Source organism: Thalassotalea euphylliae, assembly GCF_003390375.1.
GTDB lineage: Bacteria > Pseudomonadota > Gammaproteobacteria > Enterobacterales > Alteromonadaceae > Thalassotalea_F > Thalassotalea_F euphylliae_A.
Genome location: NZ_QUOT01000001.1, coordinates 1211100 through 1441785 on the forward strand (window position 1 = coordinate 1211100; position 230686 = coordinate 1441785).

The window sequence follows — 230686 nt, forward strand, 5'->3', positions numbered from 1 at the left end:
TCAGAATGAAGCTCGCAGTATTTGCAGCTGTAGAGAATCAAATAGTTTGAATCAGAAACGAACTAAAAGAGCGCCGATGGCGCTCTTTTTATTTAGCTTAAAGTTTAAGTTTGCTGAATAGCTATATCTTTAGCGGTATGGCTATAGCTTTGTGACTACTCATAACCGTTAGGGTTATTTGATTGCCAGCGCCAGGTATCTGTAATCATGGCATTAAGGTTCAGTTGAGTTTGCCAACCAAGCAGTTCTTGCGCCTTAGTCGCGTCGGCAAAAACGGTAGCAATATCGCCAGCCCTGCGCGGCACAATTTGATACGGTATATCTTTACCGCTAATAGCTTTAAAAGTTTCAACGATTTCTAATACCGATGTACCATTGCCAGTACCCAAGTTAATTGCATGACAACCTGATAGCTCACTAAGTTTATTTAGCGCTTTTACATGACCTTGAGCTAAATCAACCACATGGATGTAATCGCGCACTCCTGTGCCATCTGGCGTATCGTAGTCATCACCAAATACACTTAATTGCCCTAAGTGCCCAACCGCAACTTGAGCTACATAAGGTAATAAATTATTTGGGATGCCCTTAGGGTTTTCGCCAATTAAACCTGACTTATGGGCACCAATTGGATTAAAGTAGCGCAAGTTAACAATTGACCACTCTGGGTCACTTTTCGCTAAGTCCTTTAAAATCAGTTCTATCATCAGCTTAGTTTGACCATATGGGTTGGTTGCTGATGTTGGCATAGTTTCAATGAGAGGAGACTGATTATGCTCGCCGTAAACCGTTGCTGACGAGCTGAAAACCAAGCGTTTACAGTTATGTTTTGCCATCACATCAAACAAGTTCACAGAGCCTGTGACATTGTTGTGGTAATAGCTAAGTGGAATTTGTGTTGATTCTCCCACCGCTTTTAAGCCGGCAAAGTGGATAACCGCGTCAATGTCGTATTCCGTAAAAACTTGTTCAAGGTCTTCACGGTTACAAATATCCCCTTTGAAAAACTTTGGCTGCTGACCAGTAATTTTTTCAATTCGAGCTAATACCGCTTCTGATGCATTGGCTAAATTGTCAAAAATCACTACTTCCTGGTTTAGCTGCAACAACTCTACAACAGTATGGCTGCCAATATAGCCCATACCGCCCGTTAACAATAAACTCATGTTATTCTCGCTTTACTGCTTTAATACTATTCGCTTATCTGTAATAAGCCGTTAGGGTATCAATAAACGTCGCTAATTGCTCGCGTGGTAACTTATTTATACCCGCAGCAGCGGCTCGGCCACCACCTGTTTCAAATTGGGTACAAACGTTGTCCGCGCCTTGGCGATTAGCCAATGGTGCGCGAAAACTGACGGTATAGCTTTCATCACGATTTTGCGTTAAAACCGCGTGTGCTTTATCTGGCGATTGATTAGCAAGATCATTGCCCAGCACTCCACTGACTCTTCTGGCCCAAGCTTCATCGGGTAGTTCAATGACTTTGGCGATATTATCATCGTGATGACATATCGCCTGAGCAGCATTTGCCATGTCTTGCTGATAAGCGCTTTCTAACTGATAAAACACCGAGTCTTTGTCGTCTCTTAACTCCAATGGATTGGCATAGCCAACTAGAGTTTTAAAAAGCGCTGCAGGTGGTATATGTAAGTCATCAATCGTGCGACCATAGCCGTTGTAGTTAACATAAATGCCAAGCGCCTTTAAGAACGTTTGGTCGTTTTCACTTACTTGATGTTGAGTAGCCAAAGCTATTGCAGACTTATTCATATTATCGCCAAACGCTGCGGCAATCGCCCATAAATAGTGAGCGTGATTAAGGTGTTCATTGACCAACAAGCTCGTACAAGTATTGGCATCTAAATCGATGATCGATTGCAAATATGGGCTATCAGGAATATCACCTGTTCGGTGGTGATCAACGTAAAAAACTGGCTTTTTTGCTGCCAACAAACTCGCTAAACCATCAGCATTTTTTTCCATTGAGATATCTAGAGTTGTTACCGAGGTCACTTGCTCAATATCAAGTTTTGCGAGCAGCGCGATATCACGCTTAACGCCAGTTACCAAAACACTCTCTTTTGGCTCAGCAAGGCGCAACTGAACCAAAGCTAGAATGCCATCTGCATCACCATTAAAGACATCAAAATGCATTTTACTTCCTCTTGTTAGGCTTAATTGAGTTTCGCCTGATTAAGCCAAATAGCCTTGTTCAGCCAAGTAATTAACAATTTGCAGGGCGCACTGTTCTATATCTTGTTCCGCCGTTTTAACATGCAACTCTGGAGCCTGAGGCATGTCATAGGCCGAATCGATGCCAGTAAAGTCTTTAATTTCGCCTGCCCGCGCTTTTTTATACAGACCTTTAGGATCGCGTTGTTCACAAACTTCAATCGGCGTATCGATAAAAACTTCGATAAATTCGCCTTCAGCTAGCAAGGCTCGTGCTTGCGCACGATCTTCTTTAAATGGCGAAATAAACGCTGTTGAGACAATTAACCCAGCATCGATAAACAGCTTACTAACTTCACTAATACGACGTATATTTTCGACTCTATCTTCATCACTAAAGCCTAAGTCGCCATTAAGTCCGTGGCGAACATTATCGCCATCAAGTAAATACGTGTGGTGGCCGCGCTCAAATAGTAAGGCATCAACCGCATTCGCAACGGTTGATTTACCAGAGCCGCTAAGACCCGTATACCAAAGTAGACATGGGCGCTGTTTTTTCTGCTCGGCACGTTGTGTTTTTATCACCTGTTGTTGGTGCCATACCGTATTTTCTGTTTTCATCGGTGCGCGTTGCTCTATTAATAAAATGGGAAGACAAGTGGGATCATAACCAGTACCACCAGTGAGTATGTGAAAGAAACGGGAATGCCGAACTTAACAAAATCTGTTAAACGATAATTACCGGCGTTGTATACCATCACATTGGTTTGATAACCGTACGGGCTTATAAAACTGCCGCTAGCGGCAAATGCTACCGCCATGACAAATGGTAAAGGGCTAGCGTCGAGCCCTAACGCAATATTGTAAGCAATCGGGAAAATTAATGCGGCAGCGGCGTTGTTAGTAACAAGTTCAGTCACTAGTAGCGACAGCACAAAAATCATCACAAACGCGACATAGATGCTTTTGCCATCTAAAAGCTGCTCTACATTTTCCGCCATAACGGTTGCTAAACCGCTATTTTCCATAGCCTTGGCGAGTGTCAATGCGCTCAGTACAATCATCCATATCTCTAGCGGAAATCGACGTTTAATTTCATTGATCGTTAAGCAGCCAGAAAACACTAACAAGGCCACATAAAACATTAAACATTTCAGCAAGGATATTGAGGTAAAGACCGACACACCTATGGTGATAAAGAACCCAGCAACCGTCAGTTTGTCTCGCCAACCCGACAACATATTGTCTGGCTTGTGACCAGAAAGAATGTAAAAGTTTTTTGATAAGTTAGTTCGAGAGCTAAAATCACTACCTACGGCAAGCACTAAAAAGTCACCTGACTGGATAACAATTTCTCCAAGTTTACCCGACAGAGTTTCACCCTCTCGACGAATTGCCACAACAGCGGCATCAAAACGGGCGCGGAAGCCAGCACTTTTTAAGCTTTTTCCGATAACCGAAGAATCCGGTTTAATAACAATCTCGGTTAAGTTGTCTCTGAGTAAACCATCTTGTTCAGCAAACAAGGTTAAACCATCAAACTGCTGTAAGGTTAATACCTTAGTGATATCACCAGTAAAGATTAACTTATCTTTTGGCTGTAATACTTCTTCAGGAGTTACTGGCGAGATTAGCCGCCCTTTGCGTACCACTTCTACTAAGAATATAGAATCAAGATTACGCAGCCCATTTTCTTCAACGGTTTTACCAATAAGCGCTGAGTATTCAGCGATTTCCGCTTCAAGTAGGTATTCTTTCGTTTGCAAGGCTTCTTCGGCAATATTGGGCAGTGAACCTGCGCGTAGCACAATGACAAAAAAGCACACTAATAATGCTGAGCCCCCCACTAACGTGAAGTCAAAGAATTGCAGTGGTTGTCCGCTTTGCTCAATGTATAAACTGTTGACTAATAAATTCGTCGAAGTGCCAACTAACGTTAATGTGCCCCCTAAGATAGCAACAAAAGATAGAGGCAATAAAAGCTTACCTGGGTTTATCAACGTATTGTTTTTAATGGTATTAATTAAACTTGCGACAACTGCTGTGTTGTTCATCAGCGCCGACGCAAAGGCCGCGCTTAACAAAGTACGTAGCGTTGATTTTACTTTGGAACCACTGATCAGAATATTCGAAAGCTTGCGCAGTACACTGGTGCGCTCAAAAGTAAAAGAGCAAAGCACCAATAGCAATAGAGTTACTAAACCAGGGTTTACCGCGTTATAGAGAATATCTTGAGTGGATACAATAGAAGCAAATAAGCAAGTCAATGTAGATGCAAAAAATACCCGCTCAGGTACCTTTTGAAATTTAATTAAGCCTAAAAAGGTAGCGACGAAAACAGCCAGCACAAACCATTGCATTGCTGTCATAAAAGCAGTCTCTTCAAATAGTTGCAGTTGCGTTGCCCTTAATCACTTACTATTACCGATGATTCAGTTACTAGCAAGCGATCAAGGTTAATTAGCATACTTAATTGAATAATTTAGAAATATCGCGAGCACCCCAATGCGGGAAATGCTTACGCACCAAGGCATTAAATTCAACCTCAAACGCTGTGAAAGTCTGTGCTTCGTCTTTTTGTGTTTCATGATTGATCATACCTGCGCCAACAGTAATGTTAGTTAGGCGATCAATAATGATAAATGCACCAGTTTCAGCATTGGTTTGATATGGGTCAAAATGAAATACTTCAGCAACTTCAAAATTAACTGCGCCAATCTCATTAAGCGCTAAATTGCTCGCATCACTTTGCTCAAGCGTATTGACATCAGTGCGACTAACAACGCTTGTAACATGACCTGTGGTTAGTTTACTGCCGTGCTTAATGTAATATTCACGTCCAGTTTCCAGTGCATCGTCGTGCATCCAAACAACAGAAGCATTGAACTGATTAGATGAAATAACGCTACTACCTTTTCGCACGATCATTTCACCACGACTAATATCAATTTCATCGGTCAGTGTTAAAGTAACGGCTTGCCCTTGCTCAGCACGCTCTAGCTCGCCATCAAATGTCACGATAGACTTAACTTCACTTTCTTTACCTGAAGGTAGTGCAACTATAGTGTCGCCCACGCGCACTTGACCTGCTGCCACAGTACCAGCAAACCCCCGGAAGTTTAAATGAGGACGATTAACGTATTGAACAGGGAAACGGAACTCGCTAAGTTGATTGGCAGGTTCAACTTTGATGGTGTTAAGTAACTTCATCATAGTTGCGCCTGGGTACCACGGCATATTTTCACTTTCTTCAACAACATTGTCGCCATTTAATGCTGAAATTGGCACAAAACGGATGTCATCAAAGTTAAGCTCTTCCGCAAATTCGCGGTAGTCTTTCTTAATCTGTTGGTAACGGTCTTGGTCATACTCAACCAAATCCATTTTATTAACAGCCACCAGCACGTGCTTGATGCCAAGTAATGAACAGATAAATGAATGACGACGTGTTTGCACTTGCACACCACGGCGTGCATCAATCAAGATAATCGCCAGATCACAGGTTGACGCACCTGTTGCCATATTACGTGTGTACTGCTCGTGGCCCGGCGTGTCGGCAATAATGAATTTGCGCTTTTCCGTTGAGAAGTAACGATAAGCAACGTCAATCGTAATGCCCTGCTCTCGCTCTGATTGCAAACCATCAACAAGTAGTGCTAAGTCAACCGCTTCACCTGTTGTACCTGATTTCTTACTGTCTTTTTCAATGGCGGCTAGCTGATCTTCAAAGATCATTTTTGAATCATGCAGTAAGCGACCGATTAGTGTGCTTTTGCCATCATCTACGCTACCGCAAGTTAGAAAGCGAACGAGCTCTTTGTTTTCGTGTTGTTTTAAATAAGCTTCAATGTCTTGTTCAATTAAGTCTGATTGGTGACTCATCTTGGTAAATCCTAAACGTTTATTTCAGAAAATGTGTAATTAAAAATATTGGTTATTGGCCTGTGAAGCCGTTAGAAGTAACCTTCCATTTTCTTTTTCTCCATCGAACCGGAAGAGTCGTGATCAATGACTCGACCTTGGCGCTCAGAAGTTTTAGTGAGTAACATTTCCTGAATAATATCTGGCAAGGTCGCCGCTTCAGATTCAACGGCACCTGTTAACGGGTAACAACCTAGTGTTCTAAAACGCACTTTTTTCATCATTGGCTTTTCATCTTCAGCCAATGGCATACGTTCGTCATCAACCATGATTAAGGTACCATCGCGCTCAACCACTGGGCGTTCAGCTGATAAATACAGTGGCACAATCTCGATATTTTCAAGGTAGATGTATTGCCAAATATCTAATTCGGTCCAATTTGACAGTGGGAAGACACGAATACTCTCGCCCTTGTTAACTTTGCCGTTATACACATTCCAAAGCTCAGGGCGCTGATTTTTAGGGTCCCAGCGATGATTTTTATCGCGGAATGAATAAACGCGCTCTTTTGCACGAGACTTTTCTTCATCGCGGCGAGCACCGCCAAATGCAGCATCGAATTGATACTTGTCGAGCGCCTGTTTTAAACCCTGTGTTTTCATCACATCAGTATGTTTAGCACTACCAAAATCAAATGGATTCATGCCCATGGCTATGCCATCTGGGTTTTTATGAACAAGCAACTCAAACCCATATTTTTCGGCCATTTGATCGCGAAACTGGATCATTTCTTTGAATTTCCAGTCGGTATCTACGTGCAGTAACGGAAATGGAATTTTACCTGGAGCAAACGCTTTACGGGCTAAATGTAGTAAAACAGCAGAATCTTTACCAACGGAGTAAAGCATGACGGGTTTGTCAAACTCTGCTGCAACCTCACGAATGATATGAATAGATTCAGCTTCGAGCTTTTGTAGATGTGTTAAGTTCATGGGCAAGTCATTAAGTTAAGTTTAATAATTCGAATATTTGACCATAAAGCCGCAATTCTGCTATTTAGATTAAATATCTGAGCGACTTATGTTTCTTTTGTAAGCTAGTTGTTATTTTTAGATGGCTGATATGAAAATATGCTTGATACCGTTCCGATGTTTTAAATGAATAAAAGCCAACTTAGTTATAAACACTATTCTGGCATAGAAGATAAAAGAAGGCTATATAACGTTCTGCTTTTATATAACGTCTAGTTATTTGGGCATAAGTACAAATAAAACCTTCCTTTTAAAGTGAGCTTTAGACAAAATTACAAGTCAAGTGAAGCAATAAACTCATTAAACCTTGCTTTCAACTCTGGGTGACGTAATGCATATTCAACATTAGCTTTCATATAGCCGAACTTTGAGCCACAATCGTGAGATTTTCCTGTCATATGAAATGCTTCCACCGTTTCCACTTTCATTAGGCTAGCAATGGCATCCGTCAGTTGTATCTCGTCGCCGGCACCTGGTGGGGTAAACTCAAGTAAATCCCAAATTTGCTCTGAAAGCACATAACGACCAACCACTGCCAAATTAGATGGAGCTTCATCCTCTGGTGGCTTTTCAACAACTGCAGTCATTGGCGCTACTTCTCCAGCCGTTAATTTGGCACCACCACAGTCGACAACACCATAGCTACTAACTTTCTCCATCGGAACTGGTTCAACCATAATTTGGCTATTACCACTATTAGCATACCGCTCAAGCATCGCAGCCAAATTCTCAGTATTTAGATTTGCGCTTTCATCATCTAAAATAACATCCGGTAATACAACTACAAAAGGTTCGTTACCGACTAATGACCTTGCCTTAAGTACTGCATGTCCAAGACCTTTAGCTTCACCCTGGCGAACATGCATAATCGTCACGTCTTTGGGGCAAATAGATTGAACCTCTTCAAGCAGCTGGCGTTTCACACGGTTTTCTAATGTAGTTTCCAACTCAAATGATTTATCAAAATGGTTCTCAATTGCATTTTTTGATGAATGCGTAACCAAAATAATTTCTTTTAATCCGGCACTAACACACTCATCAACAATATATTGAATCAGTGGTTTATCAACTATTGGTAGCATTTCCTTAGGAATGGCCTTAGTTGCTGGTAGCATACGGGTTCCCAAACCCGCCACTGGAATTACTGCTTTTTTAATTTGTTTCGCCATGGATTTCCTTTTTACCACTTAGTCATTATTAATGAAAATTAAATGTTTGAAATATAAATAAATGTTTGTTCATTTAGTGTAACTCGATACTAGTAAATATGTATATTGTGACTATTTCTTAGCAACCTTAACACTGTCTCCACGACCAATAGCATAATAGCTAAAACCCTTTTCTTTCATCATACTTGGTTCATACAAATTACGACCATCGACGACGACAGGGTGTGTTAATGAGCTTTTAAGCATCGCTAAATCAGGCGCCTTGAACTGAGGCCACTCCGTACACACAACTAATGCGTCGGCTGATTTTAATGCTTGTTCTTTAGTACCGCACAATATCAGGTCATCTCGTTCGCCATAGATTCGCTGACACTCCTCCATTGCTTTAGGGTCATATGCCTGCACTGTTGCGCCAGCTTGCCATAGCGCTTCCATTAACTCTCTTGCAGGAGCTTCTCTCATATCATCTGTTTTAGGTTTAAATGAAAGACCCCAAAGCGCTATGCGCTTGCCAGCTAAATTTTGAGCAAAATGAGTATTAAGATGGCTAAAGAGTTTCTGCTTCTGAGAATAATTGATACTCTCCACAGCTTCGAGAAGAGAAGGTTTATAATCTACATCATTTGCTGTTTTCACCAGCGCTTGAACGTCTTTCGGGAAGCAAGAGCCCCCATAGCCACAGCCAGCATAGATAAATTGATAACCGATACGAGAATCTGAACCTATACCTTGACGAACGGACTCAATATCAGCACCAAGACGCTCTGCTAAATTAGCAATCTCATTCATAAACGAAATTTTCGTCGCTAGCATACAATTGGCTGCATACTTGGTAAGCTCAGCTGAACGCACATCCATAAAAATCATACGTTCGTGATTTCGGTTAAATGGCGCATACAATTCTCGCATAACCGCTTTCGACGCTTCATTATCAGTACCGATAACAATACGATCAGGTTTTGAACAATCGCTAACTGCCGCACCTTCTTTAAGAAACTCTGGATTAGAGACCACATCAAACTCAAGCTCAGCACTTCTTGACGCCAATACATCAGCTATTTGCACACTTACCTTATCGGCGGTACCAACAGGCACTGTTGATTTATCGACCACGATTTTAGGTGAAGTCATATAAGTCGCTATGGTTTTAGCGACGGCTAGTACATATTTCAAATCAGCAGAGCCGTCTTCATCTGGTGGGGTACCAACAGCGATAAATTGAACTTCACCATGTTCAACGCCAGCCTGAGCGTCTGTAGTAAAATTCAACAAACCGTCTTTACAAGTTTGTTCAACTATTGGAGTTAAGCCAGGCTCATAAATTGGAATAATGCCTTTTTTAAGGTTAGCGACCTTCTCTTCGTCAACATCAACACAAACTACATCATGTCCTACTGAGGCTAAAATAGCCGCTTGCACAAGACCAACATAACCAATGCCAAAAACCGTTACTTTCATGGAGTCCCTACTTGAAGATAAACATTGCATACAGGCAACGTTTCTATGCTTTATTTATTGCTCACATCACACACTTTATCTAACAATTAAAAGCTGTGTGCGAATATATTTGCAATTATGATAACCAAGTTTATTCACTAGTGATAGCCAATCAATAGGCTAGCCCTTAAAAAGGCCATTGATTAACTAATAAAACAGCAAATCAGCATAGTTAGCCAGTATGAAAACTAGATTAAATACTCAGTAAAATATTTCAACTTATATTTCAAAGCCTTTATCTATCGAGCCTTGCCTTTCTTAGCTAGCAAAGGTATAACACGGGCTGATTTTGAATATTAGAAAGGATAATTATATGAATTCCCCTACTCCAGGGACTTTCTTCGGTCATCCAAAAGGCTTGCAAACCCTTTTCTTTACAGAAATGTGGGAGCGCATGAGCTACTATGGTATGCGTGCACTTCTTGTTCTTTTCATGACCACATCACTTCAAACTGGTGGGCTTGAATACACCGTAGCGACAGCAACGGCAATTTACGGTTTATATACCGCTTCTGTATATTTTATGGGTTTACCTGGCGGCTGGATCGCTGATCGCCTAATTGGTGGGCAAAAAGCGGTTTGGTATGGCGGCATTATTATCATGTGTGGCCACATAGTTTTAGCTATACCTACAACATACAGTTTCTTTGTCGGCTTAATTTTAGTAGTACTTGGTACTGGCTTACTGAAACCTAATATTACTGCGCTAGTAGGACAATTATACGAAGATGGCGACGCACGTCGCGACGCTGGCTTCTCTCTATACTACATGGGCATCAACATCGGCTCACTTATTGGTTACACTGTAACGGGTTATCTTCAAGTTAACCAAGGTTGGCACTGGGCATTTGGTGCAGCTGCTGTGGGTATGGCTATTGGCCTTATCCAATATCAAAAAACGATAGGCAATTTAAATGGTGTAGCAAGTGAACCTATTCAACCATTAGAGCCCAAGCAGAAAAAGCTTGCTTGGAATATTATTGGCGCTTTTGTTATCGCATTAGCTGCAACAACTGTTATGGTGATGAACGGCTCGTTGACCATTAATCCAGTAGCGGTGGCAGAATTTACCGCATATGCAATTGCGATATTATTCTTAGTTTATTTTGGCAAAGTGTACTTCGGTGGCGGCTTAAGTGGCGTAGAAAAGAAGCGTATGTGGGCACTGTTTTTGGTGTGTCTTGCGTCAATGTGTTTCTGGTCTGGATTTGAGCAAGCAGGTTCATCACTAAACCTGTTTGGTCGTGACTACACTGACCGTATGCTCGGTAGCTTTGAAATTCCAACAACTTGGTTCCAAAACGTTAACCCATTCTTCATTATCGTTCTTTCGCCATTTTTTGCGGCTTTATGGATCAATCTTGGCAAGAAAATGCTAACCCCATCTTATACGCTTAAATCGGCAATTGGTTTAGTGATTATGGGTTTAGGTTTCGTTGTTATGTTCTTCGCAGCGCAAGCTGCAGCGAGTGGTTTAAAAGTAGCTCCATACTTCCTAGTCGCAACCTACTTCCTTCATACAGTAGGTGAGTTAACGTTTAGCCCAGCGGCTCTTGCTGCCGTTAGTCGCTTAGCACCTAAACGCTTTGCAGGACAAATGATGGGGGTATTCGTACTCACCTACTCAATGGGTAATATTGTTGCAGGTTTATTTGCAGGTAATTTCGATCCAAACAATGTTGAAGAAATGCCGAACTTATACTTACAAATTAGCGTGTTCATTGTCGGTGCTGGTGTATTGTTTGCTGTTGCAAACAAGTGGGCGGCTCGTTGGGAAAACTCTGAAGAAGAAATGAAACCCGATGAAAATGGCAAAAGCGCTGATAAAGTCACGGCATAATAAATAACTAAGCTAATAACTAAAGCCTTTTTAGTTCAATATAAAAAGCACTGCGCTAATACCGCAGTGCTTTTTTTACATCTAACTTTACATGGTTATTTTCACTCGTTGATTTTTGCAAGCACGTTTTTTGCCTCAGCTAATTGAATGTGTTTACATTAGTGACTATGCCACTCACAATTTGAGTATTGACCATCACTTTGAGCACAATTAATCCCCCTTTATCTAACCTCGCAAGCCTTGACCATATCAAACTGGCTCATGATAAAGTTCAGATGAGAACTGAGATCAGACAACAGCGCTCGTTGCTTAGCAATAAAAGCCAGCACAAGGCCGCTATTGAGCTAGTTTCACAGCTCACAAACCTAGTAGACGTTAAAAGTGCGAACACTATTGCACTCTATTTAGCAAACGATGGTGAGTTGGATCCTAGCCAATTTATAAAATGGTGCTGGCAACAAGGAAAACGTGTTGTATTACCCGTATTACATCCTTTTACGCCAGGGCATCTATTATTTTTGCAATACACACCTAGTACTTTGATGCTTTCTAACCGTTTTGGTATTCCTGAGCCTAGGCTTGATGTTAGACAGGTCGTCCCCCTTTCATCCATTGATATCATATTCACGCCCTTGGTCGCCTTTGACAATAGTGGTCATCGTTTGGGCATGGGTGGCGGATTTTACGACCGTACATTAGCTAGTTTAGACAGATGCCCCTCAAAACAATCAATTCAAACTGCTGCACCGGAAGCTGCAATAACACAAGCAACAGTCACAAAAACGACAATAACGCAAACTAAAGCGTTAGATGCTGACACCCAATTGGCATCTGAAGGTAAAACGAGTAGAAAAAATAAACTTATTGGTTTAGCACATGACTGCCAGCAAGTACCTCAAATACCAATTGAACCATGGGACATTCCACTGCCGATGATTGTTACGCCAAACCAAATTATTCGAGCTAAGTGTTAGATAGCTAGGCTATAATCTGGCTGCAATTATTTAGTTATCAACATTCAGGTAAACAAATGACTCAAGACGAATTAAAAAAAGCCGTAGGCCAAGCCGCCGTTAAGTTTATCAAACCAGATACCATTGTTGGTGTTGGCACAGGCTCTACCGTTAACCACTTTATTGATGCATTAGCAGAAGTAAAAGATCAGCTCAAAGGCGCGGTTTCAAGCTCAGTACAGTCAACTGAAAAACTCAAAGCGTATGGTATTGAGGTATTCGATCTTAACGAAGTTAATGAGCTTGATGTTTATGTCGATGGTGCTGACGAAATCAACGAGCACATGCATATGATTAAGGGCGGTGGTGCCGCGTTAACACGTGAGAAAATTGTTGCCGCAGTTGCAAAAGAGTTTATTTGTATCGCTGATGAAAGTAAGCAAGTTGGCGTTTTAGGTGAATTCCCTTTACCTGTAGAAGTTATTCCTATGGCACGCAGTTATGTTGCTCGTGAGCTAGTAAAACTCGGTGGTGACCCTGTCTATCGCCAAGGTGTAGTAACCGACAATGGTAATGTTATTCTTGACGTTTACAATCTAAAAATTGTTGACCCGAAAGCACTAGAAATCGCTATCAATGCCATTGTTGGCGTGGTGACTAACGGTCTTTTTGCTTGCCGTGGTGCAGACCGCTTATTACTAGGTACTAAAGCCGGTGTAACCGAGCATAATTTAGGCTAGTTTGGACTAAATTAGTACTTTAGAGTTACAGCACTATATGCTAGTTTAGATATCTAGCCATCTAAAACTAACTTTTATTACGAAGTATGGACATCATGAATAAAACATCTCTAGCTAAAGAAAAAATTAAAATTCTATTATTGGAAGGGGTTCACTCAAGTGCCCTTGAAGAGCTAAAAGCCAAAGGCTATAGCAATATTGAATACTTGAAAACCTCGTTAGCAGAGAGCGCACTCATCGAGAAAATTAAAGATGTCCACTTTATTGGTATTCGTTCACGTACTCAGCTTACTGAAAAAGTACTAAGCAATGCTAATAAACTCGTCGCCATCGGTTGTTTTTGTATTGGTACTAACCAAGTTAATTTAGCGGCGGCGCAAGCAAGAGGCATTCCGGTATTCAATGCGCCATTCTCTAATACCCGCTCAGTTGCGGAATTAGTGCTTGGTGAAATTTTACTACTGCTACGCGGTATTCCAGAGAAAAACGCGAAAGCACATCGCGGTGAATGGTTTAAGTCTGCTGCAGGTTCGGTTGAAGCCCGTGGTAAAACGCTAGGTATTATTGGCTATGGTCACATAGGTACTCAACTTGGTATTCTTGCAGAAACTATAGGTATGCGCGTACGCTTCTACGACATAGAAACTAAGCTACCACTTGGTAATGCCAGCCAAGCACCTTCACTAACGGCACTTCTAAAAGAGTCAGATGTGATTAGTTTGCATGTACCAGAAACACCACAAACGCAGAATATGATTGGCGAAGCCGAGTTAGAAGTGATCAAGCAAGGTAGTATTTTAATTAATGCGTCACGCGGCACGGTTGTGGATATTGATGCACTTGCCCAAGCGCTGGAAAGCAAGAAGATTGGTGGCGCTGCCATTGATGTATTCCCTGTCGAGCCTAAAGGCAACGACGAAGAATTTATCTCGCCGCTTCGCGCGTTCGACAATGTTATTCTTACACCACACATTGGTGGTAGTACTCTAGAAGCACAAGAAAACATTGGCTTAGAAGTAGCGAGCAAGCTAGCTAAATACTCAGACAATGGCTCTACGCTATCAGCAGTTAACTTCCCTGAAGTATCACTGCCTGAGCACACAGGCACATCTCGCTTGCTTCACATTCACCATAACCAACCGGGCGTACTAACCGCGATCAACAATGCATTCGCTGGCCTTGGCATTAACATTGCCGCGCAATACCTGCAAACAGATGACAAAATTGGCTATGTAGTTATTGAAGTGGAAACAGAGAGTAGCGAAGCAGCACTAGCAGAGTTGAAGCAAATCGACGGAACTATTCGTACGCGAATTTTGCATTAGTTTTCTGCTCTAACCATTTTGTAAAACTCATCAATATTTTTAGTTTACCATCAGTTCAAATCGTTTGTATGTATGCGCTGATGGCTAAATTTAAATAGAAATTTTAAACCAACTTTGTTCAGTTAGTAGCTACTCAAGCTGCTTAGCAACTAGTCAAATGAGTAATTATAAGGTTAAAACATTCGGTAGATTTTAGTTATTTTTTCAGAAACGTTGACAATCTGAAATGTATCTCTAAACCTTTCCAGTGCTTTAGCCCCCATTATTGCTATTTTCTCTCTATTTTTGGACGCCCATGTAAGTCGCTCAGCTAAGGACTCAACGTTTTGAGCTTTCACGACGATTCCAGTGTCCATATGCTGAACAACCCAAGACATTCCACTTCCGGGCACATCCGAGACTAGCGCAGGAATGCCAAAACTGGCAGCTTCAAGCAGAACAACTCCAAAGGCCTCTGTCTTCTCAATAGATGGTAAACACAACAAGTCAGCTTTTTCTAATAGTTCATAGAGCTCTTCGTCTTCCAATCGACCATGCATGGTGATTTGCTCAGTTACGCCAAGGTCAATGATTTGGTTTTGAATGTTTTGTTCGAGTTCTCCAATACCCACAATATCGAGATGAACTAGAACACCAGAATTCGTTAGTTTTTGAATAGCCTCGATTAAGTAGCTATGCCCCTTGTAATAGGTCAGTCTGCCAATAGTAAGTAGTCTAAGCTCCTCGTTTTGTATTTTTCTTGGAATTCGGTGCTGAGTATTTTTAGGTAACCCGAGTGCGACTGCATGGGTTTTCTGATGAAAATCAGCCAATGGTTTGCTATTTTCAAGATAATTAGGCGAGGTAGCAATAATCGCTTTTGCGCTTTTTAATAACGCCCGCTCAAAAAGCTGATAAAAAGGGTAAAGTAGTTTCAACTTAACATCAGGAAGCGCACCTAGAACATCTGAATGCCAGTGAACTACCCATGGGATAGCTCTCAATTTTTTCGAAAACAAACACCAAAACGCCGAGAGGTTTGGCATATGAATATGGATAATATCTGGTTGCAATTCATCGACAAGCTTATTAGTTTCTCTACCAAATGTGGGAGACATAGGTGCATAAGCTAAAGCACCGTAACACTTAACTCGCACGAGATGAACCGCACCTAGCTTTTCTCGAATCGTTGGCTTTTCTGGCTCGTGATGATGAGCTACAACGGATACTTGGTGCCCATCTTTTACCTGCTGGTCAATAAGCGAAGACATAAAATTCTCTATCCCTCCTTTAAATGGCGGGAAGTACTTTCCTATGTGTAAGATTTTCATTGTAGCGCTTTATTTTTATATATCTTGTGCTCAATTGCCCTGACAATCTTCATTATAGGTTTTGCAATAAGCCACTTAATCGGTACACGCCCATAATGGTTGCGAACCACATCAGTTGACTCACTGTAATGATCATCAATTGAGTTAGCTGTTTTGGTATCCGCATGGGCTCTACTTGCAGCTATATCCATTCTACAGAATTGTGGTGCGCCAAATTGATTATACAACCGCCACCATAAATCGTAATCCATGGCTAAGTTTAGCGATTCATTTAAACCACCAATAGATTCCCAAGCTTTTCGAGAGATCAGTGTACCTGGCTGACAAATAAAACAGTAATTCGCTAACAAGTATGCGCTAAAAGGTAGAGTAAGATAATGGCTAAGGCGGCAACCAGATTCAGACGTTAACCAACATTTTCCATAGGCAAACGCTTTTTCTTGGTGATTGACTAATTGTGCATACATCGCCTCAAGCCCTCCCTCATAAAAAAAGTCGTCTGAATTTAGCCAACAAACGTAAGGTGCATTTCCTCTGGCTATTCCCTCGTTAATCGCAGCAGATTGCCCATCATCTTTATGACTTCGCCACCAAGTGATTTTATCATTATAGTTTTTAATAACATCTAAAGAGTTGTCTGAAGAGCCTCCATCCAATACAAAAACTTCAATGGGTAAGTTTATCTTAAAAATAGATTCAAGGCATTGCTCCAAAAACTTTCCTTGATTGTATGAAGGCACCACCACCGTAATTAAGGGTGAGCTTGAGCGTTGTTTCGGCTTGTGAACCATTAACGAGAACCTAGCAACCAGCGAATAATCAGTCGCTCTATTCTATTCGGTAATAGCTGAGCAACTTTAGCCGTAAATTTTGGCGGCATCAAACCAACCGTTTTATGGAATAGAAAAACCATCAATCTATTTAGGCGCTGCATTGGACTCAACCGGAACCAACCTTTACTGCCAAGATTAACAATTTCACTTTCCTTGGCAAATGAGAGTTTGTGAGCAATTTTATGAGTATCAATCACCCCTTGCTTATCGAGTACATTAAAGATACTGGCAAAACTCGCCTCGATTGAGTACTCATTTCTAGCGTAAAGCGGCGCCATTTTTATCATATACGACAATTTATCTTTGTCGTGATACAGGTTTTGTATCGCCTTCGCGAGCGCATCTGGGGAATATTCGTGGACAAGAACACCAGTAACACCATCAAAAATAGCGTCTTTCACGCCCGTGTGATTAAAGCCAATTGATGGTGTGCCGCACATAGCAGCTTCGATAAATACTTGTCCAAACGTTTCTTGCCTGCTAGGTCCCACATAAATATCAGCGGCATTCATCGCTTTTTGCAACTGCTTAACATCATCAACATAGCCTAATTCAATAAGTTTACACGGTATATTTTCCAGTGACTCATCTTTACGACCTATTAGCAGCACAGCCAAGTTATCGATGGTTAGGTGTTCGAGCGCTTCAAAAAAAAGTTTTCCGCCTTTTCGTGTATCACTAAGAGAAGAAACACTTAACGCTACGACAAAATCAGTTTGATCGATACCAATAGATACTCGTGCAGCAGTTTTGTCCTCCACTGCAAATATATGGGCTGGCACACCGAGCTTAATCTGTTCTACGGGCACATTTCCTTTAAAAGCGCTAACAGCATCAGTCGCAATATTCTTTGACCATTTTGAGTTCGCTAACATCTTTAGATTACCCGCCTGATTTATAAATGACTTTTTATCAGTAAATTGCTCGGCAATTAACGCCTCTGGAATTACGGGATATTCAGTTTTAGTGGGGCAATGTCTATCGCAATTATTAGTAAACTGCTCGCAACTCCCAGCATAGGCACAGCGCCCAGTAAAAAGCCAAAAATCGTGTGTTAACCAATAACAGCTAAATTTTTCTTCTAAGCGCTTTAAAAAGTTGATGGACTGTTTTTCTATGCCATGTAAATTCCCCATCACAACTAAGTGCGGTGAGAATTCTTCGATGCTGGTAATTATGTCCTCATACTCTGCCATTTTTTTACGGGAAGAGAGCAAATCGAATCGTTTAACGTTATGACCCGCTTGCTCAAAAGCACCGGCTAGCCTCATATGTGCAATACCAGCACCATAGAGAAAACCCAAATCATTAACAAAAGCGACTTTGAGTTTGTTGCTCCAATTAACTTTAGGTCGAGTGCTAGACTGTAAATGGTTTAAATTAAATTCTTTACTAAACGCTTCTCGTACTTCCGTTAGTTCAGCTTTAAACTTTGCAATTTCAGCTGTTTTTTGTTCAGGATGACTACGAAATTGAACTATGGGATGCCCTACTTTATGAAGCCTGGCCTTATTAATCGCAAAGCGGCACCATAGTTCAAAATCCATACTGTAATAACAGTCTTCACGCACATAGCCGCCAGCTCGTTGCCAAAGCTCACGAGTAAAAAAGACTTCTGGCTGATAGAAAAACTGACCCGCGTTCCAACCATTGTCTAAATCTAGCAACTCCTCAAGCGGTAATTCTCCCTCTTGGCAAGATGTTAAGTGACGGTGTATTAACTGACCATCATCATAAACTTCACAAATACCAGCAACCATATCAACATCATTGGTCATAAAAGCGACTGCCATGTGCCAAAGCGCATTAGGCGCAAATTCGTCATCACTGTTAAGCCAGCAAAATATATCACCCGTCGCTTTTGAAAAGCCTTTGTTTATCGCATGGCTCTGCCCTTTATCAGGCTCACTAACCCAATAGGCTAGCTCTGCTTCGTACTTTTTAATTACAGATACAGTTTCATCTGTAGAGCCGCCATCTATAATGATGTATTCAACATTTGGATAAGCTTGAGAAACAACTGACTCTATAGTTTCAGAAATATATTTCCCTTGGTTATAAGAGGGGGTTATTACAGATATCTTAGGGAACGAGTTAAAATTGAATGGCATTACTTGATAACTCAATTAAAGATTGGCTTTATGCCTAACTTTTTTAATAGTGGCAAGATTTCTAATTCCTTCTCGGTCATTTGCAGTGATGTACGCTTTAATATACGTGTTTGTTTTTTGAAATTTGGACGAAAGTTTTCAATATTACCTTTTAAGTCACAGTCTGCGAACTCGGCTATCGAAATGATCTTATCTCTCGATGCAAGTTCATCATAGTTAACAAGTATGACATTGTCTTTGACACCATGTTTAACAACCCACTTATGCATAAACTTTTGCCAAAAACCTAGTTTCTCATTAAAAAAAGCGGCCCAATCCCCTGTTTTCTTGCCTTTACCTGATTCCATCTCATACCAACTTTCTATTGAATAAAAGGGGTGCCTGTATTGAACTATGTATTTATGGTGACTTTTAAAAGGAAGTTTTAAATCAAAATCATGGTTTTTAAGATATTTGTTGCCGGCGCCACAGTTATGCCTTTTGAATCTATGACTCAACTTACTTTGTTTACAATCAATTGCCTCGCCATTGTGACGGGTACAAGTATAGAACTCACAATAGTGATTAGAAAAGTCAGTTATATTGTTTAAAAAACCTATCATAGCGTGATGGCCACTTCTCGGATATGAAACAATATAGAGATTGCTAACCTCTTTTTCTCTTTTAAAAAAGTTAAGAATACTGTGCATTTACTTACTGAACCTTAGCTTCGTTGACACGAATTTAAGCAGCGACATTTTAGGTACACAGTAAACATCTGATAATCCAATCTTAACGTGTTCACCACTAGGCGTTGTCATAGAAAAATGAGTTTTGCCTTCTGCATTGGATTTGGGTATTTGACACACTAATCGACTTTGGTCTTCTATCATTATGACTTTATGCTTAACCAGAACGCCATCAATCTCAATTTTACAGTCTTTTAAGGTATTCACATTATCGTAGTCTTCTACTGTAATAGCTAAAGACAATTTTTTGGTTCTATCTATATACAGATCACTAACTACCGATTGGCTTTGGTACAACCAATGGAAGGGCATTCCCCTGGTGCTATGGCATAAATGCCCCAGATTATTATGAAAGCCTAAATCCGTAATTGGTATTTTCAACTCATCTACAAATTGCTCGGTAAATGTATTAGGCACATTATCTGATGCTCTATTTACTAGTTGCTCAACACTCGTTTCAATATTCAGTGTTTTTTCTACTATGGCTAATCGTGCAGAAATTTTGCCAAGGGCTAAAGCAAATTCATCAACAACAATATTAGCTTTGTCATGCTGTTGAGTTGCGTTCGATAGCCTAGCTTGAACTGAGGTTCTAAATCGCTCTCGGTCATAATTTATGAGATATTCAAGGTATTGAATATCAGCGATCAGTTCTTTATGTTCATCATGCATTTGGAGCATATTCCTTAATTTTGAATGGTCGGACATATTCCTATTTTTATAACTGCGAGAGCAAGCTAAGAAAAATATTAAAGTGGGTGTGCTATTCTAATGTTTTATTCACGAAATACCATTTAGTATGTTCATGTACCATGTCACATTTCAATATTTCTGCTGAAGTAAACCATTTGTATTTACTATGCTGCTGTTTTGGCAAAGACGGTATGTCAATATCTAGAACCATCTCATAAGCCAATACGACATAATGAGTGGTCACTTCGTCATTAAACACACTATCATCGTAGAAATGCTGAAAAACGCCCCAAAATTTTGCATCTTCCATTTGCATATCATGATTGAGTTCTTCCTTTACTAATCTGGTGAACGCAACCTCTAAAGGTTCATTTTTAAGAATTCGCCCGCCAGGGACAAACCAGTAACCTTTTGCTGGTCGATTATGTCTAAGACCTAAAAGTACATTCCCTTCTAAATTTTTTACAACTAAATCAATTGATATTAGTGGCGTCGACTCTACAACAAACTTAAAGTCTTTATTTGGCAGTAACATATACTTTTCTTATATCCTCCAGTCCAACTAAAATGCACTGATAACATCTAAGCAGATAGCAACATTGTTTCGCGCTTTTGACTCTGAAGAAGCCTCAACATAGCACCTCAACTCAGGAGCATTGCCAGAAGGGCGTAAATGAAAAACCTCACCATTTGAGAGCGTTAATCTTAGCCCGTCGACTGTACTTTTATCGGTCACCGTTAACTTTCCAACGCCCATACTTTGAAGCAGTGCACTTGGATCTTTTTCAATCTCCTTCATCAGGTGCGAGCTTCTATCTGAGTCAAAATCTTGTATTCTACCACTTGCTGTGTACCTTTTAGGTAATCGATTTACCACAGTTGAAATATCATCTTCAAGTGCTTGCTTTAACAACATTAATGCAGGCAAGACAGCATCTCTTGTCGGTAATGCTCTTAAAGTTCTCTCGCCGACTTCAATATCGCTGCCAAGCATAAAGCCACCATTTGCTTCAAACCCGCCAACACTCGCAAAAATTGCCTCTAGCTTTGCAAATTCAGCGATAACATAAGGAGAGCCAATTTTAGTACGAGTAACTGACTTAAAATAATCACTTGATTCAATTAACGTGTTACAGCTAATAGGAACAGCAACTGCCTCTAGGTTTAATGCATGAGCACAAATTGCCCCTAATACATCTCCACGTAACCAGTTTCCTTTTTCGTCGGCAATAAGGGGGCGGTCACCATCACCATCTGTTGAAAAAATCATGTCAAAATTATGCACTTTTGACCAATCTAGCGCCTTTTGCTGATCTTCTTCTGATACCGCTTCAGTATCGATAGGAACAAATTCATCGCTTCGCCCTAATGTAACCACCTCGGCACCTAAAGCTGTGAATAGCTTTTTATATAGATCTCGACCCGCACTCGAGTGTTCATAAATACCTATTTTTTTACTCGCTAACATAGATGCATTAAAAAGTGACGTGTAGCGCTTAACATACGCTAATGACGCCGATTCATTAGGTTGTACCCCGGGCAAAGAGCTAATAGCATTGAACTCTGCTTTCTCAGATAATATCGAAAGCTCATCAGCTTTACTGATCTCACCATCAGGGCGATAGAACTTTAAACCATTTCGATCAAATGGAATGTGGCTACCGGTTACCATTATGCTTGGCATTTTATCCTGCATCGCTTTGTAGGCCAATGCTGGTGTTGGAATGACACCATAATAAACAGGCTCCACACCACTCTGCTCACAAGCTTTGGCACATGCCATTGCCATAGCATAGCTACTTGGTCGATTATCTATCGCAATAGCAAGCTGAGTGAATTTAAAAGACCGCTTCATCACATTAATAAACGAATGGGTAAACGCAGCACAAACTTCTGACGAAAACTGCTCAACTAATCCTCTGGCACCACTAGTGCCAAACTGCACGCCACTTTCGGCGATGACTTTAAAACTGGTTAACATTAAAACCTCAATAAAAAATATTTATTAATTCCCTACTGCTCAATTCTATAAAGTAGACTTTAGCCAAGCACAGATTAAAATCAGATCTTTTCTAATTTAAATAAGTTAGCAAAATTGATTTGACGGAAGGTTTCTCAAACCAAATTATATAGTAAGAATATGCTCTGTAGAGCTAAATACAGTGAACGAAGTAACTCCAGAGCTTTTACAGACACGCATCGCAGAAATCTATTTTAGATTTAACTTTATAGCCTACGCGAATGCAGATAAGTGCGGTAAAGTGATAGCAGCTTTATTCACCTATAATTCAAGTGGTCATAAGGTGAGCCAAAAGCTACTCCTTAATTTAAAGCTGGTATATCGTTATCTAAAAAGCCCCTTTGATATTATCAACAACCATCTAGGAATATAATTAATTGAGATGGTATATATCACCCACATAAAGCCATTAAAATTAGACAGTTAACAAGTCAACAACGAGACTGTACTCAGCTCTTATTTAGCTTAATTTTTCCCACCTTTAGTGTTCGAGCTAGACTAAAGTTTAACCTCGAAACTTATCCTGGTTTGCTAAAAACCACTGATAAGCATCGGTTAAACCTTCTTCCAGTGAATAAGAGTAACTCCAGCCTAAATCAGCCAAACGACTTACATTCATTAACTTACGTGGTGCACCATCAGGCTTCGATGTATCCCACGTGATCTTACCTTCAAATCCAACAACTTTAGCAACTGTTTCAGTAAGTTCTCGAATAGTGCAGTCAACGCCAGTACCTACATTAATATGGCTCAACATAGGCTCCGTATTTTCATCATAAATTTCTTTATCTAATTCCATTACATGAATAGAAGCCGCCGCCATATCATCTACGTGCAAAAATTCACGCATAGGCTTACCACTTCCCCATGCAACCACCTCGCTATCACCGCGAAATTTGGCTTCATGAAAACGACGAAGTAACGCAGGAATGACATGAGAATTTTCAGGGTGAAAGTTGTCGTGTGGTCCATAAAGGTTTGTCGGCATTACCGAACGATAATCTCGACCATGCTGACGATTATAGCTCTCACAAAGCTTGATACCGGCGATTTTCGCAAGTGCATAAGGCTCATTAGTTGGTTCTAATGTCCCCGTCAATAATGCTTTCTCGCTCATTGGCTGTTGAGCAAGTTTAGGGTAAATACAGCTTGAGCCTAAAAACAACAGCTTTTGAACACCACATAAGTGCGCAGCATTGATGATGTTGCATTCAATCATCAGGTTTTCGTATATGAAATCTGCTGGATAAATGTTGTTAGCGTGAATTCCACCAACCTTAGCAGCCGCTAAATAGACTTGGTCGATATTTTCTGCTTTAAAAAAATCACGAACAGCTTGCTGACTCATTAAATCGAGCTCAGTTCTATTCCGTAAAACCAACTCCACATCATCACGCTGTTTTAATTGGCGAACTATCGCCGAACCGACCATACCGCGGTGGCCCGCTACGAATACTCTCTTCATATTAATCTCTTAATTGTTAACACTACGCTGAAACTAGAGTGCCTTTGTATATTATCGGAGGCTCTCCTGCTTGACCTTCAATTTCAACTAAAGATGACTCAAAATTTTCAAATACTTTTTCTCCAATGGCCTTTCCGTAATATGCGTCAATAAAAGCGCTTAAAATCTGTAAGACCATATACCTCGATACATGACGCACCACACCGTCATCGGTACCATATACAGGGTATGGTAAGTGACACCCTAACCACTTGACTATTTCAAATGAAGGCCAGTAGTATGTGTTTTGGGGTGACTTTTCCAGAGCTTCATGCAATGCAACTCGTAGAATAGACTTGGAAACACAATCAGCAGTAAGACAAGCAGTTTTCTGAAATGAAGCTTTTAAAGGGACTGGTGATAAAGTAAAAATAACAGGGGCTGATTGGTTTACCTGATTTAACAGCTTTATTATCTCACTAATATTTTCTGAATTTTCAGCAACACTAGATAGCCTAAACTCATGACGTTCTTGATCAAAAATAGACTCGGGTATACCTCGCCAGAAAACCTTACCGGTAAATTTATCTTGCCAGATTTCTGCTAGCCCAAGTGTAAACACAAAGGCAGATGCCGACTTAAATTGCTCAAGATAAAAACTTCTCTCGAATTCAGGCTTCCAGTCAGTAACGTTACCATCGCTGTTACGCTCATAACGATATCCCTGTGAAGTCTCTTCACCAGTAATTACCCAACTAAGAAAGTCTCTTAGTGCAAACGTATTGTTTAGCCCAGAGGGTATCCAAAAGCTATTTGATGAAAGCCCTGCAGATGTTAAGAAATGTCGTAACTCTGCCGCAAAACAAGATCCTATTGTTACAACATTTCCATTAGCACTAAGCACAGGGTTCGATGGTACATGCCCAGTTTGTACATACTCACTTACGCATTTTTTAACGTCGTTAAAAACTCCTACAGAGGTAGGATACATGGTTGCATCTGTTTTATGCCAATGACTTTCGGCCCAAGATTTTGGGCCACTGCCGTCTCGCTCTGAAGTTATACTTCCTATTTCTGTATTTTTCATTATTAATCTCAAACTAAAAGAGCCTGATAATACAGGCTCTTTATAAATCAATGGCTATTCTTACTCTTTTGCAACCGAGATATCATAACCATGCTGTTTTAAGATAGCATGTTGCTTAGCTTTATCTAAGTCATGCTGAACCATTTCGGCGCACATCTCTTCGACGGTAATCTCAGGCACCCAACCTAGTTTCTCTTTTGCTTTTGTAGGGTCGCCCAATAGTGTTTCTACTTCTGCTGGTCGGAAGTAGCGCGGATCAACTTTTACAATTACATCACCAGCTTTTACGCCAGGTGCATTATCGCCTTCAACAGCGGTAACCGTTGCAATTTCATCAACACCTTCGCCTGAGAACTCGAGGGTTATACCTGCTTCAACGGCAGACATACGCACAAACTCTCTAACTGAAATTTGTTTACCTGTCGCAATAACAAAGTCCTCTGGAGTGTCTTGTTGAAGCATCATCCACTGCATGCGCACATAGTCTTTTGCATGCCCCCAATCTCGAAGTGCATCCATATTGCCTAAGTAAAGGCATGACTCTAAACCCTGGGCAATATTCGCTATTGCTCGAGTTATTTTACGTGTAACGAAGGTTTCACCGCGACGCGGTGATTCATGGTTGAACAATATACCGTTACAAGCATAGATCCCATATGACTCGCGATAGTTAACAGCAATCCAATAGGCGTACATTTTTGCTACGGCATACGGAGAACGAGGATGGAATGGTGTTGTTTCTTTTTGAGGTATTTCTCGAACTTCACCATAGAGCTCAGAAGTCGACGCTTGATAGAACTTCGTTTTCTTTTCTAAACCCAGAAAACGAATAGCTTCAAGCAAACGTAAAGTACCTATAGCATCAACATCGGCTGTATACTCCGGTGCTTCAAAAGATACAGCTACATGTGACTGAGCACCTAAGTTATAAACTTCATCTGGCTCGACTTCTTTCATAATACGAATAAGGTTTGAAGAATCTGTTAAGTCACCATAGTGTAGATGAAACTTCGGATTATCATTATGCGGATCTTCATATATATGATCGACACGCTCAGTATTGAATAGCGACGCACGGCGTTTAATACCGTGAACTTCATATCCTTTTTCTAATAGAAACTCGGCCAAATAGGAGCCGTCTTGACCGGTAATTCCGGTGATTAATGCTTTTTTCATTTTAATTCTCAAATATAAACCTAGTTACTACTTTTTACGCGCTTATACAAATTAGACATTAGCGATATATTTCTTTCCAAATAAGTGTTGCGGCGACACCATGCAAGCAATCTAGTGTTTCTAAAAGACACCTCAATCAATCGATATCTTATTAGCAAAACACTGTTAATGCTTAGTATTGTACAATCAAGTTGTTTGTATGGTGTCAATAAATGTCAAACTTTTCTGGAGTTCTCTACGGTAAACCTTGGTGACTTTAAAGCATTTATTGATGTCTTAAAAACAAAAAACGCCTGTAAGGTCAAGGGTCTCGATACTATAACGACACCAAGTATTTCTTTATCAAGGATAAAAGTCTAGACTCTAATTAGTTAGCTCTAACTATTACTTTATATATCCAACTATTTAGAACGAGCCCGCTTAATAATCGCAAGACTATTGCAAGCCGCCTCAATGAACCAGAAAATCCAACTCAATAAAGTTCACTCAAACTATCTGTCGATGTTTTCTCCAAAAATAACTGTAAGCCGTTCAATTAAATTATCAATCATAGTGACGGTATTTTGTTTGGCAAAAAACGCAAGACCTAGGTAACATTTAAAGTCTTCGTTTTTACAGTCACCTTTGAGTAGCATTACAGAATCCCTGTTACCACTACTTTCTATAGTCAAAGAAGACGCATAAACGTTTAATATTGCTCCAGAGCACCGTGTATAATAACAAGACTCATCAAAACCATTTATTGTTTGTCTACCCTCAGCTGAAATTATATTGATATTCGATGTATCTGGCCCTTTTAAATAAGTAAAACCACATAAATACGAGCAATCATTAATAGCCCCAATAGTTACACTTTCTCCCTGTTCTAAGGGCATATATTGTAATTCATGATTCCCCCTGCCGAACTTGATATTTTTACTGTACTCTGGCAACAGCTCAATTATCGGTCTAACAGTGACTGATTTGGAAACTTCTATCAAGTTATCAATAAAGCAATGCGTTGGGTTAACAAGGCTATATACATCATTACTATTGAAATAATCTGCAATTTTACTAGCGTAATACATTGCACCTTCAACTGTTGGGTGCACAACGTCTTTCAATAAATGCTTATAACAAGGCATATCATTTAAAATGTGCTTACTTACATTAAGATGTACTACATTTAGTTCGTCAGCCAACAAAGAATGGAGCCTATTCACTCAATCTTCACTCGGACAAACGTCTAATCTTGGAAGATCTAAAATTACAGGTACTTTTCCAAACCTAACTATGTGCCCTATAGCAAGGAGCAGGGCGTGAATATATTGTTTTCGCGAAAACCAATTCCTAAAAGCAGATGTCGACCACTCTATGACAACTATATCTGCAGTAGAACTTGATATTTCTCTAAAAAACAAAACGCTAGCAACATTTGGGTGAATTCCACCTACGGCAACACTATTGAACTTAATGTTGTGTGTTAATTCTCCAAGAAACTGCACATAAGAATCTCTTTGCTCGGTAACACTCAATCCGAGAAATAATACTTCCATTTAATAGCCTATAAACTGAGTGGCTGTCGAAAAAACATGTTTGATAGATTCATAAATAATAAAGTCGAACAAATTTTCTGAATAATGGAGGATATTTTGCACTACCAATTCGAAAGTGCTATTCATCACTATTTTGAGGTCAAAAATAAAACCCTCAAATTCAATACCAAACTTCCCTACAACCATTATCAAACTTGAGTTAGATTACATATTTATCTAAGCCAAAACTACAATAACTGCTTTACACATTTTCCAATGATTGCATTTGGCATAAATTTGGGGCTGGTTTGAGGACTACCACGCAAAACAATTCGCCTCACATAATTTTCCATACTATTATACTTTTTATAATGCTCGCTTTGTCTGGCTGCTTTACTTTTATAAGCAGCCTTTTCTTTGAGAATATCTTTAATAGCATCTACAGCTCCATCTTTATCATCAACAGCTACTCCTCCTCCATGCGTAATCAAGGAAGCACAAAAGGTATCTTTGTGTGTCAAGATGATTTTTGATCCAGATATCGCTTCAACAGCTATTCCAGAACCTCGCAACTTATAGTTAGTCTTATTATAAAGTAAAAGTACTACATCTGATGACTCAAGCTCACTATGATATTCATCATTAGAAAGGTTATGCCTTATCAAGTTAACGTATTCTTTGGGATACTTTTCTAGCTTACTGATTGCAGACTGAATTATGGGCAAGTATCCAACAATTTGAGGGGTGCACTGAATAACGAACTTCAGCAACCCAGCCTGACCAAACCCTTCATATAATTGCTCAATAATATCTGGAAGCAGCGTGAAGCCTTTTTCCTCCCTCGCAGCGCCCAAGTACAAAATAGTTAATGGTGACTCAGGGCTGGTCTGTATCGAGTCCTCCATTGGTATAAAAGACAAAGGTAACGCACCAACATTTCTTTCAAAAGTAAGCGTGTAGTAAGAAGCTAAAGTTAAAGTTTCACACCAGAGAAAAAGTTTTGTTTCATAAGATGGTGCTTTTAATAAACCATCAATTATCATGTTAATTTCATTTTTCCCTCCCCAACCCGGCATGCTTTTAGGCTCATAAGGAGTACAAATGTGTATGCTTGGCAACATATCTAAAGGGTAACTTTGTAACAAATGCTCTACTGCAACATATATGTCCGTAAAGCCTGTATGAAAGTACAAAAAATCGGCACCAGTCAGTTCAAGTTCTCGAACTATATTTAGCAATTCGGTTTTCAATAAGGCACTGCAGCTCTCTATATGATCAGTGTTTTTATCAGCTTTGTACATATCATACATACATAGAGAGAAAGTTGGACAAATGGTACAGTCATCGGAAACTAATTCGCGTTCAAATCGTTCATTTGTCAACCAAATGGTTTCAAAACCCATTTTAGATACCGTATTCGATACCTTCTGAGTAAGGCTAAAGTGGTGCCCTCTATTATCTATCAAAGATGGGTCTGCTATTACAAATTTTTTCATTTTATTGATACTCAAACAACAAGCTAAAAGTAATCCCAAGCTGTGGAGGGTGGTATCATATTGAAGGGTGGCTTTCTATAAATGTCTTGATCCCTGAAGTGAGCCGAATCCTCCCCTATGCCGCAGTTAAAAATTACTCGTTCATCTGTAGGCATGTGGGTTTGACCATTTAAAGCACTTAACAAACATAAGGTTTCATCCCAAGCAAAGAAATTGGCTAACGTATGGGACGGTAAGCGAGGTGGTGTGATCTCGATTTTTCTTTGAATATCAGCGGTAAATGATGTTTTGACGAACTGCAAATAATCTTTCTCTGGCATCGAATAGCAATCTATCAACTGACGAAGTACTGGAATAAACTTTGCGCTATTAGTTCCCCATCCCCAACCTTGAAACCTGCCAAACGGTTCTCCTTTTTTCTCTAAACCAAAATGATGACCATAAACAGTCAACACATCACTTTTTTCTCTAGTCTTAGAAAGTGCTGATTTAAACTCTGTAACCATATTTCTTGAAGGAAAACAATCATCCTCTAAAACAACAAACTCCTTATATCGACTTACCATTGATTTTAGAGCCAATAAAATCATTTTTCTAAATCCATAGTTGCCGCGTTGTGTATGTATATGTTTGACAGGATAGGAAGAAACCATGTCCACTGTTTTTTCTATTTTTTTTCTTAGCTCAGGGTTGCCTTGATCGCCATCTATCCATACCTCGGTATATTTAAGGGCATGCTGCTTGCGTAAACTTTCCAGAGTAGTCTCCAAAAGCTTAGTGCGAGTAAACCCAAAAACGATTATACCAAAATCTTCCTTTTCCTCAGTTTTAACAAGCTGTAGCTCGTCCAAAATACCTGACACACACAAAGGGTCGATATAAGGTTTGGTATATTTGGCATTTACCACTTCACTATTAGCTTCGTTTGATATCGGTCTTTGGATAATCCGGGCGTCACTACTATAACTTTTACGATCATGAATTAATTTCACTAACGTCTCTAAGTAATTTTTTCTCCCCTCTTGGAAAGGTTCACTTTCAACAAGTGTTTGCCCAGCTTTATCGCATAAACTCAAAGCATTTTTAAAATCTAGACTATTACAAGAAGACAGTGCTAAATCACAGTACTTCCAAAAATTTACTGTCACTACATTTTTCCTTAAAAAAGGGCAAGTGATAACTCGCCCTATTTATAAAAACTATTTTTTATTCCACACTGAAACACAAGGTATCTTGGATTTATCACAACGTTCAGAGTACTTCTTAGCAATCTCTCTAACTTCGGTCATTAGCCCTGACTCTAGTGTAGTTGGTTTCAATCCAAGTGATAGAAACTTATCATTAGATACATGTAGATCATTTTCAGCTGCTTCATTTCTTGGATTCTGGACCATTTCAACTTTCGCTCCAGCTTGGTCTGCAATCAACTGAGCTAGGTCCCTCACACGGCGAGTCTCTGTCATCTGGTTCAATATTTCAACTCGATCTCCCTTAGCTGGAGGGTTATCCAATGCTATTTCTATACATTTACAAGTATCCTGTATATGTATAAATGCTCGTGTTTGACCACCTGTGCCGTGAACTGTCATTGGATAGTCAACTGCCGCTTGCATCAAAAAGCGATTTAAAACGGTTCCATAATCACCGTCATAATCAAATCGATTAATCAAGCGCTCATCCAGTTTAGTTTCTTCTGTCTGTGTTCCCCAAACGATACCTTGATGTAAGTCCGTAATTCTAATTTGATCATTTTTATTGTAGTAGTGGAAGAACAACGCATCTTGAGTTTTGGTCATGTGATAAATAGAGCCTGGGTTAGCAGGGTAAAGAATCTCTTGCTCTGTTTCACCTAATGGAGTATCGACTTTAACTGTTAAATAGCCTTCTGGGATCTTCATCCCTGCGGTGCCATATCCGTAGACTCCCATAGTACCTAAGTGCACTAAGTGGATATCAAGGCCAGATTCAACAATCGCAGCTAAGACATCGTGAGTTGCATTCAAGTTATTATCTACTGTATACCGTTTATGTTTAGCTGACTTCATTGAATACGGTGCAGCTCTTTGTTCAGCAAAATGAACTATTGCTTCCGGCTTCTCTTTATTTATGAGCATCAATAACTCTTGGAAGTCTTCCCCTACAGTTAAATCTACAAACTTTATATCTCGTCCTGTCACTTCATTCCAAGCACTAATTCGATCCTCGATAGATGATATTGGAGTTAGTGACTTTGCTCCAAGCTCTACATCAATTTTTCTTCGAGACAGATTGTCTACAATTACAACATCGTGCCCCTTATTAGACAGGTGCAAGCTGGTAGGCCAGCCACAGAATCCATCTCCGCCTAATACTAATATTTTCATACATTACCTCATTTAAGAATAAACATTAACTTCTTGTTCAAGCAGCCTTTTGACCAACTCAATATCTCTCAAAACGTAGCGCGGATCACCGAGTACGCTAAGAGTTCTGCATTCCATGTCTTGACTAACACGCGAATACTCTAACTCAGGGAAAAGCTCCATGAGTAAACCAACTAGTTCATTGATAGACAAATTGTACTGAACTAGATTTACGCACTTTTCTGTTTCTCCAGAAAAAATAAAGCCTATAATATGCTCTACAATTAAATCAACATGCACCACTGGGCGTTTTTGTTCACCGCTTCCAAATATATTGAGTTTGAGATTACATATTGAATCGAATAATACGGTATTAACAAACGAATTAAATTTTGCAGATGGCCTCAACCCAAAAATTGTTCCACTGCGTGCTATATGGAAATCAACCTTTCCTGATAAACGTTCTAATTGTTTTTCGGCTTTGACTTTGCTTCTACCATAATTATTGTGGGATTCAGTAGGAGACCTTGAATCGAACATTTTATTGCCTGTCCCGTATACGGCTACAGAGCTCAGAAAAAAAAGTTTTTTTATAGAACTACTCTCTAGAACAGAATCTACAATGCTAGATGTACCCCAGTGATTTATCTGCTCATAAAGATGAGGAACATCATCATTAAATGTTGTTCTTGTACAAGATGCCAAATGAATCACCGTTTCAAATTGATTCATGGCTTTTGTCAAGTTGTAAGAATCTAAAATATCGGCAGAAAATACTACTAGCTTTTTCGAAAATTTCGCCCTTAATTCGGAAATCTTATGTTTACTACCAGTCGAAAAATTATCGTAAACTCCTACATAACTGCATTCCTTGCTCTCCAAAAGTTTTTCAACGAGGCAAGACCCCACATAGCCAGCTCCTCCTAATACCAATACTCTCACAATTTTAAACCTCCGTATGCAGACCACATTCTATTTTCTTTTGCCCTTCCCAGCGACCACTTCGCAAATCACTTCCAATACTATCAACGTACTTCTGGGTGCATGGATAGCAACCTACACTTAGGTATCCCTCTTTTTCCAGTGGATGCTCCGGCAAAGAGTAAAGTTTTCGATAAAGGTAAATATCTTTAGCCGTCCAAGATAACATTGGGTGATATCGTAGCAAGCCATCTTCGCTATACTCTATGGGCTTTTTCTTCGCTCTAACCGAACTTTGGTCTGCTCTTATTCCGCTTATCCAAACATCATAACCAATAGAAATACGTTTTAGAGGTAACACTTTGTTAATATGGCAACATCTATCAGAATCTTGAGAATGCAGAAATACACCTGGTGAAACAACCTGGTCACTCAAAGAACTATCACCTTTCATGGTTTTTATGTTCAAGCCAAGCTCCTTAGATACACTTTCTATAAATTGATGAGTTTCAGGGAACAAAAAACCCGTATCTAGAACGTAAATGTCGACAGGAACATCTAATCTAGAAATAATGTGGAGAAGGGGTAAACTTTGTGATTGAAATGAAGATGTCATTAGTATTTTTTTATTTCTAAAAGACCAAAGTTCATCCTCTATCTTCTTCAATTCTGACTCCAAAAAGATTTTAAATTCTGACATTCCTACCATATTTTGTTCATGACCCTTCATATTTTATTTCCATAACAGCCCATCTGGTGTATTGCCTAACTTTGTCATTTTTACATTCCTCATAACAATTTTCAGCCAACTTAAATAATCTATTTTAAAAATCCATTTTACAATTTAGTTAATACATATAAAAACATACTGTTGCTGCTACATGACTTATGTCTTGCTTTCCACTTCAAACAAATATTACTAGATTCGAGCTAAAAAAACTCTAATTCCCCACTACACCCTGGCAGCAAAAAATATGCTATTTTTACCCCATAGTAAGAAAGAGAGTGTCTAAGCAAACTCCAGTCAATCATTACTAAAAACAACAGACTAACTGTACGGTCCTACTAAAGAAGCGCGCAATGTCATAAGGTATTTCAGGGCATCCAAACTACTGTTGGATTACAGTTGGCTCCCTTTTATGTACCTATTTAATGTGATTCCATCAATAAGATTAAGTGTGTTTCATCTGCTATAATCTTGCGTTAAAGCTGTCATTTACCAGAGTGATTGCAACAATCACTATATAGAAAGCTACAATAAATCAAACATTTAACAACTTGGTGTAACTAGAGTTTTTTAAAGCAAGGTAATGTTCAGAACATTCGCTTTCTTGCAAGATTTCCACTGGTGCAATTCTCGTTCGTCCATTAATCACATCTGAAGTGCGGCCACTATCGCCTGTAACTTTGAACATACCAAATACATCTTCAAATAATTCGCTAAATGGCAGCTCTAATGCACTAGTCATAAGCCGCATCTGCTGTTGTGGAGCCTTTAAAAAATCTTCATATTTGAATATCTGGTTAGGTTTAAACTGCTCTAGTAGCAACAATAGTCGTCTACAGTACTCGTCAAAATTACTAGGTTCGAAGTTCACCCAGCCGTTCTTAACTAAAGATGAATACGAGTCTATGGGATCCCTAAATGTCAATATCGACCTAACTTCATAGTCTTCTTCTAGAAGTGATAAAACCGAGCCTTTCTCTGGAATTGATTCATGAGTATTAAAGTCAGCATGAGTATGTTCTCTTAAAACTAATGTGCCCCCCTGACCTTGAACGTGCTTATATACTTGGTCAATTGCATTTTTGAAAAGTATTCCAGCTAACTGTTTCTGATTAGGTATACCCGCGTACTTTGTTAATGACGCTATATCCGATGGCGCATACTTGGGTTTGTCTTTACCTATTGCTAAATCTGTATATGGATGTACCTCACTGAGCAAGTACACATTTGGCATTGCAGAAATGCATTTTGATATAAGTGTACCACCACTGCACGCCAAATGGTGAACTACTCGAATAACTGGTTTTTTTCGTTCATGCTGCTCGCAAATACTGTTACAGCGCGAAAGCAGTGATTTAGTATCCACTAAGTCAGCAAGATTTGCCGACAGGCTCATAATGTTCGCTAGAGAACTTCCCTGCGCTACTGAACTGTTCTGCCCAATAAGCTCGATAGCTTCATCAAGTTGGCTCTTAAAACGCTGAAAGTTAGAAGGCACAGCTATACATTCTCGCTTGAGTCAGCTTGCCCTAATAACTCTGGGTGCTCTTGTTGCAGTTTAAAATAATACTTAGACGCTAGAGTAAGCTTTTCTTGAAGCTCTCTAACGAGTTCAACTAGTTCATTTTCTGATTTAACTTTTTCAGCGTAAGAGTCGCGTAAGTGCTCTAAGTCTACTTGTGTTTTAGCCAACATTTTCTGGCCTAAGTTGACGCTTCGAGATTTTTCGGCAAGTTGATTTTTTAACTGTTTTACTTCTTCTTTGAGACTTTCTGCCCAGTTTTTATTTTCTATGTGCCAATGCTGCTCTTGATTTTTTAGCTTATTACACTCAGCTAACTCCTGTACTAAGTGATCTTTCTCCAAAACAAGAGAGTGTTTTTGCGATTCAAAACTAGCAGATTGTTCGATATTTAGTTTTTGTATGTTTGCCAGCTCTGACTCTAGCGAAGATACACGAGCTAGTTCTCTCTCTCTTTCTGCTACAGTTTTTTTAATTGATGATTTCAGCTCTACTATTTGAGACGTAAAATTAGTTGTAGTTTCTTCAGCCTTTTTAAGTTGATCCTTAATATCGCTCTGTAACCGGACATTGGCCTTATTAACGTCAGAAAGTTCAGCTTCTAGCTTATTTTTCTGAGCCTTAATTACAGCACACTCTTCATAGGCCTTTTCTACAGACTGTTCGAGAATTTCATTATGCGAGTTTAATTCAGCGATTGAGGCTTGGCTAAGTTTTAATTTTTCTTGTTGCTCTGAAGTACTATTTTCCAATGTCTTCAGCTCTAATTCTAGCGATTCTTTGTTTGTTTGAATTTGAGCCTTGAATTTAACATGTTCATCTTTAGCTTCCGATAGCTTTATTTCAGCAGCTACAAGGCTGGCTTTATAAGATTCAGATTCGTCGATATAAGAAGCAACTTCATTTTCAATTTGCTCGTTTAGTTCAATCAATTGAGAATGACTCAATAGTAATTTCTCATGCTCTTTTTTAAGATCAAAATAGTTTGCTTCAAGTGTGTTGCGAGATGCCTGCCAGCTATCTCTCTCTGTATTTAGCTGTTTTTCATATTCTATTTTTTCAGCTTCAAAATCTTTTATTTTGCCTTTAAGCGCAACGCTTTCTCTTACAACATCGCTATATTCTTGTAATAGCTCTTTCTTTTTCAGCAAAATTAATTCGTGCTCTGTTTGTAAGCTATCAAGTTCATTTTTCAGCTTGCCGTTAGCACTCTCCAACTTCATCAACCCCTGAGCTTCAACAACCTGCTCAAGCTCTTCTTGCAGTTGTGCAACTTGTAGCAAAGCGAGCTCGTTTTCAGCTTTAAGCTCGCTGTTTTTGGTTTCTAGCTTTTCATTGGTTTTGGCTAAGTGACCTTTTTGTTTATCTCTATCGTCAAGGGCGTGTTCAAGCTGCGAAACGTGGGCTAGCTCCTCTTGCAACTTGAAAATTTGGAGCAAAGCTAGCTCTTTTTCCGACACTAGCTTGGTGTTTTTAACTGCTAACTCTTCGTTTATCTGCCCTAGCTGAGCCTCTCGATTTCCTCTACGAGTAATCTCAGATTCAAGCTGCGACGCCTGCTCTCTATACACTCTGGCTTCATTGGTGATTTTTTCTAGCTGAGCTTTAATGTGTTCGGCAAAACTATGTTCAGCAGTCAATTGGTAAGCTTTATCTTCTTTTCTAGCTTTGCGCAGCAAACTGCGGGTAGGAGAATCATTCGGCACACCTAAGTAATTAGTTTCACCTTCTCTCAATTTGCTATATTCAACGTAGTAATGATCCAGCTCTTCTTGCAACTGAGAAACCTGCAATAACGCTAGCTCTAATTCTGCATCCTGCTCAAGATGATGTTGCATAGTTATACCTTAATTATACCTTTCATAATTTACGTCAAATGTCTCGCTTGGTAGGCGTTAAACACCTCGTCTGTTTGACCATAAGCTTTAACTTTTCCTTTATCTAACCAAATACTGTTTTTACAAAGCTTTTTAACTTGACCTGCACTATGCGAGACGAAAATTACAGTCTGTTCTGAATTAAGCTTATTTAGCATTGCTGCTTCAGCTTTTTGTCTAAAATCTTGATCACCCACCCCCAACACTTCATCTATCAGAAGTAAATCTACCTTGTTGTGCATCGCTACCGAAAACCCTAGCCGAGCGCGCATACCAGATGAGTAAGTTTTTACAGGTTTATCGATATTTTTACCAAGCTCAGAGAATTCAATAATTTCAGCTATATTTTCAACAGCTTGCGCTTTCGAAGCGCCATTTAGCATAGCGCTTACAATGGCATTTTCGCGCCCAGTAAGCTCATTGTTAAATCCTAAGCCTAATGTCAGTAGCGAAGAAGATTTGCAATGATGTGTAATACTCCCAGTATCTGGCGTATAAATTCCAGTAAGAACTTTTAATAACGTCGACTTTCCACTGCCATTACCACCAATAACGCCAAAAGTTTCTCCACGTTTAACCTTAAAGGAGACTCTGTCGAGAGCCTTAAATTTATCATGGCGAAAAAAAGCCATACGTGTCTTGTATAGTAAAGAAACCGAATCAAGTTCTACGGCATAATCACCTTGCATTATTGAATCACCACTCGAGCATAAGTTGACTCATGACGTTTGAACCACATTGTCACAAGCAATATCAAAACTGCGCTGCCCATGGTAATAGTTCCCAATGCGTAAAAATCAGGAACTGAATTATCCAATAAGACTTCACGATAATTTTTGAGAAGATTTGCGATAGGATTTAGTAAAAATAGCTCTTGATGCTCAGTAAGAATAACATCTTTATAGCTGTAAAATATACCTGAGCCGAACATCAACATCATCATCCCTGTGGAAATTATGAAGCGAAAATCAGGTAAAAACGGAGTGATAGCTGCAACCAGCAATGAAAAGCCAGTAACTAATAGCAGTTGAGTTAGGATAACCGGCAAAATATATAGCCAGTTCTGCGATACCTCACCCCCTAAGAAGGCGACAAATGCAAACAAAAACAGAAAAACGAATATTTGTTTTACAAAGTCTTGGCCAACAACCAATAGCGGGAAATAGGCTTTTGGGATCACCAACTGATGAATAAGCCCCTTTCCAGCAATAATAGAATTAGACGCATTACTTACCGTTTTAGAAAACCATAAAAACGGAATCTTTCCGCAAAGTAGAAATAACAGAAAGTTGTCTGTACCTCGATTTAAAAACACAGCAAACACAAGATAAAACACACCACTTATCATGGCAGGCTCTAATACCCACCATAAATAATTGAGGTAAGTCTTGCGAGTCTCAGTTTTTAAATTGAAAACTAGCTGAGTAAAATAAACTTCAGTTAGCTGTTTAAAAGAACGATTCATTTATGCTTTTTTAATCAATTTATCAAAATACATACTTCTATTGACGACCAAATACATCTTCAAATCGAACTATATCGTCTTCACCAAGATAACTGCCGCTTTGCACTTCAATCAACTCTAAAGGCAGCTTTCCAGGGTTGGTTAAGCGGTGCTTCTCGCCAATAGGAATATACACTGACTGGTTTTCTGAAACCATTTGCTCTTGCTCACCAATTTGAACAATCGCCGTTCCAGAAACCACGACCCAATGTTCAGCTCTATGGTGGTGCATTTGTAATGACAAACTAGCTCCCGGTTTAACGGTAATGCGCTTAACTTGGTAACGTTGGCCATTGTCGATTGAATCATAGCACCCCCATGGGCGATGGACTTCTCGATGTATATCGGGCTCACTGCGCTTGCGTGCCTTTAACTTACCAACAATGTCTTTCACATTCTGTACTAAATCTTTATGTGCAACTAAAAGTGCATCTTTGGTATCAACAATCACAATATCTTCAAGCCCGATCGTTGCAACTAACTTATCGCTATTGTGCACAAGTGTGCTTTTACTTCCGATACTGATCACATCACCGATATGCGCATTTTGATCTTCATCTTTTTCGGCAATATCCCACAGTGAACTCCAACTGCCGACATCGTTCCAATTTGCGTCTAGTGGTACCACGTTGACATTCGAAGCTTTTTCCATAATCGCATAATCGATAGAGTTCTCTGGGCTTGCAGCAAAACAGTCTTTATCTACACGAGTAAAGTCCAAATCTTCTGAAGCAAGCGACATTGATTTTTCGCAAGCTTGGTAGATGTCGGGAGATAATTCCTGCAAGGCAGCTAAATAAGCAGACGCCTTAAACACAAACATACCACTATTCCAAAAGTAATCACCGCTTGCTAAGTAAGCTTGTGCTGTTTCAAGATCTGGCTTTTCAACAAACGATTCAACAGAAAGTACTTCAAGTTCACTTGATTGTAATTTATTCGCTTTAATGTAGCCGTAACCTGTTTCTGGAGAGTTAGGTACAATACCGAAAGTAATTAGCTCACCAGAACTTGCAGCCTCTATCGCTGTATTTAATGATTGCTCAAAACTTTCTTGGTTAGAAATGACATGATCAGCAGGAAAAACGGCAATAATTGCATCTTCACATTTTGAACAAGCTTTAAAAGCTGCCAATGCTATTGCTGGGGCTGTATTTCGAGCTAAAGGTTCTAAAATAATTGCCTCAGGTTTCATTCCGATATATTGACACTGCTCAGCAACCATAAAACGATGATCTTCGTTACACACAACAATGGGATTGTCTAAATGAGAAACTCGTAACATTGTTTCTTGTAACATGGTGTACTCACCACCAGTCAGATTTAATAGCTGTTTAGGATAATGTCTTCGAGATAAAGGCCATAAACGGGTGCCTGAACCACCAGATAAAATTACAGGGAAAACACTCAAAACTTGCTCCGACTAATAATGCAATGACTATATGGGGTTATAAGGCGTGCAGATTGAAGACAGGAAGAAAGTCCATATCTAGTATTGCAAACATCCATATAATTCGAGTTTACTAAAAAATAAACTCACCATAAATATAATTTAGAGTAATTATTCATATCGCCGATACAAAATCAAGCCTGATGCTGGATTAGGCATAAAACAACCGAGCAACTGAACAAAGTTCAAACAACAAGGCCATTGTTTAACAATTTTGCAAACTTGTTTAAATGAACTAGAAATTCTAACTAGGATGAAACGATCAAATGAAGACCTAAACACGCTATAGCACCAGCCAGAATATCATCTAGCATAATGCCCAGTCCCCCATGCACTTTCTTATCAGCAATAGAGATTGGCCATGGCTTTACAATATCGAAAATTCGAAATAGTAGGAATCCAAGCACCACATTCGTCAAACTCAACGGCACAAATAACATAGTGATAAGGAAGCCAGCTATTTCATCCCAGACAATAGCGGGATGGTCGTGAACATTAACTGATTTCGCTGCTTTGTCGCAGATCCAAATTCCCGCCAATGAAACCAACGACGTCACAATTAAATAAGCGTTCGTGGTTAAATAATTTGCCATTAGCAAATAAAGCGGAATAGCGGCTAGCGTGCCAAAAGTACCAGGGGCTTTAGGCGCTAAACCTGAGCCAAAGCCTAAGGCTAGAAATTGAACGGGATCGCTAAGCTTAAATTGCGTCACAGATTTAGTCATTGAAATTGTTATTCTCTTGGCCGCAGTTAATTGTTGATGGCAGTAAAGTGAGTTACTGAGTTAATATATTACTTCGCAGTGAAACTAATCAGCAGTGAAATTAGTCACTGCTGAAGTGTTCAAAACCTTTGGCATTAACTTGCACAACATTGCTATAGAGTGTTGTGGTCAGTTTCATGCTTTTGTTTAGCTGGCCTATACAGGTGAATTTCACCCCTGCATTGCTAAGTGCTGTCTCCATACCAACTTTATTATCTTCCGAAACAGTAAAAAGTAACTCGTAATCATCACCACCTGTCAACGCTAACTCTCTTGCTGTATCAGCACCGACATTTGCCAACAGTTCAGCAGAGAGTGGTAAGTCATCAAGTACGATATTGGCACCAACCTGAGATGCTTGGCATAGATGCGCTAAATCGCCCATCAAACCGTCAGACAAGTCGATAGCTGCAGACGCATATTCTTTTAGAATCTGCCCAGCAAGCACTCTTGGTTTAGGGTAATGAAGTTTCGCCAGCAACACTTCTTGATGTTCAGGGACAACTAACGCTTCTTGCTGCAACATTTTCAGCGCTAATGCGGCATCGCCGAGTTCACCAGTCACATATAACCAGTCACCAACAGCAGCACCGCCTCGAGAGAGACCTTTATTTGCAGGTAACAGGCCCTGTGCAGTCACTGTAATACTTAATGGCCCTGAAGTGGTATCACCGCCGATAAGTTGAACGTTAAAATACTCTGCCAGCTCAAATAAGCCAGCACAGAATTCGCTAACCCAGTTTTCATCAACACTCGGCAAGGTTATCGCCAGCGAGATCCAACTGGGTTCCGCGCCCATCGCCGCTAAGTCAGACAGACTTACTGCCAAAGACTTATGCCCGATAGCACGAGGCTCAGCATCTGCAAAAAAATGGACGCCTGCAACTAAAGTATCCGTGGTAATCGCAATATGATGATGTTCGCCAGATGATACAAGCGCACAATCATCACCAATGCCCAAATGAACATCTTTTCGCTGAACAGGCTGCTCAGCGAAAAAACGTTTGATCAGATCAAACTCTTTCATGGAGGTTTTGATTGAGGTTATTCGTTCGGACGAAACTGTTTAACAAGCTTGTCAAGCACGCCATTAACGAACTTGTGGCTATCATCAGCGGCAAAGGCTTTCGCTAATTCAATAGCTTCGTTGATAATGACACGATATGGCACATCTTGGCAGTCACTTAGCTCATAAATTGCGGTGCGTAAAATCGCTTTTTCAACATGGTCAATTTCATCTAGTGGGCGATCAACCAGTGGTGCGATTGAACTATCTAACTGTGTGATACGGGCTGTTACGCCACGAAACAACTGCTGAAAGTACTCAATATCAAAACGGCGTTTAGCGTTTTCAGTTAAGAAGTGCGCCTCAACAACGTTAATATCGTTGCCACTTAGTTGCCATGAGTATACGGCTTGTACCGCTAACTCACGGGCTTTTCTTCGAGGAGAAGGTTTCACTGTATTATCCTATATAAAATCTTTAATAAGCTTTATTGGCTATAAATGCTCTTATCGATGAGGCAATTATAGCTTGGCTAATACATTAACCATTTCAAGCGCGCCAAGTGCTGCTTCTGCGCCCTTGTTACCCATTTTAGTACCAGCACGTTCAATTGCTTGCTCGATTGAATCGGTCGTGATTACACCGAAAGAAACCGGAACAGAAGCCGCTAACGCTACCTGAGCTAGACCTTTGTTACATTCACCTGCAACAAAATCAAAATGAGGCGTACCACCACGAATAACAGCGCCTAACGCGATGATAGCGTCGAACTCTTGCTTTGCTGCCACTTTCTGTGCCGTTAACGGTAACTCGTAAGCACCTGGTACTTTTACAACCGTAATGTCTTCATCATTAACACTACCGTGTCTTTTTAACGCATCGACTGCACCTTCTAATAACGAGTTAACAACGAAGTCGTTAAAACGAGAAACCACGATAGCAAACTTTTTGCCTTTCGCTTCAAAATTACCTTCAATTACGTTCATTGAAATTTACCTTGGATAAAAAATTGTCGCGATTCTAACAAAAATTAAAAGCGTTAGGTACTTGTTTGTGACAAGTCTCCATTGATTGACAAAAACATTCAGTAGGATTTCCCAATTTACTCAGGTAAAATTCAAGCTTATTCTGGCAACGCCTAATCAAAATTAGCATCGCATCAATAACTTATGAAGTTTTACTTATCGTCTAAAGATATCCCAGCGCTAGCACAAAGCTCAACTAATGAGCGTAATGAGAAGGTTTACCGCGCTCAGCAAAAATTAACCGTGCCAGAAAAGTTTATTTTGAGCATTTTAAAATTGATGCTTCTGATCCCGCCTTTTTTGTTTATCGCCCGACAAGACTGGGGGAATACGTTCTTTTCATTGATGATCTGTGGTCTAGCTTTTATGCTGGTATTCAAGCCTATTTCATTCGTATTTATAGAGCGGCATTTATAAACTGCTCGCATTTAAAAACTCATCGGTATGCAGGCAATAGTGAACGCTAACCAAAAAGAGCTTCACTAATATCACTGGCACCAGAAAATTCAGTCTTATTATATGGTTTAACAGAAAATTCAGCCGCCTTTTCAAGACAGTTCGTTATTTCTGAGAGCTCATAACAGACTGAGCCATAACAATTTTCTTCAACATATTTTGCAATGTCTAGCTGATGTTTGTCTTTGCGAAATGTATTTGGCACGACGATTATTTTTTTGTCTTGCTCTAATAGCCTATAAATAGAGCCTGCGCCAGCATGAGTAATTACTACATCTGCCCAGTCATACCAATGTTGAATATCTGAAGAGAATTCAAAGCTATTGTTGAAGTTAAAAGAAGACTCACCTATTGCCTGCACAGTCAATATAGTCTTTTGATCAATTTGCTGCTCATCGATTGCCCTCAACAACTCATTGAAGGGCGTTGTACCCAATGTCACTAGAACGTTCACAGTCGCCCCTTATAAACGGCATTTGGGTAGTGTTTTATTAAGCTCTTGTTTTGAATAAAAAAGATGTCTGCAATTTTATATAACAGTTTGCCTGTATATGATTGCGTATGAAATCGAGACCAACTCTCAAAGGCTATAACTTTAACGCCAGTCATTTTACAAAGTAATGCAGGTAGTATGCTTACACCAGGCCCAGTAGTGATAATTCCAGTGACTTCATAACGACTACGTAAGCGGGTAAAATCGAATAATTGGCTCATAAAAAGCTTCGGCAGAGTAAATATTGTTTTTATAACTGAATGTTTGTCTCTAGCTTCATCATATATAAATGACTCAACAATATCTCGCTCCCTTTTAACAGAGAGCTCTTTAGTAGAGTCACTAATTACTACAAAATAAGTGTCTTTTGGCACTGAGTTTTCTAACTTTTCTAGCAATCGATTCATTTGTTCTTGGTGACCACCTTTGCCATACGAAAGTATGACAACTCGTTTCTTCATTTTGTCCACATTCCTTTATACATTAATTAAACCCATCTAAGTTACTAGACCACTATAAATTAGAAACTTAAATAATTATAATTGCTTGTCTCATTAGCTCTTTTTATATCGATAAAAGTAGAGAGTCTCATAAGGAATAGTTTTGTCAGTCCATCACGAAAATGAATTCATATTTTACGCCTTACTTAAATATATTTGGAGTAAAAAGTTCAGCGTCATTGGTTTTGTCACATTGATAATAGTTCTAACTACAATTTGGCTCGTTAGTTTACCTAACATCTATAAGTCCACTGTACTTGTTACACCTACCCAAGAAGCAACTGGTAGTGGGCTTACATCGATGGGAGCTCAATTAGGAGGTCTAGCTTCTTTAGCAGGTATAAATATTAGCGGAGGCAGCAATGATAAAGTTGCAATTGCCTTACAGGTGCTAGAATCAAGAAAGTTTATTTTAAACTTTATTGAAAAATACAATATCGACATCCCATTAATCGCATCAAATGCTTGGGATCAAAAAAATAACAAGCTAGAGATCAATCCAGAGATTTACAATAGCAACACTAAGACATGGACCCGGAAAGATTCAAGTGGTAATTTAGCGCCGCCTACATCGATAGAATTGTACAATAAGTTCTTAAAGTTACTTACCATAGACAACGCTGTTTCAACGGGCTCTGTAACCGTTTCCGTTGAACACTTATCTCCCCACTTAGCATTAGCGTGGACAGAAGCTTTAATTACTGAATTAAACGCGACAATGCGAGATCGTGATATCAAGTCGACGACATTGAGTATCAGCTACTTAGAAAATCAAATAGCAAAGACACAAAATGCTGATATGCAAAAGATTTTCTATCAATTAGTACAAGAGCAAACAAAAACCTTAATGATCGCAGAGGTAACCCCAGAGTACGTGTTTGAAGTCATTGATCCGGCTTTCTTACCGCTTGAGAAAAGCGCCCCCAAAAGAGCACTTATGTTAATTGCAGCAACGTTTTTAGCAGGTCTTTTGGCGTTATTTTTCTGCATTTTGTGCTTTTTCGTTATCCCAAGGAAACACAGTGCTCACTAGACGACTTAATCACATATTAGTGAGATCACGAAATAAGCTACGAGACTTTGTCGTCAATATTAACCTTACCATACTAAGAAAAGGCTACGGAATACACATTGGCGATGACACGATTGTGAGTCTTAAAGCGCAGTTAGATAAAACGAATCCCAAAGGGTTAAGCATCGGCGAGTCTTCATATTTAGCAGCTGATTGTTTGCTATTAAGCCACGATTATATCAATCGGCGTCACGTAAACACTACCATAGGCAACAATGTCTTTATCGGTGCAAAAGCAATTGTGCTACCAGGGGTTACAATTTGCAATAACGTTATTATTGCTGCTGGTGCCGTCGTCAATAAGGATATAAAACAAAGCAATGTAATTGTCGCTGGTAATCCTGCGAAAATTGTAGCCGAAGATGTACCGATCGGAAGGCACGGCAGAAAAATATAGTGTTAGCTAAATATCAAACAGTTCAGACCAAAGCGATGGAGCAATTTATTATTCTCTTATTCGCTTTTTCTTTGTTGGTTGACTCGCTAAATGGTTTTCTCACGTTAAAACTTGGTTTACCTAGCATAGTGTCGATAGCGTACAAGCAAGGAATTTTGCTGTGCTTATATTTGTATGCGTTGTGTTTCAATCGTGGGGCTTTTATCGCGACAAATGTAATTCTCTTTGTTTTTTTGCTTTGGGCCAATATTCGATTTTTGTTTGTTGATAATTTATTTTTTGCTCACTCTTTTCAGGAAGCCCTCAAAGCTATCTACTTTTTGATCGCTTTTGTCGTGATCTCCCAATTTAAAACCCTTTCTGAACGTACATTTAAGCTGGTAATTTTAACGTATTTTGTCACCTTGCTACTTAATGTTGTGTTGTCACTTGTCGGTATAGGATTTAATTCATATGGAAGCTACGGCGCGAAAGGCTTTTTTTATGGTGGAAATGTTTTGTCGGGCATTATTGTCGTTGTTTCTAGTTTCTTTTTTTCTATCGCATTAAAACGCTCAGTCATTTCGTTCACTATAATCTTGGGTCTAATGTTATTGCTGGCACTAATCATAGGTACGAAAAGTGGTATTCTTGGCGTCGTACTCTGTGCACTGTTGGTTGTCGCGTTTAATTTGAATACCAAGTTATTTCTTATTATTAGTACTGTGGTGGTTTCTGCAGCTGTTGGGCTTTATGCACTAATAGATAACATATGGGAATCTCCTATAGTTGGTCGAATGGTATTTTTTTATGAGCAAGGAGGCGTTGGAAGACTTTTATTCTCTGGCCGAGAAGATAAGCTAGCCACCATTTTGCCTGCCTTTTTTGATCGCCCTATCATGGAGATAATGTTTGGTTTTAATCAAAGTCAACTGATACGTTTGCCAAGTACACTTACCGAGCTCGATTTAGTCGATATGGTCGTGTTGTTTGGCTCGATATTTACCTGCGCCTTGCTGGCAGCATACGTTTTCATTTTTATGCGTGTCGCAACAACGAAACACTCTTCCGTCCAGCAAAGTGCATTGATTTCGTTTATCGTACTAGTTTGTATTGCCTTTGTTGCAGGTCATGTATTTTTCAACGGAACAATCACACCAATATGGGGTTTCATCACTGGCGCAGCTATCGCGGTATCAAGTAAGCTGAGCCAGCACCCACTTAATAAACAAAAAGCAGTGTTAGATAATAGAACGGTATAGCCTTACCAACTCTTCGACAACGTTTGCGAGTTTGTATGGCTCTGCACTTGCTCTAGCGTTAGATGACAGAGTTTGATAGTCAATATAGAAATCTGTTTTATCATCTATACCATCATTTAATAGCGTTAATTTTTCCTCAATAAAGTTTGCTAAGTTAGTGGCTAGCCACTGCTCATTATTGGGTAAGAGGAATCCGTTTACGCCACTTTTAATTTGCAGTTTTCCACCATCAGTCTCTGTCGCTATGGTCGGTACACCGCATGCCATAGCCTCAGTAATTACTAAGCCAAATGATTCATTCATTGATAGATTTAAAAGAAACTTACTTTGATGATAATAATGTTTCAGTTGTTCGGGGGAAGCGTTAGCAATTAGGGTCACATTGTTAAATTGATGCCCTGCCAATTCATCAAAATATTCGCCCTGTCCCACAACGAGAAAACGCAATTTTGGGGTACTTTTTATCAAGGATATTAGTCGCTCTGAACCTTTGTTTTCATCTAGCCGCCCTACAAACATGATATCGACTGATTTATGTTTAACATCAGTTTGTTGCTCGTAATAGCAGCTTGAAACACCAGCACTTAACACATACCCTTCAATTGGCGTAAAAAATTGCTGTTTTAAGTTCTCACTGACAAAAATATGTTCATCAACGCACTTACTTAACAGCCGATAAATGGCATTTGGCGGCATATATTTATAAATATCACTGCCATGATAAGTAACAAGTATTTTTACTTTGGGATTTCTAAACCACTTATAGGCCGCTGCAAGAATAATTGTTGGAAAATAAAAGTGAACATGAATAATGTTTTGTGTTTTGATGGCAAAGATGTAACGCCATAAAAAGCGGACAAAAAACAATGGGTACCTGAACAGCTTTGCTAACCCTGCCTTTTCTTCCTGATCGAGATAAAAATATTCCGTAGCAAATGCTTCGTGGTGGCTATCTCTTAATTCTTTAAACTGATTATGCACAAACAAGCCGGACTGTGGCTTGTTTGTGCTGGGGCCCATATTTGAGAGTATTAATAAATTAATCATTGTGCTTGATAACACTGAAGTATGACTTTAACTCTTCTTGTGACCCATGTTGAAAGTAATAATAGTCATCATCAAAATTTATCGGTCTGCTTCGACCATAACCACACTTGGTGGTATCGTAACCACCGAGTAGTTTCAATATGGCTGTTTGAATACGGTGAATGACTTTAGCCGCGACATTATTTAAATTGGGCTGCCAAAACAAACACTCAGGCAATGCAGAAAGCAACCAAGAAGAAGCAATTGCAAACTTTCGCTCTGGCGAAATTTTTACATCCTTCGCTGCAATACCGTATACGCGACTCAAAAAACGCTCAAAGTGGGAGCGATGAAGAATAAAGAAGGATTGTTGCAAAGGCTGAACTAACCCCTTTTCCTTGCCAAACATCATGTTTTTTTTCATCTTTTGTATTTCTGACTCAATGATTCCTTTACCTTTTAGCAAGACATCTTGCTCTACATAGACAAAGTAGTCACAATCACAGTTAACCGCATAAGACAAGCCCATTAATACAGAGCGCATCCAACCACTGTATTTTCCAGTATGGTTTGTAGAGTGCCCTGGGTTTTCATTAATGGATACGAATTCAATGAGTGGTTTGTCTTGCAAATTGGTTGGCTTTAACGGCGAACAGCTATCAGTAATAATTATTTTATCTGGCGACGCATTATCAACAATTGATTGATACCAAAGTTCATGAAATGCTTGTCCTCGAATAGCGTCATCCCCGTGAAGCACGCGTTTTTGGTCTACGGCGATATTTTCATTTGAGTTTTTATCTGAACACCACCATCCAGAGCCTATAATATACTTCACTTAATTAGCCTTCTTAATTTGTTGGTAGAAAGCGACAAAAATTTTTTTGTGATATTGCTATAGAGTTTAATATTTTCCCTGAATGAAAGGTTGCGAAGCCCATAGCCTAATAATTTCGGCAGTTTTCCTGTCCGAATAGCTGTTGCAACGACTTCTTTGTTAAGAAACCCATTAATGTCTTTAGTCTCAAAGTAGACCTTATACTCTTGTAGCCAATCTAGTGACCGTTGCACTGAAATAGATTTCTTTGCGATCGTTTCCGTACCTATCCAGATATAGTCAACCAAAGCTTTTTCGGAAAAAACAAACTGACCACCTAGGCTTTCTGCTCTGAGCAGGAAGTCGTAGTCTTGATGTCGCCTCAATTTGGGGTTAAACATTATCTGCTTCGCAAAAGCTAAAGGTAAAATAAGCCCCGATGTTTGCACTATGCCATTGTGACTAAATAAATAGGAGCTTAATCGTTCACCACCACGCATTCCACGCTCTGGCAAGAAGACTATATTGTCAGGTGTTAACGAATTATAGCAACGGAGTTTACAATACCTAATTTCATTGTCTGCCAAAGGTTTAGCTAGCTGTGTCTCTAATTTTGTCGGAGCCCATAAGTCATCAGAATCAAGAAAAGCGACATACTTTCCTTTCGCTATCGACAAACCAGAATTCCTCGCCTGCGCACCATTAAGATTCTCGGTATGTTTAATCAGTTGAATACGAGGGTCACCCAGCTCTGATATAAACAGCTCTAGCTGATCTACGTCATCAGAAAAGTCATCGACAACAATTAATTCCCAGTTTTCGAATGTTTGATTAACCACCGAAAGTATTGAATTTTTGACCACGTCACTTCGATTAAAATGAGGGGTAATAATGCTAACTTCACATGACTGCATAAATAAAAAAACCTTAAACTAGTGACTCACGAAGCAATGTGAATTATCGATTAGTAAAACACTCTACTTGGCTTTACCTTTATGAAGACTCTTTTGAGCCTTGCAAAATCATAACGCTACTCGGCGCCATTCTCTTATCTTTTTGATTTCTATTCGACCAGACAAGGGAGGTATCATCAAATTCATACATAAACGCCTCCTTATTGGTATTAATCAGTATTTTTGTGCCATCAAACATAGACACCTCACTAATACCCGCTAAATAGCTTTTATGTATGCTATCAATCGATTTGTTTCCAGCAATATCATCTGTAAAAGTATCGCTAATTCTTCCTGTCACGATGGGGTCGATGCCCAACACCCCTGCGGATGGCGGAGAATAGGAACAAATTTCAATGTAGAGGGAAACTAGCCACTGCTCACGTATTCCCAAATATAAGGCGAGAATTATTGACTCTAGCGCTTCATTGCAAAAGCCATTGGTTTGCCCCACCCTTTTCATAAAACTTTTGTAAAATGTTGAGCGATGTAAATAAGCTAGACCGCTTCTAATTTCAGCTAATAGGTTTGTTTCAAGGGTTGGTCTTTGGACATTATTAACCTTAAGCCAAAGTAAGAGTTTACACATATCCCAAATATTAACGACGTGGTACTCCAATGCCCCGCCTGTTAATCGAATATCTCTTTCTTGAAAGCCTGACTTAAAGCTTCTAATCGGCTTGCATTGTTTAACTTTCAGCCTAAATTTATTGTAATAAAACTGTTTTATTACCAGTTGAAGCTTTTTGGTAATTCTCCCTTTTCGCCCCAGAAATACGCTATAGATAGCTGTCATCATTGAATCAAGCACATTAAACCAGCCCTTTTCATTAATTGACGCTTGCCAATAAGCTTCAAGTGCATCCAAGCCATCATCGATCATTGCTGACAATGGCGTTGGCAATTCTAGCGTTTTATTGGCTATCAATAATGTAGTAAGCGTATCTAGCTGGGTATTGAGAATAAGCTTATTACTTGCACTTGCATTTAAAAAGTCATCTCCGTGCCACTGAGGGTAAAAAGGTAATTCACCGGACTCGATACTATCGTGATAAAACCAAACACCTGACCCAATTCGCTCATGAAAATCACAATGCTTAGTTAGTAATTCTATCACTTGCTGTTTAGCAGTTTTCTGGTATCTAGCTCGCTTAGTACTAGCTATCAAAGTAGCACTTTTTTGACTACCATCGCTCTGTGAATAGTTCTGCTGCTCTAGCAAGAGTAACCTCAACGCAGAGCTCGTAAACCTTAGATGGACTTCTTCATGCCCCCAAACACCGTGGCGCCAGAAACTATTTCCCGCAAGATTGTTATGCACTCCTTCAACACATAAAGTCTTTAATTTATCGTCATTGGAAAAGTTCGCAAAATGATAGATAGATAAAGCATCCATTTCCATCTGACTACCGTTTCTTGGGTCTATTGCGTGCCCATTTTTAAAAAATGCTGTTATGTCTTTTGGCCATGCGACAACCGTGCAAGAGCCTAAAATAGTGAGTTTCATTTTGCGGTTTTTGACACTTCAAACTTATAAATGAATGTTAAGACTGGCAAGGTACTACAAGCAGTATATAAGACCAGTACAAACTCATTGCTATCGGCATTAAATAGTGATGTAAAGAAATACCCCACAATCGATGTATATATTACGATAGGGAGTAACCTTGTTATTAATAAGCTGACAAATTGTTTTTGCTTTTCTAATAATTGGTAGGCTAAGCACCAAGCAAACAACAATATGAATGCCTGTAATATTGCTAAGCCAGTTACAATTCCTTCAATATGCCTATCAGACGTGAGATAGATAACGCTAGATACTAGAAATAACAAGCCAATATTCCAATAGAGACCATAGTGGGGCTTCAATCGAACCATCCATAATGTTGATACGGGTGCTGTCGAATATCGCAACGCCATCCATAAACACATAATTGGCACTAGGGTAAACAAAGTGTTGTAGCCCTCACCTAGCAACAAATTTATAAACAACTCATGATTAATCGCTAAACCTAGGAAACCTATAAATACAACAGTGACTACGAACACATTAAACTGCTGGTATTGACCAACGAGTTCTTCACGCTGCGTGCTATTGGCAAGCTTAGGGTGAAAGACTCTGGTAAAGGTGCTCACCACGACATCACCAAACCGAGAAAAGAGATTTTTAATGATTGAATACTGACCCGCAATTTCAGCACCAACGAATTTAGTGATCAGTAAAATATCTAAATTTCTCGCAAAGAAGTTGATATTAAATTCGCCAAGTTGATACAGGGAAAAGTTAAGCACCGACTTAATCTCTCGCCATGAGAAGCTAGCTTCAAAGTTAAAAGTTTCTCTAACGTAATAAAAAGCTATCATGAGCGCTGACACATGCATGGCAAGCATTGCATAGACTAGCGACCAAACACCTTGTTCGTATAGTGCAGCAACTATTCCACTTAAAAGGCCAATGAGTTTTGAAGATATGGTAATAATTGCTATAGGCTTCAACGCTAGTTGTTTTTGTAGCAGTGCAACAAAGACTCTAGAAGATGCCGCAAAAGGTAAACTAATAAGTAGTAACGGGATAATATGGGCTAATGCTGGCAATTCATAAAAGCCGGCAATTACCGGCGCAAGCAGGCTAGCAATGCCTAGTACAATAACGGAAATTAAATTGACATAATTGAATAAAATACTGACTTGGCGGGTTGTAATATCTTTCTGGCTAATAATAGCATTGCCAATCCCGCCTTCCGAAAACAACTGTGAGAATCCAAGTACGACTAAAGCAATAGCAAAAACACCGAAGTCTTCAGCGACTAAAAATCTGGCTAAAATTGCAATCTTTAAAATATCTAGGGTGGCACTACCGATAGATGTTAATGCACTCCATGAAATATTTTTCTTCAAGCTCACAGCTACTTCCAATTCCTAAAAATACTTGTTTTTAACAGCTCAATATGCAACTAGTCACTGTTTTGGGACTAAGGTATGACATCAAATGATAACGACTGACATCAGTGACCATTGTAAATAAGTTACGAACTGTCAAATGAGGGCATTCAGATTAATCAGGCCTCCATTTTGCAGAAACAGTTAGGTTGTTATTTACTTAATTAGAAGACTTTTTCTTTAACTGCTCAATCTCAGTTTCTAATATAGCCAGTTTTTGCACAGTCCTATCAATGGTAACGTTCATATTATTTCGCTCAATGTCCATCAATAATATTTTTACGAGCGCAGCTCCTAAACCAAGAATTAAAGGAATCACGGGAGGGTAAGCTATACCTAAGAAAATACCAACTCTGTCAATAACACTTGGATAAAAACCTAGTAGAGCAACGGCCAAAGCGACGAAAAACCACCGAAATGCTTGTTTCGGCTGCAAATGATCACGTCTTACTAAAAAGAAAATAATAGCAGCAATCGCAACACCGATTAATGAGCTAACTAGTTGAGGAGATAACAAAATTTTGACCTAATAACCTATAAACCTAATGCTTAATTTTATTTAAATAAGCGTATTTTTTCACGGGAAATGCCTTAGATACGGAGAGTAAACCGCTATAGGCAAGGTAGTAAAATACACTGCCCCAAGAATAAAATATACGGGAGATTCCATCAGTCCTTTCATGCATCTTTACTGGCACTTCGACGATTTTCAATCGTAAATTGCGAAGCATCAGCAAAATACCAACGCATTGATATTCTAGCATGGTTGCCTGCCTTGACACTAAAACATGTATGGCCTCTCGGTTATACAATCTAAAACCAGAGGTAATATCATTTACTTTCAAACCATTAAGCAGTTTAAACAATCGCCAGGCGACATGACGACCAGCGCTCCCTCTAGACGTACAACTTCCAATCACTACGTCTGCACCTTTCGCGTAAGCATCAATCATGGTTTGCAAGTCAGTATCATTATGTTGGCCATCTGCATCCATTGTAATCACAACATCAGCATCAAGCTTATGAGCGTATCTAATACCAGCTTGCGTTGACCGCCACGCTCCTAAATTTTTAATGTTACAAAGCACTGTCGCCCCGCAAGTCCTTGCAATACCGGCTGTTTTATCTGTGCTAAAGTCATCGACAACAATGACGTTATAGTTTTTTTCAACCAATGAAGAAATAACTCTACCTATTGAGGTTTCTTCGTTCATTGCAGGGATGACAATGTAAACTTTCAATTTGACGCCTAAAAATAAAAAAGACGGGATAGTATATCGATGTCCAAGGAAAACTTCGAGACACTGAGTCTGATTATCATAAAAACATTGGAGGATTAAATACAACTTACGGAGTTGGCTTAACTCTATTGTTAGTTATATTTAATCGCACATTGAGACTATAAGTATACTAATTTTAAGTATATGACATGCTAAATGGGCTATTAAACTAGCAAAGCTTTTCCCACCACGTTTGATTATTCAAATACCAATTAACAGTCTTTCTAATGCCAGTTTCAAACGACTCATGAGGAGTATATCCCAATTCATGGTTAGTCTTAGTAGCATCTATCGCATAACGGCGATCATGACCTGCTCTATCTTCTACATAAGTAATTAGATATTCAGACTTGCCTTGCATTGCCGAGCTAGCCGTCGCGAACTGTGAAGCTAACTTAGGGTTATTGGCAAAAGCCTCATCCATGAGTTTACAAACGACTTTAACAATATCAATATTGGCCCACTCATTGTGCCCACCAATATTATAATTTTCGCCAACCCGACCTTTTGACAGCACCAGCTCAATACCTCGTGCGTGATCTTCAACATACAACCAGTCTCTTATTTGTAAACCATCTCCATAAACAGGTAGTGGCTTATCCTTTAAAATGTTGGTAATGATGAGTGGAATAAGTTTTTCAGGAAAATGGTAAGGACCATAATTATTAGAGCAATTAGATGTTGTTACATTTAAACCATAGGTGTGATGGTATGCCCGAACAAGATGGTCACTAGCGGCCTTACTTGCTGAATAAGGAGAATTCGGTGCATATGCTGTTTCCTCTGTAAATGCTGGTTCTTTTGCCCCTAAAGATCCATAAACTTCATCAGTAGAGACGTGGTGAAACCTATGTTCAACAGGTGAGCGTCCTTCCTTATGAGGTTGATCCAACCAGATTTTTTTAGCCGCCTTCAACAAACTATAGGTGCCAATAATGTTGGTTTCTATAAACGCATCAGGCCCTGTAATTGAACGGTCTACATGAGATTCTGCCGCAAAATGAACTATCGTATTGATAGACTGCTCTGCTAATAATTTCTCGACTAATGCAGTGTTACAGATATCACCGTGGACAAATAAATAATTAGCATTGCTTTCCAAACTCGTTAAGTTCTCTTGATTTCCAGCGTAAGTAAGCGCATCTAACACAATAACCTTATCTTCAGGATGATTTGCCAGCCAATAATGGACGAAATTGGCACCGATAAAGCCTGCACCACCGGTGACTAACAAATTTCTATTTTTCATTTCTTTTTACAACATCTCATAGTAACTGCAGCCAATGCGGCATATTTATTTTTCGGCAATCAAACTAAGCAGGTATTCACCGTATCCACTTTTCTTCAATGGTTCAGCAATAGCCTTTAACAAGTTGGAATCTATCCAGCCATTACGGTACGCAACTTCCTCAGGGCAATTAATCTTTAAGCCTTGTCGTTTCTCCACAGTAGCAATAAATTGCGCAGCCGCTAATAAGTCGTCATGTGTCCCGGTGTCTAGCCATGCAGTACCACGCCCCATGATCATAACGTCTAATTTTTTCTCTTTGAGGTAGTATTCAATCACGTCAGTTATTTCAAGCTCACCACGTTTAGAAGGCTTTACATTTTTTGCCACATCAACGACATGATTATCAAAAAAATAAATGCCTGGAACCGCGTAATTAGATTTAGGTTTTTCGGGCTTCTCTTCTATCGACAAGACTTTACTATCTTCACCAAATTCAACCACTCCGTAGGCGCTCGGATTAGCCACATGATAGCCAAAAATGGTTGAGTGATCATGACGTTGACTAGCTTTCGAAAGCAATGCTGGTAAATCTTGGCCATAAAATAAATTATCCCCCAATATCAAAGCTGCACTACTACCTGCTAAAAAGCTCTCCGCGATAACAAATGCTTGCGCTAATCCTTCTGGTTTTGGTTGCACGGCATATTCAATAGAAACCCCAAATCGCTCACCATTTCCTAATAAGCGTTCGAATCGTTCAACTTCTTCTGGCGTTGCAATCAATAAAATCTCTCTAATTCCCGCTTGCATCAAGGTTGCTAACGGGTAATAGATCATAGGCTTATCATAGACAGGCATCAACTGCTTGCTGACTTCTTGGGTTAGCGGGTACAGGCGAGTGCCGGTTCCGCCTGCTAAAATAATGCCTTTTCTCTCTAACATTCTATTTTCTCTATAATCTGGCGATAATTAGCGCCTTTGTGACCTTTGTATAATCAAACAATATAAGGTTTAAACTTTTGGCACCCTCTCGTAATCGAGCAATCTTTGCCATTGAGGGGCTAATGCAGCTTCAGTCAATGTCTTCTGTAAAATATTGGCATTGCCATGCCCTGTTTTTACCCATTCAATTAGTTGTGACAAGTTTATCGCATTCAGCTGTTCAGACTTCCCTACAGTAAAGCCAATTTCACTAAGGTGTCTATAACTGGAGACATTCGATTTCATAAACACTGGCTTATTCAATGCAAACATCGCATATGCGACGAACAAGCCTTGCTGTCTATCATGTCCGAAAATACAAACATCAACTTCGGCCAGCAGCTTGGCATGTTCTTGCTTAGTTAACATTTCCTGATAGGCGTAAAACTTATCGCCAAAGATAGCTTTGCCTTGATGAATGACCTCTTCAATATAGTCTGCTCTGCCCGCGTAATTTAACGTACAAATAACTCTTATATTTTCCCTTGCTAAATGCTTTATCTGATTAAACATTTCGATATGATTGTTTGAAGCAGCGGCAGAGTTACCAACTAATATTGTCATTGGTTTGTACTTATCATTAACGCTCGCCACACTTACGCTAGTTAAATCATCTAAATAGGTTTGCTCAAGCGGATATGGAATCACAAGTGCATCACCGCGTTTTAGGTATTTCTTAACTAAATTTGCGTCACCGCTATTTAGACAAACAACAGATTTGTAACGAGCGCATAAAAGTGTGTGAGCCAGCTTAACAATACGCTGTTTTAGCGTTAGTTTTTTAGTTTGGTAACGGTATAAATCTGCGCCCCAAAATACGCAGCTAGCATTAGAAGTCAACGGGTGAATTAGCAACATCCGCCAAACTTTGGGGTCGAAATTACCATGAACAATAAGCCGAGTACCTTTTGGTAGCTCATCAAGTTTTCGCTTTAAGTCTTTGGCATTAGAGTAATAATTGAAACCTGTAGACGGTGATTGTTTTGGAACAGCTAATGCCCAAAATGCTTGCTCTTCATTTTTATCTATTAGGCTTCTAAAATATTTAGCCATAGACACATAGTGATGCGGCGTGTCAGCAAAAATATGAACTATCACTTTACTTCCTTGGCAAGTTCAATTTTTACAAAGACCTTTTCACCTTCATCATTGATATAATGGGCATTTGCATAATCGCCGTGAGTCAAGGCTCTTAGCAAGTTTAAATGTTCTTGCAAAGTTCCTTTTTGGTTCAAATCTAACTCACAAAGAGCTTTAAAGTCTTGAATACCGTTATAATTGCCTTCTTCAGCTGGTTTGGTGCCAATATAGTCTTCATTAATCCAACTTAAAAGGTGCTTTTCAATAAGCGCTATCTCAGCCTGCTGAACCTTATCATAGGCTGTTTGTGAAGTATCATACTCACATAAATCTACAATACTCTGAACAATAATATCACCGTGATCGATCTCTTCATCCATTATGTGAACAGTCGCACCAGCTGGCTTGCCATTAATAATCGAAAACACCTGAGGAAACCACCCTCTATTATGTGGATTTAAACCAGGATGAATATTGATACATCTAATCCCAGAGACTAGGTCTTTTGGGAATATTTGCTTGCAATGGGCTGATATTACTAAATCATAGTTAGCCAAAATTTCCTTTACTGATGTTTTAACGTTAATTGCTGTCATGCCAAGAGATATTAAAGAGGCAGGCGTCTTGTTAATCGAGCTGTATTTATAAAAAAAGTTAAAAGGCGCAAAGCAATCTATCTTTGTAACCCTGATAAACTCACTCACCAACAATACATTGTCCGAAACTACAAGAATGTTCATTTACGGCCTCGATAATAAGTAAGAAATTTTGAAACACTAGCGCATATAAAATCTACTTGCTCGAAACTCAATTCATAATACATAGGTAAGCAAAGGACTCGACTACAAATATCATTAGCAATAGGGGTGTCACCAGCACCTTTATAGCACTCCATTAAACTTAAACTCGGATAGAAGTAACGCCTAGTTTGAATCGCTAACCCTGCGAGATGTTCTTGTACCCCTTCTAACTCTGCTTCGTTAGCTAATATAATGGGGGCATAAGCACCGTTTGGACGACACGTCTCCGCATACTCTTGCATGTATACAAGACTATCTAGTTTCTCTTGGTAGCGCTGAAATAGTTCTGCTCTGTGCGATGTTATGTTATCAATATATTCAAAAAGGCATAGCCCCATTGCGGCATGCAGTTCACTCATCTTGGCATTGATGCCGACTAGATTGGGCATATTGTTACTATCGAAACCAAAATTAATAAGTTGCTTTGCTTTTTCATAATCCTGTTTATGCTTAAATGCAATAGCACCACCTTCAACAGTATGAAAGATTTTTGTTGCGTGAAGGCTTATTGTCGCGGCATCACCGTATGACAGCAGTGCTTTACCTTTGTATTTTGCACCAAAGGTATGAGCTGCATCATAAATAATTTTTAAATCATGCTGTTTTGCTAAAGAAGCAAGTTCGTCAACATCACATGCATTACCATATACATGCACGGGTAAAATTGCAGACGAATGTGCCAATTGAGCTTCGGAAATAGTTTTGGGATCTATGTTGAGTGATTGCGCGTCGATGTCAGCAAATTCTGGTGTTAGACCCATTGCAGCCAAAGTACTGCTGGTGGCAGCAAAAGAAAAAGGCGTAGTTATCACTTTCCCTTTAATCTCTAAAGCCATCAGTGCGATTTGAATAGCGATAGTCCCATTCGCCACTAACAATAAATGTGGAACGCCAAAATATTCGGCAAGCTTAGCCTCTAGCTCCCTTAATACAGGGCCGTTATTGGTGAGATAGTTGCGATCGAAAATCTGCCCTACCTGCGCATTATACAAAGATAATTCTGGTAGAAATGGTTTTACAATAGGAATCATTGACGAGCTTCTTCCTTGCGATTTACCGAGCGCTGAATTACACGACTCACTTTCTTTAGTAAATCGATAGCCATCTCGTGTTCTGGATTAATAACGAGCGCGGATTCTAGCAAAAATTTCGCTGCTTTAAAATTCTTAAGTACTGCCTCACAAATTGCCAAATTTACCAGAATATAAATGTTTTTATCATCAAGTTGATAAGCTTTAACAAGCAACTGTTTAGCGTGTTTATGTCTTTTTAACTCCATCAACATTTTGGCTTTTTGACCAAGCACCATAGCTTTTTGCGTAGGGTTTAGCGCTTCTTGTTCAAGTTTATTAAGCAAACTGAATGCATTCTGACGTAAGCCTAATGAAAATAAACACTTTGCGTAACTTTGGAACAACTCAGGTTGCTTGCCTAAATTGGACTCGTGTGCCATATCATATAGTTTTATAGCATGATCAAAATAACTCACAGCTAAGTGACATTGGTTATTGTCGATATACATTTGACCCATGCTCATATATAAGCGAGGATTTCTCTTAGAAATAGAGATTTCATACTCATAAAAAGCGAATTTATCAGACCAAAGCTTAGCCCTTTCATTAGTCAGCAGACTCAAGAAGATAACGACAATACTGGCAACCGCTAAAACGCTGGCTCGTAATTTAGTCTTTACTAACAGCTCATAGGCAATTGAAGAGATCAAGAGTGCGTGTGCAAAGTTAGGCAAATATGTTCTATGCTCAAAGGCTACATCGCGGATGGGAATGAATGAGCTCTCAACAAGATGTAGCACATAAAAACTTAGGACAGCTAAACTCAATATAGGCTTGCGCTTAACCAACAAAAAAGCTAATACGATAAAAAAACTATGAAGCAATAAGAATAGAATTTGTTTATTGCCAAACTCAACTGCAATAGCTGTATCGTATTCAAGTCTGAAATCATGCAGAATGTAGAACTGACTTATGTAGTGTGCCAAAACCTCTAACTGCGTCAATACATACTCGTATCTTGATAACTCTTGATTTTCACGCGTGAATTTATCGATAACAGCGATGAACTCATCAATCCCACCTAAATAAGCACTAATCGCAATCACTAGTGTGAAGCCTAACAGTAAACTTACCCTAGTAAGTTCAATTGCTCTGCGTTTTATAACGAAATACTCAAGCATTAGCCAAATAATTGGCAGAACAACCGTATTTTGCTTACTCAACATCGCGCAGATGAAACTGAGTAACAAAGCGCTTCCCCACAACACGTAGTGTTTTTTACGGTATGAAGTTCTCAGTTTTAAAAAAGCATAGATGCTAACAAAGCTAAAGAAGGCAGCAAGTAACGCAATTTGTTGCACAATATAAATAACAGCTTGGGAGTTTTGTGGATGAATGGCGTAGATGAGACTTGCTAAAGCTGCTGCCGATGATGCTATTTGCGTTTTAATCAGGCTGGGCGATTCGTTAAGTGGTTGCGTCGATAACACTACTTCCTTTTGCTGTGAAATACGCAGCGTTAGCGACAGGACAAAGAAAATCAGTAGCGCATTGGCACAATGAATAATCAGGCTTATTAAGTGATAGCCAAACGTATTATCCAAAAAGTTCTCATATTGAATAGCAAACAGTATATATGGGATAGTCCGAAGAGAATAAGTTTCGGCAATGACTCTCCAATCAACAGGTGGCTTAATGGTGCTGTTGTTTACAATAGAACTAAAGTCATCTAAATAAAAATCAGCAGATAATCCAGGAAAATAGACAATAACGATTAGCAATAGAGCAGAAATGATAAGTAGCGAGCGCTTCAACTGTCATCCTTTAACGAGTGTTTATCGACAATTTATTCAAAAAAAAAGCGAGCCTAAGCTCGCTTTTTATAAAGTACTATAACTATTACTTAGTAAGTACGCGATCTGCGTCAGACTTAGTGAAGTATAGTGCTTTGATTTCTGTAGAAGCAGAAGGAGTGTTCACTACTACGTCGAATGATACTACACCATCAGTAATACCAGCGTCAGCAATTGCTTTGCGAACAGCAACAGAAATGTCTGTTACACCTTCAGCTTGAGCTGTAGCAACACCTTCGAAAGTAACTGCGTCACCGCCAACGTATACTGTTACGTCAACACCACCAGTTTGAGTAGAAGTGTTAGATACAGTTACTGCTTGAGCGTAGTTTGGACCAACGTACATTAGTGCAACGTGTGCTTTTGCACCGTTAAGTGTCCATGAACCAGCAGCAGCTTTATCTAAAGTAGTTGCTGTGAACTCATCTGCATCAGCAGCTGATGATACAGTGTAGTCTACTGTTGTAGAAGCCATGAATGATTGATCAGGGATTACTACGTCTTCTGGGCCAGTAACTACTACGTCTACTGTTGCTGAACCAGCTGTAGTAGGAGCAAAGTCAGTTTCTAATGAAACAGATAAGAAGTCATCTGCTACTTTAGCGTCTTCACCGTCGATAGTAACAGTACCATCGTCATCACCACCTAATTCGCCGTCACCGTCAGCGTCTAAGAATGAGAAGTCACCGTATACAGTGTAAGTAGCGTCACCAGTAGTTACACCAAGATCTGTAGCAGCAACAGTGTTAGTGATAGTTAAGGTATCTGCAGTACCATTTTCTGTAAATTCTAAACGCTGTTCGTTTACATCGATAACACCGTCAAATTTAGTCGTAACTTCTGAAGATAACTCAGTTACGAAGTTGTATGCAGTTACTGATTTAGATGCGTCAACATCGATTGCACCGTCAACTGTATCTACACGACCTGCAGCAGAAACTTTTACAGCACCTTTAGCAGCAGCACTTGCGATGTTTAACATCAAACCTTCTACAACGAAAGTTGCTTCAGCGTCAGCTTCTTCGATAGCTTCAGTCACTAAGTAACGAACTGCGTTATCTTTGTAGCCTAAGAACTCTAACTTACCGTTAGGATCGTCAAGAACGATATCATCTTCGTCTTCGTCTTCAGTCACGATAGTAGCGCCTGATACTGTTACTGTGATGATATCACCAGCAGCGTAGTCACGGCCTAATGCAACAGTGATGTCTTGAGCTTCGATTACTTTGATGCCTTGAGCGTACTCAACACCAACAGCTTGATCTGCAGTAACAGATACCGTTGATGCAGCAGCGCCAAATGATGCAGTTGTGGCCACAGCAGCAGCAATAAGCGTCTTTTTAAACATTTATATTTCTCCAATTTCATGAAATTGAACACTATCCAAATCATTTGTTTGTGTTCTTTATCTTTTTACCTTTCGGTACTTCATTTGTTCGCTAGGCAGCGTCCATAATGAACACTTATTAACGAATATCGCCAATGTACAACCTTAAAAGCCTAAAAGTCAACAACCCCTATCAAACTTTGTTAATAAAAATAAGATATTGATTGAAATTTACACTTAGGTTATTTCTTCTCTACAATTTGATAAAAAATACTTTAGTATCGTAATTTAATTTTATTGCAAAAACGTTACAAGGTCGTATCTTACAATAAAAGCTATCACTGCATTATCGTGTTAAAAACAGCAGCTATATTTGCACGTAAAACAGCAAAAAACCTACTATTCAACAACATCTAAACCGCTAAGTGACTGTTTAAAAGACGACATAATCCCGCCCCACTGCTCACTCCTTGAGATCACTTTTGGTGTAACTAGTAGCACTAACTCTGTTTTAGAGTACGAGTCATTTTTAGATTTAAACAAGTTACCCAAAATTGGAATGTCGCCCAGCAATGGTACTTTATTGTCAATAATTGATTTATTTTCATCTATCAAACCACCTAAAATTATCGTTTGACCACTTTCAGCAACGACAGCTGTTGCTATATTTCTCTCAAAAATATTAGGGTTTCCGGTCGCACTAGATGCACTTGACTCAACTTCATTACTAATAGACTCACTAATATCCATAATCACGACACCTTGAGCATTGATAGTTGGTGTTACCGAAACCTTAATACCCGTCTGTCTATATGACGATGTCGTTGTTTGCCTATCGGTTGAGTCAAAACCGTCCGTAACTGAGTCAGTTACTGATATTTGCTCACCTACTTCTAGGCTCGCGGTAACACCATCTCGAACCAGAATACTCGGGTTAGACAAGATTTTGATATTACTATTACCTTGAGAGAAGGCTGCTGTAATGGAGTCGTTTCCGCCGTTGGTCAATGAAAAGCTGAAGCCACCATCAGAAGCACTCACATCGCCGATTGTTCCACCGGAAAAACGTCCATTTTGTAGTGCCCACTTTACGCCATATCTAAAATTGTCTGTTAACGTAACCTCTGCAACCACGATATCTAACATGACCTGTTTAGGTAATACATCCAAGCGATTTACCAATGGAATAATGTTGCGATATTCTGTTCCTGAGGTGTAGAAAATTAGTGCGTTAGAACGTTCGTCAACAACAAATGTTAAATCACCATTTGAAGCACCTGTGACGCTTTTTGATTTTTTTAAATTTCCAGTGGTGTTTCCCGCAGCATCTGCTTTGTTAACTGCCAATTGGGCGCTAGAATTTTTGATTGCCTGCGTTCTAGCTGAGATAAGTGGTGTCAAGCTTTCACCGATATCAGCAGCGCGTGCATACTTAGGGTGGTAAACATAGTAGCGCTTAACATCACCTTGTGGCGGTTTATCAAGCGTTTTGGTCCAAAACTCGACGCGCTCCATTAGCTCCTTAGTCGCAGAAAATACTGCCACAGCGCCAATTTGCATTAGAGGCACAAACACTAAATTATTATTTTGCGGATCATTAATGCTATTCGGAATCCCTTCGGTTTCCAGCAGTGCCTGTAACTGAGCTAAATATATGTCTGGTGACGAATAAACAAGTTTAACCAAGCCAACATGTCTACCTCGATTGGCTGGCGAGTCCAGTAACTGTACAAGCTCTACCGCCCTGACTACATTGGTATAATTGCCGCGAATAAATAAAGCGCTTTGTTTAACATCGAGGTTAACTTTAACTTCGGTCAAGTCTTGAACCGTATTTTTAAGTGAAGTCTTGATGCCGTATAGCACTGGCATAATGTGCAGAATGTTTCGTCCTTTTTCGACCGAGGTGGCTTCTCGTCCCATGCTGACAATCGTAGATGACTTACTTTTTGGATCAATTTGGTTAATCAAAAAGGTACTGTTTTCATGTTTTAGCTGAATACTGCGCTGCGCAAATATCTGCTCTGTCAGTAGGAATAATTCTCGTTTGGAGACAGCCTCATTCAAGTTTAAGGTAACAACCTCCTTGCTTCTGCCAATACTCGGAGCCAAAACATAATTCACCTTTAGCAACTCCCCAAAGGTATAATGAATGAAGTCTGTTAAAGGCATCTTATTTGCTTTAACACTCACCATTTCCTTATCCGAGAACGCGCTAGAAAGCTGTTTTGATTCAAATTGAACCAAACCTCTTTCCATCGCAGACAGCGAAGTAAATTGCTTTTCTGCAACCCGCCCCTCTGCCCCTTCACTTACAGCATCGCTGTCTAGGAGAATTTCATCATCGTTCTTGAGAAAAGATTTTTCTACTGTATGCACTTCTTGAGTGGTGCCTTTTCCATTGGATGCACAGCCCGTCAAGACGGTCATCAGACAAATTGAAACTAAACTAACTTTAAAATTAACCATTATTAAATTCTTTGTTTAAGACTGACTTTTCAAGAACAATTGAAGTGAAACTTTTCTGTCCCCTTCAACAAGTTCAATGTGATTTTTTCCGATTTGTTGCAGCGTGTAATTTGCTAATTTTTCACCTTCTAAAAGTTTTAGCGGTTTAGCTTTACCAGAAAGCAAATGAAGTTCTGAAAGCAACGCAAACGGCTCTTTATTTTCTGTGTATATTGCCATCAGAGAGTATTCGTTTTCACCACTAAACAGAGCTTTTTTAACACCCTGCTGCTTTTGCTGTTCTGCAAGCGACATTAATGTTATTTTCGGCTCACTGCTCTTGTTAATCTTCGGCTTAACCTTGGGTTTTGGCTTTTCAAATTTAGCGAGCTCTAGCGATATTTCAGTTACTTGCTCTTCTGAGATAAACTTCACCTGAGCATTGTCAGGTGCCGACTCTGCAACTCTGGCTGACAGCTCTATCTCGTCTAACGACAAGCGAGATGTAAAGTCTGCATATGCCAATACCATAGCAACAAACACAGCCCAAACAATAGGTGCTCTATTCACTTGTCTGACCTCCCGGCTTCCGCCAAACAGCAAATGTTATTTTGCCAGATACTCTTCCTAACCGAAGACTGCTTGCTTTCATTCTTGAAATATTCATCGTGTATGACGCTAGCGCAACCTTAGGTTTCAAGCCCTCAATGGCCAACAATGACGTCATCAATTGTTTGAAACTACCAGAGACTGTGATTTCCACTTTATGCTCTTCGTATTCATCTGTTTTACTCGGCATCAGCCAACTGGTGCGTTTGACTGAAAGCTTGTTCTCACTCAGAAGGCCTTCAATTACTTCTTGATGCCCAAGTTGAAATTGGACTACATCTTGTCCTTGAGTAAATAGTAAATCATCTAGCCCACCAACTTTTACTGACAAGCTGCTCACAGCTTCAGCCATTTTTGATTCATTAGAGAGTAGGCGTTCCGTTTTTAACAACCGCTCTTCAAGTACGCCAATAGATGTAAGCTTGTCTTCTTGCCAATCCAAAACAGGTAGCAATATAAATTTAATAGCCGCCAGAAATGCAATAACGCCAAGCATTAACGGCTTATTGTTTAACAACTCTCTCATGTTATTTTCCTACCAGCTGAAATTTTACGGCAAACAGCTCTTTGCCCCCAGTTTTTACTGCTGGCGACGTTACTTCCGGGTTAGTAAGTAATGGAGAATTCGCTAAAAAATGAATAACATCAGTAGATTTTTTTGCCTTCATTCGTATGGTGGTTTCACTTTCTGACGAACTGATAAGCAATATGTCAGCCCCTTTTTCAACCAACTGAGTAGTCAGTAGCCAAAGCGGTGCACTTAAATGACTAAACAGAGGGTTATTATCAATGCTCGTAAGCTGAGCACTCAGTGATTCAAGTTTTCGTTGCTGTTCAAACAGTTCATTTAGTGAGTTTTGCTGCTCATTCACTCTCGCTTCCAGTGAACTTTCCTTGTAAACCAGGTAACCACTTGCCAGGGTCATATAGCTAATTAATGATACTGATAGGGCAATTGATGACAATTTAACAAAAGAGGGCGACCATAAACTGGCAAACAACACACCGTTAAATATTTGTTTATAAACACTACTGGGCAACGAAGCTAATTGGCTAAACAAGAGCTTAAAATACTCTTGTTGTGTCAGTTGTTTTATCGATGCTTCAATAGAGGTTGGTGGATATGAAATTGCAACTGAATCATCTGTGTTGATAGCAGTGACATCGCATTTAAAGCCGTCTTTTGTGAGCTCAGCATATGTAATTCTACCACCTAGCGCCCCTCTAATACCGGTAATTGCGGAGTCTTTGCTCAAAGCCAGAAATAGTAACAGGCTTTCTGGCACTATAGTAAATGAATGCTCACAAATACTCTGCGCTACATCTTCTTTAATCACAAAAAAATGAACTCTAGTTTTACCTTCTCCAACATTACTTGCAGTAAGAAATGTTCTACCTGCGAAGGGAGCTATATTTTTCATATGCTTCGCAGCCAACAAGGCTTCTTTACGAGATGGGATTGGCAAGTCTCTATAAGTCTCGAATGTATACTCTTTACCAACTATTGTTAGTAAGGCTTTGCTTTTAGACTCGTCTGTAATTTGGTGTGCTATACCATTACCGTCATATTTAAAGCTAAAATTACCCGAACTATGGAAACGACAACGATTTGCCAAGAGGTTTAACAAAGTTGACAAGAAACTACTTCCCTCAAAAAATTACAGCCAGCGCCCATTATCTACAGTTTGTTGTGTTAATACAATCGGCGATTAAATTGAATATGTTGCAAATAATAAACTGAATGGCGGCTGAGCAATGCACTATGCGCCACGCTTTGTCGAAAAATCGAACACAGCATTTAAATTCATGCACAAACAGAGTGATATTACCGTAGCAAGAAAATTTAGGTATAGTAACGTAATTACTATGCCAGTTATTTACATGATTCAATGGGATTAGGCGTGAACGTCGGTAAACAATTGGCTAATTAGTAAACCTACTTGTACGAACACGGCAATTATCGTTGTGTTATTGCCGGGAAAGCACTACAAATGGAGTGATTGAACTTTGATTTTGAGACTTTACTTTCATAGTTCTTGATAAAGTGACATCACCTACTTCAACCTTGACATTCACCTCATGCAAGGTCCCTGGGTTAAAATCAATATAGTTAAAATTCTGCCCACCAACAAGCAACTGCCAATCGCTCTCTGTAAAGCCGTTACCCGTTAACTTATCGCTTTCAATCGCATTAGCAACATCGTCCCCGAACAATACTTGATTTAGTTCCAGTGTTGCGAAAACAGGATTAAAGAAAGAAGTCGCATAAATGGTTACGTTTTCTGACACACCTACATAGATATCTTGGGTCATACCTTTGATCGATCTAAGTTCACTAATGTGCTGCAATGGGCCGTTCCTGGGAACAATTATTCCCTCATAGGAGTTAGCTTCAGCCCCCTGTTGCCGGACACTGCTGTCAGCATCAATCCAATCCATTATAGCGCTGTACAGCGAAGCGGCTTCTTCTTGCGAAGCGCCACTTGCGACCAACAACTTTTTTAAATAACTTTGAGGAGATGTAAGCAATGAAAGGCGTCCTGAAAGAGGTTGTATCTTAACTTCAGTGCCATTTTCAAGCTTAAATGCTTTACCGAGCCGCCATGTTACGCCATTAATTTCACTTCCGTGAATTTGGTGGGCATCTAGTCTAAATAGCTCTGCGAGTATTTTATTTTCTGCGCTTGTCATCAACAGTTCAGCCTTTATCCTATCTTTAAAATCAGAGGCTACACTTACATTGGTTCGTGCGGTTTTTGTTATTTGAATAGCAATTACAGATATGATTGCAGATAACAATAACACCTGAATTAGCGCTAAACCTTGCTGTTTAAAAAGACTCACTAAATTGCACCAATACCCGAGAATCTATTTCTGTTAGTTTTACCTGCAGGTTTTGCTCTGCACCCAGTAAGCCAAACTTTATATTTAACCGTTGCGGCATCACACGTCTGTTTAAGGCATTAAAGCTAGTCCACCATCGCATTGGTCTAGCACTATTTTTTTCGTCTATGTTTTCGTGACCAAAATAACTAAACTCGAGGAACTCCAATTTTTCTAGCAACACTGTGGTTTTACTGAACTTCCTACGTTGTGACATATGGGTAAAAGCTTGCGCATTGTTTGCGGGTTGCTCTTCATAGATAAGAGCGTAACTTAAATCTTCCTGTTGTTTAAGCGATAGTCTAAATATTGTTGGTAACTCCTGACTGTATAGTGACTTGGTTGTTATCGCGACTAAACCTTGGTTATCTCCTTCAAAAAAGATAACAGGTTCGTTTTTTTCTGCGCGCACAATAAAAGGATATATACTTTCGACCAAACGCCTAGTTAGCAATAGTGATTTCATGGTTTTTGCTGAATCATCAAAATTGCCGAGCTCTTTGCCCCATCGCTCTATAAAAAACGTGTATCCCTGCGTCATAATGATCAACGTAAAACTCATAATCGTTAGCGCTACAAGCAGCTCAACGAGTGAGAAGCCTTTACTCTTTACCATGAAAGCTCCTCGTACTCATAATTTGTATCTATACCATTAAATGTTACGGCAAATCTGACGCGCCATTTTTTTAACCTGTGTTCTGCTTGGCTGACTTGAGCACCAACAAACCTGACTGGCGGCTTGTATACGTCTATGACGGTCGCTTGCCATTGGTAGCTACCACCAAGTAGAGCACCTTGGCCAGATAAGCTATTTTGGTTTGATTGAGTTAGTAATTCGTTTGAAATGTCGCTTGTGACTAAGCTAGCAATAGATGCAATTTGCATCGCATTTTCTGCTTTTTGGTTTGCAATTATTGCACCGCGAAATATTAAAGTGAATATACTTAAACTGATAAAGGCTATCAAAGACGCAACTAATACCTCAATCAAAGTAAATCCAGTAATGCGCTTTTTAGAGTAGGTAATCATCTAGGTTTACTATGGTTGTCTTGCCCTGAAAGTTCAATTTAAGATCGTTAATATCAGGAAAGCCCGCTGAAGAGAACACAAGCTGCTGCCTGGGAAATCTTATATGCTCATAAATGACTTCCAGCCTTTCTCCTTGATTTTTATAACCGTACGATATCTTACGATCGGAGAATGTAACTTCAATTGGTTGACTATTGATGAATGCTTTATAGCTTATCGCTTTTAACAACTCCATCGTATCTTTTTTGTCTGCATAAAAATTGGTGCGGTCAAAGCTTTTAAACAGGTTTGGGCCGACGAGAGAGTATGTGATGGCAACAATACTCATGACAACCATAAGCTCTATCAAAGTAAAGCCTCGGTTTTTTTTTAAACGTCTACAGCCCAACATCATTTGTCGATACAATACTCATCAGCATAACCACCACCACCGAACCAACTATTGCCCCCATGGTTAGAATCAACAGGGGCTCTAGCATTGATGTCACTGTCGTAGTCCAACTCTCAAAGTCAGTTCTTGAACGGTTTGCGATTTCATCAAATACTGGGGTCAACTCACCGCTTTCTTCACCTACTTCTACTAGTGAGATATCAAACTCACTGTATAAATCTGACTCGAGTAATGTCGAAGAAAGACTTGCGCCTTGCTTAACTTTATTTGCAACAATCAATAACTGGGATTGCAAAGATGAATTTTTTAGGTTGCCTGCTGACAGAGAGAGTGCATCAACAATAGAGACACCACTTGATAGCATCATAGCCATAGAAGCGTTAAATCTAATTCTCTCGGTTAAACGAACTAGCTTTCCTAGCAGCGGAACACTTAGCATGTAGTGATTGACCTTAGCTTTAAATGAAGACGATCTCATCCCATGCTGAAAAGCAAAAGCAATCAACGCAAGTGCGGAAAATAATAGCCATTGATAATTAATAAACCAATCACTTAAATTTAATAGCAGTAATGTATACGATGGAAGATCTCCCCCTCTATCAAATATCGAACTCATTTGCGGCACAATATAATTAAAGACAAACAGAACACACAGAACAGAGACGAAGAGGATTACTAGAGGGTAGGCTAGCGATTGAATTATTTTGGCACGAAGTTCACGCTTAAATTTTATATCTGCTGCAAGCCTTGCAAATATAATATCTAACTCGCCCGACGCCTCTCCCAGTTTTAACATATTGATATATAGCTTATCAAAAACATCTGAAGCTTCGGCAAAAGCCTCAGAAACAGACTTACCTGATCGCACCGCGGTAAGCAACTTCGAGAGTAATTGTGAACAATGGGTTGAGGACGCCCCTTTTTGCAGGATCTCTATTCCCCTATCGATTCGCACACCGCTTTTAAGTAAGATAGCCAATTCAGAAGTGATAAATTCAAGTTCGTTTAAAGTAACTTTCTTACGACCAAACGCAATAGAAAGGCGCTGCGCCTCTTCCTTTACAGCTTGAATATTTACTAGGATCAATCCTTTATCGGCTATTTCCTGCTTAGCTAAGGTCGTTGATTTAGAGCTTATCTCACCTGAAACTTTTGAACCGTGATTGTCATAAGCCGTGTAAGAAAACCGCATTAGCCAGCTACCCTTAATACTTCATCAATCGTTGTTAGGCCTTTTGTAACTTTTAGTAGGCCATCCTCTAAAAGGGTGCGCCCGCCGGACTCTTTGTTTAATACTTTCGCTTTTGCTATAAAATCATCAGATTTATTGAGCGCTTTAAGCTCTTCGGTACAACGTAAGTACTCAATAATAGCTGTTCTTCCCTTGTAGCCCATATGGTTGCACTCTGGGCAACCGACTGGTTTGCGTAATGTGATGTCAAGTTCAGGAAACAGCTTCCTTAAGCCATACTTGGTAACCAACTCATTGTCTTCAATAGGCACTGCGCAGTGATTACAAAGCTTTCGAGCCAAACGCTGTGCGACAATAGAGATGATCGCCGCATTTAATAGATACTCTTCAACGCCCAAATCAAGAAGACGAGTAAAAGCACTAGGTGCATCATTAGTATGGACCGTTGAAAAAACCAAGTGACCTGTGAGTGCTGACTGCATTGCTATGCGCGCAGTTTCTTTGTCACGAATCTCGCCTAACATGATAATATCGGGATCTTGCCGAACAATACTCCGGAGCCCAGACTCAAAATCAAAACCAATTTCCGAATTGATTTGAACCTGATTAACACCATCTAATTGGTACTCTACAGGATCCTCTAAAGTAATAATTTTAACATCATCATTATTTAAGCGATTTAGAAAGGTATATAAAGTTGTGGTTTTACCTGAGCCTGTAGGCCCGGTCATTAATATAACACCAGCTGTACTCGCTAAATCTTCAACAATCAGTGATTTTAGGTCCTCTGAGAGACCAACAGCTTCAATATCATAAGTGACGCTATCTTTTTTTAGAAATCGCATCACTACACTTTCGCCGTCATTAAGAGGTAGTACTGATACCCTAATGTCTAACTCAACATTAGCTATTTTTGTCTCAATTTTACCATCTTGAGGACGCCTTTTTTCCGCAATATCCATACCTGATAATATTTTCAATCGGGATACAACAGCTAGTTGATATTTAGCCGGAACTAATTCACCTTCACTGAGAACACCGTCAACACGATAGCGAACACGAAAGCGATTTTTTGAAGGCTCGATATGCATATCCGATGCACCAATTTTCAACCCTTTCGAAATGTAAGAATTGAGTAAGTTCACGGTAGGTGCTTCTGCGGCGAGCTCTCTTAATTTTCCTTCTTCTAATTCTGACAATACGCTAAACACTTCTTCGTCGGCAGGAGAAGTGTCTTTTGCAGAGTAAGCAACTGAAGCTTTTTCTATTTGTTCGGGGCTGGTGATATTTAGATCGTATTCAACATTTTCAATTGTAAAATATTGTAAAACTTCTCGTTCAAACGGCGTACTAGTTACGAATGTGTACTTGTCATTGTGAAATGAAATTGGTAACCATTTTCTCGCTATTAAAAACTCGACATTAAGCTTTGCTTTAAACTTATCAACTGCCTCTTGAGTAACCTCAGGTAATTCCTCAATCAACTTAATTTTAAGCGCATTAGAATAGATTGATGGCAACTCATCCTCTGTTAAGCTACCTAAATTGACCAACAGGTTTTCAATAGAACCACCATTTTTTGACTGATAAATAAGCGCTTTATCTATATCTGTTTGAGATACACCTGTTGACTTAATCGCTTCAATCAAATAATCACTGGTGTACGACATCTTCACTTTCACCTTCACCACCTAATTGACCGTCACTACCATAGGCTAATAGTTCAAAAGAGCTACCTCCTTGACGCAACTCATAATGATAAGGGTGTCCCCATGGATCTAGCGGCACAGCCTTGGGTAAGTAGGGGCCATCCCACCCAGTTTTTTCCGAACTAACTAGCTCGTTTAGTGAATTAGGGTAGGTTCCCAAATCTAAACGATAAGTGTCTAAAGATGTCTGGAACATATTCATTTGAGTCGCCGCAGTTTTGCGCTTAGTTGAACTCACTTTACCAAACATTTCCGGTGCAACCAGTGATGCCAGCAAACCAATGATAACAACAACTATCATCAACTCTATTAATGTAAAACCTTGATTTTTTTTCATAAAAGCTATTCTAAAGTAAAAACTAAGTGAGGGTATCAGCTAGTATCATAGATGTCGAGCAAGACGATGTAACAAAACTCTGCCCAAATTTGGATACCAATTAATCTGACTTTTTGGAAATATTACAATACTTACTCATGATATTAATATATAAGATAAAGCAACAAATAAATGCTAGTAGCATCATGGCTTCTGATACAACAAAATATTCGGAGAGTATGCCGGTTGCGGCAAAAATTATTGAAATTGTGCTAATTATGCCAAGCGCCTGACGTTTGGAATAGCCGTTCGCTATAAAAACGTGATGAATGTGACCGTTGTCAGCTTTAAAAGGTGATTCTCCTTTTCGCATACGACGATACATTATTGCCAACATGTCCATCAATGGGACAGCAATTAACCACAAAGCAGTGACTGGTCTAAAAGTTATTTCGTCTTCCAAACCTGATTGAGAGCACAACGTTAACAACCAGATAACGGTCAGCCCCATATACATACTACCGGCATCCCCCATAAATATTTTTTTACCACGGGGATTTCGCGTACTGACATTGTAAAACAAATAAGGAATTGTAGAGACAACGATTAGCATTGGTAGCAAGATGCTAAATTCAGCACCATTTAGAGCCATCAATAACGCTATTGATGCTATTGTAATAATACTCATTGAACCAGCCAAACCATCAATACCATCAACCATGTTGAAGGCATTGATTGCAGCTATAACAGCTAATATAGTAAATAGCATTCCATAGCTGCCAATAGTAATATTTACGGATCCGAAAAGCGCGCCAAAGTCTTCAATATACAAGCCCGCACCAAAAACTAGAATGCAAGCAACAATCCCTTGAAACACTATCCGAGAGCCTACACTAAGTTCATAAATATCGTCTAAAGTCCCAATAAAGACGATTAATGCAGAAGATATGAGGTATAAATTAATGATGTTGCTATTTTCGATAAACATCGATGACGCAATCAATACACCTGTAAAAATTGAAATACCACCAATTAAAGGAATCGCACCATCATGCTTTTTCCGCTCATTAGGCAGATCAATTAGCCCAATATGAGGAGCTAAAGGGAGCAGTACTTTAATCGTTAGAATTGAGCAGCAAAATGCCACTACAAGAGCAAAAATATCGAACATATCTTTTTGATAGAAGTTTATGTAAATGTAATCAACGTTGACTATGAGAAGCTACTTAACTCTTAAGCATTATAAAGCCACATAAATTGTATAGCTAGTAAATTCCCCATAGAACTAGCTATACATTGACCAAAAGAGGATTAACTTAAATTCCGGAGATTGCAGCTATTGCCACCGCAGCCTGATAAACAATCTGCGTGCCTGTGCCCCACAAAGTTAAGCTATCCATATAGTCAGAATCTAGTGGGACAACAACCGTATCACCGGGCATTATCGCTTTAACGTTTGATGCACTAAACCAACTATTTTGCGTAGGAACAACAACCTGACCATTGGCCTTAATAACATAGACGCGACCTTTGTCCGCTTGCTGCTTAAATCCCCCACTAAGCTGCACGTAATCATCTGCTTCAAGAGAAGGACTATACAGGTGAGAAGTTGCGACTTGCACTTGTCCTATGACATTTACAGAATTGTTCTTTGTTGGAACATAAAGAATATCGCCATCTTCCAATATTATATCCATATCACTTTTAGAAGAGATATTGGGTAAATCTAAAACTAACCTGCCAACAGGCTTTACTTTATTCAAATCAGCTAATAGCAATCTCGCTTGTTGATAGTCAACCTGTTGGCCACTTCTCTGTGACAAACTTTTTGACGCAATTTCCATTCTTAACGATTCTGAAATTTTGAGGATATTTTGACGTTCAAGCTGCTTTAACCTCTCTCTTGTAAATACTGAACCTTCTAAATGTGCAAAATTCGTAAAGCCACCTGCTCGTTCAATCAATTGTGCAAGTGTTTCACCTCTTTGAATTGTGTACTGACCTGGGAATAAAAACTCTCCTCTAAGCTCAACCAGATGGTTCTCTTGCCAAGACGGAATTACGTGAACATTGAGGCGATCTTTGCTCTGTATTTTGAAGTTACTAGTGCTATCGTTTGTGAGCACATTGCGCAAATTAACATTAATTGACTCTTTAACTAACTTGCCTTCTCTTACGCCATTGCGAGTAATTTCTGCTCTATCCAAAAACGCAGACTCTAACATGCCACCTGCAGCAGCTAATAAATGGCTAACATTAACATTCTTAGCTAACGGGTAAATACCTGGATACTTAACAGCGCCTACAACTTCGACCAACTGTATTGGTTCTCCAGCTGCAGCTTGGTGCTGCAACTTTTTGATGACAGGCACTAAAAGTTTTTGTCTAGAAAATATATTAATGTCGCGCGGATCAACCTCTTCCTCTACGGAACCACCACTTAATTCAACTAATGACTGTTCAGCTAGCTTTAGAGATTCTTCAAGCTCATCAAATTCTTCTAAGTCTTTGCTTTCTCCGTACTGTAGCCAAAACATGCGCTCCTTGTAATGCTCCTCTGCAATACTTTTCTCCCTCTTATTCAACTCATTTTTTGTCAACGCGAGTAAGTCAAGTGAAGAGTCTGTCGTAGCATTTCGATCATTGATAGAAAAGACTAATATACGATCATGAGGTTGAAGAGTAAGGTTATCTTCTGAGCTAACATCGCTAAGCGCATTGAACAAGCTAAACTGTAATACCTCAATATTTCGGCCAATGTCTTTCTCGCGGACAATTAAGCTGTAATTTAAATCAGCATCGTCAAGCATGTAAGCATGAATACTTGGCAAAAGATCACTCACTTTATGTCCCTGCTGCCACTGATATTTACCAGGGCGTGTTACCGCTCCAATAACAGTGACAGAGTCATCGTATTGTTCAGAAGTTTTTAGTACCTTAAGAACGTCACCGCCTTTAACCGCTTTAGCAAGTTGAGATTGCTGTGTTAAATCAACATTAACAATTGTACGAATATTTCGCTGATTAAATCGTTCAACTACACTTGCAGTAGGGTAAGCTGAAGGCAACAATCCACCAGCCATTTCAACCACAGCGTCAAAGTCATCATTTGCAGCTAACTCATAGATCGCAGGACGTCTAACTTCTCCTGTAACGGTAACGCGCTCGCCTACAGGAGCAACAAATACGACATCACCAGATTTAAGTAGAATATCTTTTGAAGAATCACCGTAGATTAATAGGTCATACAGGTCTAAAGTGGTGACAAGCTTACCAGCTCGCTTAACCTGAATGTTTCGCAAAGAGCCAATATCATTGATACCACCTGCCGCAAAAATCGCGTGTGTTACGCTAGATAGTGCACTCATCACGTAAGGGCCAGGCTTGAATGCATCACCGGCAACAAATATCCGCATCGAGCGCAAATCTGACAGTGTCACCACGACATCGACGCCAAGCACCTTCTTCTTAATTTGCGAGGCGAAGTATTGTTTAACTTCAGTATAACTTAAACCAGATACACTAAATGGGCCAAGATCTGGAATAACAACATCACCCTGTCGATTTACCTCTAGCTCAAATTCATTGCTTTCTTTGCCAAACATCTGAATTTTGATGGTGTCACCTGCGCCAATAATGTAATCAGCTGGTACTGCAATATCCATAGTCGGCGCAAAAGTAAAAGGTGCATTAGCAAATACATCATAGCCAAACGGTTGTGGCTCAGTATCCTCCTCTTCTTCCTCTAGCAACTCATCCTCAGGCAGAATTGGATTACCAAATTCATCAAATTGAGTTCCTCTGGGATATACCGTTTGCTGTTCGACTAAACTATCATCGTCATTTGCAGTACTACCGCCCTGTAATTGTTTTTTAATTGCGTTGTAGTCAATACCCATGCTTTGTGCTAGCGCTCGTTGCTGAGATACAGGTAGTCGCTTAAACTGTTCAAGTTGTTGTGGGTTTATTGAGCTAGGTGCCTGCGCCGCTAACACACTCATGGAGAAGTTTAAGCCAAGCAAGGCTGACATCAGTAAGGTAGAAATATATTTCATTGAACAGCGAATTCCCTGGGAATTTTTTTATTTAGCAAGATATGGCGAAAATTCTATCATATGCGCCAGTTTTGTTAAGGTCGATATTAGTTTAGTAACAAGCCAATTTATAGGCTTTACTCTTCATCTAGCTCGTCTAAATAGGCATCAAGCTCAGCTTCTTCCTCTTCGTCTACCTTTATTGGCGGTTTGCCATCATAGACGCGATACTCCATGTTCTGGAAATAAGCTTGTTTAACAAATTCATAGGGATCGATTGCATTATTGATAAGCTGTTCTTGCTGCGTTAAAGATGCTCTTGCTTCTAAACCTATGATGGCACTACGCACTAGGTTAGGCCAAAAATCGATTACCGCTAAAGGCCAGTAATAACGATCGACAAAATCACCAGCTTCATCTCGTACCGAGCTAGGCCCCAATGCTGGAATGACAATATACGGGCCGTCACCCACTCCGTATACCGCCATTACTTCGCCAAACTCTTCTTGTGTGCCCGTCCAACCAAAATCACTCGCAGGGTCAAAAAAGCCAAGTAGACCTACCGTAGAGTTAAGTACGAATCGCCCTGCACTTTTACCCGCATTGGAAAACTTACCTTGTAGTAGGTTATTAATAAAAGAAGACGGCTCATTAAGGTTGAGAGCCATGTTGTGCAGGCCTGAACGTAAAAACGTTGGCGTATACTCTGTATAGGCAGTTGCTGCGGGCTTAAGCACATACTTATCAGCGTAGTCCCATGTAAATGTCCACGAAGCTCTGTTAACTTTCTCTAATGGATCTTTAGGGTCACCTTCTACTTGTGACGTTGAAGAGCAGCCTGATACTGCCAAGACAGATAACAAAGCAATCACTTTTACCGCACGTAATGAAAAAGCGGCACGCAATGCTCGATGGATAGGTTTATTCACTGTGACTTCCTAATGATAAATTCTTGGTATTATTGCCCAGTCTAACACGCTAGTGAAAATCGGACACTTGCCCAACAAGTCATAACATCCGCAATTAGACAGACGCGCTTGGGCTATTCATTGTTGTTCTGTTTGTATATGGCTAGCAACATTTCAACCTCAGCACGCGGCAACTCACACTCCGCCATAATTTCCTCAGCACTAGCACCTTTAGCTGCGAGCTTTGAAGCGCGATGATAGAATTTATCTTGGGGTTGCTGCTCATCAATTAAGGTAAGCTGTTGGGTTATGTTTGCAATTGCTTGCTGCTGACCTTTGATACGGTGCTCAAGTTGCTTAGACACTTGCTCATTTTCCGTGTTTTGAGTACTGATAAGGTCATTAAGTTCCGCGTTTTTTTGTGCGATGTTATGAATATTGGCTTGTAAATCAGCTGTCAGCATTTCGAGCGCATTTACCTGGCTACTCAAGAGCTTGCTTTGTGCTTTAAGGTGCGAAACCTTTATTAGTAGCCAAGCTAGGCAACACACCACAGCTAAGGCAAGAGCTATTATCAAAACCAAGTTGATATTCACATTTAGCGCCCACAAAAAAAGCCTGATACACAGGCTTTTAGTCTAAAAAATCCATTTAGAATTGTTTCAATTCATCCCACTCGTCATCTGATAATAATTTATTCAGATCAACAAGAATCAACAATTCACCTTCGCGGTTAGATACACCTTGGATAAACTTAGCGCTTTCTTCGTTACCAACATTTGGTGCCACATCGATTTCTGAAACTTTTAAGTAAACTACTTCCGCAACGCTATCAACTAAAATACCAATAACTTGCTTTTCAGCTTCAATAATAACGATACGCGTGTTATCGGTAATTTCCGCCGCTTGTAAACCAAAACGTGAGCGCGTATCAATAACGGTTACCACATTACCACGCAGGTTAATAATACCTAACACATAATCTGGCGCACCTGGCACTGGCGCAATTTCAGTGTAACGCAATACTTCTTGCACCTGCATTACATTGATACCGTAAGTTTCTTGCTCTAACTTGAAGGTTACCCATTGTAACACTTCATCATTAGTGTCTACTGACTCATTTGCACTACGTCTTTCATCAGACATACTTCTTGTCCTCAAAGTTGTTAACTATTGCCGCTCGTTTGCAGCAACACTGTTTATTTCGATATACGACTAATTTGGATAGACGCTCAACCCTTGATCTAGCATTTTAATCAAGGCGTCAATATCTAATAGCGCACACATACGTTCTTTAACCAGACCAGCTAACCAAGGGCGTTTAGGGTTGCTATCCATCCACTTCACGTCACTTTGTTCTAGTGTAACTGTATCTACAAGGTGCTCAGCCATCAAGCCCCACTGGCTATTACTCAACATTATAATATATTGATAAGCTAATGAATCCATTAATTGTTGATCGCATTTTTCAGGCATTACCCACAATGCGGTATCAACGACATTAATTTTTTCTTCGCGATGTAACATAACCCCTTTGAACCAGTCGGGTTTGCCCATCAAACTATTAATGCTCTCAACATTGTGAATACCACCTAACTCAATCAATGGTACGGCAATTGTAAGCCCTGCTACGTCAAAAAACATCGCCTGAAAACTACCTTCACGATAATCTTTTTTCGCTTTTACTGGTACTTGCTGCTGGCTCTTTGCTGTCGCAATGGCTGTGCTGTCAGACGTTGTCTCCGTAACTAACTTATCTGACGCAGGTGCTGAAACTTTAGGTTTTGCAACCTTAGGCGCCGTTTGTTGCTTCGCGACCTTTGGCGCGACAACCTTTGGTGCTGCTACCTTTGCTTTAGCCTCTGCGCGTGTCGAGGTAACTTTATCCGTAACAGGTAAGCTTGGTTTTGCAACATTCTCAAGTAACTTTTCAAGCTTCTCGCTATCTGGCTCTTTATGTTGAAGCGTGCTCTGGCTTTTATCAGGTTGTGAGCTTGTTTGTGTTGATGGTTGATGCTCAACAGGCTGTTCAGCCTCATCCGTCAGTAGCTCTGATAAATAAGACCTCATCACTTTTTGGCTAGCAGCTAGCGATCTTGACATTGATTAACCTATTTATTTACTGCGGTAAGTTTAATTAAATGTTTCAACAAGCTTTTATAAGCGTAGACACCTCGAGAGTTACCTGCATAATCCGAAGGCACTTTCTGTGAGACGCTCGCATTTCTAAAGTTAGTATCAACTGGCACAACCCCAGGCCAAACTTTATCACCATATAGTTCTTGTAACTTTTGATAGGCAAGTAAAGAGGCTTTAGTGCGTTTATCAAACATAGTAGGAACTATGGTATAGGTAAATGGCTCTTGCTGTTCACCTTGCATGATTTCCATTGTCTTCATCATGCGGTCTAGGCCTTTAAGCGCCAAAAACTCGGTTTGCACTGGGACGATAATTCTATCAGAAGCCGCCAGTGCATTCACCATTAAAACACCGAGTACAGGCGGACAATCCATCAGTACATAATCGTATTGCCCTTCAAGCTTTTGTATTGCTTTTTTCAGCACTAAGCCCATGCCACCTTTACTACCAAGCGAACGGTCTAGCGTTGCTAGCCCCATGGTCGCGGGCAAGATATCAATATTCTTGTATTCGGTTGGGCACAGCGTTTGTTCTATCTGCTCTTTGGTCGATACTTTGACGAAAAGATCGTATACGCTCAGCTCTAAATCTTCAGATTCGATACCAAAATAATAACTTAGCGACGCATGAGGATCGGTATCCACCAATAGCACTTTATGTCCGCGTTCAGCCAACAAGCCCCCTAAGGTTATTGTTGAGGTGGTTTTACCTACCCCGCCTTTTTGATTAGCGATTGTCCAAACGACCAATAGAGCACCTATTCACTTGAGTTGTTAGTTTCATCTTCATTACGCGTCGTGATGCGAATTGCACCATTTTCTAAACGAATGATGTTAATTTTATTATCTTCACCTGTAGAATCAACCACTTCCTTAATCGCTTCTACGTCTTTTACACTGATAGTTGGGGTATCGAGTAAGCTTTCTTGATCTAGCCCATATTTTGAAATAGCGATAACAACTTTTCTATTTTGCGCTCGTCCCTGTGACGTGCTGTTATCTGCGCTGGGATAATACTGACCATAGCCTTCTATTGCCATTCTTGCAGGGGTTACCCCAAGCTCTTCAAGCAAGCGTAAAATCGCAGTTGCTCTGGATACTGAAAGTTCCCAGTTAGAAGAGAATATTTCGTTATTAATGGGTTGGTTATCAGTATAGCCTCGTACGCGCACAAAATTAGTAACATCAGCAAGTACTTGGTTGATAACAGTTAGTATCGCGTCTGCTGAACGCGTTGGAGAAGAAGAGCCACTAGGAAATAGCAAGCCACTGTTGAGCTCAATTTCCAGCCAGTCACCATCTATTTTTAACTGGGCATAACCAGATTCAATGATGTCGTATAAAGCGGTATGCAGTTTTTCTTCTAACGAGGTCAGGTTAGTGCCAACGTCGCTATCTGCAATGTTAGACAGAATTGGCTGACCATTGGTTAACTCTGGGCCAGCATCATCTTTTAAGCCGTCGCCATATAAACGCTTATTCGTTTTACTCGAATTCACGGGTAGAATGTCATCACCGTGACCGCGGTTTTTAGGCAATTCGTCATTTGCTTGGAATACTCGCCCTATTGAATCAGTCACCGTTTCAAACGGCTCTTCATTGATCATCGCCATGGCGTACAAAACCACGAACAACGCAAACAGCAATGTCATGTAGTCGGCATAAGACACTAGCCAACGGTGAACATCATCATGTTCAACATCATGGCGCTTTATTCTGAGCCTACTCATTCTTGCAACCTAAACGCTGACAAACGATTTTCAATAGCGTGTGGGTTTTCCCCTTGTGAAATTGCGATTAGACCTTGAGCCATCATCTCACGATACATAGTTTGCTGGTGAACAATAGCACGGATTTTATTGGCAACAGGAATGTATATTAAATTAGCAAAACCAACGCCGTATATTGTCGCAACAAAAGCTGTTGCGATACCTTGGCCCAACATATCGGGATCAGACAAGTTACTCATCGCTTGGATAAGGCCTAATACCGCCCCTAGAATACCAATGGTTGGGCTATACCCTCCCATAGATTCAAAGATTCTTGCTGAACGCAGACTATGTTCGCGATAAAGCTCTAAGTCTAGCTCCACTGAAGTAATAAGCTGTTCAGTTTCAATGCCATCGGCGAGGAAGTTTAAGCCTTTGTTGACAAAGCGGTCTTCAACATCCATCGCGACATTTTCCAACACTAGATAACCAGACTCTCTAGCTTGCTGTGCCCACTCAACAATGTCGTCAATGCCTTTATCGATATCAAATTTTGGAGGTGTAAAAATCCAAGGCAATAAGGACATTGCGTGGCTAAATTGTGCTTTGGATGACTGGAGCAGCACTGCACCCATAGTGCCACCAACGACGATAATAAACGCGGGGAGCTCAAACAAGGTGCCGATGGCACCACCTTCAATGCTAAATCCCAGATATATCGCAAGTAGCGCAACAATAAGCCCAGCAATACTGAGCTTATCCATGGCCTAACTCCTTTAGGATAGAGCCTGCGACTTCGGCAAGCGGCAACGACAATTCAGATATGCCAGCTTTTGCCACGGCCTGTGGCATACCATAAACGACACAACTGGCTTCATCTTGAGCCCAAATAGTAGCACCTTTATTCTTCAACATACGAGAGCCTTCCCTTCCATCAGCGCCCATACCGGTCAATATGATACCTAATACTTCACCCGCATATATTTTCGCAGCAGAGCCAAAACTTATATCTACACTAGGTTTGTAAGCAACTCTGGCAGAGTTGTCTTCCATCACCTTAAGTTTTGCTGCATTTTCCGTACCATCGATTAACATTTGCATGCCGCCCGGTGCTAGGTAAGCCTTGCCAGCTTCAAGTCGATCGCCGTCTTTCGCTTCCTTGACGGAAATTTGACACAAAGAATTCAAACGATTAGCAAATGCTTCCGTGAACGCTGCCGGCATATGTTGAACCATGACTATCGGTAAAGGGAAATTCGCGGGAAGTTGAGTCAGTATTTGTTGAAGAGCTACAGGACCGCCTGTTGACGTGCCTATCGCAAGTAATTTGTATTTTTTGCCAGAGCTTTTACGCAGCTTAGTCGCCGCGACAGCATTTGTAGGTTTTTCAGCAGTACTCATAACTTTTGCTGAAACGGGAGTTGCTGCAGGCGTTTTACGTTCAAAGCGAGGCTTTATAGCTGGAGCTGCTGTAGGTGAAGGTGTTCGTATACTCGGCGTTGCATGGCTAACGGGGCGTCGAATAAATCCACGCTTCACCGAGCCACTTTTTCTTGCGAGTTCTAGCACTCGCTGACGTAGCAAACTACCAGCGTCTTCACTGTTTTTGGCTATTTCATTAAATTTTTTCGGCAAGAAATCCAACGCACCTGCATCTAGTGCCTCAAATGTTGCTTTTGCACCTTCATGCGTAAGTGACGAAAACATTAAAATGGCGGTTGGAGAATTGGCCATGATGGCTTTTACCGCATCGATGCCATTTAACACTGGCATCTCGATATCCATGGTAATGACATCTGGCTTTAATGAAGCAGCCTTCTCAACTGCTTCTTGTCCATTTACTGCCACATCAATCACTTCGATGTTTGAGTCTTGGCTTAGTATATCGCTGACTCGACGTCTAAAAAAACTCGAGTCATCAACCACCAATACTTTATATGCCATGTAAATTCTCTAATGCAGGCCAGCAACCTGGGAACTGCGCGTTAGCCGCGCAGTTTTTTATGAACGAGGGATTTTTTCGCGTAGTGCTTTAACATACTTGGTACATCAAGAATTAACGCGATGCCACCATCACTAGTAATTGTGGCGCCGGCCATACCTGGCGTACCGTGTAGTAATCGGTCTAATGGTTTAATCACTACCTCTTCTTGACCAATTAAGCTGTCAACCACAAAGCCAACTTGCTGTGTGCCCAGTTGCACAATAACAACATGACCATTATCGCGTGGTTTATTCTCGCTACCTTTTACTAACCATTGATCAAGATAGAACAACGGAATAGCTTTCTCACGAACAATAATTGTAAGCTGACCATCAACCACATTAGTGTTAGTTAAATCTAAGTGGAAGATTTCGTTAACACCAGCTAGCGGTAAAGCAAAAATCTGTTCGCCAACAACAACCATTAGCGTCGGCAAGATTGCTAACGTTAGCGGCACTTTAATTTCTAAAACGGTGCCAACGCCCATTTCAGAATCAATATTAACGGTACCATTTAGCTGAGTGATTTTGGTCTTAACAACGTCCATGCCAACACCACGGCCAGACACTTCAGAAATCTCTGTTTTCGTTGAGAAACCAGGAGCGAATATAAGGTTGAACGCTTCTTTCTCAGGCATGCGAGCCGCAGCTTCTGCATCTAACACACCACGGTCAATCGCAATTTGCTTAAGCTTTTCTGCATTCATACCCGCACCATCATCACGGATGGTTAGTAAGATATGATCACCTTCTTGTGAGGCAGATAAAATAACCGTACCTTCACGCGGTTTACCATTGGCCTCACGTTCGCTTGGCTCTTCAATACCGTGGTCAACTGAGTTTCGAACTAAGTGAACTAGCGGATCAGCTAGTGCTTCAACTAAGTTCTTATCTAAATCAGTTTCTTCACCTTCAAGAATCAGCTTAATTTCTTTATTTAAGCTACGCGCCAAATCACGAACAACACGAGGGAAGCGGCCAAATACTTTCTTGATTGGCTGCATACGCGTTTTCATCACCGCGCCTTGCAGGTCTGTTGTTACTGCATCTAGATTAGAAACCGCTTTTGTTAGCTCTTCGTCTTCTTTCGTCAGACCTAAGCTCGTTAGTCGGTTACGTACTAATACGAGCTCACCAACCATGTTCATAATTTGGTCTAAACGTTTAGTATCAACACGAACGGTGGTTTCCGCTTGCGGAGCCGCAGGCGCTGCAGGCTTCTTATCTTTAGCCGCAGGCTTAGCTGGCGTTTTTGCTGCAGGCTTGGCCGCAGGTTGTGCTGCTGGTTTGGCAGCTTGAGGTTTAACCGCTTCAGGCTTAGCCACTGGTTTAGGTGCTGGAGTCGCTGGCGCAGCACTTGGGGCTTTGCCTTTACCGTGCAACTCATCCAGTAACGCTTCAAATTCGCTATCGTCAATTTCGTCAGAAGAACTGCTTTGGCTTGTCGTAGTTTCTTTTGCTGCTGTTTTGAATGCACCTTGGCCATGAAGTTCATCTAGCAATGATTCGAATTCATCATCCGTAATTTCATCGCTATTGGAAGATGCAGGTTGTGCAGCAGGCGTGCTAGCAGAAGCTGCGCTATTTCCAGGACCATGAAGTTCGTCAAGCAGCGCTTCGAACTCGTCTTCCGTCATTTCTTCATCGCCGCCAGCAGATTCTGCTGCAACGTCAACTTCTTGGAAGATCTCTGGTTCGTGCTCTTCAACAGCTGGAGCTGGTGCGGCGCTCTCTGCACCTTCTGGCTCACTCAAACGGTGAAGTTCAGCAAGCAAAGCTGGATCTGCAGGTTCTGGTTGTTCACGATTTTGCACTAACGCAAACATTTCATTAATGGTATCAAGCGCCTGCAAGATTACATCCATCAATTCAGGGGTTACAGAGCGTTGGCCATTACGCAGAATGTCAAACACATTTTCCGCACCGTGACAGGCATCAACAAGTTCAGTTAATGATAAAAATCCGGCACCACCTTTGACGGTATGAAAGCCTCTAAAAATAGCGTTCAATAAATCAGCGTTGTCTGGGTCATTTTCCAACTCAACAAGTTGCTCAGACAATGCTTCTAAAATTTCGCCTGCTTCTATTAAAAAATCCTGTAGAATTTCTTCATCCGCTTCAAAGGACATGCACCAAACTCCCGCTAAAATCCTAGGCTAGATAAGAGATCATCAACGTCATCTTGATCTGATACAACGTCGTCTCTCTCGTCTGTATTAACAATCGGCCCTTCAACTAGGTTCTCACCAGTTTTCAGGGTTGCTTTTTCTCTTTGCTCATCTTCCGTCACACCAAAAGCTGTCAGCATATTAATCAAGCTTTCTTCCACTTCTCGTACAAGGTCGATCACTTTTCTAATCACTTGACCCGTTAAGTCTTGGAAATCTTGCGCCATTAATACATCTGTCATTAGCGCGTGCATGCGTTCGGTTTCTGATGATGTTGTTTTAAGCAATTTGTCGATATCTTTACAAAGTGCTTTAAACTCACCCAAATTCAGCTCATTGTGCATCAGCTTTTGCCAAAGTGGATTAACAGCTTTGACTTGCTCTTGAATAGTATCAACAACTGGGAAAATGGATTCTACCGCGTCCATGGTCTTATTAGCCGCATCTTCTGTACGGCTAATAACATAATTTAAACGCTCTTTTGCATCAGGAATATCAGCATTGGCTAAGTCGTTTAGTCGAGAGTCCAATTGGAAATTCATCATTGAGTCATGCAATTGACGGGTCAACTTACCTATCTCTGCAAATAACTCTGAATTAATTGGGTTTTGAATATCAGCGAGTAATTGGTCAGCTTTTTCTTGCTGACCATTCTCGATAAATTCAACTAATGACTTGGCTTGTTCTAAAGTAATCTTTGCACTAGACAATTTACTCATGAAATTTCCTCGCGTTTAGCGCGTTTATCCTAAACGTTCAAAAATCTTGTCTAGTTTTTCCTTAAGGGTTGCAGCAGTGAAAGGTTTAACAATGTAACCGTTTACACCTGCTTGCGCCGCCATCACAATTTGCTCTTTCTTCGCTTCTGCAGTGATCAGAAGCACCGGAATGTGTGCTAACTTCTCATCAGCGCGAATTGCTTTCAAAAGATCGATACCTTGCATACCCGGCATGTTCCAGTCGGTCACTACAAAGTCAAAGTCACCGCCTTGTAACATAGGCAACGCTGTGCTGCCATCATCCGCTTCTTGAATATTAGTAAAGCCTAAATCGCGTAATAAGTTCTTAACAATTCTTCTCATTGTCGAGAAATCATCAACAACAAGTACTTTCATATTTTTATCCAAGGCACCCTCCGGTGAAATAAATCAATAAATTTCTATATATTCTACTTAACTTTGCCAAGATTGCATACGTGCTTTTAATCGATGCATTGCTTGACTATGAATTTGGCTTACTCTTGACTCACTAACGTCAAGAACTTGTCCAATTTCTTTTAAATTGAGCTCTTCGTCATAATAGAGCGACAGTACTAAAGCTTCACGCTCAGGTAAAGTCGAAATACATTCTGTTAACGTTTTTTTAAAGGTTACATGTTCAATTGTATGATATGGATCATCTTCTTGAAATTCTTCATCAAAACTAAGCACATCATCAGTCACCCCTAAATCTTCGATGCCGATGATTTTTCCAGTGCTTACTTCATTAAGAATATGATGGTATTCATTTAGGGAGATATCAAGCTTATCAGCAACTTCCGAGTCTGTTACATCGCGACCAAGTTCACCTTCCAATGCTTTGATAGCATCGCTGATCATTCGGCTATTCTTGTGAACAGAGCGCGGAGTCCAATCCCCTTTGCGAATTTCATCGAGCATAGCGCCGCGAATTCGAATGCCAGCAAAGGTTTCAAAACTAGCGCCTTTGCTACCGTCAAAGTTGCTCGCTGCTTCCAATAGTCCAATCATGCCAGATTGAATTAGATCGTCAGCAATAACACTTGCAGGCAATCTGGCCAACAAATGATAGGCAATACGTTTAACTAATACCGTGTGCTGTTCGATTAGTGCCGATTTATCAAGATAGCTAGTGTAAGCATTAGCTTTAACCACTATAACTCCCTATGAGGCGTTATTGCTCAAGCAATTGTTCGATAAAGAACTCTAAATGACCTGAAGGTCGATTGGGAATAGGCCAACTGTTGATTTTACTTGCCAATTCGCTAAACGCTTTTGACGCTGCCGAATCTGGAAAAGCATCAACGATAGCTTTTTGCTTGCGCACCGATTTTCGAATATTTTCATCAAATGGCACCACAGCAACCAACTCAATCGCGACATCCAGAAAACGATCCGTCACTTTAGTCAGTTTAGCAAATAACTGCTGCCCTTCTTTTGGGCTACGTACCATATTGGCAACAACTTTAAATTTAAATACACCGTGGTCGCGGCTTAATAATTTCATCAACGCATAACAATCAGTGATAGAAGTAGGTTCGTCTGTTACCACTAACATCACATCTTGAGCGGCGCGGGCAAAGCTTAACACCATGTCTGAAATACCCGCTGCGGTATCAACAATTAAGACATCAAAGTCTGTTTGCATATCGCTGAAGGCGCGAATTAGGCCAGCATGCTCTGACGGTGTTAAGTCCACCATAGATTGCGTACCAGATGTCGCTGGAATGATTTTAATGCCTGCTGGACCTTCAATAATGATGTCGTCAAGTTCGCAATCACCACTAAGGACATGAGCAATGTTTTTCTGAACGCGCAGGCCAAGCATCACATCAACGTTTGCCAAGCCTAAGTCAGCATCGAGTACCAGTACCTTTTTACCTTGTTTAGCCAGTGATATAGCGGTATTGAGTGAAACGTTAGTTTTACCTACACCTCCCTTGCCTCCGGAAACTGCGATAACTTTGATTTGTCTTAAATCTTGCATTTTTCGTAAGCCGCTTGCTTGGTCAATCATCTACTACGTCTCAAAGGTTAACCAAAGGCAGCTGAGGCCATTGGTTGTCTATTAGCGCTAAAATTGAATCTTACCGCTGATTTGTTTGCTAATTTCTCTGCAAGACTAACTAATTTTTCAGCATTTGCAACTTTAATATCTTCTGGAACACGCTGACCGTCTGTTAGATAACCAATTGGCATACCGTTTTGAATCGCAGTTGATAAGATTTCACCCATACTTAGGCTTTCATCTAGCTTAGTGAAAATGCAACCACATAGTGGAATTTTCTTAAAGCGTTCAACGTTTTCCTGCATTACGGCTTGTTGCGTATTAGCCGCCAATACTAAGTAGTTTCTGATGCGAATACGTGAGTTTGCCACTAAGCCAGATAAGTTCTCAGCTAAGCGCATGTCACGTTGTCCCATACCTGCAGTATCGATCAAAATTAACTTCTTGCTGCTGTATTGTTGAATTAACTGTTCAAGGGCATCGCTATCTTTTGCGAGCTTCACAGGACAACCGATAATTTTGCCGTAAGTTTCAAGTTGCTCGAAACCACCAATACGGTATGTATCAGTAGAGATTAACAAGATGCTATCCGCGCCGTGAACTTGTGCGAAACGTGCAGCCAATTTGGCCAAAGTTGTTGTTTTACCAACACCGGTTGGGCCTACTAGTGATACCACACCACCACGGTGAATAATGTCGTTATTAGTGGTGTTTACTTGGCTACTCAATAATTGCAGCGCACTTTGCCAGCTTTGTTCTTCGTCTAAATGCGTAGGGACAAAGCCCGCAATTTGATCAGCTAACTGCTCGTTCAAACCAAGCGCAGTCAAGCGGTCAATTAACATAGCGCGGTTGGGGTCTTTTTGCGCCATGTCTTGCCACATTAGGCCTGATACTTGATGTTCCAACAATTGACGAATAGAAGCCATTTCAGCTTTCATTTGGTTAAATGCGTCCATGCTAACTACGCTTGAATCGTTGCCATATGCTGCTGTTGGGGTATTAGCAGCTTGAGCAGGAATAGCAGCGTTGGCAGGTACACCAAAACCATCATCTTCAGTCGAGAAAGGTTGTTCGTTTTGAGTAGCTTCAGTGCCAGCATGTTGCTGCTGAAGCTTGTCAGTAAACTGTTTTAATTGCAGTTCTAAATCTGGCGTCGCGCTATCGTGACTGTTTTTTGACACAGCGGCTGTTTGACTAGATTGACTAGCTTGAATGCTTTGCGGTTGCGAAACAGGTTGTTGCTGAACGTTTCTAGCCAACAATGCACTTAAGCTATCTGCCGGAGATTGAGCTTGCTCAGCACTGTCTAAACCCGACATGTCTAAACCAGACAAGTGCGGTTCAATACGCTGTTGTGGCTCAGTTTGCTGATGAATACCAGACGCTGCAGGTGCTGGAGCCGATAGATTAACTACGTCGTCAGCAAGATCACGTTTAGTTTGAGCTGGCTCTTGAGCCTGGCTCACTCTTGGCTCAACACGTGCGTTGTTATCTTGAGCCGCCATTAATTCGACACCTTCAGGAATCTTCTTGTTTGACATAATGACAGCGTCAGCACCTAACTCTTCTTTGATTTGTGCCAACGCAGTTCTCATATCTTTAGCAACATAACGTTTAATCTTCACTGATAACCCCTTAATTCAGCAGATAGCATTCTAATTCTTACGTCTGTGCTGGTGGTTTAGTTACCGATTGCGCTGACAATCTTGATTTGCCTATCATCTGGAACTTCTTGATAAGAAATCACTCTCAGGCCTGGAATCGTGTATTTAACAAACTTCGCTAATACCGTTCTTAGTATGCCTGACGTTAACAAGATAGGTGTTTCACCGCTTAATTCTTGTTGTTGTGCGCCATCGGTTAATGATTTTTGCAGTCTTTCTGCAAGGCCAGGTTCTATACCTGCGCCATCATCACCAGCCATCTGCATAGACTGATGCAACATCTGTTCCAACTCTGGCGCCAATGTTATGACAGGCACTTCATTTGCGGAACCGACCATGTCTTGAATGATAAATTTACGTAGCGTAATTCGCACTGCAGCCGTTAATACTTCTGGGTCTTGGCTCTTCGGACCATACTCTACTAGTGTTTGAATAATGCTGCGCATATCACGTACTGCGACACCTTCATTCATTAAGTTTTGCAGCACTTTAACAACGGTGCCAAGTGGCAGAACGTCAGGAATAAGTCCTTCAACAAGTTTCGGATAATTCTGCCCTAGACGGTCGAGTAAGTTTTGCACTTCTTCGTGACCAATAAGCTGTGACGCGTTGTTACTTAAGATTTGGCTCAAGTGTGTAGCCAGCACTGTAGCGGCATCTACCACGGTGTAACCAAGCGATTGCGCTTGCTCGCGTTGATTCTGCTTGATCCACACAGCGTCTAAGCCAAAAGCAGGGTCTTTCGTCGGAATTCCGTCAAGTTGTCCAAATACTTGGCCTGGGTTAATTGCCAAGTCATGATCGTGGCGAATTTCCGCTTCACCTACCGCAACTCCCATTAATGAAATTTGATAAGTGTTTGGCTCTAGGTCCAAGTTATCGCGAATATGCACTGCCGGTACAAGGAAGCCAAACTCTTGCGAAAGTTTCTTTCTCACCCCTTTAATGCGATTGAGTAACTCACCACCTTGTGCTTTGTCCACCAACGGAATTAAGCGATAACCAATTTCTAGTCCAATTACATCAACATGATTTACATCATCCCAACTTAAATCTTTCGTTTCTTCTTCTTTCTGTTGAGTTTGTACTTGCTCTTCTTGGGCTTTTTGTTGAGCCTCATCCGCTTTTTTCGCTTTCAGTTTTTCACCGAAGTAAGCAATCCCAGCAATCAACGCTGCAAACGTTAAAAACGCAAAATGTGGCATACCAGGAACAATACCCATAACGAACATGACGCTAGCCGCAATATACAAAGAACGAGCTTGACCTAACTGACTGCTGACCTGCTTGCCCATTTCTTCAGAGGTGTTTTGACGGGTAACCACGATTGCTGTGCCTACTGAAAGCAATAAGCCCGGAATCTGTGCAACTAAGCCATCACCAATGGTGAGTAAGGTGTAGATCTCAACGGCAGCATCAAAGCTTAGGTCATGCTGCACCATACCAATGACTAGGCCACCAATAATGTTAATGAAAAGAATTAAAATGCCAGCTATCGCATCACCTTTTACGAACTTACTCGCACCATCCATCGAGCCATAGAAATCTGCTTCACTGGTGATTTCTTGGCGACGTTCACGCGCTTGGTCTTGCGTGATAAAGCCAGCATTAAGGTCGGCGTCAATCGCCATTTGCTTTCCTGGCATAGCATCTAGGGTAAAACGCGCCGTTACTTCAGAAATACGACCCGCACCTTTGGTAACAACGACAAAGTTAATGATGATCAAAATTAGGAAAACCACTAAACCGACAGCGTAATTACCGCCGATAACAACCGAGCCAAATGCTTCAATAACAGCCCCAGCAGCATCAGGCCCCTCATGACCTTCCAGCAGCACCACACGCGTACTTGCCACGTTTAATGACAACCGGAGGATAGTCGCAATCAACAATACCGATGGGAATGCGCCAAAATCCAACGGCTTTAAGGTATAAACCGTAATCAGCAACACCACGAGTGATAAGGCAATGTTAAAAGAAAACAGTACATCCAATAGCATGGCAGGCATTGGCAGTACTATCATGCCAAGTGCGGCCATTACTAGGAAAGGCGTACCTAAGCCAGAAAGGTGGTTTACTTTACTTTTGTCAAATTGAGGGAATTTCGCTAATAACTGCATTTCTAATTAGTGATAAAGTTTTGACGATTACGGGATAGTACCGATTAAGCAATAAGTAAGCCAGCTAGCTCAGGCTCTAACTAAACTATTTTATAAGTAAAGCTGTTACTAAAATTGCTACTTACACTATTCTTGCGGTATCAATATCGATAATCGTCTGGGATTGGAAGGTTTTTAGCTAATGGCACTGGGCGGCGACCTTTGCCAGAGCGGTGTGCTCTTAACTGAAAAATAAAGGCGAGCACTTGTGCGACCGCCGCAAACAGAGCCTCAGGTATTTCTTCGTTAACTTCTGCTGTGTAATACAAAGAGCGCGCTAACGCAGGCGATTGCAGAATTTCCACGCCGTGCTCTTTTGCAATGGTGCGTATATGTATCGCCATTTGATCTGCGCCTTTAGCAATCATCATCGGTGCGCCGCCCTGCTCGGTATCATATTTTAATGCGACTGAGTAATGGGTTGGATTAGTAATCACCACATCGGCTTGCGGCACATCTTGCATCATACGGCGTTGCGACATCTCATACTGCGCCCTGCGGATACGACCTTTAATTTCTGGGCTACCCTCAGTGTTTTTCATTTCATCTTTAACTTCTTGTTTGGTCATTTTGAGCTGACGGGTGTGATTCCAAACTTGATATGGCGCATCAATGGCGGCAATGATACCCAATGAACAGGCCAAAACTAAGAACATCCACAAGAGCATCTCAACCGCGTGACCAAAGTTACTCGGCGCTGACTCTAAACTTAAGCTGATGATTTCTTCAAAGAGAACGGTGAGTAAGGTTATCGCGACAAAAAAGACAACAAAGAATTTAAGCAGTGATTTAATGAGCTCGACCCCTGCTTGTACGCCCAGCATTCGCTTGAAGCCTTGCAGTGGTGAAAGCTTACTAGCCTTGGGCGCCATTGCCTCCCAGGAAAAATTCATACCGCCTAACAAGGTGTTCCCAACAAAGGCTGCGAGCGTGATAATCGCAAAAATCCATAACATTGGATACATCACACCGGCGAAAACCTCACCAACGATGTTAAAAATATTCTGAGTATCCATTACCTCTTCGCGAGTAAAGGTAAACATGCGCTTCATCATTTGTGACAAGCTAAGCACTAACGAATCACCGACCATCAACAACGCAACCGCACTGCTGATCAACACGAACATAGTGCCTAAATCTTTCGAGCGAGGGATTTGCCCTTTCTGTCGAGCTTCCGACAGTTTTTTCGCCGTCGGCTCTTCACTGCGTTCACCTGAGTCTGAATCTGCCATGGTTACTAGTTACCCATCAGAAATTTATACCAATTGAATTTATTATTTGATCAATTATGGCGTAGGAAAAAGGTTCATAAACAAGGCGTTATTTCTTGTTAACTAGTTGTTCTAATTTCAAAAACAACAACGCAGTTAATGAGTATTTTAACCAGCCAGAATGTTCAAGTATTTATTGAAATTGGTATTATACACCAGAAAATTAACGTGCACCGCAATCAACAAGGTAGCAAGTAAAATCAATGGCACGCGCCCACTGCTGCTCAAAATGCAGCAAAAAGTTACCTAACGTAAGCCACATAATGATAAGCCCGCCTGTCATGGTAATAGGAAAGCCAACTGAGAAAATGTTAAGTTGTGGCGCAGCACGGGTCATAATACCAAATGAAAAGTTAATCAGTAACATTGCCGTTAAGGGCGCCAACGCCAACGACAACGCAGTGGTAAACATCCAGCCAGCCCACTCGACGGTTTCTTTGTATTTAACGGTTTCTAGTCCTTCACTTGGAATAGGTATGGTTTCAAAACTAATCACAATAAACTGAAGAAACGTTAAATGACCATCAAGTCCCCAAAACAGTAAGGTGGACAAAATCAAAAAGAACTGACCAACCGCAGGCACGTTAGTACCACTAGCAGGGTCAACCAGTGAAGCAAAGCCCAAACCCGTCTGCATTGCAATAATTTGTCCGGCCAAGGTAAAGGTATTAACCACCAGCACGGTCACAAAACCAATCAAGACCCCTATCAATATTTGTTCAACAACCAATAAGAAGGTTTCAAAGGCAAATAAGTTATCAACACCAACGGGCGGAATAGCTGGCATTATCGCGAGCGTTATCGCGATACACAGCAGTAGTTTTATTCGCGTTGGAATGGTTTGCGCACCCAAGCCAATCATCGACATGACTAACGCTGAAACGCGTGTCAAAGGCAGCAATAAATCAGCCATAAATTGATTGATGACTGACTCAGTAAACTCCATTAGCTCACCACACTCGGGATACTATTGACTAGCCTGATGGTGTAATCCATCAATTTTTCCACTAGCCAGTGGCCACCGAAAATAAGGGCCAACAAAGTCACGATCAAACGAGGTAAAAAACTCAAGGTTTGCTCATTGATAGACGTCGCCGCTTGGAAAATTGCGACAATTAAACCGACAATCAAGCTCGGAACAACAATCGCTGACACAAGCAAGATAACGAGAAACATTGAGTCTCTTAGTACATCAACAAAGACCTCTGGTGACATAGCTAAGTTCCTAAGCCATAACTAGCGGCAATGGTACCAATCACCAAGTTCCAGCCATCAACTAATACAAACAGCATAAGTTTGAATGGCAAAGAGACTATCATGGGAGATAGCATCATCATACCCATTGCCATGAGCACACTGGCAACCACTAAGTCGATGATCAAAAAAGGAATAAACAGCATAAAACCAATTTGGAAGGCGGTTTTTAGCTCACTGATCACAAAGGCTGGAATAATGACGGTCATCGGTAAGTCAGTTGGCTGATCAACTTCAGTAATACCTGCCATTTCGGCAAGGGTTGATAAATCTTTCAAGCGCGTTTGTTCAAGCATAAAGGCTCTGAGTGGCACTTTAGCTTCGTTGATGGCGTCAACTGACGTCATTTGCTCTGCTAAGTATGGCTGAATTGCCACTTCATCAATTTGGTTGTAAACCGGCGTCATTATAAAAATCGTCATAAACAAGGTTAAACCAATAATCACCTGATTTGACGGCGTTTGCTGTAAACCAAATGCCTGTCTGAGAATTGCCATTACAACCACAATGCGGGTAAACGAGGTCATCATAATTACCGCTGCGGGGATAAACCCGAGCGCGGTCATAAAAATCAGAATTTGTAAGGTTACTGAATACTCTTGCGAGCCGTCTGGATTAGTGGTTAATTTCAGCGCCGACATCGAAAGGTCGTCAGCCGCCATTAACTGGCTAGACGTCAGTAACACGAGTAATGACATAGCGACAATTAGTACTTTTTTCATTATTCTCTTATCTAGATGATGTGTTAACAGCATTCGCTTTCTTACTAGCTTTTATTACAGTCAATTTAACGTTAAACACTTAAATTCTAACGAATTACTTTTTCAAGAGCTTACTGAGGCTAGCCGCAATATCAACAGGCAAGTTCTGCTGACTCGCTAATGGCTCAGCCAACTCTTGTAGTATTGAAATATTATTGGCAGTGACACCAAGCAATAACTGCTTACCCGCCACTTCAACAACCACTAATCGCTCTTTTGTACCAATGTGCATTGACGTGATAACTTTTAAATCACTGTGCAACTGCCCACCTAATTTAAATTTCTTTAATAGTGAAGCTGCTAGCAATATTAACGCCAACACCGCTAAAAGCGACAATAACATGCTCGATAACTCAAGATTATTGCTGGCAACATGACGCCCTACTTCTGGCGCTACTTGTTGGGGCGTTAGAGGCTGTGCACCAGCCGTAGTGGGATTAGTTGCGATGGAATCAGCATTTTCAGGGTTAGCCACTGATACTGATTGAAGACTCTGCTCTTTTGTTGGTTCAAGCGGTTTAGTTAATTGCTCTGAATGAGGTGAGCCTAACGCGAGTTCTGATTCGAGCACTTTTTGCGAATTTAGTGGCCCCGCAGACGGTGTTGGCTGTGTTTGATCTTTATCTTCTGATTGCTGAGCATTTACCTGCAGCCCACAAAACAAAGCCAGTACCAAGGTACAGGCTTTGATAATACTTGCAGTGGTCAATCTCATAGGATTACTTGAGCTTTTTAATACGTTCAACCTGACTGATAACATCGGTAAGTCGAATACCAAACTTGTCGTTAACGACAACCACTTCACCGTGGGCGATCAAAGTACCATTGACCAGCACGTCAAGCGCTTCACCAGCAACGCGATCTAATTCGACCACAGAGCCTTGGTTTAATTGCAGCAGGTTACGGATAGAAATATTTGAGCGACCAACTTCCATGGAAATTGTTACCGGAATATCTAAAATTGCATCAAGTTTGCGCTGCTCTTCACCTGAGATAGGTGTATCGTTTTCTTCAAGTTCTTCCAACTCGACTTTCTCAGCGCCTTCAGCAGCCTCGCGAGCTTCGGCCTGTTCATTCAGGGCCTCGTCCCACATACTTAGGTCATCATTTTCAGTACTCATAACTGCCTCTAATTAATACTCTAAATCGTCTTCTAGCATATGCAGTTCAGCATCACTATCTAGGCGTTTACCGCCTTTGGTTAATATGGTTAATTCAGACTTCACAGACTCTGGACGTTTAATCTTCTCTTTAATTTGCAGAGCAACATTGTCACGACTTCTTCCCAGCTTGGCTCTAAAGGTTGGTAAGTCTTCAATAAGCACAGTGACATGATCTGGAATTTCCACAGGTATGATATCTCCTGCTTCAAGCTCCATGATTTTTTGCAGCGGCAAATCAACCTCAATAAACTTGGTGGTCAACTCTACTGGCACATCAAGAATTTCATCGCGCAGCGCTTTTGACCAGCGCATGTCAGTGTCTTCTTTGTCACTTTGCACACCAGCGTCAAGTAATTCGCGGATCGGCTCTAACATCGAATAAGGCAAGGCAACGTGGAAATCACCACCACCACCATCAAGCTCAATGTGGAATGAGCTAATCACCACCACTTCGGTAGGGCTAACAATGTTTGCCATTGACGGGTTAACTTCTGAATCTAGGTACTCAAACGACACATCCATAACAGGCGACCAAGCTTCTTTGTAATCTTCGAAAATCAGCTTAAGTAACATTTGGATGATGCGGCGTTCAGTGGGTGTAAATTCACGACCTTCGATTTTCGCATGGTAACGACCGTCACCACCAAAAAAGTTGTCTACCAAAATAAACACTAAACGTGCTTCCATGGTAATTAAGGCGGTACCTTTTAGCGGCCTAAATCTTACCATGTTCAAACTGGTTGGTACGAACAAGGTATGTACGTACTCACCAAACTTGATCATTTGAATACCGTTTATCGAGACTTCTGCAGTGCGGCGCATCATGTTAAATAAACTGATGCGCATGTGGCGCGCAAACCGCTCGTTAACCATTTCAAGTGTTGGCATGCGGCCACGAACGATACGATCCTGCGAAGAAAAATCATAGTCAGATGTCCCTTCTTGGGGTTCCTGTTCCTCGACTATTTCATCTTCTTCGACTTCATCGACACCGTGCAGTAGCGCATCAATCTCGTCTTGTGAAAGTAAGTCACTCACTTGAAATTACTCTTATACTCAATTTTAAATATTGCTTTGTCTGGCTTGCCAGTTATTGCATCACAAAGCCAGTAAATAGCACTTTTTCGACAATTTTATTACCAGAAATTTCGCTCAGTATCTTTTGCACTTCCGCTAAAGATTTCTGTTTTAACGACGCTTTACCGGCACTGGTTGCTAAGTCATCTGCATTGGCCAATGAAAACGTTGACAGCAAAGTGCTCTCAATTAATGGCACATGCTTTTTCGCTTCTTCTTCATTGTCACTGCCACGCACTAATAGCTGCACGCGTATTTCAACGAAACGGTCTCGTGTTGCACCTGGTACGTTGAATCTGAAGGGTCTTGGCATCGGAACATAAAGTGCGTCCCCTGTTGACGCGCCTGCCGCCTCGGCTGGCATTTCTTCACTACCTTCACCGCTTTCACCACTTTCTAACGCCGCTGCTACTTCTTCTTCTGACGGCTCGCCGCCCATAAAGAAGAATACACCACCACCTGCCGCTAATAACACGACTACGGCAATGATGATGATCATCATTTTTTTCTTGCCACCGCCGCCGTTATCGACTTCCAATTCTTTTTCGTCTGCCATAAAACACCCTAATTAACCAGCAGTTGAGTTGCTTTGCTAAACTATATCGTCGTTAGCTGTTTACGCCAATGCTTTTAATGTTTTAAGCGTAGAAATCAATACCAGTTGCCGAACCTTTAACCAACTGAGCGATATTTTCGGGTGCTGCAGATAGCTCTTCATTACCGCTGGCTCCGCGTCCGAATCGACCCTGCTCTTGACCACTGCCCTGCTGCTGTTGCGCGACATTGGCATCACCAACATCTACCCCACTTTCCTGTAGCATATCTCGCAATTTATCCATGTGTTGCTCAAGTGCATCTTTGGCTTGCGGGTTTTGTACAGTGAAATTCACCGCTGCTTGATCCCCTTGCAAATTAACACGCACATGCACATTACCCAGCTCAGGTGGATCTAGCTGAATATCGACTTGTTGCAGCTTTTGATTGACCATCACCATCACTTTATCTTTCACCGCGTTAGCAAAGTCTCGGCGATAAATATTGATGGTTTCCGTTTGTAATTGCTGCGTTTTCTTAATATCTAAGTTGCTGTCAATTACTCGGCTAGCGGCCGCCTCTAATTGCTCGACTTGCTCAGGGGTTAAATTTTCAGTATTTGTGATCGAACTCGTTGTATGAGTCTGGCTAGCATTCGCTGCTGCTATGCTCTCTGCAAAACTCATGCGCGAGTTTGGAGCAGAAACTTGTGCTTGTTGGCTGTTAGTTTCAACCTGTTGTTGCAGAGTTTCAGCTTGCTGGTGCTCACCTTGATTCAAATTTTGTTCTTGCTGCTCTGCTTGCGCCGCATCCGCCACAGCATTTAACTGTTGAACATGGGCAGACGGTTCACCACCTGTTCGCTGCGTTGCAGCGCTGTTAGTATTTCGTTGCTGGTTTGAAGTAATTTGTACATCATTCGCGGCGGCAGCGTTTTGCTCTGCATCAAGCACTTGATCGTTAGCTGAGTTAATTGCATTACTTGCACTTGCTGCCTGACCGTTAACCGATTGAACGGATGATTGCTCATTAACCTGAGATTTGTCATTGGCAGTGTTGCTACCCTGCGAAGATGCCGACAAGGTATTTTGTGAGGGGCCCTGATTAGCGCCTTGGTTAGCGCCTTGACTCGCAGATAAATCGCCGCTTAATTGCTTAATGTTCTCACCAGATGCGCCATTACCTGCCGCATCAGTCTCTATTGCTGCATTGGCAAGCGAGGTTGCTGATTGTCCCTCGGTTAACTCTTCAGCACCTGCAGTCTCTAACCCTAACTTAGGCTCAATCTTGGTATTAAGATCGGTAGGTTGTGCCAACCTGTTACCTTTGCCTGCCAAATTACCAGCAGATTGAGAAACAACTGATAAGTCATTAGCACTCGGATCTTTGCTCGTTTGGCTATCGTTGCCTAGCTTACTAGCGTCAATTTTTTGTTCACCACTTTTAGAAGAATGTGCAGCTAATAACTCATCTAATTTACTCGATGACGACTTATCGGATAATGTGCCATTTTGTGATTCACTTTCACCTGCAGGTTTTTCTTCCCCAGAAACTTCAGTGCCATTAGTCTTAGATTCGTTCGAGCTAGTCGAAACACCAACAAGTTTATTATCCCCGTTAGCTTGAGCAAACTGCACGCTAGTGTTTTTATCACCTTTAGCAGCGTCCCCACTTAGCCACTTTTCAGATTTTGCCAGCAAGGTCATGAAATCATCAGATTTGGTTTCTTGTTCTGCTTGCTTTGCTAGCGACTGACTAGCGATTTGTTCCTCTGAAACCTTCTCTTCGCCTGCCACTTGTTTAGGCGTGTCAGATGCTTGTGCATCTTTTTGCTGGCTAGATGATTCCTCACCCTCAGTTGTTTTAGCGTCATTTGGCTGAGCATCGGTATTCTTGCTGTCCAATGCGTGTTCACTATCTAAACTAGCGTCTTGCTCTTTATCTACATTAACGCCTTGATCTTTATCTACATTAGCACCTTTATCACTGGCACGACTTGTATAATTAGTTTGCTCTTTTTGCTGAGTTTGCATTTGGCTATCAACAAGTTTGGAAAACTCACCACTATTGCTAGCTTTGTCGCCACTAGATGCTGCACCAGCAACTAGGTCATTACTTTGTAGTGTGTCTATCGACAATACATTTACTCGTGTCATAACAGTTCCAATACAACTAAATCCATTCTTAATGCCCGCCTATTGCATTAATCAACCAACATCTTCAATCGGCATTAAGCTCAAGGCAAACTATTCATGGTGACTAAGCAACCACTTATCTCATTTTGTACATCGCCAAGTTACATCACTTAGCTCTTTTTCAATTGTCAGTGTCGTTTACAAACCTTCACACAGGTTTTAGACGGAAAATCTTGTGCTATTAATGAATCCTGAGCGGCAATTATTGCGACTTGGTTTTTCAATTTTCCGCTAACTTCTGTTTGCTGACGCCCCAATGCTATGGCTCGTAAGGCTTATACAACGCTCTAAGTGAAGACCTATAAAAGGTATCACAAAAATAAAAAAGCAAAAATTACGCCACAGTATAAAGAACAAACATTAACGTGCCCTTCTGATAAATTGTTGGGTGGCGATTTCATCAAACATTTTTTGTTCTTTACGCGCCTCTTGTTTAGCTAACTCTTTCAGTTTTAGCTCTCTAAGGTGCTCTACCGCTTGCACTTTCTGGCGTTGTGCTAGCCATTGCCGCTTGCGCTGCTCCATCAAGGCTTTAGCTTGGTTAATAGCAATTGAAACTTGCTCTGCCGCTTGATCGAGTTTTTTTACAAAGGCGTGAAAGTGGTTAAAGGTCGCACTATCGATACCCGCTCTAGAGCGCTCACTAAGTCTGCGCATATACTCCAAGCGATAATCACTGACACCTTGCATACGCTGTAAATTCTGCTGGTAGTCAAGCTCTGCCGCTTGCAATTGCTGTGCGGCTTTGGTTTCTTTTTCCTTTTCGAATCGATACAAAATATCGAGCTGCTTCGAAGACATCGCTTTACCCTTTGCTATCCGTTGCGTTCATTAAATAATTCGTCAACTTTCCCATTTCTCACCCCTAACATTACTAGCGCGCTACTGCCATGTTTTGTTGGGCTGGTTGCCCTTGCTGTGCTTGTGCTGCCGCAACAATTTCATTGAGTTGCGTTAAGCTCTGATCGTAAGGGATTACTTCCTTCATTTGCTGTTGCAAATAGAACTCGATAACTGGTAACAAGTTAATTGCCTGATCAATACGTGGATCACTGCCTTTGGTGTATGCGCCAATGGCAATTAAGTCTTTATTTTGTTGATATAGCGAATAAGTTTGTTTCAAGCTACGCGCTAGTTGCTGATGCTCAGGGCTGGTCACCATAGGCATAACACGTGAAATTGACGCTTCAACATCAATTGCTGGGTAATGACCACTATCAGCCAAAGAGCGTGACAATACGATATGACCATCAAGGATCGCCCTTGCGGCATCAGCAATTGGGTCTTGCAAGTCATCACCTTCGGTTAGTACCGTATAAAACGCGGTGACTGAGCCTTGGCCCTCACCGCCATTACCCGCGCGTTCAACCAATTGCGGTAACTTAGAAAATACTGACGGTGGGTAGCCTTTGGTCGCTGGTGGCTCGCCAACGGCTAAGGCGATTTCACGTTGTGCTTGGGCATAACGAGTCAGCGAGTCCAAAAGTAGCAGCACGTTAAGCCCTTGATCGCGGAAGTATTCAGAAATTTGTACTGCAGTTTCGCAGCCTTTTAAGCGCATAAGCGGCGAGCAGTCTGCAGGAGCTGCAACAACAACTGAACGTCGTCGCCCTTCTTCGCCCAAAATTTCTTCAATAAATTCTTTAACCTCACGGCCACGCTCGCCCACTAGGCCAACGACGATAACATCAGCGCTAGTACCGCGGGTCATCATTCCCAATAGCACAGATTTACCAACACCAGAGCCAGCAAAGAGCCCCATACGCTGCCCTTGACCAACCGTAATAAAGCCGTTGATAGAGCGCACGCCGACATCAAGCGGCTCTGAAATTGCTCGACGAGCAAGCGGGTTAAGTGGTGTGTTATCATGACGATATTGCTCGTCCGCTTCGATTGGCCCTTTGCCATCAAGCGGGTTACCAACACCATCAATCACGCGCCCTAACAAATCCATTGACATAGGTAGGCGGACTTTAGCGGAAAGTGGCAATACGCGAGCGCCGGGTAATACGCCAGTCAGGCTTTGCTCTGGCATCAGATAGGTTTTATCTTCTGCAAAACCCACTACTTCAGCAATTAGATCACCGTGAGCCGTTTCAACTAAACATTGGCTGCCGACATGTGCTTTAACTCCAACAGCCTCAAGTGTTAAGCCGACCACACGGATCAAGCGACCCGCTACTGCTTGGCTAAAAGGCTTAATAATAGGTTGGCATTGCGCTAAACGCTCCGCCAAGTGAGAACTTTCAATCATGTTGGAATTTTGACAACAAACTACTTATGCAGTGCTTCTTGCAAAAATGATTCCACAACTTGTTTGATACGTGATTTGATGGTTAGATCGATACTTGATGTACTATTTTCGATTTGACAGCTACCTGGCTCGAATTGCGGTGCTGGCAACAATCGCCACCCTTGCTCTTGAATATAGCTGTCGCCAAATTGCTCGGTAACGCGTTCAATATCGCTTGGGTGCAATAGCATTTGAACTTGCGAGTCTTGGCTAGGTAGCGCTTTAATGCCCTCGCTAATTGCCGCCATCAGAATATCGGGGTTGGTTTTAGCCTCAGTCAGTATGACCGCTTCGGTAAGCTGTGCAACCAAGACCAGTAATTGATGTTCAATGTTTCTTTCTACGACAGCAAGCGGTTGATGCAACTGTTCAACTTGCTGTTGCCATTGATTCGCCAACTCGGTGATGGCTTGTTCGCCAGATGCTAAACCTTCGGCATGACCTTGCTCGCGGCCGGCTTGCTCACCGTCTTGATGCCCTTGCGCCTTGCCTTCGTCATAACCTTTGGCAAAACCTTCCTCTTTGCCTTGGTTGAAGCCCTCTTCATAGGCGGCCTGACGAATCTCTTCAATTTCTTCGGCAGTTAAAGGTACAGGCTCCGGCTCTGGCTCTGGTGGTGGTTCATAACGCCAATTGCGCGGTTTACCCAGTGCATTGGTTTGCTCAAGTTCTTGCGCCGTTACTTGCTTTTCAACGTCCGGTAAGTGCCATAGTGAACTTTCTTGTTCACCTTCTTTGAGCACTTGCTGTCCAACAGACGACTTTGTGAATTTATTCATAACAAGGAGTGACTAGGCAAATATTGGTTGTGGCGATTTGGTTGTGGCGATTATAAGAATTCATCGCCGCCACCGCCGCCGCCCAGCATAATTTCACCAGCGTCAGATAATCGACGGGCAACCGAGAGAATTTCTTTCTGCGCAGCTTCCACTTCACTGATTCGTACAGGACCCATAGCTTCAAGATCATCTGCCAGCATTTCAGCAGCACGTTTTGACATGTTGCCCAAAATTTTCTCTTTCAGCGCTTCGTCAGCACCTTTGATTGCTTTCATTAGTGCGTCTTGTTGCACTTCTTTCAAGATAGCTTGAATACCGCGGTCATCAACATCTGCAAGGTTTTCAAAGACAAACATAAGATCTTGAATCTGTTGACTCATCTCTTCATCGTGCTCGCGAATTGAATCCATCAACATACCTTCAACATTAGTGTCTAGGTAGTTCATGATATCGGCAGCCGCTTTCAAGCCGCCCATTTTCGCAGCTTGTGCACCCGCTTGACCGGCGAACTGTTTCTCCATAATTTCGTTCAACTCTTGCAATGCTGCCGGTTGAACTTCTTCTAGGTTGGCAATACGCATCATCAGGTCTAAGCGCACTTTTTCGGAGAACTGGCCTAAAATTTCGGCCGACTGCTCTGGCTCTAGATAAGATAAAACAATGGTTTGGATCTGCGGATGCTCGTTGCGAATAATATTGGCTACTTGCTTCGAGTCCATCCATTTCAATGAATCTAAACCTTTAGCCCCACCGCCCATCACGATCTGGTCAATTAGGTTACCAGCTTTATCTTCACCAAGTGCAGCGGTTAATGCTTTACGCACGAACTCCTCACTCTGGAAGCCAATCGTCGAGAAGTTTTGAATTTCGTTGATAAACAGTTTGTGCACAGCAGTGATCTTTTCTTGGGTAAAGTCTTCCATACCCGCCATGATCATACCCACTTGCTGCACTTGCTTAGGCTCTAAGTGCTTTAGAATTTGTGCAGCGTCTTCTTCTGACAAACTCAGCAATAAAATAGATGCTTTTTCGGCACCGTCTAGCTTTTCAACATCAAAGCCACCAGCACCACCAACTGGGGCTAATTCTTGGCCTTCATCACTCATCTTCGCTCAACCAACTTTTCACAACTTGAGATGACAGCTCTGGCTCGTTAGCAACAAGCGCACGAACTGCTTTTAGTATATCTTCATCACGATGCAGATCAGGTAACTGCAAGCTACCATCTGGCGCAAAACCTACGGCATCCGCATCGAAATCAGATGTTAACATATCCATGGTTTCATCACCTAGGTCAACATGACTATCCAGTGATTTGTCGCCGTAATCTGCAGGTGTTTGATCTGGGTAGATTAAGCGTTTCAGCATTGGGCGAACAACTGCCACAATCAATACAATAATCACTAAGGCACCCATCACCAATTTCAGCGCCTGCATAAACCAAGGCTGCTCGTAAATTGGTACCTCTTCTTCTTCACCTAAATCAATACGTGAGAATGGCAAGGTCACCACTTCTAAAGTGTCACCGCGCTGCATGTCAAAACCAATACTGCCTTGCAGTAAACGGCGAATATTAGCAAGCTCGGCGACCGAGCGCGGTGCCGATGTGGTTTCCCCTTCAGCGCCCGGTGTTGAAATATAATCTAATGCTACCGATACACTGATACGGCGAATCACCCCGGTTTGCTGCTTGGTATAGCTAATGGATTCATCAAGCTCATAATTTTTAGTTGATTCAGAATGTTTACGTGATGGTAGTACTGGCTGATCGCCATTACCTGTCGCGTTTTCTGGAATATCGGAAGCGAGCGGCGGCTGATTCGTTAGTGCGCCAGGAATACCACCTAGTGAACCACCAATTGAGGTATCTTCACTGTTCATTTCACTGCGCAATGCCGGTAAATCGGGGTTGTAGCGACGTGACGTTTCTTCTGTGTTGGTAAAGTCCATCACAACGTCAACTTGCGCGGTATAGTTACCTAAACCAACGACAGGAATTAAGATTGAGTCAATTTTTTCCATGTACTCGGTTTCACGCTTTTGCTCAATTTCAAATTCTTTACGTGAGCGCGATGATACTGAATCTTGGCTACCAGAATTTAATAGACGGCCGTTTTGGTCAGTTACTGTCACCCGATTTGGTGACATGCCTTGTACCGCAGAGGCAATAATATCAACGACTGAGTCTACTTCTTCTTCAGAAAGCACTCGACCGCGAGCTAGGGTTAGTACAACAGTTGCAGAAGGCGATTTTTGTTTGCGGGCAAAAACATTTTCACGCGGGATCGCTAATAATACTTTAGCGCGTTGAATAGACTGTAACTGCTCAATCGTAAATGCCAACTGTTTTTCACGGCTGTGCTTTAAACGCTCACTTTCTAACCGTTGGCTAACACCAAAGCCCATGTCTTGCATGATAATATCTGTGCCTTCAGACGGCTCGTCAGTCAGGCCTTGGCGGGCAAGCAGTAATTTAATGTCTTGGTATTCGTCTGCGCGAACCGATATGGTGTTATTCGCCTGTTTGTAGTCAACTTGGTTGGCATCCAAGAAGTCCATTGTTTCGATAAGCTGCTGGGTAGGTAGCTTGGACAGAATGCGGTACTCTGGCTGATTGGCCCACATGATCACAAAAACAGCAATCGCTAAACAAATGGCCAATGCCATAATTAACGTTAACTGCCTTAATACATCAACATTGCCTAACGAAGCAGCAAAACCTGACTTCTGCTCTTCGACCATATCATTGTCTTGGGCGACAAGATCTGAGCCATCTGTGGTTGCCATTGCTGTGGAATTATTGTCAGCCACTTTACATCTCCGCTAATTGACTACTTGAGTGCACACTAAATTTCAGCGCGCATTATACTGGCATACTCATGATTTCTTTATAGGCTTCGACAAACTTATTTCTCACCTGCACGGTTGCTTCGAAGGCAACGCTGGATTTTTGTGCAGCTATCATAGTTTCAGCCAAGGTAACGCGATCGTCACCCATTTCAAAGGCTGTGCGTTTCTGCCCTGCATCTTGCTGCAAACCGTTCACAGTATCAATAGCTTGTTTAAAAACATTGCCAAAATCAGAAGATGAAGCGTTTACTTGCTGCATTGACTCCATCGGCATCGCGCGATTGCCTGTTGCTTGTACAGACATGGCTTGCATTTGTGCAAGTAAAGAATTTGCTTTGATATCCATGACGGTTCACCTCTGTCAAAAAACTGTTGTTTAATTCACCAACTAATTACTTACCTTGTAAAGCAAGCATAGTGCCAATCAAACAGAACAGAATTTATTAGAGTTAACCACTTGTAATTTAATCAATTAACAATGAGGTTTAGAGGAATTAGAACGACTAAACAACAATAAACTGGCGTCAAAAAGAGGTGCCACATCAGGCGATGGAATTAACCTGATGTGGCTGGTGGAATGATGGTGGAACTAACTGAAAAATTGCTAAGCAGGTACTAAATAAGTACGAAGCAAGTTTAGGCAGTTACTAGGCCGGTATTTCGATACCTGAGTCACGCATTTTGGCAATTTTGTAACGTAAGGTTCTTGGGCTGATCCCTAACCGCTCAGCCACTGCCTTTCGACTGCCTTGGCATGCTTGCAAGGTATCTAAAATAATTTGATGCTCTTGCTGCTTAAGCTCATTACCGAGTTTTTCTTCTTTTTCATGTTCAATGTCAGTAGTGACTTGAATTTGCGTGTCGAAGTTTTCAATTAATATGTCTCCCGCATTGATAAGCTGTTCAGAATGCAGAATTAGCGCCCGTTGCATCACATTATCCAACTCGCGCACATTGCCTGGCCATTGATAAGCCAGCATTTTGCTGCGCGCACATGCGCTAAACTCTGGCATTGTCTGGCCGTTGCGCTGGCTATGAATATGCGCCAAATGTTTGGCTAACGGTAAAATATCATCACGGCGCTCTGCCAGTGGCAACCAAGTTAATGGGAATACATTGAGTCGATAATATAAATCTTCTCGGAAAACGCCTTCACGAACGGCATCTTTTAAATCGCGGTTGCTAGTGGCAATAACCCGTACATCAAGCGAGATGGTTTTGCGGCCACCTAAGCGCTCAACTTCGCGCTCTTGCAGCACCCGCAGAATTTTAGCTTGTAAGCCTAAGTCCATTTCAGTGATTTCATCGAGTAAAATCGTGCCGCCTTGGGCTTGCTCGAACTTGCCTGGGCAAGCAGAAATAGCCCCCGTAAATGCGCCTTTTTCGTAACCAAATAGCGTAGCTTCCAGCATATTCTCTGGGATAGCCGCGCAGTTAATGGCAATAAAAGGCGCCTCTTTGCGCGCAGAATGATTGTGCACATATTGAGCTAGCACTTCTTTACCCGAGCCACTTGGTCCCAAAACCATCACGGAAGCGTCTGTTGTCGCAACTTTGCGAGCAAGCGTTAATAGCTCAACACTTTTGCTGTCTTTGGCAATCGGCTCTTGCTTGCTAACAGCAGAAATAGGCACATATTGACTGACCATATTCAATAGTACTTCGGGTGCAAATGGCTTAGCCATATAGTTACTGGCACCATCTTTCATAGCCTGTACGGCATCATCGATAGTGCCATAGGCCGTCATCAGCAACATAGGTAAATTCGGGTAGTTTGCTTTAACACTTTTCAGTAACGATAAACCCGACATGCCACCCATTTGTACATCGCTCACTACTAAATCAACACTTTGTTGCTTAAGCATCATCAAGGCTTGTTCGCCAGAATCTGCCTCAACACATTCATAGCCAGCCAACAGTAGCGTGTCGATGAGTGCTTCACGTAAGCCCGCATCGTCTTCAACAACGAGAATTTTGCTACTACCCATGGGCAACCTCCTGAAAATGTTGTGTCAACTCTGTTGAGTTATGGTTAATCGAATTGTCTGCAGTTGCAGTATGATTACCTGCCACGAGCAAAGGCAGCTTAATACATATATTGGCCCCTTCATTTGGGCCACTAATCAGTTTCACATCCCCTTGATGGGCGTTGGCGACCGACTTCACGACGGCTAAGCCAAGACCCGTGCCTTTTGCACGCGAGGTAAAAAATGGTTCAAAGATTTTGTCAGCCATTGACGAGTCAATCCCATCGCCGTTGTCTTTCACACTGACATAAACGAACTGTTCGTGAGCCTCAACAGTAATATCAATTAAGGCTTTGTGCTTAATGACTTCTAAACTGTTGTGAATAAGATTTTGCAATGCGCCTGATAGTGCACTTTCATTGCCCAGCACTTGGCAATGGGTGTTGGTTAAATGCAGGTTAACTTCACTCTCTGATTTATTAACTAGGGCTTCCATTGCATGTACCGACTTTTCTACCAGCTCATTAACATTGAGCGTAGTGACTACTTGTTGATTACCACTTTTGGCGAACAACAACATATCGTTAACTTGCTGTTCTAAATCAGTAAGACGCGACATGAGTTTTTCTTGAAACCCTGTTTTTGAAGATTCAGATAAATTTTCGTTCGCTAAGTTGGCGCCGTACAGCATGGCAGCAGATAACGGCGTACGAATTTGGTGTGCTAGTTTAGAAACCATGCGCCCTAGTGAAGATAAACGCTGCAGTTGACCCAGTTTATCTTGCAATAACCGAGTTTCAGTAAGGTCCGTGATCATGATTAGCTGGCCAGGCTGATGACCTAATGCGCTAATTTCAAGTTTCACACGACGACCGTCTTTTAGCGAAACTTCGTGCCAATCGTCAGCACGTGGCTTAAACGATCGTTTAATCACATCAAACCATGCTTGCCCTAAAATGGGTTCATCTAACAATTGCTTGGCAAATTCGTTCACACGCACAACAATGCCATTGCCATCGAGAATAATGACACCTGTTGGCATAACATCAATTAGCTGACTTAATTGACTACTCTGCTGGCGTAAAAAGGCTAGCTCACCAACATAAGCTTCTTTACTTAAGTTGTCTTGGTGCTCTTCAAATGCAAAACAGCCTTGACCAAAAATGGCACTAGTACTGCTAGCATCAATATGATGAGTGTTTAAAGCGATAGCCATAATGCTTCCCCGAAGTTTGCTGCAAATTGCTGACTAGGTTTTGATTGACCTCAAGCAATGAACGATAAATGTGCTCTAAAATGAGCTAAGTACTTAGGAGATAGCATTTATAGTGCCAAAATAAATATTCTTTTATTTACATGAACTTACAAGATTATTTTGTTGATGCCAATTTTCTGTCAGTCATTTAAAGCGTGTATAAATAACAGGCGTCAAAAATTAAGAATTTACCTCTTCGACTGACAAGACAAAAGCAAAAGTTATTTTAAAACAGTTAGATAAAAACAACTTTATTGTTGGCACTATCTCTGCATAGTCTTTTAAGAGAAATTTAAACAAGGATAATTGATTCGAGATAGAGAAGTATTCAGTCGAGTGTTTTCTTGAGATTAGTTATCGAGCGAATTCTAGTAAATTTTTAGCAAACAATGAATAAGGTGTTTATATGTTAGTACTTGGTGGAAATGCAGAATCAAATCATGCAGCAAACAGCAGCAGCTTCGTCAAAGGCAAACGATACAGCTTTAGCCTGTTCACTCAAAATGAAAGCCTTGACGACCAATTAGCATCAATTGAACAGTATATGATGAACAAAGGCTGGGACAATATCGTTATAGAAGAGCAAAGCTTACTTAACGAAGCCGACGAGGTGAACCACGAAGTGGTTGCTGAAGCAATTTTAGCGGCAAAAAATGACGGTATGGCAGGTATTGTTCACCACGTACCACTATCTTAAACACACGCTGGTTTATACCTAATACTCAAAAGGGCGAGCTGATTTTAATCAGCTCGCCCTTTTATATTTTTATGTCGCTTAACTACTAACTAACTTAAACAACTAACTTACTTAGATTACTTTTCTTTTTGTAAGTCGTATTTTTTCATTTTCTCGACCAGCGTTGTTCGGCGCATGCCTAAAAGTTCAGCCGCCCTAGCCACAACACCTTGGTGCTGCTCTAAGGCTTGGTTGATTAACGACACTTCAAGATCGGCTAAATATTCTTTAAGGTTGATACCTTCAGTTGGCAATACCCCTACCGAAGCTGGTGCAGGCTGCTCCGCCGATTGTGAATTATCAGCTACTTCTTCTGTGTCTGACAAATCATCGTCGTCATAATCAAAGCCAGCAAATAGCTCGTTAATTGCTTCACGCTCTTGCAGCTCTTCAGGGTATTCTGGCTCATATTCATCAACATCAATATGCTGATACTTAGCCGGTAGCTCACTGACATTAACTACTTGATCACCATACATAATGATCATGCGTTCAATAAGGTTTGAAAGTTCACGAACATTACCCGCCCATGGGTGTTCCATCAAAGATTCAATTGCTTTTTCAGTAAAACGCACACTGCTATTTTGCTCAGCCTCAAAACGTGATACCAGCTCTTGTAAAAGCAGCGGTACGTCTTCCTTTCGCTCTCTAAGCGCTGGTGTTTCAATCGGGAATACATTCAAGCGATAAAATAAATCTTCACGGAAATCACCCGTTTTAATCATATTTTCAAGGTTTTGATGAGTCGCTGCGATAACACGCACATTTGCTTTAATACTTTTACTACCACCAACACGTTCAAACGTGCGCTCTTGTAGTACACGCAGCAGTTTAACTTGCATTGGCTGTGGCATATCGCCAATTTCATCAAGGAACAGAGTGCCGCCCTCGGCCAACTCAAAGCGCCCTTTACGACTAGAGATCGCACCGGTAAATGCGCCCTTCTCATGACCAAATAACTCGCTCTCCAATAATTCTGCGGGTATCGCACCACAGTTCACTGGCACAAATGGGGCATTTGAACGATCAGATAGATTGTGAATATTACGGGCGACAACTTCTTTACCTGTGCCTGACTCACCTAGCACTAAAACGTTAGCCGCAGTTGGCGCCACTTGTTCAATCAAAAATCGTACTTGTTGCATCGGCTTACTAACACCAATGAGTGAACGAAATAGTTTAGTGCTACCAGGTTTGCCTTGGCCTTTAGTGGGCAGCTTATTATGGTATTGGTGGCAGTGGTGAATCTGCTCTGTTAGCTGGGCATAATTGAGTGGTACTGATAGCTCGCCAATGACATTGGCATAGTTAGCCACAGCGTTTTGATCAAGTACATCATGCAATACAAATGGACAACGCGGATTATTCGCAATTAGTTGCGCCGCTGAATGCGACACATTGCCGGCAAAAATGACCGTTAGCACATTCGCAGTTTGTTTAAAAACGTTGATTAGCTCGTCTTCTGCACAAGACAAAAAGTGCTCACCAACAAACGCCAATACTGTTTCAATTTGCTGACGCCTTGCTGCGTCATTATCCACTACAAGGATTTGCTTTTGACCATGCATAAGTATTTGTACTGCCACTTATAATAATGATGATTCGATTCTAACGGTGTCATTGAAATAAGCAACAGAAAATTGACGCTTAGGCAGTCAAAAATACGTCACCTCGTTCAAAAACATGATGCTTAGCGGCTTATTTGAACAATCAGTGCTGTTGATTCATATAGTTATTCTCTTCTCTGAGTGAATTTGGTATTTTGGGAATATTATTTGCTTTCTCTTTGAGAATCAGTGTTAAAGGGCGTTCGAATGTTTGACAACAAGAGTATTTTAATTACGGGTGGCACAGGCTCGTTTGGTAAAAAATATGTTCAAACTCTACTGTCTCGCTATAAACCTAAAAAGATAATTATCTACTCGCGTGACGAGCTCAAACAGTTCGAAATGCAGCAACAATATAACAGCGAATGCATGCGTTATTTTATTGGTGACGTACGTGACAAAGAGCGCTTAAATCGCGCCATGCGTGGTGTAGATTTCGTTATTCATGCAGCAGCAATGAAACAAGTGCCAGCGGCTGAATACAACCCGATGGAATGCGTTAAAACCAATATTAACGGCGCGGAAAATGTGATTGACGCAGCACTGAATAATGACGTTGAAAAAGTTATTGCACTTTCCACCGATAAAGCGGCAAACCCGATTAATTTATACGGCGCCACTAAGCTTGCTTCAGATAAGATATTTGTTGCAGCCAACAATATTTCTGGAGGCCACAATACTACTTTTTCAGTAGTTCGTTATGGCAATGTCGTTGGCTCTCGCGGCTCTGTGCTTCCCTATTTTCAGAAATTGATGGCTGAAGGCACAGATCATTTACCTATTACACATAATGAGATGACCCGCTTTTGGATCAGCTTGCAACAAGGCGTGGATTTCGTCTTAAAGAATTTTGAACGCATGTATGGTGGTGAAATTTTTGTCCCTAAAATTCCATCGATCAGAATTCCTGATTTAGCAACCGCTGTCGATGCTTCAATTCCACAAAAAGAAATTGGCATTCGTCCCGGTGAAAAACTGCACGAAATTATGTGCCCTGCTGATGATTCTTATCATACCTACGAGTATCAAGATCACTTTGTTATTGCACCAACGATTATCTTCTCAAGCAGAAGTAACGACTTTACAGTTAATGCTATTGGCGAACATGGTAAGCCAGTAGAGCACGGCTTTGAATATAGTTCTAAAGACAATCCAGACTTTATGACGGTTGAGCAAATTAAAGCCTTTAATTCACAGGCGTGTCTATGATCCCCTATGGTAAACAACATATTACCGAACAAGATATTAGCGCTGTTGTCGAGGTTTTAAAGTCAGACTTTATTACTCAAGGACCTAAAGTTTTAGAATTTGAACAAGCAATCGCTCAATATTGCCATGCGCAACATGCCATAGCGACAAATAGTGCAACCTCGGCATTGCATATAGCCTGTCAAGCACTTGGCTTGACTGAAGGCGATTGGCTTTGGACTTCTCCTATCTCGTTTGTCGCATCTGCTAATTGTGGACGTTACTGTGGCGCGCAGGTCGATTTTGTCGATATCGATCTTAATACCGTTAACATTTGCCCGAAAAAATTAAAGGAAAAACTCGTTTTAGCCAAACAGCAAAACACGCTACCTAAAGTTGTAGTGGTGGTGCATATGGCTGGATTAAGCTGCGATATGCAAGCCATCGCAGAACTGGCTAAAGAATACGAATTTGCAATTATTGAAGATGCTAGCCACGCCATTGGCGGCCAATATCAAGGAAAGCCTGTTGGCAATTGCCAGTATAGTGATATTAGTGTGTTCAGTTTTCATCCGGTAAAAATTATTACCTCTGCAGAAGGCGGCATTGCGGTCACCAACAATGAAGGTTTAGCGCGTAAAATGCGACTTTATTCAAGTCATGGCGTCACCAGAGAGCAAGCAACATTTACTAACGGCATTGATGCACCTTGGTACTATGAGCAACATTGCCTTGGGCAAAATTATCGTATGACCGAGCTGCAAGGTGCACTTGGATTAAGTCAACTGCAACGGGTAGATGAAATTGTTAGCCAGCGCCAACAGCTCGCAAAAAAATATCAAGCTATACTGTCAGGTTTGCCAATAACGTGGCAACAATCAGTTGACGATAATTATTCAGCCTATCATTTGTTTGTGATCCGATTAAACGATGATACGAAGCTTACACGCGAACAATTGTTTGAAGCACTACGTAAAGCCAATATCGGCGTTAATGTGCATTATATTCCCATTCACACCCAACCCTACTATCGCGAATTAGGTTTTAAACAGGGTGATTTTCCGGTAGCTGAGCGTTACTATCAAGGCGCGCTATCATTGCCGTTATACCCAGAGCTCAGTGAACAGGATTTTGATCACATCACCACTACCCTGCACGCTTTGCTGGACTAGTCTTGGTTAGGTTAAGGTAGGCACAAAATTTCCCATGGAACTCGCCTTAGGTACCGTGCAATTTGGTCTTGATTACGGCGTTAGTAATCAAACTGGACAAGTTAATCATTCAACGATTGAACTTATTCTATCTAGCGCTCACTCCTCAGGAATCGAGACATTAGATACCGCCAGCGCCTATGGCAACAGTGAGCAAGCATTAGGGAGAATCGCTGCTAGCCAAGCTTTTCAAATTATAACAAAAGTACCTAAGTTAGCTCCCAAGGCGACTAGCTTGCTCCCGTTTGTTGAACAGAGTTTAGCTAACCTCAAACGTGACAAGCTAGATGCCGTAATGTTTCATCATGCCGACGACCTAATCATTCACCAGCATTGCGATGTGCTATACAAAGAGCTCGAGGCACTAAAGAAACAAGGGGTTATTAAGCGGATTGGCGTATCACTTTATCACCCAGAGCAATGGCACCAGCTCAAAAATAACTTCAAGTTAGATTTGCTTCAGGTTCCCGTCAATGCACTAGATCAACGCTTTGTTAGTGAAAAGCTTATCAATGATTATCACGCATACGGTGTAAAGCTGCACTGCCGCTCTGCTTTTTTGCAAGGCTTGCTATTAATGACAAGCAGTAAGCGACCAAGCTATTTTCAGCCCTTTGCTATTGAGTTAAATACATTTGATCAAATTGCCTCGGCACTTAATTGCTCGCACCTAGCACTTTGCCTAGCGTGTCTACATTATTTTGCTCAGCAAACTAAAGCTCTATCCGATGGTGACGATAACCTTCTTGAAAGCATTGTTGTTGGCTGCTGCAGCGTTGAACAATTAGACGAAATCATCGAGGCCAATAAATTGGCAACGTCATTGCTGCCAAAACTGTCAGATAGTCAGCTCACGAAATTAGCCTCAACAAGGCAGGCATTAATTAACCCAAGCTTATGGCAAGTTGTTAAATAAACTGCCAAAAGTACAAGTAGGAACCTCATGAAAGTTGTTGCCATTTTACAAGCAAGAATGAGCTCAAGCCGGCTCCCCGGTAAAGTGCTAAAGCCTATCCTTGGCGAGCCTATGCTTGCTCACCAGCTAAAGCGTATCGCGCGAAGCAGTAAAATCGACACCATAGTTGTGGCAACATCAACTGAAAATGAAGATGAGCCAATTGCGAGCTTATGTCAGCAATTAGATATCGCCTGTTTTAGGGGCAGTTTAGATAATGTGCTTGACAGATTTTATTGCGCGGCAACTGAATATCAAGCCGATATTGTTGTGCGACTAACAGGAGACTGTCCACTTGCCGATGCCGATATCATTGATCAAGTGATTTCGATGCACCTATCACAAGGCAACGAATACACATCAAACGTTGAGCCGCCAACATTTCCCGATGGCTTCGACGTCGAAGTATTAAATATGACTCAATTGCGCTTAGCCTGGCAACGAGCGAGTCTGCCATCAGATCTCGAGCATGTTACCCCCTATATTCGCAACACACTTGCAGTAAAAAAGGGCAATTTTGAATCACCAACAGACTATTCACATTACCGCCTAACCGTAGACGAGCCAAACGATTTCGAGCTAGTGAAAATTATTTATCAAGAACTTGGCGAAAATGGCCAGTACTTTAGCAGTGAGCAAATTTATAAGCTGTTATCGCAGCAGCCAAAGCTCTTAACTCTAAACCAAAATATCACTCGAAATGAGGGCTACATAGCCTCGCTTAACCAAGACAAACACGATAAAAAAGCATGTCGTGTAGATGTAGATTAATATGAATAAGCATACTCCACGAGACTACTCCGCCTCCGAAAAATGGCTGGCACGCGCCGAACAAACCATTCCGCTTGGTTCACAAACCTTTAGCAAAAGTAAAACGCAATTCCCAGTGGGGGCAGCACCACTTTACCTTGAAAAAGGTAAAGGCGCGAAAGTGTGGGATATCGATGGCAACGAATACCTCGATTTTATGAATGGGCTGTTATGTGTGTCGCTTGGTTATGCAGATGATGATGTTACCCAAGCAGTTTATGACCAAATACAAACTGGCGTTAGTTTTTCACTGCCACATAAGCTAGAAGTTGAAGTTGCAGAAAAGTTAGTAGAACTTATTCCATGTGCTGAAAAGGTACGTTTTGGAAAAAACGGATCTGACGCCACCTCAGCTGCAATTCGACTTGCACGCGCCTACACAGGCAAAGACATGGTGTTAGTGTGTGGTTATCACGGCTGGCAAGATTGGTATATTGGTTCTACGGCTCGCAATTTGGGTGTACCTGAAGCCACCCAGGCACTAACAAAAAGCTTTCCATTTAATGATATTGACGCACTCAAACACTTGGTTGAGCAATATGACGGACAAGTTGCTGCAATCATTATGGAGCCAATGAATGTTGAATACCCAAAAGACGGTTATTTAGCAGAAGTGCAAGCACTAGCCAAGGCACACAATATCGTATTCGTTTTCGACGAAACGATTACAGGTTGTCGCTTTGCCAAAGGTGGTGCGCAGGAGCTGTTCGGAGTAACACCAGACCTCGCAACCTTTGGTAAGGGCTTAGCCAATGGCTTTCCCTTATCTGCAATTGTCGGTAAAAGCGATATTATGGATTTGATGGAGGACGTCTTTTTCTCTGGCACATTTGGCGGTGAAACGGCATCGCTGGCAGCAGCAAAGGTGGTACTCGATAAAGTTGACTACCAAGATGTGCCAAAACAGCTAGCCGAAACTGGTCAATATTTACTGGAAGGGCTAGAAAGGTTGATTACCAAATATCAATGCCAAAACTTTGTTAACACCGCTGGACACCCATCTTGGTCATTTTTACAAATTGCTGATAGCAACGGCTATACAAGCTTTGAGCTAAAAACCTTGTTTATGCAAGAAATGCTAGCGCGAGGTATTTTAACTTTCGGTAGCCACAATATTAGCCTGGCACACAGTAAAGCAGATATTGACGAACTGCTCGCTCGCTACCAAGAAGTACTGCCAATGCTAAAAGATGCAATAACCAATCGGACAGTGATCGAACAGTTACGCTGCCAACCACTTGAGCCATTGTTTAAAGTCAGATAGCAAAAAACAGGTTAGTTTCGATGATGAATATTGCTATTAGAGCTGACTCCTCTACTCAAATGGGCACTGGCCATATCATGCGCTGTCTAACGTTTGCTAATGCATTAAAAACAAAGTGTTCAGCCAATGTCTACTTCTTCTGCCGAAATACAGTGGGCAACATAAACAAAGCCATTCTAGATGCAGGCCATTTCCTAATAGAAATGTTACCACCGTCAAGCGTTGATAAAGGTCACTTAGCGCACAGTTCATGGCTTGGTTCAGCGCAAGATGAAGACGCAAAAGAATTTTTAATGCTAATGGGCCACCCAATAACAGAGGCAACTATTGTTCCCAAACATTTCGACTTTATCGTAATCGATCACTATGCTATTGACTGTCTGTGGCACAAAGCAGTTAGACAGGTAACCGATAACATCGTAGTGATTGACGATCTAGGTGATCGCCAGCATGACTGTGACTATTTAATTGATCAAACATTTCAGTGTTCAACAGCTAAATACGAAAATAAAGTACCATTGCATTGCCAACTGCAGCTAGGCACAGATTACGCAATGTTAAGGCCTGAGTTTAATGTAGAGGCAAGATTTGGTCTGAATCAACAGCAGTTAGTTAATAAACGAATTGCTCAGCTAAACGCTAATCTAGAGCAGCGACGCTTACTGGTTATGTTTGGTGGCACCGACCCAGACAACCTGTCTTTACAAACTCTAAAATTACTGTCGGCTCAATCGAATCATTACTATGTCGATATTATTTTAGGTCCAAGTGCTAAGCATATCGAACAAGTAAAAGACTATTGTGACAACCATCTTCAATTTACTCTGCACGTTGCACCTAAAAATATTGCCCAACTAATGTTAAACGCTGACTTTGCGATAGGCGCTGCTGGAGCCACTTCATGGGAGCGTTGTGCGCTTGGTTTGCCAAGTTTACTTATAGTGCAAGCGCGAAACCAAATAGAGATAGCCAAAGCACTTACTAAAGCAGGAGCAGTGCAGAGTTTTGAAGCGACAGAGCTAAATACACTTTTAATTGAGCGATTGGCAGAGTTAACCGACAGCCAACTTATTCAAATGATTAACAACAGCGTTAGTGTCTGTGACGGATTAGGTGCAAATCGTCTAGTAAAACGCATTCTCTTGGACAACTCATCGAATTGAAACAACTATGACATCACATAAAGACTACATTGTAATCGATGGTAAAAAAATTGGTTCTGCTTATAAGCCGTATATCATTGCTGAACTTTCGGCTAATCACAACGGCGACTTAACGGCAGCACTTGCTACCATTGAAGCCGCAGCGCAGGCAGGGGCTGATGCGATAAAAATTCAGACATACACCCCTGAAACCATGACCATAAAGAGCGATAAAGAAGACTTTCAAGTCAGAGGCGGTTTGTGGGACGGTTACCAGCTATATGATTTGTACGAGTGGGCGCACACACCATTCGAGTGGCATGAGGCGCTGTTTAAAAAAGCAAAGGAAGTTGGTATTACACTGTTTTCAACGCCATTTGATGAAACAGCAGTAGAGCTCTTAGAAAGTTTACAAACACCAGCTTATAAAATAGCTTCATTTGAAATGACTGATTTACCTTTGATTAAGCGAGTCGCACAAACAGGCAAGCCAATGATTATTTCAACGGGCATGGCTAATGTTAGTGAAATTGAAGAAGCGATAGCTACGGCCAAAAGCAATGGTTGTAATGATTTAGTCGTGCTTCACTGCATAAGTGCCTACCCTGCCCCTTATGATCAAGCCAACCTTGCGACCATTGCTGATATTAGCGAACGCTTTGATGTCCTTTCAGGTTTATCTGATCATACGCTTGGCACTGTTGCTTCGGTTAGTGCGATAGCCTTGGGTGCATGTCTAATTGAAAAGCACTTCATTTTAGATCGAAACCTAAAAGGCCCTGATTCAGAATTCTCGATTGAGCCTGATGAGTTAGCCCGTTTAGTGACAGAAACCCAAGCTGCACACCAAGCAATAGGTCACGCTGGTTATGAGCGAAAGCCTGCTGAAGAGAGTAGTATCAAATTTAGACGCTCTATTTATTTTGTCAAAGACTTGGCGAAGGGAGAAGAAATAAGTACAGAGCACATTCGCCGAATACGGCCAGGCTATGGCCTAGCCCCCAAATATTTTGAGCAATTAATCGGCAAAAAAGTGAATAAAACTATAGAGCGTGGAAGCCCAGTAAGTTGGCAGGATATTGACGGCCACGAGCTTTAACGCTTGGCTTCAAGCCCAGCTTCCACTATAGGTTTAATCTGTGTATCCCAGCCTTTAATCAGCAACGGTTTAAGCACAGCTAAATCTTTAGCTGCATGGTAAGAGCCAGTGCCTACTTGCGGAATGTTTGGGCAAGAAAGCGATTTGATTGAAAGCCAATATTCGGTGAATAAAGCTTCAATATAAGCGCACAATTTGTCATATGAGCTAGCCAATGTTTCGGTGTCAACATTAAACTCAAGCTGTTGTTGCGCAATGATATTACCAGTGTCAAGCCCTTGGTCAATATAATGTATAGTGACGCCTTTGGGTGTGTTATCAAAAAAGCTCCAAAAATTTGGATCGGCACCGCGATTCCAAGGTAAGTAAGAAATATGAAGATTAATTGCGCGCTGAGGAAATAAGGCGAGCACCTCTGGCCTTAAAATATGTCGATAGCCATAGCTGACAAGAAAGTCGAACTTTTGGCTTTTCAGCCAAGTTAACGATAACTTTTCAGAGGTTTGTTCAACGCATTCCCCTTGGCGCTCTAGCCAAGCCATAATATTTGATTCTTTTGGCCCTAAAAACAGAGTTTTTGTCACTTATTTACCCATACAACAATGCCTATCTTCGTTTGGCATTTTATTTGCTTTTGCTTTTATCACAAAGAATTTATCATGCTGATCATATCAGTGATACTCAAACCATGCTAAGGACTTAACTACATGCAAAAATGTAGCGTTTGTAACTTACCCGAAACATACGAAACAATTGAATTTGATGAAAATGGTGTATGTAACATCTGTCGCCAAAAAGACTTCAAAGACGAAAAAATTAATTGGCAAAAACGTGCTGAAATGCTGGCCGAGCTGATCGAAAAGCACCGTGGCAAATATGAGTATGATTGTATTGTTCCCTTTTCAGGTGGTAAAGACTCTACCTACACCCTGTGGTATTTAGTTAAGAAATTTAATGTCAGGCCATTAGTGGTTCAATTTAACCACGGCTTTATGCGCGATACCTTAATGGAAAACAATCTCCGCACGTTTAAAAAATTAGGGGTCGATGTAATTTCATTTACTCCTAATTGGAAGTTAGTCAAACGCCTAATGTTGGAAACCTTAGTACGAAAAGGTGACTTTTGCTGGCATTGTCACACAGGCATTTTCGCCTACCCTATGCACGTCGCCCTCAAGTACCAAGTTCCTCTGATTTTCTGGGGCGAACCATCATCGGAGTACACCGCATACTACGATTACCAAGATGAAGAAATTGAATGTGTCGACGAGACTCGCTTTAATCGCTACATTAATTTGGGGATCACCGCTGAAGACATGTACGGCATGATCAAAGATGACTATCAGTGCGATCCGCGCGAGCTTACGCCATACACTTACCCGCCGCTGCGTGATTTAAAACGCTTAAAATATCAGTCGGTATGCTTAGGCTCCTTTATACCTTGGGATGTAAAAGCAAATACTAAGCTCATTCAAGAAGAGTTAGGCTGGCAAGGAGACCAAGTAGAAGGTATGCCTTGGGATGAATATTCTTATGAAAAAATAGAGTGTTCAATGCAAGGAATGCGCGATTATATTAAATACCTTAAACGTGGCTACAGTCGCGTTAGTCAAATGGTGGCATTAGATCTGCGAAATGAGCGTATTAGTAAAGAATATGGTGATAAATTAGTTGCTGAGTATGAGGGCAAAAAACCACCGTCACTTACGCTATTTTTAGATTACTTGGGCATTACTGAAGACCAATTCAACCAAATTGTTGCCAAAACAGTTGTGCCACCTTTCAAACCTGACTTTGACAACATGGAATATGCCCCTAAAACCCATGATTTTGATCGCTGGTATCGTGAAGATGAGCAAGACAAAGGTATTATCTTTAAAACTAAGGTAGCAGATTAAATATGATTGGGATCTTAGATATTGGGCTAGGTAATATCCAATCAGTGTATAACGCCATTTATGAAAATGGCTACGATCCGGTTTTAGTGAACCAACCAGAGCAATTAAGAGAGCTCAGCCACTTTATTATGCCGGGGGTAGGAAACTTTAGTGCGGTTTCCCAAATGTTGGCAAAAAGTGGCTTTGACCGAGCAATTAAAAACCTTATTGCTGAAGGTAAACCAACCTTAGGCATTTGCTTAGGTATGCAACTACTAGCTTCATTTAGTCGTGAAGTCGTAGGAGATGAAAAGCAAGCAGAAGGACTTGATATCATCCCTGCTCAAGTACTTCCTATCGCAGATACTGTTAGCTTGCCTGTGCCTCATGTTGGTTGGAATGAAGCAAAAATAGCCCAAAAACATCCCATTTTTGAGAATATTAAAAACCTGCGCGATTTCTATTTTGTGCACAGCTACCATATGCAATGTCAGCGCAGCGAACATGTTTTAGCAACCACAGATTACCAGCACTCTCTGGTTTGCATAGTCGCCAAGGATAATGTTGTTGGCGTGCAATTTCACCCAGAAAAAAGCCAAAAGAATGGCATGCAACTGCTAGAAAATTTCTGTGAGTGGGATGGTGTTTGGCAGCCAGAACAAGCTAGTCAAAACCAAACTGAGCAAATTCTAAAAGCGTAAGTCTGTAGAGTCTATTTGATGTTAAAGAAACGAATTATTCCCTTGATGCTGCTGCTCGATGAGCGACTGGTTAAAACCGTGCAGTTTGACACTTGGCGTGATGTTGGTGACCCAGTAAAAAGTGCGAGTGTTTATAACTCACAATATACTGACGAGTTGGTTTTATTAAATATTGCTCGACAAAGTCGCAGTATCGACCAGTTAGCTGAGTTGATTCCTGAAATCGCAAAAGTCAGCTTTATGCCACTCTCTGTTGGCGGAGGCATCAACCGTTTTGATGACGCGGCGTACTTGATCAATCAAGGAGCCGATAAAATTATCATCAACAGTGCTGCGTACGCTAACCCTGAGCTCATTACACAAATTGCCGATAAGTTTGGTAGACAAGCTGTTATTGTCAGTATTGACACTAAACATCAAGATAGTCAGCACGTTTTATACTCACACTGTGGCCAACAGGCAGAAACGATTTCTCTCGAACAGCACATTAATACATGTCAGCAAGCTGGCGCTGGTGAATTTATGATCCAATCGATTGATCACGATGGCATGATGTCAGGCTTTGATCTCGAATTGCTGAACCAAGTGGTCGCAATAAGTAAAATCCCTGTGATTGGCTGCAGCGGCTCGGGGGATTATCAGCACCTAAAACAAGCTTTTGTTGAAACGGGCGTCAGCGCGTTAGGTTGCGGCAGCTTATTTAACTTTTCTGATAGCAACCCGATTAGAGCCAAGAACTACCTAACTAACTACAACTTAGCATTTAAGCAGGTTTAATATGTCAATGAACCTTCACTTTAACCAAGTTACTAGCATTACTTTGATCGGTGGTGGCAACTTAATGGCAGAAAGCGCATTAATTTTTGCCAAGCAAGGTTTTGCAGTTAATGCCATTATCGCACCGCGCCATATTGATGAACCATTAATTGGCACCAAAGCAACGTTAGGCGAATATCTTGCTCAAAACGACATTCATTTTAGCCTTATTTCAGATATCAACCAACTCACTTCTAGCGAGTTAGCGCAATACACCCCTAGTGGGTCGATGGCGATATGCTATGGGCCTGCATGGGTATTTAAACAACATGTCATTCATGCTTTCGAATACGGCATGTACAACATCAACCCTATTCCGATACCTCATTATTTAGGTGGTGCTCACTACACATGGCAAATCCTCAACCAAAACCGTGAAGGTGGCTGTGTTTTACAAATGATCACTGAACAGCTCGATCAAGGGGATATTATTGCCAAGCACCAATTTGAGATCAGTGCATCAGCCAAAACACCAGATGACTATTTTGTCGAAAATATTGAGCAAGGCTTAGTTTTTATTGAACAGCTCGCCATTGACTTTAAAAATGGCAAAGCTTTTATGTCACAAAGTTATCATGACACCAATAAAAATAGAGTTTACTTACCACGCCTTAGAACAGACAAGCAAGCTTACATCAATTGGCAGTGGCACTGTGACGAGATCATCAGCTTTTGTCGCGCATTTAGTGCTCCTTATGCAGGCGCTGCAACTTTTGCTAATCAACAAGAGTTACGTATCACACAAGTTGAAAGTATCGAACTAGAGCATCCGCCAATGCACCCTTTTGCCGCAGGTGTCATTATCAGAAAGTTAAACAATGAGATTGTTGTAGCTGCAGTGGGTGGCTTTATAAAAATCACCGCTTTAGAGCCAAGTGTTTACCAACAGCTTAAAGAGGGTATGCGCTTATTCACGCCTGCATCGGTATTGGACCAAGCGATGCAATATCAAGTGGTGTTAACCGCTGAAGGTTTTAAGGATTAAATGTGAACGACTCTCAGTACAATGAATACGATGTTATTAGCTTAGTTGAAAAACTCTATCCATTCGCCTACTCAATTACGGGTGCTGGCAACGATAAAGCCATTTCAGCTTACTTGGAAGAACTCGACTTTACCATTCATGAATATGACTCTGGACAGAGTTTACATGGTTGGCATATTCCACATGCATGGCAAGTTCAACAAGCCAAGATATTTTGCCAAAACCAAGTGGTCTACGATGCCGCGTTATCACCATTAGGTGTTGGTATTTTGTCGCCGTCATTCTCTGGAGAGCTATCGCTTACGCAATTGCAAAAACACTTAGTGAGTGATCCGAATCAACCTGATGCCATTCCATACCATTGGCAAAACCTCTATCGCCCGCTTGAACGAGACTGGGCCATTTGTATACCGGATAAGCTTCGTCAATCCTTAACGGAAGCGAGCTACCGCGTTGAACTAATTACAGACTCGACGCCGGGCACAATGAAAGTCTTGGACTTTTACTTACCTGGTGAGAGTGAGCAAACCATTGTGCTTAACGGGCACAACTGTCACCCTTTTCAAGCTAACGATGACATATCCGGTTGCGCTGTCGCGATTAGGGTTATGCAAGCGCTGCTGAAACTTAAAAGGCGAAAATTTAGCTATCGTGTGATTATCGCTCCAGAGCTGCATGGCCCGATGTTCTGGTTAAATGCGTTATCAGAAGCTGAACGCCATAAAATTTTTGGCTGTGTGTTGTTTAAATCAGTTGGCAACTCTGCCAGCTTGAAGCTCCAACATAGTTACACTGGTGTCGATGATATTGATAAAGCTGCAGAGTTTGCCATGCAAAGCCGCTACCAGGAATTTGAGCAAGGGGATTTTCGCGCTATTTATGGCAATGATGAAACGGTTTTTGAGGCGCCGCCATACAATATCCCTACTATTTCACTAACACGCTGGCCTTTCCCTGAGTATCACACAGACTTAGATACACCTGATAGGTTGGATGAAACAGCATTATCTGACACATTTGCCACAACATTGGCGCTTATTGAACACTTGGAATACAACCGTCGCTATACCGTAAACTTTACCGGTCTAGTTTGCTTGTCTGCTTATGGCTTATACAAATCAGTACCGCCTGTTGATGACTCAGGCGTAGACTACAACTCGCTGAGCGGCCGTTGGAACAAATTAATGAACTGCTTACCACGTGAAATTGAAGACAATATGTCAGTGTTTGACTTAGCCCTGAAATATCAACTGCCGGTAACAGAAGTTTTTAACTACCTCTCACAGTGGCAAGAAAACGGCTTATTAGTGGAGAAACCCTAAATGGCGTCGACATTACTAAAACTAGTAGACGAAACCATACCAGATATTTATCTGCAACAAATAACCAAGGATGACGCAACAGAGCAATACGTTAACTGGCTCAACGATCCTATGGTGAACCGCTATCTTGAAACACGCTTTATGGTGCAAACCTTAACTTCGGTTAGTGCTTTTATTGACAATATTAACGTTAACCCTAACGAGCACTTGTTTACTATCAGGCTGTCAGCGACGGGACAACATATTGGCAATATTAAGCTTGGCGCAGTCAATGGTCATCATGGCTACGGTGATATCAGCCTATTTATTGGCGAGAAAAGCTGTTGGGGGAAAGGCTATGCTAGCCAAGCCATTAAATTGATTAGTCAATATGGCTTGAAGCAACTCGGGCTACGCAAACTTTGCGCTGGTGCATATGAGCCCAACATTGGCAGTACCAATGCGTTTTTAAAGGCAGGCTTTATACATGATGGCGTATTAAAAGCCCACTACTTGGTCGATGGCAGCACTTGCGATCGAGTTCAAGTTTGCTTGTTTAGCGAAGACTAGAAAATAAATCACAGAATAACAATAGGAAACAAAACAATGAAAGTTTGCGTCTTGGGTGCTGGTGTAATGGGAAGTGGTATCGCGTCACTATTCATTCAGTCTGAGCAAGTTGAGAGCCTGATTTGGTGGGGACGCAACCTCGCGTCTGTTGAGGCTAGTTTTGCTAAGGTCAAAAAGGAAGTTTCTCGTTTTGCCAGAAAAAACTCGCTCTCCAAAGAGGTATTAGAGACATTACTGGAAAAAGTAACCTTCTCAGATGACATTAGTGCACTAGGTGGTTGTGATTTATACATTGAAGCTGTTGTCGAAGATTTCTCAATCAAAGCTGATATTTTCAAAAAGTTGTCAGCACTTGTGCCACATGATGCGATTGTCGCAACCAACACCTCTTCATTATCAATTACAGCACTGGCGATGAATATCGAAAAGCCCGAAAACTTTATTGGTATCCATTTCTTCCACCCGACATCCATGATGAAACTAGTGGAGTTGGTCAAAGGGTTAGTCACCTCAGAGCAAACACTTAGCAAGTCACTAGCCCTAGTTGAAACCCTCGATAAAAGACCAGTAACTGTCAACGAATCGCCCGGCTTCATTGTTAATCGAATGTTGATCCCTATGATCAACGAAGCGGTTGCTATCTTATCTGAAGGGGTAGCAAGTCGAGATGATATCGACAAGGCGATGAAGTATGGTGCCAATCACCCTATTGGACCACTAGCGCTGGCAGATCTTATCGGAACCGATGTTTGTTTGTCGATTATGGAAACTTTGTACGCGGAAACGGGTGACCCTAAATATCGCGCGCACCCGCTACTTAGACAGTACGTTAGAGCCGGTATGCTGGGTAGAAAAGTGAGGAAAGGCTTTTTGGATTATTAGTGAAAATTTGCGAATGTTTACGATTATAGTAACGACTGTTGTTTGTTATTAAACTATAGTGGAGTTGCCATAATCAACAGCAACTCCACTTCGGTTGGTTTAATTAGCGAACAAATATCTCTTTAAACATAGCCACTACTTTTTCTACCGTTTCAGATTTGACGTGGCGATGATCTATATCCCAAGCATCTTCAATACATTCAGTCACAAGCTCATAACTCGGTAAGTAATACATATCTTCGTTGTTATTAACAAGTTCATCCGCAGCAACTCTTAACACTGACTTAGAGTGACAATTTGCACTAATAATATGCTGTTCTTCAGCCCTACCCGTTGCTAAAAACGGAATAGGTGAAACACTAATAATGAGTTTAAAGTCAGGATTATGAGCTTTAATGATGTCGAAGAAACGCTGAATATAATCAACATTTTCTTGTACAGTAAGCGTCCTATGCTTAACCAAGTGAAACATATTTTCTCTTGGGTTACGTGACATGAAAGTACCGTCAGTGAGCTGCCAACATTCGTTCAGCCCCATGGTTAAGACAAATACCTTACAGCTTAAGAAAGTATCTCTTAACGCGGCAATATGTTTGTCATAATCAGCAAAATAAGCTTCTTTACTCGAAAACACGACCCCTTCTCGATAGGGGTCTAAGAAGAACCCCGTTTCATTTTGGAACAGTAGCTTGCTAAATTCTCGATGCCCAAATGCTTTTTCAGCTAGCTGTGTAAAGCTTGGTGAATTAAACATAATCCCATAGTTTGCACAGAATTTTACTAATTCATCACCAGGTTGGTAACCGTCAACAAACACGCCTGAGTTAGGGTCATCATTACGCTCACTAATGACATAGTTGTAACCTTGAGTCTGAAAGTACTTAGCGATTTCAAATGCGAAACAACTGCCCGCCGAGCCTATCGGTGTATCTAAATCCATAATTGGCTCTTTGCGCACATAGGGCAGAATCTCAAATTTTGACTGAGGATACTTTTCATGCACAGGGCTTGGCCAGAAGATCGCATTGGGATTTGGCTTGTCAGCTTGGCTATATCGGCTTCTTGAGTCATTAAAATTTTGCTCAAAGCTACTAATATCTTTTAATGCATCAAGCCACTCTGCTTGTAAAAATTTCTCCCAGTGCAACTGCTCTAAAGCGACTTTTTTAATGAACCTTAAAAGGTCGAAAATACTAGTAATTGAAACAAGTGTTGGATCATTTCTTTCAAGGTAGTTTACAAGTAGCCACGCTGGCTTAGGTGTCTTGATAACATTTTCAATAATAAACCGTGCATGTTGAAGGTTTTCAACCTGAAAGTTCAAGCCCACTTCAACGTAATTGAGGTCTAATGCTTGGTCTTTTGTGATCTTTTTCACAATTGGCGCAAACTTTCTAAAGTCCTGACAATCGTATGCAGGAAAGTAGTATTGTTCTGCTACCGTTTTCCAATGAATTTCACTAGGAACAAGGCAAAAGTTCAACGCATATCTAGGCTTGCCTGGTACTGGTGTTTTTGCACGATGGGCGATTTCAAATGGGTTGAAGATAATAGTATCACCAGCAGCGGGCTTCACGCCCATTGGCTGGTAGTCTACATTTAACTTTTTGCATAACGGTTCAATGTTAAGAGAGCGTTTTTCAACACTTGCAAAAATGTAACCGACTTCTTTTAACTTATCTGTCGCTTCTTTATCAAGATATGCGGTGTCACTGCCGTGTTCATCAAAACCATTTAAGTAGGTGATAACCTTTAAATGCTTCTCGGGCCCACCATCACAGTGCCACTTAGTTGAATATCCGGTTTCTTCATCCGTACTTTCGATTTTATAAATAGACCACCAAAAAACACAGTATTCACTGCCAAAATATGAACGAATATGAGCGTCAATTTCATCCGTGAACACTTGGGTTAACAGAAGTTCAGCAACGCTTTCGTGTTGTATGCCCTCAGAGTCGCCTTCAAACTCCTCGATTAACGATTGGCACAGTTCTGCAGGTAACAGGTTAGGAATACACTTGATATGATCTTTAACAAGTGTCGTGTCGATTGTCTCTCGTTCGAATTTTGCTTGGGCTTTTTCGGCGGCGCTTCGATAGCCATGGTCTTCGCCAAAATATTTAACAACAGCTTTATCAGCCCCCGGTTTGATATTGTATATCTCACCTTCTACTTCAAGTAAATTCTCTTCAAGATTAACGTCAGACATAATTGACCTCTCCATAGGCGGTAATTTGACACTGAATACCAACTTCTAGCAACTACCAAACCAGAAATGAGCCGACTAACTAAATTTAATGATCTCTTGTTTTATTACATGCTAGTTGCTAAATAGCTGCTCGTAATAATCAGAGTTTTCACGATAAAACTCGTTATACAAATCCATAAACGCCTTTTGGGGAAGATTTTTATATCGCGTTTTCATCTTCTCTGCCGAATCCCATAACCCGCCACGGAACTTTGAAATATAGTGATAGTCTTCGAGTAAACAAGCGATAGTAGCTTCATTCGTAACTTCCATCCCTTTGACAAATTTGTTTCGATGAATACCTTCAAATTTATAACCCACTAGTTCCATGCGTTGCTGCCAACCGGTCAAATCGATATGCTGGCCAGCTTCAATGCGCGTAATACCTAAGTACTCAAAGGCATGTTCCGAAATTCTCGCTATCGCTTCTAGCGCAATAAAGGGAGAGTTTCGTTTGTCTACTTTGCTGTCAACCACTAGTGCAATAACACAGTGTTTTTTTACCAAGTCGATACATGAAAGCGATACCACCCCCATGTACTCTCCCTGTTTATTAGCAACAATAAGAATTAAACGCTCTTGGTGTTGTTGGGTGAAAAAGGCCACCTGCCCTGCAGGAGTATTAGGAAAAACGCCTTGATCGAGATAGCGAGTTATTTTTTTATCATTAAACCACTTGTACCAATTAGAGTCGCGAGCAAACTCTTCTGTTGGCACACACAAATCCATGACTTCGCCGGCAATGAATACATCTAAAGGTTTAATCATCTATCTTTACAACCTTATAACATCTGCAAATTATTTTTTGGTTAACGGTGCAAACCAATTCGTTTCATAGTAATGAGGTTTTAGCGCATTTTCCTTGTAGTAGATTATGGTTTTGGCTAAAAATTCTCGATAGTGGGCAAGTGCTTGCTTAAAATCTTCAATTGCATCAGCTTCTTCAACGGCTTCATATAGCAGACGAATTAACATAGCCTGCATATGTAATACACTACCCTTAAGCAAATAGTAGAAAATTTCTCTATTGCACAACTCTTCATCAATTAGCAGCATAAAATGCTGTTTCAACAATTTGAGACAGCCTTCAAAGCTATCATCTAACTCATCAATAGCTTTAATCAGCAGTAAACAAAACTCCTCATAGCCCTGCGTGTCCAGTTCACCAGCGAGCTCTTGATAATAAGACCCATCGTCTAGATAAGTACTGTCTGTAACCAACGTTTTTAGCTGCTTGCGCTTTTCTTCAATGATATCTGTCTTTATCTCAGCGACTTCGACTCTTAGTGGCTGAGCACCTTTGATCAAAGCACCGTCAGACAAATTTTTAAAGCTTAGCTCAGTATTGTTGCCAATAAGCCATTCGAGCACGCGTTTTGAACCACCAAAAAATGAGTCGGTATGGAATATTCCACCAAAATTACCTTCTAGTTCATTTTCCAAAACATCGTTGGAGTCGTACAGTGATAAATCTTCGCCTTCCTCACTGTAATACATACTCTTTGCACTGTGATGCACCCCTCCCTTTTTGTGTGCTAAATCCACACCTAATAAGTAGATATCATTGAAACCTAAAGCCACAGCAATAGAAGTGGCTGTATTAGCTACTGTTGGATTGATGTAATTATGTATTTCAAATAAGTGAGCCAGGCTACTTTCCATTAACAATGGTTCAGAAGGCTCACTACCTTTGGGTGCCATAAGTTTGACGGGAAACTTTGCATAAACATCAGGGTGCAATGTTGATGGCCCCCAAAGAATCAATTCGTCTAGCGTTTCTTGAGGACAGTAATACTCTAACTGTTCAGCAATTGGCGAGGTACGCTCTTGTTCACAATGAATATCTGGCGTGATGCCATATTGATATAAGGCACCTAAGGCACTACCACAGCTAATGACAATGGCCTTTTCTTGATTCTCTTTAATAAAGTCGACTAGCTGATCAAGTGATGGACCATTACCAACAATAAACACCGGACAATCAGCCAAAGGATTACTGAGCAAGGCTTTCTTCTTTAAGATAGGCACACCTTGCTTCATGCTAGTCAGCATATGGCTATTTGACATCACTGCATCATCAAAAAAGCCCCAGCCTTGAATAGTTTCGCGAAATCTAGCTTTAAAGACTTTAACTAAGCCATTAATTTTTTCAGTATGGTAATGAATAAAGCCAAACATCTTTGCCATATCATAACGGCCATAGATATCGCTCCGTTTAAGCACATTTTGAAAAAAGGTGTCTTCGGTATCACCCAATGAAATATGGATATTAAGGTCGAGCTGCTCAACTTTGGAAAGAATTTGATGCCAATTGGCGATAAAAAGCGACGCATAAAATAAATCGAGTTCTGGCTCGAAAATATACAAATTTTTGATGTTGTGCTGAGCACAGAGCAGTTCGATGTGATAGCCATTACCAACACCGAATATCATGGTAGAGTTAACAAACTTGGAGAGCCTTCTCGTCGCACCATCGTTTTTTTCCATTCTGTCCGCCAAAAGTTTTAAAATTTTGGTCAATGAATCAGAGTGAATAAAGCCAGGCTCATTTTGCTCGTTTGAGTCAAACATCGCCGACGCAGACTGTGGTGCTTGTTGATAAGAGGCGACCTGAGTACTCGCCATCAAATAAGCAGGGTATTTATAAATATATTGGCGAGTCTCCAAATCAATTATGTTTGGAAAACCCTCATGTATATCAACAATATATCGACTCGGCTGATATGTTTCGAAAAACTCAAAAATATTAGGATCAAAACGCTTGAAGGCAGCCATATTTAGTTGAAACTGTTCAAACAATGTATCGTCGTCACACACTAATAATGACATACGATCAGCACATTGCTGCAATGTTGACTCGTCTTGAGCGACACGATTTACTTGTTGTCCAATTACTTTTGCCCTTTCCTCGAGCTTAGCTATTTTTTCAAGAAGACTTAATGATTCATGATTTTCAGACATGACTAATAACCCAATAATAAAACCGTCGAGAAGGGATTAAAGAGAAGTATATTGCTTAATCGCAAAATTAGTTTTTTTTTGCTTTGACAGTTTTTGTTGATATTTTGACTTAAATTCTACCGCTTTTTGATGTGGCTTTTTATCTTCTTTCTCTAACCACCGTAGTAATTCTGTAAACTCAGCTCTTTCAGCGCTTGTTGGAGAAAGGGCCGTAACTTCACTTTCTATATCACGTAGCAGCAATAACCGCTGCTCGAGTAGCAAAGTACAGCCTTCAATATTAAAAGCTTCAATAAAGTCATTGATCTGTGTGGTCAGATGCTTAACTTTTTGAAACTTTCTATCTAACACACTATGACCCCACACCGCTAGCGGCTACAGAGTTATCTCGTTCGTTGAGCTTCGCAAAACCAGCTTGTTTGTCTTGCTCAGAAATATTTTGCCAAGCATCGCGCAATGGAATTAAAAACTCCGCAACTTGATCCAGCACTGCAATATCAAGAGATACACTAGCTGACATAAGTTGTTCGATACAGTAACCGTATAAATTACTAAAGTTATTTGAAATCGTCGGTTCAGAATCTTTATCGAGTGAATCTTCTAATGAGTTCAATATGTTAATTGCTTTAGTTAATGCAGTTGCTTTCAACGCTAAGTCTTTACGCTCAATAGCCCCTTTACCGATTGCAATATTTTCCAGCAAACCGTTATAAAGCATCAAAATTACTGTGTGTGGATCAGCGGCAGTTAAACCACTATCGCGGTTAACCTTTTGGTAAGCTTTTAAATTATTTCTCATAATCAATACCTATTCTATTGAGTGTTTCAGTGCCGCACCTCTTTATGAATCACTACTTGTTGTAGTTCTCAGGGCATTGGACACAAAATCTCTAGTTGAATTAAAGCCTGCAACTGCTGAATCTAACGCGGTGAACTGAGCTATTAATCGAGCCTCATAATCAGCCAACCTCTCATTAAAGGCTATGCGTTCATCACCGACATCGGATATTTGCTCATTCAACGATGTTTGTCGCTGGGTCAAAACACCGTCAGAATCGACATAATTATCAACAATTGCTGAAATACGTTTAGCAACACCATCATCAGAAGCAAAAAGCTTACCAACTTCTTCAAGATCATTCGCTAAAGCATTACTTAGACGTTGTTCACCTGTTTGAATCGTATCAGAACTAAAGCGAGAAACTTCTAATTTACCATCATCATTAAGTTCAATACCTAAATTTTGCAAGCTACCGATACCGCTGCTCGCAACTGTATCTAACAATACATCATTAATTTGCTGTTTAACTTGCCTAATATTAGGATCAAACGCCAATCGCCCTAGTCTCGGGGCTCCTAGCCCTGTCAGTTGATCTTGCAAGCTGTTAAAACTACTCACAAACTCATCGATTAACTCTCTACCGCTATCTGTATCCTGACCAATGGTAATGGTTGAATTATCACCTGTTGTCACAGAATTTGCGGTGATAGTTACATCTTCTATAAAATTTTTAAACTCATTTGAACCATTAGTAACAGTGTTGCCATCGATATTGATTATGGCATCTTGGGCAGCACGAGTTACGGAATTATTGGTAGAAATTCCGGCTAGCGAGGCATCGGAGCTTGTCACCGACAAACTATTGGCGCTTCCCGTTTCAGTTGAATTGAGAATTAAAAAAGTACCTGCATCGGCATTAATAATATTGGCAGTCACGCCAAAGTTATCAGACTCTGCATTTATTTTGTCGCGAATAGCACTTAAATCGTCAGCTGCATCAATGCTCACATTAAAACTATTTGAGCCCGCAGCAAACGTTAGCGTACCACTGCCAAGAGTTGTTGTAGATGAAGCAAATGCTGTTGACTTTAATTGAGTCCCTGTTGCCAATTGCTGAACGTTAACATCAAACTCACCATTGCTAGCAAAGCCATTCGTGGTGACCGAGATATTATCATTGCTGGTAGAAATAGTTTGCTGATTGAAGGCGTTATCAGCAGCTAGCCTGTCGACTGTGGATTGAAAATCAGAAAGTGCCGATTTAAACGAGCCAACACCTGAAAGCTCAATTTGAAGTGATTCTTCTTTGCTATCAAGCCTTAATTCAGTTGGAATACGCTCCGCATTTAAAAAGCCTTCGACCAACGTATTTAGCGGTAAGCCTGAGCCGATCCCCAAATTGGTAAACGACATAAAGCCTCCTTAAGAAAGATGTCGAGTGAGCAAGAAAACGGCTACATGAGTAAACTCGTTTTACTTAGTCAATAATAACAACGGTTTTAAACCTTATCATCAATTAATATGCCAGTTCTATCAACGACTTCATCTTGAAGACCTTTAATTCGCTCAGCCAATTCAAGAATTTCATCCGACGGGAATTGTTTAATTAACTCTCGACTCTGTGCGTCAAACACTTTGATAACTGTCTGACCGGAACTATCGTCTTGAGTAAAATTGACATTGCGAATTTGTGGCTCAATAAAGCTAGAAACCGTTTCAATAGCATCGGTTAGATCACCAGCAGGACTTTGTTCATCAGCTGCTTGAGATTGCTCTTCTGCTGCAACCTGCTCAGCCTCTGCAATTCTATCAACAGCCAATTCAGCCGCTTCAGGTTGAATTCCATCGTTAGGTGAAGCTTGATTGACTTCATTTCTGCGACTAACCAAACTTTCAGATACATCTGCAAGCACTGGCCTTACAACACCAAGATTAGACTCCATAGCGCCTCCTATTACTCAGCGGCTAGAATGCATTAAGGCTCTTGCGAAGAAGAGCCCTAATATTATGCCAAAATAATTGGGCTTATTATAACAATGATAGTGCAATTTGTGGCTGCTGGTTAGCCTGAGCTAATAATGAACTTGCTGCCTGTTGCAATACGTTGTTACGCGCTAATGCTGCTGACTCAGCTGCGTAGTCGGTATCTTCGATACGTGAACGTGAAGCAGCTACATTCTGAGCGGTGTTATCGTTACTACGGATAACTGAACTGAAACGGTTTTGGCTAGCACCAAGCTGTGAACGTACAGTGTTTACCGATGCTAACGCGCTATCTAAGTCAGTAATACGAGATTGTGCGCCATCAAAGCTGGTTAATGAACCCGATGCACCGATTTCTGAGCTAGCGAAATCTTGGCTAACCGTAATAGAGATCGTTTGGCTCGCATTGGCACCAATTTGGAACTGCGCACTATAGCTGCCATCTAGTAAGTTAACACCACCGAAGCTAGTTTGTTCTGAAATTCGCGTTAACTCGCTTTCTAGTTCAGTGTATTCAGTATTTAGCGCAACTCTATCCGCATCAGAGTTTGAACCATTTGACGCTTGAACCGCCAATGTACGCATACGCTGAATAGTATTTGTATACTCATCCAACGCACCTTCAGCGGTTTGTGCCAAAGAAATTGCATCATTAGCGTTACGAGATGCTTGGTTAAGACCATTTACTTGCGAAGTCAAACGGCTAGAGATTTGTAAACCAGCAGCATCATCTTTTGCGCTGTTAATACGCTTACCAGAAGATAAACGCTCGAAACTAGTTGATAAATCATCAGTTGAACGTGATAACTGACGTTGAGAGTTTAATGATTGAATATTACTGTTTACCACTAAAGCCATAATGCTTGCCTCCGGGATTTAACCCTAAAAATCTGTTTAATTTTCGAGGTCCAATCATTAACTATGATCTCCTCTTGAAAACTTTATCGGTTGCTCAATTGAAATCTTTAATCTTTTTTCGAAAAAAAATAAACTTTTTAACGGAGTGAATTTTTATCCAATAAAAACAATAACTAAATAAGATAATTAATTTGCAAAATGCTGTCGAATTTATTGCTGTGTGGTCACTAGCTAGCCCCTAGCTCTGATAGCTGCCTTAACGAAACCTCAAAACACACCTTTAAATAACGTTAAAGCGTGCTTAGAGAAGGTAAATCTGGGCGTTATAACTACATAACAAGTTTTATCGAAACTTAGATGAGAAATACTGAATACAGCGTTTAAGGCATTTGTCATTAATTCAACGTCAATACACTTTCAATACAGCAATTATTTATATGACTAAATTCCCAAGGTACGGTTTTCATGCAGCAAATAATTGTCGTAGTCGACACCTCTACCTAAAAGGCAGAGATTGATTTCAGAAATACGCAAGGAATGGAATAAAAAAAAGGCTCTTATTACTAAGAGCCTTTTGATTGCAATACTTACTTATAAAACTAAAGTTACAGCAACGATAGTGCGATTTGTGGTTGCTGGTTAGCCTGTGCTAGCAACGAACTTGCTGCCTGTTGCAATACATTGTTTCTCGCCAAGTTAGCAGACTCAGCTGCATAATCAGTATCTTCGATACGTGAACGAGACGCTGCTACATTTTGTGCTGTGTTATCATTACTTCTAATAACAGACGTAAAGCGGTTTTGCGCGGCACCCAGCTGAGATCGTGTGGTATTCACTGTTGATAACACACTATCTAGGTCTGTAATTCGAGACTGTGCGCCATCGAATGTAGTTAAACTACCATCAGCACCAATTGCACCACTTGAGAAGTTTTGCGTAACACTTACAGAAATTGTTTGACCAGCATTAGCACCAATTTGGAACTCGTTAGCGTAGCTGCCGTCAAGTAAATTCACGCCACCAAAGCTAGTTTGCCCAGCTATTCGTGAAAGTTCATTTTCTAGCTCAGTATACTCAGTGTTTAGCGCAACTCTGTCCGCGTCAGAGTTAGAACCATTTGATGCTTGAACCGCTAGAGTACGCATACGCTGTACCGTATTTGTATACTCTTCCAACGCGCCTTCAGCTGTTTGAGCCAAAGATATCGCATCATTAGCGTTACGCGAAGCTTGATTCAAACCATTAACCTGTGAAGTTAATCGGCTTGAGATTTGAAGGCCAGCAGCATCATCTTTAGCACTATTGATACGCTTACCTGAAGATAATCGCTCAAAGCTAGTAGATAAGTTATCTGTTGAACGAGCCAACTGGCGTTGAGAGTTTAACGATTGAATATTACTATTTACAACTAAAGCCATGATACTTGCCTCTTACTAATTCCTACAAAACTGATTAAAGTTTAGGAAATACTAAAATTTAATTCCCTGATACTTTTGTTATCGGACATGGAAAAAATAACTTTAGTCTTTTTATTTAAAAAGTTTAATTAATCAGCAAATAACAAAAAACCCTCAATAAATGAGGGCTTTGCAATACCAAAATTGACTTAATTGTTACTGAAGTAAACTTAGTGCAATTTGTGGCTGCTGGTTAGCTTGCGCTAAAATTGAACTTGATGCTTGTTGCAGTACATTACTTCTAGCCAATGCTGCAGACTCTGCCGCATAGTCTGTATCTTCAATTCGAGAGCGTGACGCGGATACGTTTTGCGCTGTATTGTCATTACTTCGAATAACCGAGCTAAACCGGTTTTGCGCAGCACCTAGGTCTGCTCGTGTTGAGTTTACCGCGCCTAACACGCTGTCTAAATCAGTAATTCTAGATTGAGCACCATCAAACGAAGTTAGTGAACCCGAAGCTCCAATTACACTGCTAGCAAAGTTACTTGAAATACTCACTGAAATGACTTGTCCGGCGTTAGCACCCACTTGAAATGTTTCACCATAAGTACCGTTGAGCAAGCTTACACCACCAAACTCTGCGTCAGTGGAAATACGCGTCAGCTCAGCTTCCAATGCAGTAAACTCAGTATTCAATGCAATTCTATCAGCATCAGAGTTAGAACCATTTGATGCTTGTACGGCTAACGTTCTCATACGCTGAATAGTATTTGTATATTCTTCAAGCGACCCTTCCGCGGTTTGTGCTAACGATATAGCATCATTCGCATTTCGTGACGCTTGATTCAAGCCATTAATTTGAGATGTCAGTCGACTTGAAATTTGCAAGCCAGCGGCATCATCTTTTGCACTATTGATACGTTTACCTGAAGATAAACGCTCATATGAAGTCCCTAAATCATCAGTTGAGCGGCTTAATTGACGCTGAGCATTTAATGACGAGACGTTACTATTAACAACTAAAGCCATAATTTTACTTTTAATCCCTTGTCGGAATTAAACCCCCAATTTTTGATTAATGTTATAGGTATTAAAGACTAACCAGTTAAACCTCCAGCTTGCCTCAAGCAAGCTAGAGAGCCGACAAATTATTGTAATAAGCTCAGTGCAATTTGTGGTTGCTGATTAGCCTGAGATAAGATTGAACTAGACGCTTGTTGCAGAACGTTACTTCTAGCTAAAGCGGCCGATTCAGCTGCGTAATCTGTATCTTCAATACGTGAACGAGACGCAGATACATTTTGCGCTGTATTATCATTACTTCGAATTACCGAGCTAAAACGGTTTTGGGCAGCACCTAGGTTTGCACGTGTAGTATTCACTGTTGCCAATACACTGTCTAAATCGGAAATACGTGATTGCGCACCATCAAATGAAGTTAGTGAACCAGAAGCACCAATCGACGTACTTGCAAAGTCGGTCGCAATACTGACGGAAATAACCTGTCCCGCATTAGCACCAACTTGGAAAGTTTCACCATAGCTACCATCAAGCAAACTCACACCACCAAACTCTGCATCAGTAGAGATTCGAGTAAGTTCGGCTTCGAGTGCTGTAAACTCAGTATTCAAGGCGATTCTGTCAGCATCCGAGTTAGAACCATTTGATGCTTGTACCGCTAGTGTTCTCATTCGCTGAATCGTATTGGTGTACTCTTCTAAAGAACCTTCTGCGGTTTGCGCAAGTGAGATCGCATCATTAGCATTTCGAGATGCCTGATTAAGACCATTTACTTGAGAAGTTAATCGGCTAGATATCTGCAAGCCTGCTGCATCATCTTTTGCACTATTGATACGTTTACCTGAAGATAAACGCTCATATGAGCTTCCTAAATCATCTGTTGAGCGACTTAACTGGCGCTGAGCATTCAATGACGACACATTACTATTAACAACTAAAGCCATTGTTATCATCTCCTAGTAGAGTTTGCGGTTCACTTGCTGATAACAGGTTAATGGAACCACAGGTTTAAAATTTGACACTTAAGGTATATGCATATAGTGCGCCAACGTGCCATTGGAAAATAAAAAAATTAAATAAAGTTAAACAAACTTAGCTCTCTTACTTGCACAAACGTTTGCTGGGCCGCTTGCAAGGCGGTTTGTGACTGCTGAAAGTCACTGACTGCTTTAGCAAAATCTAAGTCTTCAATGCCAGAACGACTGCCTTCTATAATTAACTCGTTGTCTGCATGGATATTTTTTTGACTATCAATAAGTTGGCGGTTTACACCTGCTTCAGCTTGGCGTGCCAGTAGATGGTTAATTGACGCATCTATCTGCGCCAAAATCTCGGCATGATCGACTTTGTGCTGAGCTGGGTTGGCGGGATTCGCCCCTTGGTTTATCCAATCCAGTGCTGCACCAATGGTCTCAAAAACGCTTACTTCTTCATCAGGTTGCAACTGAAAACTATCACCCGGCAATGGATTGCCGCTTATTTGTACTTCGAGCCCATTGAAGGCAACCGTTTGCCCTGCCGCGTAGGTATTGGTATTAAAAACGGTATTGCCTAGGCTATCTGTCACCGTTAGGTCTGTAGCTGAGGTAAAATTAAAAGTGTAATCAGGGGGATTGGTTGTAGTGTTGTAAGCACCTCGGTTGGCAACCACCGCAGATTGCAAAGCGATACCAGAGGTATTAGCCAGGTAATTGGCAGAAAAATCTCCCTGCGGGTTATCAACATTTAAAAATGCTTTATCCCCCGGTTGGTTTAAGGTGACATCAACATTACTGCCAATCGAAAGCTCTCTAACGCCATTATCACCGTTATAAATCACCGAGTTATCAGGTTGACGAATAAAAGGCTGTTGGTTTGATTGAAAGCCAGCGAAGATAAAACCACCGGTATCATCTTTGTTATTAGCGATGTCCAACAACTGCTCAAAAGAGTTGTTGGTTACCTGAGCTATGGATGCCAAGTCGTTATCACTAAGCACGCCGTTATTTGCCTGTATAAATCGCTGTTTGAGGTTCTGTAAAACGTCAATCGCTGAAGAAAATGATGTTTCTTGTAGACTATTTCTATTCTCGGCAATCGTAATATTTCTTTCGAACTGTTCGATGCTAGCTAACTCGCCTTTTAAGCCCGTTAAGGTGCCAAAATTTACCGCATCATCTTTTGCGCTTAAAACACGCTTACCTGAAGACAAGTGTTGTGTTTGCTCATTAACATTTGACTGTTGCTGACTAATTTGTTGACTGTTTTGAAAATAAAACTGTGCAGTTGAAACTCTCATTGTTTATTCCTTAGCCTTTAACCTACTGCCGATAGCAAGGTGTCAAAAATAGTGTTAGCGACTGAAACCACCCGTGATGACGCTTGATACGCCTGCTGAAAGCGCAATAAATTGGCAGCTTCTTCATCCAAATTCACACCAGAAGTTTCCTGATTGCGATTAAAAGCTTGGGTAAATAGTGCTTGTGATGTTTCTGCCCCAAGCTCTGCGGCTTTTGCTTGGCTACCAACTTGTGCCGTAGTAATGCCAATACTTTGACTAAAGCTTTCTCGGCCGCCGTTGATAATGCCCTGCTCTCTGGTATCGGCGATAAATTTCGCGTTTTCTCCATTACCTGTGCCAAAGGCATCACTAATGGTAAATTGTTCAGGGCCATTAGGTGCCTGACCAGACGGCCTTCCTGAAATCTCAATGGTAAAAGCCGCGGTTGCTGGAGCTGCCGGCAGTTGTATCTGTTGTGATGGCGGCGTGTACGCAGCTGGTGCCGATGTTGTATTTGTTGTCAGGTTGGTAATGGTGTAGTTAAAAGTGCCCGAACCCGCTGGGCTTTCTAATACATTAACTCGCAAAGGGGCGGCTGCACGAGCGGCAACTGGGTCTGACACTGCAACTATTTCAACTTCACCTGCGCTGACATTATTGCTTGATGCTGTAACACTAACTGCTGAACTGGCAGCAATCGCTTTGCCGTCGGTTAGCTCAACTTGCATTAAAGCTGCGCTATTTTCGGTCGGGCGAATAGTGAACCTGTCCCCTGCTGCGGGTGTACCGGAGTTTTCAACAAAGTTAAAACCAAAACTTGTGGTATAAGTACCAGAACCAGGTGCACCGAGGTTAGTGGTGGTACCGTCTGCAAGATTCGTTAATTGATAGTTAGCACCATCAAAAGAGAGATCAAAGTCATTTGTCGGCAACTGCGACACATTTGTAATTTCAATGCCTGCTTGTAGTCCAGGTGCTGAATTACCAGAGTAAGGAAGAATCCGTGATGATTGGTTTGTTGTGTCATTAATGTCACGGAAAAAGTTAGCGCCTTGCCCTTGGTTTAAGTCTAAACCTTGACGTTGAGCACCATTAAGTGTTTCCGACAACACTAGCGCAACGCGATTAATTTCACTACGCGCCTGCGCTAAATCTTCATCTCTAAATTTTATTTTTGCACCTAACGAACCACCTAAGGAGTCTTGCTTAAGCGGAATTGTGGTATTTTTACTAGCGATAGCCACTTGTGTTTGCAAAGGGTCTGGATCGCCCGGCACAACTTGTAAGCTCAAAGGCGTTGTTCCAGCAACAAGTGTATTGCCGCTACCAATCATTACCGTCATCACGCCATTGGCATCTGTTACGGTATTTACACTGGTAAATTCAGCTAATTGATTAATTAACCTGTCGCGCTCATCCAGCAAGTCATTTGGTTGCCCAGGCTGGCCTGGTGAGTTGGTATGAAGTATTTGCTCATTAATATTGGCAAGTTCAGTTGATATCTCTGAAATCTGCTTAGCAATCTCTTCAATTTCACCATTGGTTGCCGTTTCAATACGATCAAAACTGTCATTCAAATTATTAAAATTTGTCGTCAAGGTTTTGGCTTGATTAAGCGCAATACTGCGCAATGCAGGATCTGACGGGTTATCTGCGATAGAGTTAATTGACTGATAAAACTGTTCAATAGAGCTAGTAATGGCCCCGCCTGCCGAGCCTAAAATACCATTAAGCTGCGTTAAACTCGCATTGCTGGCATTGGCAGCCCCTAAATTGGATTGATTAATGACTTGCTCACGGTAAGCAAATTGGTCGTACAACCTTGAAATATCAGCGACATAAGTACCCGTACCAATAAAGTTGCCACCCGATTGAAGCGCTTGCGTTGGCGACTGCTCAGCACGTTGCCGGCTGTAGCCATCGGTATTAACATTGGCAATGTTATGGCCGGTTGTAGCTAACTGTTGTTGCGCCGACAATAAGCCGCTAACACCAGTTTGATACAAGTTGACAGTCATGCTTTACGCTCCTCGATTACCGAGGACAAAGCACTCGATAACAGTTTATTGGTTCAGAAAATTACTCACCGACTTTAACGTTCCTAAAATTTTATTTGCGTAGTTAGGATCCGTCGCATATCCGGCTTTCTGTAGTCCTAGCAGGAAGTGTTCCACATTGTCAGGCTTTGCTAATGCATCTTGATAACGCGTACCTGAAGAAAGGAAATTAACGTAGTCGTTAACGCTCTCGCTAATACTGTTGTAGACACGGAAAGGCTCGTTTTTCTTAACCAAACTGCCCTGTTCAAACTCCAGTGTGTCTTTCTGCGCTTTCTCGCCAGTCCAGCGGCTGTCTGCCTTGATATTAAAGAGGTTGTTAGAACTTGTGCCGTCACTGTTTTTGATAATTTTTTGGCCCCAGCCAGTTTCTAACGCAGCTTGGGCTATCACTACTTGGAATGGCACCCCAAGCTGGCGTTCAACTTGTTTTGCGGGTTCGGTTAAGGCGGTGACAAAATCTTGAGGTTGGTTAAATTCTGGAGAAGATTTTTCTGATGTTTTGACGACGCTATTCGCTTTTGCTAATGGAACTTGAGTGCCAGCTTGACGATTATTTGACACCTTATCGGCGCTTTTATCGGCACCAGATAAAAACTGCTCAGCTAAACGAGTGACATCACGCTCAACCTTTTGGCTCGCGAGTGCTTGGTGATCAGTGCGAATTACTGAACGCGGCGTAAAAGAACCATCGCCACCGCCTAATTGGCGCTCAATCAGTTCTGCTAAGCCAAGCGTGCCCTTGTTCGACATATCAAGCGCCATTTGCTGATCTTGCATGTCACGATAAAATTTAGTTGATTGCGAGTTAAACGGACTATCAGCTTCAAGTACTTCCTGTGCGCTACGCATGCTCTTTAGCAGCATTTGCATGAAAATAGATTCAAATTGCTGCGCAGCTTCTTTTAACGCTGCCTTTTTTGACGCTTGATCGGTTTGATTAGCTTGCTGACGTATATTGTTCAGGCCATTTAGATCAAAAAAGTTTCTTGCTTCTGCTAGTTTGTTATCCACAAAAATACCTTTTTCCTTTACCTAACATTTACACCAAGAGTTGAAACTCAACACTAATTTCGCCAACGAGTATCTAAGCTAATACCTGCAACTTACGCCAGAGCTCGCAATGCGTATGTAAGCTAGATAATAATTAGCTCACCACGCAATGCGCCAGCCTGATCTAGCGCTTCTAAAATAGCCATCACATCACCTGGACCCGCGCCTATTTCGTTAATAGCACGCACTAAGGTGTCTAAAGTCACACCTGGATCGAAAACGAACATACGAGAATCATCTTGATTAACATCGATAATGCTATTTTCTGTCACCGCAGTTTCACCTTCTGCAAAAGCATCCGGTTGAGTAACTTCCTGCTGCTCGTTAATCGTTACGGTAATGCCACCGTGAGTAATTGCCGCAGCGAGTAATTTAACTTCAGAGCCAATAACTATTGTGCCTGTACGTGAATTCACGATAATTTTTGCTGCCGGTGAGTCAGGCTCAAATTCTAGATTTTCTATCATCGATAAAAAACTAACGCGGTCTGACGCATCACGTGGCGCTGTAACTTTGACGGACGTTGCATCTATTGCACGAGCCGTGCCAGCGATAAAGTCATTGATGGTATCTGCCATGCGTTTAGCCGTTGTAAAGTCTGAGCTTCTCAAATTAAATGTAATGTGATCACCCGACATAAATGCTGACTTGATTTCACGCTCAACCGTTGCGCCATTTGAAATACGGCCAACAGTAGGCGTGTTAATGACAACACTTGAACCATCTAAACCCTCAGCGCCTAAGCCACTTACCACTAAGCTACCTTGCGCAACGGCATAGGCATTGCCGTCAATACCTACCAAAATTGTTTGTAATAATGTACCGCCACGCAAGCTGGCAGAGCTGCCAATTGACGACACCGTAATATCAACTTTCTGACCTGGCTTAGCAAACGCTGGTAGGTCAGCGTGCACAGCAACCGCGGCGACATTCTTAATCTGTGGTTTTAGATTTGCAGGCATCGAAATGCCAAAATTACTGAGCATGGTTTTAAAGCTTTGCTCAGTAAACGGCGTTTGTTCACCTGTGCCTGGTAAACCAACCACCAAACCGTAACCGACCAGTTGATTCGAACGAACCCCTTGAATATCAGCCAAGTCCTTAATGCGCTGGCTATGCGCGCTAAAAGTAGATAGAAGCGAAACGCTTGCTAATACGACACTGCAAATTTTGATGAATTTATTCATATTAACATCTCCAAGCTTACGAATTGTTCCGCAAGCTTATAATGGCCACCAAGAACTGTTGAAAAAGCGAGTTAACCAGCCCTGCTCTTGCACATCGGCAAAAGTTCCCGTGCCAGCGTATTGAATACGCGCATTCGCGACTTTGTTTGACATAATAGTGTTGTCATAGGTGATATCTTGCGGGCGAATAATGCCCGTCAAACGAATGTATTCGTCACCATTGTTTAGGGTCATCCACTTTTCACCGCGGATCATTAAGTTGCCGTTTGGCAGCACACGCAATACATGAACTGAAATATAGCCGTTCAAGCTGTTACCTTGATCTGCTCTTGAATCACCGCTGTAATCAGTTTCTTGATTAAAGCCAAATTGAATCGAATCGCCTTTGAATGTCGCGTTGCGACCGCCTAAACCAACGATTGGGTCAAGCGTTGCTTCATTTTCTTTGGTTATTTCTGTGGTCGCGCTTTTTTGTGCTTGCGTGCTTTCGTTTAAAATCACCGAAATAATGTCGCCAACGCGGTGAGCTTTCGAGTCAGAATAAATATTGTTGACGTAATTAACTTTGAATAACGAACCAGTTGGTACTACTTCTTCTTCTTCTGGCTCAGGTAAAATAGGCGCAAATTCAGGGTCGTCAGGCAACACTTTAGATTGTTGAACGCTAGCGCAGCCAGTTAACAGCGCCATAATAATCACGATAGTTAATTGTTTCATCAGGTTAACCTCAACTATTAAAGCTGCTGGTTCAAGTAACTCAGCATTTGGTCGACCGCTGAAATTACTTTTGAATTCATTTCGTAAACCCGTTGGCTCTCAATCAGGTTAACCAACTCTTCCGTAGTATTTACATTTGACGTTTCAAGTGCCCCTTGCACTATCATGCCGTAACCTTCCAAACCTGGCACACCTTGCGCTGGCGCACCACTAACAGCTGTTTCAGTAAATAAGTTCTGACCAATCGGCTCTAAACCTGTCGGGTTGATAAAGTTAACAGTGTTAATTTGGCCAACAACGGCGTTGTCAGCCTGTCCTTGAATTCGTACCGAAACTTCACCGTCTTGCGAGACATTAATCTCAAGCGCATCATCCGGGATTGTAATTTGTGGCTGCAATGGATAGCCTGCACCAGGGGTAACAATGTTGCCTTCTTCGTCCATCGTAAACTGACCATTACGGGTATATGACGAAGTACCATCCGGTAATAACACTTCGAAGAAGCCATCACCTTGAATCATTAAATCCAACGAGTTATCTGTGGTAATCATATCCCCTTGGGTATGAATTTTTTGCGTTGCTACCACTTTGGCACCAGCACCTAACATTAAACCCGACGGTAATTCAGTGTCTTGAGCACTGCGTCCACCCGGTTGATTAATTGTTTGATACAGCAAATCTTCAAATACTGCGCGACTTTTCTTAAAACCAACAGTACTCGCGTTAGCTAAGTTATTGGAGATAACAGCAATATCTTTCGTTTGCGCATCTAAGCCAGTTTTACTAATCCACAATGCTGGGTTCATACTTCACCTCGAAAAAATAAATTAGAAAGCACGCAATAACGAAGAACTTGCTGAATCAATTTCTTCTGCTGTTTTCATTAGTTTCAGTTGCATTTCAAATTGACGCTGCAACGCAATCATGTCGGTCATTTCATTAACAGGGTTAACGTTACTGGCTTCAAGCGCACCGCTCGCTAATTGCACGGTTACATCAGCTGGCTCAATATTGCCGTCTTTACGACGAAATAGGCCATCATTGCCCTTTTCAATGTCTCGGACATCTGGGTTAACCATTTTGATACGGCCAACTTCCTCTTGAGCATTAGCTGGCGCACCTTCTGGCTGAACGGTAATCGTTCCATCACCCGAAATATGAATATTGTTAACGGGAAGCGGTAAAAAAATTGGTCCGGCGTCACCAATCAGTAAATCGCCATTGCTGGTTTCTAGGCCGCCCGTTTCAGTTAACTTTAAATGACCAGCTCGGGTATAAGCTTCGCCGCCATCTGGCGTTTGCACCGCTAACCAGCCATCACCTTGAATGGCAACGTCAAGATCGCGTTCGGTGGTTTGAATTGAACCGCCGCCAAAATTTTGGCTGGCGCGTTCAGTCATGGAAAACACCCGAGTTGGCAACCCTTCACCAAAAGCCTGCATGGTTCTAGCTTGCGCTAAATCGGCTTTAAAACCAGTAGTTTTGGCGTTTGCGAGGTTGTTCGCTGTTACCGCTAAAGCGTGCATATTTTGCTTCGCACCGCTCATTGCGACATAGAGCATTTTATCCATTGTGGACTCCGATCAACGTTGCATATCTGTTAGTTCAATATTCTTAATCTAACAAAAGCAAATAGAGTGCCAGAAATATCAACTTACCGATAAAAAGAGAATCAAAAGAGAATTTGAAGTGTAAAGCGAAATTATTAAGTAGGCGTGAATATAGAAATCAAAATAAAGCCCCAATAAAACTTGGGGCTTGATAAACAAAGCTAGATAATTGTTTAGTAAATTCGCTAGTAGACTATCGAATCTGCAAAATTGTTTGGTTTAGCTGGTTATCAACTTCTAGTGAACGAGAGTTCGCTTGGAAGTTACGCTGCGCGGAAATCAAATCGATAAGCTCGGCGGTTAAGTTTACGTTTGACTGTTCAAGAGCCGATGAGTTAATCGTACCAAAAGTACCTGAACCTGCTTCACCAGCGAGTGCCTCACCAGAAGTTAAACTTTCCTTCCAAGAGGTACCACCAACCTGCGTTAAACCTTGGTTATTAGCAAAGTTAACTAGTGCAACACGAGCTAGAGGCTCAGATGTACCATTCGAGTAGGTTGCGCGAATCAAACCGTCATCATCAATATCAAGACCAGTCAACCGACCAACAGCTAAACCATCTTGTTCCAATGAGGTAACTTCAAAGCCCGCAGCAAATTGCGTAGGCTCGTTGGGGTTACCTCCTGTCGGATCTAAATTAAAGTCAATGGTAATGGTCTGCGTAGGATCCGCACCGTTAGTTAAAATACCAGCCCCTAACTGAGCAGTTGTTAACGTGTCAGGATATTGCCCCTGAAATTCACCGCCAGCAGAGAAATACATTCGCGCAGCGCCCGCCGGTATGCCTGTATTTGTTGGTGTAGCGCCAGCAGAGTTTACACCTGAACCAGTGCCAGTATCGGCAATATTTAGTTGTTGACCATCGACAGCCGTATAGACATCCCACTCATTAGCCGCTGACTTTTTAAAGTAATAGGTCATTACATGGCTATCACCTAAACTGTCAAACACGGTTACCGATGTAGAATGGTTGTAGGTTAGTGGATCGGTTATATCAAACGCTGCAGCAATCACAGGGTCGCCAGCAGGTAAGTTCATGCGAATATCAACTTCACGGCTCTGCATAGGAGAACCCGAAGCAGTAGGAATTTGTATCGGTGAAGCGGTACTTAGCGCAACAGAAGATGAAGAGCCATCACTGTTAACAGGGAAGCCTAATAGGTGACCACCCTGAGAATTAACAATAAAGTTATCTGAATTTAACTTGAATTCACCAGCACGCGTATAAGAGCGTTCTAAACTACTTAACTCTGGCACTGTTGCGAAAAAACCGTTACCTGTAATCGCCAAATCTAGCGCGTTGTTGGTAAAACGTATACTACCTTGGGAAAATTGCTGCGCCACTTCTGAAGTAAGTACACCATCACCGGCTTTTGTATTACCTGCTGCCAGTAGCGAAGTTGCAAAAACATCAACAAATTCAGCGCGAGACTCTTTAAAACCTGTGGTATTAACGTTGGCGATGTTATTTGACGTTACATCTAAATCTTTTTGGGCAGCGTTTAAGCCACTTAGTGCTACATTGAAAGTCATAGTTTCACCTCTTGGAAATCTTTTATTGAATTAACTTACTAAGCTAATTTCGCTTAGCCTTGAGTTACTTCAACAACATCAGATAAATTCATCGTTGAACCGCCGTTTAGGTTCAACACAATATTACCGCCAGCACCTGCTAGCGTTACGCTGTCTACTTTTCGATAAGTCATGGCTTGCAGCTCTGACGCTTGGCCGTCAACTAAGCCTGCAACACGAAAACGATATGCCCCTTCAGGCGCTAACTCGCCATTTGAGGTCATACCATCCCATGTAAAGTTCGACTCACCTGCTGGCACATTGCCAACCGGAACTGTTTGGATAATTTCGCCCGCCGTGTTTTCAACATAAATATTGACGTTGCTCGCGGGGCTATCAGTAACAATCTTACCTTTGGGCTGCTCACCAGTTGCCATACCAAAAGTATTGTCTTCAACCAAAACGCTTCGACCAACTAAAGAAGAAGCTTGTAATGCTTGGCTTGACGACATTGAATTTGCAAATTGTGCAAATGAGTCATTAAGTCTTGCCACACCATCTGTCGTTGAAAACGCCGTCATTTGCGAAATCATCTCGTTGTTCTCTACAGGCTTGGTTGGGTCCTGATGAGCAAGCTCTTGAGTCATCAAGGCAAAGAAATCTTCCTGGGTTAACATGCCGTTGCTATCATCGGCTTCTGGTACCCCAGTCTCTCGTTGCCAGCGAAGGCCGTCTAAACTGCTGCTGCCACTAACTGAATCCATACTCTATCTCACTCTAACTGCTGGTCGAGCCTATTAGCTCTGACCTAATCTCAGGGTTCTGTTCACCATATTCTTAGCTGATTCCGCTAATTGAATATTGGTTTGATATGAACGTGAGGCAGAAATCATATTGGTCATTTCTTCCATCACATTCACATTCGGTTTATAGATATAGCCGTCTTTATCCGCCATTGGGTGGTCGGGTGAATACTCAACGTTAAGCGGCTTATCGCTTTCTACAATACCAAGTACTTGAACGCCAACGGATCCATCTTGCCCTGCGGCAGCTTTTTGCATCTCAGCGGCAAAAACCGGATGACGCGCTCGATAGGTTTGATCGACACTGCTACTGACGCTGTCAGCGTTGGCAATATTACTAGCTGTGGTGTTCAATCTGACCGATTGTGCTGCCATGCCTGAGCCACTGATATCAAATACATTAAATAAGCTCATAATTACTGCCCTCCAGATAGCGCTTTTTTCAGCCCTTTAACTTTAGAATCTAAAAATTGCACACTGGCTTGATACTGTAGTGTATTTTCTAGATACAAGTTTCGTTCCACTTGTACATTCACAGTATTACCATCACCTGTATCTGGTTGATCTGGAACGCGAAATCCTTCACCAGCAGTCATTTCAGTACGGATATCAAAGTGCTTTTCGTGAGTGCGAGCCATGCCCGCTTGTTGATTTTTTGCCGCACTGGCAAGTGCGTCTTGGAAGTTCATGCCCTTGGCCGTATAGCCAGGGGTATCGGCATTAGCAATGTTGCTTGCAATTATTTCAGCGCGCTTGGCACGCAACATCATCCCTTGCGGGTGAATTCCGAACGCTTTGTCAAAACTAATAGCCATAATGCTACCTCCAAATCATTTGAAAGTAGCATTACAATTACTATGCCAACATTAGCGTCAAATTTATGATTGCTTTTGATAGACGATGCCAGGGTTACACCTAAGCATATCAAATTGTTGATTTAATCCAGAAAGTGACTCAGAGGCGCCAAGGAATAAATAGCCATCTTTATTGAGCACCCCGTGAATTTGAGAAAGGATTTGTGCTTTGATTTCCGGTGAGAAATAAATAAGTACGTTACGACAGAAAACGATATCGAATCGGCCAATAAGACTATAGCTATTTAGCAAATTTAGCGGGCGGAAGCTCACCAGCTTTCGAACCGCTTCTTTGACCCTAAGCATACCGTTATCACCAGGTTCAAAAAACTGACGCTTACGCTCTTGTGAAAGCCCTCGCGCAAGCGCTAGGCCATCGTAATGGGCATATTTACAATGCTCAAGCATAGTACTTGAAATATCTGTGCCAACAATTTGCACACCGCCGGGAAAAGAGCCAGGCTTTGATTGCATGTATTCAAGTACCGTCATGGCAATCGAATAGGGCTCTTGACCAGATGAGCTAGCCGCAGACCAAATCTTTAATGGCATACGCTGGTTCGCAAAATCAGGTAAAATTTTGCTTTTTAACAGCTCAAAAGGATAATCATCGCGAAACCACAACGTTTCATTGGTTGTCATCGCATCAATGACCGCTGCGCGCAGCTGACGCTCCATTGGACTAAGTGTGCGTTGCACAAGCTCTGCTAATGAAGCAACCTCAAATTTTGCCATCAATGGCGCTAAGCGGCTTTTTACTAAATACTGCTTATTATCACCCAATACGATTCCGCATTGTTGCTCAAGAAAGGTTCTAAAGTCGTGATAACTTTTGTCATCTAATTGTCTAGCTGGCACTGCAATGTCCTAAAAGCAAACTAAGAAAAGAGGATTAGTCTTCAATTTTTAACCACTTTTTAACTGCAGTTGCTAATTCGTCAGGGTGAAACTTCGGAATAAAGTCTTCCGCTCCTACTTTTTCGACCATGGCATTGTTAAACACACCGCTTAATGAGGTATGCAAAATAACCGGCATCGAGCGCATTTTTTCATTGCTTTTGATTTCTGCAGTTAAGGTGTAACCGTCCATTTCTGGCATTTCAATATCAGAAATTAATAAGGCAACTTTTTCTTCGATAGTATTACCGCATTGCTCTGCAATTTCATTAAGTTGATTGAGGGCATCTTGACCATTTTTAGCCAATACCATTTTAAGCCCAAGCGGCTCAAGCGCTCTCTTGACTTGGTTTCTCGCAACGGTCGAGTCGTCAGCAATCATGATCACACGCTCACCCAAGCTAGCACCAACAGAGGCATCAGCAACCTCTTCACTCAAGTCAGTAGACACTGGGTTGATTTCATTAAGGATCTTCTCAACATCTAAAATTGACACCATTTCTTTGTCAATTTCAGTGACGGCAGTTAGGTAACTAGACTTACCAGCACCTTCTGGCGGCGGCATAATGTCTTGCCAGCTCAGTGTGGTAATACGCTCAACCCCAGCAACTAGGAATCCCTGAACACTGCGATTATATTCAGCGATAATAATAAAACAGTTTTCCGTTAACGGTATTTCAGGACCACCAGTGGCCTTACTTAAGTCGATCACAGAAATAGTTTGCCCACGAATGTGCGCAACACCTTTGATAAAAGGATCTTGGTTTGGAAGCGATGTTAACTGAGGGCACTGCAACACTTCACGTACTTTAAATACGTTAATGCCAAAACGCTGTGGTCCAATTAATTTAAAAAGCAATAGCTCGAGTCGGTTTTGACCAACTAACTGAGTACGTTGGTTTACCGAGTCTAAAATGCCCGCCATAGTTACCCCTTAATCTCATGTGCAACAGAAAAGGCACAATTCTTGTTTACTATTAATTTAACATTAGTCTAAGCGCCTGTTTTTTGACAGCGCCGTTAAATACTTGAGTTAAAACTAAGCCATTTGATATTAAGCATAGTCGAGTATCTAACGTCAATAACACGATGACACGTAAACATGAGCAAATCGAAGATTCTTTTTACTTTTTTAACGCTGTGCTATCAGCTTCAATCGCAAGCAATTGCCACCAGCTTTGATCGAGACTTTATTGAAGGCCTCGCTAAACGTTCAGTTGAGGATAGCTTCACAGATGTTAGTAATCGTAAAGTCTCCGTTACTGCCGCCAAGCTCGACCCTAGAATAGTGATCAAACCTTGTGACCAGAATTTGCAGGCCAATATACCTGATATTCATAACAGTAGAAACGTAAATGTTAAAATAACTTGCGAGGGATCAAGCCCCTGGAATCTATATGTTCCTGTGAAAGTGACAATAGATGCCCCGGTAGTAGTTGCTAAATATGCAATCGACCGCGGCAGCATGCTAACCCCTGATAATATACAAATTGCTTACGTTGATGAAAAACGTTTGCGGGGTGAGGCTATAGGCGATGTAAACACTCTCTATGGCGCTAAAGCCAAACGCAACATTGTGAAAGGTAAGGCAATATCGCCCAATCACGTTTGTTCAGTATGCAAAGGAGATAATGTGACACTCATCGCTCTCAGTAGTACCTTTAGTATAAAAACATCGGGAACATCAGTTTCCAATGGCCATGTTGGCGACAAAGTGCGAGTTAAAAATAATCGCTCTGGTAAACTCGTTACCGGCCGAGTCAGTGGCGTTAATAAAGTGACCATAAATTTATAAATAATGATAAAGAAATTCAGTAATTGGCCGATAATATTATAGAATGAGTAATACACAACATGCAGGTGTAAGAAATGGCTATTAATATCAACAACTTGAATAATAACAATCAAGTTAATCGTACTGTACAGCAGCAACAGAACGACGTAAAGAACCAAGTCGACCAAAAAGCGGTTAACACATCTCAGGCGACAAGAGTTAGCCAAGATTCAGTGTCACTAACACCGCAAGCAAGACAGTTGAACGATATCCAAAAGAAAAACGGTGATGCGCCACCGGTGAATCAGAAAAAAGTTGATCAACTAAAAGAAGCAATTCAATCAGGTGCTTACAAAGTAGATGCGGAAAAGTTAGCGCAAAGCATCGCCAAATTTGAATTTGATTTACTATAGAGAATAACAATGAGTTCAAGCGTCTCACAGCAATTACTTAACAAACAACTAGAACAACTAACTGCGCTGGAGCAGTTGTTGAACGACGAAAAAGAATTGCTCACTCAACGAGACCCTGAGGCTTTAAATACGCTTACCGAACAAAAAAAGGTATTGCTTGAAGCGATTGAAGGACTAGACGCTAATATCAGCAAAAACCCACAATTTTTGGCGGACAAAGCGCAAAACTTGCTTGATGATTCGCTTGAAGAAATTCAAGCAACTCTGCTCCGTTGTCAAGAACTCAATGTCATTAATGGCCAAGTGATTACTCATTCACAACTTGCCGTTGAGCGCATGAAGACGACCCTATTAGAGCGCCACAATCGCTCTTCAATGACTTACGATAATAAAGGTAAGAAACACGCGGGTCTAAGCAGTCTAGATATCAAAGCCTAGATATCAAAGCCTAAGCTAAAAGCCCAAGCATAATTGTTTCACCTGAAGTCTACCTATTCTCAATTAGCTATCCTGTAACCATATTTTAGGTGACGTTAGCTAGACAAATCCTCAAGTCAAAGCCGATGAACACAAAAACAGTACCTATAAAAAACGCCAACATGAAGTTGGCGTTTTTTATGTTCTCAAGCTTTGTTAATCAATGACGTTGCTGATTAACACGCTCAAAACGGCAAGTTATTTTTGCTCAGTCTTACTGCTAGCATCATCTGCTGCTTGGTTATTATTTACAGTAGCCTTTTTGCTATCAAAGTCAGCGTCATGATCTTCGTCACCAACCACATGCTCTAATTTAAGCTTTTTCACTGAGCGAACCGTTGTTATTGGGCCTGAACATGCGTACAAAACAAACACTGCCATTAACAGTTCAGCAGGGCTAGAAGCAACAACGACAAAGACCAAGACAATCAGTAAGACAACGATAAAGCTAACCTTACCTTTCCAATCAACCTCTTTAAAGCTGTTATACCTAAAGTTACTCACCATTAATAAACCAGTAACTATGGTCAACAAGCCCATAATAAAGCCATAGTCTTGGCCGTTAAGTTGATATTCCGTACCGACCCAAACAATACTTGCAATAACACCAGCTGCTGCTGGGCTTGCTAAGCCTTGGAAATAACGTTTATCCGCAACGCCTACTTGGGTATTAAATCGTGCTAAGCGAAGCGCTGCGCCTGCAACAAAGACAAAAGCTGCAAGCCAACCAAACTTACCCATGCCTGAGAGCGCCCAATTGTAGGCCACTAACCCAGGGGCTATGCCGAAAGAAACCATATCAGCCATACTGTCATACTCAGCACCAAATTCACTTTGAGTATTTGTAATACGAGCAACTCGGCCATCTAGCCCGTCAAAAATCATTGCCACAAAAATAGCAATTGCAGCAGCTTCGAAATGATTATTCATTGACGAAACAACCGCGTAGAACCCCGAAAACAAGCCTGCCGTAGTTAGTAAGTTGGGCAATAAATAAATACCTCGGTTTTGGTTCACATTAGCATTAGGCGAAGTCATATAAGCGAGAAATGTCCTTGTCTGATAAAAACAGCTAATTTAGCACATCTCTTTTAGCGCCGCATTACGTAAATTTAGTAACAGATTAATTCAAATAGGCGCGGCAAGCTCAAAATATTGGGCTGCTCGCCGTGCAAGCCCAACGCAGATAATTAATCAGTTTACAGCTTTGCGTGCAGTGAGTCGGAGGTAGGAAAAAACGCTGTCAATATATCAACTTAATGTTTAAGATGGGTTAAACTTTATTCAATGCTGTTGGCTGGGAAGTTTGCTAGTAAAAGGCCTTAATTATGTACAAGTTGATTCCAACACTTTGCCTGCTGTTATTCACAATGTCAGGAAACGCACAAGATACAACTGTTTACCGCTGGGTTGATAAAGACAATATTGTGCATTTTAGTCACCAGCATCCTAGCGATAAAGATTTTGCCAAAGTCGATGTACGCGTTGCATATGCGCCAGTAGTTCCTGAAGGCGAAAAAAACTCATTTGTTGATGATTGGTTGGCAGAAAGGCAAGCACAAAAAGAAGCTAAGAATGAGCTTGAGCGTGCACGCCAGACTTCAGAGTTAATTGAAAAGAACTGTGAAGCAGCACAAGTTAATTTGAAATTGCTTGGCGGTTTTGAACGAATTTTATTAAAAGAACCTGACGGCAGCTCTCGTTTACTAACGCCAGAGGAAAAGCAAGAGCAGCGCATGCTGAATAAGCAACACGTCGATATATACTGTGACGATAACGAAAATAGCTGATGCAATTTAGCTACGATATTTTACTAAATTAATAACACTAACTAGTCGTAAAAAAGGTAGCAGCTATCAAGCTACTACCTAAAACCATTGCCTAAAGACACGACCTAAAATCACTCAGTAAGAAGTTATCTTGTTTTGCACTTTACTTCTTGCGCTAAAATAATCGAAAACATCACTATTCAGTAGTAAAAGTAAATTTTTCATCGGCAAATTGAACAACGATTTTCTGACCTTTTTCAAACTCTCCTGCCAGTAAACGCTGCGCCATCGGGTTTTCAATATCTGTTTGAATCGCACGCTTTAACGGCCTAGCGCCAAATAGAGGATCAAAACCAACTTCTGCAATCTTTCTTAGTGCACTTTCGTCAAGGTGCAAACCAAGCTCTTGCTGCGCTAAGCGCGCTGATAATGATGCAATTTGAATTTTAGCAATCTCAACTATTTGCTCTGCGGCTAATGGGTGGAAAACAACGGTATCATCAACACGGTTAATAAATTCAGGTTTAAAGTGTTGGCTAAGTTCGGCCATCACCGAGGCTCGCATTAATTCGTATTCATCGTCACCGCTATAGCTTTGGATTGATTCCGAGCCAATATTGGAAGTCATAATAATGACGGTGTTTTTAAAATCTACCGTTCGCCCCTGACCATCAGTTAAACGGCCATCATCAAGCACTTGCAACAAAATATTGAACACATCAGGGTGTGCTTTTTCAATTTCATCGAGCAGCACTACCGAATAGGGCTTTCTGCGCACAGCTTCGGTTAAATAGCCGCCTTCTTCATAACCCACATAACCAGGAGGAGCCCCCACTAGTCGAGCAACGGAGTGTTTTTCCATAAACTCAGACATATCAACGCGAATCAAGGCATCTTCAGTATCAAACAAGAATTCAGCCAGCGTTTTGGTTAACTCTGTTTTACCAACACCTGTCGGACCAAGGAATAAAAACGAGCCTATTGGCTGATGAGGATCTGCCAGACCTGCTCGCGATCGACGAATGGCGTTAGCAACAGAAACAACGGCTTCAGACTGGCCTATTACGCGCTGATGAAGTTCATTCTCCATACTGAGTAACTTTTCACGCTCTTCAGACAGTATTTTAGCCACAGGGATGCCAGTGGAGCGACTAAGCACGTCAGCAATTTCGATTTCAGTAACTTTGTTACTGAGTAAACTCATTTCTTGCATTTCCGCTTGGCTAGCTAAATCTAACTGCTTTTCAAGTTCAGGGATCCTGCCGTATTGCAGCTCAGACATACGATTTAAATCACCAGCGCGGCGTGCTGAATCCAAATCTATTCTCGCTTGCTCAAGTTCAGCTTTGATGGTTTGCGTCCCTTGCGATGCTGCTTTTTCAGTCGTCCAAATCTCATCTAACTCGTCATATTGCTGCTGCGTCTCTTTAATTTCAGCGTTAATAGCATACAAACGTTTAATAGAGGCATCGTCAGTTTCTTTCGCCAAGGCGCGTTGCTCTAATTTAAGCTGAATAAGTTTACGCTCTAATTTGTCTAAGTTTTCTGGCTTGGAATCCATTTGTAAGCGAATACTGGAAGCCGCTTCATCAATCAGGTCAATCGCCTTATCGGGTAATTGACGATCGCTGATGTATCGGTGAGAAAGTGTTGCAGCGGCAACAATTGCCGGATCGGTAATATTCACCGAATGATGCAGTTCATAGCGCTCTTTTAGGCCGCGTAAAATAGCGATAGTGTCTTCAACGCTTGGCTCATCAACGATAACTTTTTGGAAGCGGCGCTCAAGCGCTGCGTCTTTTTCTATGTACTGACGATACTCGTCGAGTGTCGTCGCCCCAACACAGTGTAAATCTCCGCGTGCAAGTGCTGGCTTAAGCATGTTTCCTGCATCCATTGCACCATCGGCTTTACCTGCGCCGACCATGGTATGTAGCTCGTCAATAAACAGAATGACTTGCCCTTCTAACTTAGACAACTCATTCAAGACTGCTTTTAAACGCTCTTCAAATTCACCACGATATTTTGCGCCCGCCACCAGTGCGCCCATATCAAGCGACAATACTTGCTTGTTCTTCAGGCCTTCTGGCACTTCGTGATCAACAATACGCTGCGCTAAGCCCTCAACAATGGCCGTTTTACCAACCCCTGGGTGACCGATAAGCACAGGGTTGTTTTTTGTGCGACGCTGAAGCACCTGAATTGCACGACGAATTTCATCGTCACGACCAATTACAGGGTCTAGCTTACCTTGCTCTGCCCGCTCGGTGAGGTTAATCGTAAATTTATCGAGTGCCTGCCTTACATCTTCCGCATTTTGATCGTTAATATTTTGGCCACCTCGTATACGCTTAATAGCGTCTTTAATTCGCGCTTCTGTAGCACCTAGCGACTTTAAGATCTGGCCTAGCATGCCAGTATCTTCTAGCGCAGCTAATAAAAATACATCAGAAGAAATGTAAGCGTCTTTTAATTTTTGTGCGTACTTATCACAAAGGTTTAGCAAGTTACCGGTTGTTGATGAAAGTTGAACTTCACCACCTACTCCGTGAACTTTTGCCAGCCCATCAAGCGCCTTATCAACTTGTTTGCGCAGCGAGCTAACATCAACCCCTGCACTTTTTAACAAAGGAACAACGCTGTTGCCTGATTGCTTTAGCAAGGCCATCATTAAATGCAGTGGCTCAATAAACTGATGATCTCGCCCCAATGCTAATGATTGCGAATCAGAAATAGCTAATTGGAAAGACTGAGTAAACCTGTCTAAACGCATACAAACCTCGGTTCTCGATAATTACTGGTCAGCATTAGCAAGTGTAAAATGATAGTGACTTAGCTCACTGTAGGTTGCTAATGCTTTAAAACTAACATTATCTATAGGGGCTTAACGGCTAAAATCAAGTATATGTCGGGCGCGATGTTGATTTAAAACAAGCTTTTATGGTCTTTTGGAGGAGCTAACAATAGTAGCAGCGTAAGCACTAGCAAGGATTTCGGCAGATAACACTTGCCATGCGGCCGGTGACGCTCTCTCGTCGGTAGGAGTAATATTGCTGCGCCATAGAAAAGGTGCAATGAGGTAGGCTGGCTACCTCAACAATGCCCGAAGCGCTCAGCAGATATTTCGCAATTTGATGTAGGTTAGCTAAATATTTTTGCGTTGATTCAGGCACTACCCGAAAAGCATCTACCGTTGCCGGATTAAGGTTTACAAATGCATCTTTAACTTCACCGCCAATTTCAAAAGCCGTTGGACCAATACAAGGCCCTAACCAAGCTACTAATTGCTCAACAGGTGTGTTCATCGCTTCGACAGTTTTCGCAATTATATTTTGCGCTAGTGGCCGCCAGCCACCATGAATTGCGGCAATGACTTGCCCTGACTTATCGGCAATCAAAATAGGCAAGCAATCTGCCGTCATTACCGCTAAGGCAACATTGAGACTTCGTGTGACCGCTGCATCTGCGGTAATTGGTGCTGCTTGATATTGCTCGACGATAGCAACATCGCTGCCATGAACTTGTTCAAGCCATTGAATGTTGGTATTAGTTGGTAAATATTGAGCTAGGGTTGCTCGGTTGGCATTAACTTGTACAGGGCTATCACCAACATGCAGCCCTAAATTAAAGTTATCGTATTGACCAGCCTGCGACAACTCGCCAGCAAGCTCGCGAGTCGTCGTAAATGCCGTGACATTGCGAGCCGGCCAATCAACAGCAACTTTGTGGCTAACCATATGATGCTTAGTGTTAGTAGTCTTGCTCACTGTTAAGCTTAGTGTCTTCTTTTAATAACTCGACGAGTTCAACAAAATCATCTGGGATGTCGGCTCGCCATGTCATTAACTCGCCCGTGATTGGGTGATACAGTGATAACATTGCAGCATGTAACGCCTGACGTTTAAAATTACGCAAGAATGTTAGCAACTTAGGCGTCGCATTTTTAGGTGGTCTTGGACGTCCATTGTATAACGGGTCACCGACTAGCGGGTGCGTGATATGTGCCATATGCACACGAATTTGGTGAGTACGCCCCGTTTCAAGACGCAGTCGTAAACGCGTATGTAAGCGATACTTTTCCATCACACGGTAATGGGTAACCGATGGGCGACCCGACATCGTCACGGCCATATGAGTGCGCTTAGTTGCATGACGCCCTATTGGCTCATCTACTGTGCCACCTGCGGTCATAATGCCGCTGGCGATCGCTTCATATTCACGCGTAATTTCACGCGCTTGCAAAGCATCAACTAAATTTGTTTGCGCCGCAATGGTTTTGGCAACTACCATCAAACCCGTTGTGTCTTTATCTAGACGATGAACAATACCAGCACGTGGAATTAGCTCAAGTTCAGGACAGTAATGCAATAAAGCATTAAGCACTGTACCATCCGGGTTGCCCGCACCAGGGTGTACAACGAAGTCAGCTGGTTTATTAATAACCAGAATATCATCATCTTCGTATACAATGTTTAACGGAATATCTTGCGGCTCAAAGCGCACCTCGGCCTCAATGGTGGCATCAATTTCCACGGTTTCTTCACCAAACACTTTTTCGCGCGCTTTGGTGACAACCTTGCCGTCTAACTTAACATTACCCGCTAAAATCCATTCTTTTAGGCGTGAACGCGAATAATCAGGAAACATTTCCGCTAATGCTTGGTCTAAACGTTTTCCTAAGCAGGATTGGGGAACAGTTTCTTGATGTTGGATAATTTCGGCCATTAAAATCTCTTTGCTATCAAATTAGTATTTGCACTGTGCAAGGCAAGAATGCTGAGTTAGAATGCTGCTCAACAAAAAAGAAAAGCATTTTACCCTTTTGTTTAGGGCTTTCATAACAATTTTAACGAAAACAACCTAGTGATAATCGAGTCTATGGATAAATTGACCTTAAGAGCTTTAGTGTTAGCCGCAGTAGTATCGCTTGCTGGCTGCTCTTCTTCTGATACTGACATTGAAAAAGTACCTGATCGTTCCGCCCAAGCATTGTTTGTTGACGCCCGCGAAGCGCTTGATAACGGCTTATATCAAAAAGCTATTCAAATTTTATCTGCTATTGATTCTCGCTTTCCATTCGGCCCTATCTCGCACCAAGTGCAATTAGACTTATTGTTTGCTTATTATAAAACAGGTAATTCTGAGCAAGGCATTGCATTAGCAGATCGCTTTTTACGATTAAACCCCAAGCACGCTAATGTCGATTATGTTTACTACATGCGCGCTTTAATTAATGTCGCAACTGAAGAAAACTTATTCCAAGATTTAGCGGGTATTGACCGTTCAGATCGCGATCCAAGCGCATCACGAGATGCCTTTAAAGATTTGCGTAAAATCGTTGATGAGTACCCAGACAGTAAATACGCTGCTGATGCGAGAAAGCGCATGATTGCAATCAAGTCTCGTTTAGCTCAATACGAACTTGCGGTCGCTAAATTTTACTTAAAGCGTGAGGCTTATGTCTCTGCCGCTAATCGCGCTCGATACATTGTTGAATACTACGCACCAACGCAAGAAACAGAAGCGGCTCTTGAGTTGATGGTTGAATGCTATCAAGCATTAGGATTAGACGAGTTAAAACGAAACACACTGCAAGTTATTGCGGCTAACTACCCTAATAACCCATTGTTAAATAATTAATCATTCGATTACCAACGGGTACAAAAAAAGCTGCACATGCAGCTTTTTTTGTTTGGCTCGAAGATACGAGAATTAATATCTAAATAGCTGCTTCGTCTTCTTCACCAGTGCGGATACGGATAACACGCTCAACATCAGTGACAAAGATTTTGCCGTCACCAATTTTACCAGTTTGCGCACTTTCAATAATGGCATTTACACAGCGCTCAACATCGTCAGATGCCACGACAATTTCAATTTTCATTTTTGGCAGAAAGTCCACCATATATTCCGCGCCGCGATATAGCTCAGTATGACCTTTTTGACGGCCAAAGCCTTTAACCTCTGACACCGTCATACCGGTAATGCCAATCTCGCCTAGTGCTTCGCGTACATCATCCATTTTAAATGGCTTTATAATTGCCTCAATTTTTTTCATTTTCACGCCTTAATAATTTTTACAGCTACGTTTTTATTATATGCCGATAATTAAAAAACAAAATAACTAAGCGCTGAAAACTCAACCATTTGAATTATTTTCACGTATAAATGGTCTGCACAAATCACTGTGCTTTTTGATACACTCAGCTTAACTATTTTTGATACCAAGGATTAACAATGAATCAGCAAGTGATCATTGAAGAAATGAAAGTGTTACCCGAAATCGACCCTGCATATGAAGTAGAGCGCAGAGTAGCCTTTATCAAAAAACAACTAACCTCTTCCTCACTAAAGCACCTTGTATTGGGCATCAGTGGTGGTGTTGACTCATCTACATGCGGCCGTTTAGCGCAACTTGCCGTTAACGAGTTGAACCAAGAGCACGCAACTGACGAGTACAAATTTATTGCGGTTAGACTGCCTTATGGTATTCAGGCCGATGAAGAAGACGCTCAAACAGCGCTTTCTTTTATCCAACCAAGCCATGTGGTAACAACCAACATCAAAGCAGGCGCTGATGGTATTAACCAAGAAACCTTAAGCGCTTTAGAAAGCGCGCAGCTACTAAGTGCTAGTGACAGCCAAGTCGATTTTTCAAAAGGTAATGTAAAAGCACGTACCCGTATGGTAACTCAGTACCACATTGCAGGCATTCTTGGCGGCTTAGTGATTGGCACTGACCACTCTGCTGAAAACATTACAGGCTTTTTTACCAAGTGGGGTGACGGTGCATGTGACCTAGTGCCGCTTTTTGGTCTTTCAAAGCGCCAAGTTAGACAATTAGCTAAGCACTTAGGTGCACCTTCAATTTTAGTGGAAAAAGCGCCTACCGCTGATTTAGAAGACCTAGACCCTGGCAAGAAGGACGAAGACGCATTAGGCCTTAGCTATGACCAGTTAGATGACTTCTTGGAAGGCAAAGTAGTTTCTGATGAGGTTCGTGACCGCATCATAGCCATCTACAACAAAACCCAGCACAAGCGCCTTGCTATTCCCACCATCTACGACTAGTGCTTAATTTCTAGCATCGACCATTTGGTGTTCCAAGCCAACGGTGGTATAACTGTTGGCTAGGATTTAACCGCTCGCAGTTATGGTGGCTGAGTATGAAAATATCAAAAGGATTTACACTCGTAGAGTTAATGGTTGGAGTTGCCATCATAGGAATCGCTCTGGCGGTAGCATTACCGAATTTTAACAATTGGATTGTGCAAATTCGAGTAGACAACGAAATATCTCAAATCCATCGCCTACTGCTCACCGCAAGAAATACCGCTATAAACTTAGAACATGAAGTCATCGTGTGCCCGTTAGATGGAAAAAACTGCGTAGATGATTGGTCTCGTGAAATAAGTGCGTTTGTTGATGTGAACAATAACGGTGACTTTGATTCCGCAGACAATGAAACTATTATTCGAGTAAAAGCAGCAATTGATGATGGTGACGCCTTAACCTTCCAAAGGACTAGCCTGACTTATCAGCCGACAGGACAGGCAGGAGGCGCGGCGGGAACTTTCGCTTATTGTCCTAAAGACCTACCACAGTTCAACCGCGGGGTTATTGTCTCATTGCGAGGTAGAGCTATTCAAACACGAGACACGGACAATGACAATATTGATGAAACAAGAGCTGGTGCGGACGTCACTTGCGAATAGCAGCTTCTTATCAATATAGACTTAACAAGCTCTATTTTTATAAATCTTAATAGTAAGAACGAAATATTTAATTGTTTGCCACGACAGTCTCCTAATTGTCGCTCAATACCCTGTCGCTCAAGGGGAGCCGCTTAGCTATTTTATTATTGTGGAAGACTATCTTCTAATAAATTCGCTTTGTTATCGGTAAACTTTTGACTAAATGGTACACATTCAAATACGTCAAATATTCTTATAGTGCTTCGCTTTTTTATTATTCTTTTATTTTTCTTAAGCTTATCTAAGTAAGTTGGACCTTGGTGAGCAGGCATTATTTTATAATGAATAATTTGCTCCCCTCCTAATAACTCGATGTGGCATTTAAGACGTGCCTTTTCGTTTGCTTTCGCAAAACTAATATTAGAAGTTAGCAAAGCGGCTAACCCTAGACCTATAACTACTGCGCTTCTCATTTTGTTAACTCCAATTAACCTTACTAAACACAAACTAATCCCAACAATCGCTACTCGGGGTTCTTTGACCAGCATCTGTTACTTTTAGCTCTTTACATTTAGCATCGTCAGAAGCAAGGCTTCCTTGAGCCGTTGCTGTTAATATAAAAGTGTCGCCTTTTACTGTTGCATCTATTTTGTAGTAACCACCTTCAGACTCGAATGGATCTTTACTTAGGCCAAGATTTTTCATGTTCTCTGTATAGACCCTGTTGTCTAGGTAGTATTGTTCCATTAAGTTAGCAATTCTTAATAATTCTCGCTGACCCTCTGTGCGCTTCGACTTGCTTGCGTAACTCTGATAGCTTGGATATGCCACACCTGCCAAAATCCCAATAATAGCAACAACAATAAGCAACTCAATCAGAGTAAAACCAGAAGACTTTATGCTTCTTTTCATTAATTATCTTCCTCGACATATAGAGCTGTACGCATTGTTTTCAGTTTTAGGCCGTCACAGTTGCCATTTGCATCACAAATAGTTTTTTCATCTGGTGCAAGTAAAACAACTTCGGTTCTTTGATCTGTTTCCTTAGGATTATCTGGATCCGATTCATCATCATCGGTTGTTGGCGGCCGAGTAACAATTGTTGGCTTTTCATTAATAATACCTGGTAACTCTATGATTCTAGTTTCATAAATGGTTGTTCCCAATGCTAAGTCAACCGCATATAGCTGAGCTTCACCTCCATCTAGAGCACAGGTACCCTCTGACGCAAATGTTGGAATAAAGCTATTATAATAAGCTACACCCGCGATTGCTTCTGGTTGAGTTACACTCTTTTCACCATTTCCTAGTAAGCTAATAAACCAGCCATCTTTTTCACTCACAGCAAGCGCTAAATTCTCTTGTTCCTGTTCGGTCAAGCTATTATCACCAAATGGGTTACCCGTATAATCATGCAGGTCGGCCAGCTTTACTTCGCTTGGTGGCGTATCAAATTTTTGCGTAATAATATTGCCATCTTTAATCATAAATAGCATATCGTTAGTAATCGTATTTAACGGATCAGCGCGATTACCACTACCAATTAAAATAGCATCATAGGGTACAGCTGATTGGTGAACCTGCTCATCAGAGTTACCATTAACTATCGTAGTGTACTTAAATGTCTCTGAAATCAATGCCCTCGTGATTGTTGGCTCACTAAAGAAGCGCCTATCATTTGCTTCCGTCGCTTTATTTCCTTCAGCTTGGCGGCCAAGTGATGCTAGCTGGATAAGTCCCCAGTCGTCAGAGCTTGCACCAACCATATCAAGTCGCCAAACAACGCCACCAGTATCACCAAAATATAATCTATCAACGAAACCATCTGAATCACTATCAAGGGCAGAGACTGCTGCCGGAATACTATCGTTACCAGGAAAATCTATATCACCGCCTGGAGTTATTGCTAACTTCTTTTCACCTGAAGCGGCGTCAACAAAAAACAACCCGCGTCCAAGCGTATCATTTGTACCCACCCCACCTGCATCTTTTGACGCTGCATAACCAGCAGCAAATACTAGGGTCGGCTTGGCTTTACCAGAATCTGTATTTATTAACGAATTAATCACACGCGGTGTTGACCATGACTGACCAAGCTCACTGAAGCCAGTGCTATCGTCGTTGATGTGCCATAGCAATTTAGGTGCAACATCGGGATTACTAATATCAAGCGCATAGTATGAAGAGCCTCCACGGCGAGAGCCTACAAACACCCAAGCTTTATCGCCTTTTGTGTGATCAACCGTACCGTCGCCGCCATCATCGATATAGGAAACTGGCGTGCCATCTAAACCATAAACTTTACCGCCACCATTCGCATTAATTCTCAATTCATTGTAATTGCTAAAAAATTCTTTTGGCATAAACACCCAGCTTTCCTTCACTGAGTTGCCTTCATCTTGGAACATATGAAGCGCACCAGCATTAGTGCCGACAATAATGCGAACATCTTGATTATCCGCACTACCGCCATAATTAACCACTAGCGGTCTGGAGTGCAATGGGTCGCCAAAAACATCTTTACGCATATCTGTTGTTGATTCGTCATTGTCATCGTCATCAACATCGGCTCCTTTTGCCCAGGCAAATAAATCGTCAAGATCGGCTTCCGGGACTTTCATAAAGGCAGCGAGCTTAGCTTCTGTTTCAAATGCGCTTTCGGCATTGTCTTTGCTAAACTCTTTGATTGCACTATCACTGCCAAGGTCTGAATAAACTTTTCTGCTATCAGGAGTAATTGTTTGGAACATTTCAACAACCCCCCCCTCATTTACATCAGCACCATCATTACTGCTTGACCATATTGTAGTAACATTTTCCTCAATATTACCCGCATCATTTAATGCTGGTTTATCATCTTTCCCAACTAAGCCGCTACCTGAGATTTTTAGCTTTTTAATGTTTCCTGCCCACCTAGGTCTGCGTTCTGGTAAAAACATCGCATAATACACAGAATCAAGTGTTTGCGTGCGATCAAAGTTGTTTGAAGCCACCGCAGGCGCAGTAAAGGTTGCATTTACGCTGAGAGCATTCCGAAGTGCTTCGGATAGCTGCAAAGACAAAGCGCTCGGGTTATCAACATCATAAAAGTTGCCACCACCAGCTTCAGCAGCAGCATCCAGTAACTTCTTCGCGTCGTCAGCAATTAATTCATCGTTGGTTGGGTTATCGGGATCAGCAAAATCCTGTAAGGCAAATCCTATGGTATTCAAAGTAATATTTTGCTTACCTGAAACATTAGCGTTGATATCTTGGTTGTGGAGAATGTCCGCTAACGCGACCAAGTAGTTGTCTTCACTGATCAATGAGCCACTGGAATTTTCTCTACGAACCTGACGAACTAAATCAGCGTTGTAACCAGTCATCAGCGCTATTTCGTCGTTTGCGGCACGATCACGAGTAGGCGCTCCATCGGTTATCATGATGACATGAACATTATCACCACAGAAAGTACTACCAAATGGCGACTTATAAACCGTGTTGGTCTCGATACTTAAATCTCTGGGTGGAGTATTAGCAATATAATTGCCACGATCAGAGTCTTTATCTCCGTAATATACCGATAGACCACCAAAATAACGGCTGGCCTCGAATAAAGTTTCGCACAGTGGAGTATTAGTTTCACCATCTACATCAGATTCAAGAATTTCTAACAACCTAGCTCTAGTGACAACATTCATCTCTTGGATGCCCATCACTATGCGGCCACCATCCCGTACATTTTCACCTGCATGATTTAGGTTAAAAATCTGTAAACCAAAGTCAACGTTATAAAAAGACTCGACAACATTCACTACAGCACGTTTGGCTGCTTCCAATTTGGAAACAGTTTCAGTTTCGTTGCTATTAGCTAATGCGTAACGTAAATAGTTATCAGTAAATAGTGTAACTACCTCACCCTTATCCGCAGTACTTAGTGCATTGTCAATATTTGATGTGTATTGCTGTGGATTATCTTTATTACCCAAACCATCTGCTGGATACCCTGGAGCTAAATCTTTTCCGTCCAAGTTACCGTAAGGATTGCCATAAACACCACTGCTGCCATGGTTAATATTGCGTTCAGTGGTACCATTAAGTCGATCAAACTCAATATCTTCTAAGCAATCAACTACTGCTAAATTAGCACCAGTATTGTCGGGTATTTCTTCCCATGTTCCAGAGCTGCCTTTAAACGTATACTCGCGTAGATGAACGTTGACAAAGCCCTTTTCTTTTAGGATGTCATGTGCAAAGTCGCAACTGAGAATTGAAGCAAAAAATCGGCGTTGTTCAGTAGCACTATCAGGCGTTGGCAGAGGGCTATCGCCAACTCCACTGCCTTTAGAAAAATAAATATATTCTTCAGAGAGTTTAGTTAAGCCATCTAAAGCGTTGTAACCTCTATCTGGGTCGTAAGGAGCATTAATGGTCACTTCTCGGTTCATACTACCGGAATTATCAAAGATAATTAACACCTTAGGTGTAATACCTACCGTAGTAGATTCATTTCCAAGGTATAATTCAATATCTTCCGAGTATGCTACCCAAGGCAGTAAACAGCTTAGGAAAAAAAATACGTATTTCATCACTAATTCCCTACATTTAATAATTGCTGAGCAATATTAGCGTTGGCGCGAACTTCGCTCGTTTTATTTCGTCCATACTCATTGCTTACAGCAATACTAACGACATTGCATTTCAACAATTGATTGGAAGAAGATAACGTTGTGTGTGGGCAGTCAGTCGGCTCATTGGTGTCAAGCTCATTATCAATCACAACGCTTTTAACAGATACACTTGTTATCGTATTAACGTTTTTTGGAAAGTCCTTTCCTGCAAACAAATTGACATTGCCCCTAATTTGATCGGCAACGGTTTCGTCTAAAGCGCTAACCGTGGCCTGAATTGCAATCAACTTTTCTTCACTAGCACCCGACATTTTTATATCCGAAGATGCGTTTAACATAAGCACAGACGCGACTGCAGTTAAGGCCACTAAAAAAACGATCGATGTAATTAATACAAAACCGCTCTGGGCTGATGTTTTAAAACTTACCATACTCTTACGTCACCATTGTGTAATGTAACTGTTGAGCTAAAAAGCATTCTTCTGTAATTGTCACCAGACGCATTAAAGCTAATGTCACCAAGCTGATAAATAGTGTCATTAGTATAGTTGGGGTCTAACTCTATATCACGCACTAACACATAAAGCTTGACGGCTCGAATTTTAGCGTTTGTAGCACCATCCCAAATTGCATCTGTAACATTATCTGCAGAAACAAAAGAGTCGACATTACCATTACCGTCACTATCAACACCGTATAAAAATCTGATCATTTCTACACCGTCGATTAAAGGTTGATTCCACATACTATTGACTAAACTAATCAGATTTAAAGTAGGAACAACACTAGAGCTACCAGCTAAAGTATCTTCTGAAATGTAGTAAATATGATGCTGATATTCCCATGTCTGGCTATTATTGATAACAGGAGAGGGATTCTCACCATCAAATATCTGGCCTGCATTCATATTAGTGATCAAGTAATATCGGTCATCGTTGAGCGCGCCATTTGCAGGCAACGCCACGGCACGCTTTAGCTGCAAAATATCTGAGCCTTGTTTGGCATCATTGATGCATCCCATCATTGCTGAATTCATGGGTGTAGCTCCCCAAATCGCTCGAAATGTACCAATGTTTCCTGGAAATGTCCCATTATTAATTCCACCACCTCGGCACTCATTATCTGGCGCTCCTGGCACGGCGAGTAAATTGCTATTGCTTAGTGGCATTGCAAGCTCTCCCCAGAACCCCTGACGCATTAGATCATCAGTTAGTAAGCTAATGGTAATTCGGCCTGTTTCTTGCATGGCACCATACCGAGTGGTGGTATCAGATGTTGAATACATACCAACAAAGATACTCATTACTCCAGAAAAGAGCACTAAACCTAACACTAACGAAATGAGTATTTCTAATATTGTAAAACCACGCTGATACTTCATTTGCTACTCATTAAAACAAAAATGCTGTTAATACAATTCTGCGACGTGTGTCAGCCGAAGATCCACAATTACCACCACCAGCTCCCTTCACTTCGCTTCGTCCTGACCAACTAACAACAACGGTAACTAATTGTGCATTACGAGCAATGCAACCTCTCGCATCAATTAAGCCGCCAGTATTGCTGTTGCTTAACCTTGAGTTTGCTCCCCGCAGTGCATTTGTCCATTCATAAAGATCATTGGTTTTAATTTCTTGCGGTGTGCATGGGGAAGCCACGTTATTACAAAAGTTATCGGGCAAGGAGGCAGCATTCTCACCATAGGTACCTACATAACTTTGTAATACTGCTTCACTTACATCATTACTGCGGATACGCTCGATAATATCTTGTGCCATAGCTGATGCCAGCGAACGCTGCATGGCATCAAAGCTTCCTTTCTTGGCTGTTGTTTGCATAGCCACAGCACCTAAAATTCCAGTCGCTAAGACAAACAATGCCACGAGAACTTCTATCAGCGTCATTCCACGCGAATGGGAGTTATGCATAAATCCACCTCGCCTTTGGTTCAAGTGGTAAATGTTGAGTTAAAAAAGTAGAAAGGGAAACGAAGAAATTTCTTCGCAAAAAAATAGAGGGGCGATTTATTGAATCAATAAATACCCAAGATTGGCCAACATATGTGTTAAGTATCGCCATATTTAGAGGCATTAACCCATACCTATATCCATATAATGGGTAGCTGTGACTTATATAGTCACTACACAGTTACTACCCACGGTTGCGTTTAAAGTTATCGCAAATCCGAAACTGTGATCGAATTCTCCTGTTAGTGATTAGCTTTGTAGCTGACTAAAATGCTGATTAACTTTTATCCACCCCGAAGATTAACGCAATTCTACAGGTACAGCAAATACTATGTTTTCTTCACGGCCTGGGTGTTCGATAACTTCATGACCCCCATAGGATTTTAGTTGCTCGATTACTTGCTTTACCAATACTTCTGGCGCTGACGCCCCTGCTGTAACCCCTACTTTTAGTATGTCTTTTAGCCAGGCTTCATCGATATTGTTAGCTGTATCGATTAGATAAGAAGTCGTGCCAATTTTTTCGGCCAATTCACGTAAGCGATTTGAGTTTGAGCTGTTTTTAGCACCTACCACTAACAACAAATCCACTTGTTCTGCAATTGATCTTACAGCATCTTGGCGATTTTGTGTGGCATAACAAATGTCGTCTTTGCGAGGTCCTTCAATTGCAGGGAACTTGGTTTTCAACGCATCAATCACATCACTTGTATCGTCTACTGATAGAGTGGTTTGGCTACAGTAGTGCAATGCATCAGGATTTTTAACAGTAAGGGCTGCTACATCTTCTGGTGACTCAACTAAGTAAATACCACCTTCTGCGCTGTCATACTGTCCCATTGTGCCTTCCACTTCAGGGTGGCCGGCATGGCCAATAAGCACACACTCGACCCCTTTACGACTGGCACGAGAGACTTCCATATGCACTTTAGTCACTAACGGGCAAGTGGCATCAAATACCTTTAATCCGCGCTTTTTAGCTTCGTTGCGAACGGCTTTTGAGACACCGTGTGCGCTAAAAATAACGGTTGCATCGTCAGGTACTTCATGGAGTTCGTCGACAAAAACAGCACCTCGATCTTTTAAGCCATTGACAACAAATTTGTTATGAACAACTTCGTGACGCACGTAAATTGGTGCATCAAATAAATCTAAAGCGCGGTCAACGATGCTGATAGCACGATCTACACCTGCACAGAAGCCACGCGGATTTGCTAAGATAATTTCCATCAAAATGCCTACTTAATTTCTACCACGTCAATAACGAAAGTAACGTCTTGCCCAGCCAAAGGGTGATTAAAATCAACAGTAACAGACGCACCAGATACTTCAGTAACCATACCAGGTACTTCCCCGCCAGGCGTTGTAAAGGTAATTATGCTACCCACTTTGGCCGGTGTGTCTGCGTCAAACTTATTGATATCTACATAATGTACATTGTCTGGGTTCTTTTCGCCAAATGCATCTTTGGCAGCAAGAGTGAACTCTTTCGTTTCACCTTCACTCATGCCTAACAATTGGGCTTCAAACGCTGGCGAGATACTTTGATCGCCCATATTGATAATGGCAGGTTTGTTATTCACTTTAGTGCTATCTGCGGCAGAGCCATCTGATAACTTCATGGTGATGTGGGCAACTAGGCTTGAGTCTGCGGTAATTTGTGTCATTTGTTACTTCTTAAATTAGGTACTTCTTAAATTAGTTACTACTTATTACTTTCTTTGCCAGCTTATTGCTCGCCGCCGTCTTCTCTATCGTGCTGACCAAAGAAAGAGTCATAAATCATTAGGGCTGCGCCAACGAAGATCACCGAATCGGCAACATTAAATGCAGGCCAGTGAGACTTTCCTACGTAAAAGTCGAGAAAATCGATGACATAGCCAAACAACACGCGGTCAATTAAGTTGCCAAGTGCGCCACTTAGCATTAACGCAAAACCAACCCCTAGAATACGGTTTGACGATGGTGTTTTAGATAGCCAATAGATGAATAAACCACTTGCCAAAGCGGCTATTGTGGTGAAAAACCAGCGCTGCCAGCCTCCTTGATCAGCTAAGAAGCTAAAAGCAGCACCTTCGTTATGTACATAGGTCAAATTAAAATATGGCATAACAGCAACACTTTCGTACAAATCAAAAGTGCCTGCGACCCAGTGTTTTGTCACTTGATCGACAATGAGAAACAGGACAGTAAGCCACAGCCATTTTAGCCCAGTTGAAGAAAAAGGTGATGATGAAGAAAAGCTCACGTCAGAATTCCTTTAACGAATAAATCTATCGGTAGAAGAAAATAAACCGCTGAAATTCAGCGGTTTATTTTGGAAGTGTCAGTTATGCGAACTGTCGCTGCTCACCGTCGCCATCAACGTTAGTTACACAACGTCCACATAGCTCAGGGTGGGCTTCAACCGCGCCGACATCGTCAGTAAAGTGCCAACAACGATCACACTTAGTACCTGCTGATTGCGCAACCGCAACTGATAAACCTTCAAGCTCAGTTGCTACGGCTTCGCTAGGCGCTGCGTCAGTTGAAATCGCCGCGCCTGACGTGATCAGTACAAAGCGTAGCTCGTCACCTAATTTCGCAAGTTTATCTGCAAGCTCAGCTTGCGCATACAAAGTAACTTCAGCTTCAAGCGCTTTTCCTACTTTCTTATCTTTACGAGCAGATTCTAGCGCTTTGTTAACTTCAGCACGTACTAATAAAATGTCGTTCCAGTAATCGTCACTCAGCTCGCCATCGTTGGTAATACCAGCAATGTCTTCAAACCATACATTAGTGAACACAAACTCATCACGCTCGCCAGCAGCCGGAGCAGGCAATGCTTGCCAGATCTCTTGTGCAGTGAATGACAAGACTGGTGCCATCCAACGAGTCATCGCTTCCGCAATTAAGTACATTGCGGTTTGACATGAACGACGCGCATGGCTGTCAGATTTAGCTGTGTATTGACGATCTTTAATGATGTCTAAGTAGAAGCCACCAAGCTCCGTTGTACAGAAGTTCATTAGCTTGTGCACCACTTGGTGGAACTCGTATTCATCGTAAGCATTAACGATTTCTGCTTGCAGCGCAGCAGCTTTGGCTACCACCCAACGATCCAACGCCACCATATCTTCAACGGCAACTGAATGCTGAGCTGGCTCGAAACCGTTAATGTTAGCTAACAAGAAGCGTGAAGTGTTACGAATACGACGATAAGCATCTGCTTGACGCTTAAAGATTTCATCGGAAACGGTAATTTCTTGCGTGTAGTTAACCGAAGCAACCCACAAGCGAAGAATGTCTGCTCCTAGCTTATTGGTAATCTCTGATGGCGTGATCACATTGCCTAATGACTTGGACATTTTCTTACCGTCAGCATCAACGGTAAAACCATGGGTTAATACCGTCTTGTATGGCGCACTGCCATTAATCGCCATCGCTGTTTTTAATGAAGACTGGAACCAACCGCGGTGCTGATCAGAGCCTTCCAAGTATAAATCTGCTGGATAACCTAACTCTTCGCGTTGTGCCATAACAGAGTAATGGGTAACGCCAGAATCAAACCAAACGTCTAGCGTGTCAGTTACTTTGCTATAAGCATCAGCGTCATCGCCTAATAAATCACTTACTTCTAGGTCGAACCATGCGTCCATACCTTGCTTTTCAACAAGCTTAGCCACTTCTTCAATCAAACGTGGCGTGTCTGGGTGCAAGGCTTGTGTTTCTTTGTGAACAAACAAGGCTATTGGTACGCCCCAAGTACGCTGGCGAGAGATACACCAATCAGGGCTCGACTCTAACATTGAATCAATGCGCGCACGGCCCCAGTCAGGAATCCACTGCACACCTTCAACAGCACCTTGAACTTCTTCGCGAAGACTATTCTTAGTCATGCTCACAAACCATTGAGGCGTCGCACGGAAAATTAATGGTGTTTTCGTTCTCCAGCAGTGCGGATAGCTGTGAGTAAATTTGTCTTTAACAAGTAAGTTGCCATGCTCAGCAACGACATCAATCACTTTCTCATCGACTTTGTAGACGTGCTCACCCGCGAACAACTCGACATTACTGCGGTAAATTCCGTTATCGTCTAAGTAGTTTAACGTTTCGATGTTGTATAGTTTGCCAACATTGAAATCTTCTACACCGTGATCTGGTGCGGTATGAACACAGCCCGTACCCGCATCGGTTGTAACGTGATCGCCTAAAATAACAGGTACTTTGCGCTCATAGAAAGGATGATTAACTTGCAAGTGTTCAAGTGCAGCACCGTTGACGCGACCAACAATGGCGAAGTCTTCCACGCCTGCGCGTTCCATCACACTTTCATGCAATGCTTCAGCAACTAACAAGCGTTCCTCGCCTGCTTGTACAATAACGTAATCTAACTCGGCATTAACGCTAACTGCTTGGCTAGACGGCAGTGTCCACGGCGTTGTTGTCCAAATAACAACAGAAATTTTGCCGCTACCTGATAAGTCTGACACAAGCTCTGCTAGCACAGATTCATCAACAACCGGATATTTTACATCGATAGAGAAAGAAACTTTGTCGGCGTATTCAACTTCCGCTTCTGCAAGCGCAGAACCGCCAACAACACTCCAATAAACTGGTTTAAAGCCCTGTTGTAAGTGACCATTTTCCGTGATTTTACCGAGCGCGCGAATAATGTTGGCTTCAGTTTCAAAATCCATTGTTAAGTACGGATTTTCCCAGTCACCAAACACACCTAAGCGCTTGAAGCTCTCACGCTGGCCATCGACTTGCTTTGCCGCGTACTCACGACACTTCTTACGAAACTCTGTAGCTGATAGTTTGTGGCCTGGTTTGCCAAATTTTTTCTCTACCACTAACTCAATCGGTAAACCGTGGCAATCCCAGCCAGGTACGTACGGCGAATCGAAGTCAGATAAGGTTTTTGCCTTAACAATAATATCTTTAAGAATTTTGTTTACCGAGTGACCTAAGTGAATGTCACCATTGGCGTATGGAGGGCCGTCATGCAAAATAAATGACTTCTTACCTTTTTTCGCCGCTCTAATTTTGCTGTAAAGGCCCTTGTCAGCCCATTCTTTCAGCATTTGTGGTTCACGATTTGCCATGTTGCCGCGCATTGGGAAACTGGTATCTGGCAAATTCAAGGTATGTTTGTAATCACTCATTTATGTCGATATCCGTTAATTCAAATCTGGTCAATCTAACGATTCTATTCAATTCGCTTAGTCTAATTTTACCCTAACTCAATGATTCGTTAGTTTTTTGGACTAAGGCTCGCTAATTTAAGTTTATGTAACTTAAGCCATCTTGGCTTGATATTCAGTTACATAGTGACGCGCCTGTTGGCTGTCTTTGTTAATCTGTTCGGTTAGCTCTTGCAAAGAGTTAAACTTACGTTCTGCGCGCAGTTTATCTAGTAAAACAACTTCTAATATCTGACCGTACACATCTTGGTTAAAATCGAAAATATGCACTTCAAGTTGTTGTCTAATGCCTGCCACTGTAGGTCTTGAACCAATATTGGCAACACCAAAATATGTCCCGGCTTTGCTATTCACTTGCACCGCATAGACACCAGATACTGGCGATACACGGCGTTTAAGCTTGATATTAGCCGTCGGGAAGCCTAACTCTCGACCACGTTTGTCACCGTGGAAAACACGACCATGAATCGAGTAAGGTCTGCCCAGCATGCCTTGCGCGTCAGCTAGTCTGTCTTGCTCTAAGGCTTGACGGATCTCGGTACTACTAATGCGGCAATCATCTAATTTAAAGCTCGCGGTATCCGAAACACCAAAGCCAAATTGCCCGCCCGCTTGGCTCAGCATTTTAAAGTCGCCAGTGCGATTCTTACCAAAGCGAAAATCATCGCCAATGATCAAATGCTTAATACCAAGCTGTTTAACCAACAATTGCTCGATAAAGTACTCGGCCGTTTGGCTAGCAAAAGCATGATTAAAGTTCACACAAATTAAGCGCTCTACCCCAAGCTCTGCCAGCAAGGCATATTTATCTCGTAAGCGAGTTAATCGAGCTGGCGCCGTTACAGGGCTAAACAACTCTTGCGGCTGCGGCTCAAATACCATCACAGCAGGCACACAATTCAGTGCTTTTGCCTGCTCTATCAATGCGGTAACAACGCGCCGGTGCCCTAAGTGAACGCCATCGAAATTACCTATGGTCAATACACAGCCGTGATCAGCTGGTTTTATGTTATGAATTCCGCGAATTAACTGCATTGAGCGATTCAATCTTGTCTGTTTAATCTTTTGGCCTAGCTTAGCTGATGTGTTTTTAGGCATTCATCAGTTATCAGCAAGTTAGCCTATCTAACCTAAAAAACCGACGAATTATATATTAGTCTCAGTAAAGAATCAGCATTTAACGAGCAGAAATCGGGCTATTTTTATCAACCTTAAAATCACTGAGTTTTACTCGCATTAGCCATAGCAAAGCAAAGTAAACAATAACGCCGGCAACAATCAAACCACTGATATGTACTAACTGCTGTGAAAATACCATTGCAAACCACTCATTTTCGCTTGGCTGAAAATAGATAATAGCGCTAGCCATTAGCGCAGAGGCGACAACTAACTTCGCAAAAAACCACTTGGTTTTATTGGGGATGGTGAACACACTACTGTTTTTCAACCCACGATAAAGCAGGAAGGCATTTAAAGTTGCCGATAAGGTAGTTGCCATTGCCAAACCAACATAGCCATAAAACGGCGCTAACATTAAATTAAAAGCCATGTTTGCCACCATGGCAATTATGCCTATTTTAACCGGAGTTTTGGTATCTTGACGTGAGTAGAACCCTGGGGCGAGCACTTTAATAAACATAAAACTTACTAAGCCAGAAAGATACGCATAAAGGGCGTAAGACACTTGCTGCACATCGCTTTGACTGAATTCACCGCGCATAAACAATAGCATGATGATAGGCTGAGCAAGCACCATTAACCCAGCTAACGCTGGCATTCCCATCAAGCAAACAACCCGCAAGCCCCAATCAATGGTAGAAGAAAATTCTGTTTTATTTTCTCTAGCGTGCAGCCCAGAAAGGCTCGGTAAAATTACCGTGGCAATACCGATACCAAATAAACCAAGGGGAAACTCCAGTAAACGATCTGCATAGTACAACCAACTAATCGAACCCGTGACCAAGAAACTGGCAATTAAGGTATCTAACAGCAGGTTAATTTGGGTAACAGAAACACCAAACAAAGCAGGCACAATTAGCTTGCGAATTTTTGCCACTCCAGGTGCATGCCACGCCCACTTGGGTTTTACCAAAACACCTGCGCGATATAAAAACGGCAGTTGAAACAAGAATTGCACTAAACCACCAAAAAATACCCCCCATGCTAAGGCGTAAGCAGGCAAATCAAAGTATGGAGTCAAGAAAATAGCACTGGCAATTATACAAACATTGAGTAATACCGGTGTGAAAGCGGCAGCGGCAAACTTTCCTAAGGTATTCAATATTGCGCCAGCAAGTGCGGTTAGGCTAATAAACCACAAATACGGAAAAGTAATTTTGAGTAACGTAGAAGCCAGCTCAAACTTAGTGCCTTGCTCGCCTCCGTGCCACCAATCGAGAAACCAGCCAAAACCAAACAGCGCAACAATAACGGGCGAAGCTATCATACCGAACAGAGTTACGAGAGATATCACCACCCCTAACGTGCCAGACACCTGTGCAATCAGCTTTCTGGTTTCATCTGTGCCACTTTTTTCATCTTGTGCTTGATACTCACTGAGCACTGGCACAAAAGCCTGCGCGAACGCTCCTTCAGCAAATAAGCGTCGTAAAAAGTTGGGAATTTTATTAGCAAAGAAAAATACGTCAGCACCTGCACCTGTTCCCATGAAGTTAGCGATAACCACGTCACGCACTAATCCAAGTACACGGGAAATCATGGTCATGGCGCTAACAATAATGCCTGACTTAATTAACTTTTTACTCACTCTGTTTGCTCAATAGGGAAAATAGACAAAAGAAATATTATGACGGTAACTCAAAGCGTTAAACAAGCAGAGAATGTTCTGTTTACCGCTAGTACTGCAATTTAGTTATTTCTGGCTCGTTATGTGTAGCAGCGCTAAAAATCGCAGAAATAACGCAGCTCACTGACGCAAATGGCTATTATTAAACCAATAAATAAATGCTAGTTTGTTTAATGGGAGTTATTAATTTAGCGGTAATTAATAAATCTGGTAATATTTATCGCTAAATCAATTGACAATTCCTCAGAAAAAAGGCATATTTTGCCGCCTTAAATTTAGGCTATATTTTATCACATTTAGGAGTTCACCTTGGCTAACTCAAAGCAAGCTAAGAAACGTGCGGTACAATCTGAAAAGCGCCGTCAACACAATGCAAGCCGTCGTTCAATGATGCGTACTTTAGTTAAAAAAGTAATCGCTGCAATTGAAGCCGGTGACAAAGAATTGGCAACAAAAGAATTAGCAGCTGCGCAACCGATCTTAGATCGTTACGCAACTAAAGGTCTTATTCACAAAAACAAAGCCGCTCGTAGCAAGAGCCGTTTAAACGCTGCTATTAAAGCACTTTAATTTGTTTTTGTAGACGCTTCTTTATAAGCACTTTTAATAGTTGTTAATAAATAAGCGATGTTAAAAACCGGCACCTAAGCCGGTTTTTTTATAACTGCATTTTTATACCTACACGTTTATGCCCGCGCGCATTAAGAGCTATTGACAGCTACATAATCCGTAAAGCCTCATTTAGAATAGTTGCACCCTGCAATGTTTTTTCCTACTCTTTTTGCCGTCAATGATAATGAGAATTCCCCGTATGAATCTACATTCAACAACCAATAACAAATCAAACAAAGCTAAGCTAAGCAAACTTGCTGTTGTTGTTTTAATCGCCACATCAGCACTATCAGCTTGTAGCGACAACACAGCAAAATCTGAGCAAGCACCAACATTAGTTGAAAACCATGAAAATCGCTTAGACATCTATAAAACGGTTACGCTGAGTGCTGATTTAAATCACCTATCTGACAATCAAAAGCAAATGCTATCGCTGTTAATTGATGCATCTAAAATTATGGATGATCTATTTTGGAAACAAGCATTTAACCAAGATAAAACAGCGTTTCTGGCAAAATTAAGCGACCCGAAAGTAAAAGCTTTTGCTGAGATTAATTATGGTCCTTGGGATCGATTAGATGGTGACAAAGCGTTCTTAACCGGTTTTGATGCAAAATCTCACGGCGCACAGTTTTACCCAGCAGATATGACCAAAGCCGAGTTTGAACAAGCAAACTTCGCCGATAAGCAAGGGTTATATTCCATTGTTGAGCGTGACGCCAATGGCAAGCTTACGTCAACAGCCTATTCTGAAATCTACACTGATGAAATCAATCGCGCCGCCGCTATTCTAGAAAAAGCAGCAGGTTTTGCCGATAATCAAGAATTCGCTAACTACCTTAAGATGCGTGCTAATGCCCTTCGTGCTGACGATTACCAAGCATCAGACTTTGCCTGGATGGACATGAAAACCAACCCAATTGACGTGGTGATTGGTCCAATTGAAACTTATGAAGATCAGTTATTTGGCTACCGCGCAGCGTTTGAGTCTTATGTGTTAGTAAAAGACTTATCTTGGAGTGAGCGTTTAGCGAAATACGCCGCATTTTTACCAGAGCTGCAACGTGACTTGCCTGTGGCGAAGAAATACAAGCAAGAAACACCGGGCTCAGATGCAGACTTAAATGCCTACGATGTTATTTACTATGCGGGGCATTCAAATGCAGGTGGCAAAACAATTGCGATCAACCTACCAAATGACGAAGAAGTGCAATTAGCCAAAGGTACACGTCGCCTGCAACTAAAAAATGCCATGCGCGCCAAATTTGATGCAATTATGCTACCGATTGCCGAGCAGCTTATTGTGCCAGAACAACGTAAGCACGTAACTTTCAATGGCTTCTTTGCGAACACCATGTTTCATGAAGTCGCACACGGTTTAGGCATTAAAAACACCATCAATGACCAAGGCACAGTGCGCCAAGCACTAAGAGAACATGCCTCTGCGCTTGAAGAGGGCAAAGCTGACGTACTTGGCCTTTACATGGTCAAACAGTTATTGGCGAAAGGCGCAATTACCGAAGGCACATTAGAGGATTACTACGTTACCTTTATGGCGGGTATCTTCCGCTCTGTGCGCTTTGGCGCGAGCTCTGCGCACGGTAAAGCAAATATGGTGCGCTTCAATTATTTCCAAGAGCAAGGTGCCTTTAGCCGTGACGAACAAGGTTTATACAGCGTAAATATGGAGAAGATGACGCAAGCTGTCGATTCATTATCTGAGCTAATTTTGACGCTGCAAGGTAACGGTGATTACGCAGGCGTTGATCAGTTGGTCAAAGAAAAAGGCCTGATCAAAGAAGACCTAGCGAAAAGCTTAGCGAAACTTGAAGCTGCAAATATTCCTGTAGATATCGTATTTGAGCAAGGCAAACAAGTTCTAGGGCTGAAATAGCCTTATTTTGGACGAGTCAGTAAAAGTAAAAAAAGCCGAAGCTTAGCTTCGGCTTTTTTATGTCTAACGTAACTTTTCTCTTAAGTTCTCTACTCGTTATTTTCGCTTTCAATCAAACAAACGCAGAATAGTGCTCGCATTGTCACTATTAATTCTGTATATAAAAAGCACAATAATAAAAATAACTGAAATTACGAATCTTAAATTACAACGAAAATACAACAGGTGAACAATGGATAGTTTTGATTTTATCATTGTTGGGGGAGGTTCTGCTGGCTGCGTCCTAGCTGATAAGTTATCTGCAGATGGGCAATTTCAAGTATGCCTAATTGAGGCTGGTCCCAAAGACAGCTCACCATTCATTCATGTTCCTCTGGGAACGATTGAGCTTATGCGCAGTAGTAAATACAACTGGCTATACGATACTGCCCCTGAAGCAACTCAAAACCAACGTCAAATATTTAACCCTAGAGGCAAAACACTCGGTGGTAGTAGCTCGGTTAACGCTATGCTTTATGTTAGAGGCCAAAAAGAAGACTATGATGCATGGCGTGATATGGGCAATGAAGGCTGGGGGTATGACGACGTACTTCCCTATTTTAAAGCCACTCAGCACCAAGAACGTGGCGCTGATGATTATCATGGGATAGATGGTCCGCTCAATGTCGCTGAGTCACGCTGTAAACTGCCCGTATTCGATAAATTTATCAGCTCCGCAGCCAATGCTGGTTACCCAATAAATAATGATTTTAATGGCGCCTCACAAGAAGGTGTTGGCTACTACCAAGTAACCCAAAAAGACGGTGAACGCTGCAGCGCCGCCAAAGCATTTTTGACTCCAAACTTAGATCGCCCCAACCTCACCGTTTTAACCGAAGCTATGGTTGAAAAAGTGCTATTTGAAGAAAAAATCGCAGTGGGTGTCAGAATAAAACATAAACAAAAATGGAAAGAAATTGTTGCTCATAAGGAAGTCATACTCAGTGCAGGCGCATTTAATTCTCCTCAGCTCCTTATGCTCTCAGGCGTAGGTCCAAAAGCTGAACTAGAAAAACACAATATTCCTGTAGTACATGAGCTAGCTGGGGTCGGGCAAAACTTACAAGATCATGTAGACATTATCGTACTCAATGAGTACCAAGAAACCGATGGCATTGCGTTTCGTCCTGTTGCCATGGCAAAGCTCGCTCCAAGCATTCTAAAGTACTTTACCAAGCGTGAAGGTGTACTCACTAGTGCAGCGGCTGAAGCAGGCGGCTTTATCAAAACAGACAGCACACTAGAGCGACCTGATATTCAGCTACACTTTATGCCTTTTGCGATGGACGACCATGGTCGTAACTTAACAATGCTTTGCCGCTATGGGGTGGCAATGCATGTTTGCTTGCTAAGACCCAAAAGCAGAGGACAAGTTACTTTATTTGGCAATGCCCCGCATTTACACCCAAAAATTGAACTTAACATGCTTTCTGACAAAGATGATCAGGCACTTATGGTTGAGGGAGTGCGCAGGGTTAGAGAAATTTTCGCTCAACACCCACTTGCAGGAGAGCTAGGTAATGAAATCTACCCGGGTGTATCTGCCACCACAGACGAAGATATTCTAGCCTTCCTTAGAGAGCGAGCTAATACCATTTATCATCCAGTGGGAACATGTAAAATGGGTAGTGATGAAATGGCTGTGGTAGATAAAGACTTAAAAGTACACGGCTTAAAATCGCTGCGCGTTATTGATGCTTCAATCATGCCTACGCTTATCAGTGGGAACACCAATGCGCCAACCATTATGATTGCAGCTAAGGTTGCCGACTCCATACTCGCACAACACCAGTAAATTTATTTTTTGGAATTGAATGAATAATGTCACTTGCATGGTCTAGTGACATTATTACTTCACTCATTTAATTTCAGGAAAGCTATGAAATTTCAATCAATCTGCTTAGCAGCCAGCCTTTTCTTACTGACAATTAGCAACGCTTTTGCAGAACAAAAAGCTTCATCAAATACACCGTCAAATATTGTGCCGGACTGGCAACTCACCATGCAAAATGGTGAGCCAATAAATTTGAAAATGTTTGAAGGTAAGCCAGTAATTTTGCATTTTTGGGCGACTTGGTGCCCATACTGTAAGCGCCTGCAACCCAAATTAGTAGAATTAGTCGAAAAACACCCAGAAGTGGTATTAGTTGGTATTAGTTTCAACGAAGATGAAGACGCTAAACCTCAAGATGTATTAGCAGAGCGCGGTTATACTTTTAAAACAGCCGTTAATGGCGAAGAAGTCGTTAGAAAGTTCGGTGTTTCAGGCACGCCAACCACTTTCTTTATCAAGCGCAACGGTGAAGCCATTTTTAAATACACCAGCTCAGACGTTAAAGACCCTCGCCTTCTAAAAGCCACACAGGTTATTGCCGAAAAGTAATTAATTGACTTGTTTTATTAACTTAGCTTACCGACTTAATTTACAAGCCTAGTTATCCGATTAATTCAATGGTATCAGCCAGTCTCACTATTGGTTGATACCTGACGCCTTATTTCGCCCGTACAGCTTATATTTCAGTTTACGTCGCTCTGACTGTTTATAGGTCCAGTCAAGAGCTTTAGCAATTGCATTTTTAGCTCTTGCTTCATGACCTTTAGCCATATAAACCTGATATAAGCCAACATAAGCTTGGTTAACGTATGGCGCTAATTCAATCGTACGATTAAAAAATGCGATGGCTTGCTGATAGTTACCTTGCTGTTGTGCTAAATAAGCCTGATCGAGCCAGCTGTAAGGGTTGGGATCTTCAAGTTTCGCCATTTTTTCATGCAAACTATTAGCCTCTTTAGTGCGCTGTTGTATAGACAATAAGGTTGCATAGTTACTTAACAACGAAAGATTATTGGGTGCGCGATTCATGGCATATTTGTATATTTGCTCTGCCGTGTATTCATCCCCTTTTCGACGATGAACCACGGCTAACAAGTTCATTACTTCAACGCTAGCAGGGTCATACTGGTAGGCTGTAAGCGCATTAGCAAAGGCTGTTTCCAGATCACTTGCGACTAATGCATCAGTTGCAATATTTTTGTAGTACATAGCAACAAACTGATGGTACTTAAGGTAACGACTCTTTATGTTGCTTGAGTCTGGAAAGTAATCAATCACAACGCCTGCATTGGCGAAAATAGAACTAAGCCGCCCTTCGCTGGGTGCTGCAAATAACTTGGTTTGCACATGGATTGATGACAACACCAAGTTATTCTGCTTTTCAAACACAGGTAGGGTGAGCACTTCCCTAAAAGCTAAATCAACATCCGCTAAACGCGCCAAGGCAGTAGTCAAAATAGCTAAGCTCATACAATTGCCTTCCAAGCTAGCCATTGCTTGAGAGGCGGTATGCGTTTCGCCGTAATAAGTAAAATTTGACAGTTTACTGAGCAAGTAGTCACTGATGATTTTATGCTTGTCGTCTCCCTTAGCTAGTGCCTTGTTATAATAATCTAGAAACTGCTGTTGTTGAGCGGCACTAAGACTGAAAAGCGCTTGTTCTGAGGTAATATCGACGGTTTGAGGGTTAAATAGATGATAAGCGATCGGTAGTGTTTGCGCTGCGTTTTTTTGATTAACTTGCTTAGCCTGCCCGCCATGGTGATTACTACAGCCAACAACCATAAAAACGAATATCAAAACCGCTAAACTACGCATTGTCACTCCTTAACTACCAATTCCTTTGTGCACGAAGACATTATTTACATTAATACTTGGTTAATAAAAGGTCTACTAATATTTTCGTAATATAGTTAGTTGTCGTAATTTAGTTAGATGTATTGTGCTGAGACTGGAAATGATGTGCTTGCCATATGAATATGTGATGGAGAGATCAGTGGCCGCCTGCCAAGCATTGGCCCTCTCCCACAAAAAAGGCCAGCAAAATGCTGGCCTTTTAAATCACTATGAATCTAGTATTTTAATTAAAATACGAACTCTTCTAGGTCATGTGCCATCATGCTGTCTGCACCGTTTTCGATACATGCGGCATGACCGTGTGCACGAGGTAAGATACGTGCAAAGTAGAAGCGAGCTGTTTTGATTTTCGCTTCGTAGAAGGCTTTGTCTTCTGTACCTTCAGCCAACTGAGTGAAAGCAACCTTCGCCATTTTCGCCCAGAAATAAGCAAGTGTTAAGTAACCTGAGTACATTAGGTAGTCAACCGATGCTGCGCCAATTTCATCTGGGTTCTGCATCGCTTTCATGCCAATTTCTTGCGTCATTTTCTGCCAGTTAGGCGCAATGGTAATCATTGGCTTAATGAACTCGCTCATTTGCTCATCAGTTACATTTTCAGTACAGAACTGTGTAACTTCTGCTGCGAACGGCTTAATTAGTTCACCTTTCGAACCTAAGATTTTACGCGCAAGTAAATCAAGTGCTTGAATACCTGTAGTACCTTCGTATAAACAGCTGATCTTAGTATCACGCATCAACTGCTCCATGCCCCATTCTTTAATGAAGCCATGGCCACCGAATACTTGTACACCGTGACTAGTACACTCAAGACCTAATTCAGTAAGAAAAGCTTTAGCGATTGGCGTTAATAGCGCTAACTTGCTTTCAGCTTCAGCACGTTTCGCAGCGTCTTTTTCTACTTCAACAATATCAACTAGCTGTGCTAAGTAACCGTTTAATGCACGACCACCTTCAGCAATCGACTTTTGCGTAAGTAGCATACGACGCACGTCTGGGTGTACGATAATTGGGTCAGCTGCGCCGTTTGGGTTCTTAGGCCCTGTTAATGAACGCATTTGTAAACGGTCTTGTGCGTAAGCTAGTGAACCTTGGAAAGCTGCGTCAGCCGCTGCAACACCTTCATTGGCAACACCTAAACGTGCCGCATTCATAAAGGTAAACATGCAGTTTAGACCACGGTTAACTTCACCAATTAAGTAACCTTTCGCGCCATCGAAGTTGATAACACAAGTCGAATTTGCGTGAATACCCATTTTGTGCTCAATTGAGCCACAGTTAACACCATTACGGTCTGCTTTTTCACCGTCGGCAGTTGCATTGAACTTAGGTACAACAAACAGAGAAATACCTTTAGTGCCTGCTGGTGAACCAGGAATACGAGCAATTACAATGTGAACAATGTTGTCTGATAAATCGTGCTCACCTGCTGAGATGAAGATTTTAGTACCCGTTAGTGAGTATGAACCGTCGTCATTTAACTCAGCTTTGGTACGTAACATACCTAAATCAGTACCACAGTGTGGTTCTGTTAAACACATAGTACCAGTCCAAGTACCTTCAACTAGCTTCGGCATGAACATGTTTTTTTGCTCTTCAGTACCATGCGCTTCTAACGTTGCTAGTGCACCATGGCTTAGGCCTGGGTACATTGCGAAACTGTGGTTTGCAGCTGATAAGAACTCACCAATTGCAGTATTAATTGAGTGCGGTAACCCTTGACCACCGTGCTCAACAGGTTGAGATAATGTTGGCCAGCCGCCTTCTACGTATTGTTGGTATGCTTCTTTAAAGCCATCAGGTGTAGTGACAATACCGTCTTCCCACTTACAGCCTTGCTCGTCACCGGATTGGTTAATTGGCGCAATCACTTCTTCAGTGAACTTACCCGCTTCGGCCATAATTGCGTTTACCATGTCAGGTGTTGCGTCTTCATAGCCTAGGTTTTGGTAGTGTGTTTCACAGTCTAACAATTCTTGCATCACGAACTGCATGTCACGCAGTGGAGCTTTATATTCTGGCATTGTTGTTTCCTCAAAATTGATCCCACCACCAACTGGTCGGACTAGTTATACCCATACATTTTAACAAGGTTGACAGCCATTTTAAAAGTACAATCTAGCTATCTATGCTCAATATAACCTTGGTTTATACAAGGCTATTGTGGCTGTTAATAGCTATGCTTTTCTTGTTGGGCATTAAAGCTATTAATAAACCTATCGTGCTTCTAAAAACGCAAACACGGTTTCAAACGCTGTTTGCTGAAACTTTTTCAAACCTGTATCGCGAAAGTCGATACCTACTTGGCTTTTTGCTAGTGTGTTCTTCACAAAACTGCCTGAGACAATATCTACTTTTACGCTATCAATCAGTTGAATTGCTGCTTCAAGCTTAAAGCCAACAGGGCCACCAGCAAACTTACCTTTTAGCGCTCTGCCCTTAATTACCACGTGCTCAATTTGGTAGTCTTCCATCAGCTTCTTAAATGCAAACTGAAACTTTTGTACTTGCTCAGCATCGCCAGCATCGTCAATCGAAACTTTAGCAACCCTTAGTTGCGGTAAATCATACAAGCCGTTTTCCAACGACATTACACATACAATTGCATCGTTACCTTTAAGCTCTACGCCACATACTTTCATAATTTTAGCCTCTTCGTACGCCGTGCGTACTCTCTGCATATCAATGGGCGGTATTATGCGCTCGTCTGTATGTGAAGGACAGTATTTTTGCCTTATTACGCACAAAATCGAACAAAGGTTTGAAGCTTTTACACTAATAAGTTTGTTGCGGGATAAGTTAATTGGCTTTGATGACGATTCCCTTGCTCGACTTAGCCTAATTGTTACCTTACACTGCAAGGTAAATTTGCTGATGAGAACAAGCCATTCAGCAATTGCCAGTTCAGTAAAACCAACGGATGAAGTGAAAAGTATGCAGCAAGATTCAATTATTGAAGCCAAACAGGTACGTAGTCAGCAAACTCAAGAAAAGTTACTTAATGCACTCAATAATTGTTTGAAAGAAGACTTCTTTGAGCATATCAGTATTGCTCAAATCACCGAACAAGCAGGGGTTTCTGTTGGCACCTTTTATCGCCGTTTTAAAAATAAAGAAGCGCTATTGCCCTATTTATACCAAGATTTCGGTACCCAACAGCGGGCATGGGTGCTGTCGTTAACTACCGTTAAGCAAGAATCACTTGCCCAGCAAGTGCAATATATCATCGACAATTGTTGTGAGTTTTTAAGCAGCAATGCTGGTGTACTAAGAACCTTGCACTTAAACTCGCGTTTGTACCCCGAAATTTTACCGACTAGCCAGCTAAGCGAGCGCTCACAAGAATATCGAGAGATTGCTGCAATGTTAATTCAACATTCGACAGAAATTAACCACCCGCAGCCTAGTATGGCTTGTGATATGGCAACCTTTATGATGATAAATGGTCTGATCGAGAAAATTCTCTACCAAGACTTAACACCAGCAATTGCTTCGCCACTTGCGATGGCAGAGCACTGCAAACAACTTGGTGCAATGATCGTGGGTTACCTCACAGCTAAGCCCGAGTAGAAACAGAACAAAGCGTGAGTAAAGCCAGAGTAAAACCAGCTAAACTTGCTATGAAGACAAATAGCTAATCCGAAAATAATTAAGCTTATAGCAACCTATTGAGACACCTTATTGTGACAAAAACTTGTGTAATTACTGGTGGTAGCTCAGGCATTGGCCTAAGCATCGTTAAATCTTTTATTAATGATGGCTATCAAGTCTTTAACCTAGACATTCAACCTAGTGAGTATGGTCATTTTATTCGCTGTGATATGACCGATGTTTCTGCGGTCAAAAATGTGGTTGAAAAAATCGGTAACGAACACAGTATTGACGTTTTAGTTTCAAACGCAGGCGTTCACTTTTCTGCGAATATAGAAGACACCAGTGAAGCCGACTTTGAGCGCGTGTTTAACATCAATGTAAAAGGTGCCTTTGCGGCAACACAAGCTTGCTTGCCTTTTATGCGAGCGCAACAAAACGGTTCAATTATCTACATAGCCAGTGATCAAGCCTTAATTGGCAAGCGAAATTCATTCGCATACAACTTGTCTAAGTCAGCCCTTGCTTCAATGGCGCGTACCACAGCACTTGATTATGCCGCACATAACATACGCGCTAACGCGGTATGCCCAGGTACAATTGAAACTCCGCTTTATCACAATGCGATTAATCGTTATGTTGAAAGCTCAGGAGCAGACATTGAACAAGTCCATCAAGAAGAAGCGGCATTGCAACCACTTGGTAGGCTGGGTCAACCAGAAGAAGTCGCCGAGTTAACGTTATTCCTAGCGTCAGATAAGGCTAAATTTATTACTGGCAGCTTGCAGGTGATTGATGGCGGTTACACCGCTCAATAAGTCTAGATAAGAATGGCAGCAATTAAAGCAAAGCGTCCAAATCAGCACTATGCGACTCATTGACCCTCACCTACACCTATTTGACCTTGCAAAAGGTGATTATCACTGGCTTAAAAATGAAAATCCGCCATATTGGCCAGATAAAGCGACAATAGCTCGTGATTTTAGTTGTCATGACTTACTGCTAGAAGCCCCGCTATCGTTAGCAGGCTTTGTTCATATTGAAGCTGGGTTTGATAATCAAGCACCTTGGCGAGAAATTGCTTGGCTAGAAGAAACTATCAAGCCGTCTTGCCAGTTGGCATTTAAAACTGTTGCCACTATTGATTTGAGCGCTGATATTACAACATTCCAACAATCGCTAGTTAAACTATCAGGCTTTTCCTCTGTCGTTGGCGTTCGCCATATTCTCGATGATGATGCTGTCTCTGTGCTATCGCAAGCAGACATTCTTGAAAAGTTTAAGGCGATTGCCGCATACGATCTCCACTTTGAGCTGCAACTGTCTTTAGCGGATTTACCTGCTGTAAGCTTACTAGTCGATATTCTCGGTAACCTTCCAGAGCTAAGAGTTATCATTAATCATGCTGGCTGGCCAAGCACAAACCTAGCAGATGACCACAACTGGCAACAAAGCATACAAATGCTCGCAGGCTTTAACACAGTTGCAATTAAGTGCTCTGGTTGGGAGATGACTAACCGTCACTATGGCTCATACTGGCAACAGCAAGTTGTTGATTACACAGTCGGTTGTTTTGGTGAGCATCGAGTAATGCTCGCCAGTAATTTCCCGTTAACCCTATTTTCGACCTATTACCAAGCGTTATGGCATAATTATCAAACATCAATTGTTGATCCTTCACTAGCATCAAAACTCATGTTTGAAAATGCTTATCTTTGGTATGGATTCGCTCGCTAAGCTAGTTAATTTCGGTGACGGGGCTAATTGAATAACTAAGCTAATGGCTCATTACGCTATATCTCCCACTCATAAAACAACAAAGTCATTTTTTAATTATTAATACAGGCAGTCTGCGTCAAAGCCTGTAATACTTGCTAACCTTAAAGCTGGTCATAAATTTAGGGCTGCCAATGCAAAGGGCAATAACCCCACGACACGATTAATTAGGCGAGTGACTCAGTGAATACTGCAGAAATTATTGATGTGATTGAGAAATTAGAAACTCGATTAAACAGTTACTGGAATTTCTATTCAATCGCCATTATTGCGATCAGTGGCTGGCTGTTGTCACTCAATAAACCCAGCGAATTTCCAATAGAATCTGCTGTTATTTTAAGTATTGGCTTTTTATTATTTATCATTATGAATGCCTCTGTTTTACTGCCTCTAACCAAGCGGATATACGCGTTAGAAAAAGTGCTCATAATGACAGTAGCAGAAACGACAACGCTGGTACCTGAATTAAAAACGATTTTATCAAAACCCCTTATTAACAATAGATACATCGGTACTATCGTAATGTACTTTTTGCTTGCAATCGCAATGCTGGTTTTTATTGCATACAAGGCTTATGTGCTAAATGTTTCGGGCTGAAATCCAATGTTGCAGTTGAAACCGAATATCGCAACCTAACATTAAATTTTTACATAACAGCAATTTCTAATAATAAGCCAATAAATTGCAATCAAATGACAAACAAGGAAATCTGTTGAGTATTGTTCAAAACTTTCAAATGATGGCACTCTATAATCAGCGCATTAACCAACAACTGCTGGCTGTATGTCAAGCTTTGCCAAAAGCGCTACTAGACAAGCCAACTGATTCGTTCTTCGCAACCATCACCAGCTACTGGAATCATCTACTATTTGGTGACCTAATTTTACTTGGTCGACTGGCAAGCAACAATTTAGCAAGCTTATCTAGCGATTCATTGGCAAGTTTTCCAACGCCAGTATCGCCAAAAGATACTTACTTTAAGCATATAGAAGAGTTAAGTAGTGTTAGGGCTAAGCTTGATGAGCTATTAATTGAATTTTGCCAAGGGCTTAGTGAACAAGAGTGCGGTAAGGTAATACACTACACCACCACAGAAGGTGACACTGTGACCAAAGTCGCTAGCGACGTTATTCAGCATTTATTTAACCATCAAACCCACCATCGAGGTCAACTCACTTGTGTGTTGAGTCAATTTGGTGCTGATTATGGTTGTATGGATTTGCCCGTGATTGTGCCAGAAGGCAGCGGGCTGATAGACACCTAATCACCTGAAAACAATACAGCTTTACTAAACTAGGCAAAGTTTGAATTACTTCTCCTTTAATATTGCCTTTGCCTGACTGACAGCTTCTTCCATTGAATATACGTACTTCATATTCTCGTAGGTTGCTTGATGCATATCCAGAATCGTTTTGTTCATCGGCTTTGGTGCAACTAAGAATAGATAACGGCAATTATTGCTAAGGCTCCATGCTTGAATCTCTTTTAGCGCATCCATCAACTCCATCGCACCCCCTTCAAACTCGAGCGTATCTGCAATCCTTACCCAGGGTTGGTGACGCACAAACTCGGCCTTAAGCTTTATGTCATCAAAATATTGCTGTACACCTTCAATATTCCATACCCCACGCATTGTGGTGTACATAATGCTGTCAGATATAGATATTTCATAATCACAATGTGCTTTAAACATTACTTCTCATTATTTTCATTGAGTGCCTAGCTGATTAAAGATTTTCACTAAGTGACTAAACCTTTGCTAAGAAACTAAATCGTAAAAACAAAAAACCTCATTAACAAGTTAATGAGGTTTTTAGACATAATGCAAATTTTAGCATACCCATTTACTTGGTATAGGCACGCGGCATTTCGCTAGATGTTGTATAGCGCTCGCGTAGTTTATCTTGACGACTTTCAAGCACCTGCTGCTCGCCATCAATCCACATTTGCTCAACCGTTGTGCTTAGCTCAAACGGGTCAGCACTCCACAGCACGATATCTGCAGGTTTGCCAACCGCAATGCGGCCAGTATCTAAGTTAAACGCATCCGCAACGTTTGCTGTCACCGCGGCTAGAGCTTCTTGATAGTCCATACCATTGGCAACGGCATTACCGGCATCAAAGCGCAGCTGGTGGGCATTGTGCGAGTCACCATCGACAGTCAATACCACGTTAACACCCGCTTTATCTAATTTGCCCGCATTCGCTAAATTAACGTGCAATGAGTCAAAGCTACCCGGTAGGTTGCGCAGTGCGCCCATCACGACAGGCACTTCAGCATCAGCAATTTGCTTAGCCACTAATGGCGCATCAGCCGCACCAAGCAATACCAAATCAAGGTTGAAGCGCTGCTTAAGCTCAAGCACAGCTAAAATGTCGGTGGCGCGATCAACATAAACAAGTAGCGGCTTTTCGCCTTTTAACAACGCATTGATTTCCTGCTCACTGCGCTTGGGCTCTTTCTTGTCTTTATCGCCCTTGCCATTTTTGGCAGCCATTTTCGCCGCTTTATCTAGCGCTTTTTTCGCATCTTCAAGCTTGTGCGTTAACGCCAGTAAATTAGTCGCACGTGAACCTTTAGATTCGCTACCAAGCGCTACCAGCACACCATTTTTTGCACTAAAAACACTGTCGAATTCGCCGTTTAGTTTGGCAGCAAAGGTTTGGCCTTTAAACATGCTGTCACCACCATTTGGCGCCGTGACATTGGCAGTAATACCTGCTTTACGGGTGAAAGAGATCAGGCTTGATTTAGGGTTAAAAGCAACACTTGGATCAAAAGTAATATCCGCTTTCTTCGCATCAGCATCTCGGCTGTGAGCAACCGCACTAACTTCCACTAAGCCAATTTGATTCATTGAACTAATAAAGCCTGGCGTTAGCACTTTACCGTTGGCATCAATGACTTGATCAGCCGCAACAGATTCAGGGTTAATTGCGGTGATCACGCCGTTATCAATTACAACAGTGGCATTTTCAAGCACGCCAGCATCAGTAACCGTGTGCACTTTTGCATTGGTAATCGCCACGCTCGCAGCATGAGCTGAAGATGCCGCGGCTAGTGCTAAGGCAATTAATGATGATTTAAAACGTTTATTTCGTAATGTCATAGTCCTTGCCTCCTGTTATTCCTGACCTAACATAAAGTCACTTTGCGCTTGATAGTTCTCATCAAAACGGTCGTAAACTTTTGCACCATCAACAAATACTTGCTCTGCTAATGCATACACGCTAAACGGGTTAGTATTCCAAATCACGACATCAGCGTTTTTGCCTTGCTCAAGGCTGCCTGTTTTATCTTCAATACCCAATGACTTCGCCGCATTACTGGTGATCCAACGAATAGCATCAGCTTCTGTTAATGCAAAACCATTTTCATTGGCACGGTACATCACTTTTGCCGCTTCTTGGTTTAGACGCTGAATAGTTGTGCCTGAATCTGAGTGAACTACCGCACACGAGTTTTTCATCGCATCGACAATAGCAACGTTCTCTTCGACCATGTCGTAGGCTTCCATTTTAAAGCCCCACCAATCTGGCCACATCGCTGCACAGTTGCCATTTTCACCTAACATATCAGCGATTTTGTATGCTTCAACGGCATGGTGGAAAGTACCAGAGTGGTAGTTAAATTCTTTACCTAAGTCGACCATCATGGCCATTTCTTCGGCTTTGTAACAATGATTGTGAATTAAGATCTCGCCATCAAGCACACCTTTAAGCGTGTCTAGCTCAATATCACGAACTGGTGCTGCTGGGTTTTTACCAGCTGCATAGTCAGCGTCATATTTTTCCCAAGCACGCTTGTATTCTGCCGCCTCGGCCCATGCCATACGGTAGCCAGCCATATTACCCATACGCGTACCCGGTGCTTCTTTGCGACCACCATAAACGCGTTTTGGGTTTTCGCCACAGGCCATTTTCAGACCATAGGGTGCATCAGGGAACTTCATTCCTTGCATCGTGTGACTTGGCACGTTCTTCAAGGTAACACCGCGGCCGCCGAATAAGTTAGCTGAGCCCGGTAAAATTTGTAGCGTAGTAACACCGCCTGCGCGTGCGGCATTAAAGCCCGGATCTTGTGGCCAAACACTGTGCTCAGCCCAAACTTCTGAAGTATTTGGCGCAGTCATTTCGTTGCCATCAGCATGTGATTCAACCGAAGGGCTAGGGTAAACACCGTAGTGAGAATGCACGTCAATCACGCCTGGCGTAACCCACTTACCTTGGCCATCAATTACCGTTGCGCCATCAGCTGCTAAGTTTTGCCCTACTTGACTCACTTTACCGTCAACAAACAACACATCAGCATTGTCAAGGCGCTCACCGTTACCAATTAGCACAGTAGCATTTTTAATCAACGTTGTTTGCTGAGGTAAGGTTTGATAAGTACTTGGGTACGGGTTTTTATTGATGGTGACTTTCGCGTCTTGTTGCTCAGACTGTATACAGCCGGTTAGCGCAACAGAAACCGCTACCATCACCAATGATGGCATCAATTTTTTCATGGTTATTCCTGAGTTTTGCTCTTTTTTGCGCTACTTTACAGCGGCGTTGAGCATATTATTTTGACAATGGATCAACCAACAACATTATATTGAAAAAATGTTAACAACAAGCCATGTGCGATGAGTTTTAGTAAATTTTGCGACTAGTTGCAATTTTCTCAGGTAAAGTGGTGCAAAGTGCGCGCTAAACTCGGGTTAAAATCCAACGCATGCCAAAAGTTATTTACGCTTAAATAACCAGCGACTAATGCGATCTTTACGCAGTGTAAGCAGCCAAATGAGTCCGACAGCATATAACCCCGGTTCATAGATATCTGATTTTATCGACCAGTAAAAGTGCACCCAAATCGCGACAGCGGCGATATACACCCAGTTGTGCAGTTGCTGCCAACTTTTGCCCATTTTGCGTTTTATTTTACTCCAAGACGTTACCGCCAGTGGCAGTAATATCGCAAAGGCAAACATACCCACAGTAATATAAGGACGGTCAATCACTTCATCGACAAACAGACGCCAATCAAACTGCAACTCAAAGAACAGAAAATTAAGCAGGTGAAATAACGCATAAGTAAATACCCACAAACCCAATAGACGTCTAAACTTGAGCAACACAGGTTTTTTGAAGCGTTTTGCCAGCGGTGTGATTGCCAGCGAAATTAGCAAAATGTTTAGTGCTCCTATGCCGGTAAAGTGAATCACACGCTCCACCGGATCTGCACCAATGGTATCGTTAACAGCACCGTAATAAAGCCAAAGTAAAGGTAAGGCGGCGGCAAGGTGAACAAGGGTTTTAACTACAACAATCATTTAAAACGCTCGCTAAATGAGGATCACTAGGTTAAGAAGAGCAAGCGCATTAGTAGTAACGCGCTAAGTCCATGTTTTTGTATAAATGCGCCACTTCTTCACCATAGCCGTTAAACGGCAGTGTCGCTATACGGTTACGGGCAAATAAGCCGCCTGTGGTAATGCGGCGCTCGCTTGCTTGACTCCAACGCGGGTGCGATACATCTGGGTTCACATTGGCGTAAAAACCATATTCGTTAGGAGCTAAAATATTCCATGTCGTTGGCGGCATTTTCTCAACCAACTTAATCGAAACAATTGACTTAATACTTTTAAAGCCATACTTCCATGGCACGACTAGACGAATTGGCGCACCGTTTTGTGGTGGTAAGGTTTTTCCGTATAAACCAACACTTAGCATGGTCAGCGGGTTCATCGCCTCATCTAAACGGAGTCCTTCGACATAAGGGTAATCAATGCCACCACCGATGCGACGACTACGCTGACCCGGCATTTGTTCAGGATCGTATAAAGTTTCAAAGGCAACATACTTAGCTTTCGACGTTGGTGCTGCTTGTTTAATCAAATCCGCTAACGAAAAACCAACCCAAGGCACTACCATAGACCAAGCTTCAACACAGCGCAGACGGTAGATACGTTCTTCCAGCGGGAACTTCTTGAATAAGTCATCGTAATCTAAGGTAATAGGTTTACTGACTTCGCCACTAACGGTAAGTTGCCATGGTTTGACTTTTAGCCCTTGGGAATTACGGGCAGGATCACTTTTATCTAAACCAAATTCATAAAAGTTATTGTGACTGGTAACTTTAGCTTCCGGAGTTAGCAACTCGTCTGTTGCAGGAGCTTTTTGATAGTTTAACGCTTGCTGAGTAAAGCTTGCTTGGTCGGAGCCGCCCCAAAAATCGAATGGCGCTGCACTTGCTGAGCGGGCAATCGATTGGCTAAGCAATGTGCCTGCGCCAATATATCCCATAGATTTTAACAGTTGACGACGATTAACATAGACTTGTTCATCGGTAACATCATTATCCGTTAATTGATAAGATTTTTTTGATTTGATCAGCATACAACCTCCAGATACAACAATGCTGACTTAAAGTCAGCATATATAACTTAAAGCCAGCAAGATTAACTTAACGCGACCCACAAAATAGGTGCTTATAGTAATTGTAGACCGCGCACGAGTGAATTAATTTTCAATTCACTCAGATTATTTCTATGCGCCTGTTGCTGCTGGAGGTGATCAACAATCTAAATATTGATTAGAAAAGCCTATGCCGCCTTTGCTGGCTGTTGCGCACCTTGCTGAATAGTTTTTTGCAAGTAAGCGATAATATCATCAGATTCGTACAACCATTCGACCTTCTTTTCACCAGCATCTGTAATTTTCAAACACGGAACGGTTGGCTTGCCACCGCCGTTAATAAGTTCTTCGCGTACAGCGTAATTATTATCTTTAATATTCATTAACGGTAACTCAATACCTTCTCGCTTCATCGCACGACGCACTTTCACGCAAAACGGACAAGTTGGCAGATGATACAAGCTTAAATTTTTAGTCAGCTCTGCAATTTCCTGTTGGCGCTGCGTGGTTAATTTAGGTGATTTAGGTTGGGTCAGAAAGTTAACTAAAATAACAATTCGGCCAACTAACCAGCGTAATAATTTCATAGGTTTACCTTAAATAATTGGAAAAGTAATTCGTCTGTAAGCGTTATGTACTTGCTTGGCGTAATGTGCTTTACATGTTTTGCTTGGTGCTGCTGTTACCACATCAGATCGTCTGGGATCTGATAAGCTGCATACGGGTCGTCTTCATCAACGGATTCTTCAACCTTATCGTTGCTGAGCAGCACCACGGTTTCATCAAGCGTCGCCAGCTTATCGGCAGTTTCTTTGGTAACCACATAAGTGACATCATCTAAACCACAAATAGATAATCGGCCGTTAACTAAGGCTTTTTGCGTTAATTCATTGACCAATAGCTTTTTCACTTTAGTACCAAAGGTGTAGTTGTATTCCACTTCACCGTCGATATCTTTGACTTGATGATGCGCTAAAATTTGCAATATACGTTGATGTAATTCTTTCGCGGCTAACTGCTCTTGCTTCTCGGCATTTAATGCTGCATCTTTCGCAAGTTTTTGTTCTTTTTGCTTAGCAATGTCTTGTTTAACTTTCTCCTGCATACTGGCTTCAACTTGTGCGCCACTACGTTTTTGTTTGTTCTTTTTGCGCTTGTCACTATTGGCTTGTCGCGCTTTCTGCTTAGTTGTTAAACCCGCTTTTAATAGCTGATCTTGCAATGAGGCCATAACCTACCCTTTACTCAATACGTTAAACCTTTGGGCAAGCCAAAAGTTTGCATAATTTTTCTGGCGGTTAGTGTACAAAATTCAGGTTTAGTGCGCGACTAATCAGACAAAAAAGTTGGTTATATGGCAGGGTTATTTGACATAAAAAAGCCGCTAGTGATAGCTAACGGCCTTAATTTAGTAGAGTTTAATTCGCTTTAGTGCAGACTAAATCTGAATAAAGGCTTACGAACAATCGCTATACAATACCTTGTTTGGCAAGTGGTAAGTCGCGGTAGCGTTTACCCGTTAAAGCAAATATCGCATTGGTAATTGCTGGCACTACTGGTGGTACCCCAGGCTCGCCAATACCGCCAGGAGGTGCATCGCTATCAACAATATCGATCTCGGTTACTGGCGTATCCGTCATGCGCGCAACCGGGTAATCATGGAAGTTGGTCTGATTAATCACACCGTCTTTAGCAGTCAGCTCACCATAAAAAGCTAGCGAAATACCAAACACTGCTGAGCCTTCCATTTGTGAGCGAATACGCTCTGGGTTAACTGCGGTGCCGCAATCAAGGCTAAACCACATTTTATCGACTTTGATTTTACCGTTTTGCTCGCTAACCTCAGCTACACAAGCAACATAGGTGGCAAAACTACGGTGAACTGCGATGCCCAATGCCGAGCCAGCTTTTCGAGGCTTATCCCAATTAGCCATATTCGCAACACGATTAACGACATTTTTATAGCGTGCTGTATCGATAGGATATTGCTTAATGTCAGAGCCATAGTTACCGTATTTAGCATTTTGCGCTGCAAGATCAATATGACGATCATTACCTAACAAGCTTAATAAGTAGTCTTTTGGATCGGTTTTCGCCTCATGGGCAAGTTCATCAGCGAACGAGCAGACTGCAAATGCTTGGTTGATATTCGTCACTGAGCGCAGCCAACCGATACGCGTATGAGCAGTCGCTTTACCCGCAGCACATTGCACGTTCGAAATATCGTACGGCATATCAATTAAGCCTAAGTCAGCTTCAAAGGCAATAACATCAGCACCTTTGGCAAAGGTTGAGCTAATAGTTGGTAAGGCAACATTATGCTGCCAAGCCGTCACCTTGTGCTTGTTATCCAAACCCGCTTTCAGCTTTTGATAACTAACCGCATGGTAGTAACCGTTTTGGATTTCGTCTTCACGTGTCCAGCACACTTTCACTGGTTTACCGCGCAGTTTTGACATCATAGCGGCTTCTACAATGAAATCAGGCTTGGATTTTCGACCAAAACCACCACCTAACAGGGTGACATTGATATTAACGTTTTCCGGTGGCACTTGTAACAGTTGCGCCACTGTACCTTGCGCCGATTGTGGCGTTTGCGTACAAGCCCAAATATCTAATACACCATCATGGTAATGTGCAGCAGCAGCTGGCGGCTCCATCGGCACATGAATGAGCTCAGGCACATAGTAGTCAGCTGCAAAAACTTTATCTGCGCTGGCTAGCGCAGCATCAACATCACCTGCTTTACGCAGAACCGCACTAGGCGCATCGCAACTTGCTGCTAGGGATTTTTTATACTCCTCGCTTTCATAACTTGCGTGGCTACTGTTTTCCCACTCAATTTCCAAGGCATCACGACCTTGCATTGCCGCCCAAGTATTGCTGGCAACCACGGCAACACCGCCTAGTGGTTTAAACAATGGCGGCTCTTCCAGGTTTTCCAGCGCAATTACATCAATCACACCTGAGATTTTTTTCGCTTTACTGGCATCAAATTTTACCAGTTTTGAGGCAAGCACAGGTGGCCGTGCAATAACCACATATTCCATGTCGGGCAATTGCACATCATAACCGTATGTGGTGTTACCTGTGGCGATATCATGACCGTCAACAAGCGGGATATCGGATTTACCAATAAAATTAAACTCTGCTTTACTTTTCAGCTTAAGCGAGATTGGATCTGGCACTGGTAAAGTAGCAGCAACCGCCACTAGAGAACCAAAACTGGCAGTTCTACCCGTCGGTTTGTGAATAATTTGATTAGCCTTGGCATAACATTCGTCAACAGGTACTTGCCACTGGTTTGCTGCCGCTTGCTCGAGCATAGTGCGAGCGGTAGCGCCCGCTTCTCTTAATGGCTGATAAAAATTACGAATAGAGCGTGAACCATCGGTATTTTGACTGCCATATTTTTTGTCACCAAGACCTTGAATAACATTAATTTTTTGCCAATCTGCGTCTAGCTCGTCTGCCACAATCATAGGGATACTGGTGCGAATCCCTTGCCCCATCTCTGAGCGGTGAACAATTATGCCAACAGTATCATCGGCATTAATGTGAACATAAACACTTGGTTCAAATTTAGTGCTAGCTGGAGCGGCAAAGGCTTTTGGCAAACCGCTTACTTCTGGAAAATTAACCGCCAGCACTAAAGCTCCAGAGCCTAAACCCAAGTTTTTTAAAAACGAGCGACGGCTAACATTTTCAACACTATTTTTCGTTGCCATTGTTATGCCCCTTGTTTACCGGTTGAAAGTTTGCCAGTTGAACCAACATCAACAGCCAAATCGTCGACATTCGCGGTACTTGTTGATAAATCTGCCGCTAAATGAATCGCTTTTTTAATTCTTTCATAAGTGCCACAACGACAAATGTTGCCACTCATGGCTTGTTCAATTTGCGCATCGTTAGGGTTTGGATTCGTTGCAAGTAACGCAGCCGCAGACATCATTTGGCCCGATTGACAATAACCACATTGTGGCACATTCAGTGTTTGCCACGCTTGTTGAACAGGGTGGTCACCATCGCTTGATAAGCCTTCAATGGTAGTAATTTTTTGCCCATTAACAGCCGAGACTGGGGTGGCACAAGAGCGCACAGGTTGGCCATTCAAATGAACGGTACAAGCGCCACATAGCCCTTTACCGCAACCGTACTTAGTACCTGTGTAATTAAGAATATCTCGCAGCGCCCACAATAGCGGCATATTTTCATCATCGCTATATTGGTGCGCGCGACCGTTTACATTTAAGGTGATCATGTTTGCTTCCTTGATAGCTTCACTAGGTTGTTATCAGTACTGCTATGTTTTGTTTCATTGACTTTACATCATTGATTTTATTATTTTTAGCTTACCTTTCTAAAGGATAGAAAGGTTACTTTGACAGCTATAACTATACGCCAAAACTGGCTGATATGTTTAAGCTTTGCGTTGAAATTGCAGTTTTCTGAGTTGCTCTGGCGTATCTAAATCGGCTTTTGCGTTAGTAAGCTCAATCTGCTCGACTAATTGCTTACTTTGAGCTCGCAATTTAGCCAGCACAAACTTTGCACCTTCTTTACCGTCTAGCTTGCTAAGTTGATCAAAAAGCGCTTGCGAGAATATCACTGGCGGGCCAAATTCAACGGAATTATTGTCTGTTTCAGTCCAACAGCTTATGGTTGCAAGTTGCTCTCCCATTGAGTGTCCAGTAATCAACTTCGCAATATCTTGCTCAGTGACTTGCCACTGATCCACTAGCATTAGTAACAGACCGCTAGCATTAGACGCATTGATAATATTGCAAACCCCGCAAGCAATTGAGGAACCCATTCCCGTTGACCACTTGCTATTTTCAATTATGTTCACCGGCAAAGGCGCTAATAATTTTTGGTAAGTTTCAGCTTCATGACCGATAACAACAGTTACGTTATTGCTGAGCTTTAAGGCGAGTTTAATTTGGCGGATTAGTAGATATTCACCATCGATTTTAACTAGCTGCTTAGCTTGTCCTAAACGTGAGGAGCTACCTGCGGCCAAAATTAAAATAGCAAAATCTTTAGTTGCGATCTTCACATGAAATACCCACTTACCTGATATGTCATTATTTCACATACTGATAGGTCAAATAATGGTGCGCTATAAAGTAGCATGAGCGATAATAGTTGTAATAAAAAAGGTATGAAAATTATAGTAGGTAAATAAAAGCTTTCAGAATTTGGGCTGTTTGCAACGGGTGAGCACGCTTTATGGAATTTGCCTAACTCTTTAAGCAAAACCAGGAAGTGATAAATCACCTCAAAATAAATAAACAACACCTAGCCAATAAATGACTAGATATTGTTGAATATCGATAGATAAAAATAAAGCAAGCTAGCTAGCTATTGAACTAACTTTATATACTCAGGATCTTGAGTTTCAATATTTTTTCTCTGAGCCTTTCGCTGAGCTGTTTTTCTAACCTTTACTTCCCGTGTAACCGAGCGCCCATCTTGGTATCTATGGTAAGAAAAGTTATCTAAACCAAGCATTTCAGTAAACTGGTGAAAGGTCATAAAGTCATCTTTGGTAAACTCTTCACCATCTTTGGTTACTAAGCCGTCGATATACATGGAATCACCATTAATATTGCAGTTGGCAATAGCTCCATAAGGCTTACCATATTCTTCTACTTTAAGTGCCCTAACCATTTTAAGCTCAAAGCACCACTCACCTAATTGTATGTAGCGATTAAAATTGTCTGACATGCAAACTCCGTTATTGTTATTTTCGTTGCGTTAAAAGTAATCCTATTTAGCTACCGGCTAAAGACTTCCTTTCTACAGACAATTCCTCCATGATCAACCATAGTCACGTTAACAATATCCAAATTAACAACTTTAGTAACTTAGCAGTGTTTCACTACAGTGGTGTTACAACGAGGCCACATTATGTCATTTGTCGGGCCCAAAATACCATTGAATTACTGACTATTTTTAAACCTAAGCAAAAACATTAACTTATGTCAACAAATTGCATGAAAAACTCGCTTTTTTACCGCATTTTCCGTGCACATCTCGACAAATCGCAGTAATCTAAGCTCAAAACCCAAACTAAATAACAATAATTAGTGATGAACAAAATCAAACCTTTTTTACTGGGTAGTGTCATTTTGCTGGTATTTATTCTAGCTACCGCATCAGCCTGGATATACAGCAGCATTTACAATGCGATACCGCAACTAGACGGCAATACCGCGCTATACGGTCTTAACGCAAAAGTTGAAATCACTCGTGATGAATACGGTATCGCAACAATCCGAGCCGACAGCCGTTTGGATGCCGCTATGGCACTTGGTTTTGTTCATGGCCAAGAGCGCTTTTTCCAAATGGATCTGCTGCGCCGAAACTCAGCGGGTGAGCTTTCTAGCTTGTTTGGTGAAGTTGCCCTTGATTATGATAAAAAAATTCGTTTACACCGTTTTAGAGAGCGTGCCAGAGCAATTATCAATAAGCTTCCTAAGAACGAATTTGAACTGATTGAAGCGTATACTCGGGGCGTTAATCAAGGTATTCAACGACTTGGTGCGAATCCATTCGAATATTTGTTACTGCGACAAACCCCAGTGCTCTGGCAAGAGGAAGATACCATACTGACCGTATTTAGCATGTACCTTGATTTACAGTACGCTGGCGGTGAACGCGAGTTAAGTCTTCTCGCTATGCAGCAATCATTACCTGAAGACCTCTTTGCTTTTTTAAACCCTAAAGGTACACAGTGGGATGCAGCAATAGATGGCACGCAAATGCCGCAGGCTGCTATGCCAACTAGCTTTCCAGCAGCGATATCATCTGACTTGAACACTTCTCACGCAAATAATAAAGAAACACAAGCACCCCTTTCCTTTATTAGCAAACAACTAACAGAACAAAACTTTGTCGGTTCAAACAACTGGGCCGTATCTGGCGCACTCACCAAAACGGGTAGTGCAATTGTGGCAAACGATATGCACTTAGGGCTTCGTGTGCCCAACACTTGGTATCGAGCATCATTAAAGTACAAGTTGCAAGATGGCAGTCCGATTAAGGTAACAGGCGCGACCTTGCCTGGCACGCCTAATGTCATCGTTGGCAGTAATGGACATATTGCTTGGGGCTTCACTAATAGCTACGGCGACTGGAGTGACGTCGTCCTACTTAAAACAAACAAAGACAAAAGCCAATACCTAACACCAAGTGGCTTTGAGGACTTTACCCAGCGCAATCACATGATTGCTGTCAAAAATCAAAAAACCGTCGAAATTCAAACGCAAGAAACCGTTTGGGGGCCGGTGATTGGTGAAGATAAAAACGGCAATCTACTGGCATATCGCTGGGTGGCTCACGATACAAACGCGGTCAACTTAGCGCATATAAAATTGGAAACAGCCACTAATGTTGAACAGGCTGTAAAGATTGCAGCAAGTGCAGGTATTCCAGCACAGAACTTAATGGTTGCCGATAGCCAAGGCGATATCGCTTGGACAATAATGGGGCAAATTCCAGTAAAACACGGTGACATAGGAGAACTACCAGAAGATTGGTCGACTGGCGAGTTTAGTTGGAAAGGTTACTTAGCCCCTGAAGATTACCCTAAGGTTATCTCACCAGCACAACAACGACTGTGGACGGCCAACTCTCGTGTTGTCGGCGGCCAGATGTACCAGCATATCGGTAATGGCGGCTACGCACTGGGTGCTCGCGCCGGGCAAATTAAAACTAGACTATTTGAACAACAAGCGTTCGACGAACAAGCTTTACTCGATATTGCACTTGATACAGAAGCTATTTACCTGTCGCGCTGGCAAGGACTGTTGCTAGACCAAATATTAATTGAGCCCGCACTAAGCGCGAATCCTCATTGGCAAGCAGCTCTCCCTTTTATCAGTCAGCAGCCACTGATGGCCAGTATTGATTCCGTTGGCTACCGCATCGTTAAAGCATTTAAATCTAAGGTCAAAACTCAAGTATTTACATCACTAGAAAACTACCTTAGCGAGCAAGATAAAAACTTTTCACTAAAAACCGTGCGAAATTCTCTAGAAGAGCCACTTTGGCAACTAGTGACTGAACAACCTGTGGGCTATCTAGCACAAGACATGAGCTGGCAAACACTACTAACAGAGTCGTTAGACCAAGCGCTTAATGAAATTACCAAGCAACAAAGCCTTGCAGATGCCACATGGGGCCAACATAATGCCGCTGAGATTAAACACCCGCTGAGTAGCGCTATCCCTATTTTCGGCAATTACCTTAACATGCCAGCAGAGCCATTACCTGGCGACGGCTTCATGCCAAGAGTTGATGGCGGCAGCTTTGGCGCGTCAGAGCGTATGATCGTTTCGCCTGGGCATGAAGAGTCTGGCATTTTTCATATGCCTACCAGCCAGGCTGGTCATCCTTGGAGCCCATATTTTGGCAAAGGGCATAGCGACTGGGTAGCAGGTAAACCTAGCCCATTTTTACCGGGTGAAACTCGCTATACACTAACGTTGCTACCATATTAGGCATTTGTAGTTAAAAAATAGTGCTTGAACTCTAGTAGGACTGTCGATACATTAAAGCCATGAAGATTACTTCCGCTATTGAAAGCGCGGTAAAAAGCGCAATCAAAAACGTTTTATCAGGCACTCGTTTCTTTAGCCTGTTTTTTATCCTCTCTCGTTGAGGAGCGTTTTTTGCGGCAAAAATTAACCCGAAAAACCTCCACACTGGAGGTTTTTTTTTACCTATTTATTAACGGTACTATATTAGCAACAAGCTAAAGCAAAGGAGTCAACGTGGAGCAATCATTAGACCTAAACGAAATAAGAGCACAAATTACAGAAACCGACCAGCAATTGCTCAAGCTCTTTGCCAAGCGCCGTTCGCTCACACTTAATGTTGCTAAAAGTAAAGCACACCAGGTACGTCCAGTACGAGATCAACAGCGTGAGCAAGAATTGCTGATTCGTTTGATAAAACAAGGTAAAGAACTAGGGTTAGATGCCCACTACGTGACCAGCGTGTTCCAAACCATTATTGAAGATTCAGTGCTTAACCAGCAGGCATACTTGCAAACCTTAACTAACCCTAACTTACAATTGCCGATGGTCAGCGTGGCCTTCTTAGGCAACAAGGGTTCATACAGCTACCTTGCTAGTCATCGTTACTTCTCACGCCGCGCGGAAAAAATTATTGAATCAGGCTGTCAAAGCTTTGCCGACATTATGCAACAGGTTGAAGCTGGCCACGTTGATTACGGCATGCTACCCATTGAAAATACAAGCTCTGGTAGTATCAATGAGGTTTACGATCTGCTGCAACATACTAACCTTGCAATCGTTGGCGAAATCACGCAACCCATTGAGCATTGCTTGCTAACAGCGGTTAATACTCGTTTAGATAATATCAAAACCATCTACGCACACGGTCAACCATTTACACAGTGCAGTAACTTCTTAGACAAGCAACACGACATTCGTATTGAATATTGCGATAGCACAGCCGATGCGATGGCAAAAGTCTATGAATTACAAGATGAAACGGTTGCAGTTATTGGCAGTGAAGAAGGTGGCCACTTGTACCAGTTACACGCCTTAGAAAAATCCATTGCCAATCAGGATGAAAACCATAGCCGCTTTATTCTTGTCGCACGAAAGCCAGTTGATGTTGCTGAGCAAATTCCTGCGAAAACGACCTTTATTCTAGCAACAGGTCAAAAGCCAGGTGCCTTGGTGGAGTGTTTATTAGTGCTTAAAGAGAAAGGCATTAACATGTGTAAATTAGAGTCTCGCCCTATTCAAGGTCGCCCGTGGGAAGAAATGTTTTATATTGATGTGGAAGCCAACCTTAAATCAGCGGCAATGCAAGAAGCTATCGGTGAATTAACCGAGCTAACTAAGTTTATCAAAGTGCTAGGCTGCTACCCTATCGAACATATTTCGCCAACCAGCGTACCGGCTGCAGAAATCTAATCGTATTTGATATAGAAAACACCTAACAAAAAGGCACGCTAATCAGCGTGCCTTTTTTGTTCTTTAGCGCCTTATTCAATTAACCTTGCTGCTCTTGCTGTTGCAGTTTATCTAGCTCATGTGCAATCGCTTCTGGTGAGCCGGTATTTCGGCACAACCAATAGTATGCACTAGGCACAACAAATAAGGTGAAGATACTGGCTAGCGATACACCGGCAAAAATCACCACACCAATCACCATGCGACTTTCATGGCCCGGACCTTGTGCCATCACTAAAGGAATCGCACTAGTCACAGTCGTGAAAGTAGTCATTATGATAGGGCGTAATCGCTGCTGAGAAGCGTGAATTAATGCCGTTTCAAACGCTTCGCCTTTGTCACGTAACTGGTTCGCAAATTCAACAATTAGAATACCGTTTTTCGCCGCTAAACCAATTAGCATAACAATACCAATTTGGCTGTAAATATTCAGACTCATGCCCATATATTCTAGTCCGGCAAGTGCGCCCACTAACGCTAAGGGTACAGTCAATAAAATAACGAATGGATGAACAAAACTTTCAAATTGAGCTGACAGTACAAAGTATGTGATCAATAGAGCCAGTGCGAAAATAAACAGAATAGAGGTGCCTGATTCTTTTAATAACAATGACTGACCTTTGTAATCCACTTGCGCTTCATCCGGCAGTTCATCTCGTACCACTTGGTTGAGAAAGTCCAACGCATCACCGAGTAAGTAACCGTCAGCTAAGTTGGCAGTAATCGTGACACTGCGCAAACGGTTGTAGCGATTCAAACGCGATGATGTCGCATTTTCTCTTATTGTAATTAAGTTCGAAAGTGGGATAAGTTCATTGGTTTCACGCGAGCGCACATAAACGTTATTGATATCAGTCGGGCTAGCAAAATCAGCTTCATCACCTTCCAAGATAACGTCGTACTCTTCACCACGGTCAACAAATGTAGTAACGCGGCGTTGACCCAACATAGTTTCAAGCGTTTTACCGATATCACCAATTGGTACACCTAAGTCGTAAGCGCGGTTGTGATCTATTTCCACGAGCAACTGAGGGAACGTTTCTTTGTAATCACTTTGCACGCTTTGTAAGTTAGGATTTTCTTGCGCTCTGGCAACAACAATATCTCTCCACTTCGCTAACTCTTCGTAAGTGTTTCCTTGGATCACAAACTCTACTGGCTGACTATTGCCTGAACCGCGCAGGCCTTGGCGCATAATAGCAAACGCTCGCACATCGGTTACCGATGACAATTCACCATTCATTCGACCCGCAAATTCAGCCGTTGAAAACGCACGTTCGTCCCATTTAGGTAAACCAACAATGGCAATACCACTTGAGCCACCAAACCCTGGCACACGTACTAGCACGCGGTCTAATTCGCCACGCTCTTGATACGCTAATAGCTTACTCTCAATCTGCTGCATGTTCTTAACATTGCTTTCGTAGCTTGCCCCTTCGGCACTGTTCATAATAATAAACAGATCGCCTCGGTCTTCTTTTGGCGTGTACTCGTTAGGCAATTGCAGAAATAGGCTATACACGGCGTATAGCGAAGCAATAACAATGGCAACTAACAATACTGGCTGATGAATTGAGCTTTTTAACGCATTAGCATAACTTGCTTCTAATCGGGCAAAGCCTTTATCAAGTAGCTGACCAAACGAAGAACTGCGCTCACGGTGTTTTAGCATTTTTGAACACAGCATAGGCGTTAACGACAATGCTGTGATACTTGAAAACACAACCGCCGCAGCAATCGCTAAGGCAAACTCAGTGAATAACCGGCCCATATTACCGGAGATAAAAATCAACGGCACAAATACAGCTACTAACACTAATGTCGTCGCCACTACCGCAAAGGCAACCTCACGCCCACCTTCATAGGCGGCCATTAATGGCGTTTGTCCTTGTTCGATACGGCGATAAATGTTCTCTAAGACCACAATTGCATCGTCCACAACCAAACCAATAGCTAACACCAACGCCAGCAAAGTAAGTAGGTTGATGGAGAAGCCCAGTGCTGATAACGCCATCATCGAGCCAATCAGTGCCACAGGTACAGTGACCGCAGGAATAATGGTTGCGCGAATATTGCCTAGGAACAAGAAGATCACCAAAATCACCATCATCATGGCGATGAACAAGGTGTTGTACACTTCGTCGATTGAGCCTTGAATAAACACTGACGAGTCGTAACTGTTGCGAATGGTAGTGCCTGTTGGCAGTGATTCGCGAATTTTTCCCATCTCAGCACGCGCCGCTTTTACCACGTCTAAGGTATTGGCTTTCGACTGTTTAATAATGCCAAGGCCGACCATGTTTTTACCGTTACCGCGGAACATGTTTTCATCGTCTTCCGCAGCCACCTCAACACGAGCAACATCAGCTAAACGCACTAGCTCACCATTGCTACCTTTGGCAACCACCATGCGAGCAAAGTCTGTTTCTGAGCGATAACTGCGCTCGACCCTTATAGAAAAGTCGCGATCAACTGACTCAATTTCACCCGCCGGTAACTCAACATTTTGCGCACGTAATGTGGTTTCAATATCATCTACCGTGACACCGCGTGCCGCCATAGCAACGCGATCTAAAAAGACTTTCATCGCATAGGTGCGACCGCCACCAACACGCACCTGTGCAACACCGTCTACCACAGCAAAGCGGTCAACAATATAACGCTCGGCATAGTCAGTAAGTTGCAAGGTGCTCATGGTGTCACTTTGCATTACAAACCAAACAATTACGTTGGCGTCACTGTCAGATTTAAACACTTCTGGCGGATCTGCCTGTTCTGGCAATTGGCGAAGTGCACGCGAGATTCTATCGCGCACGTCGTTGGTCGCCGAATCAATATCGCGGTCTAGCTCAAACTCAATGGTAATGCTAGAACGACCAACACGACTGGTTGAAGTTATATTTTTAACCCCTTCAACACCACTGATGCGATCCTCTAAGAGCTGGGTAATTTTAGTTTCAATGATTGCCGCTGATGCACCGGGGTATGAGGTATTGATACTAACCACTGGTGGGTCAATGTCAGGGTATTCACGCAGCGGTAATAGAAAAAACGCAACAACACCGAAGGTGACAATGAGCAGGTTGACAACCGTGGCAAAGACCGGACGTTTAACTGATAAGTCAGATAAAATCACTATGATGGCTCCTGTACTTTCGGCTCAAGAACCTTCACTTGTGTTCCACCTCTGAGTTTAAGTGCCCCTTCAACCACGACTGCTTGGTTTTCGTCTAAACCACTTTTAATTTCCACCATACCCGGCTTACGACGGCCAACAATTACCTGTTTACGCATCGCTTTACCATCATTAACAACAAACACGTAGTGGTTGTCTTCAATTGGAATAATGGCACTTTCTGGCACTTGCAGTACTTGTTCAACACTGCGTTCAACGTTAATGCTTAATAGCATACCTGCGCGCAGCGCATAATCAGAATTAGGAATTTCCGCACGTACTTTTACCATGCGAGTTGCATTATCAATACGCGGATCAACTGAGACAATTTTACCCATAAAGACTTTATCGTCGTATGCAGTGTTAGTTGCCTCAATCGCCTGTCCGACCGCAATCGTGGTATAAAAACGCTCAGGTACTGAGAAATCCACTTTGACCGTACTTAAATCGTCAAGTGACGTAATCACATCGCCTGATTGTACAAACGCGCCAACACTGATTTCACGAAAACCTAGCACGCCATCAAAAGGTGCCGAGATGGTCAGTTCATTGAGTTTTGTACGGGCACTTAACAGCTGAGCGGCAATTGCTTTGGTCTGCGCTTCTTGCTGGTCAACTTGCGATTTCGATGTTGCTCTTTTAGTTAATAGATCTTGAAAGCGATTTAACTGAGCAACAGACTCTGCTAGGTTGGCCTCTAACTCTCTTACTTTCGCTGCCTCTTCTTGGTTATTCAGGCGAACTAAAATATCGCCTTTTTTAACAATTTCACCGTCTTGAAAAGAGACTTCTTCGACAATGTCGGAATAATTTGAAGTGATCAGTACCTGCTCATTGGCACGAGCATTACCTAGAGCTTCAATCACATCTTTAAATTCTTCAGTATGAGCAGCGGCAGTTTTTACTGGCACAATGCGCTGACGACTTTTCTTCTCGCCCTGCTCTGCAGGCCAATTAATAGTGATAATAAGCGCAGCAAGTAAGCCAAAGATAAAAATAAAAGGTAAACGACTTTTTATAGAGCTAGACATAACAACTTAAGCATGAAAATTTAATCGTGAAAATATACCGGAGTTCAAGTTCGGCAACGATGTTATTCATCTGAAAATATAGGACGTTAACCGAAAAAACGTTAATTCCCCCTCGATGAACTAGCACTAATGCCCTGCCATTTTGGCTTTTGCGATTAGTGCTCGCCATGCTAGACCTGTTTAGTTAGTCGCTTATTTCAGCTTGTTTTGTTTTGGCACAACTATTTCAAAATGCTTAGTCCTCCCTTGCCTATTTTAACTCGCCTAGCGATTTCGTTTGGGTATATAATCCAGCCTCTTACCTTAAAAAATAAGAAGTTAACGTGAATAAATTAGCTGCTCTTGCCTTTGCCGCTTTCGCAACACTCGGCGCCTTAATGTGGTATGCCGCCAGCCAGTCAATGGATCAATATTTAACCGAATATCAAGTCACCATTAATCAGCAGTTGCCAGAAGGAAGCGAGTTTTCACTTAGCGATTTATCAACGAAAGCAGCTGAAGATTCAGGCTTTATTGGCAGCGTTAAACTGCTATTACCCATTGAAAACACCGACGAACTACTAGCGATACAGCTAACTAACATTAGCTGGCAATACGAAAAACGCAGTTTAAAGAAAGCCGTTGTACAAGTAACCCAAATGACAATTGGGGATGCGACTGTTTTACTTCCTCAGCAAGGTGCACAGCAGGCACTCGCCAATTTAACAACACAGCTAGATACGCTAGTAAAGCCAGCGCTTGAGCGACAATTGGGCCTAATGGGTCGTAGTGAGTTCCAGTTAAACATCAACAAGTTAATGCTAGATAAATTGTTCATCACGTTAACCGCTAGCGGCGAGCCAAGCCACGAAGTGATTGCGCAACAGCTGACACTGACAAATGAGCATCTCGCGAGTGAGCAGCAAATGAGTATCGTTGGCGCGTATGTACTACAAGCGATTGCTTTAGAAACAAAAAATCAGCTACTAAGTCATTAATTGCACGCCTAAATACTTGTAATCCTGTTAAGGCAATGCAATGCTGACTACTTAGTGCAAGATCAATAAATTAAATAAAAACTATAATAAGTGCCGATAAAAAGTAACGATAAAAAGCACCTATAAATAAAAGCATAAAAACTAAAAAAGGATGATTTGTATGAATAGTTTTAGCTGGCTGCCACGCTGGCAACAAAATGACAAAACTAGCTTCACGGCTCGTTTAATGTGTTTGTTGCTTGCATGCTTTAGCTTAAGCGCTAATGCGCAACGCGCTGGTGACGTTAACGGTAATGAAATAACGCCTTACGTTGGTTATATGTTTGGCTCTGACATTGGCGCTGCCGACGGTAGTGATATCGCAATGTCAGATGACGCTCATTTAGGGATTGCTTTTTCTTGGCAAGATTCGCCAAACGGTCAAGGGCAAGTGTTGATCAATTATGTGAAACATGACTTTGATAGCCAAATCGATGGCACAACTGAAGATCTAACCCTGCTCTACGCACACTTTAGCGGTGTTGCACAATTTCGTCAGCAAAACTATGTCACGACCTTCTCGCTAGGTTTAGGCGGTACATTTATGGATAGCGATTATGAAAGTGGGCTATACCCGTCAGCCACAATAGCCATCGGTACACGCTACGAATTTTCGCCGACATTAGCATTTGTTACCGAAATAAGAACTTATGCCACATTGACCGACGATGATGACGACTTCTTTTGTGAACAAAGTATTTGCGCGGCAGAGTTTGACGATACTCTGTATATCGACACATCAATTTCTGTTGGCTTAGCGTTTGTTTTCTAGCTAAGCGCATAAAACACATAGCTATACAGACTAAAAGGCCAATCGTATGATTGGCCTTTTGTTTGAATGCTTTATACAGAAGCCTCTGCTTCGCTAGCTTTCACAACCGCTATGAACGTACAAAAGACAGAATATCTGCAACAAGGTTTGTTTTTGGTCGCTCAATAATACGTCCGACTTCCTCGCCATCTTGTTTAACAATAATAGTTGGCGTGTATTTAACGCCGGAAGCTGTAGCTCGGCCTTGTGGTTCTTGTTTGCGAATATCAAGTGCGATTAACTTGGTTGTTATGTTTGGGTTTACACTCAAGGCTTTTAGCAAGCGTGGCACTTCGCGCTGACTATCATGACACCAAGCACCAAAGTAAACATCTAAGCTAATGTTGCTCGGCAGGCTTTTCACTAGCGCCACTTGCTGCTGGCTAAGCTGGTAACTTTGGTAACCCTTCGCAAAATATGGGTAGTCTTTAAACAGCTTTTGTTCGGTAACATCGCCGGTGATATAGGCTTTGTGATGGTTTTGTTGTGCTTTAGTAGAAGAAGATGAATCAGCAGTTGTTTGACAAGCAGCGAGTAGAATGACGGTTAACCCTACAACTAAGTATTGTGATAATTTTGAATGGAAAGGCAGCATAATTTTTTTAATTGTCATAAGGGCGTGTTGAACTTTCGAGGTTGAATTTTGTTCATTCTAAACGCTTTCTGATCGCGGCGCTCGCTTTGTCGCATAGTCGTTCTATGTAAAAAGCGAGCAACAATGAGCAGGAAGCGTTTAGATGAACCCAATCTAATAAATCAAAAGGGGCAGCGTCTGTTTGAGTTTTCTACTGTGTTGGCACTTGCTTATGGAGAATGACTACACTGCACAAGTGCCGCCTTGTACAAACCCCAAACAGACTGCTGCAAAAACAACCCTGAAAGTCCAACACGCCCTAGCTTATGCTGCCATTGTAACCTTATTTTATCTCATTGGCTTTAGCTAACATGCCTTTGCTTTCAGCTAAGAATATATTGGCGTAATCACCAAACCAAGCTGAAACTTGGTCAAACATTGTGACGAAAGCTTCTTTATCGCCCATTTCTACGTCTTCCAACAACTCTAAGAAACGGTAAGCAAAGCGTTTCATCATAGCAATGTTATCGCTATTGGAAAAAATAATATCCGAATATAGCTCTGGATTTTGCGCAAACAAACGTCCCACCATAATAAGCTCTAAGCGATAAATCGGTGAGCTCATATCAACAAGTTGCTGCAAGTCTGCACCTTCCGTCATTAAATGGTAACCGTAGGCAATTGTGGAAAAGTGACGCATTACTTGCACCATTGCCATCGCACGGTCGTGCTCATTTGCAGATACAGGGTAAATAGTTGCGCCCCACACTTTAAATTGTTCAAGTACCCATTGGTAATGTTCGCTACCACGACCTTCACAGGAAATAATGGTTTGCTTGATCAAACTGCCAACATCAGGGCCAAACATTGGGTGCAAACCAAGAACAGGTCCCTGATGCACGTTTAACATTTCATACAAAGGAAACTCTTTAACACTGGTCACATCAGCCAAAATACATGACGAAGGTAAATTCTCTAATTTTTTAATAATCATCGCCGTAAAGCGAATTGGCACAGCAACAATCACTAAGCTAGCTTTGGCTAGAATCGCTTCACTGTGATCCCAATCATCTTTTTCAATAATGTGTACTGTGTAACCAGAGCGAGTAAACAAATCAACAAAGATACGTCCGAGTTGGCCCTGACCGCCAATAACAACCACTTCACCGCAATCAGGGTTAACACAACGATAGCCACTTTCATCTTGGCTTGAATAGGAATCTTGCATAATTCGACGCAAGATGTCTTGCACAAGATCAGGATTTACACCTTGCTCACTAGCCTGCTTGCGACGCTGTTCAATTAAACTCGCTTCGCGATCTGGGGCATAAATTGGCATGCCAACTTCACTTTTTAGCGCACCTACCCGACTAGTCACCTGACGGCGTTTTGCCAATAACTGGACTAGCTCACTATCTAGTTGATCAATTTCAGCACGGCATTGCGCAAGCGCTTCAGTGATATCTTTCATATGCTTATCGTTGTTAACTTATTTTTTCGTATTTGTTTCGTGTTTTTTCTTGCTTGCATTCGCATGGGCGATTTGAGAATTTGCCAACAACAAGAATGCCAATTAGGCAATTCTTGCTTTTAACACGCCAGCTAATTTAGCATCGGCTTGCGCAAACAATGCCTCTGTTGTTGCAAAATCAATACAAGCATCAGTGACTGACACACCGTATTTCAGCTCATCTTTTGGTAAATTTGCGCTTTGATTGCCAGCATTGATATGGCTTTCCAACATAATACCAATAATTGACTTGTTGCCTTCACAAATTTGGTTAACCACATTATCTGCAACCAATGGTTGGCGGCTGTAGTCTTTGTTTGAATTACCGTGGCTACAATCAACGACGATTGCTGGTTCAAGTTTTTGGTTCACTAAGTCTTGCTCACATAAAGCAACATTGACTGAGTCGTAGTTAGGTTGCTTACCACCACGTAAAATCACATGACCATCTGGGTTACCAGAAGTTTTGATAAGCGCCACTTGTCCTTGCTTGTTAATCCCCATAAAACGGTGTGATGAGGCTGCTGAGTGCATCGCATTAATGGCAACATCTAAGCTACCATTGGTACCATTTTTAAAGCCAATCGGCATAGATAAACCACTGGCCATTTCACGGTGAGTTTGAGATTCTGTAGTACGCGCACCAATGGCTGACCAGCTAAATAGCTCCGCTAGGTATTGCGGGCTAATTGGGTCTAGCGCCTCTGTTGCGAGTGGTAAGCCAAGCTCTGTTAAGTAGATCAGTAACTCGCGAGCTTTGCTCAGACCTGTTTCGACATCAAATGAGCCATCCATATGTGGGTCGTTAATTAATCCTTTCCAGCCAACAGTTGTTCTTGGCTTTTCAAAGTAAACACGCATCACAACAAACAAGCTGTCTTGGTATTTGTCATGCATTGCTTTTAAATTACGGGCGTACTCTTTCGCCGCTTCAATGTCGTGAATTGAACATGGACCACTGATCACTAATAAGCGATGGTCTTTCTTGTGAATAATGTTTGAAATCGTGCGACGCGAAGCTTTAACAAATTCACGCCCCTCTTCACTTAGCGGTAGTTCGTTGCGCAATTGTTCAGGTGTGATCAATACCTCTTCGGCATTAACGTGAATGTCGTTCAAGGTCTTTACATGTGGTTGTGTGCCCATAATCGTTTCCAGTGAAGTCGTTAATTAAAATAAATTATAGAGTAAAGGTGTCAGTAAGCGACGCGTTAAAAAGCCTAAATTGCGGGCTTTGGTGTTTAAACGCTTACCTTACAAAAAGAGGTAGAGCGGTAATATCGATAACTTTTTAACATTTCAATAGTGCTCAGTATGTTCAGTTGATCTGTTTGGCTTTAAACCAAATTGAATAGTGTCTTGGCTTACAAAGAACTGCACAACGAAATAATAATTTCACTGTTTAAGTTACTGCTAGCCTAAGCTAATTTGAGGCCATGATAGCCAGCACCGTCACAGTTGTAAAGTTTTATTTTCAGCAAATGTACACATATAATTACACCCTCTTATTTGGCACCATACTTTAGGCAATAAAAAAGGCCACCGAAGTGACCTTTTTCAACACAGTTAACGCAATTAATATTGCGTTTTGCCTATATCTTACTCGCAGAGCTTAGGCATGCACTTTACGCATATACAGGGAAACGTGAACAAATTTCTTGAACTTGTTCACGAACTTTAGCGTTAACGTCTTCGTTTTCAATATCATCTAAAATATCGCAAATCCAACCCGTCAACTGCTTAGTCTCTTCAACACCAAAACCACGGCGCGTAATAGCTGGCGTACCTAAACGTAAACCAGAGGTAACAAACGGTGAGCGAGGATCGTTTGGCACAGAGTTTTTATTTACTGTGATATGTGCACGACCTAAGGCTGCGTCAGCATCCTTACCAGTGATATCTTTATCGATGAGATCTAACAACAATAAGTGGTTTTCTGTGCCATTTGACACAACTTTGTAACCGCGTTCTTGAAGCACAGATACCATCGCTTTGGCGTTATCTAAAACACCTTGTTGGTATGCTTTAAACTCAGGCTGTAATGCTTCTTTAAACGCTACAGCTTTTGCAGCAATCACGTGCATTAATGGACCACCTTGGCCGCCTGGGAATACCGCAGAGTTTAGTTTTTTGTAAACGTCTTCGTCACCACAACCAGAAACAATCAAGCCACCGCGTGGGCCCGCTAGTGTTTTGTGAGTTGTTGTGGTAACAACATGAGCATGTGGTACTGGGTTTGGATACAAGCCAGCAGCAACAAGACCTGCAACATGTGCCATATCCACCATAAAGTAAGCATCTACTTTATCTGCGATTTCACGCATGCGTGCCCAATCAACAACACCAGAGAATGCAGAGAAACCACCGATGATCATCTCAGGCTTGTGCTCAAGCGCTAAACGCTCAACTTCTTCGTAATCGATATCACCAGTTTCTGGATGTAAACCGTATTGAATTGCTTCGTATAATTTGCCAGAGAAGTTAACGTGTGAGCCGTGAGTTAAGTGACCACCGTGAGCCAAGCTCATACCTAACACTTTAGCGCCTGGTGTCACTAATGCTTGGAATACTGCAGCGTTAGCTTGTGAACCCGCGTGTGGTTGCACGTTCGCGTAATCTGCACCAAATAATTCTTTAGCACGCTCAATCGCTAATTGCTCTGCTTTATCAACATGCTCACAACCACCGTAGTAACGCTTACCTGGGTAGCCTTCGGCATACTTATTAGTTAGTTGTGAACCTTGCGCTTCAAGTACACGTGGGCTGGTGTAGTTCTCTGAGGCAATTAATTCGATGTGAGCTTCTTGGCGTGCTACTTCATCTTGCATTGACTGCCATAATTCCGCATCGAAATCAGCAATATTCATATCCCGAGTCAGCATGTTTTATCCTCTACAGTGATAACGTTGATAATGATTTTGAGGCAGAATATTCTGCCCGAACTAGGGTAATTTGTACACGATAAACCAGCGAAATTTGTGCGCTCGTTTATTCCAATATATTTGCAGGGAACAACTTGGTTATATGCAGTAATTCTAAGCGAAATATATTGCGCCTCTAAGCGAAACATTGCGCTAGGAGATTAGCTAACTATACCTAATAAAAAAGAGAATAAAAACAGAATAAAAAAGAGGCTCGAGTACTATAAAAAGAATTTAATTCAACCCTTATTGAAAATAAAAAATTAAAATCAATTAAAAAATATTTAACCATTTATTATTTTATTTAACTCATTAAGTTCTTTAACCCGTTTGCGCTTGTAAAGGTAGGCACCCACTAACATGACGACAATTAGCAAGTTAGCAAACAAATATGCCGGCCATATCGGCTTCTCACTGGTTTTGGAAACTTCCCAGATATACCAGTTACCAATCGGCAATATAGCGAAGCAACTAATTAGCCAAAGGTTGGCATATTGAATCGCCCCTTTAATACCACTGATATTTTTTTCAAACGCCTGTTTAGGGTCGCTGGCATCCATGCGCCAAGTTTTAATACGAATATTGAACTCGATGACGGTATAAATCAGTGACCCAAATGCGCCAAAACTCAAATAAATGACGGTTGCCCAGTCAATAACTTGCTCGCTCAGCGAGTAAACAAGAGCAGCAAACAATGAAATTGTTGCCAGTACATCAAGCCCTAGTACTGTTTTTGCTGCTAGCGTACGCTTTTTCAATTGCTTAACCAATTGAGTAATATCAACTTTTTCGTATGGTTGTGATTGCCAGTCGTCAACTAATTCTGACCACTGTTCGTCTAGTACACTCGGCTCGCTAGTTTGCATCTCATGTAATTCAACGTCGGTTAGCTGCTTATCTGTCATTATGCCTCCAACAACTTCATCAAGGCCGTTTTGGCGCGCTGCAAACGAACGCCAACTAAATTGACGCTAATCGACAAAATATCCGCCATTTCTTGATAGCTCATACCTTCAAGCGCCAGTGTCACAATTTGCTGTTGTTCGAAGTTAAGCTGGCGAATGGCTTGTCTAAGACGTTGCTGTCTTTGCGCTTTATCAAGAGACTGGTAAGGGGTTGAACTGCCATCAGTCAGTGGTTGGTCATCAAGTTCGCTATCGGCTTTTACCGTTCGAACGGCTTTAGCTACATGAGTGGCTAAAATATTGTGAGCAATTTTAGCGACAAAGGTTTTTACCGATGCTTGGCCTTTAAATTTAGGTAAGGCTTGCCAAATGTTAAGCGCGATTTCCTGAAAGAGCTCTTCTTGAATTGCTGGCTTAGCCTCAAAGCCCATAATGATATGTTTAAGCATTTTTTCATGCGAATCCATCCATTGCATGAAGGTTTGCTGGTGGCTCAAAAGACTTTCCTTAGGACGGTGATTAGTGCAGCGAATACGACTATTTTCAGGTAACACTGACGCACGTTCAGATGTGCTAGCACTGGGTATTACTGAATAATCATTATTATTAGCAACTAACTGTATCATATGAAAAATCTCGAAGCCACGCTGGTTTAGCTAAGCGCCATTACCACTTTTTCTGATTTCAGCTTTTGTGCCAATGTCATTACCAACACTGCAGATAATGCAACTGTTGTGACACTGGTAAAGGCAAATGCCGACCAGTTAATTGTCAAACCTTTAAACAAGTCTTCCATGATGATGGATTGACCGGCAACTGGCAGCCAATCAAGCCACATTGGTCTATCGTCAATAAACATCAAAATAAAAGGTACAAAGGCAGGTAGCATAATCAGCATGGTGACGGTTGATTGCGCCTCTTTAAAACTTTTCGCTTGAAACGAGAAGAATAGCTGTAACGCTGCCGCCAAAATACAAATCGGAATCAACAGGCCAAGCAAGGCAACAAACATGTAAAGGTCAATGCTAAAGGTTGCACCAATTTTTGACAGGTCCACAAAACCGATTGAGATTGAGGTAACGACCAGCATTAAGATAATCGATAAAATTGAAATGGATGCAGAGCAAGACAACTTGGCCAGTACGATTTTGGTGGTACTTACCGGCTGACATAGCAACATTTCTAAAACGTTACGCTCACGCTCGCCCGCGCTTGAATCAATCGCAATCGACAGACCCGACATAAAGGCGCCCATTAATAGGTACAAGCCCAACATAATGCTAATCATCATGGCATTGCTGCTTGGCTGAGCGCGATCTTGCTCCACTAAATTAAGTGGCTGTAGAATACGCACATCAACACCGCGCATAATCAAACGTTTGTAGCCAATCGCTCGGGCGTGGTCGCGCACCACATCTTTAATACGACGAATCGGCGCTAGGCTTGGCTTGTCACTGTAATCGGCATTAAGCACGACGTTAATGATCTTCCCCTCAATCATGTCCTGACCATAAGTTTCAGGAATAGTGATGGTTATACCGCGCTCTTGCCAAATTCGCAGATCACTTTCTTCGGCTTCAGCTAACGGTAAAATATTCTCATCCGCTAAATCTTTAACAAGTTTAGGGGCATATTCAGCACCGACAAACTCTGCATACACAGGCGGTTTATCAACCATTTCTTTGATCATGGTTTTTGACATCACCATAATCATTACCGGCGCTAACAACGACATACTAAACGCCACCATCATAGCGCGCTTGTCACGAAACGCTTCTTTGAACTCTTTGATGACTAGTGCCTTTAACTGGCTAAATCCTGCACTCATTAGGCTGCCACTCCTTCGTCTGAACCAATTAATTTTACAAAAGCTTCTTCCAGTTGGCTTTCTCCCGCTAACTGACAAAGCTCCTCTGGTGTGCCCTCTGCCGCCAATCGACCATTAGCGACAATAACCACGCGATCACACAGCGCAGCAACTTCTTGCATGACATGCGACGAGAACAAAATGCAGTGTCCTTGCTCTTTAAAGCGACGTAAATAATCGCGAAGAATTCGTGTGCTCATCACATCCAAGCCGCGAGTTGGCTCATCCAAGACAAAGTTCTTTGGCTGATGCACTAACGCTTGTGCCAAGGTCACTTTCATACGTTGACCTTGCGAGAAACCTTGTGTTTTACGATGTGCTAATTCTTCCATTTCAAGGTCTTTAAGAATTTGCTCAATTGACGCTTTCTTTTTACCGCCAGATAAACCGTGAATACTGGCGAAATAGTCAATTTGCTCATAAGCCGTTAAGCGCTCATACAAACCAAATTTATCTGGAAATATCCCCAACTGGGCGCGCGCTAAAATCGGTTGTTCTAAGGCACTAATTCCATCAATAGTGGCAATACCCTCATCCGCCTTTAGCAAGCCGTAAAGGGTTCGCAGACAGGTTGTTTTACCTGCGCCATTTGGCCCCAAAATACCAGTGATCTCGCCATCGTTGGCAGTAAAAGATAAACCGTCTAATGCCTTGACGGTTTTACCAAAGGTTTTATGTAAATTTTCAACTTTGATCATGCTCGTTCCTTAAGTATTGCCGTTAAGACTGGTCATAAATGTTTCTGCGGGTAATTCAGCTAAACAGCTCGCGTCTAAGCCTTCTAAATCCAACTCATCAATAAATTTAGCTACTAGCCCAACGCCACAATCGTTAACCGCAACAATGTGTGATAAATGCTCAGCAACAATATGACGACTATTTGCTAACATCTGATCCGCTCGCTCACCGTTTTCAGGTGGTGTCACAGGGTCTAAGTTGCCAGACAAAATTAAGGTTGGAATGTCACTGTTAACCGGCTCATAAAAGCTCGCTTCAGGACGGTATTTCGGCCATAAAGGGCAAACTAATCGAACACCACGATGACTGATGTTGCGAGCAAATTGATTGCTTGCATCGGCTTGCCAATCTTGTTCTGCGATCAAGGGGAAATCTTCATTACAGGCAATATTCATTAGTAAGTTAGTATAAACAGAGCCACGCGGCTGTTTTTCATCCGCTTGGGCAAGCACACCAACGAATGGCATAAAGTTACCTTGTGCCGCTTGGTTGATTACCAATGGCATCATGCTACGCCCAGTCAAGCTATATAGTTGTTGTTGAATCGTTGAAACGAACTTGTCAGCATCAATAATTAGCTTGGTAGCAGTGCCCAAGCGAGGATGTGGAATGCTTAGTTCAACCGGCTTAGCCACTAATTCAGCAAACACTTTTTGGTAGTCTTGATCTAAGTTTGGGAAAGCCTTTTGGCAACTTTCTTCCGCCTGACAATTGCTTAATAATAATTCATAAGAACGGGCACCACTTTGACCGAATAACCCAATGCGCATATCGAGTGGGGCAACACTGTCTAACACCACGCTATTGAGGCTCTCGGGGAACATGCGCATATAAATTAGTGCCGCTCGCGTGCCATACGAACCACCATAAACGTTAATCTTGTCATGCCCCAATGCGCCGCGCACGGCATCAAAGTCGCGAATCGCATTTTCTGAATTGTATTGGCTCAGGTCTTGAGTAAAGTCAGCGATACAATCTTGTACTTCGCTCACCTCGAAATCGAATGTTAGTGACTCATAAACACTTTGCGCGGTAAACGCTTCATCATCGCATTTAAGTTGGGATGATTGACCCGTTCCACGCTGGTCAACCAAAATAATGTCATGCGTTTTGCGCACTTCATAAAAGCGATTGCGTAACATTGCAGCCAACTCTGTTGCCGCCTGCCCTGGCCCGCCTGCTAAAAACATTAAGGGAATTTTGTTATTTGAATTATCAATTGCTGGCAACACCGTAAAATGTAAGTCAATTTGTTGACCTGCTGGCAATTGGTAATTTTCTGGCACAGTCAAAGTACCACATTTGATTTGCTCTTTTATGCCATCAACATGACAATTTTCGATAGACAGGTTTGACTGTGAAGATATTGACGATGTTTGCTCAGCGCTTGTCATCATCGAGCTTGTCAGCAGCCCAGAGGCTAATAGGGCTGAACAAACGACTTTACGTTTTAATTTCCACATTATTATTTTAAATCCCTTGTTAATACTAAAGTAAATATTAAGGCTCTAATTAATTGCAATCAGTAATAGACTGAAGTAACAGAAAGAACTAACACGCCTACTAGTCTGCTCCTTCTAAAATTTATTACAGCCAACTGTAAAAAATAATAAAAACATAAAGATTAAAAAAAGAATTTAAGACAGGCTAATCGCAACGTTATTCAACGGCTATATGCGCGAGTAAAGCAAAGCACGTAAAACTTTCCGAAATTGTCAGCTAAAATTGAACTAATAACCCGTAGCAACATGTGTTAAAGAGGTTTTGTGAAAGTTATTGAGAAAGGTGAATTGCTGATTGTTTCTAGCTACCCTTACAAACTAGCCATTGCATGTCTCGCAGTGGTGTCACTGACCTTATTTACCACACTACACCAGCAGTTATCGCTTGCGGCTATTTTACTAGGATTCTTTGTCCCGACCATTTGTTTACTCGTGCTTGATTTCAAATTGTCTATCTTTGATAGCACCAGTCGTAAATTGCTGATCAGCCAGTTTTCATTGCGAGGCAAGCACCGTGTCTTGCTGGCATTTGACGATATCAAGGAAGTTCGCTCGCAAACACCTCAAGGTCTTAAAGTTAATCGCAATGCCGGTGTGGTCGCAGTGATCACAGCAGAAAACTTTTACCCAATTACAACGCTGACTGATAGCAATTATCGGCAACAAACGGCGCTAATTAATAGAATAGAACGGCTATGCCTTGGCTAAGCTAAGCTAGGCTAAGCAGTAGTTAATTCTTACCCTCTCAATAAGCATGAAAAGACAATCTAATAGTGATAGAAACGAGCAAATTAGCGTCTAACTGCTATAGATTTGCTCAGGTACTGCTACGACCAATCAGAAATTTGAAATAATTCATTCCATTATCTCGCTAGACGCGATAAAGTTTTAATCCTGTTTTTACCTGGCATTAAGAGAGTGTTATGGAACTTAACCAATGGGTAGACGAGCTATTTGAAGTATTTGACGAAGATCGCGATGGCATGATTAACCGTAGCGAGTTTGTTGAACTGATTGACTGTTTGTTACAAGACAAAGGTATTCGCATGTGTGAGAGTATCTTTAAGCGTTTTGATAAAAACCACGACAACGCAATCTCTAAAGAAGAGCTGCGCGAAATGGTAATTGAATTAGCCTTATAATTGGCTAATTCATCTTTGCGTTAACTATCAGCTTTTTGCATCTTCAACTATCATCGTTTGCTCATAAAAAAGCTTGATGAGTACTTAAACAAGTTAATAAAAAACTCAAAACCATCCTTGGCTGTTTCAGCGCTCATTTATCACCAACAATCCAATATTTTGAAACAGCTAATCAGATAAGCTTCCTAAGCATAAGTACTTAGTCACTAAGTAATCATCCAGTCCATATTTAGAACCCTCACGGCCAAAGCCTGACTGCTTGATACCACCAAATGGCGCAACCGCATTTGAGATCGCAGTATCGTTAATCCCGACCATGCCGAATGCCAACTGTTCTGCGACTCGCCATATCCGGCGAATGTTTTCACTGTAAAAGTAGGCAGCTAAGCCAACCTCAACAGCATTAGCACTGCTAATCACCTCGACCTCGTCATCGAAACCAATAATCGGCGATATAGGGCCAAATATTTCTTCTCCCGCCACAGGCATTTCATCAGTCACGTTAGTGAGTACAGTAGGTTCGAAAAAGTTACTTTTTGATGCACAACGACCACCAGCAACCAAGGTTGCGCCCATCGCTAAGCTGTCATCGATAAGACTTTGCATACGCTCAACGGCTTTCCCTGAAATTAATGGGCCAACGTCGATGCCTTCACGCAACCCATCACCTAACTTCAGTTGCTTTACCGCTGCAACATAGCGCTCAGTAAACTGCTCACGTATACGGTTGTGCACGTAAATACGGTTAGTGCAGATACAAGTTTGACCAGCATTGCGATATTTAGATTGAATCGCACCCTGCACCGCTAATTCAAGATCGGCATCGTCAAAAACAATCAACGGCGCATTACCACCAAGCTCCATAGAAACCTTTTTGATCCCTTGGCTACATTGGCTCATCAACAATTTGCCCACTTGGGTTGAACCGGTAAAAGTAAACTTAGCTACCTTGGGGTGCGTTGTTAACACTTCGCCTACTGCTTGCGCTTGCTCAGACACAATAACATTGAAAACACCAGCAGGAATGCCCGCTTGTTCCGCCAGCGCAGCCAGCGCCAATGCCGAAAGTGGTGTTTGCGGGTCAGGACGAACTACAAAACTGCAACCTGCGGCTAGTGCAGCTGCAGCCTTGCGCATGATCATCGCATTGGGAAAATTCCACGGGGTGATCGCTGTCACCACACCAACCGGTTGCTTCAGCACCAATAAACGTTGGCTGTCGTTGGTTTGCGGAATAATATCACCGTAAACTCGCTTACCTTCTTCAGCAAACCATTGGAGAAATGATGCACCGTAGCTAACTTCTCCCTTTGCTTCTGTCAGTGGTTTACCTTGCTCTAACGTCAATAAACGAGCAAGTTCATATTGATGTTCCATGATCAAAGCAAACCAACTAAGCATAAGATCTGCTCGTTGTTGCGCAGTTTTTTTAGACCAACTCGGCATTGCCGAATAGGCTGCCTCAACTGCCGTCACAGCGCCAGCAGCTCCAGCATCATAGACTTCAACCACCGTTTGGTTGTTAGCTGGGTTTGTTACTGGAAACAATTGCTCACTTGGCAACCATTGCCCCGCAATAAAGGAACATTGACGAATAAGGTTATCCATAGACAGACTTCTTAAGAGAATAAGTAGAACAGAAAAGATTAGCTATTTTATCGTTAGTCATTAGCCGACACCAGTTTGAATCACATTCGAGCAACCTTTACAGAGAATTTACAAATGAGACTATCCCACGACTCGTTTCAATACCTTAAGATAAGCATCGAGCGATAATTTATTAAAGACTAATGTAAAGAAATGCAAAGATGCCAGCTAAGCTGTAATCAAATGGCTAGCACTTAGGTCATTTAGCTCGTCCTTTGTGTTGTATAACTTTCGCGCTTGCAAAGGTGAATACAAGCAAACACAAAATTGTGAATTAGTACAAATTGCGGTTTGTAGATAAACACCAATAATTGAAATCTTAATGCGAACGGCGCTGAGAGCTTAAATTCAGCGGTATGTAATACTAATTGAAATAAAGGTTAATGAGGAAAGTCGAGATGTTAAAAGACAGTGAAAGCCAATACGGCATAGTCTCCAAATTCTTTCACTGGTTAAGTGCTATTGTGGTCATTGGCTTGTTTGCCGTTGGCTTTTGGATGGTTGATTTAAGCTATTACAGCCAATGGTACAAAACCGCACCACATTGGCATAAAAGTATCGGAATTTTGCTATTGATCGCGACCTTTATGCGTTTGCTGTGGAAACTTTTAACACCATCACCAAAGGCCGTTCAATCTACCTCTGCAAGTTTACAAAAAGCAGCTACTATCATGCACTACCTGCTTTATCTGCTGCTTATTTTAATAATGACCAGTGGTTATTTGATCTCAACCGCAGACGGTAGAGCCATAGAAGTTTTCACTTGGTTTAATGTCGGCTCGCTTGGTGAACTGTTTGCAAACCAAGAAGACATTGCCGGCGTAGTACACGAATATTTGGCATACACACTAATTGCATTAGTTGTTGTACACGCATTGGCGGCATTAAAGCATCATTTCATCGACAAAGATGAAACGCTACGTCGAATGATTTAATGACAATGTCTGAATGCAATGCTTGATGACGATGCGTTTTGACAATACCTAAACGTAATTAATCGAAAAATTTTGCTTGGAAAACAACCTGCCTTACAGCACTGAAACAACACATAGCTGAGGGCAAAAAACTAACCTGCTTATTGGCGTTAGCTCACTGAGATTAAATGTATTAACTAGTGAGCACACCACCAAGCGTACAAAAGTAAATAGGAAATAATTCCATGAAAAAACTAGCTTTAGCAGCGCTATTAAGCGCAGCAACTACATTACCAACAATGGCAGCCGACTATGTGATCGACACTAAAGGCGCGCATGCCGCGATTAACTTTAAAGTCAGTCATTTAGGTTATAGCTATGTTACTGGTCGCTTTAACAAGTTTTCAGGTAACTTTAGCTATGACGCCAATAAAGTTGCAGACAGCAAAATTATGCTAAAAATCGACACTAGCAGCGTCGATTCAAACCACGCTGAGCGTGACAAGCATATTCGCAACGACGACTTCCTTGATGTTAGTAAGTTTGCAACAGCTGAGTTTGTTAGCACTAAAGTAGAAGACTTGGGTAACGACAAACTCAAAATTACCGGCACCCTAACTCTGCAGGGCATGGACAAAGAAATCGTCATTAATGCCGTTAAAGTTGGCGAAGGCAAAGATCCTTGGGGCGGCTACCGCGCAGGTTTTGAAGGTTCAACGCAAATAGCAATGAAAGATTTCGGCTATAAAATGGACTTTGGTAATATTATCTTTGACCTGCATATTGAAGGTGTCCGTCAATAACCACTATTTAATGGGTATTGTTTGACACAATATTAAAATATCTAGTATTCAAATGCCCAAGTGCTAATACCTAAATGCTAAAGCCTTACCTACTGGTGAGGCTTTTTTGATCTTGTACCTTCAAGATTGATAAGAACTTAGCAAAGCGCTAGATAATTCTTTCACACAATTCATTTAAATAGTTCCTTCAAGTAACTCTTTCCCATCATTAGTGACAACACCTTGAATAGCCTAAAAATTGAACTTCATTGCCGACAAACGCTATATTAACAACAAGCCCAAATATGGAGTTCAACATGAAAATCTGCGCTTTTCCTTTAATTATCGGTATATCAATGGGTCTTTCTCTGGGTACGGCCACTGAAGCCAGCACTATTGTCGATGATGTAACTGGTAAAACCGTGACTTTACGGGAAGACGGCAGAGGCGACCGCGTTGTTGGCGCACCTTGGGCTACTCGCTCACCAGTGCTAGCGATGAATGGTATGGCAGCAACCTCTCACCCACTCGCCAGCCAAGTAGCAATCGACATATTAAAAGATGGCGGCAGCGCAATGGATGCGGCTATTGCTGCTAATGCAGCCATAGGGCTCATGGAGCCAACGGGGAACGGTATCGGCGGCGATCTATTTGCGATTGTCTGGGACCCCAAAACCGAAAAGCTACACGGATTAAATGGCTCGGGGCGGTCAGCAAAAGGACAAACTCTCGCTCAGTTAAAAGCGAAAATTGGTGATGTTTCGCAAATTCCAAACTGGGGAACACCACCAGTGACAGTCCCCGGAACCGTTGACGCTTGGTTCGAACTTCACAAAAAATTTGGCAAGCTATCGATGGCGCAAAACCTAGCGCCAGCAATTACTTATGCAAAGCAAGGCTTTCCCGTTACAGAAGTTATCGCCTACTACATGGATATCTATCAAAAGCGCTATGAAAAACTACATAAAGCGGGTGAAATTGAAGAAATTGCTAATTATCAAGCAACCTTCTTAATTAATGGTAAAGCACCAGCCGAAGGCCAAGTTTTCAAGAACCCTGATTTAGCGAATACACTGTCACAAATTGCTAAGGGTGGGCGCGACGCTTTTTATCAAGGTGAAATAGCCAAAACCATGGATGCCTACTTCAAACGCATAGGCGGCCCACTAAGGTATGAAGACTTTGCCAACCACAGTAGTACTTGGGTTGCACCGGTTTCTGTCAATTATCGTGGTTATGATGTTTGGGAGTTGCCGCCCAATGGCCAAGGTATTGCCGCACTACAAATGCTCATTGTACTAGAAAACTTTAATTTAAAAGCCATGGGACACAATAGTGCAGACTACCTGCACGTAATGACCGAAGCGAAAAAGCTTGCCTTTGAAGACCGCGCCAGATTCTACGCAGATCCTGATTACCAAAACATAAATTTAGATTACTTGTTGTCAAAACAATATGGCAAAGCCAGAGCTAAGCTTATCGACATGAACAGCGCAGCCACGCAAGTTGAACATGGCGACCCTAAACTTATCGAAGGCGATACAATTTACCTAACAGTTGCCGATGCCAATGGCATGATGGTGAGCTTAATTCAAAGCAATTATCGCGGTATGGGCACGGGCTTAGTCGCAGACGGACTGGGCTTTATTTTCCAAAACCGCGGCGCACAATACTCTCTAACCAAAGGCCACCCAAACGTTTACTCGCCAGCAAAGCGCCCTTTCCACACGATAATTCCGGCATTTATCACCAAAGATAATAAACCTTATATGAGCTTTGGCTTAATGGGTGGTGCGATGCAACCGCAAGGACATGTGCAAATGGTGACTAATATTGTCGATTTTGGCATGAATGTGCAGCAAGCTGGTGATGCAGCTCGATTCCACCATAAAGGGTCAACATCGCCCACTTGGGAAGGCCGAATGAAAGATGGTGGTGTACTTGAGTTAGAAAGTGGCGTGACAGCAAGCACAGTTAAAGAGTTGCAAAAGCGCGGTCACAAAATACATATCACCAGTGGTCCTTTTGGTGGCTATCAAGCTATTCTAAAAGATCTTCAAACTGGGGTTTACCATGGTGCCAGCGAAATGCGCAAAGACGGACAAGCGCAAGGCTATTAAAGCAAAATGGTTAAATCGTAAGATATTACTTATTAATACAGCAAGTTACTTAAAGTTCAAAATCACCAAAGTCCATCTCATCGTTTGACGAAGTGGTAGTTTTAGCTGTGCTTTTGGGTGTGGGATCAAGTAAGGATGGTTGAATGACTTGTTCTGCTATTTGTTCTTGTGATGCTTGAGGTGAAGACTCTGCTGAGCTGTTTTGCACTGAATTGTTTTTTACTGAACCATTTTGTACTGGGTTGCTTGGCGCTAACTTAGCTTTGTCTTTGCGTTTTTTACGTTGCGCACAGCGCTTAATGACTTTTTGCTTATCGTCGGAAGATAAAGTAATCCACTGCTGTCGTTCTTCGCGAGTGCGAAAACAGCCCAAACAGTGCCCTTTTTCGTCTGATTGGCAAACACCAATACAAGGGCTAGGAACGTCAAAAAACTCTAATTGCATACTTTCTCTACATTATTTGATGTAGCAAAATTTAATGGAGCAAATAAGCCACTATACCTGCCTAACATCTCGTATTTAGGCAAGTATAGCAAGCTAAAGCGCTGCACTATGTCAGCGCTCAGCCAACTTATTAGGCAAGTTTGTCGGTAGCAATGTGATAATCAGGATCTTCAATCACATTCACTTCAACCAAATCGCCTGCTTTTTCTAATAGCTGCTTACACTCTGAGCTTAAGTGCACTAAATGCATGGTTTTACCACGAGCAATATAGCGTTCGGCTAAGGTATCAATCGCTTCAATCGCAGAGTGGTCAGCAACACGGGAGTTTTTAAATTCAACAATAACGTCGTTTGAATCATTTTCCATATCAAACTGATCAAGGAAACTAGACACAGAGCCAAAGAATAATGGCCCATTGACTTCGTATACGGTTGAACCTTGGTTGTTAACTGAGCGTCTAACATTAACGTGTTTAGCATGCTCCCAAGCAAAGACTAATGCAGAGACAATAACACCAACAATTACTGCGACGGCTAAGTCAGTAGCAACCGTAACACCAGATACTAGTACGATAACAAAAGCGTCAGCCTTAGGTACTTTGCGCATAATGCGGAAGCTTGACCATTCAAAAGTACCAATGACGACAATAAACATGACACCAACTAGCGCTGCCAATGGAATTTGCTCAATTAAGCTAGATGCAAACAAGATAATACCAAGCAAGCCAAGTGCTGCCGTGATACCTGAAGCTCGACCACGACCACCAGAGTTCACATTAATCATTGATTGACCAATCATGGCACAACCACCCATGGCACCGAAAAAGCCGTTTACAGTATTTGATGCACCTTGCGCGATACACTCTTTGTTACCACGACCACGAGTGCCTGTTAGCTCGTCAATAAGCGTTAGCGTTAGTAGTGATTCAATTAAGCCGATAGCGGCAAGTACTAACGCAAATGGGAAGATAATTCGCAATGTTTCAAAGGTAAATGGTACTTCTGGAATCGCAAATTGCGGTAAGCCACCAGCAATTGTTGCTGCTGGGTCGTTAGTCATATCTCGAACGTAATCAACAACTGTGCGAGCATCTAAATCTAGGCTTTGCGCCAATAAAGTCACCACAATAATAGCGACTAATGATGATGGCACCGCTTTCGTTAGCTTAGGTAAGACGTGAATAATAGCCATTGTTAACGCAATTAAGCCCGCCATTGTGGCCAACTGATTGCCTTGCATCCAAACGAAAATACCTTCTTCGTTTGCCACTTTAAACTGACCAAGTTGAGCAAGGAAAATAACAATCGCCAAACCATTAACAAAGCCCAGCATCACAGGGTGTGGCACTAAGCGAATAAACTTACCAAGTTTGAATATACCAGCGAGTATTTGCAGTATACCGGTGAGCACTACGGTCGCGAATAGGTATTGCACGCCATGCAAAGCAACAAGACTTACCATCACTACTGCCATGGCACCTGTTGCCCCAGAAATCATACCTGGGCGGCCACCAAAAATTGAAGTGATAAGTCCCACCATAAAGGCAGCATAAAGGCCGACTAACGGCTCAACACCAGCAACAAAGGCAAATGCAACTGCCTCTGGCACCAATGCCAATGCCACGGTCAAACCTGATAGAACATCATTTTTCAGGCTTGAAACCTTACTCGCATGAATTTCAAACATCGTATTCTCGTGTAAAAAGTTAGTGAAAATGTGATTAGCAATGGCTTGCTATGACTTGCAATAACCACTTAAGTTATGGCTAACAAAAGTAGTCAAAAACCAGCAAAATCGCCATATTCTGGTTGGCGGGCAACCATAAAGCATTGGCGGTTAAAACTTAAATTACTGGTCGTTTTAAGGGCGAGAATACTATAGATTTGTATGAAAAATGTCAATCACAGCCCAAGTTAGTAATTACCAACAAACACGTTAGTAAAAACGGCCAAGGCAATGTTATTTAAAACGTTTTACTTATTGGCTTTTTCGCGAGCTAGTAAGAAGGCTTTGATTTCATCGCGAGAACCCAAGATGTGCTGTTTCAATACCGCAACGGCACCTTCCACATTACCCGCCTGACATAAGCCCAAAATATCATTGTGCTCAGACTCCGCTTTGGAAATCCCCCCTGCCCATAGTAAATGCATACGAATGTAGCGATCAGCATTCTTATTTAACGTGTCCACTAAGTCTTGAGTTTGTGGTCTGTCGGCCGCTGAATATAAGCAATTGTGATAGTCGGAATTAAGCTGACTCCAAGTGTTGGCAGCGTTTTCTTTCCCTAACGCGTTTTCCAGTTTGTCCAATAACACTTTCGCTTCCCGCAAGTCTTCTTCTGACAAATTAGGAATCGATGCGGCGAGTAAATCTGCTTCAAGCATTGCTCTAAGTTCAAATAACTCATCAACTTGGTCAACGTTTAATTCAGTTGCCGTTGCTCCTTTGTGCGGTTCAAAAG

The 230686-nt window shown here is 41.7% G+C and carries 215 protein-coding genes (1 of these 215 running past the window's edge); 48 read left to right on the forward strand and 167 right to left on the reverse strand.

The window, feature by feature from the left end:
• Nucleotides 1-155: 155 nt before the first annotated feature.
• The 8 genes from galE to DXX94_RS05360 all read right to left on the reverse strand — a co-directional run bounded on the left by galE (nt 156) and on the right by DXX94_RS05360 (nt 9694).
• Nucleotides 156-1166 carry a UDP-glucose 4-epimerase GalE gene (gene galE, locus DXX94_RS05325; protein WP_116014337.1) on the reverse strand — a complete coding sequence of 337 codons (1011 nt, stop codon included), beginning with the start codon at nt 1164-1166 and terminating at the stop codon, nt 156-158.
• A gap of 34 nt (nt 1167-1200) precedes the next feature.
• The gene (locus tag DXX94_RS05330; RefSeq protein WP_116014338.1) at nt 1201-2157 is read right to left on the reverse strand and encodes a DHH family phosphoesterase; all 957 of its coding nucleotides are present in this window, start codon (nt 2155-2157) and stop codon (nt 1201-1203) included.
• A gap of 39 nt (nt 2158-2196) precedes the next feature.
• Entirely contained in the window at nt 2197-2796 is a 600-nt protein-coding gene (cysC, locus tag DXX94_RS05335) for an adenylyl-sulfate kinase (RefSeq protein ID WP_116014340.1), read from the reverse strand.
• 17 nt (nt 2797-2813) lie between these two features.
• Nucleotides 2814-4544 carry an SLC13 family permease gene (locus DXX94_RS05340; RefSeq protein ID WP_116014342.1) on the reverse strand — a complete coding sequence of 577 codons (1731 nt, stop codon included), beginning with the start codon at nt 4542-4544 and terminating at the stop codon, nt 2814-2816.
• 100 nt (nt 4545-4644) lie between these two features.
• Nucleotides 4645-6057: a sulfate adenylyltransferase subunit CysN gene (gene cysN / locus DXX94_RS05345; protein ID WP_116014344.1), complete on the reverse strand. Its 1413-nt coding sequence runs from the start codon at nt 6055-6057 to the stop codon at nt 4645-4647.
• Between the two features lie 71 nt (nt 6058-6128).
• Nucleotides 6129-7028, reverse strand: coding sequence for a sulfate adenylyltransferase subunit CysD (gene cysD / locus DXX94_RS05350; RefSeq protein ID WP_116014345.1), 900 nt, complete (start codon nt 7026-7028; stop codon nt 6129-6131).
• Nucleotides 7029-7339: 311 nt separating this feature from the next.
• Nucleotides 7340-8236 (reverse strand): UTP--glucose-1-phosphate uridylyltransferase GalU, encoded by an 897-nt coding sequence (galU, locus tag DXX94_RS05355; RefSeq protein ID WP_116014347.1) that lies wholly within the window; start codon nt 8234-8236, stop codon nt 7340-7342.
• 111 nt (nt 8237-8347) lie between these two features.
• Nucleotides 8348-9694, reverse strand: coding sequence for a UDP-glucose dehydrogenase family protein (locus DXX94_RS05360; protein ID WP_116014349.1), 1347 nt, complete (start codon nt 9692-9694; stop codon nt 8348-8350).
• Nucleotides 9695-10046: 352 nt separating this feature from the next.
• Between DXX94_RS05360 and DXX94_RS05365 the strand changes: the two genes are divergently transcribed.
• The 4 genes from DXX94_RS05365 (at nt 10047) to serA (ending at nt 14591) form a co-directional block, all read left to right on the forward strand.
• Nucleotides 10047-11573 (forward strand): peptide MFS transporter, encoded by a 1527-nt coding sequence (locus DXX94_RS05365; RefSeq protein ID WP_116014350.1) that lies wholly within the window; start codon nt 10047-10049, stop codon nt 11571-11573.
• A gap of 275 nt (nt 11574-11848) precedes the next feature.
• Entirely contained in the window at nt 11849-12547 is a 699-nt protein-coding gene (locus DXX94_RS19490; RefSeq protein WP_258872106.1) for a 5-formyltetrahydrofolate cyclo-ligase, read from the forward strand.
• A 56-nt stretch (nt 12548-12603) separates the two neighbouring features.
• A complete protein-coding gene (gene rpiA, locus DXX94_RS05375) occupies nt 12604-13266 on the forward strand; it encodes a ribose-5-phosphate isomerase RpiA (RefSeq protein WP_116014352.1) in 663 nt (220 codons plus the stop codon).
• 95 nt (nt 13267-13361) lie between these two features.
• On the forward strand, nt 13362-14591 hold the full coding sequence (gene serA / locus DXX94_RS05380; RefSeq protein WP_116018317.1) for a phosphoglycerate dehydrogenase: 1230 nt from the start codon (nt 13362-13364) through the stop codon (nt 14589-14591).
• Nucleotides 14592-14764: 173 nt separating this feature from the next.
• Here the strand turns inward: serA and DXX94_RS05385 are convergent, their stop codons facing one another.
• The 26 genes from DXX94_RS05385 to ribH form a co-directional block, all read right to left on the reverse strand.
• Nucleotides 14765-15901, reverse strand: coding sequence for a glycosyltransferase (locus DXX94_RS05385; RefSeq protein WP_116014354.1), 1137 nt, complete (start codon nt 15899-15901; stop codon nt 14765-14767).
• Nucleotides 15898-16692 carry a glycosyltransferase family 2 protein gene (locus tag DXX94_RS05390; RefSeq protein ID WP_116014355.1) on the reverse strand — a complete coding sequence of 265 codons (795 nt, stop codon included), beginning with the start codon at nt 16690-16692 and terminating at the stop codon, nt 15898-15900. The genes DXX94_RS05385 and DXX94_RS05390 overlap by 4 nt, the downstream gene beginning before the upstream one ends.
• Complete coding sequence (locus DXX94_RS05395) at nt 16692-18845, reverse strand: glycosyltransferase (RefSeq protein ID WP_147302240.1); 2154 nt, start codon at nt 18843-18845, stop codon at nt 16692-16694. The genes DXX94_RS05390 and DXX94_RS05395 overlap by 1 nt, the downstream gene beginning before the upstream one ends.
• Nucleotides 18846-18856: 11 nt before the next feature.
• Complete coding sequence (locus DXX94_RS05400) at nt 18857-19534, reverse strand: sulfotransferase domain-containing protein (RefSeq protein ID WP_116014359.1); 678 nt, start codon at nt 19532-19534, stop codon at nt 18857-18859.
• Complete coding sequence (locus DXX94_RS05405) at nt 19535-20245, reverse strand: hypothetical protein (protein ID WP_147302241.1); 711 nt, start codon at nt 20243-20245, stop codon at nt 19535-19537.
• Between the two features lie 91 nt (nt 20246-20336).
• Nucleotides 20337-20801 carry a GDP-mannose mannosyl hydrolase gene (locus DXX94_RS05410; RefSeq protein WP_116014362.1) on the reverse strand — a complete coding sequence of 155 codons (465 nt, stop codon included), beginning with the start codon at nt 20799-20801 and terminating at the stop codon, nt 20337-20339.
• 27 nt (nt 20802-20828) lie between these two features.
• Nucleotides 20829-22247 (reverse strand): phosphomannomutase, encoded by a 1419-nt coding sequence (locus DXX94_RS05415; RefSeq protein WP_116014363.1) that lies wholly within the window; start codon nt 22245-22247, stop codon nt 20829-20831.
• 544 nt (nt 22248-22791) lie between these two features.
• Nucleotides 22792-23751 carry a GDP-L-fucose synthase gene (gene fcl / locus DXX94_RS05425; RefSeq protein WP_116014367.1) on the reverse strand — a complete coding sequence of 320 codons (960 nt, stop codon included), beginning with the start codon at nt 23749-23751 and terminating at the stop codon, nt 22792-22794.
• A 22-nt stretch (nt 23752-23773) separates the two neighbouring features.
• On the reverse strand, nt 23774-24817 hold the full coding sequence (locus tag DXX94_RS05430; RefSeq protein WP_116014369.1) for a GSCFA domain-containing protein: 1044 nt from the start codon (nt 24815-24817) through the stop codon (nt 23774-23776).
• 60 nt (nt 24818-24877) lie between these two features.
• Nucleotides 24878-25993: a GDP-mannose 4,6-dehydratase gene (gmd, locus tag DXX94_RS05435; protein WP_116014370.1), complete on the reverse strand. Its 1116-nt coding sequence runs from the start codon at nt 25991-25993 to the stop codon at nt 24878-24880.
• Between the two features lie 491 nt (nt 25994-26484).
• On the reverse strand, nt 26485-27174 hold the full coding sequence (locus DXX94_RS05440) for a hypothetical protein (RefSeq protein WP_147302243.1): 690 nt from the start codon (nt 27172-27174) through the stop codon (nt 26485-26487).
• A 21-nt stretch (nt 27175-27195) separates the two neighbouring features.
• Nucleotides 27196-27528 carry a hypothetical protein gene (locus DXX94_RS05445; RefSeq protein WP_116014374.1) on the reverse strand — a complete coding sequence of 111 codons (333 nt, stop codon included), beginning with the start codon at nt 27526-27528 and terminating at the stop codon, nt 27196-27198.
• Between the two features lie 227 nt (nt 27529-27755).
• Complete coding sequence (locus DXX94_RS05455; RefSeq protein ID WP_116014378.1) at nt 27756-29003, reverse strand: glycosyltransferase; 1248 nt, start codon at nt 29001-29003, stop codon at nt 27756-27758.
• Between the two features lie 23 nt (nt 29004-29026).
• On the reverse strand, nt 29027-30151 hold the full coding sequence (locus tag DXX94_RS05460; RefSeq protein WP_181901483.1) for a glycosyltransferase: 1125 nt from the start codon (nt 30149-30151) through the stop codon (nt 29027-29029).
• A gap of 51 nt (nt 30152-30202) precedes the next feature.
• Entirely contained in the window at nt 30203-31366 is a 1164-nt protein-coding gene (locus DXX94_RS05465) for an NAD-dependent epimerase/dehydratase family protein (RefSeq protein WP_116014382.1), read from the reverse strand.
• A gap of 12 nt (nt 31367-31378) precedes the next feature.
• Nucleotides 31379-32287, reverse strand: coding sequence for an NAD-dependent epimerase/dehydratase family protein (locus DXX94_RS05470; RefSeq protein ID WP_181901484.1), 909 nt, complete (start codon nt 32285-32287; stop codon nt 31379-31381).
• Between the two features lie 4 nt (nt 32288-32291).
• Nucleotides 32292-32996 carry a phosphoadenylyl-sulfate reductase gene (locus DXX94_RS05475; protein WP_116014385.1) on the reverse strand — a complete coding sequence of 235 codons (705 nt, stop codon included), beginning with the start codon at nt 32994-32996 and terminating at the stop codon, nt 32292-32294.
• A gap of 532 nt (nt 32997-33528) precedes the next feature.
• A complete protein-coding gene (locus DXX94_RS05480; protein ID WP_116014386.1) occupies nt 33529-34491 on the reverse strand; it encodes a hypothetical protein in 963 nt (320 codons plus the stop codon).
• 2 nt (nt 34492-34493) lie between these two features.
• Complete coding sequence (locus DXX94_RS05485) at nt 34494-35975, reverse strand: hypothetical protein (RefSeq protein ID WP_147302244.1); 1482 nt, start codon at nt 35973-35975, stop codon at nt 34494-34496.
• 407 nt (nt 35976-36382) lie between these two features.
• Nucleotides 36383-37024 carry an ABC transporter ATP-binding protein gene (locus DXX94_RS05490; protein ID WP_441351111.1) on the reverse strand — a complete coding sequence of 214 codons (642 nt, stop codon included), beginning with the start codon at nt 37022-37024 and terminating at the stop codon, nt 36383-36385.
• Nucleotides 37025-37080: 56 nt separating this feature from the next.
• The gene (locus DXX94_RS05495) at nt 37081-37857 is read right to left on the reverse strand and encodes an ABC transporter permease (RefSeq protein WP_116014391.1); all 777 of its coding nucleotides are present in this window, start codon (nt 37855-37857) and stop codon (nt 37081-37083) included.
• A gap of 37 nt (nt 37858-37894) precedes the next feature.
• Nucleotides 37895-39307: a mannose-1-phosphate guanylyltransferase/mannose-6-phosphate isomerase gene (locus tag DXX94_RS05500; RefSeq protein WP_116014393.1), complete on the reverse strand. Its 1413-nt coding sequence runs from the start codon at nt 39305-39307 to the stop codon at nt 37895-37897.
• 287 nt (nt 39308-39594) lie between these two features.
• On the reverse strand, nt 39595-40071 hold the full coding sequence (locus tag DXX94_RS05505; protein WP_116014395.1) for a phosphatidylglycerophosphatase A family protein: 477 nt from the start codon (nt 40069-40071) through the stop codon (nt 39595-39597).
• A 100-nt stretch (nt 40072-40171) separates the two neighbouring features.
• Nucleotides 40172-41137 (reverse strand): thiamine-phosphate kinase, encoded by a 966-nt coding sequence (thiL, locus tag DXX94_RS05510; RefSeq protein WP_116014396.1) that lies wholly within the window; start codon nt 41135-41137, stop codon nt 40172-40174.
• A 17-nt stretch (nt 41138-41154) separates the two neighbouring features.
• A complete protein-coding gene (gene nusB, locus DXX94_RS05515) occupies nt 41155-41571 on the reverse strand; it encodes a transcription antitermination factor NusB (protein ID WP_115999587.1) in 417 nt (138 codons plus the stop codon).
• Nucleotides 41572-41637: 66 nt separating this feature from the next.
• On the reverse strand, nt 41638-42102 hold the full coding sequence (ribH, locus tag DXX94_RS05520; RefSeq protein ID WP_116014398.1) for a 6,7-dimethyl-8-ribityllumazine synthase: 465 nt from the start codon (nt 42100-42102) through the stop codon (nt 41638-41640).
• Between the two features lie 183 nt (nt 42103-42285).
• On the opposite strand from ribH, the gene DXX94_RS05525 reads away from it, so the two are divergent.
• A complete protein-coding gene (locus DXX94_RS05525) occupies nt 42286-42558 on the forward strand; it encodes a DUF6170 family protein (protein WP_116014400.1) in 273 nt (90 codons plus the stop codon).
• 46 nt (nt 42559-42604) lie between these two features.
• Here the strand turns inward: DXX94_RS05525 and pssE are convergent, their stop codons facing one another.
• On the reverse strand, nt 42605-43051 hold the full coding sequence (gene pssE, locus DXX94_RS05530; protein WP_116014402.1) for a PssE/Cps14G family polysaccharide biosynthesis glycosyltransferase: 447 nt from the start codon (nt 43049-43051) through the stop codon (nt 42605-42607).
• A complete protein-coding gene (gene pssD, locus DXX94_RS05535; RefSeq protein ID WP_116014403.1) occupies nt 43048-43551 on the reverse strand; it encodes a PssD/Cps14F family polysaccharide biosynthesis glycosyltransferase in 504 nt (167 codons plus the stop codon). Before pssD ends, pssE begins: the two co-directional genes overlap by 4 nt.
• A 142-nt stretch (nt 43552-43693) precedes the next feature.
• On the opposite strand from pssD, the gene DXX94_RS05540 reads away from it, so the two are divergent.
• Genes DXX94_RS05540 through DXX94_RS05550 form a run of 3 tightly spaced genes read left to right on the forward strand, consistent with a single transcriptional unit; the run spans nt 43694 to nt 46300 of the window.
• Nucleotides 43694-44623, forward strand: coding sequence for a Wzz/FepE/Etk N-terminal domain-containing protein (locus DXX94_RS05540; protein ID WP_181901485.1), 930 nt, complete (start codon nt 43694-43696; stop codon nt 44621-44623).
• The gene (locus tag DXX94_RS05545; protein WP_116014407.1) at nt 44613-45059 is read left to right on the forward strand and encodes an acyltransferase; all 447 of its coding nucleotides are present in this window, start codon (nt 44613-44615) and stop codon (nt 45057-45059) included. The genes DXX94_RS05540 and DXX94_RS05545 overlap by 11 nt, the downstream gene beginning before the upstream one ends.
• Nucleotides 45059-46300, forward strand: a complete 1242-nt coding sequence (locus DXX94_RS05550; protein WP_116014409.1) for a hypothetical protein — start codon at nt 45059-45061, stop codon at nt 46298-46300. Before DXX94_RS05545 ends, DXX94_RS05550 begins: the two co-directional genes overlap by 1 nt.
• Here the strand turns inward: DXX94_RS05550 and DXX94_RS05555 are convergent.
• From DXX94_RS05555 to DXX94_RS05845, 59 genes are all read right to left on the reverse strand, one after another.
• Nucleotides 46280-47281: a glycosyltransferase family 4 protein gene (locus DXX94_RS05555; protein WP_181901486.1), complete on the reverse strand. Its 1002-nt coding sequence runs from the start codon at nt 47279-47281 to the stop codon at nt 46280-46282. The two genes, DXX94_RS05550 and DXX94_RS05555, sit on opposite strands and share 21 nt — an antisense overlap.
• 58 nt (nt 47282-47339) lie before the next feature.
• Nucleotides 47340-48164, reverse strand: coding sequence for a hypothetical protein (locus tag DXX94_RS05560; protein ID WP_116014412.1), 825 nt, complete (start codon nt 48162-48164; stop codon nt 47340-47342).
• Nucleotides 48161-49057: a glycosyltransferase family 2 protein gene (locus DXX94_RS05565; protein ID WP_116014414.1), complete on the reverse strand. Its 897-nt coding sequence runs from the start codon at nt 49055-49057 to the stop codon at nt 48161-48163. Before DXX94_RS05565 ends, DXX94_RS05560 begins: the two co-directional genes overlap by 4 nt.
• A 79-nt stretch (nt 49058-49136) precedes the next feature.
• Entirely contained in the window at nt 49137-50603 is a 1467-nt protein-coding gene (locus DXX94_RS05570) for a hypothetical protein (RefSeq protein WP_116014416.1), read from the reverse strand.
• Nucleotides 50600-52000, reverse strand: a complete 1401-nt coding sequence (locus tag DXX94_RS05575) for an oligosaccharide flippase family protein (protein WP_181901487.1) — start codon at nt 51998-52000, stop codon at nt 50600-50602. The genes DXX94_RS05570 and DXX94_RS05575 overlap by 4 nt, the downstream gene beginning before the upstream one ends.
• 196 nt (nt 52001-52196) lie before the next feature.
• Entirely contained in the window at nt 52197-52553 is a 357-nt protein-coding gene (locus DXX94_RS05580; protein WP_181901488.1) for a DUF2304 domain-containing protein, read from the reverse strand.
• Between the two features lie 25 nt (nt 52554-52578).
• Nucleotides 52579-53277, reverse strand: a complete 699-nt coding sequence (locus tag DXX94_RS05585; RefSeq protein WP_181901489.1) for a glycosyltransferase family 2 protein — start codon at nt 53275-53277, stop codon at nt 52579-52581.
• Nucleotides 53278-53485: 208 nt separating this feature from the next.
• Entirely contained in the window at nt 53486-54565 is a 1080-nt protein-coding gene (gene rfbB, locus DXX94_RS05590; protein WP_116014421.1) for a dTDP-glucose 4,6-dehydratase, read from the reverse strand.
• Nucleotides 54566-54610: 45 nt separating this feature from the next.
• Nucleotides 54611-55489, reverse strand: coding sequence for a glucose-1-phosphate thymidylyltransferase RfbA (rfbA, locus tag DXX94_RS05595; RefSeq protein ID WP_116014423.1), 879 nt, complete (start codon nt 55487-55489; stop codon nt 54611-54613).
• Between the two features lie 69 nt (nt 55490-55558).
• A complete protein-coding gene (locus DXX94_RS05600) occupies nt 55559-56626 on the reverse strand; it encodes a TDP-N-acetylfucosamine:lipid II N-acetylfucosaminyltransferase (protein ID WP_116014425.1) in 1068 nt (355 codons plus the stop codon).
• A complete protein-coding gene (locus DXX94_RS05605) occupies nt 56623-57348 on the reverse strand; it encodes a dTDP-4-amino-4,6-dideoxyglucose formyltransferase (protein ID WP_116014426.1) in 726 nt (241 codons plus the stop codon). The genes DXX94_RS05600 and DXX94_RS05605 overlap by 4 nt, the downstream gene beginning before the upstream one ends.
• Nucleotides 57345-58439 (reverse strand): DegT/DnrJ/EryC1/StrS family aminotransferase, encoded by a 1095-nt coding sequence (locus DXX94_RS05610; RefSeq protein WP_116014428.1) that lies wholly within the window; start codon nt 58437-58439, stop codon nt 57345-57347. The genes DXX94_RS05605 and DXX94_RS05610 overlap by 4 nt, the downstream gene beginning before the upstream one ends.
• A complete protein-coding gene (locus DXX94_RS05615) occupies nt 58436-60235 on the reverse strand; it encodes a tetratricopeptide repeat protein (RefSeq protein WP_116014430.1) in 1800 nt (599 codons plus the stop codon). The genes DXX94_RS05610 and DXX94_RS05615 overlap by 4 nt, the downstream gene beginning before the upstream one ends.
• A gap of 85 nt (nt 60236-60320) precedes the next feature.
• Nucleotides 60321-61622 carry a hypothetical protein gene (locus DXX94_RS05620; RefSeq protein WP_116014431.1) on the reverse strand — a complete coding sequence of 434 codons (1302 nt, stop codon included), beginning with the start codon at nt 61620-61622 and terminating at the stop codon, nt 60321-60323.
• 378 nt (nt 61623-62000) lie between these two features.
• Nucleotides 62001-64070, reverse strand: a complete 2070-nt coding sequence (locus DXX94_RS05625; protein WP_116014433.1) for a secretin N-terminal domain-containing protein — start codon at nt 64068-64070, stop codon at nt 62001-62003.
• 15 nt (nt 64071-64085) lie between these two features.
• Complete coding sequence (locus DXX94_RS05630) at nt 64086-64619, reverse strand: hypothetical protein (protein ID WP_116014434.1); 534 nt, start codon at nt 64617-64619, stop codon at nt 64086-64088.
• The gene (locus tag DXX94_RS05635; RefSeq protein WP_116014436.1) at nt 64612-65184 is read right to left on the reverse strand and encodes a hypothetical protein; all 573 of its coding nucleotides are present in this window, start codon (nt 65182-65184) and stop codon (nt 64612-64614) included. The genes DXX94_RS05630 and DXX94_RS05635 overlap by 8 nt, the downstream gene beginning before the upstream one ends.
• Nucleotide 65185: 1 nt before the next feature.
• Complete coding sequence (locus DXX94_RS05640; RefSeq protein WP_116014437.1) at nt 65186-66295, reverse strand: hypothetical protein; 1110 nt, start codon at nt 66293-66295, stop codon at nt 65186-65188.
• Between the two features lie 331 nt (nt 66296-66626).
• The gene (locus DXX94_RS05645; protein WP_181901490.1) at nt 66627-67502 is read right to left on the reverse strand and encodes a general secretion pathway protein GspK; all 876 of its coding nucleotides are present in this window, start codon (nt 67500-67502) and stop codon (nt 66627-66629) included.
• Nucleotides 67489-68157, reverse strand: coding sequence for a prepilin-type N-terminal cleavage/methylation domain-containing protein (locus DXX94_RS05650; RefSeq protein WP_116014440.1), 669 nt, complete (start codon nt 68155-68157; stop codon nt 67489-67491). Before DXX94_RS05650 ends, DXX94_RS05645 begins: the two co-directional genes overlap by 14 nt.
• Entirely contained in the window at nt 68151-68570 is a 420-nt protein-coding gene (locus DXX94_RS05655; RefSeq protein WP_116014442.1) for a PulJ/GspJ family protein, read from the reverse strand. Before DXX94_RS05655 ends, DXX94_RS05650 begins: the two co-directional genes overlap by 7 nt.
• Nucleotides 68554-68964 carry a type II secretion system protein gene (locus DXX94_RS05660; RefSeq protein WP_309545226.1) on the reverse strand — a complete coding sequence of 137 codons (411 nt, stop codon included), beginning with the start codon at nt 68962-68964 and terminating at the stop codon, nt 68554-68556. The genes DXX94_RS05655 and DXX94_RS05660 overlap by 17 nt, the downstream gene beginning before the upstream one ends.
• Nucleotides 68948-70153, reverse strand: coding sequence for a type II secretion system F family protein (locus DXX94_RS05665; protein ID WP_116014444.1), 1206 nt, complete (start codon nt 70151-70153; stop codon nt 68948-68950). Before DXX94_RS05665 ends, DXX94_RS05660 begins: the two co-directional genes overlap by 17 nt.
• Nucleotides 70153-71823 (reverse strand): GspE/PulE family protein, encoded by a 1671-nt coding sequence (locus tag DXX94_RS05670; RefSeq protein WP_116014445.1) that lies wholly within the window; start codon nt 71821-71823, stop codon nt 70153-70155. Before DXX94_RS05670 ends, DXX94_RS05665 begins: the two co-directional genes overlap by 1 nt.
• A complete protein-coding gene (gspG, locus tag DXX94_RS05675) occupies nt 71807-72199 on the reverse strand; it encodes a type II secretion system major pseudopilin GspG (protein WP_116014447.1) in 393 nt (130 codons plus the stop codon). Before gspG ends, DXX94_RS05670 begins: the two co-directional genes overlap by 17 nt.
• A 100-nt stretch (nt 72200-72299) precedes the next feature.
• Nucleotides 72300-73349, reverse strand: coding sequence for a UDP-N-acetylglucosamine--undecaprenyl-phosphate N-acetylglucosaminephosphotransferase (gene wecA / locus DXX94_RS05680; RefSeq protein WP_116014449.1), 1050 nt, complete (start codon nt 73347-73349; stop codon nt 72300-72302).
• A 145-nt stretch (nt 73350-73494) separates the two neighbouring features.
• A complete protein-coding gene (locus tag DXX94_RS05685) occupies nt 73495-76233 on the reverse strand; it encodes an SLBB domain-containing protein (protein WP_116014450.1) in 2739 nt (912 codons plus the stop codon).
• A gap of 116 nt (nt 76234-76349) precedes the next feature.
• Complete coding sequence (locus tag DXX94_RS05690; protein ID WP_258872107.1) at nt 76350-77141, reverse strand: MlaA family lipoprotein; 792 nt, start codon at nt 77139-77141, stop codon at nt 76350-76352.
• 113 nt (nt 77142-77254) lie between these two features.
• A complete protein-coding gene (locus DXX94_RS05695; RefSeq protein WP_258872108.1) occupies nt 77255-77611 on the reverse strand; it encodes a DUF2802 domain-containing protein in 357 nt (118 codons plus the stop codon).
• A gap of 160 nt (nt 77612-77771) precedes the next feature.
• The gene (locus DXX94_RS05700; protein WP_115999555.1) at nt 77772-78266 is read right to left on the reverse strand and encodes a chemotaxis protein CheW; all 495 of its coding nucleotides are present in this window, start codon (nt 78264-78266) and stop codon (nt 77772-77774) included.
• 69 nt (nt 78267-78335) lie between these two features.
• A complete protein-coding gene (locus DXX94_RS05705; RefSeq protein WP_258872109.1) occupies nt 78336-79223 on the reverse strand; it encodes a chemotaxis protein CheW in 888 nt (295 codons plus the stop codon).
• A gap of 8 nt (nt 79224-79231) precedes the next feature.
• A complete protein-coding gene (locus DXX94_RS05710; protein WP_115999554.1) occupies nt 79232-80008 on the reverse strand; it encodes a ParA family protein in 777 nt (258 codons plus the stop codon).
• 8 nt (nt 80009-80016) lie between these two features.
• Nucleotides 80017-80988: a flagellar motor protein MotB gene (locus tag DXX94_RS05715; RefSeq protein WP_116014452.1), complete on the reverse strand. Its 972-nt coding sequence runs from the start codon at nt 80986-80988 to the stop codon at nt 80017-80019.
• Nucleotides 80985-81731: a flagellar motor protein gene (locus tag DXX94_RS05720; protein ID WP_115999552.1), complete on the reverse strand. Its 747-nt coding sequence runs from the start codon at nt 81729-81731 to the stop codon at nt 80985-80987. The genes DXX94_RS05715 and DXX94_RS05720 overlap by 4 nt, the downstream gene beginning before the upstream one ends.
• The gene (locus tag DXX94_RS05725; protein WP_116014454.1) at nt 81724-82911 is read right to left on the reverse strand and encodes a protein-glutamate methylesterase/protein-glutamine glutaminase; all 1188 of its coding nucleotides are present in this window, start codon (nt 82909-82911) and stop codon (nt 81724-81726) included. Before DXX94_RS05725 ends, DXX94_RS05720 begins: the two co-directional genes overlap by 8 nt.
• A 41-nt stretch (nt 82912-82952) precedes the next feature.
• Complete coding sequence (locus tag DXX94_RS05730; protein ID WP_116014455.1) at nt 82953-85079, reverse strand: chemotaxis protein CheA; 2127 nt, start codon at nt 85077-85079, stop codon at nt 82953-82955.
• Between the two features lie 14 nt (nt 85080-85093).
• The gene (locus DXX94_RS05735) at nt 85094-85837 is read right to left on the reverse strand and encodes a protein phosphatase CheZ (protein ID WP_116014457.1); all 744 of its coding nucleotides are present in this window, start codon (nt 85835-85837) and stop codon (nt 85094-85096) included.
• A 24-nt stretch (nt 85838-85861) separates the two neighbouring features.
• Nucleotides 85862-86245, reverse strand: a complete 384-nt coding sequence (gene cheY, locus DXX94_RS05740) for a chemotaxis response regulator CheY (protein ID WP_115999548.1) — start codon at nt 86243-86245, stop codon at nt 85862-85864.
• A 45-nt stretch (nt 86246-86290) separates the two neighbouring features.
• On the reverse strand, nt 86291-87010 hold the full coding sequence (locus DXX94_RS05745) for an RNA polymerase sigma factor FliA (protein ID WP_115999547.1): 720 nt from the start codon (nt 87008-87010) through the stop codon (nt 86291-86293).
• A gap of 19 nt (nt 87011-87029) precedes the next feature.
• On the reverse strand, nt 87030-87872 hold the full coding sequence (locus tag DXX94_RS05750) for a MinD/ParA family protein (RefSeq protein WP_116014459.1): 843 nt from the start codon (nt 87870-87872) through the stop codon (nt 87030-87032).
• Nucleotides 87873-87889: 17 nt separating this feature from the next.
• Nucleotides 87890-89491 carry a flagellar biosynthesis protein FlhF gene (flhF, locus tag DXX94_RS05755; protein ID WP_116014461.1) on the reverse strand — a complete coding sequence of 534 codons (1602 nt, stop codon included), beginning with the start codon at nt 89489-89491 and terminating at the stop codon, nt 87890-87892.
• A 56-nt stretch (nt 89492-89547) separates the two neighbouring features.
• Nucleotides 89548-91650 (reverse strand): flagellar biosynthesis protein FlhA, encoded by a 2103-nt coding sequence (gene flhA, locus DXX94_RS05760; RefSeq protein ID WP_116014462.1) that lies wholly within the window; start codon nt 91648-91650, stop codon nt 89548-89550.
• 140 nt (nt 91651-91790) lie between these two features.
• Nucleotides 91791-92921, reverse strand: coding sequence for a flagellar biosynthesis protein FlhB (gene flhB / locus DXX94_RS05765; RefSeq protein WP_116014464.1), 1131 nt, complete (start codon nt 92919-92921; stop codon nt 91791-91793).
• Between the two features lie 202 nt (nt 92922-93123).
• The gene (gene fliR, locus DXX94_RS05770; RefSeq protein ID WP_116014466.1) at nt 93124-93906 is read right to left on the reverse strand and encodes a flagellar biosynthetic protein FliR; all 783 of its coding nucleotides are present in this window, start codon (nt 93904-93906) and stop codon (nt 93124-93126) included.
• Nucleotides 93906-94175 carry a flagellar biosynthesis protein FliQ gene (fliQ, locus tag DXX94_RS05775; protein ID WP_115999540.1) on the reverse strand — a complete coding sequence of 90 codons (270 nt, stop codon included), beginning with the start codon at nt 94173-94175 and terminating at the stop codon, nt 93906-93908. Before fliQ ends, fliR begins: the two co-directional genes overlap by 1 nt.
• Before the next feature lie 2 nt (nt 94176-94177).
• The gene (fliP, locus tag DXX94_RS05780) at nt 94178-94912 is read right to left on the reverse strand and encodes a flagellar type III secretion system pore protein FliP (protein ID WP_374188845.1); all 735 of its coding nucleotides are present in this window, start codon (nt 94910-94912) and stop codon (nt 94178-94180) included.
• 118 nt (nt 94913-95030) lie between these two features.
• Nucleotides 95031-95690 (reverse strand): flagellar biosynthetic protein FliO, encoded by a 660-nt coding sequence (fliO, locus tag DXX94_RS19495; protein WP_258872110.1) that lies wholly within the window; start codon nt 95688-95690, stop codon nt 95031-95033.
• A gap of 4 nt (nt 95691-95694) precedes the next feature.
• On the reverse strand, nt 95695-96096 hold the full coding sequence (gene fliN / locus DXX94_RS05790) for a flagellar motor switch protein FliN (protein WP_115999538.1): 402 nt from the start codon (nt 96094-96096) through the stop codon (nt 95695-95697).
• A gap of 12 nt (nt 96097-96108) precedes the next feature.
• Complete coding sequence (gene fliM / locus DXX94_RS05795; protein WP_116014469.1) at nt 96109-97176, reverse strand: flagellar motor switch protein FliM; 1068 nt, start codon at nt 97174-97176, stop codon at nt 96109-96111.
• A 52-nt stretch (nt 97177-97228) separates the two neighbouring features.
• Nucleotides 97229-97771 (reverse strand): flagellar basal body-associated protein FliL, encoded by a 543-nt coding sequence (fliL, locus tag DXX94_RS05800; RefSeq protein ID WP_115999536.1) that lies wholly within the window; start codon nt 97769-97771, stop codon nt 97229-97231.
• 82 nt (nt 97772-97853) lie between these two features.
• Nucleotides 97854-99905, reverse strand: coding sequence for a flagellar hook-length control protein FliK (locus DXX94_RS05805; RefSeq protein ID WP_116014471.1), 2052 nt, complete (start codon nt 99903-99905; stop codon nt 97854-97856).
• 399 nt (nt 99906-100304) lie between these two features.
• Nucleotides 100305-100745: a flagellar export protein FliJ gene (fliJ, locus tag DXX94_RS05810; RefSeq protein WP_116014473.1), complete on the reverse strand. Its 441-nt coding sequence runs from the start codon at nt 100743-100745 to the stop codon at nt 100305-100307.
• Between the two features lie 73 nt (nt 100746-100818).
• The gene (gene fliI, locus DXX94_RS05815; protein WP_116014474.1) at nt 100819-102198 is read right to left on the reverse strand and encodes a flagellar protein export ATPase FliI; all 1380 of its coding nucleotides are present in this window, start codon (nt 102196-102198) and stop codon (nt 100819-100821) included.
• Nucleotides 102199-102218: 20 nt separating this feature from the next.
• Nucleotides 102219-103016, reverse strand: coding sequence for a flagellar assembly protein FliH (gene fliH, locus DXX94_RS05820; protein WP_116014476.1), 798 nt, complete (start codon nt 103014-103016; stop codon nt 102219-102221).
• A 50-nt stretch (nt 103017-103066) separates the two neighbouring features.
• Complete coding sequence (gene fliG / locus DXX94_RS05825) at nt 103067-104122, reverse strand: flagellar motor switch protein FliG (RefSeq protein WP_116014478.1); 1056 nt, start codon at nt 104120-104122, stop codon at nt 103067-103069.
• Entirely contained in the window at nt 104115-105827 is a 1713-nt protein-coding gene (gene fliF, locus DXX94_RS05830; RefSeq protein WP_374188828.1) for a flagellar basal-body MS-ring/collar protein FliF, read from the reverse strand. Before fliF ends, fliG begins: the two co-directional genes overlap by 8 nt.
• 52 nt (nt 105828-105879) lie before the next feature.
• Entirely contained in the window at nt 105880-106212 is a 333-nt protein-coding gene (gene fliE, locus DXX94_RS05835; RefSeq protein ID WP_115999529.1) for a flagellar hook-basal body complex protein FliE, read from the reverse strand.
• Between the two features lie 301 nt (nt 106213-106513).
• Nucleotides 106514-107854, reverse strand: coding sequence for a sigma-54-dependent transcriptional regulator (locus DXX94_RS05840; protein ID WP_116014479.1), 1341 nt, complete (start codon nt 107852-107854; stop codon nt 106514-106516).
• On the reverse strand, nt 107847-109049 hold the full coding sequence (locus DXX94_RS05845) for a sensor histidine kinase (RefSeq protein WP_116014481.1): 1203 nt from the start codon (nt 109047-109049) through the stop codon (nt 107847-107849). The genes DXX94_RS05840 and DXX94_RS05845 overlap by 8 nt, the downstream gene beginning before the upstream one ends.
• A gap of 445 nt (nt 109050-109494) precedes the next feature.
• Here DXX94_RS05845 and DXX94_RS05850 point away from each other — a divergent pair, with 445 nt between their 5' ends.
• A complete protein-coding gene (locus tag DXX94_RS05850) occupies nt 109495-109785 on the forward strand; it encodes a hypothetical protein (RefSeq protein ID WP_116014483.1) in 291 nt (96 codons plus the stop codon).
• Nucleotides 109786-109901: 116 nt separating this feature from the next.
• Here DXX94_RS05850 and DXX94_RS05855 read toward each other — a convergent pair whose 3' ends face one another.
• The gene (locus tag DXX94_RS05855; RefSeq protein WP_116014484.1) at nt 109902-111392 is read right to left on the reverse strand and encodes a sigma-54 dependent transcriptional regulator; all 1491 of its coding nucleotides are present in this window, start codon (nt 111390-111392) and stop codon (nt 109902-109904) included.
• Between the two features lie 246 nt (nt 111393-111638).
• Between DXX94_RS05855 and pseB the strand changes: the two genes are divergently transcribed.
• The 7 genes from pseB to pseI are packed head-to-tail and all read left to right on the forward strand — an operon-like array spanning nt 111639 to nt 119100.
• Entirely contained in the window at nt 111639-112640 is a 1002-nt protein-coding gene (pseB, locus tag DXX94_RS05860; RefSeq protein WP_116014486.1) for a UDP-N-acetylglucosamine 4,6-dehydratase (inverting), read from the forward strand.
• Entirely contained in the window at nt 112637-113791 is a 1155-nt protein-coding gene (gene pseC, locus DXX94_RS05865) for a UDP-4-amino-4,6-dideoxy-N-acetyl-beta-L-altrosamine transaminase (RefSeq protein WP_116014488.1), read from the forward strand. The genes pseB and pseC overlap by 4 nt, the downstream gene beginning before the upstream one ends.
• A gap of 34 nt (nt 113792-113825) precedes the next feature.
• The gene (locus tag DXX94_RS05870) at nt 113826-114746 is read left to right on the forward strand and encodes an aldo/keto reductase (RefSeq protein ID WP_116014489.1); all 921 of its coding nucleotides are present in this window, start codon (nt 113826-113828) and stop codon (nt 114744-114746) included.
• 27 nt (nt 114747-114773) lie between these two features.
• On the forward strand, nt 114774-115556 hold the full coding sequence (locus tag DXX94_RS05875; RefSeq protein ID WP_116014491.1) for a cytidylyltransferase domain-containing protein: 783 nt from the start codon (nt 114774-114776) through the stop codon (nt 115554-115556).
• 1 nt (nt 115557) lies between these two features.
• Nucleotides 115558-116859 (forward strand): aminotransferase class III-fold pyridoxal phosphate-dependent enzyme, encoded by a 1302-nt coding sequence (locus DXX94_RS05880; protein WP_116014493.1) that lies wholly within the window; start codon nt 115558-115560, stop codon nt 116857-116859.
• Nucleotides 116860-116879: 20 nt separating this feature from the next.
• Nucleotides 116880-118022, forward strand: a complete 1143-nt coding sequence (gene pseG / locus DXX94_RS05885; RefSeq protein WP_116014494.1) for a UDP-2,4-diacetamido-2,4,6-trideoxy-beta-L-altropyranose hydrolase — start codon at nt 116880-116882, stop codon at nt 118020-118022.
• Between the two features lie 7 nt (nt 118023-118029).
• Nucleotides 118030-119100: a pseudaminic acid synthase gene (gene pseI / locus DXX94_RS05890; protein ID WP_116014496.1), complete on the forward strand. Its 1071-nt coding sequence runs from the start codon at nt 118030-118032 to the stop codon at nt 119098-119100.
• On the opposite strand, the gene DXX94_RS05895 is transcribed toward pseI, so the two are convergent.
• Complete coding sequence (locus tag DXX94_RS05895; protein WP_220348052.1) at nt 119097-119684, reverse strand: formyltransferase family protein; 588 nt, start codon at nt 119682-119684, stop codon at nt 119097-119099. The genes pseI and DXX94_RS05895 overlap by 4 nt on opposite strands.
• A 123-nt stretch (nt 119685-119807) precedes the next feature.
• Between DXX94_RS05895 and DXX94_RS05900 the strand changes: the two genes are divergently transcribed.
• Genes DXX94_RS05900 through DXX94_RS05930 form a run of 7 tightly spaced genes read left to right on the forward strand, consistent with a single transcriptional unit; the run spans nt 119808 to nt 126232 of the window.
• A complete protein-coding gene (locus tag DXX94_RS05900) occupies nt 119808-120998 on the forward strand; it encodes an N-acetyl sugar amidotransferase (RefSeq protein WP_116014498.1) in 1191 nt (396 codons plus the stop codon).
• A gap of 2 nt (nt 120999-121000) precedes the next feature.
• Complete coding sequence (gene hisH / locus DXX94_RS05905) at nt 121001-121678, forward strand: imidazole glycerol phosphate synthase subunit HisH (protein WP_116014499.1); 678 nt, start codon at nt 121001-121003, stop codon at nt 121676-121678.
• 18 nt (nt 121679-121696) lie between these two features.
• Nucleotides 121697-122455 (forward strand): imidazole glycerol phosphate synthase cyclase subunit, encoded by a 759-nt coding sequence (locus tag DXX94_RS05910; protein ID WP_116014501.1) that lies wholly within the window; start codon nt 121697-121699, stop codon nt 122453-122455.
• A gap of 1 nt (nt 122456) precedes the next feature.
• Complete coding sequence (locus tag DXX94_RS05915; RefSeq protein WP_116014503.1) at nt 122457-123479, forward strand: formyltransferase family protein; 1023 nt, start codon at nt 122457-122459, stop codon at nt 123477-123479.
• Between the two features lie 2 nt (nt 123480-123481).
• Entirely contained in the window at nt 123482-124801 is a 1320-nt protein-coding gene (locus DXX94_RS05920) for a DUF4910 domain-containing protein (protein ID WP_116014504.1), read from the forward strand.
• Nucleotides 124802-125350, forward strand: coding sequence for a GNAT family N-acetyltransferase (locus DXX94_RS05925; protein WP_116014506.1), 549 nt, complete (start codon nt 124802-124804; stop codon nt 125348-125350).
• Between the two features lie 36 nt (nt 125351-125386).
• Nucleotides 125387-126232 (forward strand): 3-hydroxyacyl-CoA dehydrogenase family protein, encoded by an 846-nt coding sequence (locus DXX94_RS05930; RefSeq protein ID WP_116014508.1) that lies wholly within the window; start codon nt 125387-125389, stop codon nt 126230-126232.
• Nucleotides 126233-126335: 103 nt separating this feature from the next.
• On the opposite strand, the gene DXX94_RS05935 is transcribed toward DXX94_RS05930, so the two are convergent.
• The 24 genes from DXX94_RS05935 to DXX94_RS06050 all read right to left on the reverse strand — a co-directional run bounded on the left by DXX94_RS05935 (nt 126336) and on the right by DXX94_RS06050 (nt 151359).
• A complete protein-coding gene (locus tag DXX94_RS05935) occupies nt 126336-128441 on the reverse strand; it encodes a GSCFA domain-containing protein (RefSeq protein ID WP_181901491.1) in 2106 nt (701 codons plus the stop codon).
• Between the two features lie 111 nt (nt 128442-128552).
• Nucleotides 128553-129248, reverse strand: coding sequence for a GNAT family N-acetyltransferase (locus tag DXX94_RS05940; RefSeq protein WP_116014511.1), 696 nt, complete (start codon nt 129246-129248; stop codon nt 128553-128555).
• A gap of 30 nt (nt 129249-129278) precedes the next feature.
• On the reverse strand, nt 129279-131441 hold the full coding sequence (locus tag DXX94_RS05945; protein WP_116014513.1) for a motility associated factor glycosyltransferase family protein: 2163 nt from the start codon (nt 131439-131441) through the stop codon (nt 129279-129281).
• Nucleotides 131442-131477: 36 nt separating this feature from the next.
• Complete coding sequence (locus tag DXX94_RS05950; RefSeq protein WP_116014514.1) at nt 131478-131792, reverse strand: hypothetical protein; 315 nt, start codon at nt 131790-131792, stop codon at nt 131478-131480.
• Nucleotide 131793: 1 nt separating this feature from the next.
• A complete protein-coding gene (fliS, locus tag DXX94_RS05955; protein WP_116014516.1) occupies nt 131794-132240 on the reverse strand; it encodes a flagellar export chaperone FliS in 447 nt (148 codons plus the stop codon).
• A 42-nt stretch (nt 132241-132282) separates the two neighbouring features.
• A complete protein-coding gene (gene fliD / locus DXX94_RS05960; protein ID WP_116014518.1) occupies nt 132283-133635 on the reverse strand; it encodes a flagellar filament capping protein FliD in 1353 nt (450 codons plus the stop codon).
• 86 nt (nt 133636-133721) lie between these two features.
• Nucleotides 133722-134165, reverse strand: coding sequence for a flagellar protein FlaG (locus DXX94_RS05965; RefSeq protein WP_116014519.1), 444 nt, complete (start codon nt 134163-134165; stop codon nt 133722-133724).
• Between the two features lie 85 nt (nt 134166-134250).
• Nucleotides 134251-135063, reverse strand: a complete 813-nt coding sequence (locus DXX94_RS05970) for a flagellin N-terminal helical domain-containing protein (protein WP_116014521.1) — start codon at nt 135061-135063, stop codon at nt 134251-134253.
• Between the two features lie 605 nt (nt 135064-135668).
• Nucleotides 135669-136481 (reverse strand): flagellin N-terminal helical domain-containing protein, encoded by an 813-nt coding sequence (locus tag DXX94_RS05975; RefSeq protein WP_116014523.1) that lies wholly within the window; start codon nt 136479-136481, stop codon nt 135669-135671.
• Between the two features lie 195 nt (nt 136482-136676).
• Nucleotides 136677-137492 carry a flagellin N-terminal helical domain-containing protein gene (locus DXX94_RS05980; RefSeq protein ID WP_116014525.1) on the reverse strand — a complete coding sequence of 272 codons (816 nt, stop codon included), beginning with the start codon at nt 137490-137492 and terminating at the stop codon, nt 136677-136679.
• 119 nt (nt 137493-137611) lie between these two features.
• Entirely contained in the window at nt 137612-138427 is an 816-nt protein-coding gene (locus DXX94_RS05985; protein ID WP_116014526.1) for a flagellin N-terminal helical domain-containing protein, read from the reverse strand.
• A gap of 128 nt (nt 138428-138555) precedes the next feature.
• Nucleotides 138556-139761 carry a flagellar hook-associated protein FlgL gene (gene flgL, locus DXX94_RS05990; RefSeq protein WP_116014528.1) on the reverse strand — a complete coding sequence of 402 codons (1206 nt, stop codon included), beginning with the start codon at nt 139759-139761 and terminating at the stop codon, nt 138556-138558.
• A 17-nt stretch (nt 139762-139778) separates the two neighbouring features.
• Nucleotides 139779-141761: a flagellar hook-associated protein FlgK gene (gene flgK, locus DXX94_RS05995; protein ID WP_116014530.1), complete on the reverse strand. Its 1983-nt coding sequence runs from the start codon at nt 141759-141761 to the stop codon at nt 139779-139781.
• Between the two features lie 45 nt (nt 141762-141806).
• Nucleotides 141807-142814 (reverse strand): flagellar assembly peptidoglycan hydrolase FlgJ, encoded by a 1008-nt coding sequence (flgJ, locus tag DXX94_RS06000; protein WP_116014531.1) that lies wholly within the window; start codon nt 142812-142814, stop codon nt 141807-141809.
• A gap of 122 nt (nt 142815-142936) precedes the next feature.
• Entirely contained in the window at nt 142937-144040 is a 1104-nt protein-coding gene (locus DXX94_RS06005; RefSeq protein ID WP_115999467.1) for a flagellar basal body P-ring protein FlgI, read from the reverse strand.
• A gap of 36 nt (nt 144041-144076) precedes the next feature.
• Nucleotides 144077-144757 carry a flagellar basal body L-ring protein FlgH gene (flgH, locus tag DXX94_RS06010; protein ID WP_115999466.1) on the reverse strand — a complete coding sequence of 227 codons (681 nt, stop codon included), beginning with the start codon at nt 144755-144757 and terminating at the stop codon, nt 144077-144079.
• A 17-nt stretch (nt 144758-144774) separates the two neighbouring features.
• Nucleotides 144775-145563 (reverse strand): flagellar basal-body rod protein FlgG, encoded by a 789-nt coding sequence (gene flgG, locus DXX94_RS06015; RefSeq protein ID WP_115999465.1) that lies wholly within the window; start codon nt 145561-145563, stop codon nt 144775-144777.
• Between the two features lie 21 nt (nt 145564-145584).
• Nucleotides 145585-146328: a flagellar basal-body rod protein FlgF gene (gene flgF / locus DXX94_RS06020; RefSeq protein WP_116014533.1), complete on the reverse strand. Its 744-nt coding sequence runs from the start codon at nt 146326-146328 to the stop codon at nt 145585-145587.
• A 232-nt stretch (nt 146329-146560) separates the two neighbouring features.
• The gene (flgE, locus tag DXX94_RS06025) at nt 146561-147901 is read right to left on the reverse strand and encodes a flagellar hook protein FlgE (protein ID WP_116014534.1); all 1341 of its coding nucleotides are present in this window, start codon (nt 147899-147901) and stop codon (nt 146561-146563) included.
• A 53-nt stretch (nt 147902-147954) separates the two neighbouring features.
• The gene (locus DXX94_RS06030) at nt 147955-148644 is read right to left on the reverse strand and encodes a flagellar hook assembly protein FlgD (protein WP_116014536.1); all 690 of its coding nucleotides are present in this window, start codon (nt 148642-148644) and stop codon (nt 147955-147957) included.
• Nucleotides 148645-148677: 33 nt separating this feature from the next.
• A complete protein-coding gene (flgC, locus tag DXX94_RS06035; RefSeq protein ID WP_115999461.1) occupies nt 148678-149097 on the reverse strand; it encodes a flagellar basal body rod protein FlgC in 420 nt (139 codons plus the stop codon).
• A gap of 2 nt (nt 149098-149099) precedes the next feature.
• Nucleotides 149100-149498 (reverse strand): flagellar basal body rod protein FlgB, encoded by a 399-nt coding sequence (gene flgB, locus DXX94_RS06040; RefSeq protein ID WP_116014537.1) that lies wholly within the window; start codon nt 149496-149498, stop codon nt 149100-149102.
• A 63-nt stretch (nt 149499-149561) separates the two neighbouring features.
• The gene (locus DXX94_RS06045) at nt 149562-150395 is read right to left on the reverse strand and encodes a CheR family methyltransferase (protein WP_116014539.1); all 834 of its coding nucleotides are present in this window, start codon (nt 150393-150395) and stop codon (nt 149562-149564) included.
• Nucleotides 150396-150429: 34 nt separating this feature from the next.
• Nucleotides 150430-151359, reverse strand: coding sequence for a chemotaxis protein (locus DXX94_RS06050; protein WP_115999458.1), 930 nt, complete (start codon nt 151357-151359; stop codon nt 150430-150432).
• Nucleotides 151360-151536: 177 nt separating this feature from the next.
• Between DXX94_RS06050 and flgA the strand changes: the two genes are divergently transcribed.
• The 3 genes from flgA to DXX94_RS06065 all read left to right on the forward strand — a co-directional run bounded on the left by flgA (nt 151537) and on the right by DXX94_RS06065 (nt 153059).
• Nucleotides 151537-152229, forward strand: coding sequence for a flagellar basal body P-ring formation chaperone FlgA (gene flgA / locus DXX94_RS06055; protein ID WP_116014540.1), 693 nt, complete (start codon nt 151537-151539; stop codon nt 152227-152229).
• A 74-nt stretch (nt 152230-152303) separates the two neighbouring features.
• Nucleotides 152304-152621 carry a flagellar biosynthesis anti-sigma factor FlgM gene (flgM, locus tag DXX94_RS06060; RefSeq protein WP_116014542.1) on the forward strand — a complete coding sequence of 106 codons (318 nt, stop codon included), beginning with the start codon at nt 152304-152306 and terminating at the stop codon, nt 152619-152621.
• A 9-nt stretch (nt 152622-152630) separates the two neighbouring features.
• Nucleotides 152631-153059 carry a flagella synthesis protein FlgN gene (locus DXX94_RS06065; RefSeq protein WP_116014544.1) on the forward strand — a complete coding sequence of 143 codons (429 nt, stop codon included), beginning with the start codon at nt 152631-152633 and terminating at the stop codon, nt 153057-153059.
• Nucleotides 153060-153296: 237 nt separating this feature from the next.
• On the opposite strand, the gene pssA is transcribed toward DXX94_RS06065, so the two are convergent.
• Nucleotides 153297-154136 carry a CDP-diacylglycerol--serine O-phosphatidyltransferase gene (gene pssA, locus DXX94_RS06070; protein ID WP_116014545.1) on the reverse strand — a complete coding sequence of 280 codons (840 nt, stop codon included), beginning with the start codon at nt 154134-154136 and terminating at the stop codon, nt 153297-153299.
• 290 nt (nt 154137-154426) lie between these two features.
• On the opposite strand from pssA, the gene DXX94_RS06075 reads away from it, so the two are divergent.
• Nucleotides 154427-154888, forward strand: coding sequence for a DUF4124 domain-containing protein (locus tag DXX94_RS06075; RefSeq protein ID WP_116014547.1), 462 nt, complete (start codon nt 154427-154429; stop codon nt 154886-154888).
• Nucleotides 154889-155063: 175 nt separating this feature from the next.
• Here the strand turns inward: DXX94_RS06075 and clpB are convergent, their stop codons facing one another.
• From clpB to rluD, 3 genes are all read right to left on the reverse strand, one after another.
• A complete protein-coding gene (gene clpB, locus DXX94_RS06080; RefSeq protein ID WP_116014548.1) occupies nt 155064-157640 on the reverse strand; it encodes an ATP-dependent chaperone ClpB in 2577 nt (858 codons plus the stop codon).
• Between the two features lie 208 nt (nt 157641-157848).
• Nucleotides 157849-158634: a peptidoglycan editing factor PgeF gene (gene pgeF / locus DXX94_RS06085; protein WP_147302245.1), complete on the reverse strand. Its 786-nt coding sequence runs from the start codon at nt 158632-158634 to the stop codon at nt 157849-157851.
• On the reverse strand, nt 158618-159592 hold the full coding sequence (rluD, locus tag DXX94_RS06090; protein WP_116014552.1) for a 23S rRNA pseudouridine(1911/1915/1917) synthase RluD: 975 nt from the start codon (nt 159590-159592) through the stop codon (nt 158618-158620). Before rluD ends, pgeF begins: the two co-directional genes overlap by 17 nt.
• A 153-nt stretch (nt 159593-159745) precedes the next feature.
• Here rluD and DXX94_RS06095 point away from each other — a divergent pair, with 153 nt between their 5' ends.
• A complete protein-coding gene (locus DXX94_RS06095) occupies nt 159746-160507 on the forward strand; it encodes an outer membrane protein assembly factor BamD (protein ID WP_115999449.1) in 762 nt (253 codons plus the stop codon).
• Nucleotides 160508-160586: 79 nt separating this feature from the next.
• Here DXX94_RS06095 and glnB read toward each other — a convergent pair whose 3' ends face one another.
• Nucleotides 160587-160925 carry a nitrogen regulatory protein P-II gene (gene glnB / locus DXX94_RS06100; RefSeq protein ID WP_115999448.1) on the reverse strand — a complete coding sequence of 113 codons (339 nt, stop codon included), beginning with the start codon at nt 160923-160925 and terminating at the stop codon, nt 160587-160589.
• Nucleotides 160926-161104: 179 nt separating this feature from the next.
• Between glnB and nadE the strand changes: the two genes are divergently transcribed.
• Both nadE and DXX94_RS06110 read left to right on the forward strand, forming a co-directional pair.
• Nucleotides 161105-161938: an ammonia-dependent NAD(+) synthetase gene (gene nadE, locus DXX94_RS06105; RefSeq protein WP_116014553.1), complete on the forward strand. Its 834-nt coding sequence runs from the start codon at nt 161105-161107 to the stop codon at nt 161936-161938.
• 95 nt (nt 161939-162033) lie between these two features.
• Entirely contained in the window at nt 162034-162582 is a 549-nt protein-coding gene (locus DXX94_RS06110; RefSeq protein WP_116018333.1) for a GspH/FimT family pseudopilin, read from the forward strand.
• 143 nt (nt 162583-162725) lie between these two features.
• Here DXX94_RS06110 and DXX94_RS06115 read toward each other — a convergent pair whose 3' ends face one another.
• The 12 genes from DXX94_RS06115 to murJ form a co-directional block, all read right to left on the reverse strand.
• Entirely contained in the window at nt 162726-163034 is a 309-nt protein-coding gene (locus DXX94_RS06115; RefSeq protein ID WP_116014555.1) for a TapY2 family type IVa secretion system protein, read from the reverse strand.
• Between the two features lie 34 nt (nt 163035-163068).
• Nucleotides 163069-163473 carry a type IV pilin protein gene (locus tag DXX94_RS06120; protein WP_181901492.1) on the reverse strand — a complete coding sequence of 135 codons (405 nt, stop codon included), beginning with the start codon at nt 163471-163473 and terminating at the stop codon, nt 163069-163071.
• Nucleotides 163473-167129 (reverse strand): pilus assembly protein, encoded by a 3657-nt coding sequence (locus DXX94_RS06125; protein ID WP_116014556.1) that lies wholly within the window; start codon nt 167127-167129, stop codon nt 163473-163475. The genes DXX94_RS06120 and DXX94_RS06125 overlap by 1 nt, the downstream gene beginning before the upstream one ends.
• A gap of 2 nt (nt 167130-167131) precedes the next feature.
• Entirely contained in the window at nt 167132-167602 is a 471-nt protein-coding gene (locus DXX94_RS06130; protein WP_116014558.1) for a hypothetical protein, read from the reverse strand.
• Nucleotides 167596-168552: a PilW family protein gene (locus DXX94_RS06135; protein ID WP_116014560.1), complete on the reverse strand. Its 957-nt coding sequence runs from the start codon at nt 168550-168552 to the stop codon at nt 167596-167598. The genes DXX94_RS06130 and DXX94_RS06135 overlap by 7 nt, the downstream gene beginning before the upstream one ends.
• A 10-nt stretch (nt 168553-168562) precedes the next feature.
• Nucleotides 168563-169099 carry a type IV pilus modification protein PilV gene (pilV, locus tag DXX94_RS06140; RefSeq protein ID WP_116014562.1) on the reverse strand — a complete coding sequence of 179 codons (537 nt, stop codon included), beginning with the start codon at nt 169097-169099 and terminating at the stop codon, nt 168563-168565.
• Between the two features lie 339 nt (nt 169100-169438).
• On the reverse strand, nt 169439-170368 hold the full coding sequence (gene ispH, locus DXX94_RS06145; RefSeq protein ID WP_116014563.1) for a 4-hydroxy-3-methylbut-2-enyl diphosphate reductase: 930 nt from the start codon (nt 170366-170368) through the stop codon (nt 169439-169441).
• A gap of 8 nt (nt 170369-170376) precedes the next feature.
• Nucleotides 170377-170805, reverse strand: a complete 429-nt coding sequence (gene fkpB, locus DXX94_RS06150; RefSeq protein ID WP_116014565.1) for an FKBP-type peptidyl-prolyl cis-trans isomerase — start codon at nt 170803-170805, stop codon at nt 170377-170379.
• Between the two features lie 62 nt (nt 170806-170867).
• Nucleotides 170868-171386: a signal peptidase II gene (lspA, locus tag DXX94_RS06155; RefSeq protein ID WP_116014567.1), complete on the reverse strand. Its 519-nt coding sequence runs from the start codon at nt 171384-171386 to the stop codon at nt 170868-170870.
• Nucleotides 171387-171468: 82 nt separating this feature from the next.
• Complete coding sequence (gene ileS / locus DXX94_RS06160; RefSeq protein WP_116014569.1) at nt 171469-174285, reverse strand: isoleucine--tRNA ligase; 2817 nt, start codon at nt 174283-174285, stop codon at nt 171469-171471.
• 132 nt (nt 174286-174417) lie between these two features.
• Nucleotides 174418-175359, reverse strand: coding sequence for a bifunctional riboflavin kinase/FAD synthetase (gene ribF, locus DXX94_RS06165; RefSeq protein ID WP_116018337.1), 942 nt, complete (start codon nt 175357-175359; stop codon nt 174418-174420).
• Nucleotides 175360-175501: 142 nt separating this feature from the next.
• A complete protein-coding gene (gene murJ / locus DXX94_RS06170; protein ID WP_116014570.1) occupies nt 175502-177091 on the reverse strand; it encodes a murein biosynthesis integral membrane protein MurJ in 1590 nt (529 codons plus the stop codon).
• Between the two features lie 348 nt (nt 177092-177439).
• Here murJ and rpsT point away from each other — a divergent pair, with 348 nt between their 5' ends.
• The 4 genes from rpsT to DXX94_RS06190 all read left to right on the forward strand — a co-directional run bounded on the left by rpsT (nt 177440) and on the right by DXX94_RS06190 (nt 182058).
• Nucleotides 177440-177700, forward strand: a complete 261-nt coding sequence (rpsT, locus tag DXX94_RS06175) for a 30S ribosomal protein S20 (protein WP_115999434.1) — start codon at nt 177440-177442, stop codon at nt 177698-177700.
• Nucleotides 177701-177941: 241 nt separating this feature from the next.
• Nucleotides 177942-179636, forward strand: a complete 1695-nt coding sequence (locus DXX94_RS06180) for a dipeptidyl-peptidase 3 family protein (RefSeq protein ID WP_116014572.1) — start codon at nt 177942-177944, stop codon at nt 179634-179636.
• Nucleotides 179637-179868: 232 nt separating this feature from the next.
• Complete coding sequence (locus DXX94_RS06185) at nt 179869-181470, forward strand: GMC family oxidoreductase (protein ID WP_116014574.1); 1602 nt, start codon at nt 179869-179871, stop codon at nt 181468-181470.
• 84 nt (nt 181471-181554) lie between these two features.
• Nucleotides 181555-182058 carry a TlpA family protein disulfide reductase gene (locus DXX94_RS06190; protein ID WP_116014575.1) on the forward strand — a complete coding sequence of 168 codons (504 nt, stop codon included), beginning with the start codon at nt 181555-181557 and terminating at the stop codon, nt 182056-182058.
• A gap of 87 nt (nt 182059-182145) precedes the next feature.
• On the opposite strand, the gene DXX94_RS06195 is transcribed toward DXX94_RS06190, so the two are convergent.
• From DXX94_RS06195 to DXX94_RS06205, 3 genes are all read right to left on the reverse strand, one after another.
• Entirely contained in the window at nt 182146-183327 is a 1182-nt protein-coding gene (locus tag DXX94_RS06195; protein ID WP_116014577.1) for a tetratricopeptide repeat protein, read from the reverse strand.
• 266 nt (nt 183328-183593) lie between these two features.
• Nucleotides 183594-185390, reverse strand: a complete 1797-nt coding sequence (locus DXX94_RS06200; protein WP_116014579.1) for an acyl-CoA dehydrogenase C-terminal domain-containing protein — start codon at nt 185388-185390, stop codon at nt 183594-183596.
• A gap of 192 nt (nt 185391-185582) precedes the next feature.
• Nucleotides 185583-186008, reverse strand: a complete 426-nt coding sequence (locus tag DXX94_RS06205) for a DUF3010 family protein (RefSeq protein WP_116014580.1) — start codon at nt 186006-186008, stop codon at nt 185583-185585.
• 232 nt (nt 186009-186240) lie between these two features.
• Here DXX94_RS06205 and DXX94_RS06210 point away from each other — a divergent pair, with 232 nt between their 5' ends.
• From DXX94_RS06210 to DXX94_RS06230, 5 genes are all read left to right on the forward strand, one after another.
• The gene (locus DXX94_RS06210; protein WP_181901493.1) at nt 186241-186936 is read left to right on the forward strand and encodes a TetR/AcrR family transcriptional regulator; all 696 of its coding nucleotides are present in this window, start codon (nt 186241-186243) and stop codon (nt 186934-186936) included.
• A 113-nt stretch (nt 186937-187049) separates the two neighbouring features.
• The gene (locus tag DXX94_RS06215) at nt 187050-187775 is read left to right on the forward strand and encodes an SDR family NAD(P)-dependent oxidoreductase (RefSeq protein ID WP_116014583.1); all 726 of its coding nucleotides are present in this window, start codon (nt 187050-187052) and stop codon (nt 187773-187775) included.
• Between the two features lie 49 nt (nt 187776-187824).
• The gene (locus tag DXX94_RS06220; RefSeq protein WP_116014585.1) at nt 187825-188694 is read left to right on the forward strand and encodes an amidohydrolase family protein; all 870 of its coding nucleotides are present in this window, start codon (nt 187825-187827) and stop codon (nt 188692-188694) included.
• A 222-nt stretch (nt 188695-188916) separates the two neighbouring features.
• Nucleotides 188917-189330, forward strand: coding sequence for a hypothetical protein (locus tag DXX94_RS06225; RefSeq protein ID WP_116014587.1), 414 nt, complete (start codon nt 188917-188919; stop codon nt 189328-189330).
• Nucleotides 189331-189445: 115 nt separating this feature from the next.
• Nucleotides 189446-189997, forward strand: coding sequence for a DinB family protein (locus tag DXX94_RS06230; RefSeq protein WP_116014588.1), 552 nt, complete (start codon nt 189446-189448; stop codon nt 189995-189997).
• A gap of 45 nt (nt 189998-190042) precedes the next feature.
• On the opposite strand, the gene DXX94_RS06235 is transcribed toward DXX94_RS06230, so the two are convergent.
• The 11 genes from DXX94_RS06235 to DXX94_RS06285 all read right to left on the reverse strand — a co-directional run bounded on the left by DXX94_RS06235 (nt 190043) and on the right by DXX94_RS06285 (nt 200859).
• A complete protein-coding gene (locus DXX94_RS06235; RefSeq protein ID WP_116014590.1) occupies nt 190043-190426 on the reverse strand; it encodes a hypothetical protein in 384 nt (127 codons plus the stop codon).
• A gap of 151 nt (nt 190427-190577) precedes the next feature.
• Nucleotides 190578-191843 carry an amidohydrolase family protein gene (locus tag DXX94_RS06240; protein ID WP_116014592.1) on the reverse strand — a complete coding sequence of 422 codons (1266 nt, stop codon included), beginning with the start codon at nt 191841-191843 and terminating at the stop codon, nt 190578-190580.
• 15 nt (nt 191844-191858) lie between these two features.
• Entirely contained in the window at nt 191859-193241 is a 1383-nt protein-coding gene (locus DXX94_RS06245) for an amidohydrolase (RefSeq protein WP_116014593.1), read from the reverse strand.
• Nucleotides 193242-193460: 219 nt separating this feature from the next.
• Entirely contained in the window at nt 193461-194048 is a 588-nt protein-coding gene (msrQ, locus tag DXX94_RS06250) for a protein-methionine-sulfoxide reductase heme-binding subunit MsrQ (protein WP_116014595.1), read from the reverse strand.
• A gap of 49 nt (nt 194049-194097) precedes the next feature.
• Nucleotides 194098-195114 carry a protein-methionine-sulfoxide reductase catalytic subunit MsrP gene (gene msrP, locus DXX94_RS06255; protein WP_116014597.1) on the reverse strand — a complete coding sequence of 339 codons (1017 nt, stop codon included), beginning with the start codon at nt 195112-195114 and terminating at the stop codon, nt 194098-194100.
• A 206-nt stretch (nt 195115-195320) separates the two neighbouring features.
• Entirely contained in the window at nt 195321-195719 is a 399-nt protein-coding gene (locus tag DXX94_RS06260) for a glutaredoxin family protein (RefSeq protein WP_116014598.1), read from the reverse strand.
• A gap of 95 nt (nt 195720-195814) precedes the next feature.
• Entirely contained in the window at nt 195815-196363 is a 549-nt protein-coding gene (locus tag DXX94_RS06265; protein ID WP_116014600.1) for a DUF2058 domain-containing protein, read from the reverse strand.
• 238 nt (nt 196364-196601) lie between these two features.
• Complete coding sequence (locus DXX94_RS06270; protein ID WP_116014602.1) at nt 196602-198860, reverse strand: xanthine dehydrogenase family protein molybdopterin-binding subunit; 2259 nt, start codon at nt 198858-198860, stop codon at nt 196602-196604.
• Nucleotides 198861-198862: 2 nt separating this feature from the next.
• Nucleotides 198863-199393, reverse strand: a complete 531-nt coding sequence (locus DXX94_RS06275) for a (2Fe-2S)-binding protein (RefSeq protein WP_116014604.1) — start codon at nt 199391-199393, stop codon at nt 198863-198865.
• A 159-nt stretch (nt 199394-199552) separates the two neighbouring features.
• Nucleotides 199553-200188 carry a nucleotidyltransferase family protein gene (locus tag DXX94_RS06280; protein WP_181901494.1) on the reverse strand — a complete coding sequence of 212 codons (636 nt, stop codon included), beginning with the start codon at nt 200186-200188 and terminating at the stop codon, nt 199553-199555.
• Nucleotides 200189-200493: 305 nt separating this feature from the next.
• Nucleotides 200494-200859: a hypothetical protein gene (locus DXX94_RS06285; protein ID WP_116014607.1), complete on the reverse strand. Its 366-nt coding sequence runs from the start codon at nt 200857-200859 to the stop codon at nt 200494-200496.
• 365 nt (nt 200860-201224) lie between these two features.
• Here DXX94_RS06285 and DXX94_RS06290 point away from each other — a divergent pair, with 365 nt between their 5' ends.
• The gene (locus DXX94_RS06290; protein WP_116014609.1) at nt 201225-203636 is read left to right on the forward strand and encodes a penicillin acylase family protein; all 2412 of its coding nucleotides are present in this window, start codon (nt 201225-201227) and stop codon (nt 203634-203636) included.
• Between the two features lie 273 nt (nt 203637-203909).
• On the forward strand, nt 203910-205085 hold the full coding sequence (gene pheA, locus DXX94_RS06295; protein ID WP_116014611.1) for a prephenate dehydratase: 1176 nt from the start codon (nt 203910-203912) through the stop codon (nt 205083-205085).
• Nucleotides 205086-205164: 79 nt separating this feature from the next.
• On the opposite strand, the gene DXX94_RS06300 is transcribed toward pheA, so the two are convergent.
• A complete protein-coding gene (locus DXX94_RS06300) occupies nt 205165-208260 on the reverse strand; it encodes an efflux RND transporter permease subunit (RefSeq protein ID WP_116014613.1) in 3096 nt (1031 codons plus the stop codon).
• Nucleotides 208260-209330, reverse strand: a complete 1071-nt coding sequence (locus DXX94_RS06305; protein ID WP_116014614.1) for an efflux RND transporter periplasmic adaptor subunit — start codon at nt 209328-209330, stop codon at nt 208260-208262. The genes DXX94_RS06300 and DXX94_RS06305 overlap by 1 nt, the downstream gene beginning before the upstream one ends.
• 323 nt (nt 209331-209653) lie before the next feature.
• On the opposite strand from DXX94_RS06305, the gene DXX94_RS06310 reads away from it, so the two are divergent.
• On the forward strand, nt 209654-210307 hold the full coding sequence (locus DXX94_RS06310; RefSeq protein WP_116014616.1) for a hypothetical protein: 654 nt from the start codon (nt 209654-209656) through the stop codon (nt 210305-210307).
• Nucleotides 210308-210467: 160 nt separating this feature from the next.
• Nucleotides 210468-211118: a hypothetical protein gene (locus tag DXX94_RS06315; RefSeq protein ID WP_116014617.1), complete on the forward strand. Its 651-nt coding sequence runs from the start codon at nt 210468-210470 to the stop codon at nt 211116-211118.
• Nucleotides 211119-211227: 109 nt separating this feature from the next.
• Here the strand turns inward: DXX94_RS06315 and DXX94_RS06320 are convergent, their stop codons facing one another.
• The 9 genes from DXX94_RS06320 to DXX94_RS06360 form a co-directional block, all read right to left on the reverse strand.
• A complete protein-coding gene (locus tag DXX94_RS06320) occupies nt 211228-211770 on the reverse strand; it encodes a thioredoxin family protein (RefSeq protein WP_116014619.1) in 543 nt (180 codons plus the stop codon).
• Nucleotides 211771-212074: 304 nt separating this feature from the next.
• Nucleotides 212075-213202 (reverse strand): bifunctional chorismate mutase/prephenate dehydrogenase, encoded by a 1128-nt coding sequence (gene tyrA / locus DXX94_RS06325; protein ID WP_116014621.1) that lies wholly within the window; start codon nt 213200-213202, stop codon nt 212075-212077.
• Nucleotides 213203-213304: 102 nt separating this feature from the next.
• Complete coding sequence (locus DXX94_RS06330) at nt 213305-214387, reverse strand: 3-deoxy-7-phosphoheptulonate synthase (RefSeq protein ID WP_116014622.1); 1083 nt, start codon at nt 214385-214387, stop codon at nt 213305-213307.
• A 479-nt stretch (nt 214388-214866) separates the two neighbouring features.
• Nucleotides 214867-216123, reverse strand: coding sequence for a serine hydroxymethyltransferase (gene glyA / locus DXX94_RS06335; RefSeq protein ID WP_116014624.1), 1257 nt, complete (start codon nt 216121-216123; stop codon nt 214867-214869).
• Between the two features lie 323 nt (nt 216124-216446).
• Entirely contained in the window at nt 216447-217067 is a 621-nt protein-coding gene (locus DXX94_RS06340) for a hypothetical protein (RefSeq protein WP_116014626.1), read from the reverse strand.
• Nucleotides 217067-217693 (reverse strand): RNA polymerase sigma factor, encoded by a 627-nt coding sequence (locus tag DXX94_RS06345; protein WP_116014627.1) that lies wholly within the window; start codon nt 217691-217693, stop codon nt 217067-217069. Before DXX94_RS06345 ends, DXX94_RS06340 begins: the two co-directional genes overlap by 1 nt.
• Before the next feature lie 26 nt (nt 217694-217719).
• A complete protein-coding gene (locus DXX94_RS06350) occupies nt 217720-218895 on the reverse strand; it encodes an ABC transporter permease (RefSeq protein WP_116014629.1) in 1176 nt (391 codons plus the stop codon).
• Entirely contained in the window at nt 218895-219632 is a 738-nt protein-coding gene (locus DXX94_RS06355; RefSeq protein ID WP_115999400.1) for an ABC transporter ATP-binding protein, read from the reverse strand. The genes DXX94_RS06350 and DXX94_RS06355 overlap by 1 nt, the downstream gene beginning before the upstream one ends.
• A 9-nt stretch (nt 219633-219641) precedes the next feature.
• Complete coding sequence (locus tag DXX94_RS06360; RefSeq protein WP_258872111.1) at nt 219642-221135, reverse strand: alpha/beta hydrolase; 1494 nt, start codon at nt 221133-221135, stop codon at nt 219642-219644.
• Between the two features lie 303 nt (nt 221136-221438).
• On the opposite strand from DXX94_RS06360, the gene DXX94_RS06365 reads away from it, so the two are divergent.
• Nucleotides 221439-221882 carry a hypothetical protein gene (locus tag DXX94_RS06365; RefSeq protein ID WP_116014631.1) on the forward strand — a complete coding sequence of 148 codons (444 nt, stop codon included), beginning with the start codon at nt 221439-221441 and terminating at the stop codon, nt 221880-221882.
• Nucleotides 221883-222097: 215 nt separating this feature from the next.
• On the forward strand, nt 222098-222316 hold the full coding sequence (locus tag DXX94_RS06370; protein ID WP_115999398.1) for an EF-hand domain-containing protein: 219 nt from the start codon (nt 222098-222100) through the stop codon (nt 222314-222316).
• 168 nt (nt 222317-222484) lie between these two features.
• Here the strand turns inward: DXX94_RS06370 and DXX94_RS06375 are convergent, their stop codons facing one another.
• The gene (locus tag DXX94_RS06375) at nt 222485-223924 is read right to left on the reverse strand and encodes an NAD-dependent succinate-semialdehyde dehydrogenase (RefSeq protein ID WP_116014632.1); all 1440 of its coding nucleotides are present in this window, start codon (nt 223922-223924) and stop codon (nt 222485-222487) included.
• 437 nt (nt 223925-224361) lie between these two features.
• Between DXX94_RS06375 and DXX94_RS06380 the strand changes: the two genes are divergently transcribed.
• The 3 genes from DXX94_RS06380 (at nt 224362) to ggt (ending at nt 227779) form a co-directional block, all read left to right on the forward strand.
• Nucleotides 224362-224898, forward strand: a complete 537-nt coding sequence (locus DXX94_RS06380; protein ID WP_116014634.1) for a cytochrome b — start codon at nt 224362-224364, stop codon at nt 224896-224898.
• A 224-nt stretch (nt 224899-225122) separates the two neighbouring features.
• Nucleotides 225123-225680: a YceI family protein gene (locus tag DXX94_RS06385; protein WP_116014635.1), complete on the forward strand. Its 558-nt coding sequence runs from the start codon at nt 225123-225125 to the stop codon at nt 225678-225680.
• Between the two features lie 335 nt (nt 225681-226015).
• Complete coding sequence (gene ggt, locus DXX94_RS06390) at nt 226016-227779, forward strand: gamma-glutamyltransferase (protein ID WP_116018341.1); 1764 nt, start codon at nt 226016-226018, stop codon at nt 227777-227779.
• Between the two features lie 49 nt (nt 227780-227828).
• Here the strand turns inward: ggt and DXX94_RS06395 are convergent, their stop codons facing one another.
• From DXX94_RS06395 to DXX94_RS06405, 3 genes are all read right to left on the reverse strand, one after another.
• Nucleotides 227829-228224: a DUF1289 domain-containing protein gene (locus tag DXX94_RS06395; RefSeq protein WP_116014637.1), complete on the reverse strand. Its 396-nt coding sequence runs from the start codon at nt 228222-228224 to the stop codon at nt 227829-227831.
• Nucleotides 228225-228354: 130 nt separating this feature from the next.
• Nucleotides 228355-229911 carry a SulP family inorganic anion transporter gene (locus tag DXX94_RS06400; RefSeq protein ID WP_116014639.1) on the reverse strand — a complete coding sequence of 519 codons (1557 nt, stop codon included), beginning with the start codon at nt 229909-229911 and terminating at the stop codon, nt 228355-228357.
• A gap of 287 nt (nt 229912-230198) precedes the next feature.
• On the reverse strand, nt 230199-230686 hold the 3' portion of the coding sequence (locus tag DXX94_RS06405) for a GntR family transcriptional regulator (RefSeq protein ID WP_116014640.1). Its footprint extends 181 nt past the window's final position; the window shows 488 of its 669 coding nt (coding positions 182-669); its start codon lies beyond the right edge, outside the window; it ends in the stop codon at nt 230199-230201.

Excerpts from the sequence above, each read along its gene's own strand:
- rpiA (WP_116014352.1), top strand. The coding sequence starts at position 12,604 with ATGACTCAAGACGAATTAAAAAAAGCCGTAGGCCAAGCCGCCGTTAAG.
- DXX94_RS05405 (WP_147302241.1), bottom strand. The coding sequence starts at position 20,245 with ATGCATGATGAACATAAAGAACTGATCGCTGATATTCAATACCTTGAA.
- DXX94_RS06285 (WP_116014607.1), bottom strand. The coding sequence starts at position 200,859 with ATGTCAGACAATTTTAATCGCTACATACAATTAGGTGAGTGGTGCTTT.
- DXX94_RS06370 (WP_115999398.1), top strand. The coding sequence starts at position 222,098 with ATGGAACTTAACCAATGGGTAGACGAGCTATTTGAAGTATTTGACGAA.
- DXX94_RS06305 (WP_116014614.1), bottom strand. The coding sequence starts at position 209,330 with ATGTCTAGCTCTATAAAAAGTCGTTTACCTTTTATTTTTATCTTTGGC.
- fcl (WP_116014367.1), bottom strand. The coding sequence starts at position 23,751 with ATGAAGAGAGTATTCGTAGCGGGCCACCGCGGTATGGTCGGTTCGGCG.
- DXX94_RS05875 (WP_116014491.1), top strand. The coding sequence starts at position 114,774 with ATGAAAGTTGTTGCCATTTTACAAGCAAGAATGAGCTCAAGCCGGCTC.
- flgE (WP_116014534.1), bottom strand. The coding sequence starts at position 147,901 with ATGACTTTCAATGTAGCACTAAGTGGCTTAAACGCTGCCCAAAAAGAT.
- DXX94_RS05720 (WP_115999552.1), bottom strand. The coding sequence starts at position 81,731 with ATGGATAAGCTCAGTATTGCTGGGCTTATTGTTGCGCTACTTGCGATA.
- DXX94_RS05650 (WP_116014440.1), bottom strand. The coding sequence starts at position 68,157 with ATGGTAAAGAGTAAAGGCTTCTCACTCGTTGAGCTGCTTGTAGCGCTA.
- clpB (WP_116014548.1), bottom strand. The coding sequence starts at position 157,640 with ATGCGTTTAGACAGGTTTACTCAGTCTTTCCAATTAGCTATTTCTGAT.
- DXX94_RS06115 (WP_116014555.1), bottom strand. The coding sequence starts at position 163,034 with ATGAGAAGCGCAGTAGTTATAGGTCTAGGGTTAGCCGCTTTGCTAACT.
- glyA (WP_116014624.1), bottom strand. The coding sequence starts at position 216,123 with ATGCTGACTCGGGATATGAATATTGCTGATTTCGATGCGGAATTATGG.
- ribH (WP_116014398.1), bottom strand. The coding sequence starts at position 42,102 with ATGAACGTAATTGAAGGTAATTTTGAAGCGAAAGGCAAAAAGTTTGCT.
- cysD (WP_116014345.1), bottom strand. The coding sequence starts at position 7,028 with ATGAACTTAACACATCTACAAAAGCTCGAAGCTGAATCTATTCATATC.
- DXX94_RS05750 (WP_116014459.1), bottom strand. The coding sequence starts at position 87,872 with ATGATTGACCAAGCAAGCGGCTTACGAAAAATGCAAGATTTAAGACAA.
- fliD (WP_116014518.1), bottom strand. The coding sequence starts at position 133,635 with ATGTCGTTTACCAATTTGGGGATCGGCTCAGGCTTACCGCTAAATACG.
- DXX94_RS06395 (WP_116014637.1), bottom strand. The coding sequence starts at position 228,224 with ATGCAATTAGAGTTTTTTGACGTTCCTAGCCCTTGTATTGGTGTTTGC.
- DXX94_RS05385 (WP_116014354.1), bottom strand. The coding sequence starts at position 15,901 with ATGAAAATCTTACACATAGGAAAGTACTTCCCGCCATTTAAAGGAGGG.
- fliS (WP_116014516.1), bottom strand. The coding sequence starts at position 132,240 with ATGAGAAATAATTTAAAAGCTTACCAAAAGGTTAACCGCGATAGTGGT.
- DXX94_RS05415 (WP_116014363.1), bottom strand. The coding sequence starts at position 22,247 with ATGTTAACCAGTTTTAAAGTCATCGCCGAAAGTGGCGTGCAGTTTGGC.
- DXX94_RS05340 (WP_116014342.1), bottom strand. The coding sequence starts at position 4,544 with ATGACAGCAATGCAATGGTTTGTGCTGGCTGTTTTCGTCGCTACCTTT.
- DXX94_RS06265 (WP_116014600.1), bottom strand. The coding sequence starts at position 196,363 with ATGGCCTCATTGCAAGATCAGCTATTAAAAGCGGGTTTAACAACTAAG.
- DXX94_RS05390 (WP_116014355.1), bottom strand. The coding sequence starts at position 16,692 with ATGGTTCACAAGCCGAAACAACGCTCAAGCTCACCCTTAATTACGGTG.
- flgF (WP_116014533.1), bottom strand. The coding sequence starts at position 146,328 with ATGGATAAAATGCTCTATGTCGCAATGAGCGGTGCGAAGCAAAATATG.
- DXX94_RS06380 (WP_116014634.1), top strand. The coding sequence starts at position 224,362 with ATGTTAAAAGACAGTGAAAGCCAATACGGCATAGTCTCCAAATTCTTT.
- flgG (WP_115999465.1), bottom strand. The coding sequence starts at position 145,563 with ATGAACCCAGCATTGTGGATTAGTAAAACTGGCTTAGATGCGCAAACG.
- DXX94_RS05445 (WP_116014374.1), bottom strand. The coding sequence starts at position 27,528 with ATGGAAGTATTATTTCTCGGATTGAGTGTTACCGAGCAAAGAGATTCT.
- DXX94_RS06065 (WP_116014544.1), top strand. The coding sequence starts at position 152,631 with ATGAGTTCAAGCGTCTCACAGCAATTACTTAACAAACAACTAGAACAA.
- fkpB (WP_116014565.1), bottom strand. The coding sequence starts at position 170,805 with ATGACACAAATTACCGCAGACTCAAGCCTAGTTGCCCACATCACCATG.
- fliG (WP_116014478.1), bottom strand. The coding sequence starts at position 104,122 with ATGAGTGATGAAGGCCAAGAATTAGCCCCAGTTGGTGGTGCTGGTGGC.
- DXX94_RS05400 (WP_116014359.1), bottom strand. The coding sequence starts at position 19,534 with ATGCACAGTATTCTTAACTTTTTTAAAAGAGAAAAAGAGGTTAGCAAT.
- fliH (WP_116014476.1), bottom strand. The coding sequence starts at position 103,016 with ATGAATAAATTCACAAAGTCGTCTGTTGGACAGCAAGTGCTCAAAGAA.
- DXX94_RS05475 (WP_116014385.1), bottom strand. The coding sequence starts at position 32,996 with ATGAAGGGTCATGAACAAAATATGGTAGGAATGTCAGAATTTAAAATC.
- fliP (WP_374188845.1), bottom strand. The coding sequence starts at position 94,912 with ATGTCATTACTCGTGTTACTGACGTCTAGCCAGTTAATGGCGGCTGAC.
- fliI (WP_116014474.1), bottom strand. The coding sequence starts at position 102,198 with ATGATTGAAAGTTCTCACTTGGCGGAGCGTTTAGCGCAATGCCAACCT.
- DXX94_RS05410 (WP_116014362.1), bottom strand. The coding sequence starts at position 20,801 with ATGTTACTGCCAAATAAAGACTTTAAGTTTGTTGTAGAGTCGACGCCA.
- DXX94_RS05490 (WP_441351111.1), bottom strand. The coding sequence starts at position 37,024 with ATGGCTTTTTTTCGCCATGATAAATTTAAGGCTCTCGACAGAGTCTCC.
- fliJ (WP_116014473.1), bottom strand. The coding sequence starts at position 100,745 with ATGTCTTCGAAGCAGCTCGATATTTTGTATCGATTCGAAAAGGAAAAA.
- DXX94_RS05850 (WP_116014483.1), top strand. The coding sequence starts at position 109,495 with ATGTTAGTACTTGGTGGAAATGCAGAATCAAATCATGCAGCAAACAGC.
- DXX94_RS06135 (WP_116014560.1), bottom strand. The coding sequence starts at position 168,552 with ATGAAGTATCAGCGTGGTTTTACAATATTAGAAATACTCATTTCGTTA.
- glnB (WP_115999448.1), bottom strand. The coding sequence starts at position 160,925 with ATGAAAAAAATTGAGGCAATTATAAAGCCATTTAAAATGGATGATGTA.
- DXX94_RS05465 (WP_116014382.1), bottom strand. The coding sequence starts at position 31,366 with ATGAAAATATTAGTATTAGGCGGAGATGGATTCTGTGGCTGGCCTACC.
- DXX94_RS05805 (WP_116014471.1), bottom strand. The coding sequence starts at position 99,905 with ATGACACGAGTAAATGTATTGTCGATAGACACACTACAAAGTAATGAC.
- fliL (WP_115999536.1), bottom strand. The coding sequence starts at position 97,771 with ATGGCAGACGAAAAAGAATTGGAAGTCGATAACGGCGGCGGTGGCAAG.
- DXX94_RS05855 (WP_116014484.1), bottom strand. The coding sequence starts at position 111,392 with ATGCATGGTCAAAAGCAAATCCTTGTAGTGGATAATGACGCAGCAAGG.
- pssA (WP_116014545.1), bottom strand. The coding sequence starts at position 154,136 with ATGACTTCGCCTAATGCTAATGTGAACCAAAACCGAGGTATTTATTTA.
- DXX94_RS05705 (WP_258872109.1), bottom strand. The coding sequence starts at position 79,223 with ATGTCAAGATCGCTAGCTGCTAGCCAAAAAGTGATGAGGTCTTATTTA.
- DXX94_RS06050 (WP_115999458.1), bottom strand. The coding sequence starts at position 151,359 with ATGGCGGGCATTTTAGACTCGGTAAACCAACGTACTCAGTTAGTTGGT.
- DXX94_RS06110 (WP_116018333.1), top strand. The coding sequence starts at position 162,034 with ATGAAAATATCAAAAGGATTTACACTCGTAGAGTTAATGGTTGGAGTT.
- DXX94_RS06005 (WP_115999467.1), bottom strand. The coding sequence starts at position 144,040 with ATGAATAAATTCATCAAAATTTGCAGTGTCGTATTAGCAAGCGTTTCG.
- DXX94_RS19490 (WP_258872106.1), top strand. The coding sequence starts at position 11,849 with ATGAGAACTGAGATCAGACAACAGCGCTCGTTGCTTAGCAATAAAAGC.
- DXX94_RS06180 (WP_116014572.1), top strand. The coding sequence starts at position 177,942 with ATGAATCTACATTCAACAACCAATAACAAATCAAACAAAGCTAAGCTA.
- DXX94_RS06345 (WP_116014627.1), bottom strand. The coding sequence starts at position 217,693 with ATGATACAGTTAGTTGCTAATAATAATGATTATTCAGTAATACCCAGT.
- DXX94_RS05845 (WP_116014481.1), bottom strand. The coding sequence starts at position 109,049 with ATGGCTATCGCTTTAAACACTCATCATATTGATGCTAGCAGTACTAGT.
- flgL (WP_116014528.1), bottom strand. The coding sequence starts at position 139,761 with ATGAGAGTTTCAACTGCACAGTTTTATTTTCAAAACAGTCAACAAATT.
- DXX94_RS05900 (WP_116014498.1), top strand. The coding sequence starts at position 119,808 with ATGCAAAAATGTAGCGTTTGTAACTTACCCGAAACATACGAAACAATT.
- fliE (WP_115999529.1), bottom strand. The coding sequence starts at position 106,212 with ATGGATATCAAAGCAAATTCTTTACTTGCACAAATGCAAGCCATGTCT.
- DXX94_RS06260 (WP_116014598.1), bottom strand. The coding sequence starts at position 195,719 with ATGAAATTATTACGCTGGTTAGTTGGCCGAATTGTTATTTTAGTTAAC.
- flgH (WP_115999466.1), bottom strand. The coding sequence starts at position 144,757 with ATGAAACAATTAACTATCGTGATTATTATGGCGCTGTTAACTGGCTGC.
- fliQ (WP_115999540.1), bottom strand. The coding sequence starts at position 94,175 with ATGTCACCAGAGGTCTTTGTTGATGTACTAAGAGACTCAATGTTTCTC.
- pseG (WP_116014494.1), top strand. The coding sequence starts at position 116,880 with ATGATGAATATTGCTATTAGAGCTGACTCCTCTACTCAAATGGGCACT.
- DXX94_RS06290 (WP_116014609.1), top strand. The coding sequence starts at position 201,225 with ATGAACAAAATCAAACCTTTTTTACTGGGTAGTGTCATTTTGCTGGTA.
- DXX94_RS06240 (WP_116014592.1), bottom strand. The coding sequence starts at position 191,843 with ATGACATTACGAAATAAACGTTTTAAATCATCATTAATTGCCTTAGCA.
- DXX94_RS05635 (WP_116014436.1), bottom strand. The coding sequence starts at position 65,184 with ATGAGAGAGTTGTTAAACAATAAGCCGTTAATGCTTGGCGTTATTGCA.
- DXX94_RS05455 (WP_116014378.1), bottom strand. The coding sequence starts at position 29,003 with ATGAAAAAATTTGTAATAGCAGACCCATCTTTGATAGATAATAGAGGG.
- DXX94_RS06210 (WP_181901493.1), top strand. The coding sequence starts at position 186,241 with ATGAGAACAAGCCATTCAGCAATTGCCAGTTCAGTAAAACCAACGGAT.
- DXX94_RS05700 (WP_115999555.1), bottom strand. The coding sequence starts at position 78,266 with ATGTCTGATGAAAGACGTAGTGCAAATGAGTCAGTAGACACTAATGAT.
- DXX94_RS05910 (WP_116014501.1), top strand. The coding sequence starts at position 121,697 with ATGTTAAAGAAACGAATTATTCCCTTGATGCTGCTGCTCGATGAGCGA.
- thiL (WP_116014396.1), bottom strand. The coding sequence starts at position 41,137 with ATGAAAGAGTTTGATCTGATCAAACGTTTTTTCGCTGAGCAGCCTGTT.
- pssD (WP_116014403.1), bottom strand. The coding sequence starts at position 43,551 with ATGAAGAAACGAGTTGTCATACTTTCGTATGGCAAAGGTGGTCACCAA.
- DXX94_RS06095 (WP_115999449.1), top strand. The coding sequence starts at position 159,746 with ATGGATAAATTGACCTTAAGAGCTTTAGTGTTAGCCGCAGTAGTATCG.
- ggt (WP_116018341.1), top strand. The coding sequence starts at position 226,016 with ATGGGTCTTTCTCTGGGTACGGCCACTGAAGCCAGCACTATTGTCGAT.
- DXX94_RS05935 (WP_181901491.1), bottom strand. The coding sequence starts at position 128,441 with ATGTCTGACGTTAATCTTGAAGAGAATTTACTTGAAGTAGAAGGTGAG.
- DXX94_RS05880 (WP_116014493.1), top strand. The coding sequence starts at position 115,558 with ATGAATAAGCATACTCCACGAGACTACTCCGCCTCCGAAAAATGGCTG.
- DXX94_RS05495 (WP_116014391.1), bottom strand. The coding sequence starts at position 37,857 with ATGAATCGTTCTTTTAAACAGCTAACTGAAGTTTATTTTACTCAGCTA.
- DXX94_RS05570 (WP_116014416.1), bottom strand. The coding sequence starts at position 50,603 with ATGAAACTCACTATTTTAGGCTCTTGCACGGTTGTCGCATGGCCAAAA.
- gspG (WP_116014447.1), bottom strand. The coding sequence starts at position 72,199 with ATGAAAAAAAATCAAGGTTTTACATTAATAGAGTTGATGATAGTTGTT.
- msrP (WP_116014597.1), bottom strand. The coding sequence starts at position 195,114 with ATGCTGATCAAATCAAAAAAATCTTATCAATTAACGGATAATGATGTT.
- cysC (WP_116014340.1), bottom strand. The coding sequence starts at position 2,796 with ATGAAAACAGAAAATACGGTATGGCACCAACAACAGGTGATAAAAACA.
- rluD (WP_116014552.1), bottom strand. The coding sequence starts at position 159,592 with ATGGCCGAAATTATCCAACATCAAGAAACTGTTCCCCAATCCTGCTTA.
- DXX94_RS05930 (WP_116014508.1), top strand. The coding sequence starts at position 125,387 with ATGAAAGTTTGCGTCTTGGGTGCTGGTGTAATGGGAAGTGGTATCGCG.
- DXX94_RS06030 (WP_116014536.1), bottom strand. The coding sequence starts at position 148,644 with ATGGATTCAGTTAGTGGCAGCAGCAGTTTAGACGGCCTTCGCTGGCAA.
- DXX94_RS05525 (WP_116014400.1), top strand. The coding sequence starts at position 42,286 with ATGAAGTTTTACTTATCGTCTAAAGATATCCCAGCGCTAGCACAAAGC.
- DXX94_RS05660 (WP_309545226.1), bottom strand. The coding sequence starts at position 68,964 with ATGATGTTGGGCTGTAGACGTTTAAAAAAAAACCGAGGCTTTACTTTG.
- rfbA (WP_116014423.1), bottom strand. The coding sequence starts at position 55,489 with ATGTTAGAGAGAAAAGGCATTATTTTAGCAGGCGGAACCGGCACTCGC.
- DXX94_RS06205 (WP_116014580.1), bottom strand. The coding sequence starts at position 186,008 with ATGAAAGTATGTGGCGTAGAGCTTAAAGGTAACGATGCAATTGTATGT.
- tyrA (WP_116014621.1), bottom strand. The coding sequence starts at position 213,202 with ATGAAAGATATCACTGAAGCGCTTGCGCAATGCCGTGCTGAAATTGAT.
- DXX94_RS05985 (WP_116014526.1), bottom strand. The coding sequence starts at position 138,427 with ATGGCTTTAGTTGTTAATAGTAATGTGTCGTCATTGAATGCTCAGCGC.
- DXX94_RS05735 (WP_116014457.1), bottom strand. The coding sequence starts at position 85,837 with ATGAGTAAATTGTCTAGTGCAAAGATTACTTTAGAACAAGCCAAGTCA.
- DXX94_RS05505 (WP_116014395.1), bottom strand. The coding sequence starts at position 40,071 with ATGACTAAATCTGTGACGCAATTTAAGCTTAGCGATCCCGTTCAATTT.
- wecA (WP_116014449.1), bottom strand. The coding sequence starts at position 73,349 with ATGTTCGATATTTTTGCTCTTGTAGTGGCATTTTGCTGCTCAATTCTA.
- DXX94_RS05945 (WP_116014513.1), bottom strand. The coding sequence starts at position 131,441 with ATGTCTGAAAATCATGAATCATTAAGTCTTCTTGAAAAAATAGCTAAG.
- DXX94_RS05665 (WP_116014444.1), bottom strand. The coding sequence starts at position 70,153 with ATGCGGTTTTCTTACACGGCTTATGACAATCACGGTTCAAAAGTTTCA.
- msrQ (WP_116014595.1), bottom strand. The coding sequence starts at position 194,048 with ATGATTGTTGTAGTTAAAACCCTTGTTCACCTTGCCGCCGCCTTACCT.
- DXX94_RS05940 (WP_116014511.1), bottom strand. The coding sequence starts at position 129,248 with ATGATTAAACCTTTAGATGTATTCATTGCCGGCGAAGTCATGGATTTG.
- DXX94_RS05965 (WP_116014519.1), bottom strand. The coding sequence starts at position 134,165 with ATGGAGTCTAATCTTGGTGTTGTAAGGCCAGTGCTTGCAGATGTATCT.
- DXX94_RS05715 (WP_116014452.1), bottom strand. The coding sequence starts at position 80,988 with ATGAGTAGGCTCAGAATAAAGCGCCATGATGTTGAACATGATGATGTT.
- DXX94_RS05620 (WP_116014431.1), bottom strand. The coding sequence starts at position 61,622 with ATGTTTAAAAAGACGCTTATTGCTGCTGCTGTGGCCACAACTGCATCA.
- DXX94_RS06195 (WP_116014577.1), bottom strand. The coding sequence starts at position 183,327 with ATGCGTAGTTTAGCGGTTTTGATATTCGTTTTTATGGTTGTTGGCTGT.
- DXX94_RS05670 (WP_116014445.1), bottom strand. The coding sequence starts at position 71,823 with ATGTCGTACACCAGTGATTATTTGATTGAAGCGATTAAGTCAACAGGT.
- galU (WP_116014347.1), bottom strand. The coding sequence starts at position 8,236 with ATGGCGAAACAAATTAAAAAAGCAGTAATTCCAGTGGCGGGTTTGGGA.
- rfbB (WP_116014421.1), bottom strand. The coding sequence starts at position 54,565 with ATGAAAAATAGAAATTTGTTAGTCACCGGTGGTGCAGGCTTTATCGGT.
- pseI (WP_116014496.1), top strand. The coding sequence starts at position 118,030 with ATGACATCACATAAAGACTACATTGTAATCGATGGTAAAAAAATTGGT.
- DXX94_RS05970 (WP_116014521.1), bottom strand. The coding sequence starts at position 135,063 with ATGGCTTTAGTGGTAAACAGTAATATTCAATCATTAAACTCTCAACGT.
- galE (WP_116014337.1), bottom strand. The coding sequence starts at position 1,166 with ATGAGTTTATTGTTAACGGGCGGTATGGGCTATATTGGCAGCCATACT.
- pseB (WP_116014486.1), top strand. The coding sequence starts at position 111,639 with ATGTTTGACAACAAGAGTATTTTAATTACGGGTGGCACAGGCTCGTTT.
- DXX94_RS06125 (WP_116014556.1), bottom strand. The coding sequence starts at position 167,129 with ATGAAATACGTATTTTTTTTCCTAAGCTGTTTACTGCCTTGGGTAGCA.
- DXX94_RS05360 (WP_116014349.1), bottom strand. The coding sequence starts at position 9,694 with ATGAAAGTAACGGTTTTTGGCATTGGTTATGTTGGTCTTGTGCAAGCG.
- DXX94_RS05625 (WP_116014433.1), bottom strand. The coding sequence starts at position 64,070 with ATGGTTAATTTTAAAGTTAGTTTAGTTTCAATTTGTCTGATGACCGTC.
- DXX94_RS05365 (WP_116014350.1), top strand. The coding sequence starts at position 10,047 with ATGAATTCCCCTACTCCAGGGACTTTCTTCGGTCATCCAAAAGGCTTG.
- DXX94_RS05685 (WP_116014450.1), bottom strand. The coding sequence starts at position 76,233 with ATGAAATATATTTCTACCTTACTGATGTCAGCCTTGCTTGGCTTAAAC.
- flgC (WP_115999461.1), bottom strand. The coding sequence starts at position 149,097 with ATGAGCTTATTTAATGTATTTGATATCAGTGGCTCAGGCATGGCAGCA.
- DXX94_RS06190 (WP_116014575.1), top strand. The coding sequence starts at position 181,555 with ATGAAATTTCAATCAATCTGCTTAGCAGCCAGCCTTTTCTTACTGACA.
- pilV (WP_116014562.1), bottom strand. The coding sequence starts at position 169,099 with ATGCATAACTCCCATTCGCGTGGAATGACGCTGATAGAAGTTCTCGTG.
- DXX94_RS06245 (WP_116014593.1), bottom strand. The coding sequence starts at position 193,241 with ATGAAAAAATTGATGCCATCATTGGTGATGGTAGCGGTTTCTGTTGCG.
- DXX94_RS05655 (WP_116014442.1), bottom strand. The coding sequence starts at position 68,570 with ATGATTACCTACTCTAAAAAGCGCATTACTGGATTTACTTTGATTGAG.
- DXX94_RS05725 (WP_116014454.1), bottom strand. The coding sequence starts at position 82,911 with ATGGCATATAAAGTATTGGTGGTTGATGACTCGAGTTTTTTTAGACGT.
- DXX94_RS06385 (WP_116014635.1), top strand. The coding sequence starts at position 225,123 with ATGAAAAAACTAGCTTTAGCAGCGCTATTAAGCGCAGCAACTACATTA.
- flhB (WP_116014464.1), bottom strand. The coding sequence starts at position 92,921 with ATGGCAGATTCAGACTCAGGTGAACGCAGTGAAGAGCCGACGGCGAAA.
- DXX94_RS06360 (WP_258872111.1), bottom strand. The coding sequence starts at position 221,135 with ATGTGGAAATTAAAACGTAAAGTCGTTTGTTCAGCCCTATTAGCCTCT.
- DXX94_RS06330 (WP_116014622.1), bottom strand. The coding sequence starts at position 214,387 with ATGGGCACACAACCACATGTAAAGACCTTGAACGACATTCACGTTAAT.
- DXX94_RS06220 (WP_116014585.1), top strand. The coding sequence starts at position 187,825 with ATGCGACTCATTGACCCTCACCTACACCTATTTGACCTTGCAAAAGGT.
- DXX94_RS06320 (WP_116014619.1), bottom strand. The coding sequence starts at position 211,770 with ATGACAATTAAAAAAATTATGCTGCCTTTCCATTCAAAATTATCACAA.
- ileS (WP_116014569.1), bottom strand. The coding sequence starts at position 174,285 with ATGAGTGATTACAAACATACCTTGAATTTGCCAGATACCAGTTTCCCA.
- cysN (WP_116014344.1), bottom strand. The coding sequence starts at position 6,057 with ATGAGTCACCAATCAGACTTAATTGAACAAGACATTGAAGCTTATTTA.
- DXX94_RS05840 (WP_116014479.1), bottom strand. The coding sequence starts at position 107,854 with ATGGGTAGTAGCAAAATTCTCGTTGTTGAAGACGATGCGGGCTTACGT.
- DXX94_RS06350 (WP_116014629.1), bottom strand. The coding sequence starts at position 218,895 with ATGAGTGCAGGATTTAGCCAGTTAAAGGCACTAGTCATCAAAGAGTTC.
- ispH (WP_116014563.1), bottom strand. The coding sequence starts at position 170,368 with ATGGAAATTATCTTAGCAAATCCGCGTGGCTTCTGTGCAGGTGTAGAT.
- fliR (WP_116014466.1), bottom strand. The coding sequence starts at position 93,906 with ATGGAGTTTACTGAGTCAGTCATCAATCAATTTATGGCTGATTTATTG.
- flgB (WP_116014537.1), bottom strand. The coding sequence starts at position 149,498 with ATGGCTATTAGTTTTGACAAAGCGTTCGGAATTCACCCGCAAGGGATG.
- pseC (WP_116014488.1), top strand. The coding sequence starts at position 112,637 with ATGATCCCCTATGGTAAACAACATATTACCGAACAAGATATTAGCGCT.
- DXX94_RS06400 (WP_116014639.1), bottom strand. The coding sequence starts at position 229,911 with ATGTTTGAAATTCATGCGAGTAAGGTTTCAAGCCTGAAAAATGATGTT.
- DXX94_RS05980 (WP_116014525.1), bottom strand. The coding sequence starts at position 137,492 with ATGGCTTTAGTTGTTAATAGTAACGTCTCGTCATTAAATGCTCAGCGT.
- hisH (WP_116014499.1), top strand. The coding sequence starts at position 121,001 with ATGATTGGGATCTTAGATATTGGGCTAGGTAATATCCAATCAGTGTAT.
- DXX94_RS06120 (WP_181901492.1), bottom strand. The coding sequence starts at position 163,473 with ATGAAAAGAAGCATAAAGTCTTCTGGTTTTACTCTGATTGAGTTGCTT.
- ribF (WP_116018337.1), bottom strand. The coding sequence starts at position 175,359 with ATGCAGTTAATTCGCGGAATTCATAACATAAAACCAGCTGATCACGGC.
- DXX94_RS06375 (WP_116014632.1), bottom strand. The coding sequence starts at position 223,924 with ATGGATAACCTTATTCGTCAATGTTCCTTTATTGCGGGGCAATGGTTG.
- flgM (WP_116014542.1), top strand. The coding sequence starts at position 152,304 with ATGGCTATTAATATCAACAACTTGAATAATAACAATCAAGTTAATCGT.
- DXX94_RS05975 (WP_116014523.1), bottom strand. The coding sequence starts at position 136,481 with ATGGCTTTAGTTGTAAATAGTAATATTCAATCGTTAAACTCTCAACGC.
- flgA (WP_116014540.1), top strand. The coding sequence starts at position 151,537 with ATGAGCAAATCGAAGATTCTTTTTACTTTTTTAACGCTGTGCTATCAG.
- fliO (WP_258872110.1), bottom strand. The coding sequence starts at position 95,690 with ATGAGATTGACCACTGCAAGTATTATCAAAGCCTGTACCTTGGTACTG.
- DXX94_RS06200 (WP_116014579.1), bottom strand. The coding sequence starts at position 185,390 with ATGCCAGAATATAAAGCTCCACTGCGTGACATGCAGTTCGTGATGCAA.
- DXX94_RS06075 (WP_116014547.1), top strand. The coding sequence starts at position 154,427 with ATGTACAAGTTGATTCCAACACTTTGCCTGCTGTTATTCACAATGTCA.
- DXX94_RS05925 (WP_116014506.1), top strand. The coding sequence starts at position 124,802 with ATGGCGTCGACATTACTAAAACTAGTAGACGAAACCATACCAGATATT.
- DXX94_RS06270 (WP_116014602.1), bottom strand. The coding sequence starts at position 198,860 with ATGGCAACGAAAAATAGTGTTGAAAATGTTAGCCGTCGCTCGTTTTTA.
- DXX94_RS06315 (WP_116014617.1), top strand. The coding sequence starts at position 210,468 with ATGAATAGTTTTAGCTGGCTGCCACGCTGGCAACAAAATGACAAAACT.
- DXX94_RS05605 (WP_116014426.1), bottom strand. The coding sequence starts at position 57,348 with ATGAACATTCTTGTAGTTTCGGACAATGTATTGTTGGTGAGTGAGTTT.
- DXX94_RS05915 (WP_116014503.1), top strand. The coding sequence starts at position 122,457 with ATGTCAATGAACCTTCACTTTAACCAAGTTACTAGCATTACTTTGATC.
- gmd (WP_116014370.1), bottom strand. The coding sequence starts at position 25,993 with ATGAAAAAAGCATTAATCACCGGAATTACCGGTCAAGACGGCTCCTAT.
- DXX94_RS05565 (WP_116014414.1), bottom strand. The coding sequence starts at position 49,057 with ATGCAGTCATGTGAAGTTAGCATTATTACCCCTCATTTTAATCGAAGT.
- DXX94_RS05395 (WP_147302240.1), bottom strand. The coding sequence starts at position 18,845 with ATGCCATTCAATTTTAACTCGTTCCCTAAGATATCTGTAATAACCCCC.
- serA (WP_116018317.1), top strand. The coding sequence starts at position 13,362 with ATGAATAAAACATCTCTAGCTAAAGAAAAAATTAAAATTCTATTATTG.
- DXX94_RS06275 (WP_116014604.1), bottom strand. The coding sequence starts at position 199,393 with ATGATCACCTTAAATGTAAACGGTCGCGCGCACCAATATAGCGATGAT.
- DXX94_RS05730 (WP_116014455.1), bottom strand. The coding sequence starts at position 85,079 with ATGTCCTTTGAAGCGGATGAAGAAATTCTACAGGATTTTTTAATAGAA.
- nadE (WP_116014553.1), top strand. The coding sequence starts at position 161,105 with ATGAATCAGCAAGTGATCATTGAAGAAATGAAAGTGTTACCCGAAATC.
- flgK (WP_116014530.1), bottom strand. The coding sequence starts at position 141,761 with ATGACTGTCAACTTGTATCAAACTGGTGTTAGCGGCTTATTGTCGGCG.
- flhA (WP_116014462.1), bottom strand. The coding sequence starts at position 91,650 with ATGCAGTTATTAGCGAAATTCCCTCAATTTGACAAAAGTAAAGTAAAC.
- DXX94_RS05610 (WP_116014428.1), bottom strand. The coding sequence starts at position 58,439 with ATGATTCCTATTGTAAAACCATTTCTACCAGAATTATCTTTGTATAAT.
- DXX94_RS05870 (WP_116014489.1), top strand. The coding sequence starts at position 113,826 with ATGGAACTCGCCTTAGGTACCGTGCAATTTGGTCTTGATTACGGCGTT.
- DXX94_RS05430 (WP_116014369.1), bottom strand. The coding sequence starts at position 24,817 with ATGAAAAATACAGAAATAGGAAGTATAACTTCAGAGCGAGACGGCAGT.
- fliN (WP_115999538.1), bottom strand. The coding sequence starts at position 96,096 with ATGAGTACTGAAAATGATGACCTAAGTATGTGGGACGAGGCCCTGAAT.
- DXX94_RS06130 (WP_116014558.1), bottom strand. The coding sequence starts at position 167,602 with ATGGTAAGTTTTAAAACATCAGCCCAGAGCGGTTTTGTATTAATTACA.
- DXX94_RS06185 (WP_116014574.1), top strand. The coding sequence starts at position 179,869 with ATGGATAGTTTTGATTTTATCATTGTTGGGGGAGGTTCTGCTGGCTGC.
- DXX94_RS06340 (WP_116014626.1), bottom strand. The coding sequence starts at position 217,067 with ATGACAGATAAGCAGCTAACCGACGTTGAATTACATGAGATGCAAACT.
- DXX94_RS06355 (WP_115999400.1), bottom strand. The coding sequence starts at position 219,632 with ATGATCAAAGTTGAAAATTTACATAAAACCTTTGGTAAAACCGTCAAG.
- DXX94_RS06235 (WP_116014590.1), bottom strand. The coding sequence starts at position 190,426 with ATGTTTAAAGCACATTGTGATTATGAAATATCTATATCTGACAGCATT.
- DXX94_RS05330 (WP_116014338.1), bottom strand. The coding sequence starts at position 2,157 with ATGCATTTTGATGTCTTTAATGGTGATGCAGATGGCATTCTAGCTTTG.